The organism is Nonomuraea sp. NPDC005730 (assembly GCF_040630865.1).
Lineage (GTDB): Bacteria > Actinomycetota > Actinomycetes > Streptosporangiales > Streptosporangiaceae > Nonomuraea.
Window position 1 is genome coordinate 1 of record NZ_JBEXYK010000005.1, and the last position, 223,421, is coordinate 223,421.

Genomic DNA, 223,421 nt, shown 5'->3' on the forward strand with positions numbered 1-223,421 from the left:
CCGGTGGAGTGCGGCCGCTCGGTGGAGACCGCGCGGCGCAGCGCCCTGGCAGGGTGGGCCGAGTACGGCTACTGCGCCTCCCATTCCCGCTACTTTTGGGGGCTGCGCCTGCACCTGGTGTGCACCTTGGGCGGGTTGCCGGTGCTGTTCGCGCTGAGCGGGGCCAAGGCCGATGAGCGCGAGGTGCTGCTGGGCATGCTGGCCACCGCTCCCCGGGTACTGGCCGACCATCGGCATCCGACGTTGATCGCCGACCGGCAGTTCTACGGCCGCGCCTTCGAACACGAGCTGGCCGAAGGCGGGGTGCGGCTGCTACGCCCGGCCCGGGCCGGTGAGGCCGAGCGGGCCGGCGCGCAGCTGTTCAAGCCGTTACGCCAGACCATCGAGTCGATCAACCAGACCTTCAAAGGCCAGCTGGACCTGGAACGACACGGCGGACGCACGCCGGCCGGCGTCACCGCCCGCATCTTCGTCAAGGTTCTGGCTTTGACCGCGGCCATCTGGCACAACGATCACACCGGCCAGCCGATCAAGAGATCACTCACCCGCTACGACCACTGATCACCCGGACCCCTTGGACTCAACCATCTAGTGGGTTTGCGGTGACCGCCGTAGCTCAGTGGGCCGTCTGCTGGCGCAGGGAGAAGATCAGCCAGGAGAGGCGCCTGGCCACTGCTGGAGCGCTTCGTTTTTCTGATGTCACCCCCCTTCCAGGCAGTGGACTGCCGCGACCTGCTGCGGTCAAGACTGCAACACTGTGTGACATAGATCACATAAGGCTGACTTCGAAGCCATCGAACCATGACTGGCGTCGTCAGCTGCATAAATGTCTCTCTACGAGAGCGTCGGTGCCAATACCAGGTCTTACACGCCTCTTTACGAGCTATGAGAACGTCAGGCATGATCAGCAACTGATTGTCCTTATGTGGACCTTATAGGCCGTCATGGGCTGCGGCAGCGCATGCCCTTCGTCTTGCGTGGAGGGTGTGGCGTGGTGCTACCGCGTGCGCGAATGTGGTTAATGCTGGGCGTCATCACGACCACAATGGCGGTCCTATTACTTGGCCTCACTGTTCCGGAAGGCCTCATCCAACATGCTGCTGCATCGGCGCCCTCACAGACCGAAGAGCCCAGTGTTCCCGGCCGCCCACTCACTGTCCGCAAGGATGTGACCAAGGGCGATGAGGAGGCCAAACCTCTAGTTAAGCAAGCCAAGTCGGTTTGGCCGAAGCCGGGTACTGCCGAGGTGAGCGTACCAACTGCCGGCAACCCTGTTGCGCTGGCCTCACTACCAGTAAAAGTCGGTCCGCCTAGGGACCTTCCAGCCGGCATAGGTGCGACTCCGGCCCGAAACAGGCCCCTCAGCCGGACGGAAGGAACGCCGAAGAACAAGAGAGCCCGTAAGGCTGTCGCTGGGGAGAATGCTAAACGGGCGGACAGTAGTATCGCGGATCCTGCGACCGACCCTGTGACCAAGGTAAAGGCAGAGACCTTCGATGATGTGACGGCTCGTCGACTGGGCGGCGTCGGCCTTGCCCTCCGACTGGCTCGAAACGACGGCGGGCAGAAGCCAGGGCGACTTTCGATTGCAGTGGACTATTCGGGTTTCCGGGATGCGTATGGCGGTGGGTTCGCTTCTCGGCTGTCGCTGGTTGAACTACCCGCATGTGTGCTGGACACGACTCCGTCCAAGGCTTGCGCGCGAGAAGCTGCGCGCAAGCGGCGAGTGCTACCGGTATTCAACGACGTGCTTCACAGCACGCTAACGGCGGAGGTTAATGCTGCCCCGAGCGCTGGAAACTTGGCCGCATCGGGCTGGCCCGACTCGGGCACCGTATACACGGTCGCAAGCACAGCGTCATCTACGGCGAGCGATGGAACGGGATCATTTGAGGCCACCGACCTAAAGTCATCAGGCAGTTGGCAGGTCGGTCCGTCGAGTGGGGACTTTTCCTACTCTTACCCCATACCTGTGCCGCCGGGGCCATCTGGAACTGGGCCCAAACTGTCATTGGAGTATTCCTCAGCAGCATTGGATGGGTTGACCGGCTCGACCAATAACCAGGCTTCCTGGGCAGGACTAGGCTGGGACCTCGGCGCCGGTTTTATCGAACGCACCTACTATTCGTGCCCTCATGACACGCTCGGCGGAAACCACAGATGCTGGAACACCGATGATGACCTGACCCTCTCGATCGGCGGCAGGTCGTCGCGTATCGTTAAAGATGCCACATCAGGCGCATGGAAGACCGTTGAAGACCTCGGCTGGAAGATCAACTATGTAGCGTCCGGGGCAGACTCGGGCTTCCCGTACTGGACCATCACCGCGCAGGACGGCACGACGTATCGGCTCGGCTACCACCGTGACTCAAGTTGGCAAGTGCCCTATCTGGGGCAAAGCCCAGACGCTCCGTGTTACGACAAGAGCACGCTGGAGGGGACGGAGGCATTCTGCCGTTTCCCGTACCGCTGGATGGTAGACCAGGAGATCGACCCCAAAGGCAACATCATCGACTACACGTACGCGGTCGAGGAAAACGATTATTGCCTGATCGAACCCGACTTCACCGGCTACTGCTATGACAACGGGCTCACCTATGACCGCGGCGGATACCTAGCTCAGGTGGCCTACGGCGCAAACAGCAATGTCACAGGATCGAAGCCCACCCATCGGCTGGTCTTCAACGTCGTGGATAGGGAAAACACCAACACAGGCTACAGCGACGTCCCAACCGACCTGGTATGCCCAGAGATCAAGTGTGCTGTGGGATCTCCTTCCTTCTTCGTCATGAAGTGGCTGGACACGGTGGTCACTCAATCGTGGAACACGCAGACGAACGCCTGGGATGACGTCTCTCGTGTTGAGCTGGGGCGTGGCGGAGCGGACGTGGCCTGGCTGGACACCATCCGCTTCGTCGGCTTGGCAGGAAACGGTCCCGACGCGGCCATGCCGGCAGTTCAATTCGATGGCGTCTACCTGGATAATCGCAACAACTACGACGCCGATACTCGGCCACGTATTCGCATGCTGCGTATCGCAGGGGTTGACAACGGCCTAGGTGGACGTTCCGAGGTGCGCTATGGGCAGCCTTCAGGATGCGGCCTGACCACATCAACGCCCGCAGTTGATCGCGATGACTCCGGCTGGGACTGCTACTGGACGGATGAGGGCAGTTATACCGACATCAACGGTAAGTACCACTTTGTTGGCTCGGTATACAATAAATGGTTGGTCACCCAGACGACAGACAAGGATCTGGTTGGCGGTTCGCCGGACGTGATGACCCGCTATCGCTACCTAGGCTCTCCTGCCTGGGGAAGCCCACTCGCCAACTACTACACAGATAGCTGGTGTGCTCAAGGGCATGGTTGGCCGCCGGATTTTGTCTGCGACGTGTGGGGTGGTGAATGGACACAGTTCCGCGGATATCCGACCGTCCGAGTCTTCAAGGGAAGCGGCGACGACCCGGCGGGCTACAGCGTCACCACGTCCTCATTCTTTCGGGGACTCTACGACGAGACTCTCGCTGACGGCACCCCGCGGCGTGTCACGCTGACCGACTTCGACGGAACCATCGTCAACGACCTCCGCAGCCTTACCGGCAGAACACTGCAAGAACAGACATGGCGAGCCACAACCACCGCCAACGAAAGCCCGATCTTGGCGTGCGTCTACCCCGAATGGGTTGACTCAGGCCCGCAGTGGTTTCCCAAAGCCGCAGGCCAGCAGGTATCGCACAACGGTCGCCACTGGCAGGCGGTCCGAACCACCTCAGCCGAGCCAGGAACCTCCACCGACTGGACCAACCTTGGCGCGTGCCCGACGATCACGCTCAAGGCGCCCAGCGCCTTCACAGAGGAGGCATCCACTCGATACGAGTACCAGATCGTAGTAACGGGTGATGGTCCAGACATCTCCGATCCGCACCAGGTCAACCAAACGCGGCAGGTGGCGCGAGAGAAGGTGCCGTCGGGATGGCGGTACACCGAGACCAAGACCACGTACAACGCCGACGGGTTGCCCATCAAGGTCAACGACTACGGTGAGCGTGGCGTCGCCACTGACAACTCGTGTGCAGCCACCACTTACGCCCGCAACACGTCATCGGGGGCATGGATGATCTCCTACCCCGCGTCCCAGGAGCGTCGGACCGGTGATGACTGCGCGGCCGGGACACTGCTGGGTCGGACGATCACCTTGTACGACGGGGCGACCAGCGAAACGTCAAACACACCAAAACGAGGAAATGTAACCGAGGTTCGCTCCTACACAAGCAGTTCTGAATTTACAACAGCTAAGGCCACCTTCGATGGCTACGGGCGGAAGCTGTCGGCGACCGACCCGATGAACAAGACCACCACGATCAGTTACACCCCGACTGTCGGCTGGCCGACGGCTGGTGTGACTGTTACTAATCCACTCGGGCACACAGCCACGACATGGACATCTCCTCAGTTCAGTTCGGTAGTCGGAATTCGCGATGCAAATGGCCGCGACGTAAATATTGACTATGATGCATTGGGCCGAGCCGCCGCACTATGGACGCCAGCGCAGCCCAGAAGCAGCGGCACGCCAGCAGCCACAATCTCGTATGCAATTCCCACCAACGCCAATGGCACCGTAAACGGCCCAGCCAGGACAGTAGTATCTCAGCTAGTCTCAGGATCGGGCACCGCCGCGAAGTATGTTACGACGTATTCCTACGACGATGGCCTGGGTCGCGAGCGGGAAAGTCAAATAGCCTCACCCATCGGCGGTCGCGCCGTATCCGTCACGACATACGACACACGCGGTCTAACCGCAACCAAAAGTTCGCCAGTATATAACGCGGCCCAGCCTGGATCCGGCCTCCTCAATCCCGCGCTTACCTCGTTGCCTCAATGGTCCAAGGCGGTCTACGACGGACTTGAGCAGGTGGTCGCTCAAGTCGATATGGCGCTCACCACCGAGACGCGTCGAACCACTACCGCGTACTTTGGCAATCGTAATGAGATCACACCAGCGATCGGCGGGAAAACAGTCCGCTACACCGATGCCGGTGATCAAGTAATAAAGGTTGAGGAGTGGAAAGATTCAACTATTCACTTCGATACGGCCTACGAGCACGACCTGAATGGCGGACTCACCAAGCAGATCGACGCGAATGGCAACGTCCGCACGTTCAGCTATGATCTGCTCGGCCGACGCCTTACAGGTCACGACCCGGATGCCGGAGATTTGCAGCAGAGCTTCGATGCCGCTGGCCGCCTAATCTGGTCCAAGAACGGCAACGGACAGAAAACCTCCTACACCTACGACGATCTCGGACGTAAGACTTCACAATGGGCCGGTGATCCGAATACCGGCACCAAACTCGCCGCGTGGATATTCGACACGGTGTCAAAGGGGCAACTGACATCGGCGACTCGGTACGTTAACGGCCAGCCATACACGGACACCATTACCAGCTACGACTCGATGGATCGTCCGACTGCCTCCACCTTGACGATTCCGTCGGTGGAAGGGCTCTTGGCCGGATCGTATGACTTCACCACCTCCTACACGCCTTCCGGCGCTGTGGCCGCATTCGGTATGCCCGCGGCTGCCGGCCTTCCTGCAGAGAAGGTGACATCGACCTACACCGACCTCGGCTTGCCATACGCCCTGAGTAGCGACCTCGGCACCTACATCAAGGCCACGACGTTCTCTCCGACCGGCCAGTTGGCCGAGCGTTCGTACGGAAACAACGGGCAAATCAAGCGCGCCCTGACATGGGACAACAGCACCGGATGGCTTACTCGCGTCACCACCAGCGCCAAGGCCGACACCCCTGTCCCTGTCGTTACTCAGGATGATCAGTTCTTCTACGACGCGGCCGGCGAGGTCACGCGCATTCTGGACGCTGCCTCGGCGGTGTCAGGTTCAACGGTCGGCCAGTCGGAGTGCTTCTCCTACGACGGCCTGCACCGGCTCGAAAGGGCATACACAACCACTGGCTCGTCATGCACGGCCTCGCCGGACAGCCAAGGGATAGACCCCTATAACCACACCTATGCTTACGACGGCGTTGGCAACATCATCTCGATCGATGACAACGGTCAAAATTCGGCCTACCGTTACCCCGCGCCGGGGCCGTCGTCGGTCAGGCCTAACGCGGTTACCTCGATTGACCGTCCTGCGGGCACCGACACATATAGCTACGACAATGCTGGACAGCTCACCTCCCGGTCTGTTGGAGGCAAGCAATCCACTCTCGCTTGGAACGAACTCGGGCAACTGGAAAAGACCACGGTCGACGGCAACGACACCACCATGGTCTACGACGCCGACGGTGACCGCCTGATCCGTCGCGGATCCGACAAAACCGTCCTCTACCTCGGCAACATGGAAATCGAGCTCACCGATGGTCGGCTCAGTGGAAAGCGGTACTACGCCTCCCCCGACGGCGCGACAGTCGCCATGCGCACGGTTGGCGAGGGCGTTACCTGGATGATGTCCGGACTGCACGGCTCGACTCAGTTAGCCATCAACGACGCGACAGGCAAGGTGAGCCGCGAGCGATACCTTTCCTACGGGAAACGCCGGGGAGGCGATGACCTTCCCTTCACGGACCGCGGCTTCCTCGGTAAGACGGAAGATGACAATATCGGCTTTACCCTGCTCGATGCCCGTTACTACGACGCGTCTATCGCCAAATTCATCTCGACCGATCCGCTTCTCGAGCTTTCCAAGCCCCAGTGGGCCAACCCCTACAGCTACGCAGGAAATAATCCCATCGGCATGTCCGACCCAACCGGCCTCTCCCCCTGCGTTCAGGCCGACTACAAAAACCCTCGAGACTACCGGGAATGTAAGGAATGGGAACAGCGTCGACGCGAGCAGCAGAGGAACTGCAAGAATCCCCATTCCAAGCAATGCCAGGCCTGGCGCAGGCGCACGCTCACGACCGAACTGGACAAGGAAGCCGATCGAATCGCTGAGCACCTGTCCCCGCAGTACGGATTCGCATTGGCGTGCGGAAACACAGGAGCTGACGGTCCAGTCGAATACGTTTGCTCATACAGCTCCGGCAAGGATTACGTCGCGGGGTTCTTCTTCTTGTTCTTCCCGCTCGACGGCATCGACAAATGTCTGGGCAGCAGGGACACTGGCTCCTGTTTTGAGGCGATGCTCGATGCCGTTCCCGCCACAAGGCTGGCAAGATATGGCAAGCGATACAAGGAGATCGTCTGCAATAGCTTCGTGCCGGGCACGTTGGTGCTCATGGTCGACGGCAGCCGCAAGCGGATCGAGGATGTCCGAGTGGGCGATCAGGTGATTGCCACCGATCCTGAGACCGGCAAAACGGAGGCCAAACCTGTCGTTGCGCTGATTGCAGGCGAGGGAAGCAAGAAGCTCGTACAACTAACGATAGACATCGATGGCGTCAAGGGTGATGCCACCGGGATCGTGATCGCCACCGCGGGCCATCCACTCTGGGCCGCCGACGTAAGGCGATGGGTGGATGCGGACGATCTCCGGCCCGGGATGATCCTCCGGACTGCCTCCAATGGCTATGCTGAAGTCAAGGCCGTCAGGGCATGGACAGCGGTCCGCCGCGTGTACAACCTCACCGTTTCCGATATCCATACTTACCACGTGGCTGCAGGTAGCGTTGATATTCTCGTCCACAACGCTGCCCCCTGTGGCGGCCGAATGGCATCGGCCATCGGCGACGACTCCTACCTCACGCGCGCTGCCCAAGAAGCTGGCCGAAGCAACCAGAAAGACTTGGATCACCTATTCAATGAACTTTCAAAGGGAAACATGAATCCTGGAAAGGGGAACGGATATCTCACGGGAACTGACGTAAGTTATGGGCGAGCCGAGAACGGAGGCCGTCTCTTTTTCAGAAAGGTCGGCAACACGATCGTTATCGTCGGAAAGGCAAATAAGAAGAATGAATCTAAAGTCATCGCAAGATTGCAGAGACTCTATGCAAAATAATGCATACTATTCCTGGAGTGAGGAGTTGTTCACTATCGACATCCTCCGACCCGGTGAGATGGATATCGAATCCATAGAGTTGGGGGACTCTATTATCACGCTTCCGGACGGCACTAGATTTAGCGCCTGCATGATGACCCGGGAAGAGGTCGCACGAATTCTTGAACGCGAGGAAATATCGGGCCAGTCACTTGGCGGCAGCTATTTGTGTCTCCCTGACCTGGTCATCATTAAGAACAAAGGCGCATCGGCAATGGTCGATGTGGTTCGCGACATAGTGAATTCTGGAGACATTGCCAAACGACTTCCTCGAATCGGCGAAGACGATGAACTGGACGTGCCTGTGATGTGACGCCGGCCATCGGCCTTTGAACATCCTGCAACGCATCCACGCTGCCTCATGCCGCAGCCGGAATTTATGTTGGCACCCGCCACAGGGACGCTCGTCATCACCTGTGGCGGGACTATTGTGCGCACGATGCTGATTTCTGAGGTAGCGGCTCTTCTCGACACGTCATGCCGTTCCAGTGGAAGGCCGCCTGCCGTTGTTCGCCCTTGACTAGCGAACGGCTAGGCGTCGTTGGCACCAGAGGTGGCCACGTTGAAGGTGGAGCGCCTCAGCGAACGGATGTCGACCGGCAGTTCCTGCTCGCGCCAGGAGACGTCATCGAAGCAGGTCAGGTACGGCGCGCTCTCGCTGCCTCCGTCTTCCTTGCCCACCACCCATACGTCCCTTGGCTCCGTCGCGGCCATATCGTACAGCCGCGAGTATGGCTTGGAGATGGCGAAGCAGAGCCGCGATCATCCCGGAGTCGGAGCCAGGCGACGAGCAAGCACCGGTGACCGTCAGCCGGGAGGCCAGCGCTTGGTGACGTCCAGCCGTACCTCGCTATAGGGGGCGCCAGTGGAATGCACAGGGGCGCACTGGTCGCTCGGCGGGCCGGGGCGAAGCCTCGGACCTTCGATCGTCCTCAACCCCGTGCAATGACCAGCCACAGCGCGATCGCAACCTGTATTGGTGTGATGGCCCACCCTGAGCTCAGCCACGAAGAGGGAAACTTGCTTAGCAACCATCTAAGCGCAGAGATGATCTCGACGTGCCGTAGCGAGCGATCAATGGGACGGTGTCTGACGGGGCAGGTAGCAGGTGACCAGCGTCCAGTTGGCATGACGAGAACCGAAGTGAGCGACTGTCACCGTCTTACTGGCGGCTTCTGTCGGCTCTCGGGCGCGCGGGGCGGTACGTGCCCGGACCGGCCGAAGAGCCGCAGCCGGGCACGCTTGCCGACCGGCGCGCCCGGCGGTCCGCGCAGCGGGCCGCTTTAATGACGTGTCGAGAAGTTGCTTTCAGGGCTGCCCGGTGTCTGATCATATCTCGTCGTGAGGAGGCGCGGCGGTGGTCCAGATGCATACGAAGCTGGTGAGGTAGACCGCGGCTGCGCCCTGCTCCTCCTTGTGGTGGAGGTGCATGACGGGGGCTCCAGCGGCTGGGGTGGCGTAGGCGTGGAGGTTGACCAGGAGTTCGTTGTCTGCTCGGAAGATGGAGTTGTAGAGGACGGTTCGGTGGAGGCGGATCTCTACGTTGGGGACGTCGTGTAGCCGACGGTAGAGGGTTAGGGCGTTCTTGATGCGGGCGGCCATGACTTCGGGGCCGATGCCCTCGTCGGTGCCGCGTCTGGCGACCTGGGGGCTGTTGGGGTCGCCGAGGAGGATTCGGATCTTGACGCCTGCGTGGGCTCGGGCGGTGAGGATGCCAAGGATCTTGCCGTCTTCCGGGAGGAACAGGCCGCTGTAGGTGAGGATGTCGATCTCCTCGGTTGCGCTTTGGAAGAGGGTGTGCCAGACGCTCTTGGGGACGGCCCAGCGGTGGGGGTAGATGGCCCGGACGTCGCCGACGAGGGCGAGGTGTTGTTGGGCTACCTGCGGCCAGAGGTCGGCTTCGTGGACCTGTAGGAGGTCAGCGATGGCCCAGCGGTGGCGGGGATAGGGGATGCGGCCTTGGAGCCAGCGGTGGACGGTCTTGGGGTCCACAGTGAGGGCTGCTGCGACGTCGGTCGGGGTGATGCGGGCTGCGAGCATCGCGTTGCGCAAGTGGTCGTTCATGAGGGCCGCCGCTCCTGTCAGGGAACCGTCGTTGCCTGGGACGTTAACATGAGACGTCCCTAGACGTCCCCTAGTTGCGGTGTAGAGGTTCCTGGTGCCTGGCCGATGCTCGTGGGGCCGGAAGAGCCACCGAAGGGACGGAACACATGCAAAGCGGCCGAGCACAGAGCCTCGCTTATCAGCAGCGTCTGCTGACGGAGCTGGGGAACGGGCTACGACCTCGGGGGATCGCGGCCGTCTTGATGGCGGCTGAGGATGGGCGTCCTGAGTTGAGCGTCCAGGATCGTCGCTCTCGGATCCGGAAGGTCTACGTCAACGTCCCGTTCTACTGGTTCTATTGGGGTGATCAGCCCGACGAGCGGACCAGTTGCCTCAATCTGGAGGCTGCCATCGACAGGGTTGAGCAGGTCGCCCGGAACGGCTGGCGAGCGGGTGATCAGGCCGAGCTGCGCATCGATCTAGGCCTGATCTCTGATGCGTATCGGCGTGCCTGACGGCATGGCTGTGGACGAGTCTCCGTGGCTGACGGGCGGTGCTGTCTACACCCAGATCGCGGAGCGGTTGCGGGCACGGATCGGCGTAGGACAGTATCCGGTGGGCGGTTCGCTGCCGTCCGAGGCTGAGTTGTGCGCGGAGTTCCGGGTGGCCAGGAACACGCTCAGACGTGGCCTCGCCATTCTGGAGCAGGAGGGGGTCATCGTCACGATTCCCTCCAAAGGCCGCGTGGTACCAGGGACGCGGGCGGACATCGCGTACCGCTATCAGGTGATCGCCTCTGAGCTGCGCACTCAGATCGAGAGCGGCGCCCTCGCCACAGGGACTGTGTTGCCGAGCGAGAAGGAGCTGCGGCAGCGGTACGAGGCGTCACGGGACACGGTGCGGCGGGCGCTCGACGTTCTGGAGCGTGAAGGGCTGGTCGTGGTCGAGCATGGGCGGGGCCGGTTCGTTTGTGGATGAGACGTCCTGGGACGTCCGTATCTGATACTGGATCGGCACATATGCGGTCTGTCTAAGGTGAACAGCGTGAAAGATGTCGACTGGGCCTATGGCCTAGCCAAGGACCTGCTGAAGACGACCTTGCCTCGCCGCTGGGCGCATACCCAAGGAGTGGCTGAGCGAGCTGCATCCCTGACGCCGCTCCTTGGGGAAGAGGCCGACACCTTGATTGCCGCTTCGCTTCTGCATGACATCGGATACGCCCCGGACCTGGTGGGCACGGGCATGCATCAGCTCGACGGCGCTCGCTACCTGCGCGATGTCGCCGGGGCAGATGAGCGGCTGTGCCGGCTGGTGGCCTACCACTCGTGCGCGGACAATGAGGCCCGGCAGCGTGACCTGTTCGATGTGTTGGCCAAGGAGTTCGACCAGGGAGCGCCGGTCCTGGCTAGAGCTCTCACCTACTGCGACATGACCACCGGCCCGGATGGCCGGCATGTGGATGTCAGCGACCGCCTGGCCGAGATCCACTCGCGGTATGGCCCTGAGCATGTGGTCAGCCGGTCGATCACGGACGCCACCCCCTGCATCGTGTCCTCGGTGCGGTCGGTGGAGGCGGCGCTATCCGATGTGCGGCAGGCCGACGCCGGTTAGATAGTGGTCGATCCGCCTGCGCATCGAGCGGTCCATCGGCAGTGACGTGATCTCGTTCCTGGATACCCAGCAGACCTCTCGGGACTCCTCGCTCGGAGTCGGCTCGCCCTCGACCGCGCGGCCGGTCAGGACGATGGAGAACTCCTGTCGGGCCTCGCCGTTGGAGGTGTAGAGGATCACGTGCCGGGGGTCGCTGTAGGTGCCGACCAGGCCGGTGATCTCGCAGGTGATGCCGGTCTCCTCATACGTCTCGCGGATGGCTGCCGCGGGGATGGACTCGCCGAGGTCGATCGCGCCGCCCGGCACGGCCCAGTTGTCGTTGTCAGTCCGGCGAATCATCAAGACGTCCCCGGCCGTGTTGGTGACGATGACGTTGACGGACGGGACCAGGCTGTTCGGCTCGGGTGCGTCGGGGTCGTCGTAGAAGTCGATTCGCTTGGCCATTGTCAGGACTCCACCGGGATGGCTTGTGCCCATACCTTCTCGAAACTGTCGGCGTAGGTGGTCACCATCTCGCCGCCGGCCACCCTTCGCAGATGCAGTACGGGCGCGTTCCCGGCGCGGGTGCCGTACACGTGCATGTTGACCAGGTAGTCGCCGTCAGCCTGGTAGATCGAGTTGTACAGGATCGTCTGATGGAGGCGGAGCTCGAAGTTGTCCAGGGGCAGGAGCGGCCGGTAGAAGATCAGCGCGCTGCGGATCTGCGCGGCCATGCTGTCGCCGACGCCCTCGTCCTCTCCCCGCTGAGCGACTTCGGCGCAGCCGGGGTCGCCGAGCAGGACACGGACCCGCACGCCCGCCTGCGCCTTCTCCCCCAGCAGACGGACCATCGCGGCGTCGTCGGCGAGGAACAATCCGCTGTAGACCAGGACGCCGATGTCCTGGGACGCGGCAGTGAACAGACGTCCCCACGCGTCCCGCGGTACGGCCCAGCGGTGTGGATAGATCGCCAGGACCTCGCTCTCGGACGCGGCGACCACCTGTTCCCGCGAGAGGGCCTGCGGCCACAGGTACGTCTCGTCCACACCGAGGTACGAAGCCGTGGCAAACCGGTGCTTACGGTACGGCTCGCGTCCCTTGGTGATCCACCGTTCGACGGTCTTTGGATCCACCTCAATCGCCTCGGCCAGGTCCGCGACGCTCACGCCCTTCTGCAACAGCGCGGCGCGTAGCCGTTCGTTCGCCATCTCACCTGCTCCCAAGGACGTCCGGGGACCTGGACATCGTAGGCCGGACGTCTTGAACATGTCCCGTCGTGTAGTGATCTCGTCCTGACTCTGCGTCGCACCCTCGGTTGCACAACGCCACAACGGCAGCGACCGAAGGAGGAGATGCACCCATGAACAACGAGATCACCATCCCCGCCGAGACGCCCTCGTGCGACTGCGGCAACGCCTTGACCGAGGGGCAGACCCAGTGCTCCAAGTGCCTGGCGCGGAGCCGGTGGGCGCGTAAGGAGCGGTCCCGGAACCGGCGCAACCGGCGACGGACCGAGACCAGGCGTCCCCCGCGCGGCCCCCGCGGCGCGTTCGCGATGGGGGTGAGCTGGACGTGAGCTGGCTTCCGCTGATCATCGCCGCTCTGTTGAGCACGACCCTGCTCGTCGGCTACGTCATGGTCCTGGTCGGCATCCGCCGCCAGGACAAGGCCCTGAGCCTGCGCCGGCACCCCGGCGGGGCCTCGGCCTCGCTGGCCCGGAAGGTCACCGGCTGCTACGTCCGGGACGGCGTGACGTGGACGTAGCCAACTGCTCCTCGACCTTGGCGAGGCGTACCGACAAGTCCCGCACGGCGGCGCGCAGCTCGGCCACGTCGGCCTGCTCGTCGCCGGCGGGGCGCTCCTCGACATCCCGGACGAACACGCCCTTGCCCTGCTGGCCGATCACCAGGCCCTCGTTGCGCAAGATGCCGACGGCCATCTTCACCACGCTCAACGAGGCGTCGTACCGCTCGGCGAGTTGCGCGGTGGACGGCAGCGGGGTGCCGGGCGCGAGAGAGCCGCCGTTGATCTGCGCGCGGAGATCGTCGGCGATCTGGAGGTAGCCGGGGCGCCCGGTGTTCTTGACCATCGCCGTCCATCACACCACGAAACACCGACCAAGCCAACCGAGAGGACGTTGACAACCAAGCCAACTAGGTTAACTATGTTGGTGAACGACGAAAGAGGAGGTCACAGCCCATGCGTTCCATCCCGATTCCTGTGGATGTCGGCAAGCTCGCCATCACCTGCGTCAAGGCACCGCGTCCGCGGGTGCTCAACAGGGACACCGGTGAGATCAAGACCGACAAGAACGGCAACACCGTCTACGAGGTCACCGTCTCCGTCGAGGACGAGTTCGGCCGGATCGAACTCGTCAAGATCGGCATCACCGGGGAACCGCCCATCAGCGTCGGCGACCAGGTCAACGCCGTCGGCCTGCTCGGCTACGTCTGGGAGATCGCCGGCCGATGGGGCATCGCCTACCGCGCCTCGGCGCTGCTCCCCGCCAGGGAGGCCGTCGATGCCTGACGCGCCGTACCTGCTCGCAGCCCTGGCCGCCGTCGCGGCCGGGCTGTGGGCCTGGCGCCGCTTCCACCACCCGTCCTTCTGGCTCGTGCTCGGCTTCTCGCTCGTCGGCCTGTCGGTACGGGCCTCGTGGCGGCGGGTCGCCCTCGGCTGCGGGCTGACCAAGAAGCGGCAGCGCTTCTGGTTCACCACCGTCCCCGGCCTGATGGCCTCGACGGGCATCGTCCGCGTCCGGCGCAGGTGGCAGCGCATCGCCGTGGACACCAAGCCGTTCATGTGGCTGCCACTGCCGACCCGGCACGGCTGGCGCGTCACCCTGCACACCCTAGAAGGCCAAACCCCCGGCGACTACGCCGACGTCGCCGAACGCCTCGCGCACTCCTGGGGCGTCCACGCCATCCGCGTCTCCTCACCCGGTCCCGGCCGCGTCGTCCTCATGGCCACCATGCGCGACCCGCTGGTCAAGGTCGACGAACTCCCGCCCTCACCGGAACTGCTCAAGGTCACCGTGGGGCGGCTGGAGACCGGCAAGCCCTGGACCATCGACTTCCGCACCGTGCCGCACTGGCTGAACGCGGGGGCGACGCAGTCCGGGAAGTCGAACCTCGCCAACGCCCTGATCGTCGGGCTGGCTCCGCAACCCGTGGCCCTGGTCGGCTTCGACCTCAAGGGCGGGGTGGAGTTCACGCCCTACAGGCCGCGCCTGTCCGCGCTGGCCACCTCGCGCGCCGAGTCCGGCGGGCTGCTGGATGATCTGGTCGGTCTGATGGTCGATCGCATGGGGTTGTGCCGCCAGGCCGGCGCTAGGAACATCTGGCAGCTTCCGCCGGGCGTGCGGCCGGTCCCGGTCGTAGCCCTGGTCGACGAGCTGGCCGAGCTGTACCTGATGGCCGACAAGTCCGAGAAGGACGAGATCGCCAAGACCTCGACAGCCCTGCTGCGGGTCGCCCAGCTCGGACGAGCGTTCGGCATCTACCTGTTCTGCTGCGGCCAGCGCATCGGCTCTGACCTCGGCCCCGGCGTCACCGCTCTCCGTGCCCAGTGCTCCGGACGGATCTGCCACCGCGTCAACGATCCCGAGACCGCCACCATGACGCTCGGCGATCTCGACCCGGCGGCCCTCGCCTCGGCTCGTGCCATCCCCGCCGAAACGCCAGGGGTCGCCATCGTCGCCGGTCAGGACGGCCAGTGGTACCGCGCCCGCTCCTACTACGTCACCGAGCAAGCCGCCGAACACGCCGCCCGTACTCACGCCCACCTCACCCCTGCCTGGGATGAGATCACCGCCCACCTGCCCGAACCCATCAACGCCTGAACCACGAAGGGAGGAACGATGCGACGCTTCGCCTGCTGGCTGCTCGACACCGGCCCGGTTCTCATCCTGGCCGCCATCGCGGGTGCCGGATCGTTCACCCACATCCGCGACACCGCCACCGAGCACGGCCAGACCGGCTGGATGTCCTGGGCAGTCGCCGTCTGCATCGACCTGACCTGCGTCATGGCCGCCCGCGAACGTCAACGCGACAAGAGGACCGGCAACCACCGGCGGGGACGGCTCTCGTGGCCCGTCCTCGTCCTGACCGGTGGGATCGTCCTGTCCCTGGCCGCGAACCTCGCCCAAGCCGACCCGACCGCCTGGGGCTGGATCACCGCAGCGACTCCGGCCGCCGCCTTCCTCATCGCCGTCTCGATGCTGGAACGCCGCGCCACCCGTCCGGAACCGTCCACTGCTGTGGCGTCCTCGCCCGTCCTGGCTTCGTCTTCGGCTCCGGAACTCGTCCCGTCCCACCCCCAGGACGAGGACGACGAGCGGGACAGCGACCTCGCGCCCGCCCTGATCGACTACGCCCGCCGTGTAGCCGACGAACACCACACCCGGCACGGCAAGCCCATCACCCGAGACGCCCTACGCGCCCACCTGGGCGTGTCCAACCAACTCGCCTCCGACTTGCTGCGCACCCTGCGCACCGCCTGAAGGGAGAACCGACCCATGACCCACGACCGCCGCACCGCCCTCATCCACGGCCTGCTCGACCTGGCCGCCTTCCTGGAAGCCCATCCCGACATACCCGTCTCCTCCAGCGTCACCGTCCACCACTTCACCCACCAGGCCAGCGACTCCGACCAACGCGCCGAAATCGACCAGATCGCCGCCCTCGTCGGCTCGCAGATCGACTACGAGGACTCCCCGTACGGCCACTACGCCACCTCGCGCCTGTTCGGCCCGGTGGAATACCGCGCCGTCGCCATCCTGGCCGCCGCCCGCGCCAGCCACGCCGCCGAAGCCAGCTACCGCGGCTGCATCCAATCCGACCCCACGCCCGCCACCTGATCAGAAGAGGACCCGAGCATGCGCATCCGCATCGACGGCACCCGAGCCGAGATCGTTGACGCCCTGTTCCGCCTACGCCTGCACTTCACCGTCATCGGCGTCTCACGCGCCTACCCCGACCGCACCCGCCCTCATCACTGGCGCATCTACCTCACCACCGCCCGCGACAGGAAGTGACCCGATGGACGAGGTGATCCACTACCGCTGCTGCACCTGCAACGGCACCGGAATCGACTCCGACGACGCCCGCTGCCTCGACTGCGACGGCACCGGCATCGATAACCACGGCGCATAAAGCGCAGCGCCCCCGGCCTGGCCGCACATCCGCCAAGACGACTGCCAGGTCGAGGGCCATCCCTTCACCCGAACGAGCGAAAGGAGGTCTCCATCTTGCCCACACTTCACGCCACCGCGCACGCCAAAGCGGGCATGATCGCCCGACTTAACCACCCCGACTACGACCGCTGGGCAAACCAGGTCAAGCGCACCGGCGGCTGCCGCCAGCCCATCCACCTACGCGGCAAGGTCGACCACTACGACCGTGCCACCGGCCAACTCCTGCACCGCTACACCACCCGCACCGAACCCGACGGCATCCTGCGCGTCCCGTGCAAGACCCGCCGGGCCACCCGCTGCCCGTCCTGCGCCGAGACCTACCGCGCCGACACCTACCACCTCATCCGCGCCGGCCTCGTGGGCGGCAAAGGCGTCCCCGAGACCGTCACCACCCACCCAACCCTGTTCATCACCCTGACCGCGCCGTCCTTCGGCCCGGTCCACACCCGCCACGAACACCACGGCAAGATCCAGCCCTGCCACGCCCGCCGCAACGCCACCACCTGCCCACACGGCCAAGTCATGTCCTGCACCCAACGCCACAGCAAGGACGACCCGCGCCTGGGCGAACCGCTCTGCCCTGAGTGCTACGACTACACGGGCTCCGTCCTGTTCAACGCCCTGGCCCCGCTGCTGTGGAAGCGCTTCGCCGACTCCGTACGCCGCCACCTGGCCAAACTCGGTGGCCTGCTCCTCAAGGACCTCCGCCACCACCTCACCCTCTCCTTCGCCAAAGTCGCCGAGTACCAGCGGCGTGGCGTCGTCCATTTCCACGCCGTCATCCGCCTCGACGGCCCCGGAGGGCCCGCCACACCTCCACCGCCCTGGGCCACTGCCGACGCCCTGACCACTGCAATCCAGCACGCCGCCAAAGCCGTGTCCGCCAAAGCTCCCGCCTACCTCGACCAGCCCGAACGAGTCCTGCGCTGGGGGCGGCAACTCGACATCCGCCCCATCACCCTGAACGGCGACCTCACCGACCAAGCCGTCGCCGGCTACATCGCCAAGTACGCCACCAAAGCCGCCGAATGCGTCGGCACCCTCGACCGCCGCATCAACCCCCTCGACGACCTGACCCTGTACAACCTCCGCGACCACGCCCGCCGCCTCATCACCACCTGCATGGAACTCGGCACCGAACCCGACCTAGCCGAACTGCGCCTCGCCGACTGGGCCCACATGCTCGGATTCCGCGGCCACTTCTCAACCCGCTCCCGCCGCTACTCCACCACCCTCGGCGACATCCGAGCTGACCGCGAACACCACGTCCGACAACGCGAGATCACCACCGGCCGCCTCCCGCTCTTCGCCGAAGACGCAGCCCTCGTGATCAGCGAATGGGAGTACGCAGGCAAGGGCCACTCCCTAGGCGATCAACTCCTCGCCGCCGCCATCACCGGAGGGTGCATATGAGCACTCTCACCAAGCTCTGGACTGTCCAGGACGTAGCCACCTTCCTCGGTGTTCCGATCGCCACGCTCTACCAATGGCGACACCACCGCACCGGCCCCAGAGGCCACAGGATCGGCCGCCATCTGCGCTACTTGCCCGAGGACGTCATGTCCTGGGTCCAGGACCAGGAGTAGCCCATGGCCTTCGTCAAGGACCTGTGGACCAAGACAGTCCGCGACCAGGACGGCAAACCGCGGAAAGTCCGGACCACGCGGTACGGCAAGGGCAAGCGCTGGCTCGCCGTCTGGGTGGATCCCGACGGGAAGGAGTGCTCGACCGCCTATGACCGCAAGGCCGACGCCGAGCGCAAAATCGCCACGATGGGCGCCGACATCGCCCGCGGCGACTACATCGACCCGAACGCCGGCAAGGTGCTCTTCGGCGATATCGCCGAACGCTGGCTCGCCTCCCGCATGGTGGACCCCTCGACCAAGATCCGATACGAGTACATCCACCGCCTCCACGTCGCACCGACCTACACGAAGCGCCAAGTGAAGAGCATCAAGCCATCCCAAATCCAGGCGTGGATCAGCGACCTGAGCAGCCGCTTCGAGACCTCGACCGTACAGACGGCCTTCCTGGTCCTCCAGGGCATCCTCGACCTGGCCGTCGCCGACGAGGCGATCAAGCGAAGTCCCGCGAAGTCGCCGATCGTCCAGGTGCCGAAGCGCACCACCGAAGCGATCACGGCATGGTCGGACGAACGGGTCTACGCCCTGATCGACGCTCACCCCGGCCTCTTCCGCCTGCTCCCAATGCTGGGGGCCGCGTGCGGACTGCGGCAGAGTGAGCTGTTCGGCCTGGCCCTTGAAGACATCGACTTCGAGGAGTGTCTTGTTCGCGTACGTCGGCAGATCAAGAAGCTGGGATCGCACCACGTCTTCGCTCTGCCGAAGAACGACCGTGAGCGGGTCGTACCGCTGCCCGGCCGGGCTGCGGAGGCCATCGAGCGGCACGTCTCCGCCTATCCCCCGCTGGCCTGCTCCCTGCCCTGGGAAAAGCCGGATGGCAGACTCCGCACCCACAACCTGCTGTTTCGCTGGACGGACGACCGCTTCATCAAGGCCAGAAGCTACAGCGAAACCGTCTGGAAGCCCGCTCTGGTGACAGCGGGCGTGATCCCGGCACCAGACAAGGACCCGCGCAAACGAAGCCGCTACGTCACCTCCCGCAAGGAAGGATTGCACCAACTCCGGCACTACTACGCGAGCGTCATGCTGGCCGGCGGCGTTTCGGTCAAGGAACTTGCCGAGTACCTAGGCCACGCCGACCCAGGCTTCACCCTCCGTGTCTATGCCCACATGATGCCCGGATCTCACGACCGCGCCCGCAGAGCGATTGACGAGCGTTTCTTCCGCCCGTAAGCGGCCGCCACATCAGCGTAGAGGGACGTCACTGATCCCGGTAGCGGGCTATCCGCGGAAGCCTGCGAGCCATTTCCTGCTCATCGTCGAAGTCCCACTGTTCTCCGCGGGGAACACTGCCGATCGCCGGAACCAGGGGGAAGCCGCCTGAAACGCCGCGAGCGTTCGCGGCGTCGCCGAGCCCGTCCGGATCCTGCCCAGTCACCCGCTCGTAGGCGTGATAAGCCACGTAGCCCAGTGGATCGAACTCAGGTTGCTCTTCCCTCATCTGCTCCGGATTCTGTAGCCGGCGCTTGGCAGAGTTGGCAGACGGCTTCTCCAGCTCCAGCAGGTGGAGGACCTGAGGCAACTCGATCAGCCGATCAGGGCAGTCAGTGACAGCCTCGAACGTCTCACGTCCCAGGCTGACAAGCCAGTTCACGAAGTACTCGAAGCCGTCCAGCGAACCCATGCGGAACACGAACCAGTACGCCGCATACAGATCGATAGTGCAGCCGCGATTTTGAGTGGTCGTCCACCAGATGTGGTAGTCAATGATCTCTTCGACAGGACGGCGAGAGAGTTCGTCCACCAACCACGAGACACGTGCTCTCCTCGTGTCGGTCTCGCGTCCGGAACGCTCGATCAGGCCCCAGAAGTCATCGACGTCCATGTCGCGTGATCCTGGCAGCCCTGGGCCGCCCCGTAAAGATCACGGAACAGGGACGGAACAGACCGAAAGCGAAGATCAGCCAGCGTTCCGACGGACCCGGCTCACCTCACAGGAGGGGCCGGGTTTCCGCACGTCAACGCCTACTTCAACAGCTGCCGGGCCATCACCATCCGCTGGATCTGGTTGGTGCCCTCGTAGATCTGGGTGATCTTGGCGTCCCGCATCATGCGTTCCACCGGGAAGTCCTTCGTGTATCCGTACCCGCCCAGCAGTTGCACCGCATCGGTGGTGATCTCCATGGCGGCGTCCGAGGCGGCGCACTTGGCGGCGCTGGACAGGAACGTCAGGTCCTTCTGCGGCCGGCCGTGCATCGCCAGCTCGCTCTTGGCCGCGGCGCGGTACGTCAGCTGCCTGGCCGCCTCCAGCTTCATCGCCATGTCGGCGATCATGAACTGCAGCCCCTGGAAGTCGCCGATCGGACGGCCGAACTGCTTGCGTTCCTTGACGTAGCCGACCGCGTAGTCGAGGGCGCCCTGGGCGATGCCCAGCGCCTGGGCGGCGATGGTGACGCGGGTGTGGTCGAGGGTGGCAAGGGCCGTCTTGAAGCCGGTGCCGGGCTCGCCGATCATGCGGGACGCCGGGATGCGGACGTTCTCCAGGATCACCTGGCGGGTCGGCGAGGCCTTGATGCCGAGCTTCTTCTCCTTCGGCCCGAAGGAGACGCCTTCGTCGGACTTCTCCACCACGAAGGCGGAGATGCCCCGGGCGCCGGCGGACGGGTCCGTCACGGCCATCAGCGTGTAGTACTCGGAGACGCCGGCGTTGGTGATCCACATCTTGGTGCCGTTGAGCACGTAGTGGTCGCCGTCGAGGACCGCGCGGGTCTTCATGGCGGCGGCGTCGGAGCCCGCCTCCGGCTCGGACAGCGCGTACGAGAACATGGCCTCGCCCCGCGCCACCGGCGCCAGGTAACGCTGCTTGAGCTCCTCGGACGCCGAGAGCAGGAGCGGCACGGTGCCCAGCTTGTTCACGGCCGGGATGAGCGAGGACGACGCGCAGGCCCGCGCGACCTCCTCGATGACGATCACGGCGGCCAGCGCATCGGCCCCGGCGCCCCCGTACTCCTCGGGAACGTGCACGGCGTGCAGGTCGGCGGCGACGAGGGCCTTGTAGACGTCCCAGGGGAACTCTTCGGACTCGTCGGCGGCCGCGGCCTGCGGCGCAATCTTCTCGTCGGCCAGGGCGCGGACCGTCTCCCTGAGCATGTCGTGCTCTTCGGCGGGCGCATAGAGAGGGAAGCTCATGCATAGATACTAGGACGTCCGAGCACTTTGTTACCAGCTAGTACGGTTTGCGAACAGACGCAGGTGGCACGAAGGAGGTAGCGAAGGCCGGTAGCATGCCTGGCGATCGAAAGGAGCTCGCTCGTGCCATATCGCCTCACGGTGATCGGGACCGGATACCTGGGCATCACGCATGCGGCCTGCATGGCGGATCTCGGATTCGAAGTCCTTGGCCTCGACATTGACGCGGACAAGATCCGCCGGCTGAACAACGGTGAGCTCCCCATCCACGAGCCCGGGCTGGAACCCGTGCTCCGCCGTGGGCTCGACTCCGGACGCCTTCGCTTCACCAGCTCCTACGAAGAGGTCGCCGCCTTCGGTGACGTGCACTTCGTCTGCGTCGGCACACCGCAGAAGAAGGGCGAGTACGCCGCGGACGTGTCCTACATGGACAGCGCCATCGAGTCGCTCGCGCCGCTTCTCGACCGCGAGTGCCTGGTCGTGGGCAAGTCCACCGTGCCGGTCGGCACCGCCGAGCGCATGGCCGACAAGCTCGCCCGCCTGTCGCCGGCGGGCGTCGGCGTCGAGCTGGCGTGGAACCCCGAGTTCCTGCGCGAGGGCTTCGCGGTGGAGGACACCCTCCACCCCGACCGCATCGTGCTCGGCGTGCGCTCCGAGCGGGCCGAGAAGGTGCTGCGCGACGTGTACGCGCCGCTCGGCGAGGTCCCGTTCGTGGTGACCGACTTCGCGACGTCGGAGCTGGTCAAGACGGCGGCCAACGCCTTCCTCGCCACCAAGATCTCCTTCATCAACGCCATGGCCGAGGTCTGCGAGGCCGCGCACGCCGACGTCAAGCAGCTGTCCGAGGCGCTCTCGTACGACGACCGCATCGGCGGGCGCTTCCTCAACGCCGGGCTCGGCTTCGGCGGCGGCTGCCTGCCCAAGGACATCAGGGCCTTCATGGCACGGGCCGGCGAGCTGGGGGCCGACCAGGCGCTGACGTTCCTGCGCGAGGTCGACGCGATCAACATGCGCCGCCGCGCCCGCATGGTCGACCTGGCCAGGGAACTGGCGGGCGGCTCGTTCCACGGGTGCACGGTCGGCGTGCTGGGCGCGGCCTTCAAGCCGAACTCGGACGACATTCGCGACTCCCCCGCCCTGGACGTCGCCGTGACGATCGGCCACCAGGGCGGACAGGTCACCGTCTACGACCCGATCGCGCTCGACAACGCTCGTAAGGCTCACCCGGAGCTGAACTACGGCGAGTCGGCCGTCGAGGCGGTCCGCGGGGCGCACGTGGTGCTGCTGCTGACGGAGTGGAGAGAGTTCCTGGAGCTCGATCCGGAGGAGCTGGGCGCGGTGGTCGCGACCCGGCGCATCGTCGACGGCCGCAACGCGCTCAACTCCGAGGTGTGGCGCTCGGCCGGCTGGCACTACCGGGCACTCGGCCGCCCGTAACGCCACCGCGGCACCTCTCCGAGCGCCCGGGGCCCCTCACCACGAGGAACCGGGCGCTCGGGAAAGAGCCGACCAGGCGCCCGGGAATGACACCCCTGCCCCCTGGAGGGCCCTGAGTTGCCTGCTCAGAGCTCCGCGGCCTCCGCGCGCAGCTTCTCGCCCTTGGCGTACGCCTGCTCCTTGAGACGCCCCTGGAACTCCTCCATGCGCTCGCGCAGCCCGGCGTCGGAGGCCCCGAGGATGCGGACGGCCAGCAGCCCCGCGTTGCGCGCGCCCCCGACCGCCACCGTGGCCACCGGCACCCCGGCCGGCATCTGGACGATCGACAGCAGGGAGTCCATCCCGTCGAGGTACTTCAGCGGCACCGGCACCCCGATCACCGGCAGCGGCGTGACCGAGGCCAGCATGCCGGGCAGGTGCGCCGCCCCGCCGGCCCCCGCGATGATCACCCGGATGCCGCGGGAGGCCGCCTGCCGGCCGTACTCGATCATCTCGACCGGCATGCGGTGGGCCGAGACGACGTCGGCCTCGAACGGCACGCCGAACTCCGCCACGGCCTCGGCCGCGGCCTTCATCACGGGCCAGTCGGAATCCGACCCCATGACGATCCCGATTCGCTCTGTCACGTGTACTCCCCGGTCATGAGGTAGACGGCGGCGTGGCGGGCGCGGGCGCGCACCTTGTCGAGGTCGGTGCCCAGGGCCGTGACGTGGCCGATCTTGCGGCCCGGACGCACTTCCTTGCCGTAGAAGTGCAGCTTGATGCCGGGATCGTGGGCCAGCACGTGCTCGTAGCGCTTGAACAGGTCGGGGTCGTCGCCGCCCAGCAGGTTGGCCATGACGACGACGGGGGCGGTCATCGCGGGTGAGCCGAGCGGCAGGTCGAGCACGGCCCGCAGGTGCTGCTCGAACTGGGACGTGGTGGAGCCCTCGATCGTCCAGTGGCCGCTGTTGTGGGGGCGCATGGCCAGCTCGTTCACCACGAGGCCGTCCGCGGTCTGGAACAGCTCCACCGCCAGCAGCCCGGTCACGCCCAGCTCGTGGGCGATCTTCAGGCCGATGCGCTGGGCGACGGCGGCCTCCTCGGGGTCCATGCCGGGGGCGGGGGCGAGCACCTCGACGCAGATGCCGTCCTGCTGCACGGTCTCCACGACCGGGTAGCTGACGCCCTGCCCGTGGGGCGAGCGGGCCACCAGCACCGCGAGCTCCCGCTCGAACGGCACGAACGCCTCGGCCATCAGCTCGACGCCGGTGGCGAACGCCTCGGCCACGTCGTCGGGGGTGCGGCAGACCCACACGCCGCGCCCGTCGTAGCCGCCGCGCACCGACTTCAGCACGACCGGCCAGCCGTGCTCGGCGGCGAAGGCCGCGACCTCCGCCGCCGAGGCGACCCGGGCCCAGGCGGGGCAGGGCACGCCGATCGCGGTCAGCCGTTCGCGCATGACCGCCTTGTCCTGGGCGTGCACGAGCGCGTCGGCGCCCGGGTGCACGGCGTGGCCGTCGGCGATCAGGGCCTTGATGTGCTCGGTCGGCACGTGCTCGTGGTCGAACGTGATCGCGTCGCAGCCCTGGGCGAACGCCCGCAGGTCGGCCAGGTCGCGGTAGTCTCCGACCTGGGTGTCGACGATCACTCGTGCGGCGCTCTCCCCGGGGGCGGCGGCCAGCACCCGCAGCTCGACCCCGAGCGCGATGGCCGGCGGCTGCGTCATCCGGGCGAGCTGACCGGCGCCGACGATGCCGACGACCGGCCCGATGGGACTGTAGGAACTCACGTGAGGTGAGCTTACCGGGACGGAACGACTACCTCGCCGTTGTCAACCGGCACGTGCCCGGCGCAGCCCGAGTGTCCTGATCCGGTTGCCCGCGCCGACGAGGCTGGCCATCACCACCAGATCCGCGCGCCCTCCCTCGTACGTGAGCCGCAGGGCGTCGAACACCAGGACGGAACCGGCGGCCACCGGGATCGCGAGGGTACGCGTGCCGAACAGCTCGACGTCGGCGCGGTTCGCGGTGACGTCCTTGAGCAGCCCGCGCAGCGGATCCCCCGCCGGGAAGCGCACGCCCGCCACCCCGGCCGGGTCGGTGAGGTACGTCAGGTGCCGCTGCGGCACCAACCGGGCCTGCCTGACCAGCGCCGACGGCGCCTCGGCGGCCTCCCGCGCCGGCTCGCCGGGCACGGGCACCGGGCCCGCGCCCAGCCGCCAGCGGCCGTCCTCCAGGAAGAACAGGTAGTAGGCGGGCGAGGGCTCGCGGGCCAGCGCGGCGAACCAGTCGCCCGCGTCGGGCAGCACGTAGACGGGGTCGGCGGGACGGGCTGGACGGCCGTTCCGGGTCGCCTCGCAGGCACGGCCGTCCAGCGTCCGCTCCGCCCACGTGGTCAGCTCCCGTACGGCGGCGCAGTCCCGCCGCTGCCAGGCCCCGTCGAGCTGCCGCAGCAGCGAGAACGCCTGCTCGGCGGTCGCCGGGTCGACCCGTGGCGCGGCTGCCGGGGCAGGCGTGCGGTCCTCCTGGAGCACCGGGGCGCCGCCGGTCGCCCCACAGCCCGCGGTGAGCAGGGCCAGGACCAACGCGAGCAGTCGAAGCGGCACGGGTGGCTCCCGGGAGGGCGGCCGTCTGGAGCGGCAGGTCCGACATCGCGGGCGGGCCCGCGATCTGAACGGCAGCGTAATGCTGATCTTTCAGAAATGCCGCCCATAAGGCGATATTTTTAGAAGTCGTCTTTGCGGGGTATGTTCGGCCCCCTGACACCGGCCGTACGATATCGCCGGTACGCTGAGGTGGTCAGTCTCGACTAGGGAAAGGACCGAGCGCGGACGTGGAGTTTGCCAAGCGCCTCTACCAGCGGTTCGAGTCCCTGGTTCACGAACTGGCCAAATTCGGGAGCATCGGGGCCGTCGCCTTTCTGCTCGACACGGGTGTCTACAACCTCTTCCTGCTCGGCTTCGAGTGGGGCCCCCTCACCTCCAAGGTGCTCGCCACCACGATCTCGGCGACCTTCGCCTACCTGGGCAACCGCTTCTGGACCTTCCGCCACCGCGAGCAGAGCGGCCTCGGCCGCGAATACTTCCTGTTCTTCCTGCTCAACGGCGTCGCCCTGCTGTTCGGCCTGCTGGTGATCGGCTTCACCAAGTACACCCTCCACCTGCACGACGGCCTGAGCCTGAACATCGCCAACTTCGCCGGCGTCGGCCTCGGCACGCTGTTCCGCTACTGGTCGTACAAGAAGTGGGTGTTCCTGGAGGCCACCGAGCCGATCCCGGTCGAGCTGCCCGAGGTCAGGCAGGACCGCTGACCACGCGGTTCCTGCTGTCCTCCTCGGCCGGGCGCAGGAAGATGGCGAACGTCGCCGGCCGGCGGCGCACCAGTTCCAGCCGTCCGCCGTCGGCGGCGGCCAGCGCGCGGGCGAGGGTGAGCCCGAGGCCGGTGCCTCCGCCGCCGCTGACGTTCCGTTCGAAGATCTTGGGTGCGATCTCGTCGGCGATGCCGGGGCCCTCGTCGGCGACCTCGATCACGATGTAGTTGTCGCCGCAGGTGCTGGTGACGGTGACCGTGCCGCCGCCGTGGCGCAGGGAGTTCTCCAGCAGCGAGGCGATGACCTGGCCGAAGCCGCCGGTGGTGGCCATCGCCTTCAGGCCGCGGGTGCCGTCGAGGTGCAACGTGCGGCCCGCCTCGCGGAAGACCGGCTCCCACTCGGTGATCTGCTGGATGAGCACCTCGTCGATGGCGACGGGCTCGGCCTGGGCGTGGCGCTGGCGACGGGCCGCCGCGAGCAGCTCGTCGATCACCGCGGTCAGGCGCTCGGCCTGCACGATGGCCGCCTCGCCCTCCTCGCGGACGACCTCCGGCTCGTTCGAGGCGGCGACGATCTCCTCCAGGCGCATGGTCAGGCCGGTCAGGGGCGTGCGGAGCTGATGGGAGGCGTCGGTGGCGAACTCGCGTTCGCGGGTGAGCAGGTCGGAGATGCGGGTGGCGCTGCGGTCGAGCACCTGTGCCACGCGGTCCAGCTCGGGGATGCCGTAGCGGTGCTTGCTCGGCCGCGCGTCGCCCGACCCCAGCCGCTCGGCGATCTTCGCCAGGTCCTGCAGGGGCAGCGTCAGTCTGCGTGACTGTACGACGGCCAGGCTGACGGCCACCGCGAGCGCCGCGACGGCCAGCGCCACGATCAGCAGCAGCCTGGCCCGGACGTCGCGCTCGACCTGATCCCGATCACGACTTATCCGGACGTAGACACCGGTGTTGGTCTGCGCGTCCTCCGTCATCAGGTGACCCGACGCCGGCGCGGTGCCGACGACGGTCACCCGCAGAGGGGTTCCGCGTTCCCAGATCTGGATGTACCTGCCCGGGTACTTCTGCTCCAGTTGCTGCGGGTCGAGCGGGGTCTCCTGGACCCGGGCGTACTCGACCTCGCCCACGAGACGCTTGGCTTCCGCCCCGAGCTCCTGAGCCGCCTCGTCGACGATCAGGCGGCTGACCACGACGCCCAGGGGGACCCCCAGCAACAGGACCGCGATGACCGCGACGACCAGTGTGGAGGAGAGCAGTCGACGGCGCATGCGCCTACTCGCGTTCGAACCGGAAGCCGACTCCCCGGACGGTCGTGATGTATCGGGGCTTGGCGGCATCGTCGCCGAGTTTGCGGCGCAGCCAGGAGATGTGCATGTCGAGGGTCTTGGTCGAACCCCACCAGTTGGTGTCCCACACCTCGCGCATGATCTGCTCCCGGGTGACGACCTTGCCGGCGTCGCGGACCAGGACCCGCAGCAGGTCGAACTCCTTGGTCGTCAGGTGCAGCTCCTTCTCCCCCATCCAGGCGCGACGGGAGTCGGCGTCGATGCGGACCCCCTGCACGACCGGGGTCTCGGAGGTGCCGCGCCGCAGCAGCGCGCGCACCCGGGCGAGCAGTTCGGCCAGCCGGAACGGCTTGGTCACGTAGTCGTCGGCGCCGGCGTCGAGGCCGACGACGGTGTCCACCTCGTCCACGCGGGCCGTGAGTATGAGAACCGGGGTGCCGTGCCCCTCGGCACGGATCCGGCGGGCGACCTCGAGACCGTCCATCTCTGGCAGCCCGAGGTCGAGAACGATGAGGTCGATGCCGCCCGACAGGGCCCTCTCCAGGGCCTGCGGGCCGTCGGGGCTCACCTCTACCTGATAGCCCTCGCGGCGTAGCGCACGCGCGAGTGGCTCGGAGATCGAGGTGTCATCCTCGGCGAGAAGTACGCAGGTCATGAAGCGATCGTAGGACCTTAGGCGATCGTTTCCCGGGCACAGCGCGCGGTTTGACTTGTCGTTGACCTATCCATTGACCTGGGCAAACGAAGCTAAATAAGGGTTAGTCGTGATTAAATTACCGCGATTATCGAGGGGAAAACACAAAGCGCTCCAGGCTTTCCCATCACACCACGTACGCGCGCATCCGCGGGACGCGTCGCGCCGGGCGTGGCGCCCGGAGCGTGATACCCCGATCCGGGCGCCGGAATGCCTGGAACGTGCCGTTCAGAGCCAGCTCGACCGGACGGAGGCGGCCGGGCCGCCCGCCGGGGCGGTGCCGAGCTCGCCGGCGCGTACCCGGTCGAGCAGGCGGCGGACCGTGTCGACGATCTCGGGGGCGGTCTCCCGCAGGCTCGCCGCGTCGTCCGCGCCGACCTCGGCGGGATCGACGCCCGACTGCCGCAGCACGCCGTCGAGGTCGGCCAGCCGCTCCCCCAGCCACTTCAGCGGCTCGGCCGACAGCTCCTCGTCGAACACCCGCCGGTCGGGCTCCCAGCCGCTGGAGCCCGGGTGGTGGTGCGTACGGTCGAAGCTGCCCGGCGTCCCGTCGACCGACTCCAGCAGGTCGACCCGCCAGATGAGCTGATCGACGACGATGGGACGGGCCGAGTAGATCGACCCCTTGAGCTCGCCCGGCGCGAGCCTGCGGATCTCCAGGCGGACGCCGTGCTCGGCGCCCTCCTGGTGCTCTCCCGGGTCGGGGTCGACGAAGTACAGGTCGCCGACGGCCACGCCGATGCGCTCGAAGCCGAAGAGATAGAGCATGGAGACCACTCCCTCACAGGTGTCCTGGGCTCGCCTCCCCCAGTATCCGTCAGGCCGCCGCGAGCGGCCCGGGAGCGGCGGGAAAGACGACGGCCCCGCTGCCCGTGCGGGCTGCGGGGCCGGAGAGAACGGGGGGCTCTAGTCGTCGACGGAGTGGGGCTCGGCGTAGCGGGCGAGATAGAGCTGCTCGCCCAGGCTGCGCATCAGGCCCAGCTCGGTTTCCAGGTAGTCGATGTGCTCCTCCTCGTCCTCGAGGATGTCCTCGAAGATGCGGGCGGAGGTGATGTCGCCCTTCTCCCTCATCAGCTGGATCGCCGGGCGCAGCCGCTCGACCACTGCCAGCTCGACCTCGAGGTCGGCCTTGAGCTGCTCCTCGACGGTCTGGCCGATGTGCAGCGTGCCGAGGCGCTGGTAGTTGGGCAGCCCTTCGAGGAACAGGATGCGGTCGGTCAGCCGTTCGGCGTGGCGCATCTCCTCGAAGGACTCGTCGCGCGTGTGCTTGGCCAGCTTGGTGTATCCCCAGTTCTCCTGCATCTTCGCGTGCAGGAAGTACTGGTTGATCGCCGTGAGCTCGGCGGTCAGCTGTTCGTTGAGGAGTTCGATGATCTGCTTGTCGCCCTGCATGAACGGGCCCCTCGTCGCGGTGCGGCTATGCGGTCGTCAGTTCTTCAGACTGCTTCAGGATCGCACAGATCTTCCGTACACAACGGGCACAGTCCCCACCAGCCCCAGTGGTGTCGCGAATCTGTTTCGCGCTCTTCGCCCCGGAGGCGATGCAGTCGTGGACCTCGTTCTCGGTCACAGCACGACAAATGCATACATACATCCGGGGACAGGCCTCTCAAGCGAGCATGAAGGGGACGCCTTTAGGTTAGGCACACCTAAGATAGCTCACTTCGGTAAGGCTTGCCTATGTTAGAGGCGTCACAATCACCTGACCCCGCAGGTCAGTGGCCCCTCGCCCGCCACTCCTCCAGGTGCGGCGCCTCCGCCCCGATGGACGTGGAGTCGCCGTGGCCCGTGTGCACGACCGTCTCGGGCGGCAGGGACAGCAGCCGCCCGGCGATCGACTCGATGATCGTGTCGAACGACGAGTACGACCGCCCGGTCGCCCCCGGCCCGCCCTTGAACAGCGTGTCGCCGCTGAACAGCACGCCCGCGTCGGGAGCGTGCAGGCAGACCGCGCCCGGCGAGTGGCCCGGCGTGTGCAGCACCTCCAGGGCCACGCCGCCCACCGAGATCTTCTCGCCGTCGGCCAGCGGCGTGTACGCCACCTCCGGCCCGTACACCTGCTCCCAGAGCACCTGGTCGGCCGGGTGCAGCCGGATCGGCGCGCCGGTCAGCTCGGCCAGCCGGGCGGCGGCGTTGACGTGGTCGTTGTGGGCGTGGGTGCACAGGATTGCCTTGACCCGGCGGCCGCCGGCCCGCGCGGCGATGGCGTCGGCGTCGTGCGCGGCGTCGATGATCACGACCTCGCGCGCGTCGCCGACCAGCCAGACGTTGTTGTCGACCTCCCAGGTGCCGCCGTCGAGCGAGAACGTGCCGGAGGTGATGACGCGGTCGATCATCAGAGGACCACCACCGAGCGCAGCACCTCGCCGCGGTGCATCTTCGCGAACGCCTCCTCGACCTGGTCGAGCCCGATCGTCTCGGTGACGAACCGGTCGAGCGGCAGCCGGTTCTGCAGGAACAGGTCGATCAGCATCGGGAAGTCCCGCGAGGGCAGGCAGTCGCCGTACCAGGACGACTTCAGCGCGCCGCCGCGGCCGAACACGTCGAGCAGCGGCAGCTCCAGCCGCATCTCCGGCGTCGGGACGCCCACCAGGACCACCGTGCCGGCCAGGTCGCGGGCGTGGAACGCCTGCTCGTACGTCTCCGGCCGGCCGACCGCGTCGATCACCACGTCCGCGCCGAACCCGCCGGTCAGGTCGCGGATCGCCTCGACCGGGTCGTTCTCCCGCGAGTTGACCGTGTGCGTCGCGCCGAACCCGCGGGCCCACTCCAGCTTGCGGTCGTCGACGTCGACGGCGATGATCCGGGACGCCCCGGCCAGCGACGCCCCCAGGACCGCCGCGTCGCCGACCCCGCCGCAGCCGATCACGGCCACGCTGTCGCCGCGCGTCACGCCGCCGGTGTTGATCGCCGCGCCGATGCCGGCCATCACGCCGCAGCCCAGCAGGCCCGCGACCTGGGCCGGCGCCTCGGCCGACACCTTGGTGCACTGGCCGGCCGCCACCAGCGTCTTCTCCAGGAACGCGCCGATGCCGAGCGCGGGCGACAGCTCGGTGCCGTCCTTGAGCGTCATCTTCTGGGTGGCGTTGTGGGTGGCGAAGCAGTACCACGGCCGGCCGCGCAGGCAGGCGCGGCACTGGCCGCACACCGCGCGCCAGTTGAGGATCACGAAGTCGCCGGGCGCCAGCCCGGTCACGCCCTCGCCGACGGCCTCGACCGTGCCCGCGGCCTCGTGGCCCAGCAGGAAGGGGAAGTCGTCGTTGATCCCGCCCTCGCGATAGTGCAGGTCGGTGTGGCAGACCCCGCAGGCCTGCACGTTCACCACCGCCTCGCCCGGCCCGGGGTCGGGGACGACCACCGTCTCCAGCGAAACTTCCTGGCCCTTACCGCGGGCGATCACGCCCTGCACTTCGTACGGCATGGCAGCCATCTTGTGTCAGGAGGATGATCTCCGCAAGACATAGGGCTGGACCACGCCGAGCCCTCTTGCCGGCCGCCTCCTGATCTTGTGGACCTCGACCCCGTCCGGCGCGCCGGCCAGCCCCTCGGCCAGCTCGGAGTCGACCAGGATCGTGCCCGGCCTGGCGATGGCCGTGAGCCGGGCGGCCAGGTTGACGGTGGTGCCGAACACGTCGCCCATCATGGGCACGACCGGCCCGTACGCCATGCCGATGCGCAGCTCCAGGCTGTCGGCGAGGTCGAGGGCGATCGTCGCGGCCTGGGCCGGGGCGGGCGCGGTGAACAGCACCTCGTCGCCGAGCGTCTTGACCAGCCGCGCGCCGTGCGCGGCCACCACGTCGGCGGCACGCGACTCGAAGCCCTCGACCAGCGAGGCCAGCGCCCGCTCGTCCAGCTCGCGCGAGCGGCGGGTGAAGGAGACCAGGTCGGCGAAGCCGACGGCGATCGACACGCGGGCCGGCCCCCGCTCGTCCTGGTCGTCGGCGACGGCCAGCAGGCGGGTGCCGGCGGCGGCGAGCTGGGCCCGCCAGACGTGCACCAGCAGGTGCTCGAAGTCGGGCAGGAGGGCCTTGGCCGTGTCGAGGACGCCGCTCAGGTCGGCGTCGGTGCGCGAGTCCGGGACCATCGTGCCGATCACGATCTCGGCCTGCCACTGCGCGAGCCTGGCTGTGGTCTGGCCGAGCGCGCGGGCCATGCGGATGACGGTCGGCTCGTCGAGCAGGCCGCCGTCCAGCAGGCTGCGCACCCGCCGCAATGCGGCCACGTCGGCGTCGCTGAACGCCACGGCGTCGTCGGGGAACTGGGCGAAGCCGAGCGCCCGCCAGATGTGCTGGGCGAGCTCCTGCGACACCCCGGCCCCGGCGGCGACCTGCGCGCGGGTGTGGCGGGCCGGCACGCCGACGAGCGTGCGCTCGATCTGCTCGGCGGTCGGCCTGCCGGGCGGTTGGGTGGCGTTCACGATCAGCAGGCTACGCCAACCTCAGTGGCCGTCGATCTCTCCGTCGGACGCGTCCTCGACCAGCTTGAACAGGTCCATGCGGACGTCCTGGATGCGCGGGATGTCGCGCAGGACGATCTGACCCCGCTCGCCCGCGGACTCGACGGTCAGCGTGCCGCAGCCGAGCATGCGTTCCATGAACGTCTGGTCGGAGCTGACGGTGTTGACCTTGGCCATCGGGATCTCGTCGGTGGACTTGTTGAGCACGCCCATGCTGATCGTGAACCGGTGGGTCGTCAGGACGTACCCGGTGTTCTTCCACTGCAGGTAGGGCACGAACGAGAAGATCGTCAGCAGGATCACGGCGATGACGACGACGGCGATCCTGCCGTAGGAGGTGACGCTCTCCCCCCACGTGGTGGGGAAGAAGTAGAGGGCCGCACCCGCTGCCGCGGCGATGAGGATCAGCGCGAAGAACGGGCCGACAAGGCGCTTCCAGTGGGGATGGAAGGATCGGACGCGCTGCTCACCCTGCGTCAGATGGTGGTCGGGAAGGGTCATGCCGCACATGCTGCCACCAACCCGGCCGAGCGGCTACGCCCCGGCTCATCGGGCGGCCCGCACGTGCACGACGTCTCCGGCGCCCAGCGTGTAGCGCTCGCCGCCGGACTCCACCTGGAGGTGGCCGGACCCGTCGATGCCGGTCGCCCGCCCGGTCAGCACCTGCTCGCCCGGCAGCTCCACCCGGACGTCGCGGCCGACCGTGGCGCTGGCGGCGAGGTAGGCGGCGCGCAGCCCGGCGGCCTCGGCGTCGCCGCCCGCCGCCTCCCACTCGCGGTAGTGGCTCTCGACCTCGCGCAGCACGGCCCGCAGCAGCGGATCGCGGTCGACGCAGGCGGCCTCCTCGATGGCCAGGGACGTGGCCGTCTCGACCGGGGCCTCCTCCGCGCGCAGGGAGACGTTGAGCCCCATGCCGATGACGACGGCGTCGTCGACCCGCTCGGCCAGCACCCCGGCCAGCTTGCGCTCGCCCACCAGCAGGTCGTTGGGCCACTTGAGGCGCACGTCGACCTCGGCCAGCCGGCGCACGGCCGAGGCGGCGGCCACGCCGTACAGCAGCGGCAGCCACCCCTGGGTCGGAACCGGCGTCGTGGGCCTGAGCAGGACGGAGAACGTCAGCCCCGACCGTGGCGGCGCCGACCAGGCGCGGTCGAGCCGGCCTCGGCCGGCGACCTGCGACTCGGCCACCAGCACCCGCCCCTGCTCGGCCCCGGCCTGGGCGGCCAGGGCGAGGTCGGCGTTGGTCGAGCCGGTGGTCTCGACGACGGTGACGCCCGTCCACAGGGCGCCCGGACGCACGAGCGCGCGGTTGAGCGCGGCCTCCGAGAGCGGCGGACGGTCGAGGTCGGAGTAGCGCGAGGAGGCCATCCCCCTATCTTGGCCGAACTCGCGCCGAGGTCGTCGCACCGCACCGGCTGGTCTCGAAGTCCGCAAGAGGGGTAAAGATGGGGGGATGAGCAGACGTCCTGACCCTCGCAACTGGGCATCGTGGCGGCCCTTCGGCCTCGGGTTGCGCAAGCCGAACAACTACCTGGAGCTGTGGAAGGCGTTCAGGTCGGTCAAGGGGAACAGGCGTTACGCCTGGCGCATACTCAACCAGGGCACCTGCGACGGCTGTGCGCTCGGCACGCAGGGCATGCGCGACTGGACGATGGACGAGATCCACCTGTGCAACATCAGGTTGCGCCTGCTGCCGCTCAACACCATGCCCGCGCTCGACGTGTCGCTGCTGCGCGACGTCTCCGGGCTGGCCGGGCGGAAGAGCGCGGAGCTGCGGGAGCTGGGGCGGCTGCCGTACCCGATGTTGCGGCGGGCCGGCGAGCCCGGCTTCACCCGCGTCACGTGGGACGAGGCGCTGCGGGTGGCGGCCGAGCGGCTGCGCGGCGCGCGGTTCGGCACGTACCTGACCAGCCGCGGGGTGCCCAACGAGAACTACTACGCGGCGCAGAAGGCGGTGCGGGCGCTCGGCACGAACAACGTCGACAACGCCGCCCGCATCTGCCACTCGCCCTCGACGGTCGCGCTCAAGCAGACCATCGGCGCGGCGGCCACGACCTGCTCCTACACCGACTGGATCGGCTCGGACCTGATCGTCTTCATCGGCTCGAACCCGTCGAACAACCAGCCGGTCGCGATGAAGTACCTCTACCACGCCAAGAAGGCCGGCACCCGGATCGCCATGGTCAACGCCTACCGCGAGCCGGGCATGGACAAGTACTGGGTGCCCTCCAACGCCGAGTCCGCGCTGTTCGGCACGAAGATCACCGACGAGTTCTTCGGCGTGAACGTCGGCGGCGACATCGGCTTCCTCAACGGCGTGCTCAAGCACCTGATCGAGAACGACTGGGTGGACAAGGCGTTCGTGACCGGGCGCACGTCCGGGTTCGAGGAGGCGCGCAAGGCCGTCGAGGCCCAGTCGTGGGCCGAGCTCGAAGCGCTCTCGGGGGCGACCAAGGAGCAGATGTTCCGGCTGGCCGAGCTGCTCGGCCGGGCGCGCTCGGCGGTGCTGGTCTGGTCGATGGGCATCACCCAGCACACCTACGGCGAGGACAACGTCCGGGCGATCGTCAACCTGGCGCTCGCGCGCGGCTTCCTCGGGCGCGACAAGTGCGGGCTGATGCCGATCCGGGGGCACAGCGGGGTGCAGGGCGGGGCCGAGATGGGCGCGTACGCGACCGGCTTCCCCGGCGGCCTGCCGATCACGTCCGCCAACGCCGCCAAGTTCACCGACCTGTGGGGCTTCCAGGTGCCCGACACGGCCGGGCTGACCGCGACCGACATGATCGACGCGGCCCACCGGGGCGAGCTCGACGCGCTCGTCTCCTCCGGCGGCAACTTCCTGGAGGTGCTGCCCGACCCGGCCTACTGCCGCGAGGCGCTGTCCAGGCTGGGGCTGCGGGTGCACATCGACATCGTGCTGTCCTCGCAGATGCTCGTGCCGGGCGAGGGCGACGTGCTGCTGCTGCCCGCCCAGACGCGTTACGAGATGGTCGGCGGCGTGACCGAGACCTCCACCGAGCGGCGGATCATCTTCTCGCCCGAGGTCGAGGGGCCGCGCGTGGGCGAGGCGTGGCCGGAGTGGAAGATCTTCGCCGAGCTGGCCGCCCGTACCCGTCCGGAGATAGCCGACCATGTGCGGTTCACCGGCACTCCGCAGATCCGTGCGGAGATCGAGCAGGTCGTGCCGTTCTACCAGGGCATCTCCGGGTTGCGGAAGTTCGGGGACAACGTCCAGTACGGCGGCCGGCACCTCTTCGCCGACGGCCGCTTCCAGACGCCCGACGGGCTGGCCGTCTTCTCCGTGGTCGAGCCGCCCGCCCTTGAGCGCCCCGACGGCACGTTCAAGGTCGCGACCAGGCGCGGCAAGCAGTTCAACAGCATGGTCCACGAGCGGCTCGACGGCTTCAACGGCGCGGCGCGCGAGGCCGTGCTGATGAGCCCGTACGACGCCGACCGGCTCGGGCTGGCCGACGGCGCCCCGGTCGAGCTGCGCGCGGGCGAGCGCACCTACCAGGGCAAGGTGCTGCGCGCCCCGCTGATGCCGGGCAACCTGCAGATCCACTGGCCGGAGGGGAACGTCCTGCTCGACGAGGCCCGGCGCTCGCCACAGGCACGCATCCCCGACTACAACGCGCTCGTCACCGTGCGGCCGCTGTGAAGGCGCGTCCCGGGCCCACCACCCGCGTCCGCATCCGGGAGCTGGCCGGCTCCGGCGCCCGCGACCGGCGCGACGACCTGGCCACGGAGGAGCCGCTGGAGATCCGCCTCACCGGCGGCGACGGCACGCGCAAGACGGTCGCCATCACCATGCGCACGCCGGGGCACGACTTCGAGCTGGCCGCCGGGTTCCTGAGCGGCGAGGGCCTGGCCGGGCCGGGCGACATCGCGGCCATCGCGTACTGCACGGACGACGACCTGCCGCCCGAGGCCCGCTACAACACCGTCACCGTCCGCCTGCACGGCCCGGTGCCCGACCTGCCCGCGCTCGACCGGCACTTCCTCACCTCCAGCGCGTGCGGCGTCTGCGGCTCGGCCGGCCTCGACGCGCTGCACGGCCGGTGCAAGCCGAGTCCCAGGGGCTCGCTCGAACTCACCCCCGAGGTCCTCTACGGCCTTCCCGGCGCGCTGCGCGAGGCCCAGGGCGTGTTCGGCAAGACCGGCGGGCTGCACGCGGCGGGCCTGTTCTCGGCGTCGGGCAAGCTGCTGGCGTTGCGCGAGGACGTCGGCCGGCACAACGCCGTGGACAAGCTGGTCGGCTGGGCGGCGCTGGCGGACCGGCTGCCGCTGGCCGAGCACGTGCTCATGGTCAGCGGCAGGGCCAGCTACGAGATCATGCAGAAGGCGCTGGCGGCCGGCGTCCCGGCGGTCTGCGCGGTGTCGGCGCCCTCGTCCCTGGCCGTCGATCTGGCCAGGGAGTTCGGGTTGACGCTGGTGGGGTTCCTGCGCGGCGAGCGCTGCAACGTCTACGCCGGGCAGGAGCGCGTCACTGTCCAGCCGGTCACTGGCAGGCCACCGGCTGGGTGACCGTCAGCGTGGGCCTGTCGTTGTTCAGCACCTCCAGCGTGAGGTTGCCCGACTGCTTGCTCCCCTGGCGCCACCAGGCGGGCTGCACCTGGAGGATGCCGTTCTGGGGCACGGTCAGCTGGTTGCTCTCCAGCGGCACGCCGTTCATCAGCCAGCGGTAGCTCACCTGGGTGCCCGCCGGGGCGCGGAAGGTGCCGTACGCGGTCAGGTAGGGGGCCTCGTCGCAGCTCCCGTAGAAGGCCATCGGGGTGAGGGCGCTGATCCGTACGTACGGGGCCGGTGACGGGACGGCCCGGCACACCCAGTTGTACGCCTCCTCCTTGACCGGCTTGTTGTGGTTCAGCACCTCGATGCGGATCCTCCCGTTGCCGCTGGCTCGCGCTGAGTTGTACCAGAAGTCGCCGATGTGGGTCTTGACGCCCGCGTTCACCTGCTGCGACCTGGGCCAGCCCGGCACGCCGTCCACGACCACGCGGTACTGGACCTCGGTGTCGCGGTCCGCGACGACCGTGGCCTCCGCCCTGAGCCCGACGGACCCGTTGCACTCGCCGCGGAACAACGGCGTCAGCATGTCGTGGAAGGTCACGTACGCCGGGGGCGCGGCGGAGCCGCAGGCGAAGTTGAAGCCCTGCTCGGCCGTGCCGCCCTGGGCGACGAGCCGGACGCGGTGGGCGCCGACGTTGGAGGTGCCGTAGTTCCAGGTGGCCGAGACGGCCTGCGACCTGGGCTGGGCGCTCTCGGGGAAGGAGAGCGTGGCGCCGCGCAGCTCCTTGTCGTCGAGCTGCCAGGAGTAGGCCACGGTGGTGGCCGGTCCGGGCGGGAGCTCGACGTGCCCGGCGACGTTGTAGGTGACGGGCGCGGCGCACGTGCCCGAGTAGTTGCCGGGGGTGAGCCCGTCGATGACCACCTGTGGCACGTCCGCCGCGGTCGCCGCGGTGGCGGCGGCGGGCACGGTGACGGCCGGCAGGCCGCCGAGCAGCGCGGCGCCCAGCAGCAGGGCTGTCCATCTCATCCTGGGGTTCCTCCTCGCGATGACGGAACCCCAGGATGATCAAGGCGGCTTGTGTCCCGGTTGGATCTGCCTTGTGAGGGCTATTCGCAGGTCACTGGATAGGTGCCTTCGGTGGCCGGCTTGTTGTGGTTCAGCACCTCCAGCCGGACCACGCCGGAGGTCTTCGTGTCCCGGTTCCAGTAGGCCGCCTGCACCTGGAGCAGGCCGCCGGCGTTGGTCTTGTACGTGGCCGGCTCCGTGGGCCTGCCGTCGATGACCCAGCGCCAGGTGATCTCGGTGTCCGGCGCGGCGCGGAAGGCGCCGTGGGCGGTCACGTACGGGGACTCGGCGCAGTCGCCGAAGTAGTGGACCGGCCGGAACTCGCTGATCCGCACCGTGCCCGGCGACGGGTCCACCGGCACGCAGGTCACCGTGTACGGCTTCTCCCTGACCAGCTTGTTGTGGTTCAGTACTTCGATGCGGATCACACCGCTTCCGGTGGCCTTCGGGGAGATGTAGAAGAAGTCGCCGATCATCTGGGCCCTGTTGGGCTTGGCCTCCTGCGTCCTGACCGGGCCGGGCTTGCCGTCCACGACGACGCGGTAGCGGACCTCGGCCTCGCGGTCGGTGGTGATCCGGGCGTCGGCCCGCATGCCGATGGAGCCGGTGCAGTCGCCCCGGTAGACGGGCGTCAGCATGTAAGGGATGGCCAGCTTGGCGGGGTCGGGGTCAGCCGTGCAGGACAGGGCGAACGTGCGCTCGGCGGCCTGGGCCGAGGCGGGCCGGGTGGTCAGGGCCAGCTTGTGGGAGCCGGTCTTCGACTGGTCGAGGCTCCAGGCGGCGGTGACGTCCTGCGACCTGGGCTGGGTGCCGGCCGGGAAGCTGACGGTCTGGTGCTGCCACTCGGTCCCGTCGAGGGTCCACCAGTAGCCGACGCTGGCGGCCGGGCCCGCCGGGAGGGTGATGCGGCCGGTGGCCTGGTAGGCGATGGGCTCGTCGCAGTAGCCCTCGTAGTCGCCGGGCGTCAGGGCGCTGATCGCCGCCTGCGGCTGCTGCGCCGGGGGCTCGGAGGTCGTGGTCGGCTTGGGCGTCGGCGAGGTCGTCGGCGTCGGGGTGGGCGTGGTGGTGGGCTTGGGGCCCGGCGTGACGCGGCAGGTCACCTCGTACGACGCCCGCGCGGAGTCGTGCCCGCCGGCGTTGAGAATCCGTACCGACTTCCAGCCCGCGGTGGAGGTGCCCACGGACAGCGGCAGCGTGACCTGCCTGCTGCGCGGGTCGCCGGCGGCGAAGTACAGCGACTCGACCGCGCCCTCGCCCGTGGCGCTGTCGATCCACTGGTAGCCGACCTTGGCGGGGGTGCGCGACACCTGGATGGTCGCGGTGAACGTCACGCTGGCCGGGCAGCGGCCGTCCTGGCGGGGCGGGCTCGCCTGCACGCTCGCGGCCGCCTCCAGCGGTCTGTCCGGCTGGGCGGGCAGCGGGTTGACCACGTCGTACCGCTGCGGGGCTCCGGCGCAGGCGACGCGGAAGCGGGCCTTGGCCGACAGGCCGCGCCGGCCGAGCACCTCGACGGCCTGCCAGCCGGTCGTGTCGCGGTCGAAGGTCTGACGGTCCCTCACGACGACCTTGCGCGCGCCGTTGACGCGAAAACTCCTGATGGCGCTCTTGCTGCGGTCACCGCGTACCCAGCGGTACCGCACGGTGCCCTTGCCCTTGGCGGCCACGGTGGCGGAGAAGGCCACGGTCGTGGGGCACTCGCCCGCCTGACCGGCGGGTACGGCCCTGACCCGGGTCACCGAGGTCGCCGGGGCGGCCGCGGCCAGGGCCGGAGGAGCGGCCAGCAGGCTGCCGAGCATCACCGCGCCCAGCAGCAAGGCTGTCCTTTTCATGAGGGGGTCCCTTTCTGCGCTCGTCAAAGCCCCCATGCTGCTCAGTGATCCTTGGAAGTCACTTGGAACCGCCTTGTACCCATTGTGGAATGAAGCATTCCGTTCTGCTATAGTTGGAACAGAACAAGCCGTTCCGTTTCTTCGGTCGAGAGGACCCCCTCATGAACATCCGCCCGTTCCGCATCGAGATCTCCCAGACCGACCTCGACGACCTGCGGGCCCGGCTCGCGCTGACCCGCTTCGCCGACGAGATCCCGGGCGCCGACCAGGGCGTGGGCGTCGAGCGGGTCAAGCGCCTGGTGGCCCACTGGCAGTCCGGCTTCGACTGGCGCGCCCAGGAGGCCAGGCTCAACGCCTACCCGCAGTTCACGACGGAGATCGACGGGCAGAACATCCACTTCATCCACGTACGCTCCGACAACCCCGACGCCCTGCCGCTGATCCTCACCCACGGCTGGCCCGGCACCGTCGCCGAGTACCTCGACGCGATCGAGCCGCTGTCGCGCCACTTCCACGTGGTGGTCCCGTCCCTGCCCGGCTTCGGCTTCTCCGGCCCCACCAAGGAGCTCGGCTGGAACAACCGGCGCATCGCCGGGGCATGGGCCGAGCTGATGGCCCGCCTCGGCTACGAGCGCTACGGCGCGGTCGGCAACGACGGCGGCTCGATGATCTCCCCCGAGCTGGGCCGGATCGACGCCGAGCACGTCGTCGGCGTGCACGTCACCCAGCTGTTCTCCTTCCCCTCCGGCGACCCGGCCGAGTTCGCCGGGCTGAGCGAGGAGGACCAGGCCGGGCTGGCCGTGCTCGACTGGTTCTGGAAGGAGAAGGGCGCGTTCAACGTCCTGCAGTCGCAGCAGCCGCAGACGCTCGCGCACGCCGTCGCCGACTCCCCCGCCGGGCTCGTCGGCTGGCTCGCCCAGCTCTTCGACGAGGACCTGGACGACGACTTCGTGCTGACCAACGCGTCGATCCACTGGTTCACCGGCACCGCCGGCTCAGCCCTGCGGCTCTACTGGGAGAACGCCCGCATGGAGCAGCCGCAGGAGCCGACGACCACCCCCACCGCGCTGGCCATGGCCGAGGGCGACTTCAAGTCGATCCGCCGCTTCGCCGAGCGCGACCACCGCGGCATCGTCTCGTGGAAGACCCTGCCCGCCCCCGCCCGCGGCCACTACACGGCCCACACCGCCACGGAGGCGCTCACCTCCGACATCACGGCCTTCTTCGACAGCCTGCGCTGATCCCCCGCGCTTCGGACGGCCCGGCCCCCCGCCGGGCCGTCCGCGCGTGCTCAGCCCGTGTTCTGCAGGCCGGCGGCCACGCCGTTGACCGACAGCAGCAGCAGCGTGGACAGCCGCTCGCGCTCCTGCTCCGACAGGTCCTCGGTGCGCATCGCGCGCAGCGCCCGCAGCTGCAGGTGCGACAGCGCGTCGACGTACGGGTCGCGCAGCTGCACGGCCCGCGAGAGCACCTTGCGGTTCTCCAGCAGCCGCGTGTGGCCGGTCACCCGCAGCACCAGCTCGCGGGTGCGGTCGTACTCCTCCAGCACCTGGCGGGCGAAGTCGTCGCGGCCGCCGAGCGCCAGGTAGCGCTTGGCGATCGACCGGTCGGTCTTGGCCAGCGACATCTCGGCGTTGTCCAGCATCGCGTTGAACAGCGGCCATTCGGCGTAGGCCGCGCGCAGCTCGTCGAGGGAGCCGACGGCGGCCAGGCCGGTGCCCAGGCCGTACCAGCCGGGCAGGTTGACGCGGGTCTGGGCCCAGGCGAACACCCACGGGATGGCCCGCAGGTCGTCCAGCGAGCGCGGCGCGCCCAGGCCGCGGCGGGCCGGACGGGAGCCGAGCCGCAGCGAGCCGATCTCCTCCAGCGGGCTGACCAGCGCGAACCACTCGGGGAACCCGGGGGCCTCGGTGAGCGCCCGGTAGGCCTCCTCCGAGGCCGTGGCCACCTGCCCGGCCAGGCCGCGGAACCGCTCGGCGGCGGCCGCCGTACGCGCGCCGACCGTGGGCGAGGAGGCCAGCAGCACGGCGTTGGTGACCTGCTCCAGATGGCGGCGGGCGATGGCGATGTGCCCGTAACGAGCGAAGATGACCTCGCCCTGCTCGGTGACCTTGAAGCGGCCCGCGACCGAGCCCGGCGCCTGCGCCAGCACCGCCCGGTTGGCCGGGCCGCCGCCGCGGCCGAGCGCGCCGCCGCGGCCGTGGAACATGCGCAGTTTGACGTCGTGCTCGTGGGCCCACACGGTCAGCTCCTCCTGCGCCTCGTAGAGGCGGAGGGTGGCGGCCGCCGGGCCCAGCTCCTTGGCCGAGTCGGAATAGCCGAGCATGATCTCCATGCGCCGGCCGGTCGCGGCCAGGCGGTCCTGGATCTGCGGGATCTCCAGCATGCCGCTCAGCACGCGCGGCGAGTTCGCCAGGTCCTGGCCGGACTCGAACAGCGGCACCACGTCGAGCACCGGCGCCCGCTCGCCCAGGGCGTGCCCGGCCAGCTCGTAGACGGCCGCGATGTCGTCGGCCGAGCGGGTGAAGGAGACCACGTAGCGGGAGCAGGCCGTGACGCCGAACCGCTCCTGGATCCAGGCGATCACCCGGATCGTGGCCAGCACCTCCTCGGTGCGCTCCGACAGCTCGCCGCCGGCCCTGATCTCCTCCAGGGCCGCCGCGTGCACCTGCGAGTGCTGGCGCACCTCCAGCTCGGCCAGGTGGAAGCCGAACGTCTCGACCTGCCAGAGGAGGTGCTGCAGCTCCCCGTACGCCTGTCGCGGCGCGCTGCCCGCCAGCGACTCCTGCACCAGCCGCAGGTCGGCCAGCAGCTCGGCGGGCGCGCGGTAGGCGAGGTCGAGGTCGCGGCGGCGGGTGGCGGCGATGCGGGCGGCCACGTACAGCAGCCACTGGCGGTGGGGCTCGCGCGGCGAGCGGGTGGCCAGCTCGGAGACCAGCTCGGGATGCGCGTCGACGGCCGCGGCCAGCGCGCCCTTCAGCTCGGCCGAGCAGGGCGAGAACTGGATGGAGGCGGTCAGCGTGCGGGCGATGCGCGTGCAGGCCGTCTCCAGGGCGGTCAGCACGTGCTCGGACTGGATCTGGATCGTGTCGCGGGTGACCTTGGCGGTGACGTTGGGGTTGCCGTCGCGGTCGCCGCCGATCCAGCTCCCGTAGCGGATGAAGGGCCTGGCCAGCGGCGGACGGGTGCCGGTGCCCGCATCGAGCGCCGCGTCGAGCGAGCGGTAGACCTGGGGCACCATGCGGAACAGCGTCTCGTCGAAGGCGGCCATGGCCGTGCGCACCTCGTCGAGCGGGTCGAGCTTGGTGGAGCGCAGCTGGGCCGTCCGCCACAGCAGGTCGATCTCCTCCAGCAGGCGGCGCCTGCTCTCGGCGCGCTCGGAGGCGCCGCGGCCGGGCGCGTTGTACTCGGTGAGCTGGCCGCTGATGCGCTGGATGGCGGTGACGACCGCGCGCCTGCGCGCCTCGGTGGGATGCGCGGTCAGCACCGGGTGCAGCTCCAGGCCCTGCAGCAGCTCGCGCACGCGCTCGTCACCGAGCTCGTGGACGGCCTGCGCCAGCGACTCCCGCTGCACCCTCCCCTCGGCGTCGCGCTCGCGCAGCGTGCGGATGCGGTAGTGCTCCTCGGCCAGGTTCGCCAGGTGGAAGTAGCAGGTGAACGCGCGGGCGACGGCGACCGCTCGCTCGATCTCCCATCCGGCGACCATTTCGGTGATCTCGTCGGCGGAAATCTCGCCTCTGCGCGCCGCGATGACGGCCTTGCGCAACCGTTCGACGTCGGCCAGCAGGTCTTCGCCACCTTGTTCGGCGATCACCTGGCCGAGCAGCTTGCCGAGCATGCGCACGTCGTGGCGCAGCTCGTCAGGCATCTCGGTCACGGCGGCACTACGACGCTCGAGCCCCTGGTCAATCATGCTTCGAAGGGTATCGACTCGCTTTCGGCGACCGCATGGCGGTCTCGCCCATTGGACTAGACCACTCCCTAGCTGGGCTTGGACACCGCCGCCAGCAACTCCGGAAGACGGGGGAAGCCGATCTTGCCGGCGAGGCGTCTGCCGAGCACCTCGATCAGCAGGCCGTAGAAGGGCGCGAGCACCGACACCCACATCAGCCCGAACACCAGCGGCAGCACGATCGGCAGCGACATCAGCGCGATCCCGAGCATCGCCCCCATCGACGACGCGAACGCCTGACCACCCTGCCCGGGCGCGGCGCCGCTGAAGGCGTTCATCCGCTCGGGCAACGTGTACGGGATCGTCACGCTGGTCACCGAGCCGACCCCGAGCCCGACGCCGAGCGCGCCCAGCCCGGTCAGGAACGCCGGCACGACGGCCTCCTGGCTGCCGGTGAGCAGCGCGGCCACGACCGCCACGAGCAGCAGCAGCGGCGCGGCGACCAGGCAGTTGGCCAGGTGGCGGCCCGCCAGGTCGCGGCGCAGGTCCTCCTCGGAGCCGAAGGCCACGGCGTTCATCCACAGGGAACGCCCGTCGATGCCGAACGCGTTGCCCGACTGCAACGAGATCATCAGCGCGCCCATGCCGGTGATCAGCACCGGCAGCACCGGCCCCACCTGCCCTTCGGTGCTGTTGTTCAGCGAGAACGCCAGGACGACGGTCACCACGACCGAGGAGAACCAGCCCACGCGGAACCTCGGCTCCCGCCTGATGTACTTCAGCTCCTTGGTCACCACGGCCGCCAGCGGCCCGTCGGGCAGGAGCCGGTCGGCCAGGCCGCGTTCCCGGCGTACGGAGGCGGCCTGCGTCGAGGCGTCCGGCGAGACCAGGGCCCGGCCGAGCGCCTTGATCCACAGCCAGGCGATCACCACGACCAGCACCGCGACGGCGGCCAGCTCCGCCACGCCGACCAGGCCGCCGTCGGCCATGGCGTGCGCGGCCATGCCCGGCGGCGTCCAGCGCAGGACGCCGGCCAGCCGGTGGAGGATCGCGGCGGGGTCGCCGAGGCCGCGGTTCATCAGCAGGTTGGGCAGCTGCGCCAGCAGCACCACGAACAGGGCGGCCACGGCCAGCACGTCACGCCCGCGCCGGCTGCGCAGCGCCCCGGACAGCGAGGTGGTGATCAGCCGCGAGGTGACCACGCAGAGCGCGAACTGCAGCAGCACCGCGGGCACGCCGAGCAGCACGCCCCCGATGCCCGTGGGCAGCCCGACCAGCGCGCCGGCCGTGACGACCAGCATCGCCAGCGGCCACGCGCCCGTCGCGGACGCGGTGAACAGCCCGACGGCCAGCTCGCGCGTACGCAGCGGGAACAACGACAGCCGCGCCGGGTCGAGCGTGTCGTCCAGCCCGAACGCCAGCAGCGGCACGATCATCCAGCTCACCAGGAAGAACGCGAACGCGACGATCACCAGCTCGGCGGCGACGTCGGAGGGCGCCAGCCTGAGCAGGCTCATCAGCAGGAACCCGAGCACGGCCAGGCCGGCCGCGGCGAGCAGGGTGAAGACGAAGCCGAGCTTGCGCTGCACGTCGCCGCGCAGGTTGCCGGCCATCAGGCGCAGTTTGAGCCGCGCGAACAGCGCGGCCGTCGCCATGGGCGACCCCGTGACGGCGGACGCCCTGGCGGCTCCTTCCGCGGCGGTCCCGGCGGCGCTCACGGCGTGTCCCCGGGCGTGGCGGCGGTCGGGGGCACGGCCGGGGGTGCGGTCGGGGGCTGTTCGCCGTGGCGGGCGCCGAGCCAGCTCAGCCCGGCCTCGCCGTGGGCGCGCGGGCCGCCGCCGACCAGCCGCATGAACGCCTCGTTGAGGCTGGAGCCGCCGCGCACCTGCTCCAGCGGCCCCTGGGCGACGATGTGGCCGCCGCTCATCACCGACACCCAGTCGCACAGCCGCTCGACGAGGTCCATGACGTGGCTGGAGAAGATGACCGTCGAGCCGGAGGCGGTGAACCGCCGCAGCACCTCGGTCAGGGTGTTGGAGCTGACCGGGTCGACCCCCTCGAACGGCTCGTCGAGAAAGAGCACGGACGGGTTGTGCAGCAGCGCCGCGGCCAGCCCGATCTTCTTGCGCATGCCGGTGGAGTAGTCGACGACGAGCTTGTCGGCGGCCCCGGTCAGGTCCATCACGTCGAGCAGCTCGCCCGCGCGCTGCTCGACGTCGGCCTTGGGGATGCCGCGCAGCCGGCCGTTGTAGAGCAGCAGCTCGCGGCCCGACAGCCGCTCGAACAGCCGCAGCCCCTCGGGCAGCACGCCGATGCGCGCCTTGACGGCGACCGGGTCGCGCCAGACGTCGAACCCGTCGATCGCGGCCTGGCCGCCGTCGGGCCGCAGCAGGCCCGTGATCATGCTCAGCGTGGTCGTCTTGCCGGCCCCGTTGGGACCGACCAGGCCCGCGAAGCTGCCCGCCGGGACCACGAGGTCGACCCCGGCCACCGCGACCTGCGCGCCGTAGCGCTTGTACAAGCCGTGGGAGCGAACCGCATCCGTCATGGATCCACTCTAGGAGGACGGGTTAGCCTAACGCGCATGAGCGCAGCCGCCGATCCCATGCCGGAGATGCCGGACATCCACACCACCGCGGGCAAGATCGCCGACCTGGAGCGAAGGCTCGACGAGGCCGTGCACGCCGGCTCGTCGTCGGCGGTGGACAAACAGCACGCCAAGGGCAAGATGACCGCGCGCGAGCGGGTGCTCGCGCTGCTCGACGAGGGCTCGTTCGTGGAGTTCGACGAGTTCGCCCGCCACCGGTCCACGATGTTCGGGCTGGAGAGGCGGCGGCCGTACGGCGACGGCGTCATCACCGGCCACGGCACGATCGACGGCCGCCAGGTCTGCGTGTTCTCCCAGGACGTCACGGTCTTCGGCGGCTCCCTCGGCGAGGTGTACGGCGAGAAGATCGTCAAGGTGATCGACCTGGCGCTCAAGACCGGCTGCCCGATCATCGGCATCAACGAGGGCGGCGGCGCGCGCATCCAGGAGGGCGTGGTCGCGCTCGGCCTCTACGCGGAGATCTTCAAGCGGAACGTGCACGCCTCCGGCGTGATCCCGCAGATCTCGCTCATCATGGGCGCCGCGGCCGGTGGCCACGTCTACTCGCCCGCCCTGACCGACTTCGTGGTGATGGTGGACCAGACGTCCCACATGTTCATCACGGGCCCCGACGTGATCAAGACGGTGACCGGCGAGGAGGTCACGTTCGAGGAGCTGGGCGGGGCCCGCGCGCACAACACCAAGTCGGGCGTGGCCCACTACCAGGCCACCGACGAGGAGGACGCCCTCGACTACGTCAAGGCGCTGCTGTCCTACCTGCCCTCCAACAACCTGGACGAGGCCCCGGCCTTCGCCGCCGCCGCCGACCTGGAGCCCGACCCCGAGCTCGACCTGGTGATCCCCGACTCCCCCAACCAGCCGTACGACATGCACCAGGTGATCGAGCACGTGCTCGACGACGGGGAGTTCCTGGAGGTCCACGCGCTGTTCGCGCCGAACATCGTGGTCGGCTACGGCCGCGTGGACGGCCAGCCGGTCGGGGTCGTCGCCAACCAACCGATGCATTTCGCCGGATGTCTGGATATCGACGCCTCCGAGAAGGCCGCCAGATTTATTCGAACTTGTGATGCCTTTAATATTCCGATCCTGACTTTTGTTGATGTACCGGGATTCCTCCCAGGCACCGATCAGGAATGGAACGGAATCATCCGCCGCGGCGCCAAGCTCCTGTACGCCTACGCCGAGGCCACGGTCCCGCTGATCACGGTCATCACCCGCAAGGCGTACGGCGGCGCGTACGACGTCATGGGCTCCAAGCACCTCGGCGCGGACGTCAACCTCGCCTGGCCCACCGCCCAGATCGCGGTCATGGGCGCACAGGGCGCGGTCAACATCCTCTACCGGCGCGAACTGGCCGCCTCCGACGACCCCGACGCCGAGCGCGCCCAGCTCGTCACCGAGTACGAGGACACTTTGGCCAATCCGTACATCGCGGCCGAACGCGGCTATGTGGACTCGGTGATTCGGCCGTCCGAAACCCGGCCCCAAGTTGTCCGGGCACTTCGCGCGTTGCGTAACAAGAGAGCCTCGCTACCGCCGAAGAAGCATGGGAACATTCCTCTATGAGCGACCACCTGCGCATAGTCCGCGGCGACGCCACGCCCGAGGAGATCGCGGCCGTGGTGGCCGTGCTCGCCACGCGCCGGAGCTCGTACGCCGAACCCGAGAGACCCCGTAGACAAACATGGCGAAACCCCGCTAGAGGTATGCGTAACCCTGGCCTGCCGGGGAAGGCGGCTTGGCGGATGAGCGCACTACCCTAGATAGATCCCGGGAATCGGGTGTCAAGTTCCCCGGGAGTTGGGACTATCTAGAGAAAGTAGGCGTATATAGTCAGCCGATCAACTAACACCGCGGCCTGGAGGACGACATGGCCATCCCAGACCTCATGCCGCATCCTGTGGCAGCCAAGTACGCCGTCCTAGTGGATGTCGGTTATCTCTACGCTGCGGCAGGTGAGGTGCTGCTCGGCGCGAAGGAACGCAAGGAATATCGGGTGGCCGCCGATGAGCTCATCCAGAGTCTACAGAAACATGCAGAGGAACGTATTTCCGGCGAACTTCTGCGGATCTATTGGTATGACGCCGCCCGTGACCGTGTGCCGACCGTCGACCAGCGTGTCATCGCCCAGCTCCCATGGGTCAAGGTACGCCTCGGCAACCTCAACGCCCGCGGCCAGCAGAAGGGCGTCGACGCGCAGATCAGGAGCGACCTGGAGGCGCTCGCCCGGCATCACGCGGTGACCGACACGATCCTGCTGGCGGGCGATGAGGACATGGTTCCGGCGGTCGAGGCGGCGCAGGCGTACGGCGTGCGCATCCACCTGTGGGGTGTCGAGCCGCCCTACGGCACCAACCAGGCCGAGCGCCTGGTGTGGGAGTCCGACACGGTGGAAGTGATCTCCGCCGATTTCCTGAGGCCCTTTTTCAGTCGCGCTCCGCAGCCGGTCGCGGTCACCCCGCCCGTCGCGGCTCCCTCGCCCGCCCAGGTGTTCGCCGGGCGCGCGCCGGTCAAGCCGCACGCCAAGCCCGGTCAGGTCGCCAAGCTGGGGCCCAGCCGTCCACGTGTGGAGGACGTCGGCGAGCACGTCGCCCAGAAGTGGATACTCACCCGCGGCCGCGACAACATCCGCGACCTGCTGCCCGGCCCGATCCTGCCGACGGTGATCGACACCGAGCTGCTGATCGAGGCGGAGAAGGAGCTCGGGCACTCGCTGCGGCCCTACCCGGAGGCCCGGGTCTGGCTGCGTGACGGGTTCTGGGCGCGCGTCTACCGGGAGTTCGACCTGGGGGTGGGGGTCTCCTCCAAGTAGAGCAGCGTCTCGGCGACCGCCGTTCGGGCGTAGAGCACGTACCGGCCGGTGCGGTGCGCGGTGCACAGGCCGGCCTTGCGCAGCGCCGTCAGGTGCTGGTTGACGCCGGGCTCGGAGAGCCCGGCACGCTGGGCGAGGTCGCGCGTCGAGGCGGGCTGGTCCAGCTCGGCCAGCAGCCGGGCGCGCGTCCTGCCGAGCACGGCGGCCAGCGCCTCGGGCGGGTCCACCTCGCGGCGCTCCCAGAGCGTCGCGATGCCGCGCGGCGCGTAGCGCACGGTCGGCTGGTACGGCGGCGTCGTGACCGACAGGACCCGCGGCCAGGCGAACACGCACGGCACCAGCAGCAGCCCGAGCCCTCTCAGTGACCGGCGGCCGGACACGTACCGGTGCTCCAGCCGCAGCGTGCCGTCGTCCCAGGTGACGGTGTCGTCGAGGTCGGCCAGCATGCGCTGGGCGCCGCCCTCGGCCAGCAGCCGGGCGCGGTGCAGGATCTCGCCCTCCAGCAGCGACCTGATCCGCGGCCAGTACGGCGCCATCGCCGCCTCCCAGTAGCCGGCCACCTCCGCGGCCAGGCGTTCGAGGCCCTGTTCCGGATCGTCGTAGAGGGCCTGCACCCGTTTCGTCCGGGGACCGCCGATGTGGTCCAGGTCCGTGCGGACCCGTGCGGCCGCGCCCCGCATCGTGGCGAGTTCCAGCTCCAGGTCCGGCATGGACGTCGAAGGCGGCGTGCAGGTGAAGCCGGCGATCGAGATGGTGGGCACCGGGACCAGGTCGGACAGCAGCCGCCAGTCCACATCATGGAGGCGGCGGCGCACCTGATCGGCCCAGGGACGCAGGAGCGGGTGCGCGGCCGGGTTCTTCACCACGCGCGCGCTGGCCACGACCTCGCCGAGCGGGGAGACGGCGAAGCGGATGTTGGCGATGTCGCGGGCGGTGAACGTCAGGTCGAGGGTCATTGAATTTGCTTGTCACTTAATCGATAGCGGCCTTGCCCGACATTTCAGCATCCTGCCGACATGTCAGCAACCTTGGTGGAAACTCCGCTCCTGCGGCTTCGCGCGTTCCGCAACCTGTTCGTCGCCGGGACGGTCAGCCAACTCGGCAGTCAGATCACCTACGTCGCCCTTCCCCTGCTCGCCGTGACCGCCCTCGGGGCGGGCGCGGGCGAGGTCGGGCTGCTCTCGGCGCTCGCCACGCTCACGGCCCTGGTGATCGGGCTGCCCGCCGGGGCGTGGGTGGACCGCGTCCGGCGGCGCCGCCTGATGATCGCGATGGACGCCGCACGGGCCGCGGCGCTGCTGTCGGTGCCGGTGGCCTGGTGGGCCGGGATGTTGTCCATGGCGCAGCTCTACGTGGTGACGGTGCTCGTGGGGGCGGGATCGCTGCTGTTCGACGTGGCGTCCATGAGCATCGTGCCGGGGCTGGTCGGGCGCGAGCGGCTGACGTCGGCCAACTCGCTGCTCGTGGGCACGGGCGCGGGCATGGACGTCGCCGGACGCAGCCTCGCCGGGGTGCTGGCCCAGGTCGCGGGCGCGCCGCTGGCCGTGCTGCTGGACGCGCTGAGCTACCTGTGGTCGGCGGCCTGGCTGCGCGGCGTCCCCGAGCCGCCCCTCCCCCTGGACGGCTCGCCGGAGGCCGCGGAGTCCCTGCGGGCCCGGATCGCGGAGGGCGTGCGGTTCATCCTCGGCAACCGGGTGCTGGTCGCGGCCCTGATCCAGGGCACGATGGCGAACCTGGCGTTCCCGCTCTGCTCGGTCCTGCTGCCGGTGCTCATCGTCGGGCGGCTCGGCTACCCGGAGTGGGTGCTCGGGGCGTACCTGGCGGTGGGCGGGCTCGGCGTGCTCGCCGGGTCGTCGTCGGCCCATCTGCTCGGCCGGCGCTTCGGCACGGGCCGCGCGGTGTGGGTGGTCAGCCTGGCCACCGCCCCGGCCGCGCTGGTGATCCCGTTCCTCGACGCCGGGCCGTGGCTGTGGGCCGCGGCGGCGGCCTGGTTCGTGCTGACGTTCCGTACCGGGGTGAACAACGTGCTGCTGGTGAGCCTGCGGCAGCGCGTCACGCCGGACCATCTGCTCGGCCGGATGACCGCCACCATGCGGCTGCTGCTGATGGGCGCGGTCGGCCTCGGCGGGCTGCTGGCCGGGCTGCTCGGGGAGCTGTGGGGGGTGCGCGCGCCGCTCTGGGCGGGTGCGGTGATCATGGCCGTGAGCTGGCTGCCGATCCACTTCTCAGCGCTGCGCCGATCAGGTCCGAATACCGCTGGTCGGCTGTACTGACCTGCTGACCTGCGTTTTCATGGTGAGGTCCGATTTCCGCCGGTCGGCACCCGCGGCCCGCGCATAGTCTCGGGGGCATGTCACCCCTAGAGCTCGACTTCGACTCCTGTTACCGGGCGGTCTCCGCCAGGGACTCCCGGTTCGACGGGCGCTTCTACACCGCGGTGACGACGACGCGCATCTACTGCCGGCCGATCTGCCCGGCGCGTACCCCCTCCTCCAGGAACGTGCGCTTCTACCGGCACGCGGCCTCGGCCGAGGCGGCCGGGTTCCGGCCGTGCAAACGCTGCCGTCCCGAGCTGTCGCCCGGCGATCCCGGCTGGGACCTGCGCGGCGACCTCGTCGGCCGGGCGCTGCGGCTGATCGACGACGGAGCCGCCGACGAGCGCGGCGTGGCCGGGCTGGCCCGGCGGCTGCACATCACCGAACGCCACCTGCACCGGCTGTTCGTGGCCGAGCTGGGCGTCGGGCCGCTGGCCGTGGCCCGCACCAAGCGGCTCCTGCTGGCCAAGCAGCTCCTGACGGAGACCGGGCTGCCGGTCACCGAAGTGGCGTTCGCGGCCGGGTTCGGCAGCGTGCGGCAGTTCAACGCCACGATGCGGGAGACGTACGGCTTCACGCCCAGCGAGCTGCGCGCCACGGCCGGACGCCCGGCGGCGCCGCCCGAGCCCGAGGCCGCCGGGCCGGTCACGCTGAGGCTGCGGCTGCACCGCCGGGAGCCGTACGACGTGGCGGGCGTGTTCGGCTTCCTGACCTCGCGCGCCATCCCCGGCCTTGAGGTCGCGGGCCCGGAGTCGTACTCCAGGGTCGTGCCGGGCGGGACGATCACGCTCACCCCCCGGCGCGACCACATCGCGCTCGACGTGGCCCTGGCCGACACCCGGCAGCTCGCCCGCATCGTCGCCCGCTGCCGCCGCCTGCTCGACCTGGACGCCGACCCCGACGCCATCGCCGAGGCGCTCGGCCAGACCTCGCTGGCCCCGCTCGTCGAGGCGCGGCCCGGACTGCGGGTGCCGGGCACGTTCGACGGCTTCGAGCTGGCCGTACGCGCGGTGGTCGGCCAGCAGATCTCGGTGGCCGGAGCCCGTACGCTGCTCGGCCGCATCGTCGCCAGGACCGGCGGCCCGCTCTTCCCCACCGCGGCCGAGCTGCGGGAGGCCGACCTGACGGGCCTCGGCCTGACCAACCGCAGGATCGCCACCCTCGCCGACCTGGCGGGCCGGGTCGCCGACGGCGACATCGACCTCGACGGCGGCCAGGACCCGGCCGAGGCCGTGTCCGAGCTGCTGAAGGTGCCCGGCATCGGCCCCTGGACCGCCAGCTACATCGCGCTGCGCGCCCTGCGCGACCCCGACGCCTGGCCCACGGGCGACCTCGTGCTGAAAAAGCGCATGGCCGCCCTGGGCATCCCCGACGACCACATCGAACGGTGGCGGCCCTGGCGGGCCTACGCCGCCCTGCACCTCTGGAGCTCTTCATGATCACCGCTCAGGTCCTGCCGACGCCGATCGGCTCGCTGTCGCTGCTCACCCGCGAGGGCGTCCTCGTCGCGGGCGGCTTCACGGCCGACCCGGCGGAGATGTTCGTCCGCCTCACCCCGGCCCTGCAGGCGGAGGGCCTCGACGTGGTGGACGACCTCGGCGCGCCCGCCGAAGCCGTCCGGGCCTACTTCGACGGCGACCTCGACGCCCTGGACGCCGTCCCGGTCTCGCAGCCCGGCTCCCCCACCCGCAAGCGCCTGCACGAAGCGCTGCGCGAGGTCCGCGCGGGGACGACGGTCTCGTACGCCGAGCTGGCCCAGGCCGCCGGCCTTCCCCGTACCGCCGCCCGCGCCGCCGGCTCCGCCTGCGCCCAGAACCTCATCGCCCCCTTCGTCCCCTGCCACCGCGTCCTGCCCAGCACGGGCGGCTACGGCGGGTACTACTACGGCGTCCCGGTCAAGGAATGGCTCCTCGCCCACGAAAGCGGACAAACGCCCGTCTCCTAGCCGAGCCGGGGTGGGGGGGTTGGCGGCATAGAATGGGGCTCATGCGACGTTAGACGGCGTAGGCATCATTTGCAGGCGCCGACTAATTGTTGACACGAGCACGAGGAGGAGGGGGTCCACATGCCTCTGGCCGACGACGCCGTGGAGGCGCGTGCCCAGGGGTGGCGCACCCTCGCCGCCCTGCACGCGAAGATCGAGGACAGGCTGGAGAAGGCGCTGCAGAAGGCGCACGGCCTGAGCGTGAGCGAGTACACGGTGCTCGACGCCCTGGCCCGCCAGGACGGCTGGCACATGCGCATGCAGCAGCTCGCCCGCGCCGTCGTGCTCAGCCAGAGCGCCACGACCCGGCTGGTCACCCGGCTGGAGAAGCGCGGCCTGCTCAAGCGCTACCTGTGCGAGGACGACCGGCGCGGCATCTACTCCGAGGTCACCCCCGACGGCCGCGACCTGCTGACCGCGGCGGGCCCGACGCACGACACCGTGCTGAAGGAGGTGCTGGCGGAGGCGGCCGAGCAGCCCGAGCTGGCACCGCTGGCCGCGGTCATCGCCTAGGCCCGGCCGGCTGCGGTGATCGCCCAGGCCGGCACCGGCCGCCGCTAGGGCTTCACGTTGCTCTGGATCTCGCCGACCGGCACGTCCCGGGTCGCCCCCACCTCGACCGGCGCGAACTGGAACGGCACCGCGTCACCCGTCGTCTCCACCGGCCACGACGTGGTGACGGTGAGCCGGTACGCCTCGCGCGGCTGGTCGATCGAGGCCCGCAGGTAACGCACGCCACAGGCGAACGAGGCCCCCTTGGCGTACGGACGTCCGGCCGCCCCGCAACCCTCCTCGCGCACCTCCGCCCGGTCCTTGGCGGTGCCCGGGTCGATCTTGATGCTCTTCAGCGTGGCCACGACGGTCACGCTCATGACGCCCGGGATCTCCGCGGTCACCGATCTGCGCCGCTCGCCCAGCCCCTCCAGCCACACCCAGGTGGGCAGGTTGACGTAGCTCTTGGCGTCGGGGCTCAGTTTGATCGTGGGCTCGGGCACGGTCAGGGACGCCCTGGCGATCTCGGCGAGCTCCCGGATCGTGATCCCGGCGGGCGGCGTCGTGCCCGGCGGCACGAACACGAACGGGTCGAGCGCCGCGAAGCAGACCTGCCCCTTCGGGTCGGAGGCGTCGTACGCCGGGCCCCACCAGCGCCCGTCCTTGCCGACCTTGTCCTTGAACTGCTTGAGGAACTCCTGGAACCCCTCCTCGGACGCGTCCTTGGTGTACCTGAACCAGTAGTCGCGCAGGGCCTCCTGCGACTTCAGCATCTCGGCGCCCGTCATGCCGGGCTCGTACCAGCAGGGGCGTTTGAGGACGTATCCGTCCGCGGTGCCGCCCTTGGCGCCGTTGCCGGAGATGACGATCCTGGAGTTGCGCAGCTCGATCCCTCTGGTCCGGCCGTGCTCGATGGGGCTGCCGGCCGTCTCGCCGGGGTCGTCGAGCTGGCCCAGCAGCATCAGGGCCGCGGTGGCCAGCGAGATCACGCGGTTCATCGCGCGCATCCTTCCTTGTCATAGAGGAATTCCCGGATCCGCCACACGCCGTCGTCGCCGCGGTGCGCGAGGGCCCTCTGGAGGTAGGGGGCGCGCATGATGGAGGGCTGGGGCGAGACGGCCTCGCCGCTGCTCGCGCTGACCACGCGTACCTTCGACTCGTCCACGCAGGTGTCGACCTGCGCGCCCTTGTCCAGCACCTTCGTGACCCGCAGGCCGTACAGTCTGGCGACGCCCTGCACCCTTCTGTCCTCCTCGGTGTACCGGCGTACTCCGTCATACGCCTGGCGCACCGCCTGGAGTTCGAGATCCAGATCCTTCAGGTATCGATCGCTTCCGGAGACCATCACCTTGCGGGAGGCGAGGTACCAGTCGGTGATGACGCGCATGAGCGGGTCGCGCCGGGCGGGCCAGTCGATGTCGACCCGCAGCTTGCCGCCGCCGACCTCGACCGTCTCGACGCCGGGCGCGTCCGCGGAGGGCCGCGCCGAGCCTCCGGTCGCGGGCGCCGTCGCGGTCGCCGCGGCGGTCTCCGACGGGCCCGGCTGCGGCGTGTACGGCCGCTCGGCCTGCCCGCACCCCGCCACCAGCAGGACGAGCGCGACCACCGTCATACGTCTCATGCGGACGACTCCCTCACCACGTGGATGCGCCACGAGGGCAGCAGTTCCTCGATCAACGCCTCGGTCTCCGGGGCCATCCCGCCGCCGTACGGGTGGGAGGCGGCCCTGCGGGTCAGGACCTCGACCACGGCCCGCATGCGGACGGCGTCCCCGGTGGCGTGGGTGGCCCGCAGCAGGTCGCGCCAGAGCCCCTCGTCGTCGGTCGCCAGCAGCAACGCCGCGCGGACGGCCGCCACCGCCGCGTCCGGCTCGTCCTGGGCCAGCCGCAGCTCGCACAGCCGGTGGGCCGCGTCGGCCACGCCGGCCGCGACGTCGTACTCCAGGTCGTCGGCCGCCAGCCAGGCGTACCGGCCGGACGGGCGGTTGGCCAGGAGCGGGCCGCGTACCAGGCCGAGCGCCTTCTCCAGCAGGACGGTGCGGGCCGTCGGGTCGTGCCGGGAGCGGCGGACCAGCTCGCGGAACAGGGCCCAGTCCGTACGGACCTCGGAACCGAGCCTGAGCCGCCCGGCCTCGTCGACGTGCAGGTGCTCGGGGCCGAGCCAGTCGGCGACGCGGGCGATGGTGGCGTCCCTGACCATGGTCTGCACCCCACGCGGCCACAACACGCCCCCGAGCACGACGGGGTGCACGCCGCCGGGATGTGTGGCCAGGTAGATCAGCAGTTCGGTGGCCAGCGCCATGCGGCCCTCTTCGAGGGGCGCGAGCCCGGCGATCTGGATCGGGCCGAGCATCCTGATCTCGACGGCGGGCGGGTGCAGGCCCTCCAGCGGCTCCGCCTCGGGACAGGCCTCGCCGTCGAGCCGTCCGGCAGTGCGGAAGAGGTCGACCAGCGCCTTGTAGTGGCGGCGCGGCAGGAGCTGAGCCTCGACCTCGAAGCCCAGCTCGGCGATGCGCGCCCTGCCGTCGTCGCCGATCTCCAGCGTCCAGGTGGCGTGCGGGACGTCGCCGGCCAGGACGTACCCGGCGGTGTCCCGGCGGGCCAGCAGCGCCAGGCGGCGGGCCTCCTCGTGCGTGGGCGCCACGGCCGACAGCAGGTAGTGGGCCTCACGCGGGCTGCCGGAGACGCGTCCGGTGAGCACCTCCCTGCGCGGCGCGGCGGTCGCCTCCAGCTCGGGCAGCACCTCGGCCAGGCCGCCGACGGCCCTGATCCGGTCGGGGGCGATCGCGGTCAGCTCCTCGCCGAACCCGACGAGCGTGATGCGCATGCGGTCGGACCAGCGGTTGGTGGCCAGCTCGACGGCGAGCGCGGCCAGCGCCGCGGTGGTCTGCGGGCCGCGGATGTTGATCAGGCCCTGCGCGGCCTCCAGGTCGATCAGCACCCGGCCGCTCGCGTCCGTGCCGATCGAGACCAGCCCCGGGTACGGCGCGCCGCCCGCCTGCTCCTCCAGCAGGCGGCCTTCGTGGGCGGGCAGGCGCCACACCTGGCCGCCGTCCTGGGCCGTCCACGGCTCGGGCGGGTCGTCGTCCGGTGGGTGGATCCACAGGTCGAGCGTGCGCGGGGACAGGTGGGCGCCGTAGACGGTGGGCGGGGTGCGGTGCTGGGCGGCCAGTTCGGCGCCGAGCAGCCGCAGCCCGATGTCGAGGATGCGGGCGCCCGGCGCGTCGCCGCCCAGCCTGAGCGCGACCTCGGCCTGGGCGGCGTCGTCGCGCGGCCGGACGATCCGGCGCCCGAACACCCGGCGCCACAACTGCTCCCGCCGCCTCCTGGCCAGCAGGGCCAGCAGCCCGGCGGCGGCCAGCGACGCCCCGGCCAGGTAGTCGATCAGGTCGAGGCTCTGGGCCTCCCTGATGGTGATCTCGGGCTGGTCCTGCCGGACGTCGGGCTTGCGGTGCCTGGCCTGGTCCTTCTCGCTCTTCTCGGCGCTCTTGCCCTCCGTGGCCTTCTTGGCGGCGTGCTGCCGGGCGTCGGGCTGGGCGCGGGTGTGGGCCACGCCGGGGTGCTCGCGCAACGTCTGCTCGCGGGACTGGCCGGTGGGGACGATGTGCACGTTCCTGGCGTCGTCCGGCATGTCGAGCACCCAGCCGGGCCTGATCAGGTCGGCCATGCGCAGGCGGGTGCCGTCCGGCTGCTCCTTGGCCTGGTTGAGTCGGTAGATTTCGGGATATCGGCGGCCGTCTCCCAGGCACTTCTCCGCGATCTCCCACAGGCTCTCGTGGTGCCGCCCGTGCGGGGGCTGCACGACGTACACCTTCTTGGTCTTGTGGGTCTCCAGCGTCTGCTCGACGATCGGCGCGGAGTAGGCGACCGCGGTCACCGGCGGCGCGGCGGGCGGCGCGGCCATCCGCGCGATGGGCGCGATCATGGCCCCGGCCGTGAACAGCAGCAGCACCGCGCCGACGAGCTTGTTGGCCAGCGCCTGCGTGCCGCCCGACAGCGGTACGCGGGCGGGCATCCCGACCCTTCGGACACCGGCGTACACCTCGACCAGCACGCACACGAAGAGCTGGAACCAGGCCAGCCACACCAGCAGCACCAGGACGGCCTGGATCGTGCTCGGCCCGGCCTCGGCGGTGAAGAAGCGCAGGTCGAGCATCTCGGACGTGACCGGCGGCCCGGCGAACATGAGCAGCGCGTACGGCACCCCGCCCACCAACGCCACCAGCGCCACCAGCGCGGCGAGCCCGGCGAGCACGTCGCCGAAGGTGCGCCTGGCCGGGATGCGCGCAGGCGGCCGCCTGGGCTGGTGCCGCCCCGGAGGACGCGCCGGCTCCCGCGTCGGCTCTCGCGTCGGCATCGCCGCTCCCTTCTTCCGTCCAGCGTCCTGCCTCGTGCGTTGCCCCGGCCACCGAGTGGCGGGAATCGGTCTACCTGGCTTCGGGGGCGGCCGTGGCCTCGCCGTTCATCTCCGAGCCCGGGAACCCGAGGGCCCCGAGGAAGAACGCCTCCCACCGCACCGAGACGCTGACCGTCACCTGCTGCTGCTCGACCGAGCAGGAGCCGCGGGCCACGCCGTCGCCACCCTGGGCCGCGACGATCTCGTCGGCCCTGGCGCAGACCTGGCCCTCGTCCAGCAGGGCGACCTCTCCGCCGGTGCGCAGGCGGTCGACATCGATCTTGTCCGCGCCCGCCCGCGCGGCCTGCTCGGCGACGTCGGCGGCGCGCAGCCGGGCGTTGATCGCCGCGCCGCCGTCGACCAGCAGCCCGGCCAGGAGGAACACCACGACCGAGAAGAGCACGGTGAAGACCGACATGGACCCCCGCTCCCCCGCCTTCACGGCTCCCTCCTGACGAGCTGCTCAAGGGGCACCACGGCGGTGCCCGTCAGCCGCTTGGTGCCGCCGAACCCCAGGAAGCCGAGGTCGAGCTCGCAGGTCACCTCCGCCTGCACCTGGCCGCCCGCCTCCCAGGTGGATCCGTCCAGGTTCACGGCGGTGGCGCCGCATTTGTCGTCGAGCGCGCTCTTGGCGGTGCTCTCCGCCGCGGCGCCGGCGTCGTCGAAGCCGCGCTGCACGGACGCGGCCCGCGCGGCGTCCCTGGCCGCCCCGTTGACCCGCCCCTGCGTCTCCACCAGCACCCCCGCCCCGACCAGGAACATGAGGAACAGCAGGAAGACGGGGGCGAGCATCACCGTCTCCACGGCCATCGAGCCCCGCTCGCCCGGCTTCATCGGCAGTCATCACCGCCGTTGTCGGGACGGAAGCACTCGATCGGCCCGCCCGCGGTCGCCGTGATCGTGAACGTGAGCGGCGGCAGCAGCGGCACGACCTGCACGGCGCTGCCCGTGACCGTGACGAAGCGCTGGTCGGGGTCGCGCTCGGAGGTGGTGGCCGCGGCGTTCTCCAGCAGCCGCGGGCCGACGGCCTTGACGATGCCGGTGGCCTTCGCCGTGGCCGCGCCCTGCCAGTCGCCCGAGTCGAACGGCGCCGACCTGGCCACCCGCGCGCCTTCCCTGGCCGCCGCCTCGGCGATCTGGCGACCGTGGAACCAGAGCGCGACCTGCACGACGAGGAGCGCGACCGCGAGGATGACCGGCATCAGCAACGCCAGCTCGATCACGGTCGCGCCCCGCTCACGAGTCTCCGCCACCACCGCCGCCGCCACCGCCGAACGTGCCCTGGATCTCGCTGGACTTCTGCTCGACCAGGGTCTTGATCAGCGTGGCCAGCCCGAGCGCGACGCCCGCGATGATGGCCGTGATGATCACCCATTCGACGGCGGAGGCGCCCCTGCTGGGCGCGGTGCGGGCGCGCTGGATCCGCACCCCCAGGTAAGCGGTGAGATAGACGATCCAGGGATGGTTCATCAGGCCCCCAACATCTTCATCGCGGCGGGAAAACTGAGAAAGATCACGAAACCGGCGCACAGGAGGAGCTGGGCCACGAGCATCGACTGCGAACGTTCGCCCGCGCGTCCCTCGATCTCGGCCAGTTCGCGCCGGCGCAGGGTGGCGGCCCTGGCGGTGAGCGAGGCGCGCACCTTGGCGCCGTCGTCGGCCACCAGGCCGAGCGCGGCCGACAGGTCGCGCAGCTCGTCGACGTTGATCTCCTCGCCGAGCTGGCCGAGCGCCTGCCACGGGGTGATGCCGACGATCCGGGCGCCGCCGAGCGCGTCGCGGATGCGGCCCATCGCCCAGTTGGGCTGCTCGCCGCTGACCGACACGGCCATCATCAGCGCCTCGGGCACGCCGCGCCCGCCCGCCAGGTTCATCGAGACCAGGTCGAGGAAGGCGCCCACGACGTGCCGGAAGTCGCGTCGCATGGCCGCGGCCTCCTTGCGGATCTGCAGGTCGGGCAGGAAGAAGAAGAGCAGCGCCACGAGCACGGCCGACCAGAACGGCACCGTGAACGACACGCCCCACCCCATGAGCGCCAGCCAGCCGAGCAGGATCGGGAAGGCCAGCAGGCCGCTCGCGGCGAGCAGCACCTTGGTGGCCAGGAACGCCTCGAACGAGCGTCCGAGCAGGGCCAGGTCGGACTTGACCGAGCGGGCCTCCCAGCCGCGGGCGCCATAGAGGCGGGCCAGGCGGGCGCCGAGGCCGCGGCGGAAGGCGCTGACCTCCTCCTCGGGCAGCAGGAGCTGGATGCGCGGGGCGTCGGCGTCCTCGCGCACGGCGTCGAGCGCCAGCAGCCGCGCCACCAGCCCGGGACGGGCCGGGAACAACGCGCGTACCAGCACGAACAGGCCGAGGCCGAGCACCGCCCCGGCCAGCACGCCCTCAACCATGGCCGCCTCCCCCCATGAGCAGCCGGGTCGGCTTGTCGAACCTGGCCAGCCGCCGCATCCACGCGAACCCGGCGCCGAACAGGCCGCCGACGACCACGAGCACGGCCTGGCCGAGGGTGGAGCCGTACTCGCTGACGTAGGCGGGGTTGAACAGGATGAGCAGCCCGGCGAAGACCAGCGCCGTGATCACCACGATCTGCACGCTGCGCCTGGTCGAGCGGCGTTCGGCCTCGACGCGGCGGCGCATGTCGAGCTCTTCGCGGGCCGAGACGGCGAGCGCCCCGAGCACATCGCGCAGGCCGGGGCCGCGCAGCCGGGAGTTGAGGATGAGCGCGGCGATCACCAGGTCGGCCGAGGGGTCGTCGAGCTCGTCGGCGAAGCGGGACAGCGCCTCCGGCAGCGCCATCCGGGTGTGCAGGCGGTCGACCATGGCCCGCAGGTGAGGCCGGAGCGTGGGCGCGGCGGCCCTGATGGAGGACGGGATGGCCTGCTCCAGCCCGGCCGCCCCGGCGATGGTGTCGCGCAGCGACTCGGTCCAGGCGGCCAGCCCTTCCAGGCGGCGCATGGCGGCGCGTTCCTCGGCCGCGCCGCCGGACAGGCCGCGCCAGGCGAACACGAGCAGCACCGTGCCCACCGCCATGACCGGCCAGCCCGTGACCACCAGGACCAGGCCGGCGGCCACCGCGGCGACGGCGGTGCGGGTGGTCAGCATCTTGACGAGCGGGCGTCTGGGCTGGGACGGGCGGCGGCGCAGGCCGTACAGGGCGAGGAAGAACAGGAAGAGGCCGCCGCCGGCGGCCGCGCCCGCCACCATCGCGAGCGGGTCGAGGTCGAACGCCATCCTCACCAGCCTCCCGGGTTGTATCCGTGGGCGACGAGCTCCTCCAGGCACGAGACCGGCGCGTGCGGGACGCCCGTGCCGTCGGGACCTGGCGCGAACACCTCGCTCGACAACACGCGTCCGTCGCAGCCGTTGACCTCGCGGATGCTGGAGACGTAGCGGCGCAGGGTGCCGCCGACGTGGTAGTCGTTGCGCTTCTCGATGAAGACCACGAAGTCGATCGCGCCCGCGATGAGCATGTGGGTGGCGTCGATGGGCAGCCGCTCGCCGGCCTGCAGGGCGTAGGTGGCGATGCGGTTGAAGACCTCCATGCTGGAGTTGGCGTGGATCGTGGACAACGAGCCGTCGTTGCCCTGGGTCATCGCGTTGAGCATGGTGACGATCTCGTCGCCCAGCACCTCGCCGACGATGACGCGGCTGGGGTTCATCCGCAGCGAGCGCCTGACCAGCTCGGCCATGGAGATCTCGCCCTGCCCCTCGGAGTTGGGCAGGCGCTGCTCGAAGGCGACGACGTTGGGATGGAGCTCGGGGAACTGGTCGAGGCCCAGCTCAAGGGCGCGTTCGACGGTGATCAGGCGCTCGCTGGGCGGGATCTCGTTGGCCAGCGCCCGCAGCAGGGTGGTCTTGCCGGCGTTGGTGGATCCGGCGATCATGAGGTTCTTGCGGGCCGCGACGGCCGCCGTCAGGAACCTCCCGATCTCCGGACCGATCGTGCCGTTGCCGGTCAGGTCGGACAGGAAGACCTTGCCGAGGCGGGAGCGGCGGATCGACACGGCCGGGCGCACGGTGACGTCCATGACCGCGCTCAGCCGGGAACCGTCGGGCAGCCGCAGGTCGAGCTGGGGGTTGGCGGTGTCGAACGGCCTGCTGGACAGCCCCGAGTACGCCGCCAGGATCTGGATCAGCTCGACCAGCTCGTCGTCGGACTCGGCGACCGGGTCGTGCATGAGCTCCTGGCCGTCGGCGTAGCTGACGAACACGCGGTCGCAGCCGTTGATGTCGATGTTCTCGACCTCGGGGTCGTCGAGCAGCGGCTGGAGGCGGCCCACGCCGAACAGCGCGGCGTGGATGCCGGCCGCCAGGGCCTCCTCCTCCTCGATGGTGGGCGGCGTGCGGCCGAGGCCGATCTCGTTGCGCGCGTGCTCCTCCAGCACCTGCGAGATCAGCGCCCTGGCGAACTGACGCTCGTCCTCGCCGGACATCGGCGGGACGCCGCTCGCCTGGTCGATCCGGCGCTGCTGGGCCAGCCGGTCGCCGACCTCCTGGCGGAAACGCTTGACGAGCGAGTGGTCGATCATCGGTGGCTCACCAGCCTCGCGGCGAGGTCCCGGGCCGTACGGATGAGCAGGGACCGGTCGAGCCGGCCGCCCCACTGTCCGCGCAGCAGCTCGGCGCCCTTGGGATCGTGGGCCAGCCCGTGGACGAACTGGACGATGGGACCGACGATCCTGCGCACGTCTTCGATCGAGGCCCGGTAGTTGCGCGGGTCGGCGATCACGACGACGCCGTGCGCCTTGGTGATCTGGAGGCGTTCGCGCAGGTGGGCGACGTGGTCGAGGGTCGCCCTGGTGAGCAGGAGCACCTGCTCGGCCTCGGCGAGGAGGTCGGCGATCTGGGGGTGGGAGCCCAGGCGGCCGCAGTCGGCGATCACGTCGGCGTCGGGGATGGCGGCCAGCGACCTGCCCAGCGGGCCCCAGAGCCAGGTGAGCCCGGCCGCCTGCTCGCCGTGGGTGAGCCCGGCCAGCACGTCGAGCCCGCCGATGATCTTCTGCGTGTGCTGGTGGATCTGAGCGGGTTCGAGGCCCCTGCGGGCGGTCGCGCCGAGCGTGAGCAGGCCCTTGCCCGGGTTGAGCACGCCGCCGTCGGCGGCGGGCAGGCGGTAGGCGAGGTCGCCGCCGGCCGGGTCGCACTCGGCCAGCAGCACGGGCCGCGGCCACACCGCCGCGAGGGCGGTGGCCGCTGTGGTCACGCCGGGCGCGCCCTTGTCGGCGGCCAGAACGATCAGCGCCACGTCAGCGCGCTCCCGGGAGCTCGGCCACCGCGATCTCTCCGCTGGAGGCATAGGCGAGTATTTGCGGTGAGTCGGAGGAATCGACGATCACGGTGATCTGCCCGGAATTACCGCCGGTTCGGTTCTTGTCGCCCGTGCTGAACACGAGCGCGCTCTCGGCGAGTACGCGGCTTTGCCCTTGAGCCGTCCGGTTCGGCACGTACACGACCTGTACGCGGTCGCCCTGTTGAATGCCGGCGGGCATTTGGCCAGGTTTGAGGGCGAGGCCGACGGTCGCCTTTCCCGGGCCCAGTTCGTCGCTGGCCTTGCTGCCCATCCGGTTGGTCAGCAGGGTGCCCGGCAGGATCGTGACCGCGGCGAAGCTGTCGGTCACCTCTGACCGCCGGGACCAGGCGACGTAGTCGACGCCCGTGTCCGAGGCGATCTTCACCTCTTCGAACATGCCGTCGTCGAACTTCTGGCCCGCGCCGACCTGCTGGGTGATCCTGATGGCGGAGACGCGGTCGCCGCTGCGCAGCACGAGCAGCGTGGTGGCCAGCGCTCCGCCGAGTATGAGCAGGACCGCCAGCGCGGCGAGGGCCGGCTTGCGTTCGCGTGGGGGCACGGGGAGCTTGCGCGAGGCCGGGCCGGACAACCCCGCCGCCGCGTTGTCGGCGACAGGTTTTTCACTGGTCCTCATGGGTGGGGGGCTCCCATTGTGAAATGCGGAATTCACGCCCATTATGTGGGGCGGCCGGGTGGGGCGTGGGCGGAATGCGAGGACCCATGCTCGTTTCGCAGGTGGCGTGATGTCAACCCGGAATAATCAATGCCTATTGTCTCTACCAAGTTGACGAATACCGATTTATCGGCATGCTGGTCACAGTTTTATCTTGAGTCGCAGTAATCACAGCTTTTTCATGCTTGATCGTGGCGCTGGGCGCGCGGGTTATCCACAGAACCGCGTTCTCATGCCGGTGGCGTCAACCGGGACGCCTACTCTCGCTTCTGGCGCTACCTTGGCGCCCGAGGTCGAGCGAGGAGACGGCACATGCGGATCATGCTCACCGTGCTCGGCGAGCAGGGCGACCGTGACGTCGTGATCGACGGCGACGGCGGCGCCACGGTGGCCGGGGTGACCGAGGCGCTGAGCGGGCGCACGTCCATGGCGAAGGTCGTCCACCTGCCGCGGACGCGCGCTCCCTACGGCCTGGCGCCCGAGGCCGAGGTGCGGGGCCGGGTCGAGGCGCGCATCCCCCGTCCGCGCGTCCCCGACCGGCTCGACGTCCCCGCCGACGTCCCCGGCGATTCCGGTGCGCTGCTCTGGCGTGACGGGCGTCCGCTCGATCCGCGGGCGCCGGCGGCGGCCGTCCTGCGTGACGGCGACAAGGTCACGCTCGATCCGCGCCTGGCCCGAGCCACCGTGGTCGAGGAGCCCGGCGGGGTGGCCGAGGTCCGCGTGATCGGCGGCCCGGCGGCGGGGGCGGTCCACCGGCTGGGGCTGGGCGTGCACGTCATCGGGTCCGACCCGACCTGCGCGATGGCCGTCGCCGACCCCCTCCTGGCCGCCGAGGCCGTCGCCGTGCGGGTGACACCCGACGCGATCACCGTCGAGCGGGCGCACCGGCAGAGCCCCGGGCAGACCTCCAGGCTCAAGCTGAAGGGGCGGTGGGCCGAGGAGGTCGCCGAGCTGACCGCGCGGGTCGCCGAGCGGGAGGCGGCCGAGCTCGCCGCCGAACAGGGCGACGTGCCCGAGCTCGACGGCAGGCCGCTCACCGGGCCCGCCGAGTGGCCCGACCAGGCGGTGCTGACCTGCGGGTCCTCGGTGTTCGTGCTGACCTCGATCGAGCCGAAGGACGCCCACCTCGCTCCCAGGGGCGAGGGCGGGCTCGCCTACAACCGGCCGCCCAGGCTGCGCCGCCCCGAGCCGGAGCGCAGGTTCGTCAAGCCCAAGGAGCCCACCAGGTCCGAGGGCATGCGGCTGCAGTTGCTGGCCGCGCTCCTGCCCGCCGTGCTCGGCGTGACGCTGGCCTTCGCCCTGCACGCCCCCTACTACCTGCTCGTCGCCCTGATGACGCCGATCATCATGATCGGCCAGTGGGTCAGCGACCGCCGCCACGGCAGGAAGAAGCACAAGCAGGCGCTCAAGGAGTTCGGCGAACGCGTCCGGGCCTACGACGAGGAGGTCGAGCAAGCCAGGGCCGCCGACGAGGTCGCGCGCAGGTCCGACGCGCCTGACCCGGCCCAGGTCCTGCTCACGGCGACCGGGCCGCGCAGGCGTCTGTGGGAGCGCCGGATCCACGACGCCGACTCGCTGCGGCTGCGCGTCGGCCTCGCCGACCTGCCCGCCAACCTCGACCTGTCGGAGGAGCAGGGCGGTCCGATCGAGCCGCCGCTCTGCCGCGCCGTGCCGGTGGCGCTGGCCATGCGCCGGCTCGGCGTCGCGGGCGTCACCGGCCCGCGCGGGGCCGCGACCAGCCTGGCCGGCTGGCTGATCGCCCAGGCCGCCACCCTGCACAGCCCGCGCGACCTGGCCATCGTGGTCGTGTCCGCGCGCGCCGACGGCGAACGCCGCTGGGGCTGGACGCGCTGGCTGCCGCACTGCGCCCCGCGTGCGGGCGAAGACTGCGTGGCCCTGGTCGGCACCGACCCCGAGTCCGCCGCCCGCCGCGTCGCCGAGCTGGCCGCGCTCATCGACGAACGCCAGAACACCGCCATCCCCGAGTTCGGCAAGATCCCCACAGGCTGGGACGATCTGGGCGGTCCCGAGAAACCCAGCTTCTCCTCCTACGACGTCCGTCCCCACGACGTCCTGGTGATCCTCGACGGCGCCCAGATCCTGCGCGGCCTGCCCAACATGCCCCAGGTCCTGCGGCAGGGCCCCCGGTCCGGGGTGTTCACCCTCGCCATCGACGACGACCAGCGGCTGCTGCCCGAGGAGTGCCAGACGGTGGCGGCATGCGGCACCGACGGCCTCGTACGCCTGCTCGGCGGCGGGCTCGACGTGATCGGGCCGGTGCTGGGCGACCTGGTCTCGGCCGCCTGGTGCGACCGGCTGGCCAGGGCCCTGTCCCCCATCCGCGACGTGAGCCGGGACGACCCGTCGGGCAACCTGCCCGGAGCCGTCCGCCTGCTCGACCTGATGGGCATGCCCGCTCCCTCCGGCAAGGAGCTGGCCGGCCGGTGGCGGGCGCGCGGCACGACCGAGGCGCTGATCGGCGTCGGCCCCGACGGCCCGTTCTCGGTCGATCTCAAGCTCGACGGCCCCCACGGGCTGATCGCCGGCACCACCGGCGCGGGCAAGTCCGAGCTGTTGCAGACACTGATCTGCTCGCTGGCGGTGGCCAACCGGCCCGACCAGCTCACGTTCGTGCTGATCGACTACAAGGGCGGCGCGGCCTTCAAGGAGTGCGTACGCCTGCCGCACACCGTCGGCATGGTCAGCGACCTCGACGGGCACCTGACCCAGCGGGCCCTCGACTCGCTGGCGGCCGAGATCCGGCGCAGGGAACGCCTGCTGCTGGCGGCGGGCGCCAAGGACATCGACGACTACACCGGCCAGGCCCCCATGCCGCGCCTGGTGCTGATCATCGACGAGTTCGCCGCGCTGGTGGCCGAGCTGCCCGACTTCGTGGCCGGTCTGGTGGACATCGCGCGGCGGGGCCGTTCGCTGGGCATCCACCTGATCCTGGCCACCCAGCGGCCGGCCGGCGTGGTCACGGCCGACATCCAGGCCAACACGTCGCTGCGGATCGCGCTGCGGGTGACCGAGCCCGCCGAGTCCACCGACGTCATCGACCTGCCCGACGCGGCCGCGATCTCCAAGTCCACCCCTGGCCGGTGTTACGTGCGGTCGGGGGTGGGGGCGGCGATCGCCGTCCAGACGGCCAGGGTGGGCGGGCGCAGCCCCGCGCGCGTTCCGTCCGCCGGCGGGCCGGCCGGGCGGGTGCGGGTGCTCGACGTGGACTGGCGCTCGCTCGGCAGGCCGCTGCCGCCGCCACCGGAGCCGGCGGAGGAGTCGGCGGTCACCGATCTCGGCCTGGTCGCCGATGCGCTCGTCGAGGCCGGCCGGTTGGCGGGCGTCCCGGCCCAACCGAGCCCGTGGCTCGACCCCCTGCCCACCCAGCTGGTGCTCGACCTGCCCGCCACCCCGCCGGTGCCCGCCTCGTCGGAGGGCTCGCTCGAAGCCGGGCTCGCCGGCCCTGCGTCGCCGTACGAGGGGGGTGGTGGGGGGTTCGGGGAGGTGGCGCCGTTGGCGTTCGGGGTGACCGACCGTCCGTGGCGGCAGGATCGTTGCCCGCTGGCGCTCGACCTGGCCAACGGCGGCCACCTGCTGATCGCGGGCGCCCCGCGTAGCGGCCGCTCGACGGCGTTGCGGACGATCGCGGGCGCCATCGCGGCCCGGACGTCGCCCGCCGACGTGCACGTCCATGCGGTGGACTGCGGCTCGGGCGCGCTCCTGCCCGTCATGGCGATGCCCCACTGCGGCGCCGTCGTCACCCGCGACCAGATCGAACGGGTGGAGCGGCTGCTCGGCCGCCTGCGCGCCGAGGTGGGCCGCCGCCAGCAACTGCTGGCCGAGGCTGGCCATGCCTCGCTCGCCGAATACCGCCAGGCCGGTCACCGCCTGCCGTGGCTGGTGTTCCTGCTGGATCGCTGGGAGGGCTTCGTCGCCGCGTTCGAGAGCTACGACTACGGCCGCCTGATCGAAGCCCTGCTCCAGCTCCTGCGCGAGGGGCCGGCGGTGGGGTTGCGCGCGGTGGTCACCAGCGACCGGTCCGGCCTGCTCGGCCAGGTCTCGACGGTCTTCGACGACCGCCTGCTGCTGCGCCTGTCCGACACGTCCGACTACGGGCTGGCCGGGTTCCCACTCAAGGGCCTGCCCGCGTCCATGCCTCCGGGGCGCGCCGTGTCGCTGGGCGAGCACGGCATCACCGAACACCACATCGCCCTCCTCTCCGCCGACCCCGCGGGCCCCGCCCAGGTCGCCGCACTGCAGGCCCTGGCCCGCAGTGCGAGCCCGCAGGCCGCCGGACGTGGGGGGCGGCGCGGCGAGGGCGAACAGCCGCTGCGCGTCGACGCGCTGCCGATGCGGGTCACCGCGTCCCAGACGATGGACCTCGATCCGGCGTTCACTCCGCCGTCCCCGCTGTGGGCGCTGGTCGGCGCGGGTGGGGACGCGCTCACCCCGCTCGGCGTCGACCTGCTGGCCCACGGGCCGGGCGCGGTGATCGCGGGGCCGTCGCGTTCGGGGCGGTCGTCCGTCCTGGTGACGGCGGCGCGGTCGCTCATCGCCGCCGGCACGCCGGTCGTGGCCGTCGCCCCCAGACGAAGCCCGCTGCGCGACCTGGCGGACGCCGTGGCCGTCCTGGACGGGAACGCCGCCAACCTCCCCGAACTGGTCGCGGACCTGGGCCAGTACGTCGTGGTCGTGGACGACGCCGAGCTGGTCAACCCGGACTCACCGCTGGGCACGTCCCTGGAGGAGGTGCTCCGCTCGGGCAGGGATGGCGATCACGGCCTGCTGATCGGCGGCTCCACCGGTGACCTGGCGGTCGCCTATCGCGGGTTCGTCGCCGAGACCCGCAAGTCCCGTACGGGCGTGCTCCTGTCGGTCCAGGGCCCGACCGACGGCGACCTGTTCAGCATCCGCCTGCCCCGCGGGGCAGGCGGCGGCCCTCCGGGCCGCGGCCTCCTCGTCACCACCGGCAACATCACCCCCATCCAAACAGCCCTCCCAGACACTCCCTGACCCCACCCAAGCCGCCCACCCACGCCTCACCCCGAGCCGCTCACCCCGAACCGCTCAGCCATCGCCACCTGGCCCATCCCGCGTCGCCGCCCCTCGCGAGCCGCGCGGGTCCAGCGGCCGGTTCACGAAATCTGAGACCAGGCTCGTCGGCCAGCAAGGTGTACATGCCCGTCCACCCCGAGCCAGCCCCTCCTGAGTCACCATCGCGTGCGAGCCGACGCAGGTTCGAAGGTCCATGTCTGGCGTCCGGGATCGGGCTCGTCGGACGGGAAGGTGTGCAGGCCCGCGCCGGCCTTGCGGGGCCCGCCGCGTGTGGGCCATGAGGGTTTCGGGGGGTGGTGTGTGGGTTCGGGGTCAGGAGTCGTCGGCGGGGAGGGTGTACATGCGGACGTACAGGGGGCGGGCGTCGGGTGGGGCCTCGTCAGCGGGGTGGCCGTATTTCAGGAGCAGGGCTACATAGGCGTCGTGGAACTCCCTGAGCTCGTCCTTGGTCATGCGGGCGAGCCCTCGGGAACCCTTCACCCAGTCGGGGTCGGTCTGCCAGGCGGCGGGGAGGCGGTCCAGCAGGGCGCGGTCCTCCTCCAGCCCGATCCGGTGGAACTCGGTGAGGACCGCCTGATCCTCCGGGCCGAGGTCGCCGGGCTCGGGGAGGCGGATGTCCCTGGGGAGCTTGGCGCGGCGCCACCAGCGTTCGCGGCCGGAGGAGCGTTCGGGGATCTCCTCGATGAAGCCGTACTTCTCCAGTTGGCGCAGGTGGTAGCTGGTGGTGCCGGTCTTGGCGCCGAGCAGCTCGCCGAGGGTGGTGGAGGTGGCGGGGCCGTGGATGTTCAGGTGGGTCAACATGCGGCGGCGCATGGGATGGGACAGGGCCTTGAGCCGGTCGGGATCGTGGAGCACCAGGGGCTCGTCGTCCTTCATGAGGAGCAGGCTAGTCCTTGAGAAGGATATCTGCAGACATGTCTTTGCCGAGAACTCTCTGCAGACTACTGTCGGCAGTATGCGAAACGTCTTCACGGCCTCTGCCGCCGTCTCCCTCAGCGCCGTTGCCGGTGCCCTGTTATGGCTGAGTACGCCCGGACTGGGTCGTGCCGCCCCCGCCGCCGACCTCACTCCGAGGACCGCAACGACCGCCGGCCGCACTCCGGACGCCGCAACGACCGCCGATCTCGCTCCGAAGGTCGCAACGACCGGTGAAGGACGGGTCGCCGCCGGGGCCGGGTCGGTCCTGCTCGACCGCGCGGGTCCGGCGGTTCCCGGCGGCCTGGCGGTTCCGAGTGACCTGACGGTCCATGACGTGACGTTCCGCGGCAGCGGCGGGCTGGAGCTGCACGGCAGCGTGATCAGCCCGTCCGCCAGCGCGACCAGCCCCTCCGGCGCCGACAGCGCGGCCCAGTCCGGGGGTACGGGCCGGGTCGGGAGTACGGGCCAGACCGGGAGTACGGGCCAGGTCGGAGGTACGGGCCAGACCGGGAGTACGGGCCAGACCGGAAACATTGCTCAGGCTGGAAACACGGGCCAGAGCGGGAGCGTGACCGGGTGGGGCCGGAACAACCCAGCCGGGGAGGGGCGGAACGATCCGGCCGGGGAGGAGGCGAACCGTGGGGCTGGGCGGGCTGGGGTGGTGTTGGTGCATGGGGCGGGGACGGGCACGCGCCGGGAGAAGCTGCTGGGTGAGGCCGTCGCCTTCGCCCGGCAGGGCCTGACGGTGCTGATCTACGACAAGCGCTCGGCGGGCTACTCGCTGTTCCACCGGTCGTACGCGCAACTCGCCGAGGACGCGCTCGGCGCGGTCGCGACGCTGCGCAAGGAGCCGGGCGTCGATCCCGGCAAGGTCGGCATCTGGGGGCTCAGCGAGGGCGGGTGGGTGGCGCCGCTCGCCGCCTCGAAGTCCAAGGACATCGCGTTCGTGGTGGTGGTCGGGGCCAACGCGCTGCAGCCCCTGCGGCAGCAGTCGTGGGCCGTGGCGGCCGGGTTGCGCAAGGCGGGGGTCGGCGGGTCGCTGGTCGAGCACGCCGAGCCGAAGCTGTACCGGGTGATCGCGGACGGGGGCATGTTCCCGGAGCCGTACTACGATTCCGAGCTGGTCCTGGCCGCGGTACGGCAGCCGGTGCTGGCGATCTGGGGCGTGCACGACCTGCTGACCCCGCCCCGCGAGACGCCGCCGCTGTTCCGCGCGGCGTTGGAGAAGGGCGGCAACAGGCGGTACACGTTCCGGTTCTTCGCGAAGGCCGATCACGCGGCTCATCTGACCCCGGACGGCGGCATCACGCGTCTGCCCGAGCTCGCTCCCGGTTACGCCGAGCTGGTGGGCGGCTGGGTGGCGAAGGCGACCTCGGGTCAGGCTCCGGTCGCGGAGGTGTCGGGGCCCGCGCCCGTCCAGGCGGAGGACTCCGTCGGGGCGCCGCCTCCGGCGTGGTGGGAGTCGGCCTTCGCGCAGACGGTGGTGCTGGCGCTGTTCCTGGCCGGGTTCGCCGGATATCCGGCGGTCGCCGTGGTCCGGCGGATCCGGGGGCGGGGCACGCCGGTCAGGGGGACGGCGGCGGCTCGGGTGGTCAGCGCCGGAGGGCTCGCGGCGGCGCTCGGCGGGTTCGCCTACCTGTTCTATCTGATGTCCACCGGCGGGAAACTGGCCGCGCCGGGGCCGATGCTGCTCGGCAGGCCGCTCGTCTGGCTGGCGCTGCAGGCCGTGGCGGTGGCCACCGTCGTGGCGACGGCGCCGGCGGCGCGCAGGTGGCGGCGGGAACGTGCGACCGGCGAGCGGGTACGGCTGGGCCTGCTCGTCGCGGCGGGTGTGGCCTTCGTTCCGTGGGCGTTCTATTGGGGTTTGCTGCTTCCGTAGGGGTTCATGACACAAGAGCGTTCTATGCTGATCCCTGCGAAACGGGAGAGGTGAGATGCAGACCCGGAAGGACCTCTACCAGGCTCATCGGCTGATGCAGCAGCGCCTGGGCATGGCGTTGCTGCAGGCTGAGCCCGATGTGCCGGAGACGCCCATGCGGCGGCACAACGTGGCGATGTTCTGCGGCGTGCTCGTGGGCGTGCTCATCGCGGCGGTGTTCGGCATCTGGGGGCTGCTCAAGCCCGGCGGGGCGACGAACCTGACCGAGGCCGGCCAGCTCCTGGTCGAGGAGGAGACCGGCGCCACCTACGTCTACAGCCAGGAGCAGGCGCGGCTGCTGCCGACGGCCAACTACGTCTCGGCGCTGCTGCTGCTCGACGCCACCGACTTCAAGGTGCGCAACGTCTCCGCCGCGTCGCTGGCGACGCTGCCGCGCGGGCCGCTGGTGGGCATCGCGGGCGCGCCGGACAGCCTTCCGGCCCGCGAGAAACTGGTCAAGGGCCCGTGGTCGGCCTGCGTGACCGAGCCGGCGCAGGCCGCCGGGGCGCGGGGGCCGTACGTCACGCTGGTGGGCGGACAGGACGTCGGCGGGACACCCGTGGGCGGCGAGGCGCTGGTCGTCACGGACGGCCAGCAGGGCTGGGTGGTCTGGAACGACCGGCGCATGAAGGTGACCGACACGGGTGTGCGCGCGCTCAACGCGCATCCCAGAAGGGTGCCCTCGACCTGGATCAACGCGATCCCTCCCGGCCCCGACTTCATGCCGCCGCCCATCACCGGCCTGGGCCGGCGCGCCGTCGCCCCCGGGGGCGGCAAGGGGGCGGTCGGTCAGGTCTACACCGTGAAGGGCATGGGCGGGGCTCCCGACCGCTGGTACGTGCTGCTCGCCGACGGGCTCGCCCCCGTCAACCTCACCCAGGCGACACTGCTGCTCGCCGACCCGAGGACCAAGGCCGCGTACGGCAGGCGCGCCGCCGTCCCGCTCGAGATCGACGCCGCCACCGCTAACGGCAGGACCTCCCGCCAGACCCTCACGGTCGGCGGCCTGCCGACGAGCCTGCCCAAGACGGTCACGTCCTCGGCGGCGCTGTGCGCGGTGTACGCCGACACGCAGAACGGCTCGGCGCAGGCGAAGATCACGGTCGGCGCGACGATGACCATCCCCGTGCCCGCGGCCCGGAGCGACCAGGAGCACTTCGACCAGGTGCTGCTGCCCGCCGGAGGCGCGGCGCTGGGCGGCCTGCTGCCCGGGGACGGCCAGAAGGCGTTCATGCAGACCTACTTCCTGCTCACCGACCAGGGCAGGAAGTTCGCGCTGCAGACCGGGGACCAGATCAACAAGCTGGGGTACGGCGCCGAGGACGTCACGCCGGTGCCCTACAACCTCGTCCACCTGATCCCGGAGGGCCCGGCGCTCGACCCGACGGCGGCGCGCTCGCCGGTGCAGGTCACGGCCCAGTGAGCGGCGCCCCGGCCCGGCGGCGGACGCCGGGCCGGGGCCGCCGGACGGGGTGCGGGGCTAGATGAGGCCGCTGCCGGGCAGGTTCATGCTCGGCATGCCGCCGTTCTTCCGCTGCAGGGTGCCGGGCGCCCCTTCGGTGGTGGGGGACGCGTACTTCAGGTCGGTGGGCGCGAAGTCGGGCTTGGGACGTCCCTTGTCGATGTTCTGGGTCATGAAGGCGCACATGCCGTTCACCGCGACGAGGAGGCCGGTCAGCATGGCCACGGACTTCATCTTCTTGCTGACGACGCTTCTGAGTGCCTGGCCGAGCGCCGTCAGGAAGCTGCTGATCGTGACCTTGGCCGCGACCCTGCCCACGGGGAAGAGGTAGGACACCACCTCATACGCGGCCAGGGCCGCCATGGCGACGCTCACGACGCAGGCGACCTCGACGGCCCAGTGGTAGAGCGTCGCCATATGGTTCATGCCGTCGCCGACGCCCTTGAAGTACGTCGAGGTGACGTCCAGTTGCTCAGCGAACTGGTCCACGGCCTCGCTGAACACGAGGAAGGCGGGCCCCTTCCAGTACCCCTTCTCCTCGATCACCGTCTTCAGCTTGACTAGCTCGTTCTTGATCTCGGGGAGGTGCTCCGCGGTCGCGCCGACGGCGGGCGCCGCCCATTCCACGGCCGCCTTGGCGATGTCCCCGGGGTTGGACACGAGCGTCCCGATCAGGAGCGCGATGTTCCTGGCCATCGGGTACTGGCTCAGCACCACGGCGGACGCGCTGGCCACGGAGGCCGCCGTGATGATGCGCCACCGGTCGCTTTCGTACTCGCCCATCTCGCCGTCCCCTTCTCACTCGCCGAGGACCGGCGGTGCGATGTCCATGTCGTCGAGCCAGTCGTTCTCGTCGCCGCGCACGTACTCCGGCTTCTCCCGCTCGCGGTTCTGCTCGTTGCCGGCCGCGCCGCCCGACATGGGCATGAACGGCATGCCCGACATGCCGGCCGCGCCGGCGCCGCGCAGGCCGCCGGCGCCCGCCGCGCCCGCCCCCGCGATGGTCCCGCTGCCGCCCGAGGAGCCGGCGTAGCCGCCGGATGTGGGGAACTCGGTCGGGATGCGGCCCGGGATGTTGCCGGTGCCGGGGATGGCGGAGTTCAGGGCGGCGGGGTCGAGCCCGGCCAGCTTGGTCTGGGACGGGTCGGGAACGTTGCTCTTCAGGTCCGGCATCTCGGTGTTGTGGTTGAGCTGGTCCGCGATGGACGGCGTCTTCGGAAGGCCGGTGTTGACCGAGTTGGGGTCGGGGTAGTCGGGCTTCGGCAGCTTGTCGTCCGGCAGCTTGTCCGTCGGCAGCTTGTCCGTCGGCAGCTTGTCGTCCGGGAACTTGTCCTTCGGCAGCTTGTCGTCGGGGAACTTGTTGTCCAGGAGCTTGTCGTCGGGGAACTTCTTGTCCGACAGCTTGTCGTCCGGGATGTCCATCGGCGGCATGCCACCGCCGCCGCCACCGCCGAGCTTGCTCAGGTCGGGGCCGCCCGGCCCGCCCGGCCCTTCGGGTCCGCCGGGCCCGGCGGGATTGTCGTCGCCGGTCGTGCTGATCAGGCCGTCGTTGTCCTTGTCGACCTGCTGGTAGTTCTTCTCGAGCTGCTCCAGCGCGGTCTTGTAGTCCCGCAGGGCGGTCCTGGCCATGCTGATCGCGCCGGTCGCGCCTTCCTTGATCTGATCGTGGGCGTAGGACAGGCCGATGCCGACGATCCCGAACCCGGGGAAGTCGACGTGGATCCCCTTCGTGTTCGTCTCGATCTTGCCCATGCCGGGCTCATGCTCGGCCATGTTGCCGCCGAGCTCGCTGATCTTCTTGTCCTTGAACTGGATCGTCGCTCCGGTGAGGGAGCTCCCGTACGGGTTTTGCCCCAGACCAGGGGTGGCGTTCTCTCCTGCCCCCATCTCACCCTCCCTGTCCGAAAACTGCGTTTTGCACAGTCCTGGCTACGATATCGACAAATATCGACTTTTAGCGTGAACACTTTGCGAATGATCTAGACTCGCTGTTGATCAGGATGGCAGCCTTTCCCATATGCGGATCAAGACCCTGATCGTGGGCGTGTGCGGCATCGCCGCGCTGCCCCTCACCGGCACGAGCGCCGCCGGCGCCAGCGCCGCCGTCGTCCACCAGCTTCCGTTCCCGTGCGGCGAGACCTGGACCGGCGACAGCAATGACAGCAGCGCGCACACCGGTGGCTACGAGATCGACTTCAACGGCTCGTACGGCGACGGCAACAACGACATGGGCCGTACCGTGGTGGCCTCGGCGGCCGGCAAGGTGATCATGTCGGAGTACCGGACCGCCGACGGCTTCGGCAACGTGGTCAAGATCCGGCACGCCGACGGCGGCGTGTCGCTGTACGCCCACATGAAGAAGCGCACGGTCTCCGTGGGCGCGAACGTCGCGCAGGGCCAGCAGGTCGGCCAGGTGGGCAACACCTCGGCCAAGTACAAGGGCATCATCGCCCACCTGCACTACGAGCAGCGCACATCGTCGGGCAAGATCGTGCCGGCCCGGTTCAACGGCACCACCTTCGGCTACAGCCACCAGACGATCAAGTCGAACAACTGCCGGGGCGGCGGCGGCACGCCCGCTCCCGCCAACCCGGGCAAGCCCAGCACCGGCGGCAACCCGTACTCGGCCGAGCAGGTCTGCGGTGCGGGCTACAAGCAGATCGACTCCGCGCCGCTCGGTAACCAGGGCCGGGTCGTCCTGCTGTACTCGGCCTCCACCGGCCAGAACTGCGTCACCACCCTGCGCAACAGCGGCTCGGGCAAGGCGGCCGTGCGGGCCTACCTTGAGGTCAAGGGCAAGGCCAGGAGCACCGACGCGGGCAGCTACCAGTACTACGCCGGTCCGGTCCGGGCCAAGGCCTCGCGTACCTGCGTCAAGTGGGGCGGCGCGGTCGGCTCGAACGCGTACGACAGCCCCTTCGAGCACTGCGGCTGACGCGCCGGAGGCGGGCCGGTCGCGAGGATCGGCCCGCAGGTGTGGTGCGGCGGCTCCGGGCGCCGGGCGGGCGAGCACGCAGTGCGGCCTCAGGTGAGCGTGCTCGGCGTGGTGCCCTCCGGGCCGCCCCACACGTCGTCGTCCTCGGCGAGCCAGGTCGAGTTCTCGTTGTCGTTCTTCTCCCCGCTCTCGCCGCCACGACCGGGCATTCCGCCCATCATGCCGGGAGGGACCAAGCCGGTGCCGCCGCCGGCGCCGCGCATGGCGACCCCGGCGGCCCCGCCCTGGCCCGCTCCGAAGCCGCCGCCTGCGGCCCCCGCTCCCGCGCCGCCGCCGCCGTAGGGCGAGCCGCCCGTCGTCGTCGTGGGATAGGCGCCGTTGGGCATCCCCGACAGGGACGGGTCGTACCCGGCCAGCTTCGTGGTGCCGTCGCCGGTGCCCGACGGCAGGCCGGCGGTCGAAGTGTTCGGCGCGGAGCCCAGCGAGCCGCCGTTCAGGGCCGAGGAGTCGGCCCCGCCGTACGGGTTGTCCCCGGCGTCGTAACCCGGGACGCCGCCGGCGTTCAGGCCGGAGCCGTTCGTGCCGGAGCCGTCGGGGTAGTGGACCGCCGGGTAGGCGCCCGATCCCCCGTCACCCGGCACCTTGCCGTCGATCTCCCCGGGGCCGCCCGGCACCGCGTCCGGGCCGAACGAGGACAGGGCGAGGTTGCCCGGCCCGCCCTTGCCGCCCAGGTCCGGCGCGCCCGGCGCGCCCACGCCACCGTTGTTGAAGTCCGGGAGCTCGGGGACGCTCGGGTCCGGCAGCGCGATCTGGAGGTCGAGGGGCAACTGCTTGTAGTTCTCGACGATGCGCTCGTTGACCTTCTTGAGGTGGTCGACGGCCCGCTTGTCGCCCCGGTACAGCCGGTAGAACGGCACCCGCCCGGCCCAGTCCACGTCGCGGTCCGAACGCGAGTCGTGGTCCATCGACTCGACCACGTTGGCCTGCGCCCAGTGCAACGTCTCGCCGTACCCGTGGAGCGGGCGGCCCATCTCGCCGAGTTTCCCGGCCAGCTCGCGCACGCTGGCGTGCAGGCTCTGGAGCTGCTTCTGCGTCTCGACGGCGGCCGGGCCCGTGTAGTTCTCGGCCAGCTCGGCCGCCTTGGTCTTCAGGTCACCGGCGAAGCCGTTCAGCAGCGCCTCGGCCCGGGTGTAGTAGAGGCCGGCGAGCTTCACCGACTCCGGGTCGGTGGCGTCGATCCACTTCTTGACCTTGTCGAGCGTGTCGGTGAGCAGGCTCCCCATGAACGACACCTCCGGGGTGGAGGTGTCGACCGGACCGAAGTCCTCGATGAGCGTGATCTTCTGCTTCTTGAGCTCGGCCACGGGTGTCAGGCCTCCCGCCGCGCGGCGGCTTCCTCGGTCGCCTGCTCGGCGCCGCCGGATGCCTTGGAGATGTCGAGCAGAGCCTCCACCGTGCTGTCGCCCTGCGTGACCATCGCGGCGTACAGGCCGCCGCTGGAGCCCAGCTCGCCGATCAGCTTGGCGTAGGCCGACTTGATCGCCAGCGCGAAGTCCATGGCGGCGGGCCACTCGCCCATCTGGTTCGGGCTGAGCGCGCAGTAACGCTGGAGATCGGGCAGCGAGCCGGCGCCGGCGGGCAGCTGCGGACCGGGGGCCGTGTCACCCGGCGCGGTCAGGTACTGCGTCACCGGCGGGGGCGAGGGCGTCTTGAGCTTCTTGAGCAGCTCGTTCAGCTCGCCGGCGATGCGCTTGATCTCCGTGCGGTTGGTCAGGTTGTCCTTGTCCCCGTCGAGGCCGGGCCAGTTGGGGTCCAGTTCGAGCGCCATGGCCGCCTCCTTAGCCGATCACCGGTGAGATGGAGCCCTCCTGGTGGCTCCACACGTCGTTGTCCTCCTTCAGGAGGGTCGAGGTCTCGACCTGTCCCTCCTCGGGGGCCGGTCCGCCGCCACCGCCGAACGGCATGAAGGGCATGCCGGCGCCGCCCATCGCGCCCGTCCTGGCCGCCGCGGCCGCGGGCGCGCTCCCCTGGGCGTACGAGCCGGGGCCGCCGATCACCGCGGGCGTCCCCGCGGACGGCGAGGGGTAGGCGGGCTGGGTCACGAGCGGCTGGTTCACAGTGCCGGGGTACCCGGGGGTGGTGGTGCTCGGGTGGTAGCCGGCGGTCTCGGTGGCCCGCGGGTCGCGGGTGTCCACGTCCTGCGGCTGGGTGGCGCGGTCGTCGGTGGTGTTGTTGTCGAGCACGGGTGGCGTGGTGCCGTCGCCGGTGGTGGCCGAGCCGCCGGCGCCCGATCCGGCGCCCTGGCCGCCCGACGGGTCGGAGCCGGGCGTGTCCGTCCCTGGCGTGTCCGTCCCGGGGGTGTCGCCGCCGGGGGTGTCGCCGCCGGGGGTCTGGTCGCCGGGGCGGGGGTCGGTGCCGTTGCCGCCGTCATGGCCGCCGGTCCCGCCGTTGCCCGAGCCGCCGGGGCCGCCCGAGCCGCCCGATCCACCGGTGCCGCCGTGCGTGCCGCCGCCGGTCGAGCCGCCTGTGCGGCCGCTGTCATGGCCGCCGCCGGTCCAGTACGAGCCCTTCGTGTACGGCGAGGGGTCGGTGAGCGGCATGTCACGTTCGGGGGCCGGCGCCTCGGCGGGCTTCACCTCGGGCAACTCGACGACGACGCTCTCCGGGATCCGGAAGTCGTACAGGTCGACGATGTGGTTGTTGAGCTTCTCCAGCGCCCGCCGGGCCACGTCGGCCTGCATCTCGGCGGGCGACTTGGTGGCGCCGGGCGTGGGCTCCGGATAGTTGTGCGAGGTCTGGGGCCCGAGCACCGGCGGCGTGTACGACGGCGACGGCGTCGCGGACGGCGGCTTCGGCGCCGCGCCCGCCGAGGGCTGCGGGACGGCCGCCTTCTGGTTCTTGGCGGCCTCGACCTCTTCGATCGCCTTGGGCAGGTAGTCGCGCCCGTACAGGATCAGCGCCTCGGACATCTTGTCCATGGCCTCGGCGATCTCGCGCCCGGAGGCGTTGAGCAGCTGGAGTGCCCGCTGCGCCTGGGCGGAGGTGTCCGACCGCCAGGCGCCGGACAGATCCTTGCCGATCTGGGGCAGCGCGTCGGCCACCCCGCGGATGACCTTGGCCACCTGCTTGTAGGACAGGCCCCGGTCGTGCACCTCCATGGCGGAGGTCGCCTTGAGCCATCCTTCGATCTGTTCCCGCGACGCGGTGACCGGCTCGCTCTTCGGCCGCCGGGAATTGTCACGGATGTCGACCTTGCGCTCAGCCAACGCTGCTCACTCTCGACCCGGGTTCGTCTTGGCGTAACTGTCGGCGCTGTCCCTGATGGCCTTGACCAGCTTCTGGCAGCACTCGACATAGTCCTGGTACAGGGCGGTCAGCAGCGCTCCGCGGCCCTCCATCGACACCAGGCCGCCGGGGTCCGGGCCGGTGCTGCCCACGCTGTGCGCGAGGGCGCTGGCCGCCGGCCACCGCCCTATGTGCTCCTCGCCCAACGCGAAGTACCTCGTGAGGGTCTCCACCGAGCCGGTGACGCCGTCCCTGTTGCCGCCGGCGCCCTGCGTGAGCGCCAGGGCGATCTCCAGGTCGTCGGCGATGGCGCGCATCCTGCCCACGTTGTAGTAGAGCTCGGCGTCGGTGTCGTCGAGCCCCGGCCACGGTTCGGGTTCAAGCCCGGCCATGATCCCCCCTCACCAGGCTCGGCCACCGCGCGGGTGGCCGAGCAGAAGACGTCAGCCGTCGTACCAGATGGACTTGTTGCGGTTCTCGGCCGCGCGGTAGTTCTCGTTCGCGATCTGGACGGCCTTCTGCAGCTCGTCCAGCTGCCCGCGCATCTGGGCGGCCGCGGCCTGCCACTTCTGCTCGTGCTGCCGGAAGAACGTCTCGGCGCCGTCCGGGCCCTCCCAATGGCCGGCCAGGTCGTTCTTCAGCCGGGCCATCAGGTCGTCGGTGGCCTTCTCGAAGGAGCCGAGGATCTTGATGAAGTCGCCCTGGGCGAGCTCCATGTGCCCAAAGTTGACTTTGGTGAAGTCGAGCTCAGCGGACACCGCGGTCCCCCTCCTACTTGATGTCGACGTTGATCAGGGACTCGACGCGGCCCATACCGGCCTGGACGTCCTCGTCGGCCGCGGAGTAGACGACCGCGTTGACGCCCATCTTGTCGGCGATCCCCTCCAGGTCGGTCCGTACGTTCCGCATGGAGTTGTCCCAGTTGACCATGGCGTTCTTGAACCTGGCCGCCGCCGGGCCGAGCCATCCGGTGTTGAGGAGACCGTTGGCGGTCGTCTCAACCGACACCCTCAGACCCTCGATGTACTGGGCGGTGTCCACCACGTGGCCAGAGGCCACCTTGATCTGGCTCGGGCTTGCCCCAAAGAATTCGGACACTCGTCACCTCCGTAACGATCATTTCGGTCGCTTACCCATATAAGCACCAAAGCCCCCATGAGTAACAGCCGACTCAATGGCCAAGATGTAACAACTTCTCGACATGTCAGCAAACGCCCTGGTCAATCACAGGTCCAGTTCGCGGCGGATTCTGTCGAGTTCTCCCATAACGTCCTCGAAGGCCCGTTCGTAGCTGGCCTCGGCCTTCCGGACCTCGCGCAGCGCCCGGTCCGGGTTCTCCAGCATGCGCATCGGGTTGCCGCTCACGCCGAACATCTCGGTCAGCAGCTCGTCGGCCTGCCGTCTCAGGTCGGCGGTCGCCGCCGCGACGGCGTCCTTGATGCGCTCCGACAGCTCGGCCGCGCTCAGCCGCATCGCCTTCGGCTGGATGTCCAGGGTGCGCAGGCCCTCCTGGGCGTACTCGACGACGACCAGGTGCCCTTCGTCCTCTCCCCTGCCCACCAGGGCGGACATGGCCCTCTGCAGCTCCTCGGACTTGCTGAGCTGCTCGTCCATGCTGCTCAGGAGCCGGTCCATGTCGATGTTGCCGAAGTCCCCGAAATCCGTCACCGACACCATCCCTCCCATAGGGCACATCCGTGCGAGTTAACCACAATCAAGGCTTCGTGGTGTTCACTTCGGGGACGACCCAGTCGAAGTTCTGGTAGCCGGCGGGCAACTGGCCGGGCGCGGCGGGCTCCTGGAAGGAGGGCAGGTTCTTGGCGTTGATCGTGGCCCGGCCGAAGTCGATGGCGGCCGCGCCCTCCGGCAGCACGAAGCCGAACTGGTGCTGCTTCCTGACCAGCGTCCCGAGCACCTGCATGCCGCCCCTGAGCAGCTGCGCCAGCGCACCCGTCATGACCGCGGCGGCGCTGATCATCGCCGTGCCGACGAGGTGCTCCAGGATCATCCCGGCCGCCGCTACCTGCGGGACCGGCATGATCTTCATCCGCAGGGCCGCCAGCAGCAGCGTGATCCCCGACACGACCGTCGAGCCGATCTGCATCCAGTAGTTGCGGACCCCGGCGGCCACCTCGTCCAGCACGCCGCCGATCTCGCCGAACGAGTTGCGCAGCGCGCCGATCTCCTGGTGGAACAGCGCCTGCACGCGGCCGAACTCCGTCTGGTCCGCGGCGATCCAGCCGGTCCTGGAGGTGGCCAGGATCTGCGGCATGAGGTTCTTCACGCCGTCGTCGAGGCGGGCGCTGATGCCGTACTTCCAGGTGTTGGCCGCCTCGGCCATGGCGAACTCGTCGGCCGCGCCCACCGCCACGATGCCCGCCACCGCCACCAGGTACGGCGAGAACCGGCCCACACTCCTCAGCAGGTTCAGCACCCTCGTGCTGAGCGACTCCGCGGAGCCGGCGCCGGCGCCGACCGGGCCGAACTTGCCGGTGGCCGGGTTGAGCGGGACCGACGGCGTTCGCGGCGGCCCGACCGAGCCGCCCTTGTTGACCGCCTTCAGCAGACCGCCGCCGCCCGAGCCGCCCCGGCCCTTGTTGATGGCGTTGAGGTAGGGGTCGCTCATGCGCGGTACTGGATGATGCTGGCGTCCTCGGCCGCGCGCCAGTTGCGCTCGCAGACGGTCAGCGCGCCGCACCAGCCGTCCAGGGCGCCCTCGGCCTCCGTCATCAGACCCTCGGCGCGGTCCATGACGGCCTCGTACGTGCCGCCGATGATCAGGTTGCCCAGGACGCCGAAGCCCAGGCCGTCCACGGCCGTGAGCGGGACCAGGCCCTTGACGAAGCCGATGATCTCCTTCTTCAGCTCGGACTCCACCCGTTGCCGCGTCTTGCCGATGGTCGCCGAGGTGATATGGATTTCCCGATTCGTTGCCACGACGCCCGATTGTTGCGGCGCTTTGCCCCTGTTTCAGCACTCCTTGCGCGGTTTTCTTGATCACTTCAGAGCCCGGCCAGCCGCCGCTCCCCGTTCGTTAACCTCCGGGCGGTGGCGTGCCGACATGGACCCCATCGACTTCGACCCCGACGACCTCGACCGCGTGATCAGCGAGAGCGAGCGCTCGGTCCGCAACCTGGCCGGCGCGCTGGACGAGCTCAGCCAGGTCACCGGCCAGGGCGAGAGCCGCAGCGGCGCGGTCACCGCACGCGTGGACGCGGGCGGCCGCCTGGACGACCTGCGGCTGGCGCCCAGGACGAGCCGGATGGAGCTGGACGAGCTGACCGAGGAGATCCTCCAGGCCGTCCGCGCCGCCCAGGACGACCAGGCGCGCCGGCTCAGGGACGTGCTCCCGCCCACGTCGTTCGGCGGCCTGTCGGCCGCGGCCGTCACCCGGCAGTTCGAGGACCTCCAGGACGGCTTCTCGCGGCAGATGAACGACCGCCTCGACGCCCTGGAGACCATCCGCCGCCGCGCCCTGTCGGACGGCTGAGCCGGTCAACCGGCCAGGCCGCGTACCCAGGAGTAGACCTCCAGCACCCCGAGCGCCAGCGGCACCAGCGCGACGATCAGCGCCCATTCGGCGATGTCGGCGGCCCTCCCCCAGAACGGCGAGGGCCTGCCGCCGGGCAGCCACACGCCCATGCCGACGACCACCATGGCCGCCCACAGCAGCCCGAGCACCACGGCCACCGAGGTCACGCCGCCCACGCCGATCCCGACGGACACGGCCACCGCGCCGAGCGCGGCCAGCCCGACCAGCAGCAGCCACAACCGCTGCCCGACACCCTGGAACACCCGGGCCCGCATGATCTGCGTGAACGCCAGCACCAGGGACATCGCCACCGAGACCCACCGGCCGTCCGCGACGAACATCGCGTGCGCCCCGGCCCCGACCAGCGCGACGCCCACGACCATGCCGGTCGCGTACCGCCGCGCCGCGCCGGTGCGCTCCAGCACCGAGGCGCTGTCGAGCCGCTGGTTGTCGCCGCGCAGCTCCTCGGCGTTGGTGGGCATGACCGGCAGCGGCACGCGGGCCAGCCGGAAGGACAACACGGGCACCAGCGGGCTGAGCGCCATCACGACGGCCGCGCCCACGGCCGCCACGCCCGCGGGCGACGCCCCGGTCACCATGACGACGGCCGCGCAGACCGCCCCGGCCATCGAGGCGATGGCCGTGCCGAGGAAGCCCGGCACGCCGTCCGCGATCGCGGTGCCGCCGAGCGTGGCCACCAGCGCGGTGCAGGCCAGGGCCCCGAGGAGTTGCGGCGCGCCGATGGTCATCAGCCCGCCGCCGGCCGCCGGGGCCAGCAGCCCGGCCAGGAACGCGTACGGGAGGGCGGCGTACCCGATCAGCGCGCCGGAGCCCGAGTCGCCGACCGCACGCGAGATGGCCATCCCCACGCCGACGACCAGCAGCGCGAGCGACCCGGCCACGATCGCGGTCACCAGCGGGGTCAGGCCGCCGAAGGCCAGCGCCACGGCGCCCGCGACGAGCAGCCCGGCCGCCGCCCCGCCGCCGAGCCCGCGGGTCAGGTCGGGCGACCACTTGCCCTTGCCCTCGCGCACGCCGGTGGCGACCACGTCGGCGACGTCGTCGAACCTGGCCGGCGGCAGCGACACCGCGCGCGGGCGCAGGTAGAGGATCTCGCCGTCCAGCACGCCCAGCGCGCCGAGACTCTGTCCCAGGTCGAAGGGAGGGCCGCCGAGCCGCTGGAGGGTCCAGCCGGGCGCGGTGGCGATGTCGCCGCCCAGCTCACCCATGGCTCTGAGCAGCCCCGGGAGGACGTGCGGCAGCGGGATGTCGGCGGGCAGTGCCAGGTCGGCCCTCCGGCGCGGCCCAACCACCGTCACGTGGCACAGCGGCGGGAGCGGAGCGGGCACTTGGTGCAACGCGCCCTGCTGTGGAGGGGGGATTTCGGCCAGCGATGTCACAAACACAACATAGCGAGACAGAGTTAACTCAGACCTCAACTCGGACGTTAGGCACATCTGGTAAGAAGGTTCTTCCGAGCACCAGAAGGGCCTGTCACAAGGGTGAGCATCGTCGTAGTACGGCGCCCGGAGCGCCGCCCCAGCCCGAAGCCGCCGCGCGGTGAGGTCCTGCTGGAGTCCCCACCGGAGATTCCCGAGGTCCAGTCGCAAGGCATGATGGCGGTGCTGACGTACCTGCCGATGGTGGCGGGCGCGGCGGCGATGGGCCTGATGTTCACCGCCGGGGGCACCAACGCCAACCCCATCATGTACGTCGCCAGCGGCCTGTTCGCGTTCTCGATGGTCGGCATGACGGTCGGCCAGATGGGCCGCCAGGCGGGCGAGCGCAAGGCCCGGCTCAACGGCGCCCGCCGCGACTACTTCCGCTACCTGGCGCAGATCCGCAAGAAGGTGCGCAAGGCGGCCATCCAGCAGCGCGAGGCCCTGGAGTGGAGCGGCCCGGCCCCCGACACCCTGTGGTGGACCGCGATGGGCCCGCGCCTGTGGGAGCGCCGCCCCCGCGACGAGGACTTCAGCACGGTACGCCTCGGCACCGGCATCCAGAAGCTGGCCATCCAGCTCATCCCGCCGGACTCCAAGCCGGTCGAGGACCTGGACGCCCTGTCGGCCGGCGCGCTGCGCCGCTTCATCCGCACCCACTCGACCGTCGAACGCCTCCCGGTCGCCGTCGCGCTGCACTCCTTCGCCCGCATCAAGCTGGACGGCGACCCCGCCCTGGTCCGCGACCTGGTCCGGGCCATGATCGCACAGATGGCCGTCTTCCACTCCCCCGACGACATGCGGATCATGGTGTGCGCGAGCAAGGAGTGGATGAGCCACTGGGAATGGGTCAAGTGGCTGCCGCACGCGCTGCACCCCGAGGAGACCGACGGCGCCGGCCAGGTCAGGCTCATGGCCGAGAACCTGACCCAGCTCGACCGCCTGGTGGGCGGGGAGCTTAAGGAGCGGGCCCGCTTCAAGCCGGGCGCCTCGCCGGACGCGCTGCCGTACCACGTGCTCATCCTGGACGGCGGGCACGTGCCGCAGGACTCGCAGCTCGGCGCGGACGCCATCGACGGCGTCACCGTGATCGACCTGTCGAACTCGGCCGGGACCGTCGAGGAGCGCAGCACGCTGCGGCTGCGCATCGACGCCGCCGGCTTCCACATGGTCAAGCTGGACCACGCGGGCCGCGAGAACACCAACCGGCTCGGCGACCCCGACGCGCTGGACTACCTGCGCGCCGAGGGGCTGGCCCGCCAGCTCGCGCCGCTGCGCGCCTCCTCGGCCAAGGGCGGCGACGCCCAGGACGTGCTGGCGGTCAACACGACGCTGACCGAGCTGCTCGGCGTCGGCGACCCGACCCGGCTGGAGCCGTCGGTGACCTGGCGGCCCCGCGCGGGCCGGAACCGGCTGCGGGTGCCGATCGGCCTCGGCGCCGACGGCCGGCTGGTCGAGCTGGACATCAAGGAGTCCGCCCAGGGCGGCATGGGCCCGCACGGCCTGGTCATCGGCGCGACCGGCTCGGGCAAGAGCGAGCTGCTGCGCACGCTGGTGCTCGGCCTGGCGGTCACGCACTCCTCGGAGATCCTCAACTTCGTGCTCGTGGACTTCAAGGGCGGCGCGACCTTCCTCGGCCTGGACGGCCTCTCGCACGTCTCCGCGGTCATCACGAACCTGGAGGACGAGCTGCCGCTCGTGGACCGCATGCACGACGCCCTGCACGGCGAGATGGTGCGCCGCCAGGAGCTGCTGCGCGCGGCCGGCAACTACGCCTCCCTGCGCGACTACGAGAAGGCCCGCGAGCAGGGCGTCAACCTGCGCCCGCTGCCCACGCTGTTCGTCATCCTGGACGAGTTCAGCGAGCTGCTGACGGCCAAGCCCGAGTTCATCGACCTGTTCGTGATGATCGGCCGGCTCGGGCGCTCGCTCGGCGTGCACCTGCTGCTGGCCTCGCAGCGGCTGGAGGAGGGACGGCTGCGCGGGCTCGACACGCACCTTTCGTACCGGATCGGTCTGCGGACGTTCTCGGCCATGGAGAGCCGGGTCGTGCTGGGGGTGGCCGACGCCTACGAGCTGCCGTCCGCGCCGGGCAACGGGTACCTGAAGTTCGACACGTCCGGCATGACCCGGTTCAAGGCCGCGTACGTGTCCGGCCCCCACCAGGTCGACCCGCGGCACGTCGCCACCACCGACGGTTCGGTGACGGTCCGGGAGATCGTCGAGTACGGCCCCGACTTCGTGCCCGTCCCGATGGTCGAGGAGCAGCCCGAGGACCCCGCGGCGCAGGAGGAGAGCAACAAGGCGCAGCAGAGCCTCCTGGACATCGTCGTCGGCCGCCTGGTCGGCCAGGGGCCGCCCGCGCACCGCATCTGGCTGCCGCCGCTGGCCGAGCCGCCCACGCTCGCGCACCTGCTGCCCCCGCTGTCGGTCACGCCCGAGCTGGGGCTGTCCACGGCCGGGTGGACCGGCCGCGGGCGTCTGCAGGCCGTGGTGGGGATCATCGACCGGCCGTTCGAGCAGCGGCGGGACCCGTACTGGCTGGACCTGTCCGGCGCGGCCGGGCACGTGGGCGTGGCCGGCGGCCCGCAGAGCGGCAAGAGCACGGTCCTGCGCACGCTGATCACCAGCATGGCGCTCACGCACACCCCCCGCGAGGTGCAGTTCTACTGCCTGGACTTCGGCGGCGGCGCGCTGGCCTCGCTGGAGGGGCTGCCGCACGTCGGCGGCGTGGCCTCCAGGCTGGACGCCGACCGGGTGCGCCGCACGGTGGCCGAGATCGCCTCGATCCTGCGCGACCGGGAGCGGGAGTTCACCGAGAACGGCGTCGACTCCGTCAGCACCTACCGCAGGCGGGTCGCCGACGGCTCGCTCCAGGGCGACGGCTGGGGCGACATCTTCCTCGTCGTGGACGGCTGGCTGACGATCCGGCAGGACTTCGAGGCGCTGGAGCCGGTCATCACCGACCTGGCGGCGCGCGGCCTCGGCTACGGCATCCACGTGGTGGCGGCCACCGGCAAGTGGTCGGAGTTCCGGCCCGGCATCCGGGACCTGTTCGGCACGCGGGTGGAGCTCAAGCTCGGCGACGCGTACGAGTCCGAGATCAACAGGAAGAAGTCGCTGGCCGTGCCGGAAGGCGTGCCCGGACGCGGCCTGACCAAGGACGGCCTGCACTTCCTCGGCGCACTGCCCAGGATCGACGGCGTGCAGGACTCCGACGACCTGGCCGCCGGGCTCCAGGGCCTGGTGCAGGCGATCGGGGACTCCTGGCAGGGCCCGCCCGCCAAGCAGGTCAGGCTGCTGCCGGCGGTGCTGCCCGCCGCGTCGCTGCCGGGCGTGGAGGAGACCGGCAAGTCGCGGATCGCGATCGGCGTGGACGAGGCCGCGCTCGCGCCCGTGCTGATCGACTTCGACGCCGACCCGCACTTCGTCGTGGTCGGCGACACCGAGAGCGGCAAGTCCAACATGCTCAAGGTGATCGCCGAGAACGTCGTCGCCCGCAACACGCCGCGCGAGGCCATGATGATCGTGATCGACTACCGCCGGTCGCTGTTGGACACGGCGGTCAGCGAGAACCGCATCGGCTACGCCGCCTCCAGCGCCGCCGCGCTCGAACTGGTCAACGACGCCCGCAACGCCCTGCTCAAGCGCCTGCCGCCGGCCAACCTCACGCCCGAGCAGCTGCGCGCCCGCGACTGGTGGAAGGGCTCCGACCTGTACATCGTGGTCGACGACTACGACCTGGTGGCCACGTCCAACAACCCGCTGCTGCCGCTGGTCGAGCTGCTGCCGCAGGCCCGTGACATCGGGCTGCACCTGATCATGTCGCGGGCCATGGGCGGCCTGGGCCGGGCCATGTTCGACCCGGTGATCCAGCGCATCAAGGACATGGCCAGCCCCGCGGTGATCCTGTCCGGCAGCAGGGACGAGGGCTTCCTGTTCGGCAACGTACGCGCCCAGCCGCAGCCTCCGGGACGCGGCTTCGTGGTGGACAGAAGGTTCGGCTCGCGGCTGGCGCAGACCGCGTTCTGGCCGCCGGCGGAGGAGGAGTGATGGCAGGACTGGACATCCACTTCGAGGCCCTGGACGACTGCCGCATCGCGGCCCATGCCGTGGCGAACAAGTTCGGCGACCTGGCCGACGGGTTCCCCGCCACGGCCGTCGACTCCTCGATCTTCGGCAAGCTGGCCGGCTCCTCGGCCCTCGCGACCGTCGTGGACGGGGTGGAGGGCGTCACCGACCGCGAGTGCGGGAAGGCCAAGAGCCTCGTCCAGAGCGTCGAACGGGCCCTGGACCTGGTGGAGAGCAACGTGCGGAAGGCGAACGACCCGTCATGAGCGCACCGGAGGCGATCAACGGCCTGCCCGGTGGTCCCGACCTGGCCACGCTGGCCGACCAGGTGAGCGGCAATCCCAGTGCGATCCGCGGCATCGCCGCGCGCTGGCGTACGGCCGCGGGTGAGGTGCTCGCCGGCTCGGGCGAGCTCGGCAGCGCCGTCACCACCGTGGACCTGGCCTGGGAGGGCGACTCGGCGGACGCGTTCGTCCGCTACATGTGGGACTACGGCAGGGCCGGCCAGGGCCTGCACGACGCGCTCAACTCCTGCGCCGACGCGCTCGACGCCGCCGCCGACGTGCTGCAGAGCTCCCAGCGCCAGGTGGACGGCATCTGCGACCGGCTGCTCACCAGCGTGCAGAACTACAAGGACGCCAACCCCGACGCCAAGCCGGAGGACCTGAACGCCGAGATCGCCCGCCTGGTGCGCGAGGCGACCGAGAACGCCGGGCAGCCGGTCAAGGACGCCAAGACCGCCGTCACCGACGCCAAGGACGCCATCGACACCGCGCTGGGCGAGCGCACGATGACCTTCGTCAAGATCAAGGCGGCCGGCGAGCAGGAGGGCGAGCACAGGTTCGTGCCGGACGCCGAGCACCGGCTGGACTGGCGGCGTACCCAGAGCTACACCTCGCCCTACTCGGGCACCGGCGGCAGCCCCATCATCGGCGGCTACGGTCCCAGCGGCCCGCCCCCGCCCGCGGGCGGCGGGCCGGCGCCCACGGGCAAGGTGAAGCAGTGGATCGAGGAGGCCGTCGCCGTCCTCAAGGAGCAGGGCTACCCGGTCGGCAAGATGAACGTGGACGACATCTGGATGATCATCCAGCACGAGTCCGGCGGGAACCCGCACGCGATCAACCTGTGGGACTCCAACGCCGCGGCCGGGCACCCCTCCAAGGGGCTCATGCAGACGATCGACCCGACCTTCAACTCCCACGCCCTGGACGGCCACCGGAACATCTACAACCCGGTGGACAACATCATCGCGGGCGTGCGCTACTCGATCGAGCGCTACGGCAGTGTGTCCGCGGTGCCGGGGGTCGTGGGCATGAAGACCGGGTCCGGCTACCGCGGATACTGATCCGGTTGATCAAGGGCCATTCTTCGTCGGTGAGGTCTCCACGCGCCATGCCCGATGGCCCACCAGGGCCACCGGGCATACCGCAGGCAATCCTTCTGATCTCGACTCCGTACAGGCCCTAGCCGCAGTTCCCCCAGTCCGCACTGGTCTCGCCCGAGCCCGCGCTACCCGCGTAACGCACGCACTTGCCCTTGGCGGGGAGCTTGACCGGGCCGGCGTAGTACTCGTAGTTGCCGCGGTCGGTGCTGCTCGTGCCGCCCTGCACCTCCAGGGTCGCGCTGACCGGGGTCGACTTGCCGACGTCGGGGCCGGACTTGAGGGTGACCACGCAGTTCTGACCCGTGCTGCTGTTGTAGAGCTGGTACGTCGTGCCGCCGGTGAACGGGGTCGACCGCTGGACCACGAAGCCGGATCCGCACACCTGCGTCGGCGTGTAGGGGTTCGGCTTCGACGGGGCCGGGGGCGCGGAGGTCTTCGTGGGCTCCGGCTCCTGCGTGGGCTTCTGCGTGGGCTTCTGCGTGGGCTCCGGCTCCTGGGTGGGCTTCTGGGTCGGCTGCTGCGTGACCGTCGGGGTGGGGGTCGGGGTGGGCGTCGCCGTGGGGGTCGCCGTGGGGGTCGCCGTGGGGGTCGGGGTGGGCGTCTCGGTCGGCTTCTGCGTCGGCTTCTCCGTCGGCTTCCCGTTCGGCCGCTGGGTGGGCGTCTCGGTCGGCTGCTGCGTCTGCGTCGCGGACGGGGTCGGCGTGACCGTCCTGGTGACCGTGGCCGTCGGCTCGGGCTCCTTGGTGGCCTTCCGCTCCTGCACGGTCGGCTGGATCGTCGGGACCGTCAGCTGCTGGGTCGCCGTCGGCGTCGGCACCGAGGTCAGCACCGGCACCTGGGGGTTGTCGGCGGAGGTGTCGTCGTTCGGCAGCACCAGCGGGCCAACGCCGTCGTCGTCAGGGGAGGGCGTGGTCGCCCAGGGGGCGGTGACCTCGGGCTGGGGCTGCGTGGGCACGGTGGTGACCGCCTGCTGGGCCGCCGCCGCCGCGCCCGAGGTGGGCGACGCGGAGCCGGCCGCGGCGGCGGGCTCGAACGTGACGTTGGAGGAGTAGCGGCTAGCGCCCCACAGGCCGATCGCCGACAGCAGCATGACCGCGACCACGCCGGCGGCCAGGCCGATGGGGAACGGCTTGCGCGCCGGTCCGGCGCTGCCCGCACCGGCCGTCGCGGGCTGGGCCGGCTCCACGGGCGGGTTCTGGGGTCCGGGCGGCGGCCCCCATGCGGCCTGCACGGGCACCGGCGGGTACTGCACCGGCACGCCCTGCACCGGCTCGTCGTTCATGGGAAGGTGCTGCATCGGGCCGGGCTGCATGGGCTCATGCCCCATCGGGCCCTGCGGCGGCACACCGGGCACGAACGGGCCGGGCTGCATCGGGTCGTGCCCCATCGGCCCGTTCGGGACCGGGCCGTTCATCATCGGCCCGTTGGGGATCGGCCCGTTGGGGACCGGCCCGTTGGGGATCGGGCCGTTCATCATCGGGCCGTTCGGGATCGGGGCGCCTTCGATGGCCAGGGGCAGCACCGGAGGCTGGCCCGGCACGGGCGGCTGACCGTCGATCAGGGTGACGAGCTCCGCCGGGCCGGACGGCGGCATCTGGGACGGCGGCATGGGCACGCCCTCGATCGGCGCCGCCGGCATGGGGGCCTTGTCGTCGCCGAGCAGGCGCAGCAGCGCCGTGTACGTCGTGGGCCGCCCGGACACGTCCTTGGACAGCGCCGCGAGGACCGTCTGGCGCAGCGGATCGGGCAGCCCGTCCACCTCGGGCTCGTCGGTGAGCACGGCGTGCGCGTCCTGGCCGAACGGCGCGGAGCCGGTGGCGGCGAACACCACGGTCGCCGCCCAGGCGAAGACGTCGGCGTAGGGGCCGTACTGCAGGCCGTTGAGCTGCTCGGGGGCGCGGTAGCCGATCTCGCCGGCCGGGTCGCCGATCTCGATGTCGGTGACGCGCAGCCCCTCGCCGGTGAGGATCACGTTGTTCGGGGTGAGCCCTCGGTGCGCGAACCCGGCCAGGTGCACCGCGGTCAGCGCGGTGAGCATGCCGACCGCCACGCGTTCGAGCGCGTCGCCGGTCAGCGGGCCGTCGGCGGCGACGGTCTCGGCCAGCGAACGTCCCTCGACGTGCTCACGTACGACGTAGAGCAGGCCGTCCTGGAGGCCGGCGTCGAGCGTACGGGCCACGTACGAGCTGGATACCCGGCTGACGTCCTTGAGCCGGGTCACGAAGTCCGGGTCGGCCGCCGGGTCGACGGTCAGCGTCTTGATCGCGACCGGATCGGCGTCCTCGGACTCCTTGCCCAGATGAACGGCGCCACGCGGGCCCTGTCCCAACAGGCTCACGATCTCGTGATCGCCGATCCGCTCCGGTACTGCTGCCTGGGGGGAGTCCTTCTCCACCATGACCGTCCTTTCAGGAGTCCGTCATGATCAGAGACATTTAACCAAATATGCCCCATAAGCATCAGCAGTTTCGGCCGCCACTCTTAACAGTTAACCGTCAATTCTCCCGATATCCGGCGGCGAGCCGGGCCGCCAGCGCCGCCTGCGTCCCATGGGCACGAACACCCAGGCCGCCAACGCCAGCCCGACCAGCGAGAACCCGCCCGCCGCGACCACCGTCGCGACCTCCATCGACCGCTGGTCCGGCGGCACGACCTTGCGCACGACGGTCGCGGGCAGCGGCGGCGGCACCGGCGGCGCCACGGCCACCTGCTCCGACGGCAGCACCGCGGTCACCGCGAGCAGCGGGTTCACCATCCCGGCCCCGGTGCCCGTCCCCGACGCGCCGTCGGCGGTCAGCGTGATGCGCCTGCGCACCTGGAGCTGCGTCAGCCCGGGATGGCGCGCGCGGACGAGCGCGACCACGCCCGTCACGTACGGGGCGGCGTAACTGGTGCCCTTCAGGGCGGCCTGGTACCCCTTGAGCGGCCAGGTCGAGCTGACGCCCTCCCCCGGGCCGAGCACGGCGACCGCGTTGGGGTTGGAGAACGTCGAGCGCCCGCCGTCCGGGGTCGCCGAGCCCACCGACAACACCCCGTCGTACGCGGCGGGGTAGGAGGGGGCCGACGTGCCGTCCTCCTTGGTCAGGTTGCCGGCGGCGGCGACGATCACCACGTCCCGGCCCAGCGCGTAGTCGACGGCCGCCTTCAGGTCGGGGGTGTCGGGGGCGTCGATGGAGAGGTTGATGACGTCGGCGTGCTCGTCCACGGCCGTCTTGATGGCCTTGGCCAGCAGCCCCACGTCGCCCCGCTCACCGGCGACCTGCTTGATCGACAGCAGGCTGACGCCTGGGGCGACGCCGTGGAAGGGGATGTCCTTGCGCGGCTGGCCGGCGATGATCCCGGCGACCGCCGTGCCGTGGCCGACGCAGTCGCGAAAGCCGGTGTTGGTGAGGTCGGCCTTGCCGCTCAGCCGGATCTGGGGATGGGTCTCGTCCACGCCGCTGTCGATGACGGCGACCGTGACGCCCCGGCCCGTGGTCAGCGGCCACACCTTCTCCGCGTTGACCCGCCGCTGCGCCCACGTCTCGGCGATCGCCATGGAGGCCTTCTTGGGCGTGCACCTCACGGGCGCGGCCTGTGCCGGCGCCGCCGCGAACTGCAGGGCGAGCACGCTCGCCGCCAAGGCGCGACCAATCATGGGGAAAGAGCGTAGCCTGCCCGATCCGGGAGGAAAGCTCCACTCACCACGGAACGAAGCCCCGGCGGCGGGCCAGGGCCCCTGTCCGTGCTCACTGCGTGGCGGACTCGATGTTCCGCTGGTAGGTGCCGATGACCCGCGAAGCCTCCTGCAGCTCCTCGGTCATGCGCTGGAAGGCCGTGCGGTAGTTCTGCCAGGCCTGACTGAAACGCTGGGCTCCGGGGCCCGTCCACGCGGTGCCGACCTTGGCCGCCTCGCGGTCGAGCGCGGTCATGATGGTGCGGAGCGCCTCGGACTGCTGCGTGAACTGGCTGGCCATCTGCTGCATTTCCGCGGGGTTGCCGCCGAGCATACTCTGGCTCATGCATACCTCCTGGAACTGGTGAAAGCGCCCTCACCATAAAGCGGGCCACCGCCCGTCGCCCCCGTTATGCCGAGCGGCTATGGTCGTCCAGAGGATTATTCGGATCTAAGGAGTGATCCCCTCATGCGCGAGGTCGTGGTGACGGGTGGCGGCACCGGGATCGGCTACGCGATCGCGGAGGCGTTCGCCTCCCTCGGCGACCGCGTCACGATCACCGGCCGGCGCGAGCACGTGCTGAAGGAGGCGGCCGCGCGGCTGGGGGCGGCGTACGTGCCGTTCGACGCCGCGAGCCCGGCCGCCGTCAAGGACGCGCTCGACAGCCTGCCCGCCCACGTGGACGTCCTGGTCAACAACGCCGGGGGCAACACGAACCTGGAACGCGGGCAGTCCGGCGACCTGGCGGACGTCGCCGAGGCGTGGTGGGCCAACCTCAACGCCAACCTGCTGTCCGCCGTGCTGGTCACGACCGCGCTCGCGCCACGCATGGGCGAGGGCGGCCGGATCGTCTCCATCGGCTCGATCGCCGCGCGCGGCACCGGGTCCGGCTCGTACGGCGCCGCCAAGGCCGCCGTCGAGTCCTGGACCGCCGACCTGGCCGCCGAGCTGGGCCCCCGGGGCATCACCGCCAACGTCGTGGCTCCCGGCCTGGTGATGGAGACCGAGTTCTTCCGCGGCAGGCTCACGGAGGAGGGCATCAGGGCCCGCGTGCAGAACACGCGTAACGGGCGCCCTGGCACCCCCTCCGACGTGGCCGATACCGTTCTCTTTCTGGCATCCGCGGGAGCCGGGCACATGACGGGGCAGGTGCTGCATCTGAACGGCGGCGCGTACCTCGGCCGCTGAGCACTCACGAGGACCACGAGGACCACGAGGAAGGGACGAAGGTCGGTGCGGAAGGTTCTGATCGCCAATCGCGGCGAGATCGCCGTACGGGTGGCCCGCGCGTGCACGGACGCGGGGATCGGCAGCGTGGCCGTCTACGCCGACCAAGACATCGACGCCCTGCACGTCAGGGTGGCCGACGAGGCGTACGCGCTGGGCGGGCAGTCCCCCGCCGAGACCTACCTCGACATCGCCAAGCTGCTCGACGTCGCCGCGCGCGCCGGCGCCGACGCCGTCCATCCCGGCTACGGCTTCCTGGCCGAGAACGCCTCGTTCGCCCAGGCCGTCATCGACGCCGGCCTCACCTGGATCGGGCCGCCCCCGGCCGCCATCGCCGCGCTGGGCGACAAGGTGCAGGCCAGGCACATCGCGCAGAAGGTCGGGGCGCCGCTGGTGGCCGGCACCAAGGACCCGGTCTCCGGCGCCGAGGAGGTCGTGGCGTTCGCCGAGCGGCACGGGCTGCCGATCGCGATCAAGGCCGCGTACGGCGGCGGCGGCCGCGGCATCAAGGTCGCGCGCAGGCTGGAGGAGGTCGCCGAGCTGTACGACTCCGCCGTGCGCGAGGCCGTGGCCGCCTTCGGCAGGGGCGAGTGCTTCGTCGAGCGCTACCTCGACCGTCCCCGGCACGTCGAGACCCAGTGCCTGGCCGACCGCGCGGGCAACGTGGTCGTGGTCAGCACCCGCGACTGCTCGCTCCAGCGCCGCCACCAGAAGCTGGTGGAGGAGGCGCCCGCACCGTTCCTGTCGCCGGAGCAGATCGACCTCCTCTACACCAGCTCCAAGGCCATCCTGAAGGAGGCCGGCTACGTCGGCGCCGGCACCTGCGAGTTCCTCGTCGGCCAGGACGGCACGATCTCCTTCCTGGAGGTCAACACCCGCCTGCAGGTCGAGCACCCGGTGAGCGAGGAGGTCGCGGGCGTCGACCTGGTGCGCGAGATGTTCCGGATCGCCGACGGCGAGCTCCTGGGCTACGACGACCCGGCCCTGCGCGGCCACTCGATCGAGTTCCGGATCAACGCCGAGGACGCCGGCCGCAACTTCCTGCCCGCCCCCGGCACGCTGACCGCCATGCGCACGCCGTCCGGGCCAGGCGTCCGCCTCGACTCGGGCTACGAGGCCGGGATGACGGTGCCGCAGACGTTCGACTCGCTGGTGGCCAAGCTGATCGTGACCGGGCGCACCCGCCACGAGGCCCTCGACCGGGCCCGGCGGGCGCTGGCCGAGTTCGAGATCGACGGCATGCCGACCGTGCTGCCCTTCCACCGGGCGGTCGTGACCGACCCGGCGTTCACGTCCGAGCCGTTCGCCGTGCACACGCGGTGGATCGAGACCGAGTGGGACAACCCGGTCGAGCCGTACGCGGGCGAGGTGGCCGCCGCTCCGTCCGCCCCGGCGGTGCGGGAGACGGTGACGGTCGAGGTCGGCGGCAAGCGCCTTGAGGTGGTGCTCCCGGCCGGGCTCGGCATGGCAGGCCCCGCGCCCGCCGCGGGCAAGGCGCCGCGGCGCGCCGGCGGCGCGCGGAAGCACGCCACGGCGGGCGGCGACGCGCTGGTCAGCCCGATGCAGGGCACGATCGTCAAGGTCGTCGCGACCGACGGCGACGTGGTCGGCGAGGGCGACACGGTCGTGGTGCTGGAGGCCATGAAGATGGAGCAGCCGCTGACGGCCCACAAGTCGGGCACCGTCACGGGCCTGTCGGCCGCCGTCGGCCAGACCGTCACGTCGGGCGCCACGATCTGCGAGATCAAGGACGCCTGAGCCCGCTCCCCTGTGCCTGCGCGCCGTCGCGGGCAGGTAACGTGCCCAGTGAGGAACTTTGCCGACCGCCCGTTCGTCCTCATGGGCGAAGGAGGCTTGCTGCCAATGACCCATTCGCTGCGCCGAGCAGGGGCCGCGATCGCGGCTCTGATCGCCGGGCTGTTCGTCGTTCTTGCGCTGTCCCCTGCCGCCAACGCGGCGGCGCCACCTGACGCACAGACTGTGGTGCAAAACTGGAAGAAGGCCCCGCTCTACGTGGTGTCGGGCTCGCCCTTGAGCTCCAGCCAGCAGAGTGACATCAACGACGCGCTGAAGGACGCCGACAGCAAGATCTACGCTGTCGCGCTGCCCGACGGCACCTTTGACAACTCCACCGTCGGGCCGTACCTCTCGTCGCTGGGCAAGGCGCTGGTGGACGCCGGTCGTCCCAAGGTGACGGTGGTGGTGTTCGACGGCGAGACGATGTTCGCCGGGTCCAACGCCCTGCGGAACAACCTCGCCGGCCAGCTGGTCAAGCTCTCGGTGAACGCCAACTCGGGCGACATCGTCGCGGGCGTGAAGGACTTCACGAACCGGGTCGACGCGGCGGGCAAGAACGACCGCAGCGGCGCCCTCAGCCCCAGCAGCCAGGCCAACCCCGGCGCCGGCGGCCAGTTCGCGCTGGTGGCCCTGCTCGGCCTGCTGGTGGTCGGCGGTGGCGGCTACTTCCTCTACTCCAAGAACAAGAAGAAGAAGCGCGCCATCCAGGAGGCCAAGGACCTCGCCGCGGTCAAGCAGACCGTGGAGGAGGACGTCACCAAGCTGGGCGAGGAGATCACCGAGCTCGACACCGACGTCACCCTCGCCGGCCAGGGCGGCGGGCACATCAGCGAGTGGCAGCAGGCGCTCGACTCCTACGAGAAGGCCAAGGTCCAGCTCAACGCGGTCCAGCGGCCCGACCAGGTCCGCGAGGTCACCCAGACCCTGGAGGACGGCCGTTACGCGCTGGCCGTGGTGAAGGCCAAGGTCAACAACCGGCCGATCCCCGAGCGGCGCGCCCCCTGCTTCTTCAACCCGCAGCACGGCCCGTCGGCGCGTGACGTGCGCTGGGCCCCGCCCGGCGGCGCGGTGCGCGACGTGCCGGCCTGCGCGATGGACGCCGAGGCCGTCGAGCGCGGCTTCGACCCGCAGATGCGCGAGGTCATGGTCGACGGTCACCGTCGCCCCTACTACGACGCGGGCCCGGCCTACCAGCCGTACGCCTACGGCTACTACGGCGGCTTCGGCGACATCATGACCGGCATGTTCATCGGCACGATGATGGGCAGCATGTTCCACGGCGGCTGGGGTGGCGGCGGCTACGGCGCCGGCTACGCCGAGGGCTACCAGGACGGCGGCGGCGGCGACCTCGGCGGCGGTGACTTCGGTGGCGGCGGCGACTTCGGCGGCGGCGGAGGCGGCGGCTGGGGCGACTTCGGTGGTGGCGGCGGCGACTTCGGTGGTGGCGACTTCGGCGGCGGCGACTGGTAAACCCCTGCGCCGACCCTGACGGGCGCGCCCTCCCATTCCGGGGGGCGCGCCCTTTCGCGTTCCGGTGTCAACCTTCCGGGCCCACTTCCGCGTTGAGGCCATGTGAGTGACCCATCCGACGACGCCTCCTACGCCGCCTTCGTGGCGGCGGCCTGGGACAGGCACATGGCCGTCGCCGTCCTGCTGGCCGGCGACCGGCACCGGGGCGAGGAGCTGCTGCAGGACTGCCTGGTGCGGCTCTACGTCCATTGGCGGCGCGTGCGGTCCGCCGACCCGCACGCCTACCTGCGGCGCATGCTGGCCAACGGCAACGTCAGCCGGTGGCGGCGGCGACGGCGGGAGGTGCCGACCGCCAGTCCGCCCGAGCACACCGATCCCCGCCAGCAGCTGCACGAGCCGCACGAGGACCTGCGTCGCGCCCTGCTCTCCCTGTCGCCCAGGCAACGGGCGGTGGTGGTGCTGCGGCACTACGAGGACCTGACGGAGAAGGCGGTCGCGGCCGTCCTCGGCTGCTCGGTCGGCGCCGTCAAGAGCCAGCACTCCAGAGCGATGGCGCGCCTGCGTACGGCTCTGCGCGAAGATCAGGAGGCAGCACGATGAAGGACGACCAGGAACTCCTGGCGCGGGCACTGCGTGTGCTCGCCCACAGCGAAGGGCCCGCGCCCGCGCCCCCGCCGGTGCCCGCGCTGGTACGACGGGGGCGCCGGGCCAGGCGGGTCCGCACCGCGACGCGGGCCGCCGCGGGCGCGCTGCTCGCCTCGGCGGCCGCCTTCGTGATCCTCGGCGGCACCGGGATCGGCCCCACGGGCGCGCCGCCGAGCGCCGTCCCGGCCGGCACGCCGTCGTCCTCGCAGGGAGCGCGCCAGGCATTGGACGCACGGTCCGTACTGCTGGCCGCGGCCGAGTCCGCCGGCCACGGGCCCGCCGCGTCGGGCCGGTACTGGCACCTGCGCTCCCGCACCACCCGCCCGGCGGCCTCGAAGACCCGGGCGTTCTCGGCGCTGGTGACGCACACCCAGGACACCTGGTACGCGGCCCGCCAGGGAGCGCCCAGCCGCACCGTGACCGGCCAGGACCCGAAGGTCGCCTTCGCCTCGCCCGAGGACGAGGCCAAATGGAGACGGCTCGGCTCCACGGCCCTGGCCGAGGCGAAGCCGTCGACCAACGACTTCGCCATGCAACTCCACTTCCTGATCGGCACCCATCGCTACACGCTCCGCCAACTGCTGGAGCTCCCGACCGGCAAGGAGAAGCTGGAGAGCCGGTTGCGGCGGCTGTACGCCGAGGAGAAGCCGGGCGACTGGTGGCCCGGCGGGCCGACGTTCACGTCGTACGTGTGGACGACGGCGCAGGACCTGCTCGCCGGTCCCATCAGCCCGGGAACCCGTTCCTCCCTGTATCGGCTGCTCGCCGAGCAGCCCGCGATCAGGTCGCTCGGCGAGGTCACCGACCCGCTGGGCCGTACCGGCGTCGCCCTGACGCTGACCACGCCGGGCAGCGGCGAGAGCGCGGGAGAGGCGCGCCTGATCGTGGACGTCGGCACAGGGCGGTTGCTCGCCTACGAGTTCCGCCCCCCGGGGCGCTCGGAGCCGGTTGACCAGACCGCGTACGAGGAGATGGGCTGGGTCGACCGCCTGGGCGCGCGCCGGTAGCCCGGTCGACGCGGCCCCGGGGCCGCAGGCATCCACTCTCTGCCCGGCGGCGTCGGGAACGCCACCGGGCAGGCGCGGGCTTCCCTGTTTTCGACGGCTTTCAGGGCATCTGGCCCGGTTCGTCCACCACCCCCGTTGCCAGGTCCGCGGTGGCGTAGAACGTGCCCTGGCGGGCCGTCACCTCGCCGCCGAGGACCTCGTCCTGGAGGTTGTCCACGCGTCTGCCGAGGAAGCGGTACGTCTCGGCGTCCAGCACCAGGTACGACCGCGAGACGATCCGGCCCTCCGCGTCCCGCACCGGCCCCCCCGGGACGGAACCGGCGGGCTCGTACGCGACGCCGATCCCGGCCCGGCCCGCCGCGTCCCGTACGCCCAGATCAACCCGCACCCCGGGGATCTCGGCCAGCGCGCGGAAGACGGCAGCCTCGACCTCGGGCGGCATGGGGACACCCGCGTCGAGGTAGACCGACAACACGCGGAACGCCCGCGCGTCCGGATGCTCGCCTCCCTCGCCCTTCGGCAGCGTCGCCCAGTGCCGGTCGGCCCTGACGTGGGCCAGCAGCTTGGCGGGGTCGGCAGGCAGGGCGGCGAGCTTGGCCGCATACTGCCGGGGTGTCAGGTCGTCATCGTCCGGGTCGGGGGTGATGTCCTGGAAGTCCAGGGAGCCGCCGTTCTCCCGGAGCGCCTGCCGGGTGCCGTCGTACCGGGTCCAGTACTCCTGGACCGTGCCTCGGTCCTCGTAGGGCTGCTTGACGAGATCCTTCCGGTACAGCCACTGGTCGGGCCGCGGCTCATGGTGCTTGCGGCGTCCCTCGGCCACCTGGGCGGCCTGGCGCAGCATGGTCTTTGCCCGTACCGGCATGGTGGTCACGGCGAACGGCGGGGCGGGGGCCGGGGCGTGGGGGCCGTTCACCGCCACGACGACGGCGGCGGCGACTGTCGCCGCGGCCAGCAGCGACGGCACCGCCCAGAACCGGCGCCGCCTCCGGGCCGGGGCGAGGGCCCGGGGCGACGCCAGGGCGCGGGCGCGCACGGCGTCCAGGCGGTCGGCGTCGGGTTCGGGGGCGTCCGCGCGCAACTCGCGCAGGAGCGTGAGGTCATCGTCCACGGCCGGGCTCCTCCTCGTCGGTGTCGTGGATGCCCGAGGGGGCGGTGTCGGGGGTGGCTGAAGGGGCGGCGTCGGGGGTGGCTGGGCGAATGAGGTCGGGGGTGGCCGAAGGGGCGGGGTCGTGGAGGGCCGAGGGGTCGATGCCGCCGAGGGCCGCGCGAGTCTTCTTCCTGGCGCGGTGCAGGCGCGAGCGGACGGTCCCGACCGGGACGTCGAGCGCGCGGGCGACCTCCTCGTAGCTGAGGTCCGCCCAGGCGATCATCAGCAGCACCTCGCGGTCCTGCGGCGACAGAGTCGCGAGCGCCGCCGCCAGCCCGCGGTGCGCCGCCCCGGCCGACACGCGCGCCGCCACCCGGTCGGCGTAGCTCTCGGCCACCGCGTCGAGGCCCGTCCTGGCCAGGGCGCGGTAGGCCCTGATCTCGGTACGGCGGTGCTTGCCGATCAGGTTGGCGGCGATGCCGTACAGCCAGGGGCGGGCGTCGCGGTGGGCGGTGTCGTAGCGGGCCAGACGGCGGAAGGCGTCCAGGAACGTCTCGGCCACGATGTCGTCGGCCAGCGAATCGCCCAGGCGGCGGGTGACGTATCTGTGGAGCGCGGGGGCGTGCCGGTCGTACAACGCCGAGAAGGCGGCGGGGTCGCTGCGGGCACGTCTGATCACCTCCGCGTCGTCCACCTCGGTGTCCTGCGTCAAACTCTCGACTCCGTTCTTCGGGCTGAACACCCCCTTTCACCCGATACGCCGGATCGGGTTCTCGCGCGGGCCCAGTACGGGCTTCGCCGATGGGCTCGGGCTGCCCGGTGTCGTCGCTGTAGCCGGTCGTGTGGCGCTGTGACGTGGTCGTCCCCACCCCGACTTCCCTGTACGGGCCGCGGCTCCGAGGACGCCGTTCAGACGGATGTGCCACGATGTTGAGCCACAGAACCATGGTCCATCTGCAACCGTCCGGCGCGTGGTGCCCGTTCTCGCTCCTGCCGGGCGTGCACGCAGAGCTTGTATCCGACAGTCAGGCAGCAGGATGCTGATCAGCGAGCTAGTGCTTGAGAACATCAAAGGTTTCGGGGAGGGAAAAACCGGGGTTGCCCTCAGCTTCGTCCGACCCGACGGGAGCCTGCCGCGCTGGATCGTGATAGCGGGCCGCAACGGAGCCGGGAAGTCGTCCTTCCTCCAGGCCGTGGCTCTCGCCGTCGCAGGACCTTCTGTCGCCCGGACGCTGCGCGAGACCTTCTCGGACTGGATCCGCGAGGGCGCCGGTGAAGCGCAGGCCAAGGTTCATCTGAAGTTCTCCGACTTCGACGCGTTCGCGCCCGGGCGGAAACCGAACTTCGACCCTTGGACCGGGCTGCGGTGGGTTCGCGAGGGCGAGGGGCCGGAGCCGTCGATGGAGAAGGTGCGGGACAAGGCCCGGGAGGCATGGGACCCCGGCCGCGGCCCCTGGTCCGCGAACCCGCAAGGCTGGTTCCTCGCCGGTTACGGCCCCTTCCGCCGCCTGTCGCTCGCTCCGACCGAAGCACAACGGCTGATGATGACGCCGGGGCGTCCGGCGAGTCTCGCCAGCTTGTTCCGGGAGGAGGCGTCTCTGTCGGAGTCGGTTCTGTGGCTTCAGCAACTCTATCTGCGAAGGCTGGAAGGGTCGCAGGACGCGGGGCAGGTGGAGCAGGCGATTCTCAGGCTGCTCGGCGACGGGCTGCTGCCCGAAGGGATGAAGGTCGAGCGGGTCACGTCCGAGGGCCTGTGGGTCACGACGCCGGACGGGATCGAACTCCCTCTCCGGTCACTGAGCGACGGCTATCGTACGGTCGCGGCGTTGGTACTGGATCTGGTGAAGCAGTTGTACACCGCTTACGGCGATCTGAAGGAAGTCGAAGGGGACCGGGTGGCGTTCGGTCATGAAGGTGTCGTCCTGATCGACGAGATCGACGTCCATCTCCATGTCTCATGGCAACAGCGAATAGGTTTCTGGCTGAAGGAGCATTTTCCGAACCTCCAATTCGTGGTCAGCACCCACAGTCCGTTCATCTGCCAGGCGGCGGACGACAGAGGATTGGTACGCCTGTCCGCCCCTGGCGAAGGTCAGGCGGCCAGGATCGTCGAAGGCGAACTGTTCAACCGGGTGGTGAACGGCACCGCCGACGACGCGGTCCTCACTGATCTGTTCGGCCTGGAGACGCCCTATTCCCAGCAGGCCGTCGCCCTGCGCAGCGAAGCGGCGGCGCTGGAGAGGAAGGCGGTCGCCGAGCATATGTCGCCCGCCGATCGCGCACGCCTGAAAGAGATCAGATCGAGACTTCCGAGAACGCCGTCGAAGGATGTGGCGGACGCCATTCACCAGCTCACCCTGCGTCTCGACGATGCAGAGGATTGAAAGACTCCCTCTCGACGACGCTGCCGTGCGGAAACTGCTGAAACTGACGCAGCGCGTCGCGGCAGCGCCGAACCAGCAGGTCACGGCCCGAGAGCTGTGGGCGGCCCTCGACAAAGGGCTCAAGGACGAGATCCACTCGGTTCTCGCCGAGATGAGCACCGGGCTTGAGAGGTGCATGTACTGCGAGGACAGCCAGGGCACGGACATCGAGCACTTCCGCCCCAAGGCGGACTATCCGGAGCACGCGTTCGCCTGGCTGAATTATCTACTCGCCTGCAGCCGATGCAACAGCAACCACAAACGAAACCGTTTTCCCCTGGACGCGTCCGGAGAGCCGATGCTCATCGACCCCACCTTCGATGATCCCGCGGACCACCTGTCCTTGAGCCCGACGACGGGAATGTACGCCGCCCTGGACGCCAAGGGCGCAGCGACCATAGACGTCTGCGGCCTCAACAGGAATGTCTGCGCGACCGGCAGAGCCAACGCCTGGACGGCTCTTGAATGCCTGATCGCGTCGTACGTCAGGTCCGTCGTGGACGGGCGTCCGAGCAGAGCCGGAAAGATACTGGACGCGCTACGGCAATACCCGTTCCAGTCGGTCAGGTCCATGATGTCGAGAATCTATCGAGAGGCGGAAGATCCGGCCCTGCTGCTCGCCGACGACGTTCTTCTTGCTTTCAAGGAGCATCCAGAGCTGATCTGACGGGTCGCTGCGACGGCTTCGCCGATGGGCGCGCTTCGCGCGCCGGGAGCTCACGCTGTGGGTGGAGTGACGGGCCGGCTCGGCCGGGGCTCTCGTCGCTCAGGGAGGGCGCCATCACGCCAGGCGCGCCGATCCCCCAAGCTCATGACGGCTGATCTCAGATGTTGAATTCACCCTGATCGGCGCCGTGCAGGAACGCCTTCCACTCCTCAGGAGTGAAGATCAGCGCTGGGCCCTGCGGGTTCTTGCTGTCACGGACGGCGATGATCCCCGGGAGGTTGGTCGCGACCTCGACACACTGCCCTGTGTCGGCGCTGGCGCTGGACTTGCGCCATTGCGCATCATCAAGGTTCAGCTGGTCCATTTGGCTATCGCACCCTCTATCGCCTGTCGAGTGACATTCTTCGGCTGTGCGTGCGCTCTGATGTTGTCATACCTCTGCTTCAAACGCGCGACTGCGTCATGGTCGCCTGACACCTGTCCGGACAGAAGCGAGTCCGCCGAAACCACCTCGGATCCGTCCCGCAGCCGCGCCAGCGCGAACGCGCTCACCATGCCGGCTATGCAACCAGCCGTGCGCGGAAGCAGCTGAACAGTGATCTGGGGATGCTCGGTGAGCTCCAGCAGAAAGCGCAGTTGCCCGACCAGGACACCGGCCCCGCCGAAGGGCCGATGGAGGACTCCCTCCTCAATGACTGCGAGAAGGGATGGCGGGTTGGCTGCCTCGAAGACGCCGATGCGCCGGATCCGCGCTTGGACCTGCTCTTCCACCTGATCGGATGAGCCTGTACCCGCGAAGACGGCACGGGCGTAGTCCACGGTCTGGAGCATGCCGGGGATCACGAGCGGATCCCACGAGTACATGATGACGGCTTGCGGTTCGATCTCCTCGACCCACCGTGCGAACCAGCCCAGAGCGGGTGACTGGGAGATCCGCTCGTGGAGGGCGGTGAAATGGCCGTCGGTGCCGAACGCCTTGTCCACCTCGCGAGCGAATTCCAGTGTGGGAACCCGCCGGCCTTTCTCGACATGGCTGACGAAATTCGTGACAGAGAATGCGTAGAGCAAGCGCGGATTGCGTCATTCGAGCCGCTTTACGTCGTTCCGCGAGGTCCTGAGCGAAACGCGCTCTGGGTGACAAATGCTCGCCAACATCGAGAGCCATGGCGTCTCCACAGGTCAAGAGCAGGGGGATTGCCTTCCTGAAGGCTACTGCGACGCCCTTCCGACAATCAATACAGGACAGGCGTCACTCCTTGTCGGAGGTGTTTCGCGAGGTGTGAGCGCTGCGGGCGCGCGCGACCGTTCATGCTGAACCCAGGCGACAGCGCTTTTGTCGCAAGTAACGTCCGGATTCGCTTTGGAGGGAATTCATGTCACTTCTCCAGACCGTCTCCAGCTGGAAAGGCATGACGCTGAGACGCGGCGACCGAGCCCCCACAGAAAGCCGGCAGACGATTCGGCACTGGCTGGCGGACGTCGATCCGCCGGTCCGGGACGACGCGCTGACGGTCGTCTCGGAGCTGGTGACCAACGCGGTCAGGCATGTGCCGCCCGGCCCCGGACGCGACTGGGTCACGGTGCTGCTCGGAGTCGGGGACGGGTTCGTCCGCCTCGAAGTGGTCGACCCCGGGACGGCGCAGCGAGAACCGCGTTTCACCCCTCTGGACGCGGGGTCCTTGCGGGAGTCAGGTCGCGGCCTCGGCCTGGTGGCCGCCCTGTCGGTCAGGACCGGCACGCACGTCGCCGGACCGCACGGTCACCGTGTCGTATGGGCCGACCTGGAAAGGACCGCGCCTAGCGGACCACCCGGTACGTCAGGTGGGTGACCAGGTCGGTGCCCGTGGGCGGGGCCGCCGGGGTGAGGGTGATGTCGCCGGCGTCGGCGAGGAGGCGTTCGCCGCGGCCGAGGATCACCGGCGCGACGTGCAGGCGGAGCTCGTCGATGAGCCCGGCGGCCAGGTACTGGTTGACGGTGGCGGCGCCGCCGGCGATGGAGATGTCGCGGTCCCCCGCCGCCTCCCGCGCCATGGCGAAGGCGGCCTCGATGCCGTCCGTGACGAAGAAGAACGTCGTGCCGCCCTTCATGGGCAGCGGCTCGCGCGGGTGGTGGGTGAGGACGAACACCGGCGCGTGGTACGGCGGCTCCTCGCCCCACCAGCCGGTCCAGTCCAGGTCCCAGTCGCCGCGACCGGGGGTGAACATGTTGCGGCCCATGATGAACGCCCCGGCCGCCGTGATGGCTTCGATGACGTCCGCGTGCTGCTCGGGCTCGTCGAACATCCACTGGTGCAGCCGGTCGCCCACACCGTCGCCCATCGGCTTGTCCAGGCTCTGGTTCGGCCCCGCCACGTAGCCGTCGACGGACATCCCCATGTCGCACGTGACCTTGCTCATCCTGGTTCGTCTCCTGTGTCCATGGCGCCCGTCCGGCGCCTTCACCAGGGAGTCGGAGCCGGCGGCGGGCTCTCGACATGGCATCAGGAAATTCCCCGGAACGGGGTGGGAGGAGTCGAATCGGAGGAGGTCGGGTAGGTTCGGCGGTTAGGAAAGTTTCCTAATTGAGGAGTTGCACATGAGACTCGCCGTGATCGGGGGCGGTTCGACCTACACCCCCGAGCTCATCGACGGCTTCGCCAGGCTGCGCGACGAGCTGCCGCTCACCGAGATCGCCCTGGTCGACCCGGACGCCACGCGGCTCGACCTGGTGGCGGGCGTGTCCCGCAGGATGTTGCGCAGGGCCGGGCACCCGGCGAAGGTGATCGCCACCGCCGACGTGGCCGAGGGCGTGGCGGGCGCTGACGCCGTGCTCTTCCAGCTCAGGGTGGGCGGCCAGGCCGCGCGGAACGTGGACGAGACGCTGCCGCTGGAGTGCGGCTGCATCGGCCAGGAGACGACGGGCGCGGGCGGTCTCGCCAAGGCCCTGCGCACGGTCCCGGTGGTGCTCGAACTGGCCGAGCAGGTACGCGCCCACGCCCCCGACGCCTGGATCGTCGACTTCACCAACCCGGTCGGCATCGTCACCAGGGCGCTGCTGGACGCCGGGCACCGCGCGATCGGCCTGTGCAACGTGGCCATCGGGTTCCAGCGCCGCTTCGCCCGGCACCTCGGCGTGCCGCCGGAGCGGGTCGCCCTCGGGCACGTCGGGCTCAACCACCTGACGTGGGAGCGGTCGGTCGTGGTCGACGGTGTGGACGTGCTGCCGCGGCTGCTCGCCGAGCACGGGCAGGAGCTGGCCGACGACATCGGACTGCCGGTCGGGCTGCTGCGCAGGCTCCAGGTGGTCCCGTCCTACTACCTGCGCTACTTCTACGCCCACGACCTGGTGGTGAGCGAGCAGCGGGCCAAGCCGTCGCGCGCGGCCGAGGTCGCGGCGATGGAGAAGCAGCTCCTGGAGCTGTACGCGGACCCGGCCGTGGACACCAAGCCGGACCTGCTGGACAAGCGGGGCGGCGCCTACTACTCCGAGGCCGCCGTCGCGCTGATCGCCTCGCTGCTCGGCGACCGGGGCGACGTCCAGGTGGTCAACACCCGCAACGACGGGACGCTGCCGTTCCTGCGCGACGAGGCGGTCATCGAGGTCCCGGCCAGGGTCTCGGCGTCCGGGGCTGCGCCGCTGCCGGTCGATCCGGTGGAGCCGCTTTACGCGGGCCTGATCGCGAACGTCTCCGCGTACGAGGAGCTGGCGCTCGACGCGGCGCTGCACGGCGGCGCGGACCGGGTGCGCAACGCGTTGCTGGCCCACCCGCTGATCGGCCAGGAGGCCGTCGCGGACGAGCTGACCGGCCTGCTGCTGGCGGCGAACGAGCGGTACCTGCCATGGTGATCATCGCCGTGGACGCGGGCAACAGCAAGACGCACGTCGTCGTGCTTTCGGGCGACGGCACGATCCTGGCCCAGGGCGACGGCGGGCCGTTCGAGCCGCAGACCGTCGGCGTGCCGGCGGCCGTGGACGTCGTGGAGCAGGCCGTGCGGCGGGCGCTCGGACCGGGGGCCGCCGCCCCGTACGCCGACCAGCTCTACGCCTACCTGGCCGGGGCCGACCTGCCAGTGGAGGAGGAGGCCCTCGCGGCCGAGTTCCGCGCCCGCGGGATGGCCGCCGACGTCGTCGTGGGCAACGACAGCTTCGCGCTGCTGCGTTCGGGGGCGTCCGGGCCCAGCGGCGTCGCGGTGGTGTGCGGCGCGGGCATCAACGCGGTCGGCGTCTCGCCCACGGGCGGGGTGGCCCGCTTCCCCGCCCTCGGCCGGATCAGCGGCGACTGGGGTGGCGGCGGCGGCCTGGCCGAGGAGGCGTTGTGGCACGCCATCCGCGCCGAGGACGGCCGGGGCGCCCCGACCGCCCTCGCCGAACTGATCAAGGCGCATTTCGGCACGCGGACGGTCGAGGAGGTGGTGCTCGGGGTGCATTTCGGGCAGATCGAGCGGCATCACCTGACCGCGCTCGCGCCCAAGGTGTTCGAGGCCGCCGCGTCGGCTGACGCGATCGCGTTGGAGCTGGTCACCCGGCTGGCCGACGAGATCGTGGTGATGGCCGAGGTGTGCCTGCGTCGGCTGGACCTGCTGGAGACGCCGACGGAGGTCGTGCTGGGCGGAGGCGTGCTGCACGCGCGCATCCCGCTGCTGGTCGCGATGCTGGAGGAGCGGTTCGCCGTACGGGCTCCGCTGGCCAAGCAGGTGATCCCGGACCAGCCGCCGATCGTCGGGGCCGCGCTGAACGGCCTGGACCGTATCGGGGCCTCCGAGGAGGCCAAGGCTCGTCTCCGAGCGCAGTTCTAGAGGTATTGACGCACGTGGGGCGGTAAGTCTAAAGTCAGCCGCCAACCGTCTGGAAAGTATCCGGACGGTTGGCGGTCAAGGAGGCCCCCCATGTCCACCAACCCCAGCCGACGTGAGGTTCTTCGACGTATCGGACTCACCGCCCTGACGGCGGGCCCGGGCGCGGGGCTGCTCGCCGCGTGCGCCACGGGCCGCTCCGCCGCTCCGGTCGCCTCCACCTCGGCCGCGCCCACCTCGGCCGCCAACCCCCTCGGCGTGGACGCCGCCAGGCAGCTGGAAGTCGTGATCTTCAGCGGCGGCAACGGCGACGGCTACGCGACCGACCTGCACGAGGCCCTCTACAGCAAGGCGTACAAGACCGCCAAGATCAAGCACGTGCCCACCCAGAAGGTCGGCACGCAGCTGCGCCCCCGCTTCATCAGCGGCGACGCGCCCGACGTGGTCAACAACTCCGGCCCCGACGCCCTCGACCTGCAGTCGCTCGTCGCCGAGGGGCACCTCGCCGACCTGACGCCGCTGTTCGACGCCCCCTCCCTGGTGGACCCGGCCAAGAAGGTGCGCGACACCCTGGTCGGCGGCGTCTACGAGAACTCGCTGATCGACGGCGTGCCGCGGGTGCTGCAGTACACGGTCGCCCACCGCGCCCTGTGGTACAACGCCAAGCTGTTCGAGAAGCGCGGCTGGCAGGCGCCGAAGACGTGGGCGGAGTTCAACGCCCTCGGCGAGGAGGCCAAGAAGGCGGGCATCGCGCTGTTCGCCTACCCGGGCCAGGTCGGCCCCTTCTACCAGCTCTGGAACCTGGTCTACAGCGCCGCCAAGATCGGCGGCAACAAGGTGATCGTCGACATCGACAACCTCGCCGACGGCGCCTGGCAGGCCGAGCCCGTACGGCAGGCCGTCGCGGCGTGGGCGCAGGTGCAGCGCGACTTCGGCGACAAGGCGTACTTCGGGCTCGACCACACCCAGACGCAGGTCAAGCACCTGCAGGACAAGGTGCTGTTCTACCCCTGCGGCTCCTGGCTGGAGAACGAGATGGCCAAGGACCGGCCGGCCTCGTTCGAGTACGCGATCGCCCCGGTGCCCAGCATCACCGCCGCCGACGCGATGCCGTACGAGGCGATCATGATCGGGGTGAGCGAGGCGTTCTTCGTGGCGGCCAAGGGCAAGAACCCGCAGGGCGGCCTGGAGTACCTGCGCATGATGTTGTCGCGGGAGGGCGCGCGCGGCTACACCGAGCTGACCAAGAACCTCACCGTCGTCAACGGCGTCGTGGACGGGCTCGACCTGACCTCGGCCGTGCGCAGCGCGGCCAAGGCCCAGGAGGCGGCCGGGACGAACATCATCACCGACGCCCGCTTCGAGGGCTGGTACAAGGAGCTGTTCGACCACGGGCAGGTCCAGACCAACTCGGTGATGTCCGGACGCATCACGCCCGAGCAGTTCTGCGCGAACATGCAGAAGAAGGCCGACGAGCTCAAGGCGGACTCCGCGATCGCCAAGCAGACCAGGAGCGTCTGAGCGATGAGGCGGCACGGCTTCGTCGCGGGCTTCCTCGCCCTGCCCGTGGTCCTCTACGCGGTCTTCGTGATCAGCCCGTACGTCCAGGCGTTCCAGATCGCGCTGACCGACTGGCGCGGGGTGTCGGCGAACCTGAACTTCGTCGGCCTGGACAACTTCCGGCGGATGCTCGGCAACGACACGTTCTGGCAGGCGGTCCGCAACCACGCGGTCCTGCTGGTCACGCTGCCGTTGGTGACCATCGCGCTCGCGCTGGTCTTCGCGTACCTGCTCGGCGACTCGGCGGGCACGCCGGGGGCCCGGTTCTACCGGGTGATCTTCTTCCTGCCGCAGGTGCTGGCGGTCGCGGTGGTCGGGGTGCTGTTCAAGGCCGTCTACCGGCCGGACACGAGCGGCGTGCTGAACGGCGCGCTGGCGAAGCTGGACGTCGAGCCGGTCGGCTGGCTGACGGAGCAGAACCTGGCGCTGTGGTCGATCATCGCGGTGATGGTGTGGCAGGCGGTCGGCTTCTACGTCGTGCTGTTCTCGGCCGGGATGGCGGCCATTCCGAAGGACGTGTTCGAGGCGGCCGCCCTCGACGGCGCCGGGCGGCTGCGCACGTTCTTCTCCATCACGCTGCCCCTGGTGTGGGACACCGTCCAGGTGGCCTGGGTCTATCTGGGGATCGCCGCGTTCGACGGGTTCGCGCTGGTCAACGTCCTGTCGGTGGAGCAGGGCGGGCCGGACGGCGCGACCACCGTGCTGGCCACGGAGATCTACAAGAACGCCTTCTCCTACTCCCGGTTCGGCTACGCCTCGGCCATGGGCGTGGCGCTGTTCTTCCTGACCCTCACCTTCGCCGCGCTGACGTTGCGCGTGACCCGCCGCCAGAAGGTCGTCTACTGAAATGTTCCGAAAAATCAGCATCCAGGCCGTTCTTGGCCTCTGGGCGCTGCTCATCGTCGCCCCGCTGCTGTGGACCCTGCTGGCCTCCTTCAAGAGCAACGCCGAGATCTTCGGCGACGCCCTGCAACTGCCCGGCGAGCTGCGCTGGGACAACTGGGCGCGGGCCTGGGAGCGGGCCAACATCGGCCGCTACCTGCTCAACACGGTCATCGTGGTCTTCTTCGGCGTGGCCGGGACGATGCTGCTCAGCTCGATGGCCGCGTACGTGCTGGCCCGCTACCGCTTCCCGGGCAACCGGCTGGTCTACTTCCTGTTCGTCTCCGGCATGGCCTTCCCGGTCTTCCTGGCGCTCGTGCCGCTGTTCTTCGTGGTGGACGGGCTCGGGCTGCTCAACAGCCACGTCGGCCTGGTCCTGGTCTACATCGCCTACTCGCTGCCGTTCACGGTGTTCTTCCTGACGTCCTTCTTCAGGGCGCTGCCGGACGCGGTGGCCGAGGCGGCGATGATCGACGGGGCCTCGCACACCCGCACGTTCTTCCAGGTCATGCTGCCCATGGCCCGCCCGGCGCTGGTCAGCCTGACCATCTTCAACGTGCTCGGCCAGTGGAACCAGTACCTCATCCCGCTGGTCCTGCTGCCCGGCGACAAGAGCCTGTGGGTCATCACCCAGGGCGTGGCCGACATCTCCACCATCGCCGGGTACGAGGCCGACTGGCCCGGACTGTTCGCCGCTCTCAGCATGACAGTGCTTCCCGTCGTGCTGATCTATATCGTCTTCCAGCGACATATCCAGTCCGGGCTGACATCAGGAGCGCTGAAGTAGGAATGTCTTCAGGAAACCCCACCGTCTTCCGCACGCTCAACGAGCGCGCCGCGCTCACCCTGCTCCTTGAGCACGGCGGCCTCACCCGCGCCGAGCTGGAACTGCACACGGGCCTGTCCAAGGCGTCGGCGGCCGAGGTGCTGCGCAGGCTGGAGAACAGCGGGCTGGCCAGGAAGGCCGGTCTCAAGCCGGGCAACGCCGGGCCGGCCGCGCAGATGTGGCAGCTCGACGGCTCCGCCGCGCGCGTCGCCGGGGTCGATCTCACCACGAGCTCGATCGAGGTGTCGGTCGCCGACCTGACCGGCCGGGTGCTCGGCACCCATCGCACCGAGGCGACCGGCGACGCCCGGCGGCTGCTGGCCGAGACGGTCGGCGCGGCCGGCTTCGAGCTGGACCGGCTCGACCAGGTCGTGGTGGGCGTGCCGGGAGTGGTGGAGGCCGACGGCCGGCGGCTGCGGCAGGCCGTGCAGCTGTCGGGCTGGTCCGGCCTGGACGACCTGCCGGGCAACGTCCGCCTGGAGAACGACGTCAACCTGGTCGCCATCCGCGAGCTCCAGGAGCACGACGACAGCAGTTTCGTGCTGTTCTGGGTGGGCGGCGGGGTCGGCGCCGGAGTCGTGCTCGACGGCGCGCTCTGGCGGGGCGTCACCGGGCGCGGCGGCGAGGTCGGCTCGGTCATCGTGCCCGACCCGGTCACCACCGGCCGCCGCTACGGGCAGGACGGCGGGCCGCTCGGCGCGCTGCTCGGCGCCGAGCCGCTGGCCGCGCTGGCGCAGGCGCACGGCCTGCCCGGCGACCCCACGCTCACCGCCGTGAGCCGGACGCTGGCCGAGGCCCCGCAGGGCTTCCTCGACGACGCCGCCGCGCGGGTGGCGCTCGGCGTGACGGCCGCGATCGGGGTGCTCGACCCGGGCCTGGTCGTGCTGGCCGGGCCGCTGTGCGTGGCGGGAGGCGAGCCGCTCAGGGCGCGGGTCGCCGACCGTCTGGCCTCGACGCCGCTGGTGCCGGTGACCGTGGCCCTCAGCGCCGTGTGCGGCAACGCCGTGCTCGGCGGCGCTCTCTGCTACGCCCTGGACCTGACCCGCGAGCGGGTCTTCCAAGCCGGTACGGCCGGTCGTACCGGTGAATCCAACCCCTAAGGACGCACATGTTGAGAACCCTCGTGATCGCCGCTCATCCCGACGAGCCCGAGATCTACGCGGGCGGCACGGCCGCGCTGCTGGCACAGGCCGGCCACGCGGTGAAGTTTTTGACGCTCACCAACGGCGACGCCGGGCACCACGTGCTGGAGCGCGGCCCGCTGGCGCGCCGCCGCGCCGAGGAGGCGTGGCGCGCGGCCGACGCCCTGGGCGTGGTGGACTATGAGATCTTCGACGTGCACGACGGCATGCTGGAACCCACCGTCGAGCTGCGGTTGCGGGTGCTGGCGCAGATCCGCGCCTGGCGGCCCGACCTGGTGATCGCCCTGCACGCCGACGGCGGCGGCCACCCCGACAACCGGGCCGCCGGGCAACTGGCCGCGCACGCGGTCGAGTTCGCGATGACGCGCAACCTGGAGGTGGGCAAGCCGGCCCTGCGGCGCATGCCGGTGTGCCTGCTCATGACGGACTACGCCTCCGCCCCCGTCCACCGGCCCGACGTGGTGGTGGACGTGTCCCCGGTGCTGACGGCCAAGCTCGACGCGTGCCTGGCCCACGCCTCCCAGTTCCTGGAGTTCGCGCCGTGGCAGCGGGGCTTCCTGGACCAGGCTCCCCTGCCCGGTGACGTGGCCGCCGGACGGGCGTTCGTGCTCGAACACTGGGCGGAGTTCCTGAAGGAGGAGACCTTCCAGTTCGCCGGCTACGGCAGGAAGGCCGACCAGGAAGAGGTCGGCCGCCTGCTCGCCGGGACCGCGGCCCCGGTCGCGTAGCCGCCCGGCGTCAGCCGGTGTAGTTCTTGCCGGGGGGCCTGCCGGGGATCGGCTTGGCTATGACGGCGACGGGGATGAAGAAGCAGATCTGGCTGATCGCCAGGACGAGCGTCCACAGGGCCTTGTCGTCGTAGTGGGCGGCTGCCCTGGCGTACAGCTCGTCGGGGACGCGTTCCCCGGCCGGGTTCGCGGTGAGGACGGCCTCCACCAGCTCCAGCGCCACCCGTTCGGCGCCGGAGAAGTAGGGGGCGTCCCGCCACGACGCCACGGCGGCGAGGCGCTCGTCCGGCTCCCCCGCCCGGCGCAGCAGGTCGGCCTGCCGGACCGTGTGGTACGTGCTGCCGGCGATCTGCCCGGCGCGCAGCTGCACCAGGCCGACGGTGCTCCCCGGGATCGCGCCGTTGCGGGTGGCCTTGGTCATGGCCACGGCGATCTCCCCCAGCTCGGGAAAGAACCTGGCGGGATCGGGCAGACGCGACTGGAGGTTCTCCTGCTCGGTCGTCGTGGACATCGGCTTCCCTTCTTCGGCGATCGTGTCTCGGCGGACCGACGACACAGCGTCCGGGAATGTGAGGGTCAGGCCGCCGTCCAGGGGTGGAGCTTGTCGGGGTTGCGCACCGCCCACAGCCGCTTGATCCGGCCCTCCGCCACGTCGAACGCCACGACCATCACGGTGACGCCGTCCCGCTGGGCCGCCAGGCCGGGGCGGCCGTTGACGGTGCGCTCCAGCAGCGTCATGGCCGGCGCCCGGGTGGCGATCTCGACGGCGTAGCGGGCCACCTGTCCGGCGCCCTCGATCGGCCGCAGCACGGCGTTGACCACGCCGCCGCCGTCGGCGACGCCGACCACGCCGGGGTCGAGCAGGGCGATGAGGGCGTCGATGTCCTTGGCCTCCCACGCCTGCTTGAACTCGCGGACGATGCCGGCCTGCCGGGCCGCCGGGGTCACCGAGGTGCGCGCGGCGTCGATGCGGTGCCGCGCGGAGGAGGCCAGCTTGCGGCAGGCGGCCGGGGTGCGGCCGACGATCTCGGCCACCTCGGCGAAGGGGTAGCGGAAGACGTCGTGCAGGACGAACGCGACCCGCTCGGCCGGCGTCATCGACTCCAGCACGACGAGGAAGGCCATGTTGACCGACTCGTCCAGGGTGACCCGGTCGGCCGGGTCGTCGCCGGGCCATTCCGTGCGGTCGGGCAGCGGCTCGGGGATCCACTCGCCCACGTAGCGCTCGCGGCGGGCGCGGGCCGAGCCGAGCACGTCCAGGCAGATGCGGCCGGCGACCCTGGTCAGCCAGGCGCCCGGCGACTCGATGGCCGCCTGCTGCCCGGGTGACATGGCGTACCAGCGGGTGTAGGTCTCCTGGACGACGTCCTCGGCGTCGGCCAGCGAGCCGAGGAGGCGGTAGGCGAGGTTGATGAGCTGCCTGCGCTCGCTCATGATCGCGTCCAGGCCGGGGTCGGGTGCGGTGGTCATGATGTGGACGACTCCCTTAGTCGCTTTTGTCCTAGTGTGTCCGACGAGACGGCGCTCCCGGATGTGAGGTCACCGCGCCACCTCACATTTCCGGCGGTCACGTCGTCGGACTTTTCGAAGGCAAGCCCCAGAAGCGGACCGCCGTCACCCGGCGGTCGAGGAGTTCCCCATGTTGCTACGTGTCGCGATCATCCTGCAGACCCTGGCCCTGTTCGCCGCGCCGGTCACCGCCGGGCTGCTGTTGTCGGTGCCCAACGGGCAGCCGCTGCACAGCGCCGCCGCGTACACGGTGTTCGTCGTGGCGGTGCTGCACCTGGTGGCCGCGATCCTGGCGTGGCGGCCGGGCGGCGGCTCCCCGAAGCCGATCATGCACGCGGCCGGGTTCCTGGTGCTGGTCAGCGCCCAGGTCGCGCTGGGCATCGCGCACGTGACGACCCTGCACGTGCCGCTGGGCGTGCTGCTGTTCGCCGGCAGCGTGCTTCAGCTCAGCCGGGTCTGGGCGGCGCGGTCCAGCGAACGGGCCAGCCGCACGCTCTCCTCCGTGTAGCCGAGAGCGGCGTAGAAGCGGCGGGCGGCGGTGTTGGCGGCGCCCGTCTCCAGGGTGAGGTGGCGCAGGCCCTGGTCACGGGCCCAGTCCTCGGCCGCCGCCATGAGCCGGCGGCCCAGCCCCGCACGGACGGCCTCCGGGTGGACGGCCAGCTCGCCGACGTAGGCGTCCTCGTCGCCGGTGAAGTGCCGCTGCCGGTCCACCGAGACGACGCCGACGACCCGGGAGCCCCGCACGGCGACGAAGACCGCTCCCCGTCGTTCCCCCGCCGCGGCGACGGACCCGGCGAGCCACCGCTCCGCCGCCCGTACGGCCGCGCCGGGGTCCCGCCAGGCCGCGAGCCCCTCCGCCAGCCGGGGAGCCAGCGCCAGCACCCCCGGACGGTCCTCCGCGCGGAAGGGCCGGATGTGGACGTGCGCCTGATCCATGTCCTCCATGCCGAGCAGCATGGCAGGCCGGACCAGCAGGAAAAAAGGGCTCACCGCGCCGCCCGGCGCCTCAGCGCAGGTCTCCGGTGAGGATCCACAGGTGGCCGTACGGGTCGCGGAGACGGCCCGAGCGCAGGCCGTAGGGCCGGTTCTCGATGGGCACGACCGTCCGCGCGCCCTGGGCGGTCATGCGCTCGCCGACGGCGTCCGGGTCGTCGACGACGATCTCCAGGAGCACCGGGGAGCCGCCCAGGTCGTCCGGTGAGAGCCAGCCCCAGTCGGCGACGGCGGGCGAGACCCGGAACGTGGCGCCGCCGAGACGGTGCTCGATGACGGTGGGCCGCCCGTCGTCGCCCGGCGCGGCGCGGAACACCTCCTCGGCGCCCAGGGTGTCCCGGTAGAAGGCGGAGGCCCGGTCGGGGTCGGGCACGACGAGGCGAGGAACGAGGTGCATGTCCATACGGCCATCGTGGCGGCGCGCGGCGGCCGGGGTCTTGAACATATGGGCACGAAAAGGACGAGCGCCGGGGCCCCGGGCGTCGGAGGGCGGGTGTCCCGGGGGGCACGCTGCGGGTACGGGCGTCAGTGCGGGGCGGGGAGAGGCTGGGCGGGCGGGCCTTCGGTACGCAGCCATTCCGTGGGCGTGCAGCCGGCCATGGCGCGCCACTCCCTGGTCAGGTGTGCCTGGTCGGCGAAGCCCGAGGCGGCGGCCACCTCCGCGAGCGCCGTCCGGCCGGAGCGTGCGGCGGCCACGAGCCGGCGCCGGGCGGCCTCGAAGCGGACGAGCCGCTGGTACTCCTTCGGCGTCACCCCGAACTCGCCGCGCACGGCTCCGCTCAGGTGGCGCCGCGAGCACCCGAGGAGCCGGGCGGCCTCCTCGACCCGGGCAGTCCCGGACAGGGCCGCGAGCGTGGCCCGGGAGGTGCGGCGGGCGGCGCGGTCGCCGTGGCGGGCCAGCCCCGCGAGCAGCCGGCGTTCGACGAGGGCGCGGCGCTGGGCCCAGGACCGGCAGCCCGCCAGGCGCTCCGGCAGGTCGGCCAGCGCCGGGACGACGTCGGCGAGGTCGGCCACCTCCCCGGCCAGCGCCGCGGCGGGGACCCCGAGCAGGGCGGCGGCGCCCGGCGGGGTGAGCGTCAGCCACACCCCGCGCGTGCCTCCCCGCTGCCGCAACTCGGCCGCGTCGAGGTGCAGCCCGGCGACGGCGGCGCGCAGCCGCCGCCCCGGCCCCGGCCGCCCGATCCAGGCGATGTCGACCGGGCCGTCCGCGGGGATCGTGACCGACAGCGTGGACGACGGCAACCCGCGATGAACCCCGCCCGAGCCGGGCCCGAGGTCGTAGGCGGCCAGCGTCGTCACGTACGGCGACAGCGCGGCGGGCATTCCATCGGCGCTCACCCTGCCACGGTACGGCCCGCCGGCCGCGCACCGGCCGCCAGGTCCGGCGGGCGGGTGACGGGCGGGCCGGGCGGGGTAGCGGCCAGGGCATGCACACACTCGTCAAGGGACTGATCGCGGGAGCGGCGGGCACCACGGCGCTGAACACCGTCTCCTACCTGGACATGCTCGTCCGGGCGCGGGCCGCGAGCAGCACGCCGCGGCAGGCCGTGGCGAAGTTGTCCGGCCTGACGCACACCGACCTCGGCGACGGCGACCGGGCCGCCAACCGCACGGAGGCGCTGGGCTCGCTCATGGGGTACGCGACCGGGATCGCCTCGGCCATCGCCTACGGGTTCCTGTCGGGGCGGCGCAGGTCGTGGCCGGTCGGGGTGCTGGCGCTCACCGCTCTGGCCATGTCCGGCTCGAACGTGCCGCTGACGTTGCTCGACGTCACCCATCCGAGCGAGTGGCCGGCGGGCGCGTGGGTCTCCGACGTCGTCCCGCACCTCGCGTACGGGATCACGGCGTACGCGGCGTACGAGCTGATGCGCTGACCTGGACGCACCCGGCGGATTCTGTCGGTCGCGCCGGGCATGATCGAGCCGTCCGACCGCGTCCGCACGGAAATGGAGATCGGGTTGTCCCCCACGCATCCGCAGGTGATCGGCCACGCCTTCCTCAAGGCCCTCTACCGCGACGGCTACTACCCCGACCACGTCGTCGACAAGGGCAGGGCCGTCCTGCTGCGACTGTGCGAACGCGTCGAGACCGAGCGGCCCGGCGACCTGGCCTCCCTCTACGCGCTGACGCATGCCGCGACGGAGGAGTTCAACGCGCTCGACGAGGAGTTCCACGAGGCCGGCAGCGAGATCGAGACCGTCGCGCGCGAGGCGATCGCCGAGGAGTTCTGGTTCGTGGCCACCACCTACGGCTTCCCGGAGGCCGACATCGAGGAGCTGATCGCCACCCGCGAATGGTGACCCCGGCCGGAGGTGTCAGGTGTGGGGGTTGAGGCGGGCGTAGGCGGCCGGTGGCATGCCGACGGCGGCGGTGAAGTCGCGGGTCAGGTGGGCCTGGTCGGTGTAGCCCAGCTCGGCGGCGAGCGTGGCGAGGTCGAGGCCCTGCTGCACGCGTTCCGCGGCCTCGTGCAGCCGGAAGCGGCGGATCACCCATTTGGGGCCGATGCCGACATAGTCCCGGAACAGGCGTTGCAGGGAGCGTATCGACCGGCCCGCCTTGGCGGCCAGCTCGTCGACCCTGGTCACGGTCACGTCGTCCTCGACCAGCCCCACCAGGGCCGCGGCCTCCTCGGCCAGCGGGTCCGGCGCTGGCCCGAGCGCCAGCAGGAACGCCTCCACGAGCGCGATGGCGGCGCCCGGGTCCGGCTCGGCCAGCACGCCGCCGACCAGCGCCGGGCCGGAGGCCGGGAACATCTCGCCGATCTCCACGAACCGGCCGGTGAGCTCGGACACCGGGCCGCCGAGGAACGTCCGGAAGCCGCCGGGGCGGAAGCGGGTGCCGAGCGCGCGGCCGGTGCCCCGCATCGTGTACGAGAACCCGCCGTCGATCACGCCCGCGATCCGGTGGAAGTCCTGGACGATCGTCATGTTCACGGTCGGGTGCGACAGGATGCGCTGCACGTAGGGCTCGGCGAGGTCGGTCCACGTGACGACCCAGAAGTGGTCGACGTACGCCGCCAGCCGCGGCGGCGGCGCCTGGCGCGCGAAGTCGAAGGCGGCCAGCCCCGCGTGCGGATTCACCCAGCCGCGCTGTCGCGTTTCTACAAGCCGTGCCCGAGGCAGGCGGGACATCATGTCTGCCATGGAAGACATGATGCCGCTGATGACCCGGGCCACCCACCGGACCGCCGGCCTGGTGGCCGCGGTGCGGCCCGAGCAGTTCGGGTCCCCGACGCCGTGCGCGGAGTTCGACGTCAAGGCGCTGGTCAACCACCTGGAGTGGGTGGCGGAGATGTTCGCGTCGCTGGCGCACGGCGGGGAGCGCACCGAGCAGGGCCCGTACGCGGGCGACTTCCCCGAGCGGGCCGGGCGCATGCTGGCCGCCTGGTCGCGGCCGCAGGCGTGGGAGGGCACGTGCGCCGCGCTGGGCGGCATGCCGATGACCATGGTGGCCCACCTGTGGCTGGTCGACATGGTCGTGCACGGCTGGGACCTGGCCAGGGCCACCGACCAGGCGTACGAGCCGGACGCCGAGGCCGTCGCCCGTGGGCTGGGGTTCACGCAGCAGACGGTGGAGATGGGCCGGCAGAACGGGGCGTTCGGGCCGCCGGTGGCGGTGCCGGACGACGCCCCGCCGTTCGACCGGCTGCTCGGCCTGATCGGCCGCGACCCGGCCTGGAAGCCCTGACCGGCTCACCGGCGAGGAAGACGACGGGTCAACGGGCGGCGGGCACGGGCTCCACGCCCTCCCGGACGGGCACGGCACGCCGCCGGGCGGCGAAGAGCGCCGCGGCGATGTAGAGAACCTGCTCCGGGATGCGCTCCCACAGCGGCGTGGCCTCCCCGCCCGCGAAGGGCACGTCGGAGACCGCCGCGTAGACGTTCGCCGGGAGCAGGCCGACGAACAGCAGGGCCAGGCAGATCCCGGCCGCCCGGCGGGTGGCGGGCAGCACCAGCCCGATCGCCCCGGCCAGCTCCAGCACGCCGGTCAGGTAGACCACGGCGGCGGGGAACGGCACGATGGGCGGCACCATGCGCACCAGGTCGCCGTGGTTCGGCATGAAGGTCACCCCGTCGGGGACGAAGTGCGCGCTTCCCGTCATCACCACCATGACGGCCAGCCCGTGCGCCGCGGACACCTGCCACGTGCCGAACCGCCGCACGCCGAGCGCGCCCAGCAGCCGGAAGCCCAGCGTGGCCACCAGAAGAACGATCACCGTCACCGGAACACCCCATTGGATAGTACCGTTATCCGAACTTGGATAACGGTACTATCCAATGGGCGTGGAAGCAAGCGCGCACAACGCGAAGCCGTGCGGGTCAGGACGACCCGCACGGCTTCGCGCGCGTTGCAGAGGGACGGCTAGATGCCGATGGCGGCCTCGGGCTGCATGAGGCGGCGGGCCGCCTCGGTGATCGAGCCCGACAGCGACGGGTAGACCGCGAACGAGTGGGCGACCTGGTCGACCGTCAGCCGCTGCTGCACGGCCAGCGACACCGCGAGGATCAGCTCCGAGGCGCGCGGGGCCACGACCACGCCGCCGAGCACGATGCCGGTGTGGGGGCGGCAGAACAGCTTGACGAAGCCGTCGTTGAAGCCCTGCATCTTGGCCCGTGCGTTGGTGGCCAGCGGCAGCTTGACCACGTTCGCGTCGATCTCGCCTGCCTCGATCGAACGCTGCGCCACGCCGACGGCCGCGATCTCGGGGTCGGTGAAGATGTTGGAGGCCACCGTGGCCAGCCGCAGCGGCTGGACGGCCTCGCCCAGCGCGTGCCACACGGCGATGCGGCCCTGCATGGCGGCGACCGAGGCCAGCATGAGCACGCCGGTGCAGTCGCCGGCCGCGTAGACGCCGGGCGCGGAGGTGCGGGAGACCTTGTCGACCTTGACGAAGCCGTTCCGGTCGAGCTGCACGCCGGCCTCCTCCAGGCCGATGCCGCCGGTGTTGGGGACCATGCCGACCGTCATCAGCGCGTGGGAGCCCTCGGCCGTGCGGCCGTCCTCCAGGGTCACCACCACGCCGTCGGCCGTGCGCTTGACGGAGGAGGCGCGCGAGCGGCCCATGACGTTCATGCCGCGCCGCCGGTAGACCTCTTCCAGGACCTCGGCACCGTCGGCGTCCTCGTTGGGCATCATCCGGTCGCGGCTGGAGACCAGCGTGACCTCCGCGCCGAGCGAGCGGTAGGCGCCGGCGAACTCCGCGCCGGTCACGCCGGAGCCGACCACGATCAGGTGCTCGGGCAGCTCCTCCAGGTCGTAGAGCTGCCGCCAGGTGAGGATGCGCTCGCCGTCGGGCTCGGCCCCCGGCAGCACCCGCGGCGTCGCGCCCGTGGCCACGAGCACCACGTCGGCCCTGATCGTACGGTCGCCCGCACGCACGACCTGCGGGTCGACCAGCCGCCCCCGTGCCTTGATGATCTCGACGCCCTCGGCCTCGACCCGGGTCGCGATGTCGGCCGACTGGGCCTGGGCCAGCTCCTTGACCCGCTTGTTGACCAGCGGCATGTCGACGCCGACCACGCCGGCGTCGCCGTCGGGGCCGCCCGAGAACGACACGCCGAGCGAGGGCGCGTCGAGAAGCGCCTGCTTGCGGACGGACGTCGCGATCAGCGTCTTGGACGGCACGCAGTCGGTGAGCACGCAGGCCCCGCCCGGCCCGTCCTGCTCGACCATCGTGACCTGTGCGCCTAGTTGGGCGGCCACCAGCGCCGCTTCGTAGCCGCCCGGCCCGCCACCAATGATCACGATCCTCGTCACGTGTCCCATTCTCCCGCACGTGCCCCCGGAAGCCGCAACCGGCCCATGACGGGATCACGCTCCGGCGGACATGGGGGACACATGGGCCTTCCGTGCCCGGCTTGATGGACCGACACGCCGGGTCAGCGTGGCAGGATGGCGCGATAGCTGGATGACGAGCGGCACCCGGCGAGAGGGGTGGATCGTGGCGTGGCTTTCGGATCAATCAGGGAAGCCGAATGATCTACGGCTTTACGGCTCCTACGGGATGAACATGGACCCAGAGCAGATGGCCATGCGCGCCCCGCACTCCCCGATCTGGGGTGTCGGCTGGCTGACCGGCTGGCGGCTGACCTTCGGCCGCACCGACAGCAAGTGGGAGAGCTCGCTCGCCACCATCGTGGAGGACCCCGACGAGCACGTCTTCGTCGTGCTCTACGACGTGCCCGAATGGGAGGAGACCTCGCTCGACCAGTGGGAGGGCGCGGTCCGCGGCGCCTACCACAAGGTGCGGCTGCGGGTGCAGACCCTCGACGGCGAGGTCGTCGCCTGGTTCTATGTGCTCGACGGCTACGAGGGCGGCCTGCCCTCGGCCCGCTACCTGTGCAACCTGGCCGACGCGGCCGAGCGTGCGGGCGCCCCCGACGACTACGTCAAGGAGCTTCGGGAGCGCCCCTGCACCTCGGCGCCCTAGCGGAGCGGCTCGTCCTTGGTCTCGCGCAGCACGAAGACGTACACGAGCGTGGAGATCAGCGCCAGGGCGGACATGTACCACGGGAACATCCCGGGGTTGCCGGCCTTCTGCAGCGCGGTGCCGATCAGCGGCGCGGTGCCGCCGAAGATCGCCACGGTCAGCGAGTACGGGAACCCGGCCCCCGCCGCCCGCACCCGGGTCGGGAACAGCTCCGAGTTCACCGCGGCCGAGACCGAGGTGAAGCAGCCCAGGAACACCATGCCGATCATCTGCACGACGAGCAGGCTGGCGAAGGAGTCGGTGAGCAGTCCGAGCAGCGGCACCGGCAGGATCAGGAAGCCGAGCCCGAACGCGATCAGCATCGGCTTGCGCCCGATCTTGTCCGACAGCAGGCCGAGCAGCGGCTGCAGCAGCATGAAGAACACCAGCGAGATCGTGCCGACCTGGAGCGACTCGGCCTTGTCGAACGAGACCGTGATCTGCGCGTAGGTGGGCAGGAAGCTGGTCCAGGTGTAGTAGGCGACGGTGCCCGCGATCGTGATGCCGACGATGGTGAGCGCGGACCTCGGGTGGTGCTTGAGGAACTCGAACATGCCCGGCCGCTTGACCTCGCCCCGCTGGATCTCCTCGGCGACCGCCGAGGTCTCGTCGGCGCCCTTGCGGATCCACAGGCCGACGAGGCTGAGCAGCGCGCCCACCAGGAACGGGATGCGCCAGCCGTAGGAGCTCATGTCCTCCTTGACCAGCGTCGAGGCGAGCACCGCGGCCAGGCCGGAGGCGATGAGCTGGCCGATGGTGGTGCTGACGTACTGGAAGGAGGAGAACAGGCCGCGGCGGCGCGGCGGGGCCGACTCGACGAGGAACGTGGTGGCGGCGGCGAACTCACCGCCCACGGACAGGCCCTGGATCAGCCGGGCCAGCGTCAGGATGACCGGCGACAGCAGGCCCACGGCCTCGTACGTGGGGGTCAGGCCGAGCAGCAGCGAGCCGCCGCCCATCAGGATGATGGTGAAGGTCATCGCGGACTTGCGGCCGTACCGGTCGGCGAACGCGCCCACCAGCAGGCCGCCCAGGGGCCGCATGAAGAAGCCCACCGCGAACACCGCGAACGAGCTCAGCAGCGGCACCAGGCTGTTGCCGGAGCTGTCGGGGAAGATCTGCGCCGAGAAGACCGTGGCCAGGAAGGTGTAGGCGTACCAGTCGTACCACTCGACCACGTTGCCGATGCTGGCCGCCATGAGCTGACGGACCCTGCTCTTCGGTATGCCGAGCGGCGATTGAGCGACGGGGGAGGTCGACACGGCATGTGCTCCTTTTGCTGACACGTGGAGTGATGGCTTACTGTGCATTCGGAAGACCGAAACAGTCAAATGTCTGGGCAATTATTTACAAACCCGACACGGAAGCGGTTGCAGGTGGACGTTCTCGACCGGCGGCTCGTGGCCGCGCTCCAGGTGAGCCCGCGCGCCTCGTGGGGCGAGATCGGCAGGGTGGTCGGCGAGCACGAACGCACGGTCGCCCGCCGGCTCCAGCGGCTCATCGCCGACGGCGTCGTCCGCGTCACCGCGATCTACGACGACCTGCGCACCGGCCACGGCCGCCCCGCGCACCTGCACGTCCAGGTGCGGCCCGGCACGGCGGCCCAGGTGGCCAGATCGCTCACCGACCGGCGCGACACGCGGTCGGTCTACGCGCTGACCGGGGCCGCCGACCTGGCCTGCGAGCTGGTGCCGCCGTCCCGGCAGGACCTGCACACCATCCTGGCCCACGACATCAGCGAGATCGACGGCGTGCTCCAGACGCAGACCCAGGTAGTGCTGCACACGTTCACCACCGTGGCCGAGTGGCACGCGCCCTTCCTCACCGAGCGGGAGGTCGCCGAGCTGCGCCCCGCGCCGCCGCCCCCCGACCTGCCCGACGAGGACGGCCTGTCGCCGCTGGAGAAGGAGATCGCCGAACTGCTGGCGGCCGACGGCCGGGCCGCCTTCACCACGATCGCCGAACGGCTCGACCTCTCCGTGCCGACCGCGCGCCGGCGGGTCGGCTCGCTCATCGACCGGCGGTTACTGCTGCCGCGCGCCGAGGTCGAGCCCGCGCTGCTCGGGCTGGAGGTCGAGGCCATGCTGTGGCTGAAGGTGCGGCCGTACGGGCTGGGCGAGACCGGCCGGCGCCTGGCCGAGCACCCCCACGTGCGTTACTGCGCCGCCACCTCGGGCACCCACTCCCTCATCGTGCAGGTGGCGGTGGCCCACGAGGCGGACCTCTATCGTTTCATGACCGACGTGCTCGGTCGGCTCGACGAGATCACCGACAGCGACCTGACCCTCATCACCCGCGCGTACAAACGCGGTCACCTGCACAAATCCGGACTGCTCACCCTGGAGAAGACGCCATGACACCTGCCGAGAAGGAAGTCGCCGACCTGTGCGTGGAGCTGATCCGCGTCGACAGCAGCAACTACGGGGACGGCAGCGGCCCCGGCGAGCGGGCCGCGGCCGAGGTCGTCATGGCCAGGCTGGACGAGGTCGGCATCGGGGCGACGTACGTCGAGAGCGAGCCGGGCCGCGGCAACGTGGTCACCCGCGTCGAGGGCACCGACCCGTCGCTGCCCGCGCTGCTCGTCCACGGCCACCTCGACGTGGTGCCCGCCAACGCCGCCGACTGGTCGGTCGACCCGTTCGCCGGCGAGGTCAAGGACGGCTACATCTGGGGCCGCGGCGCCGTGGACATGAAGGACATGGACGCGATGATGCTGGCCGTGCTGCGCCAGATGAAGCGTGAGGGACGCCGTCCGCGCCGCGACATCGTCTTCGCCTGGGTCGCCGACGAGGAGGCCGGCGGCGTGTACGGCGCCAAGTACCTCACGGCCAACAACCCCGAGCTGTTCGAGGGCGTGACCGAGTCCATCAGCGAGGTCGGCGGCTACTCGCTGGAGGTCGACCCGTCGCTGCGGCTGTACCTGATCGAGACCGCCCAGAAGGGCCTGGCCTGGATGAAGCTGGTCGCCGACGGCACCGCCGGGCACGGCTCGATGCTCAACTCCGACAACGCGGTCACCGAGGTCGCCAAGGCCGTGGCCCGGCTCGGCGGGCACGAGTGGCCGCTCACCTACACGCCGACCGTGCGCCAGTTCCTCACCGAGATCGCCGACGCCTTCGGCCTGCCGTTCGACGAGGACGACCCGGCCCCGCTGCTGGACAAGCTCGGCCCGCTGGTGCGGTTCGTCGGCGCGACGCTCCGCCACACCACCAACCCGACCCAGCTCGACGCCGGCTACAAGTCGAACGTCATCCCCGGCCAGGCCACGGCCGTCGTGGACGGGCGTTTCCTGCCCGGCTTCGAGGAGGAGTTCTTCAAGACCGTCGACTCGCTCATCGGGCCGAACGTGCGCCGCGAGTTCGTGCACCACGACATCGCGCTGGAGACGACGTTCGACGGCGCGCTGGTCGAGTCGATGATCGCGGCGCTGAAGGCCGAGGACCCGACCGCGCGGGCGGTGCCGTACTGCATGTCGGGCGGCACCGACAACAAGACCTTCTTCGCCGACCTGGGGGTGCGCGGGTTCGGGTTCGTGCCGCTGCGGCTGCCCGGCGACATGGACTTCGCCTCGATGTTCCACGGCGTGGACGAGCGGGTGCCGGTGGACGCGCTGCAGTTCGGGGTGCGGGTTCTGGACAGGCTGCTCCTAAACTACTGAGATGTGAGCAACGACGCATACACCCTGGCCGTAGAGGCCGCCGCCGCCCTGACCGGCGCGGCCGGCCTCGACACCTTCGACGTGGCCCTCGTCATGGGGTCGGGGTGGGTCCCCGCCGCCGACGCGATCGGGCAGACCGTGGCCGAGATCCCGTTCACCGATCTGCCCGGCTTCCGCGCCCCCGCCGTGGCCGGGCACGGTGGCAAGATCCGCGTCGTGCGCACGCCGTCCGGGCGGCACGCGCTGGTCTTCCTCGGCCGCACCCACCTGTACGAGGGCCTCGGCGTCGACGCGGTCGTCCACGGCGTGCGCACGGCGGCCGCGGCGGGCGTGCGCACGATCGTCCTGACCAACGCGGCGGGCGGCCTGCGGCCGGAGACCCAGAACGTCGGCGACCCGGTGCTGATCAGCGACCACGTCAACCTGACCGGCGCCAACCCGATCACCGGCACCACCTTCATCGACCTCACCGAGGTCTACTCGCGCCGCCTGCGCGCCCTGGTCCGCGAGATCGACCCGACCCTGGCCGACGGCGTCTACGTGGCCTTCCGCGGCCCGACGTACGAGACGCCCGCGGAGATCCGGATGTTGCGCACGCTCGGCGGCGACCTGGTGGGCATGTCCACCGTGCTGGAGGCCATCGCCGCCCGCGAGGCGAACCTGGAGGTGCTCGGCGTCTCCCTGGTCACCAACCCGGGAGCGGGCCTGTCCGGCGAGCCGCTCAACCACGAGGAGGTCCTGGAGGTGGGGCGCGCCACGGCCGCCCGCATGGGCGTGCTGCTGGCCAAGGTGGTGGACCGCCTGTGACCGCCGGCGACGACCGGGTCCCGCCGGAGGCCGAGGGGGACGTACCGCTCCCGCCCGTGGACGCCGACCTGCTGCGCCGCGCCCGCCAGTGGCTGGCCCAGGACCCCGACCCCGACACCAGGGCCGAGCTGTCCGACCTCCTGGAGGACGACGACCTGCCCGCCCTCCGCGAGCGGTTCCAGGCCAAGCTGGAGTTCGGCACCGCCGGCCTGCGCGGCGAGCTGGGCGCGGGCCCCAACCGGATGAACCGGGTCACCGTCATGCGCGCCGCCGCCGGTCTGGCCGGTGTGCTGGGCGCCGGCAAGCACGTCGTGATCGGCTACGACGCCCGGCACAAGTCCGACGTGTTCGCCAGGGACACCGCGGCCGTCCTGACCGGCGCGGGGCTGCACGTCTCGCTGCTGCCGCGCCCGCTGCCCACGCCGGTGCTCGCCTTCGCCGTACGCCACCTCGGGGCCGACGCGGGCGTGACGGTCACCGCCAGCCACAACCCGCCCAGGGACAACGGCTACAAGGTCTACTGGGGTGACGGCTCGCAGATCGTGCCGCCGGTCGACCGGGAGATCTCGGCCGCCATCGACGCGGTGGGCCGGGTCGACCAGCTCCCCCTCGACGGCCCCGGCACGCTCACCGAGCTGGGCGAGGACATCGTCGACGACTACATCGACGCGGTGACCGCCCTGCCGCTGGGCGAGGCGCGCGAGCTGCGGGTGGCGTACACGCCGCTGCACGGGGTGGGCTCGGGGACGCTGACGGGGGCCTTCCTCGCGGCGGGCTTCGAGACGCCGATGGCCGTGGAGGAGCAGCGCAACCCCGATCCCGACTTCCCGACGGTGGCCTTCCCCAACCCGGAGGAGCCCGGCGCGATGGACCTGGCGGTCGCGCTGGCCGCCAAGCTCGGCTCCGACCTGGTCCTCGCCAACGACCCCGACGCCGACCGGTGCGCGGTCGGCGTGCCGCTGCCCGACGGCACGTGCCGCATGCTGACCGGCGACGAGGTCGGCGGCCTGCTGGCCGAGCACGTGATCACCCACACCACCGGCGACCGGCTGGTGGCCACCACGATCGTCTCCTCGACCCTGCTGAGCAAGATCGCGCAGGCCCACGGCGTGCGCTACGGCGAGACGCTGACCGGGTTCAAGTGGATCGTCAAGGCGGGCGAGGGCCTGGTCTTCGGCTACGAGGAGGCCATCGGCTACTGCGTCGGCTCCGACGCCGGCCTGCCGGTCCACGACAAGGACGGCATCGGCGCGGCCCTGACCGTGGCCGCCGTCGCCGCCGCCGCCAAGCGCGACGGCCGCACGCTGCTCGACCTGCTCGACGACCAGGCCGTCCGGTACGGCCTGCACGCGACGTCCCAACTCAGCTTCCGGGTCGCCGACCTGTCGCTGATCTCCGGCGCGATGGACCGCCTGCGCGCCGCCCCGCCCGCCACGCTGGGCGACCACACGGTCGAGGCCGTGGACGACCTGAGCCGCGGCGACGGCGGCCTGCCCCCGACCGAGGGCCTGCGCTTCCACCTGTCGGACGGCGGGCGCGTCGTGGTCCGCCCGTCGGGCACCGAGCCCAAGCTGAAGTGCTACCTGGAGGTCGTGGTGCCGGTGACCGGCGAGGTGGCGCAGGCGCGCGCGTCGGCCGCCCGCGACCTCGACGGCCTGAAGGCCGACCTGACCGCCTGCCTGGGCCTGTAGCCCGGTGGGCCCGCGCCGCGGGCCCACCGGGCGGTCACATGTCGGCGCCCGCCGAGAACATGATCGGCCGGACCTCGATCGCCAGGCCCTCGATCCGGCTGTCGGGGATCATCCCGGCCAGCTCGATCGCGCGCTCGCGGCTCTCGCAGTCGACGATGTAGTAGCCGCCCATGTACTCCTTGGCCTCCAGGAAGGGGCCGTCGGTCACGGCCGGCAGGCCGTTGCGGGTGCGGACGACGGCGCTGGTGGACGGGTCGCCGAGCGCCTGCGTGCCGATCATCTCGCCCGACTCCTGGATCGTCTTCATGAACGCGCCGTGGCCGCTCATGATCAGGTCGCGCTGCTCCTCGCTCAGGGTGTCCATGACCTGCTGGTTCACCTGCATGATCAACAGAAACTTCATCGTCTCTCCTCGTGGTCGTGCGAGTTCCGTCGTGCTGGGTCGGAGCCGGCGCGTCCCTCTCGACATGCCCCGCGAAACTTTTCCGGAAAGCACGTCGAGCGCGCGAGCCGGGCTCCGACCTCCTGGTGAAACGGACGACACCAGGAGGCTCCCGACATGCCGCATCTCACCGAGACCGCCGCCGGACCCAGGGCCGGGCGGCGCGAATGGGCCGGGCTGGCGGTGCTCGCCCTGCCCACCCTGCTCGTCGCGGTCGACATCAACGCGCTGTTCCTGGCGCTGGCCCGGTTGAGCGTGGAGCTGGGGGCGAGCGCCGTCCAGCAGTTGTGGATCATCGACATCTACGGGTTCATGGTCGCCGGGCTGGTGATCACGATGGGCGGCCTCGGTGACCGCATCGGCCGCCGCCGGCTCCTGCTGATCGGCGCGGCGGCCTTCGGCGTCGCCTCCCTCGCGGCGGCGTACGCGGTCAGCCCCGCCATGCTGATCGCCGCCCGTACGGTGCTGGGCGTCGCGGGCGCCACGCTCATGCCCTCCACGCTCGCGCTCATCACCAACATGTTCCGCGACGCCCGGCAGCGCGGCACGGCCATCGCCGCCTGGGCCACCTGCCAGTTCGCCGGGGCCGCGCTCGGGCCGGTCGTCGGCGGGCTGCTGCTGGAGCACTTCTGGTGGGGGTCGGTGTTCCTGCTGGCCGTCCCCGTGATCGTGGTGCTGCTCGTGGCCGGCGTGCTGCTGCTGCCGGAGTTCCGCGACCCGGACGGCGGGCGTATGGACCTGGCCAGCGTCGCGCTGTCGATGCTGGCGATCCTGCCGGTGGTCTGGGGCGTCAAGGAGCTGGCCGCCTCGTCGGCGTCGGCCGGGCCCGGCGCGCCGCTCGCGGCGATCGCGGTCGGTCTCGCGTTCGGGGTCGCGTTCGTACGGCGGCAGCTCACGCTCGACGCTCCCCTGCTCAACCTGCGCCTGTTCACCCAGCGCCCGCTCACCCTGATCCTGACCGCCCTCGTGCTGGCGGGCATCGCCATGGCGGGCACCGGCCTCCTGGTCACCCAGTACCTGCAGTCGGTGCTGGGGCACACCCCGGCGCAGTCGGCGCTGTGGTTCGCGCCCATGGGGCTCGGCGTCGCGCTGGGGACCACGCTCACCCCGGCCCTGACCCGCCGCGTCGCCCCCCGCACCGCCATCATGGGCGGCCTGACGCTGGCGGCCGCCGGGGCGGCGCTGCTCACGCAGGCCGAGGCCGGGCTGCCGGTGGTGATCACCGCCATCACGGTGCTGGCGCTGGGCACCGGCCCGCTGTTCGCCCTGGGCACGGGGATCGTGGTCGGTTCGGTGCCGCCGGAGAAGGCCGGGTCGGCGGCCTCGCTTGCCGAGTCGGGCAACTTCCTGGGCGGGACGCTCGGCCTGGCCCTGCTCGGCACGGCCGCGGCGGCCGTCTACCACCACGCCCTGCCCGCGCACGTGCCCGGCGCGGCCAGGGAGACCGTGGCGGCCGCGGCGGCCGCGGCCAGGGGGCTCGCCCCGGCGCAGGCCGCCGAGCTGCTGGCGGCCAGTCACGCCGCGTTCCTCAGCGGGATCGTGGCGATCGGCCTGGCGGGCGCGGCCCTGTTCGTGCTGGCCGCGCTGCTGACCTCGCTGCTGCCCCGCGCGAACGCGGCGTGACGGCCGGTTCAGGCCAGGCGGAACTGCAGGTCGATGTCCCACTTGTTCAGGTCGGGCTCGATCCGCGGGTCCGTCTGGTACAGCTCCAGCCGGCAGCCCCAGTGCTCGGTGCCGTCCTTCTCGGTCATGTCCCAGGTCAGGCCCTGCTCGGCGGCCCACTTCAGCACCGACTCGATGACGCCGGAGAGCTGGTCGGGGTGGCCGTGGTGGGACTCGGTGACAAAGCGGCCCGCGGGCAGCGTGCCCACGTGGAACTCGCCCTCCACGGGCTCGGTGACGGGCGCGGTGACGGGCACGCCCGCCTCCACCACCAGCCGGTCCCCCGGCATGTCGATGCTGTGGTACCGGAAGAACGGGGCTCCGGCCATCGTGTGCCCGCGCTCGGCGAGCCAGCCGATCATCTCCGCGATCCGGTCTCCGACGAGGCCGAAGCTGGTCATCGTGATGGTCTTCTTGATCCCGAGGTAAGGACGCTCGGGAAGTTCGACGATCTGTGGCATGTGTCTGTCCTCCTTCACCTGTCAGTACGGAGCGGCCGGCCGAAACTCATCGGCAGGCCGAAGGACGGCACCAGCCGGGGATCGAGAAAGGTGGTCACGCCGGTGACGACTCCGCCGCCGATCTCCAGGACTACCAGGGCGAACGCCTCCCCGTCCCGGTACTGGGCGAAGGCGGGCGCGCCGTTCGCCCCGGCCGGCAGCAGGCGGTCGCCCGCGCAGGGCGCGCCGGCGGCCAGCAGGACCGCCCTGACCGCCTCCCGGCCGCGCAACCACCACGCGAACGGCGGCATCGACATCGTCGCGTCCTCGTGCAGCAGCGAGACCAGCGCGTCCACGTCGTACCGCTCGAAGGCGGAGACGTAGCGGTCGAGCAGCCTGCCGTCGATCGCGGCGTCCTCCGGGGCGTCCTCAGAGGCGACCGCGGGGAGCCGGGCGCGGGCCCGCTGCAACGCGCTGTTCACGGACGCGACGCTCATCTCCAGCAGGCCCGCCACCTCGGCGGCCTGCCACTTCAGCACGTCGCGCAGGATGAGCACGGCCCGCTGCCGCGGCGGCAGCCGTTGCAGCGCGGCCACGAACGCCAGCCGCACGCTCTCCCTGGCCACCGCCAGCTCCGCCGGGTCGGCCGGCAACACGCGCCCGTCGGGCACCGGCCACACCCAGGCGTCCCCCGGCAGCGGATCTCCGAGCGGGTCGCCGGGACGCGCCGCCGGCCCGAGGTCCATCGCCCGCGCCCGCCGCTGCGGCCCGCGCAGCATGTCCAGGCAGACGGACGTGGCGAGCCGGAACAACCACGGGCGCAACGGCCCCCGCCCCGGCTCGTACGTGCGCCACGCCCTGACGAACGTCTCCTGCACCGCGTCCTCGGCCTCGAAGCCCGAGCCGAGCATCCGGTAGCAGTAGCCGGTCAGCTCGACCCGGTGGTGTTCCAGCTCGGTCGCCTCCACTACGCCGCGGCCACCTCGATCTGCAGCTCGTGCACCCATTCCGCGCGGTCCTGCGGGCAGTGCAGCGACACCTCTCGCGCCAGGTCGAGCGAGCGGTGGCCGTTCTCCTCGATCCAGTGGGCCAGGGCCTGGAAGGTCGGCCCGACGGCCTCCATCGGGCCGTGGTGGATGATCGTGGCCGCCGTGCCGATCGCGGGCAGGTCCCTGATCTCGAAGTCGTGGCGCGGATCGGGGTCCACGTTGACCGGCAGGCAGGCGTGGACCATGACCGAGCCGTCGTCCTCCTGGCGGTAGTAGGCCAGGCCGGGGCCGACCACCCGGACGTCCGCCCGCTCCACGCGGGCGCAGATCTCGGCGAACAGCGGCCCGATCACCGGGCCGACGTCCTCGCCCTCGTAGCTGGCCGCCCTGGCGCTGAGCTGCGCGACCCGTACCGGGTCGACCTTCTTCAGCACGACTTCCGCGGTTCTCATGTGCCCCTCCGTCTCGATGCTGCGGAGTCTCGCCTCGACGCCGCGCAACCTGGCCAGGTCGGCGCTGATCCGGGCCTCCAGCTGGGCGCGGCGCAGCCGTACCATGCCGTGCAGCTCTTCGGTGCTGACCTTCTCGTCCAGGATCGTCCGGACCTGTTCCAGCGTGAAGCCGAGGTCCTTGATGGCGACGATCCGGTTGAGTCTGGCCAGTTGCGCGGCCTGGTAGGACCGGTAACCGGTGAGCGGGTCCACGTGCGCGGGGCGCAGCAGGCCGATGGCGTCGTAGTGGCGGAGCATGCGTACGGACACGAGCCCCAGCCGGGCGAAATCTCCGATGCTGAACATGTCCGGTCCAGAAGTAGGGGCTCACACGGTGTCAGAGTCAACCTATGGCGATTTCTAGGAACATGGGGTACTTTCCAGCGTAACAAGCAACCGAACGTTCGTTAGGTCGCCATGGACGTGGACACACTGCTCCGGATCAGGACGGCCGCGGTGCGGCTCTTCGCCCGGCAGGGCTACGCCGCCACCGGCATCCGAGATCTGGCCAGGGCGGTGAACCTGACCAACGCCGGCGTCTACCACCACGTCCACAGCAAGGAAGCCCTGCTGGCCGACCTCATGCGGACCGGCCTGCAAGGGCTGATCGACTCGACCGCCCGCGTCCTGGCCGGGGCCACGCGTCCCGCCGACCGCCTCGCCCTGCTGATCACCTCGCTCACCGCCCTGCACGCGCTCACCCCCCTGACCAGCCGCGTCATGGACGGCGAGCTCCGCTCCCTGACCCCCGGCTCGCCCGCCCACGCCGAGGTCATCGCCCTGCGCGACGCCTACGAGAGCCACTGGAAGAGCGCCCTGGCCGACGGCGTCGCCGAAGGCGTCTTCCACGTCGCCGACCAGAAGCTGACCCGCCTCGCCCTCATGTCCATGTGCACCGGCACCAGCGAGTGGTACCGCCCCGACGGGGACTCGACGCTGGAGCAGGTGTGCGCGGAGTTCGTCACGATCGGCCTGGCCGCCGTACGCGCCGCCGGCCCGGTCGTGGCGCCCCTCGATCGACGCCTGCTGCCCGTCTTCCCGTGGGAGCCGCCGGATGCACACCACGATCCCCGACCTGCTGAGGCACGCCGCTAGCACGTACGGCGAGCGCGAGTTCCTCCGTTTCCCCGCCCCCTCACCCGCCCTCCCGGCGACCTCGCTGAGCTTCGCCGAGGCCGACGCCGTCTCCGACCGCCTGGCCCGCGCGCTGGCCGGCCATGGGGTACGCCCCGGCGACCGGGTGGCCGTCATGCTGGACAACGAGCCGTGGTGGCCGTTGAGCTGGTTCGCCGTCCTGAAGGCGGGGGCGGTCACCGTCCCCGTGAACGTGCGGTACCAGGCCGCCGACCTTGAGCACGTCCTGCGCGACTCCGGCGCGGTCGCCACCCTGACCGGCGCGGAACACGCCGCGCGGGTGCCGGGCGTGGTGCACCTCGTGGACCAGCTGACGGATGGCCCACCTCTCGACATATCCCTCAGCGCGGACAATGTCGCCAATTTTCAGTACACGTCGGGGACGACGGGCTTCCCCAAAGCCTGCCTGCTCACCCACGACTACTGGGTCAGGACCGCCCGCGTCGTCGCCGACCTCGTCCGCCTGCGCGACGACGACGTCCTGCTGATCGCCCAGGCGTACTCCTACATGGACCCGCAGTGGACCACCCTGCTCTGCCTGCTCGGCGGCATCCCGCAGGTGGTGCTTCCCCGTTTCTCCGCCTCGGGCTTCTGGCCCGCCGTCCGTGAGCACGGCGCGACCCTCACGTACGTGCTGGGCACCATGCCCCTGCTGATGCACAAGCAGCCGCCGAGCCCCCTCGACCGCGACAACCGGATGCGGCTCGTGCTCTGCTCGGGCATCGCGCCCGGCCTGCACCGCGCGTTCGAGGAGCGCTGGGGCGCGCCCTGGCGCGAGCTGTACGGCTCCACCGAGAGCGGCTGCGACCTGATGGCCGCCCCGGACTCCGACGACACCGTCGGCACCGGCGCGCTGGGCACCCCGCCGCCCGGCAAGGAGGTCCGGCTCGACGCGGAGACGGGCGAGATCCTGGTCCGCGGCACGCCCATGATGACCGGCTACTGGAACCATCCCGAGGCCACCGCGCACGCCTTCCGCGGCGGCTGGTACCACACCGGCGACCTCGGCGTCCGCGACGCGCGCGGACGCATCCGGCACGCCGGACGGCTGAAGGACATGGTCCGCAGGGGCGGTGAGAACATCTCGTGCGCCGAGGTCGAGAGCGTGCTCGCCGGGCATCCCGCGGTCCTGTCCGCGGCCCTGGTGCCCATCCCCGACGACCTCTTCGGCGAGCTGCCCAAGGCGTTCCTCCAGCTCCGCCCCGGTCACGCCGCCGACGCCCGCACGGCCGCCGCCGTCATCGCCCACGCCAGGGAACGCCTGGCCCGCTTCAAGGTCCCGGCGTACGTGGAGTTCGTGGAGTCGTTCACGCTCACCCCGTCCGCCCGCATCGAGAAGCGCCACCTGCTCCGCCCCGGCCGCGACCAGCGCGCCGCCCCCGCCATCCCCACGGAGGACCCGGCATGATCGACGTGACCGTACGCGACGAGGTGGCCGTGATCACCCTCACCCGTCCCGAGAAGCTGAACGCCCTCACCGCCGGCATGCGGCGGGACCTGGCCGCGGCCGTCCGCGCGCACGGCCGCACCGCCAGGGGCATCGTGGTGACCGGCGCCGGCCGGGCCTTCTCGGCGGGCGAGGACATCGCCGAGGCGGCGGGCAAACCGCTGGAGGCGGAGGTCGAGCTGTTCCACGACATGACCAGGGCCGTGCTGGAGACCCGGGTGCCGGTGGTCGCCGCGGTCAACGGCCTGGCCGTCGGTGGCGCCGCCGAGTGGACGCTCTGCTTCGACACCCGCATCGGCGCCCAGGCCACCGAGTACTTCTTCCCCGAGAACCACCTCGGCCTGTCGATCTCGAACGCCGCCAGCCACCTGCTGCTCCGGCTGGCCGGCGGCCGGGCGCTGCGGCTGGTGCTGGACTCGGCCCGCCTGAGCGCCGCCGACGCGCTGGCGGCCGGGCTGCTGGACGAGCTCGTGCCCGCCGAGGAGCTGGTGGAGACGGCGATCGCGCGGGTGCGCCACTGGACCCGGCCGGGCACCGCCACCGCCGTGCACCTGGGGCTGCTGCGCCCGCCGAAGGCCGAGGTCGAGCGCGCCTTCGAGGCCGAGACCGTGGCCGCCCGGCAGGTGGAGCAGGCGGGCCTCGCCCAGGCCGGCATGACCCGCTTCCTGACCCGCCGATCCCCCTGACCCGCCGAGGGGTCGGCGAACTCTCGGCCCGCCGGGCCCCTGCTCCCGGCCCCCGGGTTCGGGCCTGTGGGGCGGTCAGGCGATGACGATGGCGGCCACGATCAGGGCGACCGCGACCACGAGGACGGCGATCGAGTCGTAGGACCAGGTGACCTTGACCGGTGCCACCGCGGCCGCCGGCTCCGCGCGGCGGTGGGCGGCCTCGGCGCGGTCGCGGATCTGGTCGCCCACGAAGTCGGCGTGGGTCTTGCCGGTGAACGCCTCGGCGGCGGCCTGCTCGGCCTTGCTGACCGTGGCCTCGACCCGGAACCGCCCACCCCGCTGCGGCTTGGGCACGCCGCGCCGCTGCGCCTTGGACCGCTCTCTGGCGCTGCTCATGGGCGTCCACAACCGCAGCACCTGCTCCTCGGCGCCCTCGCCGCCGTAACGGACCGCGATGGAGTGGGTGACCGTCACCTCGCCCACGGACGCCCACGGCAGGAACGTCGTGCGCAGCGGGTTACGGGCCAGCAGCCCCTCCTCGCCGACCACGGTGGCGGGCCGGACCGCGATCGCGTAGACGAGCGCCGTCATCGCCCCGAGCACGGCCAGCGCCACCATGGACGGCTTGCCGTTGTAGTGGGCCGTCAGGTCCCACACGTTGAACGCCACGAAGACCAGCCAGGCGCAGCCCAGCACGAACCCGGTCTTGGACCGGTAGGTGTGTTTCACGGCTGCCACTTGATCTGCGCGAACCCCGGCTTGATCACGCCGTTGATCAGCGCCAGCCGCTCGTCGAACGGGAGGAAGGCCGACTTCATCGCGTTGACCGTGAACCACTGCAGGTCGTCCCAGTCGTAGCCGAACGCCTCGACCAGCTTGGCGAACTCGAGGGACACGCTCGTCGAGCTCATCAGCCGGTTGTCGGTGTTGACGGTGACCCGGAAGTGCAGCCTGCGCAGCAGCCCGATGGGGTGCTCGGCGATCGAGTCGGCGGCCCCGGTCTGGAGGTTGGACGTGGGGCACATCTCCAGCGGGATGCGCTTGTCGCGCACGTACGCCGCCAGCCGCCCCAGCTTGGCCGACCCGTCGCCGGCCACGGTGATGTCGTCGATGATCCGCACGCCGTGGCCCAGGCGGTCGGCGCCGCACCACTGGATGGCCTGCCAGATCGACGGCAGCCCGAACGCCTCGCCGGCGTGGATCGTGAAGTGCGCGTTCTCCCGCTGGAGGTATTCGAAGGCGTCGAGGTGCCGGGTGGGCGGGTAGCCGGCCTCGGCCCCGGCGATGTCGAACCCCACGACGCCGACGTCACGGTAGCGCACGGCCAGCTCGGCGATCTCCATCGAGCGCGCCATGTGGCGCATCGCGGTCAGCAGCGTGCCGACCCGGATGCCGCGCCCCTGCGAGCCCAGCGTGAACCCTTCGAGCACCGCCTCCACCACCTGGTCGAGGCTCAGCCCCATGGTGGTGTGCTGCTCGGGGGCGAAGCGCACCTCGGCGTAGACCACGCCGTCGTCGGCGAGGTCGCGGGCGCACTCGGCGGCCACCCGGACCAGGGATTCGCGGGTCTGCATGACCGCGACCGTGTGGTCGAAGGTCTCCAGGTAACGCTCCAGCGACCCGGAGTCGGCGGCCTCCTCGAACCAGAGGCGCAGATTGTCGGGGTCGGTGGAGGGCAGCCGCCCGTAGTCGATCTCCCGTGCGAGCTCGACGATCGTCTCGGCGCGCAGCCCGCCGTCGAGGTGATCGTGCAACAACACCTTGGGAGCCTGCCGGATCTTGTCAAGCGTGGGGCTCATCTGGCCATGATATGAGCACACTCCTCCGCCGCCGCACACGTCGCGCCCGCCTGTGGACGACCCTTCCGGCACACCCGCGAGCGACGCCCGGTCAGTCGCGGCCGGCGCTCTCCGGCGTGAAGGCGGGCAGGCACACGGCGACGTACTCGGCGCCGTCGGGGCCCGCGCTGTAGCGCACCTTCTCCCCCGGCGAGGTCACCACCGACTGGCCCGCGGCGACCTCGACCGTGCCGCCGTCGTGCTCGACGAGCAGGCTGCCGCGCAGGACCACGGTGTACTCGGTGAACGACGGGGTCTGGGCGGGCTCGGCCCAGCCGGGCGGGGCGGTCATGTGGGCGATCGAGACCTGATCGTCGCCGCTGTTGACGCGCCCCACGTGCTCGTCGATGATCTTGCCGCCGGGGACGGGGATGCGGGTCGGGCCCTCGATCTTTCTCACCACGGGCTTCAGTGTGCCACGTCGAGGACCAGCCGGCTCGGCGCGGACTGCTCCTTCACCCGGAAGCCGGCCCGCCGGGCGAGCGCCAGGCCGACGCCCACGCGCCCCTCGAAGTCGCCGGTCCTGACGACGTCGGAGACGTTCTTGAGGCCGGCCCGGTAGACGGGCCCGCCCTTCCAGGTGGGGTAGCCGTCGTCGTCGTGCGCGTTGGCGGGGAAGAGGGTGAGCTGCAGGTACGCGCCGCCGTGGACGCCCATGGGCTCGCCGGAACCGTCCTGGAGGAACTCGTCCACCCATTTCACCTTGTAGCCGGGAATGTCGCCCTTGAGGTCGATCACCACCCGGTCGTAGCCGTCGTGGGTCGCGTACCGGACGCCGGTCACCACGGCCGGGTCGAGGCCGTCGCGCTCGACGTCCACCTCGGCGGTGCTGGTGGGGACGTCCGAGGGGGCGCTGCGGGGGGTGGCGGTGCCGGGACCGGTCTCCGCGGGGGTGTCCAGCCGGGCGGTCTGCGAGGAGGTGCCGCACGCGGTCAGAACGGCGAGGCAGGCGAGCGGGACGGCGAGGCGAAGGCGCGACGACCGCTCGCCGGCCGGGGATGACGGGCGCATGCCCGGTAGATGCCCAGCCCACGGACCTGCAAGCGGCTTGGCTGCGGATCGGCCCGGGTTTCCTGGCACTTCCGCGGAGCCGGGACGCCCTCTACGCTGATCAACCTCCAAGGAGTCATACAAGTGAGCAAATCCCACGATTTATCGGCTTTTCTAGCGTCTTATGGGTCCTCTTTCGCGAGGACGGCCTACCTGCTGACCGGCGACGCGGACAAGGCGCGCGAGCTGGCCACCGCGGCGCTCGTCTCGTCCTGCCGCCGGTGGTCCGCGATCCGCTACCACCGCCCGGCCGACGCGGTGCTGCGCGAGCTGTACGGACGGTTCCTGGGCGCGACGGGCGCCCCCTGGCCGGTCCCGGAGGGTCACCTGCTCGCCGGGCTCGCCCCGAGGACCCGCGCGGCCGTCGTCGTCACCTTCCACGACGGGCTGAGCCTGCCGCACGCCGCCGTGATCACGGGCCTGTGGATCGGCGCGCTGGACGACGAGCTGCGACGGGCCCGCGCCCAGCTCCGAACCACCCACCCGACCCTGTTCGAGGCCCTGACCGAGGGCCCCACGGACCTGGCCGAGAACCCGGCGGACCAGGCCGAGGAGCGCGTGGACCCGTCCGAGGGGCATGCGGACCCGGCCGGGGGCCGCCGGGGCGACCGGCCGGGGAACGGCGCGACGTCCCCCTCCCCCTGGACGCTCGCCCCCGCTCCCGAGCCCGCCGCCCCGACGGCGGCGCCCCAGGACGCCGCCCCCGGGGATCCGGCCCTGCGGGCCGCACTGCTCGGCCTGGCCGCCGGGATGCCGCGCGCCGACCTCGCCGAAACGGTCCTGCGGCGGGTCACGGCGCGGCGCAGGATCCGGGCGTCGGTGTGGACGTCGGCCTCCCTCGGCCTGGTCGCCGCGATGGTCGCGGCGATCGTGGCCGGGCTGTCCGCGGTGGCCGACCGCGTGGACGAGACCATGGCCCGCGCCACCTTCGACCCCGGGACGCGGGGCCCCGGCCAGGAGGTCCGCGACCCGCTGCCCGCCGCGCTCCCCGACCCGGTCCGCTTCGCCTACCCGGGCTACTGCCGCGACGCCGAGGCCGACGCCCATGCCCCGCAACCCTGCGGCCAGTGGGTGCTCACCACCCGGTCGGGCACGGAGTGGCGGCTGCCGGACGCGCGGGCCGGCTACGACCCGGCCACCGGCGAGTACATGCCGCTCGCCCTCAGCCAGGACGGCCACCGGCTCGTCTACCAGAACCCGCAGGGCCGTTACCTGGTCCACGACCTGCCCACGGGCGTGGTCAAGGGCATCGACGCCACGGCCGGGGACGGCGAGGCGCACATCAGGTCGTCCCCGGACGGCCGCTACTTCGCGCTGTCCTTCGGCGACGCCGGCGACAGCGCGGTGCTCGACTTCCGGACCGGCACGACCCGCACCGTACGCGGCAAGGACGTCGAGATCCTGGCCGTCCACGACGACGGCACGCGCGTGGTCGCCGAACGCCGGGACACCACCACCGTCCCCGGCCACGCCTCCGTCAGCACGCTGAGGCTGGACGGCGCGGGCACCCGGACGAAGGGCTTCCGGATCGACCCCGCCCTCATCGAGCACGGCGCCGCGCTCGCCCCGGACGGCCGCTCCCTGGCCCTGGTGACGGCCGACGACCGCCTGGTCACCATGGACGCCCGCACCGGCCGCGTCACCGGCCCCCGCCCCCGCCTGGACGTCGACGACCTCGAAGTGATCAGGGTGGAGCGCTGGCTGAGCCGCGACAAGGTCCTCGTACGCCTGTGGGACCAGGAGGACGTCTACCTGGTGCAGGTGAACGTCCGCACCGGCGAGAGCGCCGACCTCGGCGACTCGGCGACGGAGTGGATCGACTACTCCGACCCGATCGGCGCCCTAGAGAAATGAGGAAGAGGGCCCCGCCCCCGGCGGAACCCTCTTCCCCGTCACAGGGAGGTCAGACGGCCTCGAAGACCTTCACGTCCTCGGCCTCGACCGCGGCGGCCTTGCGCGAGCGCAGCCCGGTGGCCGAGATCACCAGCCCGACCAGGGCCAGCACCAGCGCGACCACGATCGCCGAGCGCAGCGCGCCGATCGACAGCGTCTCGCCGCCCGAGGTCAGCACGGCGGTCACCACGGCCAGCACGATCGCGCCGCCGACCTGGCCGGAGGTGTTGAGCAGCCCGGAGGCCAGGCCCTGCTCGTCGTCGTCCACGCCGGTGGTGGCCTGGATGTTCAGCGAGGGGAAGGACAGGGCGAACGCCACGCCGATCAGGACCATGCCGGGGATCACCAGGCCGCCCAGGCTCGGCGTCTCGTCGATGCCCAGGAAGATCGCGTAACCGCCGGCCAGGGCCGCGGCGCCGATGACGATCAGCTTGGCGGTGCCGAACCTGTCGGCGAAGTCGCCCATCTTGGTCGAGGTGACCGCGACGAGCAGGCCCGCGGGCAGGAACGCCATGGCCGTGCCGAGCGCCGACCAGTGCAGCAGGTTCTGGAAGTACTGCATGGCCACGAACTGGAAGGCCACGTACGAACCCATCAGGATGAGCAGCCCCAGGTTGGCCCGGACGATGTGGCCCGAGCGCAGGATGCCGAGCCGCACCAGCGGGTGCTTCAACCGCAGCTCGGTGAGGACGAACAGGCCGAGCAGCACCGCGACGGCCACCAGCGAGCCGATCGTCCGGAACGAGACCCAGCCGACCTCGGGAGCCTGCACGACGGTGAAGACCAGCAGCAACATCGAGGCGGTGATCAGCACGGCGCCGACGAGGTCGTGGCCGCCCTCGGCCCGCTCCTCCCGGACCTTCGGCAGCACCTTCAACGCGGCGATCAGCGCGATGATCGCGACCGGCACCGGCATGAGGAGCGTCCACTGCCAGCCGAGCCCGGTCAGCAGGCCGGAGAGCACGAGGCCGAGCGAATAGCCGCTCGCGGCGCAGGCGGTGAAGATGCTCAGTGCCTTGTTGCGCTCCGGGCCCTCGGGAAACGTGGTGGTGATGATCGACAAAGCGGCGGGCGCGGTGAACGCGGCGGCCACACCCTTGACGAACCGGGCGGCGATCAGCAGGCCCCCGTCGTCCACGACACCACCCAGCAACGACGCGACGGCGAAGACGCCCAGAGCGACCAGGAACACCCTGCGCCGCCCGAGCAGGTCGGCGGTCCTGCCCCCGAGCAACAGAAGACCGCCATAGCCGAGCACGTAGCCGCTGACCACCCACTGCAGGGAAGACGTGCTGAGGCCCAGATCATGCTGGATGGCCGGCAGGGCGACACCGACCATGGAGACATCAAGGGCGTCAAGGAAGATCACTGCACAGAGCACGGCGAGCGCGCCCCAACGGGATGAGGAAGAGGACATGGGTCAGAACAATACATGCGTCAGCATCTAATGCAAGTGCATTTAATGTCGTTGCATGAATCTTCCCGAGATGGTAACCTCCGCGACATGGACGAGGAGTTCGTGGTCGAGACCTGGCATTACGTCCTGGCCAAACACGCGAAGGCCATGTGCGCGCTGGAGCGGGAGCTGGGCGAGCGGCACGGGCTCGGGCCCAGCGAGTTCGAGGTGCTCGACCGGATCGTCCACCACGACAGGAAGCTGCGCATCCAGGAGCTCTGCGAAGAGGTCCACCTGAGCCAGAGCGCCCTGTCCAGGGTCGTGGCCAGGCTGGAGAAGAGCGGGCTCGTCACCCGCGGCACGTGCGACTCCGACCGCCGGGGCGTGTTCGTCTGCATCACCGACGAGGGGCGCGCGCGGTACACCGAGGCGCTGCCCACGCAGCGCGCCGTGCTCGCGGGCGTCTTCACCGACGTTCCCGAGGTTCCCGTCGTCACCACCTGAGCCGGTACGGGGCCGGGAAGGCGGCGGCGGCCGTCCCCGGGCAGGGGTCCGGCCGCCGCGCACGAGTGCTTCCGCTGGTCAGCCGATGCGGTCGATGACCAGGGGCAGCAGCTCGCGCCCCGACTCGGCGACCTCGTAGCCGCCCGACAGCGCGTCCAGCGCCCGCTCGAACCTGGCCGTCTCGTCCGCGTGCAGCGTCATCAGCGGCTGCCCCTCGCGCACCAGGTCGCCGGGCTTGGCGTGCAGCACGATCCCGGCCCCGAACGACACCGGGTCCTCCTTGCGCGCCCGTCCGGCGCCGAGCCGCCAGGCGGCCAGCCCCACGGCGTACGCGTCGAGGCGGGCCAGCACCCCGGACGACGGCGCCGTCACCGTCATGCTCTCGGCCGCCCTCGGCAGGACCGCGTCGGGGTTGCCGCCCTGGGCGGAGATCATCCGCCGCCACGCGTCCATGGCCGAGCCGTCGCGCAGCGCGTCGGCCGGGTCCTTGCCGGAGACCCCGGCCGCCGCCAGCATCTCCCGCGCCAGCCGTACGGTCAGCTCGACCACGTCGGACGGCCCGCCGCCGGCCAGCACCTCGATCGACTCCTCGACCTCCAGCGCGTTGCCCACGGCCAGGCCGAGCGGCCGGTCCATGGCCGTCAGCAGGGCGACCGTGCGCACGCCCGCGTCGCTCCCGAGCGCGACCATGGTCTCGGCCAGCTCGCGGGCGCTCTCGGTCGTCTTCATGAACGCCCCGGAGCCCACCTTCACGTCGAGCACCAGCGAGCCGGTGCCCTCGGCGATCTTCTTCGACATGATCGACGAGGCGATCAGCGGGATCGACTCGACGGTGCCGGTGACGTCGCGCAGCGCGTAGAGCTTCTTGTCGGCCGGGGCCAGCCCGGAGCCCGCCGCGCAGACCACCGCGCCGGCCGTGCGCAGGACATGGAGCATCTGGTCGTTGGAGAGCGAGGCCAGCCAGCCCGGGACGGACTCCAGCTTGTCCAGGGTGCCACCGGTGTGCCCGAGCCCACGCCCGGACAGCTGCGGCACGTACGCCCCGCACGCCGCCACCAGGGGCGCCAGCGGCAGCGTGATCTTGTCGCCGACGCCGCCCGTGGAGTGCTTGTCGGCCGTGGGCCGGTCGAGCATCGACCAGTCCATGCGCTCGCCCGACCGGATCATGGCCTGCGTCCAGTCGGCGATCTCGCGCCGGTTCATGCCGTTGAGCAGGATGGCCATGGCCAGGGCGGACATCTGCTCGTCGGCCACGTCACCGCGGGTGTAGGCGGCGATCACCCAGTCGATCTGGGCGGTGGTGAGCTCGCCGCCGTCGCGCTTGGCGCGGATGACCTCGATGGCGTCCATGGTCACGAGCTCCTGCTGAGGTCGTCGGGGCCGAACGCGTACGGCAGGATCTGCGCCATGCGCTTGGGGCCGTCGACGGTCTCGACCAGCAGGTTCTCACCGCCGAATTCGTACAGGAGCTGACGGCAGCGCCCGCACGGCATGAGCAGCTCGCCGTGGCCGTCCACGCAGGTGAAGGCCACCAGCCGGCCGCCGCCGGACATCTGCAGCGCCGACACCAGGCCGCACTCGGCGCACAGGCCGAGCCCGTAGGAGGCGTTCTCGACGTTGCAGCCGGTGACGATCCGGCCGTCGTCGACGACCGCCGCCGCCCCCACCGGGAACTTGGAGTACGGCGCGTAGGCGTTGCGCATGGCCGTGGCGGCCTCGGCGCGCAGGCCGTCCCAATCGATGTTCAATGTTGATCCCCCCGACGGAAGCGTACGCCGTCGGCCTTGGGCATCCGCAGACGCTGCGAGGCGACCAGGAGCACGAGCAGCGTGAGCACGTGTGGCGTGATGAAGACGAACTCGCCCGGCAGCGTCTCCACGGTCCGCCAGAGCCAGAACAGCAGGAGCGCGCCCACCGCCGCGGCGGCGATCACGGTGTAGTCCTTGACGCCCCTGGCCACGATCTCGGCCGGCTGGCTCGGCGCGACCAGCTTGCGGATCTGCAGCGCGAGGTAGACCACCAGCAGCAGCGCGCCGAACAGGAAGAACGTGGTGACCGCGTTGGCCTCGCCGGAGCTGCGCAGTTGCAGGCCGCTGGCGTAGCCGAACAGGGACGAGCCGGCCGCGAGCCCGCCGGGCCGCCAGTTGCCGAAGATCATGGCGGCCAGGCCGATGAAGCCGCGCCCCTGCGTCTGGCCCTCGACGTACTTGTTGGAGACGAACACCAGGAACACGCCGCCGAGCCCGGCGAACGCGCCGGAGACGACGACCGCGAGGTACTTGATCCGGTAGACGTTCACGCCCAGCGACTCGGCCGCCCACGGGTTCTCCCCCGCCGACCGCAGCCGCAGCCCGAACGACGTGCGCCAGAGCACCAGGTACGTCACCGGCAGCAGCAGCACGGCCAGGATGATCAGCGCGTTCACGTCGTGGGTGAGCCCGCGCAGGATGCCGGCCAGGTCGGAGAGCAGGAACCAGTGGGTGCTCTCCAGCTTGCCGAGCAGGTCGGGGCCGTCCGACAGAACGGGCAGGCTCACCTCCGGCGCACCCGAGCTGATCGCCGGCGAGGTGGTGATGCCGGCGCCCTTCGCGCTGGCCGAGGTGCCCTCGCCGTAGAGGACCTCGGACAGGAAGCGGGTGATGCCGGGGCCGAGCAGGTTGATGGCGACGCCGCTGATGATGTGGTCGACGCCGAACGTGACGGTCGCGATGGCGTGGATGAGCCCGCCGAGCGCGCCGCCGAGCAGCCCGGCGACCAGCGCGGCCACGGCGCCCCACTGGTATCCGGCCCAGCCGGCGAACCAGGTGCCGAGCACCATCATGCCTTCGAGGCCGATGTTGACCACGCCGGCCCGCTCGGCCCACAGGCCGCCGAGACCGGCCAGGCCGATCGGCACCGCGAGCAGCAGCGCCGCGTTGAACGTGCCGGAGGAGGTCAGGTCGTCCTGGCCGGAGATGATCCGCACCAGCGACAGCAGCAGGATGAGCGCGGCGACGCCGAGCAGCGCCAGATGATATTTGCCGACCCTGCTCATGCTGCCACCTCAACCGGTCTGTTCGTGTCGAGCTGCCGGGCGGCCCGCTGCTCCTCGAGCCGCATGGCGATGCGGTTGGTCACCTCGTTCGCGATGACCACCAGCAGGACGATGACGCCCTGGATGATCGTGATGACCGACGACGGCACGTCGGCGATCTGCAGCGCGCCCTGCGCCCGGTCGAGGAAGGCGAACAGCAGCGCGGCGATCGCGATGCCGACGGGCTTGTTCCTGCCGAGCAGCGCCACCGCGATGCCGAGGAAGCCGAGGCCGGCGGTGAAGTTGGAGTTGAAGGCGCCCTTGTCGCCGAGGAGCTCGGGCAGGCCGATGAGCCCGGCGATCGCGCCGGACAGCACCATGGCCGCGATGACCATCTTCTTCGGGTTGACGCCCGAGGCGAAGGCGGCCGGGCCGTTCAGCCCGCTGGCCTTGACGTTGAAGCCGAAGCGGGTGCGCTCCAGCACGACCCAGACCACCAGGCCGAGCACGACGGCCACGAGCAGGAAGCCCCACACGCCGCCGCCGCGGGTGGGCGCCAGCAGCCCGAACCAGTCGAAGACGAAGTTCAGGTTGGGGAACATCGCCGACTCGGGCAGCTGCGGCGTGGTCGTGGTGAGCTGGCCGGCCGCCCGCTGGCCCGCGAACGGGCCGCGGACCAGGTAGGAGGCCAGGGCGATCGCGATGTAGTTGAGCATGATCGTGGAGATCACCTCGTTCACGCCGCGGGTCACCTTCATCACCGCGGGGATCAGCGCGTACGCGCCGCCCACGACGGCCGCGACCACGATGATCACCAGGATCTGGATCGGCTTCGGCGCGGTGAACGTCGAGCCGACGTAGGCCGCGCAGATGGCCGCGATGCGGTACTGGCCCTCGACGCCGATGTTGAACAGGTTCATGCGGAAGCCGACGGCCACCGCGAGACCCGCGATGAACAGCGGCACCGCCCGGTTGAGGAACGCCGCGATGCCGTTGGACACCGAGCGCTCGGTCTCGCCGAAGTTGAAGAACGCGGCGAACGCGTCGATCGGGCTGGCACCCGCCGCGGTGATCGCCACGCTGGAGATCGCGATCGCCAGGACGATGGCGACGACGGCGCCCGCGACGGTGAGCAGCGCCCGGTTGAGCCCGGCGGGCATCACGTCTCCTCAGTGCCGGCGATGGCGCCGGTCATGTAACCGCCAAGCCGCTCGGGCGTGACGTCGGAAGGATCGAGTTCGGCCACGAGCCGGCCGCGCAGGATGACCCTGATCGTGTCGGACAGGCCGATCAGCTCGTCGAGGTCGGCCGAGATCAGCAGCACGGCCAGGCCGGCGGCCCGCGCGTTGCGCAGGTGGTCCCAGATGGCGGCCTGGGCGCCGACGTCCACGCCGCGGGTGGGGTGGGCGGCGATGAGGAACGACGGCTCGCCGCTCATCTCGCGTCCGACGATCAGCTTCTGCTGGTTGCCGCCGGACAGGGCCAGGGCCAGGGTGTCCACGCTGGGGGTGCGCACGTCGTACTCCTTGACGATGCGCTCGGTGTCGGCCTTGGAGGCGCGCCGGTCGACCCAGATGCCGCTGCGCGCCGGGGGCCTGGTCTGGTGGCCGAGCACCCGGTTCTCCCACAGGGACGCCTCCAGCAGCAGGCCCTGCCGGTGGCGGTCCTCGGGGATGTAGCCGATGCCGGCCTCCCTGCGCTTCAGCGTGGACCAGGTGCTGATGTCCACGCCGCCGAGGGTGATCGTGCCGTGGGCGGCACGCATGCCCATGATCGCCTCGATCAGCTCGGACTGCCCGTTGCCCTCGACGCCGGCGATGCCCAGGATCTGGCCCGCGTGGATGTCGAAGGAGACGTCGTCGAGGATCAGGCGCTTGCCCTCTTCGCGCAGCTTGTCGACGTAGACGCCGACGGAGGTGCCCTTGGGGACGGGACGGAAGCCGTCGGCCTCCATCGTCAGCCGCGACACGCTCAGCGTGACGCTCTCGCGCACGGTGGACTCGCGGGTCTCCGGCGTGGGCAGCTCGCTGCCGACCATCAGCTCGGCGAGCCGGCGGGCGGTCACCTCGGCGGGGTCGACGCTGGCGACGGTGGTGCCCCGGCGGATCACGGTGATCGCGTCGGCGATGTTCAGCACCTCGTCGAGCTTGTGCGAGATGAAGATGACGGTCAGGCCCTCGGCCTTGAGCTCGCGCAGGTTCTCGAACAGCTCCTCGACCTCCTGCGGCACGAGGACCGCCGTCGGCTCGTCGAGGATGAGGATGCGGGCGCCGCGGTAGAGGACCTTGAGGATCTCCACCCGCTGGCGGTCGCCGACGCCGAGGTCCTCCACCAGCGCGTCGGGGTCGACGCGCAGGCCGTGACTGCTGGCCAGCTCGGCGATGCGGGCCCGTGCCCTGCCGGTGTCGAGCATGCCGGCCCTGGTGGGCTCGGCGCCGAGGACGATGTTCTCCAGCACGGTGAAGTTGTCGGCCAGCATGAAATGCTGGTGGACCATGCCGATGCCGACGTCGATGGCGTCGCTGGGGGTGCGGAAGCTGACCTCCCGGCCGTTGACCCTGATCGTGCCCTCGTCCGGCTTCTGCATGCCGTAGAGGATCTTCATCAGGGTCGACTTGCCCGCGCCGTTCTCCCCGACGATCGCGTGGACCGTGCCGGGTTCGACGGTGATGCGGATGTCGTGGTTGGCGACGACGCCGGGGAAACGCTTGGTGATGCCCTCCAGCTCTACGGCGGGTTGCACCGCGGCGAGGGTGTCCGAGCTCATTTCGCCTCTCCTAGAGCATGGGGGGCGGACGGGGCGGATAGCCAGAAGGCCCGAAGTGGGGACTCCGGGCCCTCGGTCGTCCGTTCCTATCCAGATTACGGCTTGGACGGAACCGTGATTTTGCCGTCGACGATGTCCTTCTTGGCAGCGTCGAGCTTGTCCTTGATGTCGTCGATCTCGCCACCGGTGGTGGACAGGCCCACACCGTCGACCTTGAGGTCGTAGACGGTGTTGCTGCCGCCCTTGGCGCCGCCCTGGAAGGCCTTGACGAACTCGAAGACGCCGACGTCGACGCGCTTGAGCATCGAGGTCATGATGACCGACTGAAGGTCGGCCTCCTTGACCGTCTGGCGCTGGTCGGAGTCGACGCCGATGGCCTTCTTCTTGGCCGCGGCCGCCGCCTGGAACACGCCGAGGCCGGAGTCGCCGGCGGCGTGGTAGACGATGTCCGCGCCGTCCTGGTACATCTTCTCGGCCGCGACCTTGCCCTTGTCGGGGGCCTTGAAGCCGGAGAAGTCACCGTCGGGGGTGAGGTACTTGATGTCGATCTTGATGTCCGACTTGACCGACTTGGCGCCCATCACGAAGCCCGCCTGGAACTTCTTGATCAGGTCGTTCTCGACGCCGCCCACGAAGCCAACGTGGCCGGCCTCCGACTTGGTCGCCGCGGCGACGCCCGCCAGGTAGGAGCCCTGCTCCTCGGCGAACAGCAGGCCGGTCACGTTCGGGCCGTTGGAGGCCGAGTCGACGATGGCGAACTGCACGTCGGGGTACTCGGCGGCGGTCTTCTTGACGTCGTCGCCGTAGGCGAAGCCGACCGCGACGATGGGGTTGTAGCCCGCGTCCGCGAGCTGGCGCAGCAGGTCGCCGCGGTTGGAGCCGTCGGCCGCCGGGCTGAGCTCCTTGATGTCGGCCTTCAGCTCCGTCTTGGCCTTCTCCAGGCCGGCGTAGGCGGCGTCGTTGAACGACTTGTCGCCACGGCCGCCGACGTCGAACGTCAGGCCGACCTTCAGGCCGCCCTTGGGGGCCTCGCTGCTCGCGCCGGAGCTCGGCTGCGTGCTCGCCGAGGTGCCTCCGCCCTCGCCGCCACAGGCCGCGACCGCCATGAGCATGACGCCGGCTACCGAACCGACGGCAATCCTGCTGAATCGCTTGCCGAGCAAGGCGACTCCCTTCCATTTCCTCGCCGTCGAACTTCATCGCAGGCGCGAAGAAACGTACGGCACCTGCACGGAAGATAGTTGCTTGACCAGGGCAGACCAAACCGGCACACAGGGTCGCAACCGCTCCGTTATCGACATCAAGCGCGTCCGTGACCTGAATCTGGGTTCAGGCACTTGGGACGGCACCCGCAAAGTTTTGCCCAAGTTTGGTATGGAGGGGGCCCTTGCCGAGCGGTCGATCATGGCAGAGATTCCGATCAACGGTGGAAATTTCGTATCGGAGCCCCGTATGCAGCCTTGGAAGACACTGGCCGTACCGCTGGTCGCGATCCTCGCCGTGACCTTGGGCGGGCCCGCCCCGGCGACGGCCGCCACCCCTACCCTCAAGATCGAGAACAACGCCACCCAGCCCGTCTTCTCCCGCGCCGACGCCGTCAAGCAGACGGTGTTCGTCGAGGTGGCCGGGACCGACAGCGACGACGACGGGCAGCCCGACCGCGTCGCCATGGACATCCTGCGCCCCAAGGAGACCGACCAGGGGCTCAAGGTCCCGGTGATCATGGAGGCCAGCCCCTACTACGCCCCCGGCAACGACGTGCCCAACCACCCGGTGGACGTCGACGCGAACGGCATCCCGCTGCCCACCCTGAAGTCGCCCTCGAACAGGCTCGCCAGTGAGCCCTTCGACGGCTACTACGACAACTACTTCGTGCCCCGCGGCTACGCCATCGCGCTGGTCGAGAACGTGGGCAGCGCCCGCGCCACCGGCTGCCCGTCCTCCGGCGACCGGAACGAGACCGCCGGCCCGAAGGCCGCCATCGACTGGCTGAACGGCCGCGCGCGCGGCTTCGACGCCGACGGCAACGAGGTCAGCGCCACCTGGTCCACCGGCAAGGTCGGCATGATCGGCGTCTCCTACAACGGCACCCTGCCCAACGCCGTCGCCTCCACCGGCGTCGAGGGCCTGAGGACGATCGTGCCGATCGCCGCCATCTCCAGCTGGTACGACTACTACCGGGCCAACGGCGGCGTCCTGGCCCCCGGCGGCTTCCAGGGCGAGGACCTGGACGTCCTGGCCAAGTTCGTGCTGACCAGGGACCGGGGCTTCGAGGTCTGCGGCGCCAAGATGGACGCGCTGACCGCGAACCAGGACCGGATCACCGGCGACTACGGCCCGCTCTGGGACGCCCGCAACTACCTCAACGACGTGGACAAGGTGAAGGCCAGCGTCTTCCTCGTGCACGGGCTCAACGACTGGAACGTCAAGACCAAGCAGTTCGCCCAATGGTGGTACGCCCTGGCCAAGCGGCACGTGCCGCGCAAGATCTGGCTGCACCAGGGCACCCACATGAACCCCTTCAACCTGCGCACCGTCGAGTGGCTGCGTCAGCTGCACGGCTGGTTCGACTACTGGCTGCAGGGCATCGACTCCGGCATCATGCGCGAGCCGCAGGCCGACGTGGAGATCGGCGTCGGCGAGTGGCGGCAGCACGCCTCCTGGCCGCTGCCCGGGGCCACCACGGTGGCGCTCCACCCGGCCGCCGGCGAACGGCTCGGCCTGCTGCCCCGGCCGCTGTCGCCCGCGGAGTCCTTCGTGGACCAGAGCGCGCGGACGGCCGAGCAACTGGTGGAGGCGGCCGGGCCGGACCCGAACCGGTTGGCGTACCGGACCGGCGAGCTGCCCGCCGACGTGCGGATCTCCGGCACGCCGACGGTCTCGGTGCGGGCCTCGTTCAAGGACGGCGCCTCGCCGTACCTGACGGCGTTGCTGGTGGACTACGGCACGGACGTGCGCCCGGACGGCACCCTGCTGTCGACCGGCCAGAGCTACTGCTACGGCGAGGGCGTCCCGGGTGACACGGGCTGCACGACGCTCAGGCGGCTCGGCACGGCGACGACCGCGTACAAGATCGTCTCCAGGGGGTGGCTCGACGTGCGCAACCGCCACCGCGCCGACCGCACGGAACCGCTGCGCCCCGGCAAGGAGTACACCTTCACCTGGGACTTCCAGCCCAAGGACTACCTGTTCAAGAAGGGCCACCGGCTGGGCCTGGTGATCATCTCGACCGACCGCGACTACACCCTGCGCTATCCGGGCGGCACCCGGGTCACCGTGTCGCCGGGGCACTCGTCCCTGCGGCTGCCGGTGGTGTTCGGCAGGCTGGCCTGACCCGCCGACGGCCCGCCGCGCGACGCGGCGGGCCGTCGGAGCGGCGCTCAGGCCATGGCGTTGCTGATGGAGTCGATCGGGCCGACGTCCCACAGCGCGGTCAGCGCGGTGGCGGCCATCACCCGCACGCCCATCGCGATCGCCTTCTCGTCGACGTCGAAGGTGCCCTGGTGGATGTCGTACGTGACGCCGTCGGGCGAGCGCGTGCCGAGCCGGGCGAAGGCGCCGGGGATCGACTCCAGGTACCAGGCGAAGTCCTCGCCACCGAGCGACTGCTGGGTGGGCACCACCGCGCCGGCGCCGAGGGCCCGCTCGGCCGCCTCGGCCAGCATCTCGACGCTGACCTCGTCGTTGACGACCGGCGGCACGCCCCGCGTGTAGTCCAGCACGGCCTCGACGCCGTAGGCGCCGGCGACGGACTCCAGCAGGGCCTTGATCAGGTCGGGGGCGGCGTGCCAGGCGTTCTCGTCGAGGCAGCGGATCGTGCCCTCGGCGATGCCGTCGTCGGGGATGGCGTTGGCCGCCGAGCCCGCCTCGACCCGGCCCCAGACGAGGCTGAGCGAGGAGCGCGGGTCGATCCGGCGGGAGAGCGCGGCGGGCAGCTCGGTGAGGATCTTGGCCAGGGCGAAGACCAGGTCGGCCGTCAGGTGGGGACGGGCGGTGTGGCCGCCGGGGCCGGAGACCCTGACGACGATCTTGTCGCAGGCCGAGGTGATCGGGCCGCTCCGCAGACCGAGCTGGCCGACGTCGACGCGCGGGTCGCAGTGGAGGCCGAAGATGCGGTCGACACCGCTGATGCCGCCGTGGGCCATGACCTCGAGGGCGCCGCCGGGCAGCTCCTCGGCGGGCTGGAAGATCAGCCGGACCCGGCCGGGCAGCAGCCCGGCCGCGGCCTGCTGGGCCAGGAAGATCGAGGTGCCGAGCAGAACGGTGGTGTGCACGTCGTGCCCGCAGGCGTGGCACGCGCCGGGGACGGTGGAGCGGTAGGGCACGTCCTTCTCGTCCTGGAGCGGCAGCGCGTCGATGTCGGCCCGCAGCGCGATGGTCGGCCCGTCGCCGCTGCCCACCTCGCAGATGAGACCGGTGCCACGCGGCAGCACCGACGGCGTCAGCCCCGCGGCGGTCAACCGGTCGGCGATGCGCTGGGTCGTGCGGTATTCGGCGAAGGCCAGCTCAGGATGCATGTGAAGGTCACGACGGAACGCCACCAGCTCCTGCTCGATCTCCGCCAGGAACGCGTCCAGTTCTCCCCGCAGCTCACGTCCCCGCATATGTCACCATCCATCCCGTAGAGGCCGCGCGTCCCACGCACGGACGGCGGCTCATAACGCTCTCGAAAAAGTCCATCCTGCGGCAGCCACCTGGTTGAGGCGGCCGTTCGGCGAATCAAAAGCCACACCCGTAGGTTTCGGTGCGAGATCGTCAGCACGGGCTTCGCGTTCATCGGTCGCAGCAGCCCGGGTGCACGGCGGTAAGCCGTGAGCCCGGTGGCGATGCTTCTGACTTTATCGCTCCCGTGCGCCTTCGCGCCGACAGATACACCAAAAGTTGGCCGACGGCATGCCCGTAACCGCAGGTGGTCACGTTCTGCACATGTCCGCCTGATCAGGAAAATAGTCACAAGGGATCATTAGATGGTGACCCGATGTCGCCACTTCCAAACGTGCTCACCGATTTCGAATCCTGTCACCTTCTGTCATGTTCATGACACTTTGGCGCTTGCTGCATTTGTGAAGAATGCGTGTTTCACTCGCTATATGATCACTAATATCCCGTTCGGGGAGAAGTATGCCGGGTTGAGCATCTTCGAGCCGAGCGAGGGGACCCTGGTGGTCGTACCCTCGCTCTCCCTGCCGCAGGACGAGCTGCGCCGCATCACGGCAGCCCGATCGTACGAGGAGCGCCTGCTCTTCCTCCTCCTGACGCTCCGGGAACCCGGGGTCAAGGTGATCTACCTCTCCTCCGCTCCGATCGATCCCGACATCATCGACTACTACCTCGGCTTCCTCCCCGACCCGGACGACGCCGCCAAGCGCCTGGAGCTCATCAGTCTCGACGAGCCCTGGTCGCAACCCCTCACCCGGACGCTGCTGCGCCGACCCGACGTCCTCGACCGGTTACGGTCGGCGATCGACGCCGACACCTGGCTGGTGCCGTTCGTCCTCAGCGAGACCGAGGAGGAGCTGGCCGCGTCACTCAACGTCCCCATCTACGGCCCCGCCACCGCGCTGGCCTACTACGGCTCCAAGAGCGGCGCCCGCGAGGTCGGGCACGAGGCCGGCGTGCCCATGGCCCGCGGTTTCGGCGACGTGCACAGCATCATCGCGATCGACGAGGCCATCGACTCGCTGCCCGGCGAACGGGTGATCGTCAAGCTCAACGACGGCTACTCGGGCCTGGGCAACGCCATCGTCAGCAAGGCCGACCGCTCGCTGACCCGATTTTCGGCGGCCGGGGAGACCTGGACGAGCTTCACGACGAAGATCAGGGAACGCGGCGCGGTGGTGGAGGAGTTCATCGAACATCGCCCGCTCTACTACCCGAGCGCCCTGGCCCGAATCACGCCCGGCGGGCACGCGGCCGTGCTGGCCACGCACGACCAGGTGCTCGGCGGCCCCAACAACGACGTCTACCAGGGCTGCACGTTCCCCGCCGCCCCGGAGTACCGGCACGAGGTGGGCGAGTCGGCCGGGCGCATCGCCGCCATCCTGGCCGAGCGGGGCGTGGTCGGCCTGTTCGGCATGGACTTCTTCGCGCTCAAGGCCGACGCCGGGTACGCCGCGCTGCTGTGCGAGATCAACCTGCGGATCGGCGGCACGACGCACCCGTACGGCGCGGTGGTGCTGACGACCGGCGCCAGGTACGACCCGGCCACCGGCCTCCTCATGGCCGGGGACCAGCCGAAGTACTACACCGCGACCGACAACTGCTCCTCCTCCTGCCTGCGTGGCCGCACGCCGGGCGAGGTCATGCGCACCGCCCGGCGGCTCGGGATCGGCTTCGACGCCGACCGGCGCACGGGCAACGTCTTCCACCTGCTCGGCGCCATCCCCGAGTACGGGAAGCTGGGCTTCACCTCCATCGGCGACTCGCGCGAGGAGGCCGACGAGCTGCACGCGCTCACCCGCCGCCTTCTCTGCGACGCCTGATCCCCGCCTCACGCAGACCGCGCCACCCGATCACCGCCAGCACCGCACCGAGGATCACGTTGACCCCGATCAGGATCCCGTGCACGACGTAGAAGCCGGTGGGATGTCCGTCGGCCAAGTTAAACCCCAGGTTGATCCACTCGACGATCATGAACACGCCGAGGATGACGAGGAAACCGGCGATCTTTGGTGACATGGTCATCTCTCCAGTATCGAAGGCGGATCATCTGGGGAATGTGTCGCCACATGGGCATTCACACGGAGCTACGCTGAGACCGCCATGTGGACGAAATTTGTGCCGGTTACGGCACTTCTCGCCGCGGTCACGCTCACGAGCGGGACCGCATCCGCCGCCCCGACGACACCCGTCGGCGGTGACGCGCTGGGAAGCCGTGGGCTGGTGCAACCCCAAGGCGTCAAGGCGCCTCCCAAGAGCAAGGCTACTTCCTACGTCATCGCGGACGTGGAGACGGGTCAGGTGCTCGCCGCGAAGGACGCGCACGGCCGCTACCTGCCGGCGAGCACGCTCAAGACGCTCACGGCGCTCACGCTGCTGCCGAAGCTCGACAAGAACCGCAAGATCCGGCCGAGCCAGAACGCCTGCAACCAGGAGGGCACGGCGGTCGGGCTGACGCCGAAGATGACGTACAAGGTCGACGACCTGTTCCGGGCGCTGATGATGTCCTCCGGAAACGACGCGGCCATGGCCCTGGCCGAGACGAACGGCGGCGTGGCCCAGACCATGCGCGACATGAACGCCGAGGCCAAGCGGCTGCAGGCGTACGACACGGTGGCCAAGACGCCGAGCGGCCTGGACAAACCCGGGCAGAGCAGCTCGGCGTACGATTTGGCGCTCATCGCCCGTGCCGGCCTCGCCAACCCTGATTTCCGGCGATATATCAGTACAAAGACTGCGAAGTTTCCGGCGCCCAAGGACTACTACGAGATCAGCAACCACAACAAGCTGCTCTGGCGCTACCAGGGCATGATCGGCGTCAAGAACGGCTGGACGTCCAAGGCGCAGGGCAGCTTCGTCGGCGCGGCCACCCGCGGCGGCCACACGATCCTGGTCACGATCATGCGGCACGAGGGCTACTTCTGGGACGAGGTGGCCAAGCTGCTCGACTGGGGCTTCACGGTCAGGGGCAAGGCGGCCCCCGTCGGGCAGCTCGTCGAGCCGGTGCCCGAGCAGGTGCGGGCCGCGCCGCAGGCGCCGGTGTCGAAGGTGACGCCGGCCGCCCAGCCGCCGCTGCTGGACACGGCGGCCTCCAAGCAGACCGACACCACCCGGACGGTCGGCTCGGCCGTCATCGGCGGCGGCCTGCTGTTCGGGCTGGTCTGGCTCGGCTTCGGCATCCGCCGCAAGCGCAACAGGTCCCGCCTCTGACGACGGAGGGCGCGTCAGGGCCGGGTCAGGGCTCCGAGGTCGGGTGCGGGGGCGTGCCCTTGCACTCGGGGCCGGGCGCCTGGCCCGGGTCGACCGCCGGCACCTCCAGCGGGTCGCCGAGCGAGGGGATCGGCGACGGGGACGGCGGCGGGCACAACCCCGTGGTGGACGTCCACGCGGCGGCGAGCAGCACGAGCCTGGCCGAGAAGTTCATCCACACCAGCAACCCCACGATGGCGGCGAACGCGCCGTAGACGGGGTTGCCGAGTGTGGTGCTGAGCAGCAGGCTCGCCACCTGCTTGAGCAGCCCGAACCCGATCGCGCCGAGCAGCGCGCCCCTGACGATGACCTTGAACGGCTCGGCCGGCTTGGCGACCCAGCCGAGCAGGATCACGAACAGCACCCAGTCGGCCACGACGCTCGCCACCACCACGAAGATCCGGAACGCCTCGGTGCTGAGCAGCGAGTTGTCGCCGAAGATGTGGTCGAGCACCTTGTCCGTGACCGTGGTCGCGGCCCCGGACACCAGCGTGGAGGCGACCAGGGTCGCCCCGAGCAGGATGACCGAGACCAGGTCGCGCAGTTTGCCCAGGAAGTAGTTCGGGGGCGGCACGGTGGTCATCGACATCTCGCGCAGCGCCGCGCGCAGCGCGTCCATCGCGCCGAGCCCGGCGTACAGGAGGCCGAGGAGGCCGATGATGCCCGCCGTCGTCCTGGCGCCGGCGATCTGCTCCAGGTTGAGGTCGGTCGCCATGCCGGGGAGCCGTTCGGTGATGGCGGTCTCCAGCGCCTCCCTGGTCGCGCTGCTGGCGTCGAGGGTGTAGCCGAGCACCGCGTACCCGAGCGCGAGCAGCGGGAAGAAGGACAGGAAGGCGAAGTAGGTGACCGAGCCGGCCAGCCGGTCGCCTCCCTGGAGCTGGTAGCGGCGCACGGCCCTGACCAGGTGGTCGATCCACAGCCTGCGGACCCGCCAGTGGTCGAGCGTCGTCCGGCCCCAGGCGCGCAGCGACACGATCCGCTCGTTCAGACTCGCCATCACGCCCTCACCCCCCGCCGGAGGCGAACGATCACCTCGTCACGGCGTCGGCCGATTCTGCCAGTGACGCGAGGACCGCCGCCAGATCCTGGTGGAGCATCTGCCCATCTCGCTTGACGACACGCCCGCCGACCAGCACGGTTTCCACGACGCTCGGGTCGGCGTTGAGCACGACGGCGCCGATCGGGTCGTGCGCCGCCGCCATGCCGAGAGTGTCCGTACGCAGCAGTTGCAGGTCGGCCTGCTTTCCCGGCCGCAGCGAGCCGACGACGTCGCCCAGCCCCACCACCTCGGCCCCCTCGACGGTGGCCATGCGCAGCACGTCCCGGGTGGTGAAGCCCATGCCCCCGCCGTCCGGCCTGCCGCGCTCCAGCAGGTACGCCGCCCGCATCAGGCTGAACATGTCGCCCGGCGCGCAGCTCACCGTGTCGATGCCGAGACCGGTCGGCGCGCCCGCCGCCCTGGCCCGCCCGCTGACCGGGTAGCCGAGGCCGAGCGTCATCTCGTCGACCGGCGAGACCGACACGTTGCCCCCGCTGCCGGCGACGCGCTTGAGGTCGTCGTCGGTGTAGCTGTTGGCGTGCACGTACGTGGTCCGCGGCCCGAGCAGGCCGTTCGCCTCCAGGAACGCCAGGCCGCGGGCGGCGCTGTCCGGGCCGCCGACGCCCATGTGCACGGTGACCGGCAGGTCGAGCTCGCGGGCCAGCCGCCATTCCGCCAGCGCGTGCTCCTCGTCCACGATCTCCGGCCCGAGCGCGGCGACGACCATGGTGACCAGGCCGCCGCCCGCGCCGAAGTGCTCCTCGTGCACCCGCAGGCCCTCGCGGACGAGCCCGCCCGGCTCGCCCCCGTGGCACCAGCCGAGCACGGCCCTGATCCCCGACTCGCGCAGCGCCCGCACGGTGGCCTCGGTGTGGGCGGGCGAGAGCTGGATGTGCGACCAGTCGAGCAGCGTGGTGATGCCGGTGTCGAGGCATTCCAGCGCACCGGCGAGGTTGGCGGCGTGGACGTCGGCCGGGCGGTGGGCCGGGGCCAGCTCGCCGAGCACGCGGCTCAGGTAGCCGTCGAAGGCGACGTCGGGGGCGACCGCCCTGATGCCGGCCTGCCAGGTGTGCCGGTGGGTGTCGACGAAGCCGGGCAGCACGATCCGCCCGGTCGCGTCGATCACCTCGGCGCCCGGGACGTCGGCCAGGCCGGGGCCCACCTCGGCGATCACGCCGTCCTCGACGCGCACGTCCGCCTGGCCGAGCACCACGGGCTCGGGCTCGGTGTCGATCACGGTGCCGTTCTTGATCAGCAAAGTTGTCATGGCGAAAAGCTTAATCAAAAGCTTTTCAGAAAGCAATCTGGCGATGGGTATCCTCGATGACGTGAAACCGGATGAGATCGACGCGATGGTGCCGCGCTGGGTGGAGTCCGGGCTGTCGTCGTCGCTGATCGCCGGTCTGGAGCTGAGCAAGCGCCTGTCCCGGCTGCACCTGGTCTTCGAGCAGGCGATCAAGGCGGAGCTGGCCGAGCTGGGGCTGACCTACGCCGAGTTCGACGTGCTGGCCGCGCTCGCCCGTACGCCGGCGCCGCACCGGATGAAGCCGAGCGAGCTGTCCAAGGCGCTGCTGCTCACCTCGGGGGGCACCAGCAACGTGCTCCAGCGCCTGACGGCGGCGGGCTACGTCGAGCGGGAGGCCAACGCGGGCGACGCGCGCAGCCGGTGGGTGCAGCTCACGGCCGAGGGGCACCGGGTGGCCCTGGCGGCCCTCGACGCCTCCTCGCGGGCGCACGAGGAGGTGCTGGCCGGGGTGCCGGAGCAGGACGTCAGAGCCGCCGCCGACGCCCTGCGCGAGGTGCTCACCCTCGTCGGCCGCCGCCGCTTCCGCTAGCCCGCGCGCAGGGCGTGGCGGTCGGCCCACGAGCGGATCGACGCCGCGATGGCCTCCGGCTGGTCCTCCGGGGCGTGGTGACCCGCCGGGCCCAGGTGCTCGATCTCCAGGGCCGAGATGTTGCGGGCGCACCAGTCGAGCACCTCGCCCTGGATCAACAGGGTCGGCGAGGAGTCGAAGGTGAGCAGCAGCTTGGGCACCTCGTCGCTGTTCGCCAGCCACTTGTCGTAGCGCTCGACGGCCTCGGCCACGTCGGCCGGGTCGCCGTCGAGCGGGATCGAGCGCGCCCACTGCAGCAGCGGCCGGCGGCTCTCCCTGGTCGCGTACGCCTCCAGGTACGGCCGCAGCTCCTCCTCGCCCAGCGGGTTCAGCACCCCGCCCGTGTACGCCGTCCGCACCAGGAAGTCGTCGTCGAGCACCAGCCGCTCCCCCGCCTCGCTCCTGATCAGCTCGCTGCGGGCACGCGGCCCCTCGCCCAGCTCGCGCCAGCTCATCGGCCGCACGATGGTCTCGAAGAAGGCCACCCCGCGCACCCGGTCCGGATGCCGCGCCGCCCGGTCGAAGGCCAGCGCGCCGCCCCAGTCGTGGCCGACCAGCACGACGTCCTCCAGGCCGAGCTCGTCGAACCAGGCGTCGAGGTAACGGGCATGGTCGGTGAAGCGGTAGGCCAGGTCGGGCCGTCCCGAGCGGCCCATGCCGATCAGGTCGGGCGCGAGCAACCGGCCGGGCCCGCCCACCCCGGGCAGCACGTTGCGCCACAGGTGGGAGGAGTTGGGGTTGCCGTGCAGGAAGACCATCGGCACGCCCTCCCCCCGGTCCTCGTAGTACATGGTCGAGTCCAGCACCTCGGCAACAGGCATGACACGCCTCTTTCGTTCGTTGCACTAACGTTTGTGGCACTAACGAACGTACATCGTTAGTGCCACTAACGCAACGGGATAGGATCACCGGCATGAGCCACGACATGTCCGACACCGCCGACCAGGCCGCCCCGCCCCGCCTGCGCGGCCTGCCGAGCCGGCTGCTGGCCCACGTCGCGATGCAGGCCGACCGGCTGGTCAGCGACCGGCTCGCGGGCGCCGACGCGCGCAAGTGGCACTACGCGGTGCTCGTCGCGCTGCGCGAGTCCGGCCCGGCCAGCCAGGCCGAGCTGAGCCGGCTCACCGGCATCTACCGCAGCGACATGGTCGCGCTGCTCAACGAGCTGGCCGGGCGCGGCCTCGTCGAGCGTGCGCCCGACCCCGCCGACCGCCGGCGCAACGTCATCTCCATGACCGAGCGCGGCCGCGACCGGCTCACCCGGCTCGACGGGCTGGTGGACGACGTCCAGGACGAGCTGCTGGCGCCCCTGACCGGCCCCGAGCGCGACCAGCTCGTCGGGCTGCTCGGACGGCTGCGCGACCACCACTCCCGATCAGCCCAATAGTGGGCAAAGACTGGTAAAAGCCGAGGCGTGGGAGCTTGCCGACATACCTCCTGACCAGGGGGAACGCATGGCAGGGCCGCTCCGGTGACCCTAGCCTGTGCTGTGTCGGGACCGAGCCAGGAGGCGTCACGCCCATGACCGAAATCAGCACCGGGCAGATGGTGCGGCTCCAGCGCGAACGAAGGGGCATGAGCACGACCGCGCTGGCGACCCAGTCCGGCTGCACCACCCGGCACATCGAACTGATCGAACACGGGAAACGCACCCCCTCGCTGCCCCTTCTGCGCGAGATCGCCAAGGTCCTCGGCGTACGGACCGCCGTGCTCCTGGGCGAGACCCCCCGCGACTCCCACGAGCCAAGCAGGCCGCAGATCCGCGACATCGAGCGCGCCCTGTTCGCCTGCCGCCCGCACGAGCCCGACCTCGAACCGCCCGACGCCGAGCAGCTGACCGAACGGGTGGCGGCGGCGCGCAACGCCTGGTTCACCTCGGCCCGCCGGTACTCGATCCTGATGGCCGCGCTGCCCTCGCTGGTCTCCGACGCCGAGAGCCTGGTGGCCGAGCGCACCCCCGCGGCCTACCGGACGGCGACGGACGCGTACATGCTGGCCAGGGGGGTGCTCAAGCACCTGCAACGGGTGGATCTCGCGCACCTGGCCGCCGACCGGGCCATGCGCTACGCCGAGGAGTCGGCCGACCCGCTGATGCTCGCCTGGGCCCACTGGAACCTCGGCCAGTCGATGCTCTCCGACGACATGCACCAGATCGCCCACGACGTGGCCCGGCGCGGCATCGAGATCCTCGAACCCCATGTGGCCGACGGCGACGTACGGCACATCAAGGCCCTCGGCGCGCTGCACCTGCTGGCCGCCATCAGCGCGGCCAGGGGCGGCGACGACGAGCAGGCCAGGGAGACCGTGCGCGGCACCGCCGCCCGGCTCGCCGACCGCGCCGACGACCACTCCGACGCCTACGACCTGGCCTTCTTCGGCCCCACCAACGTCGCCATCCACATGGCCAGCATCGAGAACGACACCGGCCGCCCCGAGGCCGTGCTGCGGCTGGCCGACGACATCGACATCCGCAGGACCCCGTCCATCGAGCGGCGCACCACGCACCTGTGCCATGTCGCCCGCGCCTGCGAAGACCTGGGCGACGACGCCGCCAGCCTGGTCTACCTGCTGCGCATCGAGCGCGAGAGCCCCGAGGAGCTCGACCACAAGCTGCTGCTGCGGGAGATGGTGCGCTCGCTGGTGCGCCGCGCGCGGCCGTCGTGGGCGCCGGAGGTGCGCTTCCTCGCCGAACGCCACAACATCGACGTGTGAGGACGGCCACCGAACTCTGAGTTCGCTCCGGCCGAACAGGGAGATCTGTCGCCGCGGTTCGTCACCAAGAGGGGCCGGAGTGGCACTGTGCGTCCATGACCACCACGCCGAGTGCCGACGTCGTCATGGAACGCCTGCTGGAGGAGGCCATGCGCGAGTTCCCCGGCTGGGCGTTCAGCCGCGGACGATCGGGATGGACCGCCGTGTCGGGCGGGGTGCGGCTGACCGGCCGGAGCCTGGCCGCGCTCCGCGCCCGCCTGCGCGTACGCCCCCTCGACCGGCCGGGCGCATACCTGTGACGACCGGAGGGAGGGCGGCAGGCCCGCCGCCCTTCCCGCCTCACACCTTGGGCAGGAAGCCCACCCGGTCGCGGACCTCGGCCATCGTCCGCCGGGCCACCGCGGCGGCGCGCTCGGCGCCGACGGCCAGCAGGCGGTCGAGCTCGACCTCGTCGGCCAGCAGCTTCTCCGTGCGCTCCCGGATCGGCGTGAACGTCTCCACGACCGCCTCGGCGACGTCCTTCTTGAAGGTGCCGTAGCCCTGGCCCTCGTAGCGGGCGACCAGGTCGGGGATGGGCGTGCCGGTCAGCGCCGACTGGATGCGCAGCAGGTTGGAGATGCCCGGCTTGTTCTCCTCGTCGAACAGCACCTCCGAGCCCGTGTCGGTCACCGCGCGCATGACCTTCTTGCGCAGCGGCCCCGGCTGCTCCAGCACGTCGAGGATGCCCGCCGGGCTGGAGGACGACTTCGACATCTTCGCCGTCGGGTCCTGGAGGTCGGTGATCTTCTCGACCTCCTTGAGGATGTACGGGTCGGGCAGCGTGAACGTGTCGCCGAAGCGGTGGTTGAAGCGCTGGCCCAGGTCGCGGGTGAGCTCCAGGTGCTGCTTCTGGTCGGCCCCCACCGGGACGGCGTTGGCCTGGTAGAGCAGGATGTCGGCGGCCTGCAGGATCGGGTAGGTGAACAGCCCGACGCTGGCCGCGCTCTCGCCGAACTTGGCCGACTTGTCCTTGAACTGCGTCATCCGGGCAGCCTCGCCCATGCCGGTGAGGCAGATCAGGACCCAGGCGAGCTCGGTGTGCTCGCGCACGTGCGACTGCACGAAGACGGTCGAGCGCTCGGCGTCGAGGCCGGCGGCGAAGAGCTGCGCGGCGGCCACCCGGCTGCGCCTGCGCAGGGCCGCGGGCTCGGTCGGCACGGTGATCGCGTGCAGATCGACCACGCAGTAGAAGGCGTCGTGGGTCTCCTGCATGGTGACCCACTGACGGACCGCACCCAGGTAGTTGCCCAGGTGGAATGAGTCCGCGGTGGGCTGGATGCCGGAGAGAACACGAGGTCTGGCCATAGCTGGCAATTGTGTCAGGAATCCTGGTCGGGCGGCGACTCGGCGGCGGCCCGGCGTTTCACCCTCACCCGCGCGATCCGGCGCCCGTCCAGCTCGGTGACGGTCAGCTCGAAGCCCTGGATCTCCACCTGCTCGCCGGCGGCGGGCAGGTGCCCCAGCATGGCCATCACGAACCCGCCCAGCGTCTCGTACGGGCCGTCGGGCAGCCGTACGCCGGTCTCGGTGGCGAAGTCGTTGAGGTTGGTCAGGCCGTCGATCTCGATCTCGCCGGCGGGCAGGACGACGACGTCCTCCTCGACGTCGTACTCGTCCCTGATGTCGCCGATCAGCTCCTCGACCAGGTCCTCCATGGTGACGATGCCGGCGGTGCCGCCGTACTCGTCGACCACGATGGCCAGGTGCTGGCCCTCGTCGCGCATCTCGTTCAGGGTGCTCAGCAGGCGCTTGGAGGCGGGCACGAACTTGGCCGGCCGGATCGGCACGACCGCGCTGATGGGCTCGGTACGCCCGATCAGTTCGGGGTCGAGCAGGTCGCGCACGTGCACGAAACCGATGACCTCGTCGTATGAGTCGCGGTAGACGGGGAAGCGGGAGTGCGGGAGCGTGGCGGCCAGGTTCGCGGCCTCGGCCAGCGGCGTCTCGGCGTCCATGAACTCGACCTCGGTGCGGGGCAGCATGACCTCGCGGAGCTGGCGCTTGCCGGCGGCGAACACCTCGGCGATGAGCTTGCGCTCGTCGGCGGTCAGCTCGGCGTGCCCGACGACCATGTCGCGCAGCTCCTCGGTGGTGACCTCCTCCCGGTCGGCCTCCGGGTTGCCGCCGAGCAGCCGGACGACCAGGTCGGTCGACTTCGACAACATCCAGATGATCGGGCGCGACAGGGCCGCGATCCGGTCGAGGAAGGGCGCGACGAACAGCGACAGCCCCTCGGTGCGCTGCAGGGCCAGCCGCTTGGGGGCCAGCTCGCCGAGCACCAGGGAGACGTACGAGATGGCCAGCGTCACCAGCACGAGCCCGAGCACGGGCGCGACCGCCTGCGGCACCCCCCAGCGTTCGAGCACCGGGACGAGCTCCATCCCGAGCCGGTCGGCGCCGAAGGCGGCCGAGAGCATCGTGGCGACGGTCACCCCGATCTGCACCGCCGACAGGAAACGGTTGGGGTCGCGGGCGAGCTTGGCCACGCGCTCCCCCCTCCGGCCGCGCTCGGCGAGCTTGCGGACCTGGCTCTCGCGCAGGGAGACCATCGCGATCTCCGCGCCCGCGAAGAACCCGCCGACCAGGATGAAGATCAGGACCAGGGCGATGTTCGCCGCGAGGGTGTCAAACATGGTGGTTGGCAGCGTACTCGGCGGGTTTCCCGCGTATGCTGAACGGCAAGCCGTACAAAATCAAACATATCTAAACAGGAGTGCACATGAGGCTGTTGGTCACCGGAGGCGCCGGGTACGTCGGCAGCGTCGTCGCCGCGCAGCTCGTCGAGGCGGGGCACGAGGTGACCGTGCTCGACGACCTGTCCACCGGCCACGAGGACGCGGTGCCCGAGGGCGCCCGGTTCGTGCGCGAGTCGATCACGAACGCCCACGACGCGCTCGACGGCATGGACGCCGTGCTGCACTTCGCGGCCAAGTCCCTGGTGGGCGAGTCTGTGGAGAAGCCGGGCCTGTACTGGGCGAGCAACCTCGGCGGCACGCTGGCCCTGCTCGACGCGATGCGCGACCAGGGCGTGCGCCGGATCGTCTTCTCCTCCACGGCGGCCACGTACGGCGAGCCCGAGCGCTCCCCCATCGAGGAGGACGACCCGACGCGCCCGACCAACCCCTACGGCGCCTCCAAGCTGGCCGTGGACACCGCCCTGAGCGCCTACGCGGGCATTCGCGGGCTCGGCGCGGTGAGCCTGCGTTACTTCAACGTGGCCGGCGCCTACGGCCGCTTCCGCGAGCGCCACACGGTCGAGACCCACCTCATCCCGAACGTGCTCAAGGTCGCCACCGGCGAGCGCGACTCGGTGAGCGTCTTCGGCACCGACTACCCCACCGCCGACGGCACCTGCGTGCGCGACTACGTCCACGTCGGCGACCTGGCGCGGGCGCACCTGCTGGCGCTGGAGGCGGTCGCCGCGGGCGAGCACAAGATCTACAACCTGGGCAGCGGCACCGGGTTCAGCGTTCAGGAGGTGATCTCGGTCTGCCGCGAGGTCACCGGCCACGAGATCCCGGTCGTCGTGGGCGACCGGCGGCCCGGCGACCCGGCCGTCCTGGTGGCCTCGTCCGCGCGGATCCAGCGCGACCTGGGGTGGAAGGCGGAGCGGGCGGCGCTGCGTGACATCGTCTCCGACGCGTGGGCGGCACTTTCCGGGAACGCCTGATGTGGGCGGCGTTTGTGTGCTGTGATACCCAAATGTGAGGAGCTTTTCACCAAGGGTCACGAAGCTGCTCTTTGGTGCCCTCATCCTGCTGGGCAGCCTCGCCGCGGCGGCCGGGGCGCTCTACGCGACCTCCCAGCCCGCGCCGGCCGCCCAGCCCGTCCCCTCCTGTCCGGGGGCGGACGAAAAGGACGTTTCCCGGCACCAGTAGCCTGTTCCGCCGTGTCACTCCTCCCCGAGAGCGGGCCCGTGCGCGCGCTCACGTACGCCACACTCCTGCGTTCCCTCGGCCGCGGCCTGTTCGTCACGGTGAGCGTGCTGTTCTTCAAACTGTCGGTCGGCCTGTCGGACGGCGAGATCGGGCTGGGGATGACGATCGCCGCGGCCGTCGGGCTCGCCGCCGGGCTGCCCGCCGGACGGCTGTCCGACCTGGCCGGGCCGCGCGGGGTGCAGATCGCCTTCTCCGCCGCGGGCGGGCTGCTGGTGCCGGTGTACGCGCTGGTGTCGGGGTTCGCCGGGTTCGTCGTGGTGGCCACCCTGGTGACGTTCGCCGAGGCCGGCGAGGGCACCGCGCGGGCGGCGCTGGTCGGGGGCGCGGTGCCGGCGGCCGATCGGGTGCGGGTGCGCGCGTACCTGCGGGCCGTGACCAACGTCGGCTGGTCGGTCGGCGGGCTCGGGGCGGGCGCGGCGCTGCACTTCGACAGCCGTCCCGTGTACCTGGGGATGATCTTCGGGTGCGCGCTCTGCTACCTCGGCAGCGCGGCGCTGACGTTCCGCGTGCCGCCCGTCGCGCCGGTCCCGCGCAAGGCGGGCGAGCCGGTCTGGATCGTGCTGCGCGACCGGCCGTACGCGGTGCTGGCGCTGCTCAACGCGGTGCTGTTCATGCAGAACGGGCTGCTCACCATCGCGATCCCGCTCTGGGTGGCCGGCCGGACCTCGGCGCCCACGTGGACGGTGGCGGCCGTCGCCATGATCAACACCGTCACCGTCACGCTGCTGCAGGTGCGGCTCAGCCGCGGCACCGACGACGCGGCCGGCGCGGCCCGTGCCCAGCGCCGCTCCGGCGTGTTCCTGCTGCTGGCGTGCGTGTTGCTGGCCCTGGCCGCCGGACAGCCGGCCTGGGTGGCGGTGGTCGCCCTGTTCGGCGGCGCGCTGCTGCACGTCTTCGGTGAGCTGCTGCAGGCCGCCGGCTCGTGGGGATTGTCGTACGAGCTGGCCCCGTCGCACGCGATCGGCCAGTACCAGGGCCTGTACGGGATGAGCCAGCAGGTGTCCAACATCGTCGTGCCCGCCGTCATGACCACGGTCATCGTGGGCTGGGGGCTGCCGGGCTGGCTGCTGTTCGGCGGGGTCTTCCTGGCCGCCGGGCTCGCCGTGCCGCCGGTGACCCGCTGGGCCGAGCGCACCCGGGAGGCCGCACTCCCCCTCACGACGACGGACGCGCGCCCCCGCTGAGCCGGGGACGCGCGTCCGGGGTGTCGCGCCTGGTTCAGATGAGGCCGAGCTCGCGGACGGCGTCGCGCTCCTCGGTCAGCTCGCGCACGCTGGCGTCGATGCGCTCGCGGGAGAACGAGTCGATCTCCAGGCCCTGGATGATCTCGTACCGGCCGTTGACCGAACGCACCGGGAAGGACGAGATGAGCCCCTCGGGCACGCCGTACGAGCCGTCGGAGACGACGGCGGCCGAGGTCCACTCGGTGCCGTTGACCCAGTCGTGGACGTGGTCGATCGCGGCGTTGGCGGCCGAGGCGGCCGAGGAGGCGCCACGGGCCTCGATGATGGCGGCGCCGCGCTTGGCCACCGTCGGGATGAACGTCTCGCGCAGCCACTCGCCCTCGACCTGCTCGGCCGCGATCTTGCCGCCGACCTCGGCGTGGAACAGGTCGGGGTACTGGGTGGCGGAGTGGTTGCCCCAGATGGTCATCTTCTTGATCTCGGTGACCGGGACCTGGAGCTTGGCGGCGAGCTGGGACAGCGCGCGGTTGTGGTCGAGGCGGGTCATCGCGGTGAAACGCTCGGCCGGGACGTCGGGCGCGTTCTGCTGGGCGATGAGCGCGTTGGTGTTGGCCGGGTTGCCCACGACCAGGACGCGGATGTCGTCGGCGGCGTGCTCGTTGATCGCCTTGCCCTGGGGGCCGAAGATGCCGCCGTTGGCGCCGAGCAGGTCGCCGCGCTCCATGCCGGCCTTGCGCGGCATGGCGCCGACCAGCAGGGCGACGTTGGCACCGGCGAAGGCCACGTTGGCGTCGTCGGTGATCTCGATGCCGGACAGCAGCGGGAACGCGCAGTCGTCGAGCTCCATGGCGGTGCCCTCGGCCGCCTTCACCGCCTGCGGGATCTCCAGCAGGCTCAGCTTGACCGGGACGTCAGCGCCGAGCAGCTGTCCCGACGCGATGCGGAACAGCAGTGCGTAGCCGATCTGACCGGCGGCCCCGGTGACGGTTACCTTGACGGGCGTGGCCATGGCCTTCCCCTAACTCACTGGATGAATTCGTTGGACTTTCGGATGTTACCGCTCGTCATCCGCAGGGCTCCATCGCGGGCACCTTCAGCTCGGGCGTGAAGTCGACCTTGCCGAAGTGGCTGTTCAGGAGCTTCTTGATGGTGCCCTTGCGGTAGAGGTCGGCGATGACGCCCTTGACGGCGGTGCAGGTCTTGGCATCGCCACCGCGGATGCCGACCGCGTACCGTTCGTTGTTCAGCTTGGCGCCGATGACCTTGTAGCGCATGTTCTCCCGGCTGGCGAACCCGGCCAGGATCAGGTCGTCGCCGGGCACCGCGTCCACCTTGCCCTGCCTGAGCAGGTCCATGCAGGCGGCGTAGTCGCCGGCGGTCACGGGCTCGACCTTCACCTGCTCCTGCACCTCGCGGACCGTCGGGCTGTTGAGGGCGCAGATCTTCCTGCCCTTCAGGTCCTCCAGCGACTCGATGCCCGTTCCGTCGCGGACCAGCACGTCGTGGTGGGCCACGTAGTAGGGCCCGGCGAAGCGGGTCTCGCTCTTGTCCACCGAGTACGTGGCCACGACCAGGTCGACCCTGCCTTCGGACAGCGCGTCGGCCCGGTCGTCCCGGCTGACCCGGGTGAACGTGGTCTCCTCGGCCCCGAGCGCGGCGGCCACGAGCTTGGCCACCTCGACGTCGAACCCGGAGAAGTCGTCGCCGTTCTGCAGGCCGACGCCCGGCAGGTCGCCCTTGACGCCGACGATGACCTTTCCGGTCTGGGCGACCTTGTCCACCACCGAGGCGAACGTGGGGGGCCGCGAGTTCTTCTTCCCCGTCGTCGCGGGGGTCACGACCTCGCCCTTGAACGCCAGCGGCGACCAGCCGTTCGCCATCGCCGCGACGGCCACGACCACCAGCATGACGAGCGCGGCGGCCAGCGCGAGCCACACCTTCAGCCGCCGCCGGCCGCCGGACGGCACGGGCTCGTCGAGGGGCCTCGCCTCCACCGGGCCCTGACCCTGCCCCTGGCCCTGGCCGGACTGCACCGTCTCCGCACGCCCGGAGACACCGGTCCCGGTGCCGGTCGTGTGCGGGGTGCCGGTCGTGTGCGGAGTGCCGGTCGTGTGCGGAGTGCCGGTCGTGTGCGGAGTGCCGGTCGGGTGCGGGGTGCCGGTCGGGTGCGCGGACCCGGAGCCGGTCGTGTGCGGGGTCCCTGCGCCGGTCGGGTGCGCGGGCCCGGTGCCGGTCGTGGCCGGGTGCGGGGTGGCGCCGGACGGGGGCCGGACGGGGTGGCCGGTGGCCTGCGTGGCGGGACGTTCGGTGATGGACGTGGCCGACACCCGCGTGAACGGCGTCGTGTCGTCGCCGGCCACCTGCACGCCCCTGGTGAGCACCGCCGTCGAGGCCCCGGCCGCCGTGCCGGTCTGCCCGAGCAGGCGCAGCAGGAGCTGGTCGGCCGAGGGACGCTCGTCGGGCGACTTGGCCAGCGCCGAACGCACCACACCCCGCAGCGGCTCGTGCATCATCTCCACGTCGACCTCGTGGTTCAGGATGCGGTTGAGCACCACGGCGATCGACTTGCCCTCGAAGGCCGCCTTCCCGGTGGCGGCGAAGGCCATGGTCGCGCCCCAGGCGAACACGTCCGTGAAGGGCCCGATGTCGTCGCCGGCGATCTGCTCGGGCGCCATGTAGGCGGGCGTCCCGATCGCGCGGCTGGTGATCGTGCCGGTCGAGTCGATGATGCGGGCGATGCCGAAGTCGACCACGCGCGGCCCGTCGGCGGCGATGAGCACGTTGTCGGGCTTGAAGTCCCGGTGGACGATCGAGGCGTGGTGGATGGCGGTGAGCGCGGTGGCCGTGCCGATGGCCAGCCGGTCGAGCACGGTGCCGCTGAGCGGGCCGTCGGTCTCGACGATGTCGCGCAGCGCCCGCCCGTCGATGTACTCGCTCGCGATGTACGGCGTGTCGCCGTCGAGGTCGGCCTCCATCACCCGCGCGGTGCAGAACGAGGCCACCCGCTGCGCCGCCTTCAGCTCCCTGGCGAAGCGCGACCTGGCGATCGTGTCACCGCTGAACTTCACGTGCAGCAGCTTGATCGCGGCCCGCTCGCCCTGCTCGTTGACGCCCAGGTAGACGATCCCCTGGCCGCCCTCGCCGATCCGTCCGGACAGCCGGAACGATCCCAGCAGCGCTGGATCGCCGGCCACCAGCGGCGCGATCTGCGGCATTCGTCTTCCCCACGTTCACTGAACCCCAACCACGCAAACTTTACGACGCTCAGCAACTTCCCAGGGATCCGTTAACCGTTCGTGACTCACCGGTTTTTACACAAAGCCCGTACACAGCGTCCATTCGGACCCTGTAACAGCGGTCTTGACTGGTTGGTCGCAGATCACGGATCGGGTCTCCGGCGGCCTTCGGCCAGGACGACCGGCACGTCATCAGCGTCGAGGCCGGCCTGGTGCGGTGGACGGAGGAGGTCGTCGTCGGCAGGCCGGCGTGACGCGCCGCCGGAGGCTTCCCTGGCGGACGGGGGCCGCCGTTCTCGTCGTCGTTCTGGCCGCCGGCCGGCGCGCCGTCTTCCCGAGGGACAGTGACAACACCTACGTCGTGGCCGACCTGCGGACGGGAGCCGTCGAACGGCTCCCCGTCAGGCAGCCGCGCGGGACCGTCACGGCCCTCTTCGGAGCTCAGCCGCCGCTGTTCTCCCTGGACGGCCGCCACGTGCTCCTCCGGCCCGACCATCTGACCAAGGACTCCGAGGTGATGCTGGAGCCCCCCGTGATCGTGGACGTCCCGCGCGGCACGGCCATCCGCCTCCCGGACCGAGGGCAGGTCGCCGGATGGACGTCGGAAGGCCTCGTCATGAAGAGCGGCGAGCCCTCCCGCCGCTCCCCGGGCCACCTCAGATCAGTGTGGTTCGCCGTCTACTCGCCCAAGGGCGACCTGCTGCGCGGCTGCACCATGCCGGGCAACGTGGAGTGGACCGTCGAGCCGTCCCCCTTCGGCCGCCTGATCGCGGCACGGCACCGGGAGCTCGTCCCCGGCGGCGTGCTCCAGCAGGGCGTCGCCCTGTTCGACACGAAGACGGGCAGGCACGTGCGCACGGTCACGCCGCGGCTGCCCACCGGCTGATGGCTCGCCACCCTGCCGCGCCGGGAGACCATGTGGCCGACTTCATGCTGGAGCCCGCCGAGCTGAGCGTGGTGCTCGGGCGCGTCCGTCAGTAGGGCAGGCTCCAGGTGGTGAAGGACTTGCGCAGGTACGGGTTCTTGAACTTCGGGTACGCCACCGTGCTGACGTCACCGTCCGAGGTGTAGCGCATGTCCGGGTTGTTCTTGAGCCAGTCGAGCCAGGCCGCCGAGCAGAACTGCGAGCAGTCGCCCTTCTTCTCCATGACCCGGATGCGCGGGATGCCGCCCGGGTCGAACGCCTTGCTGAACGGCGACGGCGCGGGCGTGTAACCGGCCAGGAACGCGCCGGCGTGGTTGTAGAGCTTGCCGTGCAGCGCCCACTCCTTCTTGCGCGGCTGGTTGCCGTACGGCAGGGCGATGGAGTTGGGCTTGACCTTGGTCAGGTCGTCGATCTGCTTGGCGATGCCGCCGATCTGGTCCTCCACCTCCTTCTCCGAGCGTCCGTGCAGGTTGACGTGGTCACGGGTGTGGTTGCCGATGTCGAAGCCGTTGTCCTTGAGCCAGCCCAGCGTCTGGGCCTGCTCCTCGCGCACGGTCTTGCCGAACATGTCGCGGGTGACGTAGAAGGTGGCGGCCGGCCGGAAGCCCGGGTGCTTGGCGGCCACCTCGCGCAGGATCGCCACGGCGGTGTCCGGCTGCGGGACGCCCATCTCGTTCAGGGTGAGCTGCGAGGGCGATGAGTCGTCGAACGTCAGGACCACGGGATGCTTGCCCGCCGGGACGTTGATCTTCCCGGTCACCATCTCCGAAGCGCTGATCGGGACGTAGTCCTCCTTGACCAGCCGTTCGAGGTCCGAGCGGAACTGCTGCGGCGTCCTGTCGTCGGTGGTGGCCGGGTTCTTGATGACCCGGTGGAACATCAGCACCGGGATCTGGCCCAGCTCGTTCGCCTTCACCTTGCGCGCCAGCGCCATCTTGGCCGCCTTGCTCTGCTTCAGCCTGGCCGCGGCCTCGGCCTTGCTGTCGGTGATCTTGGCAGTGTCGGGCGGCGAGTCGCACCCGGTCAGGACGACGGCGGCCGCGAGCAGCCCCGCTCCTGTCAAAATACCCAGTCGCATCCGAACCCCCCGAGACGCGTACGACTGTTACAGGTTGGGCCTTACCCAGGTGATCAACTGCGCCACGCCGCGACCTCGTCAAAGAAGGGTCAGGGATTACGAAAAGGGTCATCCCCTGCCGAGGCCGAACCGGCGGGCGATCCGGGCCATCAGCTGCGACATCCTGGACGGGAACGCGTCCGGCTCCGGGACGGTGACCGGCCGGACCCGGCCGTTGTGGATGGCGCCGATGCGCCAGCCCTCGCCCGTCCGCACCACGACGACGGTCTGCCGGGACAGCCGCCGCCCGGGCAGCGTGGACCGCCAGGGCATCAGGACGGAGGCCGTGCCGTGCACGACCGCCACGTCGGAGGTGAGGAAACGCACCGACTCCAGGTCGCCGACGAGCGCCGATCCGGCCAGGACGCCGCGGAAGAGCTTGTCGTGGTTGAGCTCGTGCGCGCGGCGGCCGCGGGCGACCGTGCCGTCGTAGGAGACGTAGTCGGAGTCGTCGGTGAACAGGGCGCCGAACGCGCGGGCGTCCCCGGCGGTCCAGGCCGCCATGAAGTCGGCGAAGAGGCGCTGGATCTCGGCGGTGTCGGGTGAGGTGAGGGTGGTCGAGCGCATGGCGGTGCCTCCGGAGTGATATCGTCATTTCGACTGACGAAAAGTACGATATCAGAAAGGTTCGAATGTCGAAACGTGCCGTCATCGGAGAGATCGCCATGGAGCTCCGGCAGCTGCAGCAGAGCTTCGACGCCTTCGACGAGGCCGCCGCGGCCCGGCTCCGCCTCAACCGCACCGACCTGCGCTGCCTCGACGTCGTCCTGGCCGAGGGCCCGGTCGCCGCGGGCGCGCTCAGCCTCGCGCTGAAGCTCAGCCCGGCGGCCGTCACCACCGTCATCGACCGGCTGGAACGCGCGGGCATGGTGGGCCGTGCGCCCGATCCGGGCAACCGCCGCCGCGTCCTGGTCGCCGCCACCGACGCCGCCCGCGCCGCCGAGGCCGAGATCTTCGTACCGGTCGGCCAGGCGGGCGCGCGGGCGCTGGAGGGCTACGGGCCGGACGAGCTGGCGGTGATCCTCGGCTTCCTGCGCACCGCCCGCAGGGTCCAGGAGGAACAGGCGGCCCGCGTCAGAGATTCGTCCTGAGTTTCGGAAAACAGTTCCGGAAAACACGACACAGGGTGTCGGGTTTCCGGTCGAGCATGGTCCCACCGGCCGGCGCCGACCGCGGGCCGGTACGTACGTACAGACAAGGACCTCAATGCTCGAAACCCCGCAGGAGCTCGAAGAGCTCCAGGCGCTCCTCGACGCCTCGCTCTCCCGCTCCACCTCGCACCTGCGCTCGATCGTCACCGAGCGCACCCTGAACGCCGAGCAGCTCACCGGGATCCTGACCGGCATGCGCGTCCTCGCCCTGTCCACCGTGACGGCGAAGGGCGAGCCGCGGATCAGCGGCGCCGACGGCCACTTCCTGCACGGCAAGTGGCACTTCGGCACGGCGCGCGGCGCCGCCAAGGCGCGTCACCTCGCCGCCCGCCCGGCGGCCAGCGTCGCCCACATGCGCGGGGAGGACCTGGGCGTGTTCACCCACGGCAGGGTGGAGGTCCTCAACCCGCAGGACGGCGAGCCGGCCGCCGACTGGCCGGCCCTGCTCGCCTACTTCAAGGACTTCTACGGCGCGGACGCCTTCGACTGGGAGCACGACGTGGTCTACTTCCGGCTGCATCCGAGCTGGATGACCGTCTACGCCCCCGACCTGGGCAAGCTCACGTCCTGACCGCCGGCGTGGCTTTCACGTCCGCGTCACAGGTAGAGCCGCAGCAGGTCCTCCTCGCTCTCCCGGCGGACGACGACCCGCGCCTCCCCGTCGCGCACCGCGACGACCGGCGGCCTGGGCACATGGTTGTAGTTGCTGGCCATCGAGCGCTGGTAGGCGCCCGACACCGGTACGGCGAGCAGGTCGCCGGGCCGCACGTCGCCGGGCAGCACGATGTCCCTGACCAGCACGTCCCCGCTCTCGCAGTGCTTGCCGACCACGGTGAACGCGCTCGTGGGGGCGTCGGAGGCGCGGTTGGCCAGGGCGGCGGTGTAGGCGGCGCCGTACATGCCGGGGCGGGGGTTGTCGCTCATGCCGCCGTTCACGCTCACGTACCGGCCCTTGATCGTGCCGATCTCGTACAGGGCGACCGTGGACGGCCCGGCGATCGACCTGCCGGGCTCGACGGCCAGGTGCAGGCCCGCGGTCTCCTTCCTGAGCACGGCCAGCAGTTCGGCGGGGGTGGGCGGGGTGGGGTCGTCCGGCGTGTAGCCGATGCCGAGGCCGCCGCCCAGGTCGAGCCTGGTGACGCCGGTCTCGGCGGCGAAGGCGGCCATCCTGGCGGCGGCGGTGCCGAAGCCGTCCAGCTCGAAGATCTGCGAGCCGATGTGGGAGTGCAGGCCGTACAGCTCCAGCGCGGGCTCGGCGTTCACCTGCGCCACCGCGAGCGCGGCGGCGCCGGCGCTCAGCGAGAAGCCGAACTTGGAGTCCTCGCCGCCGGTGGCGATGAAGGCGTGGGTGTGCGGGTCCACGCCCGGCGTCACCCTGATCATGACCCGCTGCCGGACGCCCAGGGAGGCGGCGATCGCGGCGAGCCTGGCGATCTCGGTGAAGGAGTCGACGACCACGCAGCCGATGCCCCAGGCCACGGCCCGGCGCAGCTCGTCGGCCGACTTGTTGTTGCCGTGGAAGACGACCCGCTCCGGCGGCATCCCGCCGGCCATGGCCACGGCGAGCTCGCCGCCTGTGCAGACGTCGAGGGACAGGCCCAGCCGGTCCAGCCAGCGCACCACCTCGGGGCAGAGGAACGCCTTGCCGCCGTAGTGCACGTCGCCGTCGGGCAGCGCGTCCAGCCAGGCGCGGGCGCGGGCGGTGAAGTCGGCCTCGTCCAGCACGTACGCGGGCGTGCCGTGCACCCGGGCCAGTTCGACCGCGCCGATCCCGCCGAGCCGCAGCTCCCCGTCGTGCCATGTGGCGGTCTGGGGCCAGATGTCCAAACTCATGATGGGCGAGCGTAAACAACCGCGAGGGCACGCGGGGTCGAGCATCGACGGATTCGTTGCTGAGGGTCGCATGCCTTCACGAGGCTTGGTGCCGCCTGACGGCCTGGCCACGATGACATGCCATGCGAACACACCTGGTCATCGCCCTGGTGGCGGCCTGCGCTCTCGGCGCGGGATGCGGGAGGTCCACCTCGGGTACGGCGGCTGCCCCCACGCCGCCCTCCTCGACCGGCAAGAGCGCCAAGGACCTCGTCCCGGAATCCGTACGGAAGTCCGGCGAGCTCCGCATGGCGACCTCGGAAGGCTATCCCCCGATGGAGATGTACAAGCCGGGCACCCAGGAGATGACCGGCGTCGACGCCGACCTGGCCGTGGCGGTCGGAGAGCGGCTCGGGCTGAAGACCCGGATCATCAACGCCTCCTTCGACGGTCTCATCCCCGGCCTGCAGGGCGGCCGGTGGGACATCGCCATGGCCGCCCTCAGCGACCTCGAACAGCGCCGCAAGGCCGTCGACTTCGTCGACTACTTCAACGCCGGCGGCTCGATCATGGTCAAGAAGGGCAACCCCGAGGGCATCAAGACCCTTGAGGACCTGTGCGGCAAGAAGGTCGTCCTGGCCAAGGGCAGCTCCAACCTGGAGATCGGCAAGCGCCAGAACGAGAAGTGCGCCCAGAAGATGGAGATCATGCAGAGCGAGGACGCCCCCACCGGCCTGCTCACCATCGACTCCGGCCGTACCGTCGCCACGATCGTCGACTCCCCCGTGGCCGCCATGTACGCCAAGGAGACCGGCAAGTACGAGGTCCTGACCGAGCAGTACGACGCCGGCCCCTGGGGCATCGCGATCGACAAGAAGCAGACCGGCCTGCGCGACGCCGTCGCCAAGGCCCTGCAGGAGCTGATCGACAGCGGCGAGTACGGCAGGATCCTGGAGAAGTACGGCACGACGGCCAACGCCGTGCCCAAGGTCACGATCAACACCGGCGCATGATGGAACTCCCGATCGAGGCGGTGAAGCCGCCCAGGCCCGGGCGGCTCGTCGCGGCGGTGGTCGCGGCGCTGGTGATGGCGTGGCTGGCCTACACCGTCATCGTCAACCCCAACCTCCACTGGGACGTGATCTCCGAGTTCCTGCTGGACGGCCGGGTGCTCGGCGGCCTGTGGATCACGATCGCGCTCACCGCGCTGTCCATGGTCATCGGCGTCGCCCTCGGTGTGATGGCCGCCGTCATGCAGCTGTCGGACAGCCCGGTGCTGCGCGGCGCGGCCGGCCTCTACACCTGGTTCTTCCGGGGCACGCCGCTGCTGGTGCAGCTCATCTTCTGGTTCAACATCGGCCTGGTCTTCCCCGAGATCGGGCTCGGCGTGCCGTTCGGCGGGCCGATGTTCCTCCAGTGGCCGGCCAACGAGCTGATCACGCCGTTCACGGCGGCGCTGCTCGGGCTGACCATCAACGAGGGCGCGTACATGGCCGAGATCGTCCGGGCGGGCATCCGTTCGGTGGATCCCGGGCAGCGGGAGGCGGCCGAGTCGCTGGGCATGTCGCACCGGCAGATCCTGCGCAGGGTCGTGCTGCCGCAGGCGATGCGGGTGATCATCCCGCCGACCGGCAACCAGTTCATCTCCATGCTGAAGACCACCTCGATGGTCTCGGTCATCTCCGGCGCGGAGCTGCTGACCGTCTCCCAGCGCATCTACCTGGACAACTTCGAGGTGATCGCGCTGCTGGTGGTCGCCTCCACCTGGTACCTGCTGCTCACCACCGTGGCCACCTTCGGCCAGCGCTCCCTGGAGAGGCGGTTCAGCCGTGGCCACTAGCATGGTGAAGATCGAATCGGTCAGGAAACGCTTCGGCCAGCTGGAGGTGCTGAGGGGCGTCAGCCTCGACGTGCCGGCCGGCGGGGTGGTCTGCGTGGTGGGCCCGTCCGGGTCGGGCAAGTCGACGCTGTTGCGCTGCGTCAACCGGCTGGAGACGATCGACGCGGGCCGGGTGTGGGTCGACGGCAAGCTCATGGGCTTCAGCGAGCAGGGCGGCAAGCTGCACCTGCTGCGGCCCGACGAGCTGTGCCGCCAGCGCCAGGAGATCGGCATGGTCTTCCAGCGCTTCCACCTGTTCCCGCACATGACCGCGCTGGAGAACGTCATGGAGGGCCCGTGCACGGTCAAGCGCCTGTCGAAGGCGAAGGCGGCCGAGCGCGCGAGGACGCTGCTCGACCGGGTGGGGCTGGCCGACCGGGCCGGCCACTACCCCCGGCAGCTCTCGGGCGGCCAGCAGCAGCGGGTCGCGATCGCGCGCAGCCTGGCCATGGACCCCAAGCTCATGCTGTTCGACGAGCCGACCAGCGCGCTCGACCCCGAGCTGGTGCAGGAGGTGCTGCAGGTCATGCGCGACCTGGCGGCCAGCGGGATGACGATGATCGTGGTGACCCACGAGATGGGCTTCGCCAGAGAGGCGGGCGACCACCTGGTGTTCATCGACGACGGCGTGATCGTGGAGGAGGGGCCGCCCCGCGAGGTGCTGTCCGCGCCGCGTCACGAGCGCACCCGCGCGTTCCTCGGGCAGGTGCTGTGAACGGCTCGCTTCTCAGGGAGGGTTCGGCCACGTGAGCCTCGACATGCTGATCAGCGGTGGCCTCGTGGCCGACGGGACGGGCGCGCCGCTGCGCCGGGCCGACGTCGGCGTCCGCGGTGACCGCCTCGTCCTGCTGCCCGGGGGCGGCCCGTCCGACGGCGGCGGGGGGCGGGTGATCGACGCCGCCGGGCTGGTGGTCGCGCCCGGGTTCATCGACGTCCACACCCACTCCGACGCGGTCACCCTGCTCGGGGAGGCGGGCCGGGAGCTGGCCGCCGCCCCCGTGCTCATGGGCGTCACCGTGGAGATCTGCGGCAACTGCGGGTCGAGCCTGTTCCCGGCGCTGCCCGAGCGGGTGCCGGCACTGCGCCGGTCGAGCCGGGCCGGTTTCGGCGGCGACATCCCGATTTTTGAGGACTATGACGGGTTCGTAGCGGCGCACGAGCGGGCCCCCCGTTCGAACCACCTGACCTCGCTCGTCGGCCACGGCACCCTGCGGGCCGGCGTGCTCGGCTACGAGGACCGCCCGGCCACCCCCGCCGAGCTCGCCACCATGTGCGCGCTGCTCGACGACGCGCTGGCGGCCGGCGCCGCCGGGCTGTCCACCGGCCTCATCTACACCCCCGGCACGTACGGCGACACCGCCGAGGTGGTCGCGCTGGCCCGCGTCGCGGCCCGGCACGGCAAGCCGTACGTCACCCACCTGCGGGACGAGATGTCCCGCGTGGAGGAGGCGCTGGAGGAGGCCGTCGAGATCGCCCGCAGGAGCGGGGCAGCGCTGCACGTCAGCCACCACAAGACGGCCGGCAAGCACGCCTGGGGCAAGACCCTGCGCACGCTCCCCCGCATCGCCGAGCTGCGCGCCCAGGGCATGGACCTCACCTGCGACGTCTACCCCTACACCGAGGGCAGCACGTCGCTGTCGGCGATGTTCCCCCCGTGGGCCAACGACGGCGGCACCGAGGCGCTGCTCGACCGGCTGCGCGACCCCGGCCAGCGCGACCGGATGCGCGCGGCCATCGAGGCGGGCGTGCCGGGCTGGGAGAACACGGTCGGCAACGGCGGCTGGGACCGCATCTCGGTCGCCTGCGCCACCCGTCACCCCGAGGCCGAGGGCCGCACGATCGCCGAGCTGGGCGGCGACCCGGTGGACGCGGCGGCCGAGCTGCTGCTCGCCGAGGACGGCGAGGTGACCATCATCAGCCACTCCATGCGCGAGGACGACGTCCAGCGGGTCCTGGCAAGCGAGTTCGCCATGATCGGCTCGGACGGCGTGCCCAAGCCGGGCCATCCGCATCCCCGGCTGGCCGGCACCTTCCCCCGGGTGCTCGGCCGCTACTCCCGCGACCAGGGGCTGTTCCCGGTGGAGACCGCCGTCCACAAGATGACCGGCATGGCGGCCGACCGGTTCGGGCTGGCGGACAGGGGCGTCGTGCGCGACGGAGCGCACGCCGACCTGGTGCTCTTCGACCCCGCGACGGTCGCCGACGGCGCGACCTACGCCGACCCGCTGCTGCCTCCCACCGGCATCAGGGCCGTTGTCGTGGCCGGACGGCTCGCCGTTGAGGACAACAGGCTCACCGAGGACAGACCAGGAAGGATCATCGGGCGGTGAACGACATCACGCTCGCCGTCGCGACGCGGGATCTGGTGACGGGCGAGTTCCACGGCGTCAACGAGGACGCCGAGCTGCCGCTGGCCAGCGTCGGCAAGCTGCTGCTGCTGGCCGAGGTGGCGATGAGCGTCGAGGGCGGCATCCTGGCCCCCGACACGCCCGTGACGCTGCAGGACGACGACTACTGCGGCGGCTCCGGGCTGCTCACGTCGCTGTCCGCGCGCGCCTGGACGATCGGCGACCTCGCCCTCCTGACCGCCGCCGTCAGCGACAACACCGCCACGAACGCGCTGCTGCGCACGATCGGCCTGGACCGGGTCAACGCCGCCGCCGCGGCCCTCGGGCTGTCGCGGACCAGGCTGCTCGACCGCATCAGGGAACCGCGCACCCCGCAGGACCCGCCCACGTTCGCGATCGGCACCGCGGCCGAGCTGTCCGGCCTGGCCGCGCTGCTCGCCGGTCCGGGCGGCTGGCAGGCGCTCATGCGCGGCTGGATGCGGCAGAACACCGACCACGGTCTCGTCCCCGCCCTGGTCAGGCACGATCCCGAGGGCGACTGGCTGGCCAACAAGACCGGCACCGACGAGGGCGTCCGGTCCGATGTCGGCATCATGGACGGCCGCATCGCCTACGCCGTCCTCGCCCACGGCCCCGCGGGCAGTGAGCACGACCTGACCGCCGCCGTCCGGCGGGCCGGCCTGGACGTCGCCGCCCGCCTCAGCGCAGCGAAGGCTCCAGCGAGTTCCTGAGCTGGGCCGAGGCCGTACGCAGGTAGGCCAGGAACGACCGGGCGGCCGGGTTGGGATTGGTCGGCCGCCTGGCCACGCCGATCCTGCGGAACAGGTTCGGCGTGGTCAGCCGGCAGGTGTGCAGTCCGGTCGCGCCCTGCAGGCCGAGGCTCGGCACCAGCGCGACGCCGAGCCCGGCCCGTACCAGGCCGATCGTCACCTCGTAGTGGTCGCTGCGGCAGCGGATCCGCGGCGAGAAGCCCTCCAGCGTGCTGGCCCGCTCAAGGATCGACACCGGGTGCTCGGCGCCGAACGTGGTGATCCACGGCTCCTCGGCCAGGTCCGCCAGCCGCACCTTGGGCCGCTGGGCGGCGGCGTGGCCGGTCGGCAGGACCAGCAGCTGCGGCTCGTCGAACAGGTGGACGACCTCCACCCCTTCCGGGCACTGCCACGGGTCGAGCGCGTGCTCGAAGACCACCAGCACGTCGAGCGCGCCACGCTCCAGATCGGGCAGCAGCTCGTACGGCTGGCCCTCCACCAGGTCGAGCGCCACCTTGGGATACCGGGAGGCGAAGCGCGACAGCGCCAGCGGCAGCAGGCGGTACCCGGCGGAGGCGAAGAAGCCGATGCGCAGCTCGCCGGCGTCCACCCTGGCCTGGGCGAGCAGGTCCTTCTCGGCCGCCTCGATGATGTCGACGACCTCCTGGGCGCGGATGGCCAGGCGGCGTCCCGCCTCGGTCAGCCGCAGGCTCTGGGCGTTGCGCTCGACCAGCCCGACCCCCGCCTCCTGCTCCAGCCGGGACAGCTGGTGGGACACGGCGGACGGCGACAACTTCAGCACCCTGGCCGCACCGGCGATACTGCCCGTCCTGAACACCTCAAGCAGGACACGCAGCCGGTTACTACTCAACACGGGACCAAGAGTACGAGCTTCCCCACCTCGTTCCGCGCATAAGATGGCACCGGTGATCGACTCCACCCGCCTGCCGCCGGCCGAGCTGCGTACCGAGCGCCTCCTGCTGCGGCCCTGGCGTCCCTCCGACCGCGAGCCCTTCGCGGAGCTCAACGCCGACCCCGAGGTCATGGAACACTTCCCCGCCACGCTCAGCCGCGAGCAGAGCGACGCGTTCGCCGCCGCCAGCGACGACCTGATCACCCGGCAGGGCTGGGGACGCTGGGCGCTGGAGAGGCTGGACACCGGCGAGTTCATCGGCTTCACCGGCCTGCACCGGCCTTCGTTCGAGGCCCCCTTCATGCCCGCGACGGAGATTGCCTGGCGGCTCAACCGCAGGTCATGGGGCCACGGCTACGCGAGCGAGGCGGCCACCGCCGCGCTCGGCCTCGCCTTCGACCGGCTCGGCCTGGCGGAGGTGGTGTCCTTCACGGCCACGGTCAACACGCGTTCCAGCGCCGTCATGCGCCGGCTCGGGATGGTCCATGACCCCGACGGGGACTTCGACCATCCCGTGCTGCCGCCCGGCCACCGGCTGCGCCGCCACGTCCTGTACCGCCTCACCGCGAGCGACTGGCGCCGGGCGAGCGGGTGAGCCGGCCCTGGTGGCGGCCCCGGTGGCGGCTCAGTCGCCGCCCCGGCCCAGCGGTCCGAACGCCACGTCCTTCTCCTGCCTCACTTCTCCTGCCTCAAGACCTGGTCCTGCGGGCCGTACGCGGTCACCGTGACCGGCGGCGTGACCAGGACTCCGGTCGGCCTGCCGTCCGCGTCCTTCCGGGAGGGATCGGGGGCCGTCACCCCCCGCACCCGGGCGATGAAGAAGCCGCCGGCCACGCGTGCCCCGCTGCGCCGCCCGTCCGCCCAGTCGATCTCGCGGCCGACCCCGCGGAACTATGGCGTGGCCCGGGGGCGACCGTTCTCGACGGCCGCCCGCGGGTGCCTGCTGGATCTCAGCGCTTGTTGACGCGGATGGAGATGATCGTGCCGGGCGGGATGGTGGCCGAGGAGACCTGGCCGGGAGAGACCCATGGGCCGACGTTGTAGACGTACCCGACGGCGGGGTTGACGTGCAGGACGGTGATCGCGATCTGGTGCTGGCCCGTGCCGCCGGTGCAACGGCTCTCGGCCGTCGAGCCGGTCACGCTGGAGGTACAGCCGTCGGGGACGGCATGCGCCGCCGGGGCGAGGCCCGCGAGCAGCGCGGTGGTGAGCAGGGTCGCGGCGGGCAGGCCGGTGGCCCACTTCCTGGACAGCACGAGGACGCCTCCTGATGCGGGAGAGGGACGGAAGCTTCTCTTAGGAAACTTTCCTAAACGGACCATAATCGCCCCTGCCCGCACGTCAACCCCGGAAAGACGGCCCGCAGACGGCCCCGGACATGCGAAACGGCCCCTACCGTACGACGAAGCCGCAGGTAGAGGCCGCTTTCTCTCAAGCAGACATCTTCTTCTTGAGGTTCTCGTCCAGGGCGGCCAGGAAGTCCTGGGTGGTGAGCCACTTGGCGTCGCCGCCGACCAGCATGGCGAGGTCCTTGGTCATCTGACCGCTCTCGACGGTCTCGATGCAGACCTGCTCCAGCTTGTCGGCGAAGTCGGTCACGGCGGGGGTGTTGTCCAGCTTGCCGCGGTGGGCCAGGCCACGCGTCCACGCGAAGATCGAGGCGATCGGGTTCGTGGAGGTGGGGTTGCCCTTCTGGTGCTCGCGGTAGTGGCGGGTCACGGTGCCGTGGGCGGCCTCGGCCTCGACGGTCTGGCCGTCGGGGGTCATGAGGACGGAGGTCATCAGGCCGAGCGAGCCGAAGCCCTGGGCGACGGTGTCGGACTGCACGTCGCCGTCGTAGTTCTTGGCGGCCCAGACGTAGCCGCCCTCCCACTTGAGCGCCGCGGCGACCATGTCGTCGATGAGGCGGTGCTCGTAGGTGAGCCCGGCCTTGTCGAAGTCGGCCTTGAACTCGGTCTCGAAGACCTCGGCGAAGATGTCCTTGAAGCGGCCGTCGTACGCCTTGAGGATGGTGTTCTTCGTCGACAGGTAGACCGGGTAGTTGCGGGCCAGGCCGTAGCGCATGGAGGCGCGGGCGAAGTCGCGGATCGACTCGTCGAGGTTGTACATCGCCATGGCGACGCCGCCGCCCGGGAAGTCGTACACGTCGAGCTCGATCGGCTCGGAGCCGTCCTTCGGCGTGTACGTGAGGGTCAGGGTGCCCTCGCCGGGGATGACCAGGTCGGTGGCGCGGTACTGGTCGCCGAAGGCGTGACGGCCGACGACGATCGGCTTGGTCCAGCCGGGCACGAGCCGCGGCACGTTCGACATGATGATCGGCTCACGGAAGATCACGCCGCCGAGGATGTTGCGGATGGTCCCGTTGGGGGACTTCCACATCTTCTTGAGCCCGAACTCCTCGACCCGCGCCTCGTCGGGGGTGATGGTGGCGCACTTCACACCGACGCCGTACTTCTTGATGGCGTTGGCGGCGTCGATGGTGACCTGGTCGTCCGTCGAGTCCCGGTACTCGATCCCCAGGTCGTAGTACTTCAGGTCGACGTCGAGGTAGGGAAGGATCAGCTGGTCCTTGATGAACTGCCAGATGATCCGGGTCATCTCGTCGCCGTCGAGCTCGACGACAGGACCCTCCACCTTGATCTTGGGCATGCGAATGGTTCCCCTTCAATGAATGGATGCGTTGAGGCTATCGGACCGTCCCGTCAACCGGCCAAAAGGGACAGGAGCCAGGCCTTGAACGCGTTGTTGTACAGCGCGAGCGAGGTCAGGGCCGTGAGGAAGCCGAACGCGATCAGCGTGATGACGTCCGTCACCTTGTCGCGGACGGCCAGTTGCCCGTCGAACCCGGCGAACCGGAGCGCGGCGGCGACCATCAGCACGCCGCCCAGCGCGAACCCGCCCCAGCGCGGGTCCACCAACAGGATCACGAGCACGGCGGCGACCGCTCCCGCCACAATCAGCGGGAACGGTCCCCAGCGTTCACGTTCGTTCTCTCGGCTCAACGCTCTTCTATTGGCTTCCACTTCTGATCGCGCTCGCCAATGTATTCACTGTCGGGCCGGATCAGCCTGTTGTCGGCATGCTGCTCGATCACGTGCGCGGTCCAGCCGGACATGCGGCTGATCGAGAAGACGGGGGTGAACAGGTCCGTCGGGATGCCAAGGTAGTGGTAGACCGACGCCGCGTAGAAATCGACGTTCGGATAGAGGCCCTTCGTCTCGAAGACGACCTCCTCCATCTCCTTCGACATCCGGTAGTAGGTGTCGTCGCCGGCGGCCTCGGCCAGCTCGGCGGACATGCGGCGCAGGTGCGTGGCGCGCGGGTCCTCGGTCTTGTAGACGCGGTGGCCGAAGCCCATGATCTTCTCGCCCGCGGCGAGCTTGTCGCGCACGGCCTGGGCCACCCCGCCCGGCGGGATCGACTCCAGGGTCTTCATGACCTGCTCGTTCGCGCCGCCGTGCAGCGGGCCCTTGAGCGTGCCGATGGCCGCGACGATGGCCGAGTGCATGTCCGACAGGGTCGCGGCGCAGACGCGGGCGGCGAACGTCGAGGCGTTCATCGTGTGGTCGGCGTGCAGCACCAGGCACTCGTCGAAGATCTCGACGGCGCGCCGCTCGGGGGCGCGTCCGGTGACCTGGAGCAGGAAGTTTCCGGCGATGCTGAGCTCGGGGTCGGCCTCGGGGGCCGCGCCGCCGGTGCGCGCGGCGTGGTAGCGGGCGACCAGCACGGGCTGCTGCGCGGTCAGGCGGGCCGCCTTGCGCAGGTTCGCGTCGGGGGCGGTGGAGTCCTTGTCGGGGTCGTCGGCGCCGGAGAGTGAGACGAGGGAGCGGAGCGCCTCCATGGGTTTCTGCTTCTCGGCGATCTCCGCCACGTTCGCGGCGACCAGCGCGCCGAGCTCCCGGCCCTGGGCCAGGTCGGCGCCGTACGCCTCCAGCTGGGCCCGGTCGGGCAGCCTGCCGTGCTGCAGCAGGTACGCGGTCTCCTCGAACGTCGCTCGGCCGGCCAGGTCGTGGATGTCGTATCCACGGTAGAAGAGCCGACCGGCCTTGCCGTCGATGTCGCTCAGCGCTGTGGACGCGGCTACGACATCGGCCAGGCCTTTCGTGGGCTTGTCCGCCATGAGTGTTTCCTCCGCTTATCTTCCTCCGAAGTCTACCCGTGAGCAGGTAAAACCGTCCGCAGAGGTCCAGACCAATTTCACGTGGGATTCTCCTTTCGGCAAAGGCGATTCCGCATCCCCTCGGTTGGGTAAGCCGGAGCTGTAGTAATAGTTACGGCGGGCTACCTGGGGAGGAACTGCCGTGGAGGGGCCGTTCATACGCATCGAGGACACCGGCGACGTGGTCCCGTTGCGCCCCGAGATCACGACGGTCGGGAGAGGCCGGGGTGTGGACATCCGGCTCACCGACCCCAGTGTGTCTCGACTCCATGCCGAGTTCGTCAGACGAGGACCCTACCTGTACGTCGTTGACCTGGGCCTGTCCCGCAACGGCACACGGGTGAACGGCAGGCCGATCGCCCGGAGGGTCCTCGACGACGGCGACGTCGTCTCGTTCGGCGCGGCGCGGGGTCGCATCGGTGGAGTCCCCCGTGAGGACTTCACCCCCGAGGTCGAGCTGCGCAGGGCGGCGGCGCCCGAGCTGACCAGGCGCGAGGTCGATGTGCTGACCTCGCTCTGCAGGCCGGCGCTGTCCGACGAGGCGTTCGTCGCTCCGGCGACGGCGCGCGAGATCGCCGACGACCTGGTCGTGACCGAAGCCGCGGTCAAGCAGCACCTGCTGCGGCTGTACCAGAAGTTCAGGATTCCTGAGGGCACCAACCGCCGCACGCGCCTCGCCAACGAGGTCGTCGCGCTCGGGCTGGTGCGCCCGACCCCTGTGGTGCCACCACAGCGGTCGGCGGGCGCCGCGGCTGAGCAGCAGCCGTCGGCGGCCGGTAGGAGGGCTTCCTAGAGGGAGCCAGATCGCGACCGGGGCTTCGGCGAGGGGTTCCGGCAGCGTCGGGACCATCGAGAGATCACCGTGCTCATCCCTGCTGGGCGCGGAACGGGCGACGGCGGGCGACCGCGGGCCGACAGGCCGGTGGCGCGCGCCGTGCTCGTCGCCGGTCAGGGAACGTGCCGGCGACGCGCGCTGATGAGCCATGCGCGCGGCGCCGGAGGTCGACGTTCCTTCACCGGTGTCTTCAGATCACCCGGAAACCGCGGCTGGGCTTGCTGGTCCTGTTGGCCCGGTCGACGGCGACCGCGTAGTAGTGGTCGCCGCGCTTGCCGTCGGGGTCCGTCCAGCGGATCTGGCGGTCGGCGGGCACGACCGCGACCAGGTTGCGCGCGTCGGCGAAGGCGTTCTGGCCGGCCTCGCCCGGGAAGCGGAAGATGGCGAACTGGAACGGCTCGTCCCGGCCGGTGGCCACCACGCGCACCTCGACGCCGCCGGTGCGGCGCAGCGCGTACGCCACCACCGGGCGGCGCGGCGGCTCGCCGTTCGCCAGGCGGGGCAGCACGGGCGCGAGCGCGGGCCGCTGGTAGTGGTCGTTGACGGCGGTCGTGATGGAGGCGAGCCGGTCCACCTTGACGTCGTTGGCGTTGTACCAGATGTCACCGCTGACCTCGGGGTGGGCGCGGTTGAGCGTCAGGTGCCTGGACAGCTCGTCCGGCTTCTGCCACTCGGCGGCCTGAGCGGGGTCGCCCGCCTTGTACGCCGCCTGCCCGATCCACAGCAGCGTGTTCGTGCCCGCGGCCACGTCCGACCACCACGGGACGAGCTTGGAGTAGTCGGCCGGCGGCTGCCCGATGTACCAGTAGAGCTGCGGCGCGATGTAGTCCAGCCAGCCCTTCTTGACCCAGCCGCGGGTGTCGGCGTGCAGGTTGTCGTAGGACTGGCCGCCGTTGGTCTCGGAGCCGAGCGGGTCGGTGCCCTTGTTGCGCCAGATGCCCGACGGGCTGATGCCCCAGGCGATCTCCGGCTTGGCCTGCAGGACGCGCTGCTGCATCTCGCTGACCATGAGGTCGACGTTGTTGCGCCGCCAGGAGGCCAGGTCGGGGAAGCCGGCGCCGTACTTGGCGAACGCGGCGCTGTCGTCGAAAGCAGTGGTGTTGGTCGGGTAGAAGTAGTCGTCGAAGTGCAGGCCGTCGATGTCGTAGCGGGTGATCGCGTCCATCATCGCGTCCTGGCAGAACTTGCGGACCTCGGGCATGCCCGGGTTGTAGTAGAGCTTGCCGCCGAACGGCAGGATCCAGTCGGGGTTCTTGCGGCCGGGGTGATCGGGGTGCAGCTTGCCCGGGTCGGGCTGCATCGACACGCGGTAGGGGTTGAACCAGGCGTGGAAGGCCAGGCCGCGCTTGTGGGTCTCCTCCACGGCGAACCCGAGCGGGTCGTAGCCGGGGTCCTGGCCCTGGGTGCCGGTCAGGTACTGCGACCAGGGCTCGAACGGCGACGGCCAGAACGCGTCGGCGGTCGGCCTGATCTGCACGAACACGGAGTTGAGCTTGCGCTGCACGGCCACGTCGAGCCAGGCCAGGTATTCGGCCTTCTGCTCGTCGGCGCTCAGCCCCGGCTTCGAGGGCCAGTTGATGTTGACCACGGAAGCGATCCACATGCCGCGCATCTGACGCAGCGGGGGGACGTAGTCTGCCTGGGCGAAGGCCGGCAGCGGCACGGCGGACGCGGCGGCGGCGAGAGCGAGACCCTTCAGGAGAGTCCTTCTGCTGGGCATGGGGGGTGGCCTCTCGACAATGGTTGTGTCGAGGGCGACGATGACAGAAAATTACCTTCAGATCAACAACCGTGAAGGAAAATGCCGCATGAGCGCAGAGCTGGTCCGACTTGCGATGACGGTGCTCCAGCCGGGGTTCGAAGGGACGTCGCCTCCCGACTGGCTGCGCCGCGCGCTGGGCGAGGGCCTGGGCGGCGTCATCCTGTTCGCCCGCAACTCCATCGGCGAGCAGCTCGTCCGTTCGGTGCGCGCCGAGAACCCCGGCGCGATCGTCGCGATCGACGAGGAGGGCGGCGCGGTCACCCGGCTCGAAGTGCTCGCCGGCAGCTCCTTCCCCGGCAACCGGGCGCTGGGCGTGGCCGACGACGTCGAGCTGACCGAGCGGGTCGGCCGGCAGATCGGCAGGATGCTCGCCGAACTCGACATCTCCCTCGACTACGCCCCCTCCGCCGACGTGAACGCCAACCCGGAGAACCCGGTCATCGGCGTGCGCTCGTTCGGTCCCGATCCCGAGCTGGTCGCCCGGCACACCGTCGCGTACGTGGCCGGGGTGCAGGGCGCGGGCGTGGCCGCCTGCGCCAAGCACTTCCCGGGGCACGGCGACACGACCACCGACTCCCACCTGGCGCTGCCCACCGTGCACGCCTCGCGGGCGGTGCTCGACGAGCGCGACCTGCCGCCGTTCCGGGCCGCCATCGCGCACGGGGTGCGCTCGATCATGTCCGGCCACCTGCTCGTGCCCGCGCTCGATGCGTCGATGCCGGCCACGCTCAGCCACAGCGCCCTGACCGACCTGCTCAGGGGCGAGCTCGGCTTCGACGGCGTGGTGGTCACCGACGCGATCGAGATGCAGGCCGTGGCCGCCATGTTCGGCCCAGGCGAGATCGCGGTGCGCGCGCTGGCCGCCGGCGTCGACACCATCTGCGCCGGCCGGGCCGACGAGCGGAGCCTGCACGAGATGCGCGACGCCATCGTCGAGGCGGTGCGCACGGGCCGGCTGGCCGAGGAGCGGCTGGCCGAGGCGGCCGGCCGGGTGCTCGCCCTGTCCACCTGGTACGCCGAGCGGTCGGAGCTGCGCGAGAAGGCCCGCGCCGACATCGACGAGGGCGTCGGCCTGGAGGCCGCCAGGGCCGCGCTGACCACGACCGGTACCGCCGTGCTCGACCGGGGGCCGCTGGTCGTGGAGGTCAACACCCGGCTCAACCAGGCGGTCGATCCCGCCACGCCGACCGGCATCGCGGCGGCGCTGGCCGCCCGGCTGCCGAACACCGCCAGGGTGCGCCTCGACCGCGACGGCGACCTGCCCGCCTTCGACGACCGTCCCGTGGTGCTCGTGGTGCACGACACGGCCCGGCACCCGTGGGTACGCGAGGCGCTGGCACGGGCGCTGGCCGTCCGGCCCGACGCGATCGTGGTGGACACCGGCATCAGCGACGCGCCCGTCGGGGCCGCCCACGTCGCCACGCACGGCATCTCCCGCGTCTCCGCGCAGGCGGCGGCCGAATGGCTGACCCGTTGAACACCGAGCCCGCGAACCCGGTCGCCACCGTGCGCGCGGTGCTGCCGTCGCTGACCCCGGCGGCGCAGGCCATCGGGCGCATCATCCTGGACGACCCGGGGCTGGTCGTGCGGAGCACGATCACCGAGTTCAGCGCGGTGTCGGGCACCAGCGAGGCCACGATCGTGCGCACCGCGCGGGCGCTCGGCTTCGCCGGCTACTCGCAGATGCGCTTCGCGCTGGCCGCCGCCGTGGCCAAGCAGCCCGAACGCCTGGTGCCCGGCGACCTGGCCCCCGACGACCCGCTGACCGACGTGATCGCCAAGGTGGCGCGGGCGGAGTCCGACGCGCTGGCGGACACGGCGGCGCAGCTCGACCCCGACCAGCTCGGCGAGGTCGTCCAGGCCATCGCGGTGGCCCGGCGGGTGGACGTCTACGGCGTGGCGGCCTCTGGGCTGGTGGCCGCCGACATGTCGCAGAAGCTGCTGCGCATCGGCCTGTCCAGCCATCCGTTCAGCGACGCCCACCTGGCCCTGACCAGCGCGGCGCTGCTGCGGGACGGCGACGTGGCGGTGGCCATCAGCTGCAGCGGCGAGACCCCCGACGTGCTGGTCCCGGCCCGTACGGCGGCCGAGGCGGGGGCGCTGATCGTGGCCATCACCAACAACCCGCGCTCGTCGCTGGCCGACCTGGCCAGCCACACTCTGGTGTCGGCCGGCCGGGAGACCGCCTTCCGGCCCGGCGCGCTGGCCAGCCGGATCAGCCAGCTGCTGATCGTCGACTGCATCTTCGTCGGCCTGGCCCAGCGCACCTACGACCGGGCCGAGGCGGCGATCCGGGCCACCCGCGACGCGACCGACCGCTACCGCAACCGGTGACGGACGACCGGCGACCGGCGACCGGCGAGCGTCAGGGCGTCAGGGCGTCAGGCGCGGGTCACCGAGACCTTCGCCAGGTCGGCCTCGATGCGTGCCGCCGTGGCCAGGAGCTCCGGCAGCAGCCCCGTCCTGACCTGGTGCAGGCTGGTACGGCCGGCGTGCGTGGAGACGTTCACGGCGGCGACCGTACGGCCGGCGTGGTCGCGTACGGGCGCGGCGACCGACCGCAGGCCCTCCTCCAGCTCCTGGTCCACCATCGCCCAGCCGCGCAGGCGCACCTGCTCCAGCTCGGCCCGCAGCGCGTCGGGCAGCACGACGGTCCTGGAGGTCAGCCGGCGTAACGCGGCCCGCCCCAGGTAGTCGTCCAGGTCGCCGGACGGCAGGGCGGACAGCAGCACCCGGCCCATCGACGTGCAGTAGGCCGGGAAGCGGGTGCCGATGCTGATCGACACGCTCATGATCCGGGCGGTGGCGACGCGGGCGACGTACACGACGTCCTCGCCGTCGAGGACCGCGACCGAGGCGGACTCGTGCACCTCGGCGGCCAGGCGTTCCAGGTGGGGGCCGGCGACCTCGGGCAGCGACAGGCCGGACAGGTAGGCGTACCCCAGCTCCAGGACGCGGGGGGTGAGCGCGAACAGCCGGCCGTCGTTGCGCACGTAACCGAGGTCGGTGAGCGTGATGAGGAAACGCCTGGCGGCGGCGCGGCTGAGGCCGGTCGCCCGCGCCACCTGACTGAGCGTCAGCTCGGGCGCCGCGGCGCTGAACGCGCGGATCACCGCCAGCCCTCTGGCCAGCGACTGCACATGATCGACCATGGTGATCCCTTGACAGAAGCCGACAAGGGCGTAGTTTCCGCCATATGGGGCTGTTCGGACAGAGAATACCTGTGCGCATAGCGAACACCTAGGAGCAGCCGTGCGTCGCGCTCTCATCATCCTCGCCGCCCTGCTCGTGGCCGCCTGCGGCGGCCCGCGGCCGGGCACGACGGCGGAAGGCAAGGACCGGGTCAACGCCGGAGTGATCGCGATCGTCGACACCGCGCCCATCCACCTGGGCAAGGCCAAGGGCTTCTTCGCCGAGCAGGGCATCGACCTGACGATCACCCCCGTGCAGGGCGGCGCGGCCAGCATCTCGGGGGCGGTCGGCGGGCAGTTCCAGTTCGCCTTCGCCAACACCACCTCGCTGCTGACCGCCAAGCAGCAGGGGCTGGACGTGAAAGTGGTGGCCAACGGCGTCTCCTCGACCGGGCGGCCGGGCGAGGACTTCAGCGCGGTGCTGGTCGAGCCGGACAGCCCGATCAAATCGGCCAAGGACCTGGCGGACCGGCGGATCTCGGTCAACCAGCTCAAGAACATCGGCGACACGACCATCCGGGCCTCGGTCCGCAAGGCGGGCGGCGACCCCGACGGCATCGAGTTCGTCGAGCTGCCCTTCCCCGACGCGCCCGCCGCCCTGCGCAGCGGCCGGGTGGACGCCATCTGGGTGGTCGAGCCGTTCGTCAGCCAGGCGATCAGCCAGGGCGCGCGGCCGGTGGCCTGGAACTTCGCCGAGGCGGCCCCCGGCCTCACCGTCGCCATGTACTTCACCACCGGCCGGACCGACCCCGGCCTGACCGAACGGTTCACCGCGGCGATGCGCAGGTCGCTGGAGTACGCCGACGGCCATCCCGACGAGGTGCGGCAGATACTCGGGACGTACACGAAGATCGCGCCCGAGGTGATCGCGAAGATCCACCTGCCGAAGTGGCCGGTCGAGGTCAATAAGGCGTCCGTGCAGACCATCGCCGACCTGGCGCTGGCCGACGGCGTGCTGACGAAGAGGATCGACGTGTCCGCGCTGGTCCCGTGAGGCGCGACCTCCTCCACGGGCTCGCCGGGCTGGGCGGCCTGCTCGCGCTGGTGGAGGCCGTGCCGCGGCTGGGCCTGGTGGACGAGCGGTTCCTGCCCCCGGCCACGCGGATACTGGGCGCGCTCGCCACCGAGCTGGCCACGGCCCGGCTCTGGATCGCGCTCGGCGAGACCATGCGCGGCTGGGCGCTCGGGCTTGCGCTGGCGTTCTGCGCGGCGGTCGCGGCGGGCGTGCTGATCGGGACCGTGCCGGGGCTGCGGGCGCTGACCGGTTCGACGGTCGAGTTCCTGCGGCCGATCCCGTCGGTCGCGCTGGTGCCGCTGGCCACGCTGCTGTTCGGCGCCACGCTGGGCTCGACGCTGCTGCTCGTGGTGTACGCCGCCTTCTGGCAGGTGCTCATCCAGGTCCTGTACGGCGTCGCCGCCGTCGATCCGGTCGCCCACGACACCGCCCGCTCGTACGGGTTGTCGGCCTGGTCGCGGATCAGGCACCTGGTGTGGCCGACGGCGCTGCCGTACGTGATGACCGGGCTCCGGCTGGCGGCGGCGGTGGCGTTCATCCTGGCGGTGACGGCCGAGCTGGTGATCGGCAGCCCGGGACTCGGCGCGGAGATCCAGGTGGCGCAGAGCAGCGGCGCCGTGCCGACCGTGTACGCGCTGATCGTGCTCGCGGGCGGCGTGGGCATCGTGGTCAACGCGGCGGTGCGGCTGCTCGAACGTAGGGTGCTGGCCTGGCATCCGGCCGTGCGCTCGGAGGCGGCGGCGTGAGGGCGCTCAGGCTGGTCGCCCTGCCCGCGGCGCTGGTGCTGGTCTGGTGGGCGGTCGGCGGCAGCACGTTCTACCTGCCGGGCCCGGCCGAGGTGGGCCGGGCCTTCGCCACGACGTGGTTCTCCCGGCGGCTGCTCGACGACGTGCTGCCGAGCCTCGCGCGGCTGCTGGCGGGGTACGCGGTGGCCGGGCTGCTCGGGGTGGGGCTCGGCGTGCCGATCGGGTTGTCGCGGCGGCTGCGGGCCACCCTGGAGCCGGTGCTGGAGTTCTTCAGGGCCGTCCCGCCGCCGGTGCTGGTGCCGCTGATCATGTTGCTGGCCGGGATCGACACGGCCATGAAGGTGCTGGTCATCGTGTCGGGTTGCCTGTGGCCCGTCCTGCTCAACACCGTGGAGGGCGTACGGGCGCTGGACGAGGTGCTGTCGGACACCTGCCGCATGTACGGCGTGCGCGGCGCCTCCAGGCTGCGCCGGTTCGTGCTGCGCGGCGCGAGCCCGCAGATCATGACCGGGCTGCGGCAGGCGCTGTCCATCGGGATCATCCTCATGGTCATCAGCGAGATGTTCGGCGGGTCGAGCGGGCTCGGGTTCACGATCGTGCTGTTCCAGCGGCAGTTCCAGATCGCCGAGATGTGGAGCGGGATCCTGCTGCTCGGGCTGCTCGGCCTCGGGTTGTCGCTGCTCTTCGGCCGCCTGGAGCGGTGGGTCCTGGCCTGGTACCACGGCAGCGGAGCCGCCCGTGCTTGAGATCTCCGGGCTGAACAAGGTCTACCGGAGCCCCGGCCGCCGGGTGGAGGCGATCGGCTCGGTCACGTTCGGCGTCGCGGCGGGCGAGCTGGTGTGCGTGGTGGGGCCGTCCGGCTGCGGCAAGACGACGCTGCTGCGGTGCGTGGCCGGGCTGCTGCCGGTCAGCGGGGGCGAGGTGCGGGTGGCCGGCGAGCCGGTGACCGGGCCGCCGCCGCGCATGGCCGTGGTCTTCCAGGAGTACGGCCGCAGCCTGTTCCCCTGGATGACCGTCCGGCAGAACGTCGAGCTGCCGCTGAAGGAGAAGCGGGTGCCGCGCGCCCGGCGGGCGGACCTGGTGACCGGATCGCTGGCGGCGGTCGGGCTGGCCGACGTGGCCGGCGCCCATCCGTGGCAGCTCTCGGGCGGCATGCAGCAGCGCGTGGCGATCGCGCGGGCCGTGGCCTACGAGCCGCAGGTCCTGCTCATGGACGAGCCGTTCGCCGCCGTGGACGCGCAGACCAGGGCCGACCTGGAAGACCTGATCCTGCGGCTCTGGCGGGACCTGGAGGTGACCACGCTGTTCGTCACCCACGACATCGACGAGGCCGTCTACCTGGGGCAACGGGTGATCGTGTTGTCGTCGTCGCCGACGTCGGTCATGGAGGACCTGCCCATCGACCTGCCGCGCGACCGGGACCAGCTCGCCACCCGGTCGCTGCCGCGTTTCGGCGAGCTGCGCGGGCAGGTCTACCGGCGGATCCAGCAGGCGAGAGGGGCGCAGTGAGCACGGTGAGGGCAGCGGCGTTCGAGGTGCTGCGGCGGTACGGCCTGACGACGATCTTCGGCAACCCCGGCTCGACCGAGGTGTCGCTGCTGACCGGGCTGCCGGACGACCTCCGCTTCGTGCTCGCGCTGCACGAGGGCTCGGTCGTCGGCATGGCCACCGGCTGGGCGATCGGGCACGCCGAGCCCGCGCTGGCCGTGCTGCACACCACGGCCGGGCTGGGCAACGCGGTGGGCGCCCTCGCCACGGCCCGGGTGAACCGGGCGCCCCTGGTCGTCCTGGTGGGGCAGCAGGACCGGCGGCACCTGGCGCTGGAGCCGTTCCTCGCCGGCCGGCTGGCCGGGCTGGCCGGCGACTACCCGGTGTGGACGGACCAGCCGGTGCGGGCACAGGACGTGCCGGGGGCGCTGGCCAGGGCCTTTCACGAGGCGGTCACGCACCGGGGCCCCGCGCTGGTCGTGGTGCCGATGGACGATTGGGACGCGCCCTTCGCCGGCGAGACCCCGGCGGCTCCGGCCCGGGTGCTGCGGCCCGCCGCCGTGCCCGACGCCGGCCTGGCGCCGCTGGTGGAGCTGCTGGCCGGGGCGCGGTCCCCGGCGATCGTGTCGGGGGCGGGAGCGGCTTGGGGGCCGCTGGTGGAGCTGGCCGAGCGGCTGGCGTGCCCGGTGTTCCAGGAGTCGTTCGGGGCGCTGGCGGGGTTCCCGCAGGACCATCCGCAGTACGCGGGGGTGCTGCCGGCCGACCGGGGGCGGCTGCGGGCCGTGCTGGCGCCGCATGACGTCGTGCTGGCCGTGGGGGCGCCGGTGTTCCGGCAGTACCCGTACGCGCCGGGGCCGCTGGTCGAGCCGGGCACGGCGGTCGCCGTGGTCACCGACGACCCGGCCGAGGCGCACCGGAGCCCGGCCGCCCTGGCCGTCCTGGCCCCGCCGGGGGCCGTCTGCGAGCGGCTGGCGGCCCTGCTGCCGGCCCGTCCCGCCGCTCCGGCGGCCGTGCCACCGGCCCCGGCTCCGGAGGTGCCCGGCGGGGAGCCGTTGCGGCCCGCGTACGTGCTGCGCGAGCTGGCCCGGCGGCTGCCCCGTGACGTCGTGCTGCTGGAGGAGACCCCGTCGTCCCGTCCTGACCTGCACCGGCTGGTCCCGGCCAGGAACCCGCTGGGTTTCGTCTCGGCGGCCATGGGCGGGCTCGGGTTCGCCGTGCCGGCCGCGGTCGGCCTGCGCATGGCGCTGCCCGGACGCCCGGTGGTCGCGGTCGTGGGCGACGGCTCGGCCCTCTACGGCATGCACGCCCTGTGGAGCGCCGCCCACTACCGGGTGGGCGCGCTGTTCGTCGTGCTCGCCAACGGCCGCTACGCGGTCATGGACCGGCTGGCCGACCGGCAGGGCGGCAAGGCCCCCTGGCCGCCGTTCGCGGAGGTGGACATGGCCGCGCTGGCCAGGTCGCTCGGCTGCCCCGCCCGGCGGGTGGACGGCCCCGCCGAGCTGGGGGCCGCGCTCGACGAGGTGATCCCGTCGCTGGCCGCCCGCGAGGAGCCCCTGCTGCTCGACGTCACCGTGGCCGTGGACCAGGACTTCCAGCCGTGAGCCGGCTCACCAGGCCGGAGGGCGCCGCCCGTCGTCGGCTGCGGGGTCGAAGCAGAGCTCGGGGGTGGCGTCCGGCTTGAAGACCTCGTCCAAGGTCCATCGCTCGTACGGGCGGGCGCACGGCGGCGCGCCGGCGATCGCCAGCTCGCGGGCGTCGAGGTCCATGACGACGGAGTAGACCGTGTGGCACTCCTCGGCCGGGCCGGCGTCGGGGTCGAGGTGGCGGCAGACGCCGTCGGGGTAGGAGTAGTGGTCGCGCAGGGCGGCGACGACATGTTCGAGGCCGACCGCGCGCTCGGCGGCGATGTCCTCCAGCAGGTGGCGCACGCGTTCGGGGCGCAGCAGGGTCAGGCCGGACCTGGCCGCCTTCATGTCCTCCAGCGGCAGCTCGGCCTCGAAGTGGTTGGCGTGGGTGAGCAGGCCGTCGCGCGGCAGCAGCGCGCCGAACGCGCCCGGAGCCACCTCAAGGTCGATGGCCTCGCCCCCGGCGTCGGCGATGAGCAGGTTGCCCGAGGAGACGCGCGGCACGTCGAGCACCTTGCGGTGGGCCCGGCTCATGCGGTCGGACTGCAGCACCCCGCGCAGCAGGAAGTGGTACGGGACCCCCGCCCCGGCGTGGTCGCGGTCGGACTGCAGGCGGTTGGCGCACACCCCGAGCCCCGCCGAGTTGAGCCCCGACTTGGCGAGCATGCCCGCCTCGGCCAGCGTGAGCACCGCGAACCCCTCGGTGTCGCGGGTGGCCAGCAGGAAGGTGACCGCGCCCTGCTCGGGATGCCAGTCCCAGTTCTGGGCGAGCAGGGTGTGGCCGTCGCGGGTGTACTTGGGCAGGACGGCCAGCGCGGTGCAGCCGTCGTCGTGGTAGCCGGTGCCGTCGAGCAGCTCGGTACGGGCGTTGAGCGCGGCGATGTGCTCGACCGGCCGGCCCGCGCCGGCCGCCAGGCCCTCCAGCATGGCGGCGATGCTCGGGTCGTACGCTCTGGCCACGTCGAGGAAGGTCTGGCCCCAGCGCAGCACGTCGGCCGAGGAGAGCCCGGACTTGTCACGGAAACGCCGCAGGTAGGTCTCGACGCTCCGCGCGACCAGGTCGGCGGTGCGGTGGCCGACCTCGGCCCCCATCTCCTCGTAGGTGCCCTCGACAGCGATGAGCGGGGTGTCCATGAATCGGCCTTCCGTGATGGGGGTGGGGCTCGCTCTTCTTCCCATTCCCCCCATCAGGGCTTCATCCCCCGATCACTCAGGAACGCTCGGCGGCCTCCACGACGTTGGACAGCAGCAGCGCGCGGGTCATCGGCCCGACCCCGCCCGGGTTGGGGGTGAGGAAACCGGCGACCTCCTCGACGTCGGGCGCCACGTCACCGGCGATCTTGCCGTGGACCCTGGAGACGCCCACGTCGAGGACGGCCGCGCCGGGCCTGACCATGTCACGCGTGATGAGCTCGGGCACGCCGGCCGCGGCCACGACGATGTCGGCGCGGCGCACGTGGGCGGCCAGGTCCTGGGTGCCGGTGTGGCAGAGGGTCACCGTGGCGTTCTCGCTGCGGCGGGTCAGCAGCAGGCCGAGCGAGCGGCCGACGGTGATGCCGCGGCCCACCACGACGACGTCGGCGCCCTTGATCGGCACGTCGTACTCCTGGAGCAGCAGCACGATGCCGTGGGGCGTGCAGGGCAGGGGCGCGTCGACCATGTGGACGAGGCGGCCGAGGTTGACCGGGTGGAGGCCGTCGGCGTCTTTGGCCGGGTCCATGCGCTCCAGCAGCGCCATCGTGTCGATCTGCGTCGGCAGCGGGAGCTGGACGATGTAGCCGGTGCAGGCCGGGGAGGCGTTGAGCTCGTCGACGGCCGCCTCGACGTCCTTCTGGGTGGCGGTGGACGGGAGGTCGACGCGGATGGAGGCGATGCCGACCTCGGCGCAGTCGCGGTGCTTGCCCGCGACGTAGATCTGGCTGCCCGGGTCGTCGCCCACCAGGACGGTGCCCAGGCCGGGCGTGATGCCGCGGTCCTTGAGCGCGGCCACCCGGGTCGCGAGGTCTGCCTTGATCCTGGCGGCTGTCGCCTTGCCGTCGAGTTTCACTGCGCTCATGCCGTCAATCCTTCCATGACTGCTCGGCTTCCCGGCACGGGCCGCGCGTTCGTCCACAGTTTTTCCACAGATGGGAGGCAGGCGGCGTCCGTTGTCCACAGGGAAACGATGACATCGTTGTCATCGATCAAGGAAGGGCATATCGTGTCGGGCGCCGACACCATGCCCGTGTCAGGCGCCGACACCATGCCCTACGGAGGTCCCCCTTGCGCGCCCGCTCTCCCCTGCCACGCCTCGGCGGCCTCCGTCGGCCCGGCCACCCCGTCCACTGATGACCTGCGTACTCGCCGTCGACATCGGCGGGACCAAGCTCGCCGCCGCGCTGGTCGACGAGGCCGGCTCGCTGCTGCGCTCGGCCACGCGGCCCACGCCGCGCGCCGACGTCATGTCCGCCCTGGCGGCCCTCGTCACGGAGGTGACCGGCGGGGGCCCTCCCCCGCACGCCGTCGGCGTCGGCTGCGCGGGCCCGCTCGACCTGACCACGGGCACGGTGAGCCCGGTGAACATGCCGAGCTGGCGCGGCTTCCCGCTGCGCGATGAGCTGCGGCGGCTGACCGGCCTGCCCGTGGTGCTGGCCGGCGACGCCCAGTGCATGGCGCTCGGCGAACACTGGCTGGGCGCCGGGCAGGGCAGCACGTCGCTGCTCGGCGTCGTCGTGTCCACCGGCATCGGCGGCGGCCTGGTGATCGGCGGCGCGCCGCTGCTCGGCCCGGCGGGCAACGCGGGGCACGTCGGCCACATGAGTGTCGATCCCGGCGGCGAGCGTTGCGAGTGCGGCGGCCGGGGCTGCGTCGAGCGCTACTCCAGCGGCCCCAACCTGGCCCGCTGGGCCCTGGAGAACGGCTGGGCGCCCACCGGCGACCGCGACGCCAGGGCGCTGGCCGCCGACGCGTCCGCCGGGCATCCGGTGGCGGTGGCGGCCTTCGAGCGCGGCGCCAGAGCGCTGGCCGGCCTGATCGCCTCCACGGCGGCCGCGGTCGAGCTCGACACCGTGGTCATCGGCGGCGGCGTGTCGGCGGCCGGCGCGGTGCTGTTCGGCCCGCTGGAGCGGGCGCTCGACGACGTGGCGGGGCTGGCGTTCGTCCGGGCGGTCCGGGTGCGGCCGACCACGCTGGGCGTGCGCGCGGGCCTGGCCGGGGCCGCCCGGCTGGCCTGGCGCCTGTCCGGCTAGTCGCGCTCGGCGAAGCGGGCCTCGCGGCGCTCGATGATCCGGCGGGTGTACGGGATGAGCTCGACGACCCGGCTGCCGAGGTACGCACCGATGAAGGCGAGGACCAGGAGGACAAACGGGCTGGTCGAGAAGCCGTTCATGGTCACGAAAGCATGCAGGGCCACGTCGAGCATGGAAACTCCGGGGGAATGAGCACAGCAGGGCGGCAATCAGGGTAACCGGGGAGTGCCGATGCTCGCCGCCAAAACGGATAAAGGGCAACAAGTGATCTCTTGTTGCCCTTTATCCGATGAACCGGTGATCAGTGGAAGAAGTGCCTGGTGCCGGTGAAGTAGAGGGTGACGCCCGCCTGCTCACAGGCGTCGATCACCTCCTGGTCCCGGATCGAGCCGCCCGGCTCCACGATCGCCTTGACCCCGGCCTCGATCAGCACCTGCGGCCCGTCGGGGAACGGGAAGAACGCGTCGGAGGCGGCGACCGAGCCGGCCGCCCGCTCCCCCGCCCGGCTGACCGCGAGGCGGCAGGAGTCGACCCGGTTGACCTGGCCCATGCCCACGCCCACCGTGGCGCCGCCGGCGGCCAGCAGGATGGCGTTCGACTTCACCGAGCGCGAGGCGCGCCAGGCGAAGGCCAGATCGGCCAGCAGCTCGGGCGAGGCGGCCGCGCCGGTCTTGAGCTCCCACGCCGACGGGTCGTCGCCGGCCGCGTCGATCCGGTCGACCGCCTGCAGCAGCAGGCCGCCGTCGACCCGGCGGAACTCCAGCGGCTGGGACGGCCCCTCCGGGCAGCGCAGCAGGCGCAGGCTCTTCTTGGCCCGCAACACCTCCAGCGCCTCCGCGCTGAAGCCGGGGGCGACGACGACCTCGGTGAACACGTCGGCGATCTGCCGGGCCAGCTCGACGGTGACCTCGCGGTTGACCGCGATCACGCCGCCGTAGGCCGAGACGGGGTCGCAGGCGTGGGCCTTGCGGTGGGCTTCGGCCACGTCGGCGCCGACGGCGATGCCGCACGGGTTCTGGTGCTTGATGATGGCCACGCACGGCTCGGCGAAGTCCCAGGCCGCTCGCCAGGCCGCGTCGGAGTCGAGGTAGTTGTTGTAGGACATCTCCTTGCCGTGGAGCTGCTCGGCGTTGGCCAGGCCGCCCGAGCCGGCGGTGTAGAGGGCGGCGCGCTGGTGCGGGTTCTCGCCGTAACGCAGGGTCGCCTTGCGCTCGTACGCGACGCCGGTGAACTCGGGGAACTCCTCCCCGCCCGCGTACGGCCCGGCGAACCAGTTGGCCACGGCCACGTCGTAGGCGGCGGTGTGGGCGTACGCGTCGCCGGCCAGGCGGCGGCGCTCGTGCAGCGTGAACCCGCCCTCGGCCAGCGCGGTGAGCACGTCGCCGTAGGCGGCGGGGTCGACCACGACCGCGCAGGTGGCGTGGTTCTTGGCGGCGCCCCTGATCATCGCGGGCCCGCCGATGTCGATCTGCTCGACGCAGTCCTCGTCGGAGGCCCCGGAGGCCACCGTCTGCTGGAACGGGTAGAGGTTGACCACCACGAGCTGGAACGGGTCGATCTCCAGCTCGTCGAGCTGGGCCACGTGGTGGGGCTTGGTGAGGTCGGCCAGCAGGCCGGCGTGCACGCGCGGGTGCAGCGTCTTGACCCGGCCGTCGAGGCACTCGGGGAAGCCGGTGAGCTGCTCCACCTTGGTCACCGGGATCCCGTGGGACGCGATCGCGGCGGCCGTGCCGCCTGTCGACACGATCTCCACGCCGGCGCCGTCGAGTGCCCTGGCCAGCTCTTCGAGCCCGGACTTGTCGTAGACAGCGATCAGCGCGCGCCGGATGGCGATGCGAGTCACGTGCTTTCCCCTCCTGATTGGTTGCCGATGCGGACGATGCGTCCGCTGACCGTCCAGCCCTCGCGGGCCATCCGGCCGACGATGTCGACGAGCAGGCGGCGCTCGACGGTCTTGATGCGCTCGTGCAGGACCGGCTCGTCGTCCTCCGGCAGCACGGGCACCGCCTCCTGGGCGACGATCGGCCCCGTGTCGATGCCCGCGTCGGCCAGCATCACCGTGCAGCCGGTCACCTTCACCCCGTGGGCCAGCGCGTCGCGCACGCCGTGGGCGCCGGGGAAGGACGGCAGCAGCGCCGGATGGGTGTTGAGCACGGGGAACGCGTCGAGCGTGGGCGCACCCAAAATCTTCATGAAGCCCGCCGACACCACCAGGTCGGGCTCGTACGATGCGATCCTGGCGGCGAGAGCGGCATCCCAGTCCGCCCGAGTCGCATGATCACCCAGTTTTTCTACAAATGTCGGGACATTTGCCCTGGTGGCCCTGGCCAGGCCCTCTATGCCGTCCCGATCCGCGCCCACCGCCACCACGCGCGCACCGTACGACGGGTCGGCGGAAGCGTCCAGCAGGGCCTGTAGGTTGGTTCCAGAGCCGGAGACGAGGACGACGAGCCGCCCAGCCTTTGACACGCACACTCCAAAGAATGGAAACAGGGTGGGGCTGACAGGGTATCTGTTCCTCGCCCGGCGACGCAGAGGAGGTCAGGTGTCGACACCGGTGCAGGCACCGGCGGGTCAGCAGCCCGCCGATTCAGCGGGTCGCCGTGCGATCTGGTTGTCCATCGCGGCGCTGGCCATGACGTTCATGCTGCCGCTCGCCGGCCTGGTCATGGCACTGTTCGCGCTCATGTCCGGCATCCGCGCGCTGCCGCGGCTCAAAGGCGCCCACAAGCCCACGGGCACGGCCGTCGGCGGCATCACCATCTCCTCCATCGCGCTGGCCCTGTCGGCGATGGCCACGGGGATGCAGCTCTACCTGATGGACGAATACTCCGCCTACCAGGAGTGCATGAAGGGCGCCGGCACGGTCTCGGCGCAGGGCGAGTGCTTCACCCAGTTCAGGGACGCCGCGCAGCGCAAGCTGCCGCCCGACGTCCTCCAGCTGCTCGGGGCGATGCAGTCCTAGTCGCGGTCCCAGGCGTAGGGGTCGACGTAGATGACGTGACCGCCGCGGTCGTCGGACTCGTCCACGATGTCCTTGCGCGGCGGGCGGGCCGGGTCTGCTGAGGGCTCGGCCGGGCGGGGGCGGGCCTGGGCCAGGGTCTCGGCCTCGGCGGAGGCGTGCTCGTCCTGCCAGTCGTCCCTGATGACCGGGATCTCCTGGGTGTCGGCCTCGGTGGCGTCCATCCAGTGGCCGGGCAGCGGGCGCGGGTCGGACTCGGCCAGGCCCACCTTGCTGGCCGCCTTGGCGATGGCCGCCCCCGCCTTGCGGACCGGGGCGGCGGCCTTGTCGAGCGGCGCGCGGGCCTTCTTGTTGAGCAGCAGCAGGTTGGCCACGCCCGCCGAGATGCCGGCCGCCACGCCCACCTCCAGGGCCACCGACAGGGCCACCTCCCAGGGGGACGGGCCGATCGCCGACAACCGGCCGCCGCCGATGGGCCCGCCGGACAGCGCGGCCAGCAGGCCGGCGACCAGGCCGGTGGAGACGCCGGTCAGGAAGCCCCACAGGGGGGCGGCCTCGTACGAATGCGAGGGCGAGATCCGGGCCACGAACACGCCCGCCACCGCGCCCGCCGCGAACGGCAGCGCGATCACCGCCATCATCCACGCGGGCACGGGCCCGCTCTCGGGCAGCGCGCCCAGCAACGGCAGGCTCGGCACCGTGCCGAGCTCGACGCCGGTCGGGGCGACCAGCGTGTCCGCGCCGATGGCGAAGCCGGGGCCGGCGATGTAGGAGGAGGCCCAGATCACGGCGTTGAGCAGGTAGAGGAGCTGGAGCAGCAACAGCAGCACGCCGCCGACGAAGCCCGGCGCGAGCACGTTCGACAGCTCCCTGACCTGGCCGAAGTTCAGCACGACCGCGACCAGCACCAGCCCCAGCCCGGACGCCAGCAGCGACGTGGTGGCGACCGCCGTGCCGACCGTGACGGCCCGCAGCCGCTCGGGCAGCAGCTTGAGCATGATCCGCCACGGGCCGATCATGCGCGCGGTGGCCAGCGAGCCCGCCAGGAAGGCCAGCACGAAGTGGCTGAGCAGCGCCTCGCCGATGAACGGCTGGGTGATCTCGTTCCTCGCCACCAGCGCGATCAGTCCGGCCAGCAGCGCGTAGGGGGCCGCCAGCGAGACGCCCGCCTGGCCGACCAGCACGAGCTGCGCGCGGCGGCGGGCGTTGGCCTGCTCGCGCGGGCTGTTCTTGGGCAGCCGGGCGGGCAGGCGCAGCCGCAGGTCGGCGTCGCGGGCCATCCACCGGCCGGCGCGGTAGAGCAGGAAGGCGGGCAGCACCATCAGCCCGAGGGGCAGCAGCCCGACCCGGCCGCCGGGCATCGCGAACCCGGCGTGGTGCGCGGCCAGCCAGAGCTGCGCCGCCGCGCGGAACACGCCGGGCAGGCCCGCGCCGAGCGTGCCGCGCGGCGCGGCGATCCAGCCGACGAGGGTGAGTGTGGTGAGCACGGCCAGGCCGACGCCGAGCGTGCAGGCGGCGGCGAGCATGCCCGACACGGGTAGCGGCCGCCTCGTCTCGTCGTCGTCGGTCGAGACCCCGGGGAGCTTGCCGAGCACCGACTTGGGGGCGGTACGCAACTGGTCGAGAATGGCCGTCACAGATGCGATTTTCTCAATCTTTCCCAACCATCGCTTGGTTGACGCGCCGCAGAGGGTCCACTTTGTCGCCGTGATGCCCCCGCGAACGCGCCCCGCCTTCTTTCCCCGCCCTTTACGCGCCGCCCCGGCGGCCCTCCGGGACATGGAAAAGCCCCGCATGGCGGCGGCCAGGCGGGGCTTTTCCATGCGTGACTAGCGGGACTGCATGATCTCGCGCATCAGGCGGGCCGTCTCGGAGGGGGTCTTGCCGACGCGGACGCCGACCTTCTCCAGAGCCTCCTTCTTGGCCTGGGCGGTGCCGGCCGAGCCGGAGACGATGGCGCCGGCGTGGCCCATCGTCTTGCCCTCGGGGGCGGTGAAGCCCGCGACGTAGGCCACGACCGGCTTGGTGACGTGCTGCTCGATGTAGGCCGCGGCACGCTCCTCGGCGTCGCCGCCGATCTCACCGATCATCACGATCGCGTCGGTGTCGGGGTCGTCCTGGAAGGCCTGGAGCGCGTCGATGTGCGTGGTGCCGATGACCGGGTCGCCGCCGATGCCGACCGCGGTCGAGAAACCGAAGTCGCGCAGCTCGTACATGAGCTGGTAGGTCAGCGTGCCGGACTTCGAGACCAGGCCGATGCGGCCGGCGGTGGTGATGTCGGCGGGGATGATGCCGGCGTTGGACGCGCCGGGCGAGGCGATGCCGGGGCAGTTGGGCCCGATGATGCGGGTCTTGTTGCCCTTGGCCACCGCGTACGCCCAGAACTCGGTCGAGTCGTGGACCGGGATGCCCTCGGTGATCACGACGCAGAGCGGGATCTCGGCGTCGACGGCCTCCTTGACGGCGGCCTTGGTGTGGGCCGGCGGCACGAAGACGACCGACACGTCGGCGCCGGTCTGCTCCATGGCCTCCTTCACCGTGCCGAACACGGGCAGGCCCTCGTGCGTGATGCCCGCCTTGCGGGCGTTGACGCCGCCGACGACCTTCGCGCCGGAGGCGAGCATGCGGCGGGTGTGCTTGGTGCCCTCACCGCCGGTCATGCCCTGAACAATGATCTTGCTGTTCTCGGTCAGCCAGATAGCCATGACTCACGCACCTACCGCAGCGAGCTCGGCGGCCCGCTTGGCCGCGTCGTCCATCGTGTCAACCAGCTCGACCCGCGGGAGCGCGGCGTCGGCCAGGATCTGCCGCCCGAGCTGGGCGTTGTTGCCGTCGAGGCGGACCACCAGCGGGTGCGTCACGGCCTCGCCGCGGCTCTCCAGCAGCTTGAACGCCGAGACGATGCCGTTGGCCACGGCGTCGCAGGCGGTGATGCCGCCGAAGACGTTCACGAAGATCGACCTGACGCTCGGATCGGAGAGGATGATCTCCAGGCCCGCGGCCATGACCTCGGCCGAGGCGCCGCCGCCGATGTCGAGGAAGTTCGCCGGGGACGGCTTGCCGGGGAACGCCTCGCCCGCGTAGGCCACCACGTCGAGGGTGGACATGACCAGGCCCGCGCCGTTGCCGATGATGCCGACGTTGCCGTCGAGCTTGACGTAGTTGAGGTCCTTCTCCTTGGCCTTGGCCTCCAGAGGGTCCTCGGCGGCCTTGTCGGCCAGCGCCTCGTGGTCGGCCTGGCGGAAGCCGGCGTTCTCGTCGAGGGTGACCTTGCCGTCGAGGGCCTTCACCTGGCCGTCGGCCGACAGGATCATCGGGTTGACCTCGACCAGCGTGGCGTCCTCGTCGACGAAGCAGTGCCACAGCTTCTCGATGAGCTCGGCGGCGCCGTCGAGCGACTTCTCGGGCAGGCCGCCGGCCACCGCGATCTCACGGGCCTTGGCGCGGTCGATGCCGTCGAGGGCCGATACCGGCACCTTGGCGACCTTCTCGGGCGTGCTGTGGGCGACCTCTTCGATGTCCATGCCGCCGGCGGCGGAGCAGATCGCGAGGAAGGTACGGTTGGCGCGGTCGAGCAGGAAGGAGAAGTAGTACTCCTCCGCGATCGCGCTGGCCTCCTCCACGAGCACCTTGTGGACCGTGTGGCCCTTGATGTCCATGCCGAGGATGGCGGTGGCCTTCTCGACGGCGTCGGCGGCGTCGTCGGCCACCTTCACGCCGCCGGCCTTGCCGCGACCGCCGGTCTTGACCTGGGCCTTGACGACAACGCGGCCGGTCAGCTCCTCAGCCGCCGCCCGCACCTCCTCCACGGTGTTGGCGACGATGCCGCGTGGCACCGGGATGCCGTAGTCAGCGAAGAGCTCCTTCGCCTGATGTTCGAACAGGTCCACGAGGGTCCGTCCTTGCTTATCCGACTGATGTTCGACGGCCCGGGCAACTGCGCTGACGGTCGCGTCCGCTCGCCGCTCGTGTCGGCTTCGTGCCTCGCTCTCTCACGGCGAGCTCCTACGCTCAGGGGTGCGTGCCGGGCGTTTCCGCCAGTGAAGCCTAGCCCCAAGCTTGACCTGCACAGGTCATCGGGGCACGGTTCTTCCGCTATGTGACGGTGATCTCACTTCACCATGTCCCTCTCTGCACCGAAAGTGCACCTATTCGCTGCCTTATGCGGCGTCTGTCGATATATGGTCGTGATCTTCAATTGGCAGGATTCCTGCTCCCCTCATTCTTGATCTGAAGGAATCGGATGAAGCGAATTATCGCGGGCCTGGCCCTGGCCTCCGCGGCGGCGCTCGTGACCGCGACCCCGGCCCAGGCCGCGCCCGCGGATCCGGCGAAGGCGCTGAAGAAGCAGTACGTCGCCGGGCACGGCGTACGGTTCACCGAGACGTCCCGCTCCTCGATGGACGGCAAGAGCACCGGCGCCATGAAGACGTCCGGCCTTCTGGAGTTCGGCAAGTCCGGAATCGTCGCCTCGGACGTACGTAATCACGCCACCGGCAAGGACGACGTGTACGCGTCGCTGATGCCGTCCCGGATCATCACCCTGGGCAAGCACGTATATGCGCAGGGCGGCCTTTACAGCGAGGGCCTGCCCGAGGGCAAGAAGTGGGTCCGCTACCCCGACACCGGCCTCCGGATCAGCACCTCCAACCAGATGCTGGACGTCTTCGAGCCCCAGGTGCTGAAGGCCCTCGTCTCCCACGCCGCGAGCACCAAGGGCGGGATCTACCGCGGCTCGGTCACGGTGAAGGAACTCGGCAAGATCTACGGCCAGAGCGTCAACAAGAAGGTCGCCAAGGTCAAGGTCTCGTACCTGCTCGCCGTGAACTCCAAGGGCCTGGTCACCAGGGTCGTCAGCGACTGGACCCTCGACTACGGCATCCTCGGCACCAGCCACAGCACGACCGAGACCCGCTTCACCGGCTGGGGCGCCAAGGTCAAGGTCAAGGCTCCGCCGGCCGACCAGGTGGCCGACATCGCCGACCTCGGGGCCGACAGCGCCGTTCCGCAGGACATCCCGGACGGTTCCCTCAACTCCCTGGGCAACGTCAGGTAGCCCCCCTCCTAAGGACACTCATGAAGCGATTGCTCGCGGCCGCGGTGACGGCCGCGGCACTCATCCCGGCCGTCCCCGCACAGGCGGCCGTGGACCCGGTCACCGCCCTGAAGCGGCAGTTCGCGCCGGGCCACGGGGTGACGATCTCCGAGACCGCACGGATCGAGTCGAAGCGTCCGCGCGACGACGAGGTCACCCGCATGGCCGGCTCCGTGGAGTTCGGCGCGTCCGGGCCCGTCGCGGCCGACGTCGTGTTCAGGACGATCGGCAAGGACGACAGCCGGCAACGCTGGATCAGCGTCGGCGGCAAGGTCTACGTGCAGGCGGCCGACCTGGCCGACGTCCTGCCCATGGGCAGGACGTGGGTGCTCATGGAGCACCTCAAGGGCAAGGTGATCACCTCGGCCCAGCCCGTCGACGTGCTGGCGCCCAGGACGGTCAAGGCCCTGGTCTCGCATGCCGGCCTCAAGGACGGCCTCCGCCAGGGCACGCTGACCCTCGCGCAGGCGCGCGGGGCCGGCGCGTACGAAGGGTTCCACTACCGCCTGGGCCTGAACGCCCAGGCGTTGCCCGACCGCGTCGTCACCGGCCAGAACCTCACGCCGGGCTCGCGAAGCGTCGTCGAGACCCGGCTCTCGGGCTGGGGCGCGAAGGTCGGCGTCAAGGCGCCTCCGGTGGACGAGATCATCACCTACAAGGACCTGATGGCCGAGAAGCGGGCGAGAGCCGAGAAACTCCGCCAGGCCATCCCCGACGGTTCCACCAGCTCGCTCGGCCTGTTCGACTGAGCCGCCGAGCTGTCGACAATCCCCCTCGAAACAAGGACACAACCGCACATGAAGCGAACCCTCACCGGCGTCGCGCTGGCGACGGCCGCCGCCCTGGTGGCCGCCACCCCCGCGCTGCTTGCGGCTCCGGCCCAGGCGGCCGCGCCCAAGAACCCCGTGACCGCCGTGAAGAAGCAGCTCGTCCCCGGCAAGGGGGTGAAGTTCAGCGAGCGCATCAGCATCACCGACGGCACACGCAGCGAGGTCTTCATCCGGCGCACGGGAACCTTCCAGTTCAGCAAGTCGGGCCTCGCCGCCTCGGACATCACGGGCAAGTTCGCCCTCAACGTGTCCGACCTGAGCGACGAGGCGCCGGAGGAGCTCAAGGCCCTCGCCACGCCCGAGCGCACGATCCGGATCGGCACGACGTCGTACCTGTCCGGCGGCCTGTGGACCACGGTCCTGCCCGAGGGCGAGACCTGGTTCAAGGCCCCGCACGGCCCGACGGGCGGCATCACCGGCACGTTCGGCCAGCCGGTGAACGTCGCCGAGCAGGCCACGCTCAAGACCCTGCTCAAGACCGCCAAGCCGGTGAGCGGCGGCTACGCCGGCACGATCACCGTCCGCGACCTGCGGAAGGTCTCGCCCTGGTACCGGGCGACCGCGATCGACCCGCGCCCCACGGCCAAGGCGCTGAAGAGCGTCATCAGCTGGAAGCTCACCCTTGACGCGGCCGGCCTGCCGGTGCGCCTGGTGGCCACGTTCCCGCAGGCCGCGATCACCGGCTCCGGTTCCAAGAAGGACGGCGTGCGGGTCGACACCCGCTTCACCGGCTGGGGCGGCGCCGTGTCGATCAAGGCTCCGACGGCTGACGACGTCTCCAGCGAGTTCGAGAACGGCAAGGACGACATCTCCTCCCTCGACCTGCCGTTCGGCGTGAGCGTCGCCAAGTAGCACCGCCAGTGCCGAGGTCCGCGCCTCTCCCGTCGCCGCTTGGCGGGACAGGCGCGGTGCCCGGCCCGCGGGCCGCCGGGCGCGCGGCTCAGGCGAGGCGGGAGTCGCGCAGGGCGGCCCACTCCAGCGAGTGCCTGATGCCCTCCTCGACGGTGAACCGGGTCTCCCAGCCGAGCAGCCGCCGCGCCCGGTCGCTGCGCGTGTACGCCCCCGCCACGTCACCGGGCCGGGCGGGCGCCTCGACCACGTCGATCGGCCGGTCGACGACCCGGTTGAACGCCTCGGCCAGCTCGCGGACCGTCGTTCCCGCGCCGGTGCCGAGGTTGATCACGTCGGCGTCCAGGGAGTCGAACCGGCGCAGCGCCGCCACGTGCGCGGCGGCCAGGTCCCAGACATGGACGTAGTCGCGGATGCCCGTGCCGTCGCTCGTCGGGTAGTCGGTGCCGGTGATCGCGAACGGCACGCCGTCCTCGTACGCCTCGATCATCTTGCCCAGGGCGTGGCTGGGACGGCGCAGTTGCAGGCCCGTGCGCATGGCCGGGTCGGCGCCGATCGGGTTGAAGTAGCGCAGCGACAGGATGCGGATCGGCCGGGTGGCGGCGATGTCGGCGAACATGGCCTCGCAGACCGCCTTGGTCCGCGCGTACGGGCTCTGCGGGGCGAGCGGCGAGCTCTCGTCCACGGTGTGGTCCGCGCCGGCCCGGTAGATCGACGCGGACGAGCTGAAGATCATCCGCTCGCAGCCGTTGCGCAGCAGGTGGTCGGCGAACTCCAGGCTCTTGGCGACGTTCGCGCGGTAGTAGCCGACCGGGTCGGCGACGGAGTCGGGCACGACGATCAGGGCCGCGCAGTGGACGACCGCCTCGATGTCGGGGTGCTCGGCGAAGATCTTGTCGACGAGGGCGCCGTCGCCGATGTCGCCCTCGTAGAAGACCCGTCCGTCGGCGAACTCCCTGCGGCCCGTCACGAGGCTGTCGAGGATCACGGGCTCGATGCCGGCGTCGAGGCACGCCGACCCGATCGTGCTGCCGATATAGCCCGCCCCACCGGTAATCAATACGCGCATGCCCGAACCCTACGGGGATGTCACGGGGGTCGCGCGCCCTCTCGATGATCTTCATGTGGTCCGGCCCGCGGGGACATCGCGTCGATCTCCTGCTGGTCATGTCGGCCCAGCCGTGCGACATTTCCTGGTATGGGCAGGGACGTACCAGTCGTCGTGTTCAGCCGGGACGATCGCCGGAAATATCGGGAAAAGGTGCGTCGATGTCTCGACGTCTTCGCCCAGATGTTGCGCGAGTCCCGCTTCGAGTTCGAACGCCCCCGCGCCGGCCTGGAGATCGAGCTCAACATCGTGGACGCCCGTGGCGAGGCCGCCATGCGCAACGCCCAGGTGCTGGCCGCGATCGAGCAGCCGGACTGGGCCACCGAGCTGGGCCAGTTCAACATCGAGATCAACGTCGAGCCCCGGGAGCTGACCGGCGACGGCCCGCTCCACCTGGAGGCGGACGTACGAAGGCGGCTCAACCACGCCGAGGAGCGCGCCCGCTCCCAGGACGGGCACCTGGTGCTGGTCGGCATCCTGCCCACGCTGCGCGAACTGGACATCAGCGAGGGCACCCTGTCGGCCAACCCCCGCTACCGCCTGCTCAACGAGCAGATCTTCGCCGCCCGCGGCGAGGACCTGCACCTGTGCATCGAGGGCGTGGAACGCCTCGACACCCACGCCGACAGCGTCGCGCCCGAGGCCGCGTGCACCAGCGTCCAGCTCCACCTCCAGGTCAGCCCGGAGGCGTTCGCGCCGCACTGGAACGCCGCCCAGGTCATCGCGGGCCCCCAGGTCGCCGTCGCGGCCAACTCCCCCTACCTGTTCGGCAAGGAGCTGCACCGCGAGACCAGGATCGCCCTGTTCGAGCAGGCCACCGACACCCGTCCGGCCGAGCTGAAGACGCAGGGCGTGCGGCCGCGGGTGTGGTTCGGGGAACGCTGGATCACCAGCGTCTTCGACCTGTTCGAGGAGAACGTCAGCTACTACCCGGCGCTGCTCCCCTTGTGCGAGGAGGAGGACCCGCGGGCCGAGCTGGACCAGGGACGCATCCCCCAGCTGCACGAGCTGACCCTGCACAACGGCACCATCTACCGCTGGAACCGGCCCGTCTACGCGGTCGTGGACGGCGTGCCGCACCTGCGCGTGGAGAACCGCGTCCTGCCCGCCGGGCCCACGGTGGCCGACATCGCCGCGAACGCCGCGTTCTACTACGGCCTGATGCGCGTGCTCCCGTCGGCCGAGCGGCCGATCTGGAGCCAGATGTCCTTCCGCACCGCCGAGGACAACCTCGCCGCCGCGGCCCGGCACGGCCTGGACGCCCGGCTGTACTGGCCGGGGCTGGGCGAGGTGCCGGCGGCCGAGCTGATCCTGCGCCGGCTGCTGCCCATGGCGCGCGAGGGCCTGGCCGCGTGGGGGGTGCACACGCCGGTCGCCGACCGGCTGCTCGGCATCATCGAGGGACGCTGCCTGACCGGCCGCACGGGCGCGACGTGGCAGGTCGAACGGGTGCGCGCGCAGGGCGGCGACCGCCACGAGGCGTTACGCGCCATGACGTTGGACTACATCGACCGCATGCACGGCAACGATCCGGTGCACACTTGGGACGTGTGAACCTCGTGCGACCCCGCCTTCTCGTCCTGGCCCTCGTCCTGCTGCTCGCCGGCTGCGGCCTCACCCGGCCCGCGTCCAGGGACGTGCAGGGGGCCGACACGTTCGAGGACGACATCCGGGCCGCGCGCACGCTCACCGAGTCGTTCTGGACGGAGTTCTTCGACCAGCAGGGGATGACTTATCGGCCTATCGCGGACTTCATCCCTTACTCCGGGAGTTCGGGTCCTTCCTGCGGGGGCGAGCCGTCCGTGCCGAACAACGCCTTCTATTGCCCCGAGGGCCACTTCATCGCCTATGACCAGGCCTGGATGGAGTCCCTGTGGAACGACATGGGCGACGGCTCGGTGTACGTGATCATCCCCCACGAGTTCGGGCACGCCGTCCAGGCCCAGCTCAGGACCGGTTTCGAGCTCAACGTGCAGGCCGAGCTGCAGGCCGACTGCTACGCCGGCGGGACCCTGTCGGCCCTGGTCGGCTCAGGATCCCTGCGCGCCCAGTCCGGTGACGAGGACGAGCTCATGACCAGCCTGGAGGCCGCCGGCGACCCCACGGACGACTGGCTGAACCCCGCCGCCCACGGCACCGCCGAGCAACGCCAGACCTCCTTCGCCGACGGCTACCAGGACGGCGTGGGCGCCTGCTGAGGATGTACACGCGGGTCAGCCCAGAGGATGATGTGTCTGATCATGACCTGCCTCTACGGTGGAGGCATGCCACTGGAGGAGATCGGCTGGCTGCGCAGAGGCGCGTGCAGGTCCAGCGACCCTGACCTCTTCTTCCCGCTCGCGCCCTCACCGTTGCAGGAGGCCCGCGCGAAGGCGGTCTGCGCCCGCTGCCCGGTCATCGACGAGTGCCGCTCCTACGCCTTACGCGAGGGCGAGACGGAGGGCATCTGGGGCGGCCTCACGCCGCAGGAACGCCGCCGCACCCGCTTCCCCGCAGGCTGGCGCAACTCCGCCGCCTCCTGACCCACCACCGGCCCACCCTCCATCGACCCCGTCCCCGCCGGATCAGGTGACACCCCGTTGCCCGCTGACGCCGTCCCCCGCCGGATGGTGTGACGCCGTCGTGTCGCGGTGCGACGTAGCCTGCAAGGGTGCTGTTGCGCTCGATCGCCGTCCTCACCGTCGCCAACGTCCTCAACAACAAGATCGCCCCCAGACTCGCCCCCCTGACGTCCGCCGCCGCCACCGCCGCGCTCGTGGCCATGGCCCGCCGGCACGGGGTGTCGTGGCGTGAGCTCGGGTTCGAGAAGGCGTCCCGCGGAGCGGCCGTCGGCGGCGCGCTGGCGACGGCGGTGGCCGCCGTCTACACCGTGGGCATCGCCGTGCCCCGCACCAGGCCGCTCTTCCACGACGAGCGCGCCCTGTCGCTCTCGCGCGCCCGCGCCCTGGAGGAGGCCCTGCTCCAGGTCCCCCTGGGCACGGTCCTGCTGGAGGAGGTCGGGTTCCGCGGCGCGCTGCACGGCATGCTGGCCCGCCGGCACGGCGCGGCCGCCGCCACGGCGGTCTCCTCGGCGCTGTTCGGCCTCTGGCACATCCTCCCGGCGATCGACATGGCCCGCGCGAACCCGGCTCTCGGCGCGCTGACCGCGGGCGAGTCCCCCGCCCATCTCGACGTCGCGCGGGTGGTGGCGGGCAGCGTGGTGTCCACGGCGGCGGCCGGGGTGCTCTTCTGCGAGCTCCGGCGCCGCGGCGGGCTGCTGGCGCCGTCGATGCTGCACCTGGCGACCAACTCGCTCGGCTACCTCTTCGCGAGGCTCTCGGCGAAGCGCTGAAATCGCCCCACCGGCGACGCCGGGGTGAGAGTTCTCCCCGGGCCGGGATGAGATTTCCACCTCGGAAGATGAGGATCCTTCACCGACATTGGAACGGTCCACAACATGCGCGACCCGATGCTCTAACGTCTCGGCCACACCCTCCCCGCAGGCGCACCACTCCGGGAAGGGCACATCTCAAGATCACTATTTCTGATATCCCCCGGAGGTACGGAGGTGGTGTTGCATGCGTACGGTGATCGACGTCGACACAGGTCTTCTGGAGCTGGCCCAACGCGAGTTGGGGACATCGACCGTGAAGGAGACGGTGAACGCGGCCCTGTCGGAGGTCGCAGAAAGGGCCAAACGCCGCGAAGCCTTCAAATACTGGCGCACCCGGGACAATACGCATCTTCTGGATCCATGGATCATGAAGCATGCGTGGTGACCACCGGAGTGGTCTACCTGATCGACAAGAGCGCTCTGGCCCGCATGCCGCATCCAGCGGTCCAGCGGGCCCTCGAACCGCTCATGCTCGACAGGACCCTCGCCGTCTGCGAGGTCACGCAACTGGAGGTGCTCTACAGCGCCCGTGACCTCAAAGGCCACCAGCGGGACGCCCGCTACCTGCGGGAGGGCTTCCGCCTCCTGTCCATCACGCACAAGGAGGTCGGACCAAGGGCCCTGGAGGTGCAGGCGATGCTCGCCGGAAGGTCGCACACCCGGGCGGCCGGGCCGGGCGACCTGCTGATCGCCGCCTGTGCCGAGCTGCATCAGGCGACGATCCTGCACTACGACCGGTACTTCGACGTCATCTCCGAGGTGACCGGGCAGCCCGCGCTCTGGGTGGTGCCGCCCGGCTCGATCCCCTGAGCCAGGGGCGGAGAGGGCGGGGTCAGGCCGTGGTCAGGCCGTGGGCACGACCTGGAAGCCCTCCGCGTAGTGGCCCTCGCCGAAGCCGGCCTGCTCGGCCCAGGCGGCGAATCGGCCACGGACGAAGTCGGTGAAGCCCTCGACGTGGGCGACCTGGCTGACGTGCGACTGCAAGGCCGCGAGCTTGCGGTCCATGACCGCGGTGACGTCCACCCAGTGGTTGGGGGTGGGGCCGCCGTTCAGCCAGACCTCCCTGACCGTCCACGCCTCCAGGCCCTCGTCGCGCAGCAGCTCGGGGAAGGCGTAGGGGTTGCGGGCGTCGGGGTAGACCGCGTCGAGCGCGGCCCCGCCCACGGCCCGGTGGTCGGGGTGGCTGGGGGCGACGAACTGGTAGTTGCGGTCGGGGTGGTGGGTGATGACCAGGTCGGGGCGTACCTGGCGGATCACCCGGGCGACGTCGCGCCGGAGGTCGAGCGAGGGCACCACCCGGCCGTCGGAGTAGCCGAGGAAGCGCACGTCCGTCACGCCGACGGCCTTGGCCGCGGCGAGCTGCTCGGTCCTGCGAAGCTCGGCCATGCCGGAGTTGTCCAGGGTGCGCTCGTTGCCGCCGGCGTCACCGTCGGTGACGAGGAGGTACGTGACCTCCACCCCCCGCTCCACGAACAGCGCCACGCTTCCCGCCGCCGCGAAGTCGACGTCGTCGGGATGCGCGGTCACGACAAGTACCCGGTTGATCTCGGCTTCCGGCAGCATGGCTTCCCTTCCTGGACCCTGTACGGAGGACAACCGGCACCCCGTCGGAGGCATTCCGGGCGCCGTTTGTCGGTGGCGCGTCTTAACCTAGGTGGGTGCCGACCCAAGTCTCTGTTGACCACCCCTTGCTCGACGGCCTCAACCCCCAGCAGCGCGAGGCCGTGATCCATCATGGCAGCCCCCTGCTCATCGTGGCGGGGGCGGGGTCGGGGAAGACGCGGGTGCTCACCCACCGCATCGCCTACCTGCTGGCCGAGCGCAACGCCCATCCGGGCGAGATCCTGGCCATCACCTTCACCAACAAGGCCGCCCGCGAGATGAAGGAGCGCATCGACAAGCTCGTCGGGCCGCGTTCCAAGGCGATGTGGGTGATGACGTTCCACAGCGCCTGCATGCGCATCCTGCGGCGCGAGGCCAAGCGGCTGGGCTTCCCGTCGAGCTTCTCGATCTACGACCAGGCCGACTCGCAGCGGCTGATGGCGATGGTCTGCAGGGAGATGGAGCTCGACCCGAAGCGCTACCCGCCGCGTTCGTTCTCGGCGCAGGTCAGCAACTTCAAGAACGAGCTGGTCGACTACGAGACCGCGCTCGACAAGGCGGGCTCGCACCTGGAGAAGACGCTCGCGCAGGCGTACAAGGCCTATCAGCTCAAGCTGACCGAGGCCGGCGCGATGGACTTCGACGACATCATCATGAACACGGTGACGTTGTTCCAGCTCTTCCCCGAGGTGGCCGAGCACTACCGGATGCGGTTCAGGCACGTGCTGGTCGACGAGTACCAGGACACCAACCACGCCCAGTACATCCTGATCCGCGAGCTGGTGGGCCATCCCGAGCTGCGTACCGCCGACGGCGACGTCGTGCGTCCGGGCGCCGACATGTCCGAGCTGTGCGTGGTGGGCGACGCCGACCAGTCGATCTACGCCTTCCGCGGCGCGACGATCCGCAACATCCTGGAGTTCGAGCGCGACTACCCCGACGCCCGCACGATCCTGCTGGAGCAGAACTACCGCTCCACCCAGAACATCCTGGCCGCGGCCAACGCGGTGATCGCGCGCAACGAGGGCCGCAAGCCGAAGAACCTCTGGTCCGACCAGGGCGACGGCCCCAAGATCGTGGGCTACGTCGCCGACAACGAGCACGACGAGGCCATGTTCGTGGCCCAGGAGGTCGACCGGCTCAGCGACGAGGACGGCGTCAAGCCGAGCGAGGTCGCGGTGTTCTACCGGACCAACGCCGCCTCCCGTGTGTTCGAGGAGATCTTCATCCGCACCGGGCTGCCGTACAAGGTGGTCGGGGGCGTGCGCTTCTACGAGCGCAAGGAGGTCAAAGACCTGCTGGCCTACCTGCGGGTGCTGGCCAACCCGGCCGACGTCGTGTCGATGCGGCGCATTCTCAACGTGCCCAAGCGCGGCATCGGCGAGCGGGCCGAGGCCATGATCGAGGCGCTGTCCTCGCGCGAGCGCATCTCGTTCTGGGACGCGCTGCGCCGGGCCGACGAGGCGTACGGCATGGCGACGCGCTCGCTCAACGCGGTGCGCGAGTTCGTGGCGATGCTCGAGGAGCTGATCGCCAAGGCCGAGGGCGTGCCGCCGTCGACGCTGGCCGAGGAGATCCTGGTGGCCACCGGCTACCGCGCCGAGCTTGAGGCCTCCGAAGACCCCCAGGACGAGTCCCGCCTGGAGAACCTCAACGAGCTGATCTCGGTGGCCTCGGAGTTCGAGGAGGCCAACCCCGAGGGCACGCTGGTGGAGTTCCTGGAGCAGGTGTCGCTGGTCGCCGACGCCGACCAGATCCCCGACGCCGACGGCGGGCAGGGGGTCGTCACGCTGATGACGCTGCACACGGCCAAGGGGCTGGAGTTCCCGGTCGTCTTCCTGACCGCGATGGAGGACGGCGTGTTCCCGCACGTCCGGTCGCTGGGCGAGCCGAAGGAGCTGGAGGAGGAGCGGCGGCTGGCCTACGTCGGCATCACCCGGGCGCAGAAGCGGCTCTACCTCACGCGGGCGGCGGTGCGCAGCTCGTGGGGGTCGCCGTCGTTCAACCCGGCCTCGCGGTTCGTCAACGAGGTGCCGGGGCAGCTCGTCGACTGGCGTACCGATCCGGAGAAGTCGGCCTGGAGCGCGGCGACGCGGCGGGAGCCGGCTGCGCGGCCGGCGCCCAGGAGCGGCGGCGGATCGCGGCAGGTCCTGTCGCTGACGCCCGGCGATCGGGTGACGCACGACAAGTGGGGCCTCGGCACGGTGGTGGCCGTGGACGGGGTGGCGGAGAAGACCAAGGTCAAGATCGACTTCGGCGCCGACGGGGAGAAGACGCTGCTGCTGGCGTACGCCCCCCTGGAGAAGCTCTGACCCCAGGGGGCCAACGGGCGCCCGTCCCTCACCGGAGGACGGGCGCCTGACGAAAGCGGGCGGATCGTGGCTCTACGTCGCCCAGCTCCCGATGCCAGGTGAGGAGCTCTGAGCCGGCAGGGCCTCTGACACAGGTCGGGGCCCTGAGGCGCAGGGCCCTCGACGGTGAGGGTCGGGCGAGGGCAGGGCGCCTGGGTGGCGGCCCTGCCGGGCGGTTGCGGGGTCAGGGCTTGAGGGCGCTGCCCTGCTTCCACTGGGTCCAGTTGAGCTGCCAGTAGCTCCAGCCGTTGCGCCAGTCGAGCTTGCGCTTGGTCCCGGTGATCTTGACGACGTCACCGCGCTGGGCGATGCCGTAGAACCACTTGGAGCCCTGCGGAGTGGCGCGCACGCAGCCGTGGCTCTGGTTGGAGCGGCCGAGGTACTGGTAGTAGCCGGCGCTCTGGTGGACGTACTCGCCGCTGTCGGAGATGCGCACCGCCCAAGGGATCTCCTCCTTGTAGTAGCGCGGGTCCTTCGGGTCGGTCACCCCCATCCAGGACGACGTCATCGTCTCGACGGCCTTCTTGCCCATGGTGAGGTGCACGCCGCTGGTGGTGAGGTAGACGTCCACGCCGTTGCGCATGAGGCCGCCCCGGCCGGCGCTGATCGCGATCTTCTTGGCGATCTTGCCGTCCCGGTAGACCTTCATCTGGTGCCTGCGGGTGTCGACGACCGAGATGTTCGCGTTGCCGACGGCGAAGCGGCGGGTGACGTCCTCGGCCTTGTTGCCGGGGAGCTGGCTGAGGCGCGCGGTGAACAGCACCTTCTGGTGCGGCTTCCAGTACGTCTTCGTCCGGTAGATGACCTTGCGGGCCGACACCCAGCGCCAGGCGCCCTCGACCGGTTTGTCGGCCTGGACCTCCAGCAGCGCCTCCACGGCGGCCTTGTCCTTCACGTCCCGGTCGAACGTGACGATGATCGGGAAACCGACGCCGACTTTCTCCGACGTCTCCGCCATGGGCGTGATGTCGGCGATGTCGAGCTTGACCTTCTTGGCCGGAGCCGCGACGTGGGCAGCCGCGGCGAGGCCCACGGAGGCGGTCGTCCGGACCGCCGGGGCCTGCGAGGCTGGCACGCCTTCTGCCGAACAGGCCGCAGCCGAGACCAGTGCGACCATGGCAAGCAACCGGGGGACGCGATTCAAGGGGGTTACTCCTGGATTATGTGCTTCTCCTTCCATGTGTGACTACTGAGACGCCTGATTCGTCTACGGATCGCCGTAACGACCTTGTAACGGTCCAGAAAGCAGGGTCAGACCAGGCGGCGCGCGGTGGCCCAGCGGGACAGCTCGTGCCGGTTGGAGAGCTGGAGCTTGCGCAACACGGACGACACGTGCGTCTCCACGGTCTTGACCGAGATGAACAGCTCCTTGGCGATCTCCTTGTACGCGTAGCCGCGGGCGATCAGGCGCAGCACCTCGCGCTCGCGCTGGGTCAGCGAGTCGAGCTCGGGGTCGATCGAGGGCGCCTCGGAGGAGGCGAAGGCGTCGAGGACGAACCCGGCCAGCCGCGGCGAGAAGACCGCGTCGCCGTCGGCCACCCGGCGGATGGCGTCGGTGAGCTCCTTGCCGCTGATGTTCTTGGTGACGTAGCCGCGGGCGCCGCCCCTGATGACGCCGATGACGTCCTCGGCGGCGTCGGAGACCGACAGCGCGAGGAAGCGGACCTGCGAGCCCGTGCTGAGGACGCGGCGCAGCACCTCCTGGCCGCCGCCGCCGGGCATGTGCACATCGAGCAGGACCACGTCGGGCTGGTGCTCGGCGATGGCCTTGACCGCCGTCTCGACGTCCTCCGCCTCGCCCACGACCTCGATCGAGTCGCCCAGCTCCGCGCGTACGCCGGATCTGAACAGCCGGTGGTCGTCGACGATCAACACGCGTGTCATTGCTTGTCCACCTTCATCGTCAGCATCACTTCCGTGCCCTCGCCGGGCTCGGTGCGGACCCTGGCCGTGCCGCCGTGACGTTCCATTCTCCCGATGATGGACTCCCTGATGCCCATTCTGTCGAGGGGCACCGCCTCAAGGTCGAAGCCCTTGCCGCGGTCCTTCACGAAGATGGTCACCTCCAAGCCCTCCACCTCCGCGTAGACGGAGATGGCCGGACTCTCAGAATATTTGGCCGCGTTGACCATCGCCTGCCTGGACGCCTTGAGCATCGCCGCCAGCTTGCCCTGCGGGTCGAGGTCGATGTCGCCGACGCAGACGACCTCGATGGGCACGCCGTGGGAGTCCTCCTCCTCGGCCGCGATCCGGCGTACGGCGGCGGCCACGGTGGCGTCGGCGTCCTGGGCGGGCTGGTAGAGCCAGTTGCGCAGCTCGCGTTCCTGGGCGCGGGCCAGCCTGGTGACCTCGCGGGGGTCGTGCGCGACGCGCTGGATGATGGTGAGCGTGTGCAGCACCGAGTCGTGCACCATGGCGGCCACCTCGGCGCGTTCCTCCTGCCGGATGCGCTCGCGCCGTTCGAGCTGCAGCTCCTTCCACAGACCGGCCAGCCAGGGCGCGGCGATGACCGCGATGCCGCCGACCACGACGACGGTGAACATCAGGCCGGGTTTGGCCTCGGCCAGCCGGCCCTGCGCGTACAGGAAGCCGACCGCGCCGATGACGACCAGCGTCACGCCGAGCAGGGTGCGCACCCGGTTGGTCCGGATGCTCTTGGTGGCGCCGCTTACCCAGTTCTTGCGGCGTTCCGGGTCGGCCTGCTGCCACAGGATGAGCGCGCCGATGCCGCCGACGGCGAACGGCAACATGCCGATGCCACCCTTCGAGGCCCCGGTCAGCCAGCCGAACGCGGCCAGCGCCACGCCGATCGCGCTGAACGCGGCGAGCTGACTCCAGTCGCGCTGCGGCGGCGGGCCCTCGTACGGCTCGCGCGGGGTGATCATCCACAGCACGGCGTACGCCACCACGCCGACCCCGTCCACGACGCTGAGCAGCACGAACATCAGCCTGATCACGACGGGATCGAGGGAGAGCTGCGCCGCCAGCCCCTGGGCCACGCCGCCCAGCAGGCGGCCATCCATGGGGCGGAGCATCCGGCGATAGGGTCGATCGCCGGTGGGCTCGGCAAGTGTCTTCTGGTCTGCCATAACATCGCCATCGTCACATGTCGCGGGCACTTCCAGCATCAGGGAACAACCCCCAGGGTCGGGTCAGGGGTCTCCCGGATGCGAGCACCCCGCCCGAAGGGTCACGATGGTTGCATGACAGAAGTTCCGCCCAGGCAACCCGCCGCCCCGCCCCGGGAGCTGCGCCGCAGCAGCGAGGGGCGCTTCCTCATGGGTGTCTGCGCCGGTCTCGGGCGGCACACCGGCATCGACCCCGTGGTGTTCCGCGCGGCGTTCGCCGTGCTCCTGCTCGGCTCTGGCATCGGGATCTTCCTGTACATCGCGGCGTTCCTGCTGATGAAGGAGCCCAACGGCGGGCCGGGGATCATCGAGCAGTGGACCCGCCGCGACTTCGACGCCGAGGCCGTGATGGCGCTGCTGACCGCGGTGCTCGGGTTCGGTCTCGCGCTCAACCTCGCGACCGTCTGGCTCGACACCGGCACGCTGGTGGTCGGCGTGCTGCTGGCCGTCTCGCTGCTCGCGGCCCACTCCAGAGGCGTCGACCTGCTGGGCCTGGCCCGCTCGATGCCCGAGCGGCTCGGTCGCCGGCGCTCCCCCGACGCGGAGCCGCCGGCGCCGTCCTACGCGCCGCCCGCGTCCACCCCTCCGGTACGTCCCGCCGAACCCGGCTGGTCCGGCCTCGGCGAGACCGCGACGGCGCACCCCGAGTCCCCCGCGCCGGCCCCGGCTCCCAGGACGACGGCCGCCGCCCACGCCGAGGCCGTGGCCGCGCGGCTGCGGGCGATGTCGGCCGGCCGGCAGGCCGAGACGCCGCGTACGGACCGGCCCGAGCCCCCCGAAGCGGGGCAGGCGGAGGCCGGCAAGGCCGAGATGTCGAAGATCGAGGCCGCACAGGCGATGGAGGCCGCCGGCGCCGCGACGGCGGAGCACCAGCTCCCCCGCGACGCGACCCGCCAGGCGCAGACCCCCGGCACCGAGACCCCCGACGCGGAGACCCCCGACGCGGCGGCCCCGAAGACGCGGGTCGAGGCCCAGCAGCCGCGGCCGCAGGCTCAGGCGGCGTCGCGGCAGGAGCCGTCCGCCTACCGCCCCCAGCCCAGGACCGCGATCGACTACAGCGGCTACGGCGAGCCCTTCGCCCCGAAGGGGCCCTACCGCCCGCTCGACCCGGCCAGGCGGTCCGGCCAGTCGCCCTACGACCCCGCCCTGTACGGCCGTCCGGCCGCCACCCCGGCCCCCCGGAAACGACGCCCCAAGTCGTTCATCGGGGTCATCACCATCTTGCTCGCGATCATAGTGGGAGGGATCGTCGTGGCGGTCCAGGCCAGGTCGGCCGCGGGCGTCAGCCCGACCATCGTCGGCGGCGCCGTGCTCATCACCATCGGCGCCGGGCTGCTCCTCGCCGCCTGGTGGGGCCGCGGCGCCGGCCTCGTCGCGGCGGGCACCACGGTCGCGCTGCTCATCGGCGTGGGGCTGATGCTGGGCGGCCTGCCGCGCAACGTCGGCGACTCCACCTGGTACCTGACCAAGCCCTCGGAAGCGGGCAAGGTCTACGACGTGGGCGTCGGCGACGGCCGGCTGGACCTGACGGAGCTGAAGGCGCTGCCGGGGACGAGCCTGACGTTCGACGCCCGGGTCTCCGTGGGCGAGCTGACGGTGATCGTGCCGCCGACGGCCAGGGTCGAGGTGCACGCGATGAACAAGGTCGGCGACATCAAGGTCGACCAGTCGATCAGGGGTGGCGTGGACGTCAAGTTCGACAAGGTGCTGGAGCCCGAGGTCAGGTCCGCGGACGAGGAGTTCACGATCGTGCTGAACCTGCGGGGCGGCCTCGGCGACATGGAGGTGCGGCGTGGCGCGTGACGTCGAGCGGGTCCGGCGCCTGCACAGGACCGACTGGATGGCCCTGCTGAGCGGCACGTTGTTCGTGGTGCTCGG

General features: G+C 70.8%; 222 protein-coding genes (1 of these 222 running past the window's edge). 106 read left to right on the forward strand and 116 right to left on the reverse strand.

The window, feature by feature from the left end; all coding sequences use genetic code 11:
* The 3 genes from ABZ444_RS09355 to ABZ444_RS09365 all read left to right on the forward strand — a co-directional run.
* Positions 1–561, forward strand: a 561-nt coding sequence (locus ABZ444_RS09355; RefSeq protein WP_357994526.1) for a transposase, incomplete at its 5' end; no start/stop codon positions are given.
* A gap of 484 nt (positions 562–1,045) precedes the next feature.
* Positions 1,046–7,966 carry a polymorphic toxin-type HINT domain-containing protein gene (locus ABZ444_RS09360; protein ID WP_357994786.1) on the forward strand — a complete coding sequence of 2,307 codons (6,921 nt, stop codon included), beginning with the start codon at positions 1,046–1,048 and terminating at the stop codon, positions 7,964–7,966.
* 25 nt (positions 7,967–7,991) lie between these two features.
* Complete coding sequence (locus tag ABZ444_RS09365; protein WP_357994527.1) at positions 7,992–8,318, forward strand: hypothetical protein; 327 nt, start codon at positions 7,992–7,994, stop codon at positions 8,316–8,318.
* Between the two features lie 218 nt (positions 8,319–8,536).
* On the opposite strand, the gene ABZ444_RS09370 is transcribed toward ABZ444_RS09365, so the two are convergent.
* The gene (locus tag ABZ444_RS09370; RefSeq protein WP_357994528.1) at positions 8,537–8,689 is read right to left on the reverse strand and encodes a hypothetical protein; all 153 of its coding nucleotides are present in this window, start codon (positions 8,687–8,689) and stop codon (positions 8,537–8,539) included.
* A 645-nt stretch (positions 8,690–9,334) separates the two neighbouring features.
* A complete protein-coding gene (locus ABZ444_RS09375) occupies positions 9,335–10,069 on the reverse strand; it encodes an XRE family transcriptional regulator (RefSeq protein ID WP_357994529.1) in 735 nt (244 codons plus the stop codon).
* A gap of 146 nt (positions 10,070–10,215) precedes the next feature.
* Between ABZ444_RS09375 and ABZ444_RS09380 the strand changes: the two genes are divergently transcribed.
* The 3 genes from ABZ444_RS09380 to ABZ444_RS09390 all read left to right on the forward strand — a co-directional run bounded on the left by ABZ444_RS09380 (position 10,216) and on the right by ABZ444_RS09390 (position 11,659).
* Positions 10,216–10,563 carry a hypothetical protein gene (locus ABZ444_RS09380; RefSeq protein ID WP_357994530.1) on the forward strand — a complete coding sequence of 116 codons (348 nt, stop codon included), beginning with the start codon at positions 10,216–10,218 and terminating at the stop codon, positions 10,561–10,563.
* Positions 10,544–11,026, forward strand: coding sequence for a GntR family transcriptional regulator (locus ABZ444_RS09385; RefSeq protein WP_357994531.1), 483 nt, complete (start codon positions 10,544–10,546; stop codon positions 11,024–11,026). The genes ABZ444_RS09380 and ABZ444_RS09385 overlap by 20 nt, the downstream gene beginning before the upstream one ends.
* A gap of 66 nt (positions 11,027–11,092) precedes the next feature.
* Positions 11,093–11,659, forward strand: a complete 567-nt coding sequence (locus ABZ444_RS09390) for an HD domain-containing protein (protein ID WP_357994532.1) — start codon at positions 11,093–11,095, stop codon at positions 11,657–11,659.
* Here ABZ444_RS09390 and ABZ444_RS09395 read toward each other — a convergent pair.
* Together ABZ444_RS09395 and ABZ444_RS09400 are read right to left on the reverse strand one after the other, a co-directional pair.
* The gene (locus tag ABZ444_RS09395) at positions 11,627–12,103 is read right to left on the reverse strand and encodes an NUDIX domain-containing protein (RefSeq protein ID WP_357994533.1); all 477 of its coding nucleotides are present in this window, start codon (positions 12,101–12,103) and stop codon (positions 11,627–11,629) included. The genes ABZ444_RS09390 and ABZ444_RS09395 overlap by 33 nt on opposite strands.
* Before the next feature lie 2 nt (positions 12,104–12,105).
* A complete protein-coding gene (locus tag ABZ444_RS09400; protein ID WP_357994534.1) occupies positions 12,106–12,846 on the reverse strand; it encodes a helix-turn-helix transcriptional regulator in 741 nt (246 codons plus the stop codon).
* Between the two features lie 152 nt (positions 12,847–12,998).
* On the opposite strand from ABZ444_RS09400, the gene ABZ444_RS09405 reads away from it, so the two are divergent.
* Together ABZ444_RS09405 and ABZ444_RS09410 are read left to right on the forward strand one after the other, a co-directional pair.
* Complete coding sequence (locus ABZ444_RS09405; RefSeq protein ID WP_357994535.1) at positions 12,999–13,214, forward strand: hypothetical protein; 216 nt, start codon at positions 12,999–13,001, stop codon at positions 13,212–13,214.
* On the forward strand, positions 13,211–13,402 hold the full coding sequence (locus tag ABZ444_RS09410; RefSeq protein WP_357970093.1) for a hypothetical protein: 192 nt from the start codon (positions 13,211–13,213) through the stop codon (positions 13,400–13,402). Before ABZ444_RS09405 ends, ABZ444_RS09410 begins: the two co-directional genes overlap by 4 nt.
* Here the strand turns inward: ABZ444_RS09410 and ABZ444_RS09415 are convergent.
* Positions 13,362–13,727 carry a winged helix-turn-helix domain-containing protein gene (locus ABZ444_RS09415; protein WP_357994536.1) on the reverse strand — a complete coding sequence of 122 codons (366 nt, stop codon included), beginning with the start codon at positions 13,725–13,727 and terminating at the stop codon, positions 13,362–13,364. The two genes, ABZ444_RS09410 and ABZ444_RS09415, sit on opposite strands and share 41 nt — an antisense overlap.
* Before the next feature lie 110 nt (positions 13,728–13,837).
* Between ABZ444_RS09415 and ABZ444_RS09420 the strand changes: the two genes are divergently transcribed.
* From ABZ444_RS09420 to ABZ444_RS09455, 8 genes are all read left to right on the forward strand, one after another.
* The gene (locus tag ABZ444_RS09420) at positions 13,838–14,167 is read left to right on the forward strand and encodes a hypothetical protein (protein WP_189651149.1); all 330 of its coding nucleotides are present in this window, start codon (positions 13,838–13,840) and stop codon (positions 14,165–14,167) included.
* A complete protein-coding gene (locus ABZ444_RS09425) occupies positions 14,160–15,479 on the forward strand; it encodes an FtsK/SpoIIIE domain-containing protein (protein WP_357994537.1) in 1,320 nt (439 codons plus the stop codon). The genes ABZ444_RS09420 and ABZ444_RS09425 overlap by 8 nt, the downstream gene beginning before the upstream one ends.
* 18 nt (positions 15,480–15,497) lie before the next feature.
* On the forward strand, positions 15,498–16,139 hold the full coding sequence (locus ABZ444_RS09430) for a DUF2637 domain-containing protein (protein ID WP_357994538.1): 642 nt from the start codon (positions 15,498–15,500) through the stop codon (positions 16,137–16,139).
* A gap of 15 nt (positions 16,140–16,154) precedes the next feature.
* Entirely contained in the window at positions 16,155–16,496 is a 342-nt protein-coding gene (locus ABZ444_RS09435) for a hypothetical protein (RefSeq protein ID WP_357994539.1), read from the forward strand.
* An 18-nt stretch (positions 16,497–16,514) separates the two neighbouring features.
* Positions 16,515–16,673, forward strand: coding sequence for a hypothetical protein (locus ABZ444_RS09440; protein ID WP_357994540.1), 159 nt, complete (start codon positions 16,515–16,517; stop codon positions 16,671–16,673).
* A 213-nt stretch (positions 16,674–16,886) separates the two neighbouring features.
* Complete coding sequence (locus tag ABZ444_RS09445; protein ID WP_357994541.1) at positions 16,887–18,245, forward strand: replication initiator; 1,359 nt, start codon at positions 16,887–16,889, stop codon at positions 18,243–18,245.
* Entirely contained in the window at positions 18,242–18,418 is a 177-nt protein-coding gene (locus tag ABZ444_RS09450; protein WP_357994542.1) for a helix-turn-helix domain-containing protein, read from the forward strand. The genes ABZ444_RS09445 and ABZ444_RS09450 overlap by 4 nt, the downstream gene beginning before the upstream one ends.
* A 3-nt stretch (positions 18,419–18,421) precedes the next feature.
* On the forward strand, positions 18,422–19,648 hold the full coding sequence (locus ABZ444_RS09455; protein ID WP_357994543.1) for a site-specific integrase: 1,227 nt from the start codon (positions 18,422–18,424) through the stop codon (positions 19,646–19,648).
* A gap of 28 nt (positions 19,649–19,676) precedes the next feature.
* On the opposite strand, the gene ABZ444_RS09460 is transcribed toward ABZ444_RS09455, so the two are convergent.
* Positions 19,677–20,300, reverse strand: coding sequence for a DUF4240 domain-containing protein (locus ABZ444_RS09460; protein ID WP_357994544.1), 624 nt, complete (start codon positions 20,298–20,300; stop codon positions 19,677–19,679).
* Positions 20,301–20,440: 140 nt separating this feature from the next.
* Positions 20,441–21,604 (reverse strand): acyl-CoA dehydrogenase family protein, encoded by a 1,164-nt coding sequence (locus tag ABZ444_RS09465; protein WP_357994545.1) that lies wholly within the window; start codon positions 21,602–21,604, stop codon positions 20,441–20,443.
* Positions 21,605–21,727: 123 nt separating this feature from the next.
* Between ABZ444_RS09465 and ABZ444_RS09470 the strand changes: the two genes are divergently transcribed.
* Positions 21,728–23,041, forward strand: coding sequence for a UDP-glucose/GDP-mannose dehydrogenase family protein (locus ABZ444_RS09470; RefSeq protein WP_357994546.1), 1,314 nt, complete (start codon positions 21,728–21,730; stop codon positions 23,039–23,041).
* A gap of 125 nt (positions 23,042–23,166) precedes the next feature.
* On the opposite strand, the gene purE is transcribed toward ABZ444_RS09470, so the two are convergent.
* From purE to ABZ444_RS09485, 3 genes are read right to left on the reverse strand one after another with little or no spacing between them, the layout of a single operon-like run.
* Positions 23,167–23,643: a 5-(carboxyamino)imidazole ribonucleotide mutase gene (purE, locus tag ABZ444_RS09475; protein ID WP_357702729.1), complete on the reverse strand. Its 477-nt coding sequence runs from the start codon at positions 23,641–23,643 to the stop codon at positions 23,167–23,169.
* Positions 23,644–23,663: 20 nt separating this feature from the next.
* Positions 23,664–24,812 carry a 5-(carboxyamino)imidazole ribonucleotide synthase gene (locus ABZ444_RS09480; RefSeq protein WP_357994547.1) on the reverse strand — a complete coding sequence of 383 codons (1,149 nt, stop codon included), beginning with the start codon at positions 24,810–24,812 and terminating at the stop codon, positions 23,664–23,666.
* 42 nt (positions 24,813–24,854) lie between these two features.
* Positions 24,855–25,628, reverse strand: coding sequence for a hypothetical protein (locus ABZ444_RS09485; RefSeq protein WP_357994548.1), 774 nt, complete (start codon positions 25,626–25,628; stop codon positions 24,855–24,857).
* A gap of 227 nt (positions 25,629–25,855) precedes the next feature.
* Here ABZ444_RS09485 and ABZ444_RS09490 point away from each other — a divergent pair, with 227 nt between their 5' ends.
* Positions 25,856–26,332, forward strand: a complete 477-nt coding sequence (locus ABZ444_RS09490) for a GtrA family protein (protein WP_357970062.1) — start codon at positions 25,856–25,858, stop codon at positions 26,330–26,332.
* Here the strand turns inward: ABZ444_RS09490 and ABZ444_RS09495 are convergent.
* The 10 genes from ABZ444_RS09495 to ABZ444_RS09540 form a co-directional block, all read right to left on the reverse strand.
* Positions 26,316–27,593 carry an ATP-binding protein gene (locus tag ABZ444_RS09495; protein WP_352361812.1) on the reverse strand — a complete coding sequence of 426 codons (1,278 nt, stop codon included), beginning with the start codon at positions 27,591–27,593 and terminating at the stop codon, positions 26,316–26,318. The genes ABZ444_RS09490 and ABZ444_RS09495 overlap by 17 nt on opposite strands.
* A 4-nt stretch (positions 27,594–27,597) precedes the next feature.
* Positions 27,598–28,266 carry a response regulator transcription factor gene (locus ABZ444_RS09500; protein ID WP_043620820.1) on the reverse strand — a complete coding sequence of 223 codons (669 nt, stop codon included), beginning with the start codon at positions 28,264–28,266 and terminating at the stop codon, positions 27,598–27,600.
* Between the two features lie 267 nt (positions 28,267–28,533).
* Positions 28,534–29,073 (reverse strand): hypothetical protein, encoded by a 540-nt coding sequence (locus tag ABZ444_RS09505; RefSeq protein ID WP_357994549.1) that lies wholly within the window; start codon positions 29,071–29,073, stop codon positions 28,534–28,536.
* A 138-nt stretch (positions 29,074–29,211) separates the two neighbouring features.
* Positions 29,212–29,697, reverse strand: coding sequence for a bacterioferritin (gene bfr / locus ABZ444_RS09510; protein ID WP_357970057.1), 486 nt, complete (start codon positions 29,695–29,697; stop codon positions 29,212–29,214).
* A gap of 25 nt (positions 29,698–29,722) precedes the next feature.
* A complete protein-coding gene (locus ABZ444_RS09515; protein WP_125632481.1) occupies positions 29,723–29,899 on the reverse strand; it encodes a (2Fe-2S)-binding protein in 177 nt (58 codons plus the stop codon).
* A gap of 121 nt (positions 29,900–30,020) precedes the next feature.
* Positions 30,021–30,641, reverse strand: a complete 621-nt coding sequence (locus tag ABZ444_RS09520; RefSeq protein WP_357994550.1) for an MBL fold metallo-hydrolase — start codon at positions 30,639–30,641, stop codon at positions 30,021–30,023.
* Positions 30,641–31,726, reverse strand: coding sequence for an S-(hydroxymethyl)mycothiol dehydrogenase (locus tag ABZ444_RS09525; protein WP_357970053.1), 1,086 nt, complete (start codon positions 31,724–31,726; stop codon positions 30,641–30,643). The genes ABZ444_RS09520 and ABZ444_RS09525 overlap by 1 nt, the downstream gene beginning before the upstream one ends.
* 15 nt (positions 31,727–31,741) lie before the next feature.
* A complete protein-coding gene (locus ABZ444_RS09530) occupies positions 31,742–32,722 on the reverse strand; it encodes an adenylate/guanylate cyclase domain-containing protein (RefSeq protein WP_357994551.1) in 981 nt (326 codons plus the stop codon).
* 21 nt (positions 32,723–32,743) lie between these two features.
* Positions 32,744–33,262: a PH domain-containing protein gene (locus ABZ444_RS09535; protein WP_357970051.1), complete on the reverse strand. Its 519-nt coding sequence runs from the start codon at positions 33,260–33,262 to the stop codon at positions 32,744–32,746.
* Between the two features lie 45 nt (positions 33,263–33,307).
* Entirely contained in the window at positions 33,308–34,129 is an 822-nt protein-coding gene (locus ABZ444_RS09540; protein ID WP_357994552.1) for a biotin--[acetyl-CoA-carboxylase] ligase, read from the reverse strand.
* Between the two features lie 85 nt (positions 34,130–34,214).
* Between ABZ444_RS09540 and ABZ444_RS09545 the strand changes: the two genes are divergently transcribed.
* Together ABZ444_RS09545 and fdhD are read left to right on the forward strand one after the other, a co-directional pair.
* Positions 34,215–36,419, forward strand: a complete 2,205-nt coding sequence (locus tag ABZ444_RS09545; protein ID WP_357994553.1) for an FdhF/YdeP family oxidoreductase — start codon at positions 34,215–34,217, stop codon at positions 36,417–36,419.
* Positions 36,416–37,285 (forward strand): formate dehydrogenase accessory sulfurtransferase FdhD, encoded by an 870-nt coding sequence (fdhD, locus tag ABZ444_RS09550; RefSeq protein WP_357994554.1) that lies wholly within the window; start codon positions 36,416–36,418, stop codon positions 37,283–37,285. The genes ABZ444_RS09545 and fdhD overlap by 4 nt, the downstream gene beginning before the upstream one ends.
* Here fdhD and ABZ444_RS09555 read toward each other — a convergent pair.
* Positions 37,260–38,297 carry a hypothetical protein gene (locus tag ABZ444_RS09555; protein ID WP_357994555.1) on the reverse strand — a complete coding sequence of 346 codons (1,038 nt, stop codon included), beginning with the start codon at positions 38,295–38,297 and terminating at the stop codon, positions 37,260–37,262. The two genes, fdhD and ABZ444_RS09555, sit on opposite strands and share 26 nt — an antisense overlap.
* A gap of 80 nt (positions 38,298–38,377) precedes the next feature.
* A complete protein-coding gene (locus ABZ444_RS09560; RefSeq protein ID WP_357994556.1) occupies positions 38,378–40,165 on the reverse strand; it encodes a hypothetical protein in 1,788 nt (595 codons plus the stop codon).
* 161 nt (positions 40,166–40,326) lie between these two features.
* On the opposite strand from ABZ444_RS09560, the gene ABZ444_RS09565 reads away from it, so the two are divergent.
* Positions 40,327–41,406 carry an epoxide hydrolase family protein gene (locus ABZ444_RS09565; RefSeq protein WP_357994557.1) on the forward strand — a complete coding sequence of 360 codons (1,080 nt, stop codon included), beginning with the start codon at positions 40,327–40,329 and terminating at the stop codon, positions 41,404–41,406.
* 50 nt (positions 41,407–41,456) lie between these two features.
* Here ABZ444_RS09565 and ABZ444_RS09570 read toward each other — a convergent pair whose 3' ends face one another.
* The 3 genes from ABZ444_RS09570 to ABZ444_RS09580 form a co-directional block, all read right to left on the reverse strand.
* Positions 41,457–44,033 (reverse strand): phosphoenolpyruvate carboxylase, encoded by a 2,577-nt coding sequence (locus tag ABZ444_RS09570; protein WP_357994787.1) that lies wholly within the window; start codon positions 44,031–44,033, stop codon positions 41,457–41,459.
* A 113-nt stretch (positions 44,034–44,146) separates the two neighbouring features.
* Positions 44,147–45,775: a hypothetical protein gene (locus ABZ444_RS09575; RefSeq protein ID WP_357994558.1), complete on the reverse strand. Its 1,629-nt coding sequence runs from the start codon at positions 45,773–45,775 to the stop codon at positions 44,147–44,149.
* Positions 45,772–46,605 (reverse strand): ABC transporter ATP-binding protein, encoded by an 834-nt coding sequence (locus tag ABZ444_RS09580; RefSeq protein WP_357994559.1) that lies wholly within the window; start codon positions 46,603–46,605, stop codon positions 45,772–45,774. Before ABZ444_RS09580 ends, ABZ444_RS09575 begins: the two co-directional genes overlap by 4 nt.
* Before the next feature lie 36 nt (positions 46,606–46,641).
* On the opposite strand from ABZ444_RS09580, the gene ABZ444_RS09585 reads away from it, so the two are divergent.
* From ABZ444_RS09585 to ABZ444_RS09595, 3 genes are all read left to right on the forward strand, one after another.
* Complete coding sequence (locus ABZ444_RS09585; RefSeq protein WP_357994560.1) at positions 46,642–48,231, forward strand: acyl-CoA carboxylase subunit beta; 1,590 nt, start codon at positions 46,642–46,644, stop codon at positions 48,229–48,231.
* A complete protein-coding gene (locus ABZ444_RS09590; protein WP_352361841.1) occupies positions 48,228–48,428 on the forward strand; it encodes an acyl-CoA carboxylase subunit epsilon in 201 nt (66 codons plus the stop codon). Before ABZ444_RS09585 ends, ABZ444_RS09590 begins: the two co-directional genes overlap by 4 nt.
* Before the next feature lie 107 nt (positions 48,429–48,535).
* Positions 48,536–49,477 carry an NYN domain-containing protein gene (locus ABZ444_RS09595; protein WP_357994561.1) on the forward strand — a complete coding sequence of 314 codons (942 nt, stop codon included), beginning with the start codon at positions 48,536–48,538 and terminating at the stop codon, positions 49,475–49,477.
* Here the strand turns inward: ABZ444_RS09595 and ABZ444_RS09600 are convergent.
* Positions 49,435–50,433 (reverse strand): DUF5937 family protein, encoded by a 999-nt coding sequence (locus ABZ444_RS09600; RefSeq protein ID WP_357994562.1) that lies wholly within the window; start codon positions 50,431–50,433, stop codon positions 49,435–49,437. The genes ABZ444_RS09595 and ABZ444_RS09600 overlap by 43 nt on opposite strands.
* 60 nt (positions 50,434–50,493) lie before the next feature.
* Here ABZ444_RS09600 and ABZ444_RS09605 point away from each other — a divergent pair, with 60 nt between their 5' ends.
* The 4 genes from ABZ444_RS09605 to ABZ444_RS09620 all read left to right on the forward strand — a co-directional run bounded on the left by ABZ444_RS09605 (position 50,494) and on the right by ABZ444_RS09620 (position 54,289).
* Positions 50,494–51,750 (forward strand): MFS transporter, encoded by a 1,257-nt coding sequence (locus ABZ444_RS09605; RefSeq protein ID WP_357994563.1) that lies wholly within the window; start codon positions 50,494–50,496, stop codon positions 51,748–51,750.
* 77 nt (positions 51,751–51,827) lie between these two features.
* Entirely contained in the window at positions 51,828–53,231 is a 1,404-nt protein-coding gene (locus tag ABZ444_RS09610) for a DNA-3-methyladenine glycosylase 2 family protein (RefSeq protein WP_357994564.1), read from the forward strand.
* Positions 53,228–53,737 carry a methylated-DNA--[protein]-cysteine S-methyltransferase gene (locus ABZ444_RS09615; protein ID WP_357994565.1) on the forward strand — a complete coding sequence of 170 codons (510 nt, stop codon included), beginning with the start codon at positions 53,228–53,230 and terminating at the stop codon, positions 53,735–53,737. Before ABZ444_RS09610 ends, ABZ444_RS09615 begins: the two co-directional genes overlap by 4 nt.
* Before the next feature lie 120 nt (positions 53,738–53,857).
* Positions 53,858–54,289 carry a MarR family transcriptional regulator gene (locus tag ABZ444_RS09620; protein ID WP_352361855.1) on the forward strand — a complete coding sequence of 144 codons (432 nt, stop codon included), beginning with the start codon at positions 53,858–53,860 and terminating at the stop codon, positions 54,287–54,289.
* Between the two features lie 44 nt (positions 54,290–54,333).
* Here ABZ444_RS09620 and ABZ444_RS09625 read toward each other — a convergent pair whose 3' ends face one another.
* The 12 genes from ABZ444_RS09625 to ABZ444_RS09680 form a co-directional block, all read right to left on the reverse strand.
* The gene (locus ABZ444_RS09625; protein ID WP_357994566.1) at positions 54,334–55,266 is read right to left on the reverse strand and encodes a hypothetical protein; all 933 of its coding nucleotides are present in this window, start codon (positions 55,264–55,266) and stop codon (positions 54,334–54,336) included.
* Entirely contained in the window at positions 55,263–55,889 is a 627-nt protein-coding gene (locus tag ABZ444_RS09630; protein WP_357994567.1) for a hypothetical protein, read from the reverse strand. The genes ABZ444_RS09625 and ABZ444_RS09630 overlap by 4 nt, the downstream gene beginning before the upstream one ends.
* Entirely contained in the window at positions 55,886–58,624 is a 2,739-nt protein-coding gene (locus ABZ444_RS09635) for a BTAD domain-containing putative transcriptional regulator (RefSeq protein WP_357994568.1), read from the reverse strand. The genes ABZ444_RS09630 and ABZ444_RS09635 overlap by 4 nt, the downstream gene beginning before the upstream one ends.
* Positions 58,625–58,694: 70 nt before the next feature.
* Entirely contained in the window at positions 58,695–59,105 is a 411-nt protein-coding gene (locus ABZ444_RS09640; protein WP_357970005.1) for a flp pilus-assembly TadE/G-like family protein, read from the reverse strand.
* Positions 59,102–59,497, reverse strand: a complete 396-nt coding sequence (locus ABZ444_RS09645; protein WP_357994569.1) for a TadE family protein — start codon at positions 59,495–59,497, stop codon at positions 59,102–59,104. Before ABZ444_RS09645 ends, ABZ444_RS09640 begins: the two co-directional genes overlap by 4 nt.
* Entirely contained in the window at positions 59,494–59,916 is a 423-nt protein-coding gene (locus ABZ444_RS09650) for a TadE family protein (RefSeq protein ID WP_357994570.1), read from the reverse strand. The genes ABZ444_RS09645 and ABZ444_RS09650 overlap by 4 nt, the downstream gene beginning before the upstream one ends.
* On the reverse strand, positions 59,900–60,133 hold the full coding sequence (locus ABZ444_RS09655) for a hypothetical protein (RefSeq protein WP_357969997.1): 234 nt from the start codon (positions 60,131–60,133) through the stop codon (positions 59,900–59,902). The genes ABZ444_RS09650 and ABZ444_RS09655 overlap by 17 nt, the downstream gene beginning before the upstream one ends.
* Positions 60,133–61,053: a type II secretion system protein gene (locus tag ABZ444_RS09660; protein WP_357994571.1), complete on the reverse strand. Its 921-nt coding sequence runs from the start codon at positions 61,051–61,053 to the stop codon at positions 60,133–60,135. Before ABZ444_RS09660 ends, ABZ444_RS09655 begins: the two co-directional genes overlap by 1 nt.
* Positions 61,046–61,894: a type II secretion system F family protein gene (locus ABZ444_RS09665; RefSeq protein ID WP_352325815.1), complete on the reverse strand. Its 849-nt coding sequence runs from the start codon at positions 61,892–61,894 to the stop codon at positions 61,046–61,048. Before ABZ444_RS09665 ends, ABZ444_RS09660 begins: the two co-directional genes overlap by 8 nt.
* Positions 61,895–61,896: 2 nt before the next feature.
* Positions 61,897–63,192 carry an ATPase, T2SS/T4P/T4SS family gene (locus ABZ444_RS09670; protein ID WP_357994572.1) on the reverse strand — a complete coding sequence of 432 codons (1,296 nt, stop codon included), beginning with the start codon at positions 63,190–63,192 and terminating at the stop codon, positions 61,897–61,899.
* The gene (locus ABZ444_RS09675; RefSeq protein WP_352361875.1) at positions 63,189–63,905 is read right to left on the reverse strand and encodes a hypothetical protein; all 717 of its coding nucleotides are present in this window, start codon (positions 63,903–63,905) and stop codon (positions 63,189–63,191) included. Before ABZ444_RS09675 ends, ABZ444_RS09670 begins: the two co-directional genes overlap by 4 nt.
* 1 nt (position 63,906) lies before the next feature.
* On the reverse strand, positions 63,907–64,584 hold the full coding sequence (locus ABZ444_RS09680; RefSeq protein WP_357994573.1) for a hypothetical protein: 678 nt from the start codon (positions 64,582–64,584) through the stop codon (positions 63,907–63,909).
* Between the two features lie 351 nt (positions 64,585–64,935).
* Here ABZ444_RS09680 and ABZ444_RS09685 point away from each other — a divergent pair, with 351 nt between their 5' ends.
* Positions 64,936–69,636, forward strand: a complete 4,701-nt coding sequence (locus ABZ444_RS09685; RefSeq protein WP_357994574.1) for an FtsK/SpoIIIE domain-containing protein — start codon at positions 64,936–64,938, stop codon at positions 69,634–69,636.
* A gap of 354 nt (positions 69,637–69,990) precedes the next feature.
* On the opposite strand, the gene ABZ444_RS09690 is transcribed toward ABZ444_RS09685, so the two are convergent.
* Positions 69,991–70,554, reverse strand: coding sequence for a helix-turn-helix domain-containing protein (locus tag ABZ444_RS09690; protein WP_357994575.1), 564 nt, complete (start codon positions 70,552–70,554; stop codon positions 69,991–69,993).
* A gap of 703 nt (positions 70,555–71,257) precedes the next feature.
* Here ABZ444_RS09690 and ABZ444_RS09695 point away from each other — a divergent pair.
* Together ABZ444_RS09695 and eccB are read left to right on the forward strand one after the other, a co-directional pair.
* Complete coding sequence (locus ABZ444_RS09695; protein ID WP_357994576.1) at positions 71,258–72,475, forward strand: prolyl oligopeptidase family serine peptidase; 1,218 nt, start codon at positions 71,258–71,260, stop codon at positions 72,473–72,475.
* Positions 72,476–72,530: 55 nt separating this feature from the next.
* Positions 72,531–73,937 (forward strand): type VII secretion protein EccB, encoded by a 1,407-nt coding sequence (gene eccB / locus ABZ444_RS09700; protein ID WP_357994577.1) that lies wholly within the window; start codon positions 72,531–72,533, stop codon positions 73,935–73,937.
* 57 nt (positions 73,938–73,994) lie between these two features.
* Here the strand turns inward: eccB and ABZ444_RS09705 are convergent, their stop codons facing one another.
* Positions 73,995–74,759 (reverse strand): hypothetical protein, encoded by a 765-nt coding sequence (locus tag ABZ444_RS09705; protein WP_357994578.1) that lies wholly within the window; start codon positions 74,757–74,759, stop codon positions 73,995–73,997.
* A gap of 15 nt (positions 74,760–74,774) precedes the next feature.
* Complete coding sequence (locus ABZ444_RS09710; RefSeq protein WP_357994579.1) at positions 74,775–75,863, reverse strand: hypothetical protein; 1,089 nt, start codon at positions 75,861–75,863, stop codon at positions 74,775–74,777.
* A 130-nt stretch (positions 75,864–75,993) separates the two neighbouring features.
* Between ABZ444_RS09710 and ABZ444_RS09715 the strand changes: the two genes are divergently transcribed.
* Positions 75,994–76,911, forward strand: coding sequence for a M23 family metallopeptidase (locus ABZ444_RS09715; RefSeq protein WP_357994580.1), 918 nt, complete (start codon positions 75,994–75,996; stop codon positions 76,909–76,911).
* Between the two features lie 89 nt (positions 76,912–77,000).
* Here ABZ444_RS09715 and ABZ444_RS09720 read toward each other — a convergent pair whose 3' ends face one another.
* The 9 genes from ABZ444_RS09720 to ABZ444_RS09760 form a co-directional block, all read right to left on the reverse strand.
* On the reverse strand, positions 77,001–78,275 hold the full coding sequence (locus tag ABZ444_RS09720) for a hypothetical protein (RefSeq protein WP_357994581.1): 1,275 nt from the start codon (positions 78,273–78,275) through the stop codon (positions 77,001–77,003).
* A gap of 5 nt (positions 78,276–78,280) precedes the next feature.
* Entirely contained in the window at positions 78,281–78,739 is a 459-nt protein-coding gene (locus ABZ444_RS09725) for a hypothetical protein (protein WP_357994582.1), read from the reverse strand.
* Positions 78,740–78,749: 10 nt separating this feature from the next.
* Entirely contained in the window at positions 78,750–80,177 is a 1,428-nt protein-coding gene (locus ABZ444_RS09730) for a hypothetical protein (RefSeq protein WP_357994583.1), read from the reverse strand.
* Between the two features lie 6 nt (positions 80,178–80,183).
* Positions 80,184–80,588 carry a hypothetical protein gene (locus ABZ444_RS09735; RefSeq protein ID WP_357994584.1) on the reverse strand — a complete coding sequence of 135 codons (405 nt, stop codon included), beginning with the start codon at positions 80,586–80,588 and terminating at the stop codon, positions 80,184–80,186.
* Positions 80,589–80,639: 51 nt separating this feature from the next.
* The gene (locus tag ABZ444_RS09740) at positions 80,640–80,954 is read right to left on the reverse strand and encodes a WXG100 family type VII secretion target (protein WP_357994585.1); all 315 of its coding nucleotides are present in this window, start codon (positions 80,952–80,954) and stop codon (positions 80,640–80,642) included.
* A gap of 13 nt (positions 80,955–80,967) precedes the next feature.
* Positions 80,968–81,294: a WXG100 family type VII secretion target gene (locus ABZ444_RS09745; RefSeq protein WP_357994586.1), complete on the reverse strand. Its 327-nt coding sequence runs from the start codon at positions 81,292–81,294 to the stop codon at positions 80,968–80,970.
* A 126-nt stretch (positions 81,295–81,420) separates the two neighbouring features.
* Positions 81,421–81,864, reverse strand: a complete 444-nt coding sequence (locus tag ABZ444_RS09750) for a YbaB/EbfC family DNA-binding protein (protein ID WP_357994587.1) — start codon at positions 81,862–81,864, stop codon at positions 81,421–81,423.
* 46 nt (positions 81,865–81,910) lie between these two features.
* Positions 81,911–82,822, reverse strand: coding sequence for a hypothetical protein (locus ABZ444_RS09755; protein WP_357994588.1), 912 nt, complete (start codon positions 82,820–82,822; stop codon positions 81,911–81,913).
* Entirely contained in the window at positions 82,819–83,133 is a 315-nt protein-coding gene (locus ABZ444_RS09760; protein ID WP_357994589.1) for a hypothetical protein, read from the reverse strand. The genes ABZ444_RS09755 and ABZ444_RS09760 overlap by 4 nt, the downstream gene beginning before the upstream one ends.
* A gap of 124 nt (positions 83,134–83,257) precedes the next feature.
* On the opposite strand from ABZ444_RS09760, the gene ABZ444_RS09765 reads away from it, so the two are divergent.
* Positions 83,258–83,686, forward strand: coding sequence for a YbaB/EbfC family nucleoid-associated protein (locus ABZ444_RS09765; protein WP_357969943.1), 429 nt, complete (start codon positions 83,258–83,260; stop codon positions 83,684–83,686).
* A 5-nt stretch (positions 83,687–83,691) separates the two neighbouring features.
* Here the strand turns inward: ABZ444_RS09765 and eccD are convergent, their stop codons facing one another.
* Positions 83,692–85,047: a type VII secretion integral membrane protein EccD gene (eccD, locus tag ABZ444_RS09770; RefSeq protein WP_357994590.1), complete on the reverse strand. Its 1,356-nt coding sequence runs from the start codon at positions 85,045–85,047 to the stop codon at positions 83,692–83,694.
* 183 nt (positions 85,048–85,230) lie between these two features.
* Between eccD and eccCa the strand changes: the two genes are divergently transcribed.
* Genes eccCa through ABZ444_RS09785 form a run of 3 tightly spaced genes read left to right on the forward strand, consistent with a single transcriptional unit; the run spans position 85,231 to position 90,583 of the window.
* The gene (gene eccCa, locus ABZ444_RS09775) at positions 85,231–89,220 is read left to right on the forward strand and encodes a type VII secretion protein EccCa (protein ID WP_357994591.1); all 3,990 of its coding nucleotides are present in this window, start codon (positions 85,231–85,233) and stop codon (positions 89,218–89,220) included.
* Complete coding sequence (locus tag ABZ444_RS09780; protein WP_357994592.1) at positions 89,220–89,504, forward strand: hypothetical protein; 285 nt, start codon at positions 89,220–89,222, stop codon at positions 89,502–89,504. The genes eccCa and ABZ444_RS09780 overlap by 1 nt, the downstream gene beginning before the upstream one ends.
* Positions 89,501–90,583 (forward strand): transglycosylase SLT domain-containing protein, encoded by a 1,083-nt coding sequence (locus ABZ444_RS09785; RefSeq protein WP_357994593.1) that lies wholly within the window; start codon positions 89,501–89,503, stop codon positions 90,581–90,583. The genes ABZ444_RS09780 and ABZ444_RS09785 overlap by 4 nt, the downstream gene beginning before the upstream one ends.
* A 118-nt stretch (positions 90,584–90,701) precedes the next feature.
* Here the strand turns inward: ABZ444_RS09785 and ABZ444_RS09790 are convergent, their stop codons facing one another.
* The 3 genes from ABZ444_RS09790 to ABZ444_RS09800 all read right to left on the reverse strand — a co-directional run bounded on the left by ABZ444_RS09790 (position 90,702) and on the right by ABZ444_RS09800 (position 94,623).
* Complete coding sequence (locus ABZ444_RS09790; RefSeq protein ID WP_357994594.1) at positions 90,702–93,020, reverse strand: protein kinase; 2,319 nt, start codon at positions 93,018–93,020, stop codon at positions 90,702–90,704.
* Positions 93,021–93,110: 90 nt separating this feature from the next.
* Positions 93,111–94,259, reverse strand: coding sequence for a S8 family serine peptidase (locus ABZ444_RS09795; RefSeq protein ID WP_357994595.1), 1,149 nt, complete (start codon positions 94,257–94,259; stop codon positions 93,111–93,113).
* A 91-nt stretch (positions 94,260–94,350) separates the two neighbouring features.
* Positions 94,351–94,623: a WXG100 family type VII secretion target gene (locus ABZ444_RS09800; RefSeq protein WP_352326956.1), complete on the reverse strand. Its 273-nt coding sequence runs from the start codon at positions 94,621–94,623 to the stop codon at positions 94,351–94,353.
* A 123-nt stretch (positions 94,624–94,746) separates the two neighbouring features.
* Here ABZ444_RS09800 and ABZ444_RS09805 point away from each other — a divergent pair, with 123 nt between their 5' ends.
* The 5 genes from ABZ444_RS09805 to ABZ444_RS09825 all read left to right on the forward strand — a co-directional run bounded on the left by ABZ444_RS09805 (position 94,747) and on the right by ABZ444_RS09825 (position 100,424).
* Positions 94,747–95,466 (forward strand): SDR family oxidoreductase, encoded by a 720-nt coding sequence (locus ABZ444_RS09805; RefSeq protein WP_357994596.1) that lies wholly within the window; start codon positions 94,747–94,749, stop codon positions 95,464–95,466.
* 45 nt (positions 95,467–95,511) lie between these two features.
* Positions 95,512–97,263: a biotin carboxylase N-terminal domain-containing protein gene (locus ABZ444_RS09810; protein WP_357994597.1), complete on the forward strand. Its 1,752-nt coding sequence runs from the start codon at positions 95,512–95,514 to the stop codon at positions 97,261–97,263.
* A 105-nt stretch (positions 97,264–97,368) separates the two neighbouring features.
* Positions 97,369–98,772, forward strand: a complete 1,404-nt coding sequence (locus ABZ444_RS09815; protein WP_357994598.1) for a hypothetical protein — start codon at positions 97,369–97,371, stop codon at positions 98,770–98,772.
* 102 nt (positions 98,773–98,874) lie between these two features.
* Positions 98,875–99,372, forward strand: a complete 498-nt coding sequence (locus ABZ444_RS09820; RefSeq protein WP_357994599.1) for a SigE family RNA polymerase sigma factor — start codon at positions 98,875–98,877, stop codon at positions 99,370–99,372.
* On the forward strand, positions 99,369–100,424 hold the full coding sequence (locus ABZ444_RS09825; protein ID WP_357994600.1) for a CU044_5270 family protein: 1,056 nt from the start codon (positions 99,369–99,371) through the stop codon (positions 100,422–100,424). The genes ABZ444_RS09820 and ABZ444_RS09825 overlap by 4 nt, the downstream gene beginning before the upstream one ends.
* Positions 100,425–100,524: 100 nt before the next feature.
* On the opposite strand, the gene ABZ444_RS09830 is transcribed toward ABZ444_RS09825, so the two are convergent.
* Together ABZ444_RS09830 and ABZ444_RS09835 are read right to left on the reverse strand one after the other, a co-directional pair.
* Positions 100,525–101,532 carry a CU044_5270 family protein gene (locus ABZ444_RS09830; protein WP_357994601.1) on the reverse strand — a complete coding sequence of 336 codons (1,008 nt, stop codon included), beginning with the start codon at positions 101,530–101,532 and terminating at the stop codon, positions 100,525–100,527.
* Positions 101,522–102,223 carry an RNA polymerase sigma factor gene (locus ABZ444_RS09835; protein ID WP_357994602.1) on the reverse strand — a complete coding sequence of 234 codons (702 nt, stop codon included), beginning with the start codon at positions 102,221–102,223 and terminating at the stop codon, positions 101,522–101,524. Before ABZ444_RS09835 ends, ABZ444_RS09830 begins: the two co-directional genes overlap by 11 nt.
* A 325-nt stretch (positions 102,224–102,548) precedes the next feature.
* Here ABZ444_RS09835 and ABZ444_RS09840 point away from each other — a divergent pair, with 325 nt between their 5' ends.
* Both ABZ444_RS09840 and ABZ444_RS09845 read left to right on the forward strand, forming a co-directional pair.
* A complete protein-coding gene (locus tag ABZ444_RS09840) occupies positions 102,549–103,895 on the forward strand; it encodes an AAA family ATPase (protein ID WP_357994603.1) in 1,347 nt (448 codons plus the stop codon).
* The gene (locus ABZ444_RS09845; RefSeq protein WP_357994604.1) at positions 103,882–104,601 is read left to right on the forward strand and encodes a hypothetical protein; all 720 of its coding nucleotides are present in this window, start codon (positions 103,882–103,884) and stop codon (positions 104,599–104,601) included. Before ABZ444_RS09840 ends, ABZ444_RS09845 begins: the two co-directional genes overlap by 14 nt.
* A gap of 157 nt (positions 104,602–104,758) precedes the next feature.
* On the opposite strand, the gene ABZ444_RS09850 is transcribed toward ABZ444_RS09845, so the two are convergent.
* On the reverse strand, positions 104,759–104,965 hold the full coding sequence (locus ABZ444_RS09850) for a DUF397 domain-containing protein (RefSeq protein WP_357994605.1): 207 nt from the start codon (positions 104,963–104,965) through the stop codon (positions 104,759–104,761).
* Positions 104,953–105,669, reverse strand: coding sequence for a DUF5753 domain-containing protein (locus ABZ444_RS09855; RefSeq protein ID WP_357994606.1), 717 nt, complete (start codon positions 105,667–105,669; stop codon positions 104,953–104,955). The genes ABZ444_RS09850 and ABZ444_RS09855 overlap by 13 nt, the downstream gene beginning before the upstream one ends.
* A 305-nt stretch (positions 105,670–105,974) precedes the next feature.
* On the opposite strand from ABZ444_RS09855, the gene ABZ444_RS09860 reads away from it, so the two are divergent.
* Positions 105,975–106,430 (forward strand): ATP-binding protein, encoded by a 456-nt coding sequence (locus tag ABZ444_RS09860; RefSeq protein ID WP_357994607.1) that lies wholly within the window; start codon positions 105,975–105,977, stop codon positions 106,428–106,430.
* On the opposite strand, the gene ABZ444_RS09865 is transcribed toward ABZ444_RS09860, so the two are convergent.
* Positions 106,399–106,998, reverse strand: a complete 600-nt coding sequence (locus tag ABZ444_RS09865; protein ID WP_357994608.1) for a dihydrofolate reductase family protein — start codon at positions 106,996–106,998, stop codon at positions 106,399–106,401. The genes ABZ444_RS09860 and ABZ444_RS09865 overlap by 32 nt on opposite strands.
* Before the next feature lie 178 nt (positions 106,999–107,176).
* Between ABZ444_RS09865 and ABZ444_RS09870 the strand changes: the two genes are divergently transcribed.
* The 7 genes from ABZ444_RS09870 (at position 107,177) to ABZ444_RS09900 (ending at position 114,512) form a co-directional block, all read left to right on the forward strand.
* Entirely contained in the window at positions 107,177–108,427 is a 1,251-nt protein-coding gene (locus ABZ444_RS09870) for a 6-phospho-beta-glucosidase (protein ID WP_357994609.1), read from the forward strand.
* Positions 108,421–109,377, forward strand: a complete 957-nt coding sequence (locus ABZ444_RS09875) for a BadF/BadG/BcrA/BcrD ATPase family protein (RefSeq protein ID WP_357994610.1) — start codon at positions 108,421–108,423, stop codon at positions 109,375–109,377. The genes ABZ444_RS09870 and ABZ444_RS09875 overlap by 7 nt, the downstream gene beginning before the upstream one ends.
* Before the next feature lie 90 nt (positions 109,378–109,467).
* Positions 109,468–110,895 (forward strand): N-acetylglucosamine/diacetylchitobiose ABC transporter substrate-binding protein, encoded by a 1,428-nt coding sequence (gene ngcE, locus ABZ444_RS09880; RefSeq protein ID WP_357994611.1) that lies wholly within the window; start codon positions 109,468–109,470, stop codon positions 110,893–110,895.
* Between the two features lie 3 nt (positions 110,896–110,898).
* Positions 110,899–111,780 (forward strand): sugar ABC transporter permease, encoded by an 882-nt coding sequence (locus ABZ444_RS09885; RefSeq protein WP_357994612.1) that lies wholly within the window; start codon positions 110,899–110,901, stop codon positions 111,778–111,780.
* Position 111,781: 1 nt separating this feature from the next.
* Positions 111,782–112,603 (forward strand): carbohydrate ABC transporter permease, encoded by an 822-nt coding sequence (locus ABZ444_RS09890; RefSeq protein ID WP_357994613.1) that lies wholly within the window; start codon positions 111,782–111,784, stop codon positions 112,601–112,603.
* Positions 112,604–112,605: 2 nt separating this feature from the next.
* Entirely contained in the window at positions 112,606–113,742 is a 1,137-nt protein-coding gene (locus tag ABZ444_RS09895) for an ROK family protein (RefSeq protein ID WP_357994614.1), read from the forward strand.
* Between the two features lie 8 nt (positions 113,743–113,750).
* Entirely contained in the window at positions 113,751–114,512 is a 762-nt protein-coding gene (locus tag ABZ444_RS09900; protein ID WP_357994615.1) for a PIG-L family deacetylase, read from the forward strand.
* 10 nt (positions 114,513–114,522) lie between these two features.
* On the opposite strand, the gene ABZ444_RS09905 is transcribed toward ABZ444_RS09900, so the two are convergent.
* Together ABZ444_RS09905 and sigJ are read right to left on the reverse strand one after the other, a co-directional pair.
* A complete protein-coding gene (locus tag ABZ444_RS09905) occupies positions 114,523–115,023 on the reverse strand; it encodes a carboxymuconolactone decarboxylase family protein (protein WP_357994616.1) in 501 nt (166 codons plus the stop codon).
* Between the two features lie 65 nt (positions 115,024–115,088).
* Positions 115,089–115,982 carry an RNA polymerase sigma factor SigJ gene (sigJ, locus tag ABZ444_RS09910; RefSeq protein WP_357994617.1) on the reverse strand — a complete coding sequence of 298 codons (894 nt, stop codon included), beginning with the start codon at positions 115,980–115,982 and terminating at the stop codon, positions 115,089–115,091.
* Between the two features lie 169 nt (positions 115,983–116,151).
* Between sigJ and ABZ444_RS09915 the strand changes: the two genes are divergently transcribed.
* Positions 116,152–116,529, forward strand: a complete 378-nt coding sequence (locus tag ABZ444_RS09915) for a hypothetical protein (protein ID WP_357994618.1) — start codon at positions 116,152–116,154, stop codon at positions 116,527–116,529.
* Here ABZ444_RS09915 and ABZ444_RS09920 read toward each other — a convergent pair.
* From ABZ444_RS09920 to ABZ444_RS09930, 3 genes are all read right to left on the reverse strand, one after another.
* Positions 116,463–117,011 (reverse strand): GNAT family N-acetyltransferase, encoded by a 549-nt coding sequence (locus tag ABZ444_RS09920; RefSeq protein WP_357994619.1) that lies wholly within the window; start codon positions 117,009–117,011, stop codon positions 116,463–116,465. The two genes, ABZ444_RS09915 and ABZ444_RS09920, sit on opposite strands and share 67 nt — an antisense overlap.
* A gap of 16 nt (positions 117,012–117,027) precedes the next feature.
* A complete protein-coding gene (locus ABZ444_RS09925; protein ID WP_357994620.1) occupies positions 117,028–117,417 on the reverse strand; it encodes a VOC family protein in 390 nt (129 codons plus the stop codon).
* A gap of 122 nt (positions 117,418–117,539) precedes the next feature.
* Positions 117,540–118,352, reverse strand: coding sequence for an AraC family transcriptional regulator (locus ABZ444_RS09930; protein ID WP_357994621.1), 813 nt, complete (start codon positions 118,350–118,352; stop codon positions 117,540–117,542).
* Between the two features lie 89 nt (positions 118,353–118,441).
* On the opposite strand from ABZ444_RS09930, the gene ABZ444_RS09935 reads away from it, so the two are divergent.
* Together ABZ444_RS09935 and ABZ444_RS09940 are read left to right on the forward strand one after the other, a co-directional pair.
* Entirely contained in the window at positions 118,442–118,888 is a 447-nt protein-coding gene (locus ABZ444_RS09935; protein WP_357994622.1) for a hypothetical protein, read from the forward strand.
* A 39-nt stretch (positions 118,889–118,927) separates the two neighbouring features.
* Positions 118,928–119,314 carry a DUF5713 family protein gene (locus ABZ444_RS09940; RefSeq protein WP_357994623.1) on the forward strand — a complete coding sequence of 129 codons (387 nt, stop codon included), beginning with the start codon at positions 118,928–118,930 and terminating at the stop codon, positions 119,312–119,314.
* A 15-nt stretch (positions 119,315–119,329) separates the two neighbouring features.
* Here ABZ444_RS09940 and ABZ444_RS09945 read toward each other — a convergent pair whose 3' ends face one another.
* Positions 119,330–120,157 (reverse strand): helix-turn-helix domain-containing protein, encoded by an 828-nt coding sequence (locus ABZ444_RS09945; protein ID WP_357994624.1) that lies wholly within the window; start codon positions 120,155–120,157, stop codon positions 119,330–119,332.
* Between ABZ444_RS09945 and ABZ444_RS09950 the strand changes: the two genes are divergently transcribed.
* Entirely contained in the window at positions 120,156–120,701 is a 546-nt protein-coding gene (locus ABZ444_RS09950) for a TIGR03086 family metal-binding protein (RefSeq protein WP_357994625.1), read from the forward strand. The two genes, ABZ444_RS09945 and ABZ444_RS09950, sit on opposite strands and share 2 nt — an antisense overlap.
* 28 nt (positions 120,702–120,729) lie before the next feature.
* On the opposite strand, the gene ABZ444_RS09955 is transcribed toward ABZ444_RS09950, so the two are convergent.
* On the reverse strand, positions 120,730–121,236 hold the full coding sequence (locus ABZ444_RS09955) for a hypothetical protein (protein ID WP_357994626.1): 507 nt from the start codon (positions 121,234–121,236) through the stop codon (positions 120,730–120,732).
* A gap of 140 nt (positions 121,237–121,376) precedes the next feature.
* Positions 121,377–122,771, reverse strand: coding sequence for an NAD(P)H-quinone dehydrogenase (locus ABZ444_RS09960; protein ID WP_357994627.1), 1,395 nt, complete (start codon positions 122,769–122,771; stop codon positions 121,377–121,379).
* Between the two features lie 253 nt (positions 122,772–123,024).
* Here ABZ444_RS09960 and ABZ444_RS09965 point away from each other — a divergent pair, with 253 nt between their 5' ends.
* Positions 123,025–123,444 carry a gamma-glutamylcyclotransferase gene (locus ABZ444_RS09965; RefSeq protein ID WP_352325470.1) on the forward strand — a complete coding sequence of 140 codons (420 nt, stop codon included), beginning with the start codon at positions 123,025–123,027 and terminating at the stop codon, positions 123,442–123,444.
* Here ABZ444_RS09965 and ABZ444_RS09970 read toward each other — a convergent pair.
* Entirely contained in the window at positions 123,441–124,745 is a 1,305-nt protein-coding gene (locus ABZ444_RS09970; RefSeq protein WP_357994628.1) for an MFS transporter, read from the reverse strand. The genes ABZ444_RS09965 and ABZ444_RS09970 overlap by 4 nt on opposite strands.
* A gap of 114 nt (positions 124,746–124,859) precedes the next feature.
* Here ABZ444_RS09970 and ABZ444_RS09975 point away from each other — a divergent pair, with 114 nt between their 5' ends.
* Genes ABZ444_RS09975 through ABZ444_RS09990 form a run of 4 tightly spaced genes read left to right on the forward strand, consistent with a single transcriptional unit; the run spans position 124,860 to position 129,639 of the window.
* Positions 124,860–125,840: an Lrp/AsnC family transcriptional regulator gene (locus ABZ444_RS09975; RefSeq protein ID WP_357994629.1), complete on the forward strand. Its 981-nt coding sequence runs from the start codon at positions 124,860–124,862 to the stop codon at positions 125,838–125,840.
* On the forward strand, positions 125,837–127,141 hold the full coding sequence (locus ABZ444_RS09980) for a M20/M25/M40 family metallo-hydrolase (protein WP_357994630.1): 1,305 nt from the start codon (positions 125,837–125,839) through the stop codon (positions 127,139–127,141). Before ABZ444_RS09975 ends, ABZ444_RS09980 begins: the two co-directional genes overlap by 4 nt.
* Before the next feature lie 3 nt (positions 127,142–127,144).
* The gene (locus tag ABZ444_RS09985; RefSeq protein WP_357702426.1) at positions 127,145–127,948 is read left to right on the forward strand and encodes a purine-nucleoside phosphorylase; all 804 of its coding nucleotides are present in this window, start codon (positions 127,145–127,147) and stop codon (positions 127,946–127,948) included.
* A 56-nt stretch (positions 127,949–128,004) separates the two neighbouring features.
* Complete coding sequence (locus ABZ444_RS09990) at positions 128,005–129,639, forward strand: phospho-sugar mutase (RefSeq protein WP_357994788.1); 1,635 nt, start codon at positions 128,005–128,007, stop codon at positions 129,637–129,639.
* Positions 129,640–129,673: 34 nt separating this feature from the next.
* Here ABZ444_RS09990 and ABZ444_RS09995 read toward each other — a convergent pair whose 3' ends face one another.
* The gene (locus ABZ444_RS09995) at positions 129,674–130,042 is read right to left on the reverse strand and encodes a YciI family protein (RefSeq protein ID WP_357969853.1); all 369 of its coding nucleotides are present in this window, start codon (positions 130,040–130,042) and stop codon (positions 129,674–129,676) included.
* Positions 130,043–130,198: 156 nt separating this feature from the next.
* On the opposite strand from ABZ444_RS09995, the gene ABZ444_RS10000 reads away from it, so the two are divergent.
* Positions 130,199–131,704, forward strand: a complete 1,506-nt coding sequence (locus tag ABZ444_RS10000; RefSeq protein WP_357994631.1) for an MFS transporter — start codon at positions 130,199–130,201, stop codon at positions 131,702–131,704.
* Between the two features lie 8 nt (positions 131,705–131,712).
* On the opposite strand, the gene ABZ444_RS10005 is transcribed toward ABZ444_RS10000, so the two are convergent.
* Genes ABZ444_RS10005 through ABZ444_RS10015 form a run of 3 tightly spaced genes read right to left on the reverse strand, consistent with a single transcriptional unit; the run spans position 131,713 to position 133,969 of the window.
* On the reverse strand, positions 131,713–132,204 hold the full coding sequence (locus ABZ444_RS10005) for a GyrI-like domain-containing protein (protein WP_357994632.1): 492 nt from the start codon (positions 132,202–132,204) through the stop codon (positions 131,713–131,715).
* 14 nt (positions 132,205–132,218) lie between these two features.
* Positions 132,219–133,151, reverse strand: a complete 933-nt coding sequence (locus ABZ444_RS10010; RefSeq protein ID WP_357994633.1) for an RNA polymerase subunit sigma-70 — start codon at positions 133,149–133,151, stop codon at positions 132,219–132,221.
* A complete protein-coding gene (locus ABZ444_RS10015; RefSeq protein ID WP_357994634.1) occupies positions 133,151–133,969 on the reverse strand; it encodes a MerR family transcriptional regulator in 819 nt (272 codons plus the stop codon). Before ABZ444_RS10015 ends, ABZ444_RS10010 begins: the two co-directional genes overlap by 1 nt.
* Positions 133,970–134,086: 117 nt before the next feature.
* Between ABZ444_RS10015 and ABZ444_RS10020 the strand changes: the two genes are divergently transcribed.
* From ABZ444_RS10020 to ABZ444_RS10030, 3 genes are read left to right on the forward strand one after another with little or no spacing between them, the layout of a single operon-like run.
* Positions 134,087–134,758 (forward strand): TetR/AcrR family transcriptional regulator, encoded by a 672-nt coding sequence (locus ABZ444_RS10020; protein WP_357994635.1) that lies wholly within the window; start codon positions 134,087–134,089, stop codon positions 134,756–134,758.
* Entirely contained in the window at positions 134,718–136,205 is a 1,488-nt protein-coding gene (locus ABZ444_RS10025; protein WP_357994636.1) for an AMP-binding protein, read from the forward strand. The genes ABZ444_RS10020 and ABZ444_RS10025 overlap by 41 nt, the downstream gene beginning before the upstream one ends.
* Complete coding sequence (locus tag ABZ444_RS10030) at positions 136,202–136,930, forward strand: enoyl-CoA hydratase/isomerase family protein (protein ID WP_357994637.1); 729 nt, start codon at positions 136,202–136,204, stop codon at positions 136,928–136,930. The genes ABZ444_RS10025 and ABZ444_RS10030 overlap by 4 nt, the downstream gene beginning before the upstream one ends.
* Before the next feature lie 75 nt (positions 136,931–137,005).
* Here the strand turns inward: ABZ444_RS10030 and ABZ444_RS10035 are convergent, their stop codons facing one another.
* From ABZ444_RS10035 to ABZ444_RS10050, 4 genes are all read right to left on the reverse strand, one after another.
* On the reverse strand, positions 137,006–137,641 hold the full coding sequence (locus ABZ444_RS10035) for a PH domain-containing protein (RefSeq protein WP_357994638.1): 636 nt from the start codon (positions 137,639–137,641) through the stop codon (positions 137,006–137,008).
* The gene (locus ABZ444_RS10040) at positions 137,638–138,711 is read right to left on the reverse strand and encodes an adenosine deaminase (RefSeq protein ID WP_357969832.1); all 1,074 of its coding nucleotides are present in this window, start codon (positions 138,709–138,711) and stop codon (positions 137,638–137,640) included. The genes ABZ444_RS10035 and ABZ444_RS10040 overlap by 4 nt, the downstream gene beginning before the upstream one ends.
* A 91-nt stretch (positions 138,712–138,802) precedes the next feature.
* A complete protein-coding gene (locus tag ABZ444_RS10045) occupies positions 138,803–139,153 on the reverse strand; it encodes a cupin domain-containing protein (protein ID WP_357994639.1) in 351 nt (116 codons plus the stop codon).
* A gap of 5 nt (positions 139,154–139,158) precedes the next feature.
* A complete protein-coding gene (locus ABZ444_RS10050; protein ID WP_357994640.1) occupies positions 139,159–139,761 on the reverse strand; it encodes a hypothetical protein in 603 nt (200 codons plus the stop codon).
* A gap of 123 nt (positions 139,762–139,884) precedes the next feature.
* Here ABZ444_RS10050 and ABZ444_RS10055 point away from each other — a divergent pair, with 123 nt between their 5' ends.
* Positions 139,885–141,654 carry a hypothetical protein gene (locus ABZ444_RS10055; RefSeq protein WP_357994641.1) on the forward strand — a complete coding sequence of 590 codons (1,770 nt, stop codon included), beginning with the start codon at positions 139,885–139,887 and terminating at the stop codon, positions 141,652–141,654.
* 49 nt (positions 141,655–141,703) lie between these two features.
* On the opposite strand, the gene ABZ444_RS10060 is transcribed toward ABZ444_RS10055, so the two are convergent.
* Positions 141,704–143,110 carry an MFS transporter gene (locus ABZ444_RS10060; RefSeq protein ID WP_357994642.1) on the reverse strand — a complete coding sequence of 469 codons (1,407 nt, stop codon included), beginning with the start codon at positions 143,108–143,110 and terminating at the stop codon, positions 141,704–141,706.
* 87 nt (positions 143,111–143,197) lie between these two features.
* Here ABZ444_RS10060 and ABZ444_RS10065 point away from each other — a divergent pair, with 87 nt between their 5' ends.
* Entirely contained in the window at positions 143,198–143,593 is a 396-nt protein-coding gene (locus tag ABZ444_RS10065; protein WP_357994643.1) for a MarR family transcriptional regulator, read from the forward strand.
* A 78-nt stretch (positions 143,594–143,671) separates the two neighbouring features.
* On the opposite strand, the gene ABZ444_RS10070 is transcribed toward ABZ444_RS10065, so the two are convergent.
* The 6 genes from ABZ444_RS10070 to ABZ444_RS10095 all read right to left on the reverse strand — a co-directional run bounded on the left by ABZ444_RS10070 (position 143,672) and on the right by ABZ444_RS10095 (position 150,536).
* Entirely contained in the window at positions 143,672–144,943 is a 1,272-nt protein-coding gene (locus tag ABZ444_RS10070) for a thymidine phosphorylase (RefSeq protein WP_357969817.1), read from the reverse strand.
* 2 nt (positions 144,944–144,945) lie between these two features.
* Entirely contained in the window at positions 144,946–145,341 is a 396-nt protein-coding gene (locus tag ABZ444_RS10075; RefSeq protein WP_352324863.1) for a cytidine deaminase, read from the reverse strand.
* Positions 145,338–146,627 carry an ABC transporter permease gene (locus ABZ444_RS10080; protein ID WP_357994644.1) on the reverse strand — a complete coding sequence of 430 codons (1,290 nt, stop codon included), beginning with the start codon at positions 146,625–146,627 and terminating at the stop codon, positions 145,338–145,340. The genes ABZ444_RS10075 and ABZ444_RS10080 overlap by 4 nt, the downstream gene beginning before the upstream one ends.
* Positions 146,624–147,766, reverse strand: coding sequence for an ABC transporter permease (locus ABZ444_RS10085; RefSeq protein WP_357994645.1), 1,143 nt, complete (start codon positions 147,764–147,766; stop codon positions 146,624–146,626). Before ABZ444_RS10085 ends, ABZ444_RS10080 begins: the two co-directional genes overlap by 4 nt.
* Positions 147,766–149,373: an ABC transporter ATP-binding protein gene (locus tag ABZ444_RS10090; protein ID WP_357994646.1), complete on the reverse strand. Its 1,608-nt coding sequence runs from the start codon at positions 149,371–149,373 to the stop codon at positions 147,766–147,768. The genes ABZ444_RS10085 and ABZ444_RS10090 overlap by 1 nt, the downstream gene beginning before the upstream one ends.
* Positions 149,374–149,468: 95 nt before the next feature.
* The gene (locus ABZ444_RS10095; RefSeq protein ID WP_357994647.1) at positions 149,469–150,536 is read right to left on the reverse strand and encodes a BMP family ABC transporter substrate-binding protein; all 1,068 of its coding nucleotides are present in this window, start codon (positions 150,534–150,536) and stop codon (positions 149,469–149,471) included.
* Positions 150,537–150,825: 289 nt separating this feature from the next.
* On the opposite strand from ABZ444_RS10095, the gene ABZ444_RS10100 reads away from it, so the two are divergent.
* A complete protein-coding gene (locus ABZ444_RS10100) occupies positions 150,826–152,706 on the forward strand; it encodes a Xaa-Pro dipeptidyl-peptidase (RefSeq protein ID WP_357994648.1) in 1,881 nt (626 codons plus the stop codon).
* 47 nt (positions 152,707–152,753) lie between these two features.
* Here the strand turns inward: ABZ444_RS10100 and ABZ444_RS10105 are convergent, their stop codons facing one another.
* On the reverse strand, positions 152,754–153,977 hold the full coding sequence (locus tag ABZ444_RS10105) for a M20 family metallopeptidase (protein WP_357969801.1): 1,224 nt from the start codon (positions 153,975–153,977) through the stop codon (positions 152,754–152,756).
* A gap of 486 nt (positions 153,978–154,463) precedes the next feature.
* On the opposite strand from ABZ444_RS10105, the gene ABZ444_RS10110 reads away from it, so the two are divergent.
* The gene (locus ABZ444_RS10110) at positions 154,464–155,855 is read left to right on the forward strand and encodes a peptide ligase PGM1-related protein (protein WP_357969799.1); all 1,392 of its coding nucleotides are present in this window, start codon (positions 154,464–154,466) and stop codon (positions 155,853–155,855) included.
* Here ABZ444_RS10110 and ABZ444_RS10115 read toward each other — a convergent pair.
* Complete coding sequence (locus ABZ444_RS10115) at positions 155,827–156,057, reverse strand: SCO4848 family membrane protein (protein WP_352326812.1); 231 nt, start codon at positions 156,055–156,057, stop codon at positions 155,827–155,829. The two genes, ABZ444_RS10110 and ABZ444_RS10115, sit on opposite strands and share 29 nt — an antisense overlap.
* 78 nt (positions 156,058–156,135) lie before the next feature.
* Here ABZ444_RS10115 and ABZ444_RS10120 point away from each other — a divergent pair, with 78 nt between their 5' ends.
* Entirely contained in the window at positions 156,136–157,242 is a 1,107-nt protein-coding gene (locus ABZ444_RS10120; RefSeq protein ID WP_357994649.1) for a D-alanyl-D-alanine carboxypeptidase, read from the forward strand.
* 25 nt (positions 157,243–157,267) lie between these two features.
* On the opposite strand, the gene ABZ444_RS10125 is transcribed toward ABZ444_RS10120, so the two are convergent.
* Both ABZ444_RS10125 and ABZ444_RS10130 read right to left on the reverse strand, forming a co-directional pair.
* The gene (locus tag ABZ444_RS10125; RefSeq protein WP_357994650.1) at positions 157,268–158,278 is read right to left on the reverse strand and encodes a YihY/virulence factor BrkB family protein; all 1,011 of its coding nucleotides are present in this window, start codon (positions 158,276–158,278) and stop codon (positions 157,268–157,270) included.
* A 31-nt stretch (positions 158,279–158,309) separates the two neighbouring features.
* On the reverse strand, positions 158,310–159,587 hold the full coding sequence (locus ABZ444_RS10130) for an amidohydrolase family protein (protein ID WP_357994651.1): 1,278 nt from the start codon (positions 159,585–159,587) through the stop codon (positions 158,310–158,312).
* Positions 159,588–159,648: 61 nt separating this feature from the next.
* On the opposite strand from ABZ444_RS10130, the gene ABZ444_RS10135 reads away from it, so the two are divergent.
* Positions 159,649–160,155, forward strand: a complete 507-nt coding sequence (locus ABZ444_RS10135; protein ID WP_357994652.1) for a MarR family winged helix-turn-helix transcriptional regulator — start codon at positions 159,649–159,651, stop codon at positions 160,153–160,155.
* Here ABZ444_RS10135 and ABZ444_RS10140 read toward each other — a convergent pair.
* Entirely contained in the window at positions 160,152–161,015 is an 864-nt protein-coding gene (locus ABZ444_RS10140) for a haloalkane dehalogenase (protein ID WP_357994653.1), read from the reverse strand. The genes ABZ444_RS10135 and ABZ444_RS10140 overlap by 4 nt on opposite strands.
* A gap of 92 nt (positions 161,016–161,107) precedes the next feature.
* Here ABZ444_RS10140 and ABZ444_RS10145 point away from each other — a divergent pair, with 92 nt between their 5' ends.
* The 3 genes from ABZ444_RS10145 to ABZ444_RS10155 all read left to right on the forward strand — a co-directional run bounded on the left by ABZ444_RS10145 (position 161,108) and on the right by ABZ444_RS10155 (position 163,205).
* Entirely contained in the window at positions 161,108–161,581 is a 474-nt protein-coding gene (locus ABZ444_RS10145; protein ID WP_357994654.1) for a MarR family transcriptional regulator, read from the forward strand.
* 134 nt (positions 161,582–161,715) lie between these two features.
* The gene (locus ABZ444_RS10150; RefSeq protein WP_357994655.1) at positions 161,716–162,906 is read left to right on the forward strand and encodes a helix-turn-helix transcriptional regulator; all 1,191 of its coding nucleotides are present in this window, start codon (positions 161,716–161,718) and stop codon (positions 162,904–162,906) included.
* Between the two features lie 95 nt (positions 162,907–163,001).
* On the forward strand, positions 163,002–163,205 hold the full coding sequence (locus ABZ444_RS10155; protein ID WP_357994656.1) for a hypothetical protein: 204 nt from the start codon (positions 163,002–163,004) through the stop codon (positions 163,203–163,205).
* Positions 163,206–163,245: 40 nt separating this feature from the next.
* Here the strand turns inward: ABZ444_RS10155 and trpS are convergent, their stop codons facing one another.
* On the reverse strand, positions 163,246–164,250 hold the full coding sequence (gene trpS / locus ABZ444_RS10160; protein WP_357994657.1) for a tryptophan--tRNA ligase: 1,005 nt from the start codon (positions 164,248–164,250) through the stop codon (positions 163,246–163,248).
* Between the two features lie 14 nt (positions 164,251–164,264).
* Positions 164,265–165,578, reverse strand: a complete 1,314-nt coding sequence (locus ABZ444_RS10165) for a hemolysin family protein (RefSeq protein WP_357994658.1) — start codon at positions 165,576–165,578, stop codon at positions 164,265–164,267.
* 86 nt (positions 165,579–165,664) lie between these two features.
* On the opposite strand from ABZ444_RS10165, the gene galE (ABZ444_RS10170) reads away from it, so the two are divergent.
* Together galE (ABZ444_RS10170) and ABZ444_RS10175 are read left to right on the forward strand one after the other, a co-directional pair.
* Positions 165,665–166,615: a UDP-glucose 4-epimerase GalE gene (gene galE, locus ABZ444_RS10170; protein ID WP_357994659.1), complete on the forward strand. Its 951-nt coding sequence runs from the start codon at positions 165,665–165,667 to the stop codon at positions 166,613–166,615.
* A 219-nt stretch (positions 166,616–166,834) separates the two neighbouring features.
* Positions 166,835–168,067 carry an MFS transporter gene (locus tag ABZ444_RS10175; protein ID WP_357994660.1) on the forward strand — a complete coding sequence of 411 codons (1,233 nt, stop codon included), beginning with the start codon at positions 166,835–166,837 and terminating at the stop codon, positions 168,065–168,067.
* A gap of 34 nt (positions 168,068–168,101) precedes the next feature.
* Here the strand turns inward: ABZ444_RS10175 and ABZ444_RS10180 are convergent, their stop codons facing one another.
* Together ABZ444_RS10180 and ABZ444_RS10185 are read right to left on the reverse strand one after the other, a co-directional pair.
* Positions 168,102–169,076, reverse strand: coding sequence for a malate dehydrogenase (locus ABZ444_RS10180; RefSeq protein ID WP_357994661.1), 975 nt, complete (start codon positions 169,074–169,076; stop codon positions 168,102–168,104).
* Between the two features lie 55 nt (positions 169,077–169,131).
* A complete protein-coding gene (locus tag ABZ444_RS10185; RefSeq protein WP_357994662.1) occupies positions 169,132–171,282 on the reverse strand; it encodes a serine/threonine-protein kinase in 2,151 nt (716 codons plus the stop codon).
* Positions 171,283–171,553: 271 nt separating this feature from the next.
* Here ABZ444_RS10185 and ABZ444_RS10190 point away from each other — a divergent pair, with 271 nt between their 5' ends.
* Complete coding sequence (locus tag ABZ444_RS10190; protein WP_357994663.1) at positions 171,554–172,189, forward strand: hypothetical protein; 636 nt, start codon at positions 171,554–171,556, stop codon at positions 172,187–172,189.
* 88 nt (positions 172,190–172,277) lie between these two features.
* Here the strand turns inward: ABZ444_RS10190 and ABZ444_RS10195 are convergent, their stop codons facing one another.
* Positions 172,278–173,306, reverse strand: coding sequence for a polysaccharide deacetylase family protein (locus ABZ444_RS10195; protein ID WP_357994664.1), 1,029 nt, complete (start codon positions 173,304–173,306; stop codon positions 172,278–172,280).
* Between the two features lie 108 nt (positions 173,307–173,414).
* Positions 173,415–173,912, reverse strand: a complete 498-nt coding sequence (locus ABZ444_RS10200) for an SgcJ/EcaC family oxidoreductase (protein WP_357994665.1) — start codon at positions 173,910–173,912, stop codon at positions 173,415–173,417.
* A 65-nt stretch (positions 173,913–173,977) separates the two neighbouring features.
* Here ABZ444_RS10200 and ABZ444_RS10205 point away from each other — a divergent pair, with 65 nt between their 5' ends.
* Positions 173,978–174,436, forward strand: a complete 459-nt coding sequence (locus tag ABZ444_RS10205) for a MarR family transcriptional regulator (protein WP_357994666.1) — start codon at positions 173,978–173,980, stop codon at positions 174,434–174,436.
* Between the two features lie 115 nt (positions 174,437–174,551).
* Complete coding sequence (locus tag ABZ444_RS10210) at positions 174,552–175,067, forward strand: pyridoxamine 5'-phosphate oxidase family protein (protein ID WP_357994667.1); 516 nt, start codon at positions 174,552–174,554, stop codon at positions 175,065–175,067.
* A 26-nt stretch (positions 175,068–175,093) separates the two neighbouring features.
* On the opposite strand, the gene lysA is transcribed toward ABZ444_RS10210, so the two are convergent.
* A complete protein-coding gene (gene lysA, locus ABZ444_RS10215; RefSeq protein ID WP_357994668.1) occupies positions 175,094–176,329 on the reverse strand; it encodes a diaminopimelate decarboxylase in 1,236 nt (411 codons plus the stop codon).
* Between the two features lie 122 nt (positions 176,330–176,451).
* Here lysA and ABZ444_RS10220 point away from each other — a divergent pair, with 122 nt between their 5' ends.
* The 5 genes from ABZ444_RS10220 to ABZ444_RS10240 are packed head-to-tail and all read left to right on the forward strand — an operon-like array spanning position 176,452 to position 181,266.
* Positions 176,452–177,321, forward strand: a complete 870-nt coding sequence (locus tag ABZ444_RS10220) for an ABC transporter substrate-binding protein (RefSeq protein ID WP_357994669.1) — start codon at positions 176,452–176,454, stop codon at positions 177,319–177,321.
* Complete coding sequence (locus tag ABZ444_RS10225) at positions 177,318–178,148, forward strand: amino acid ABC transporter permease (RefSeq protein ID WP_357994670.1); 831 nt, start codon at positions 177,318–177,320, stop codon at positions 178,146–178,148. Before ABZ444_RS10220 ends, ABZ444_RS10225 begins: the two co-directional genes overlap by 4 nt.
* Before the next feature lies 1 nt (position 178,149).
* Positions 178,150–178,902: an amino acid ABC transporter ATP-binding protein gene (locus tag ABZ444_RS10230; protein ID WP_357994671.1), complete on the forward strand. Its 753-nt coding sequence runs from the start codon at positions 178,150–178,152 to the stop codon at positions 178,900–178,902.
* A 31-nt stretch (positions 178,903–178,933) separates the two neighbouring features.
* On the forward strand, positions 178,934–180,517 hold the full coding sequence (locus ABZ444_RS10235; RefSeq protein WP_357994672.1) for a D-aminoacylase: 1,584 nt from the start codon (positions 178,934–178,936) through the stop codon (positions 180,515–180,517).
* Positions 180,514–181,266: a serine hydrolase gene (locus ABZ444_RS10240; RefSeq protein ID WP_357994673.1), complete on the forward strand. Its 753-nt coding sequence runs from the start codon at positions 180,514–180,516 to the stop codon at positions 181,264–181,266. The genes ABZ444_RS10235 and ABZ444_RS10240 overlap by 4 nt, the downstream gene beginning before the upstream one ends.
* On the opposite strand, the gene ABZ444_RS10245 is transcribed toward ABZ444_RS10240, so the two are convergent.
* On the reverse strand, positions 181,235–182,158 hold the full coding sequence (locus ABZ444_RS10245; RefSeq protein WP_357969738.1) for a LysR substrate-binding domain-containing protein: 924 nt from the start codon (positions 182,156–182,158) through the stop codon (positions 181,235–181,237). The genes ABZ444_RS10240 and ABZ444_RS10245 overlap by 32 nt on opposite strands.
* A gap of 52 nt (positions 182,159–182,210) precedes the next feature.
* On the opposite strand from ABZ444_RS10245, the gene ABZ444_RS10250 reads away from it, so the two are divergent.
* On the forward strand, positions 182,211–182,792 hold the full coding sequence (locus ABZ444_RS10250) for a GNAT family N-acetyltransferase (RefSeq protein ID WP_357994674.1): 582 nt from the start codon (positions 182,211–182,213) through the stop codon (positions 182,790–182,792).
* Between the two features lie 80 nt (positions 182,793–182,872).
* Here the strand turns inward: ABZ444_RS10250 and ABZ444_RS10255 are convergent, their stop codons facing one another.
* The 5 genes from ABZ444_RS10255 to ABZ444_RS10275 form a co-directional block, all read right to left on the reverse strand.
* Positions 182,873–183,031 carry a hypothetical protein gene (locus tag ABZ444_RS10255; RefSeq protein ID WP_357994675.1) on the reverse strand — a complete coding sequence of 53 codons (159 nt, stop codon included), beginning with the start codon at positions 183,029–183,031 and terminating at the stop codon, positions 182,873–182,875.
* A 116-nt stretch (positions 183,032–183,147) separates the two neighbouring features.
* Positions 183,148–183,453, reverse strand: a complete 306-nt coding sequence (locus ABZ444_RS10260) for a hypothetical protein (protein ID WP_357994676.1) — start codon at positions 183,451–183,453, stop codon at positions 183,148–183,150.
* A 175-nt stretch (positions 183,454–183,628) separates the two neighbouring features.
* Complete coding sequence (locus ABZ444_RS10265; protein ID WP_357994677.1) at positions 183,629–184,846, reverse strand: NADP-dependent isocitrate dehydrogenase; 1,218 nt, start codon at positions 184,844–184,846, stop codon at positions 183,629–183,631.
* Between the two features lie 53 nt (positions 184,847–184,899).
* Entirely contained in the window at positions 184,900–185,220 is a 321-nt protein-coding gene (locus tag ABZ444_RS10270; protein ID WP_357994678.1) for a DUF3017 domain-containing protein, read from the reverse strand.
* Complete coding sequence (locus ABZ444_RS10275; protein ID WP_357969721.1) at positions 185,196–186,317, reverse strand: citrate/2-methylcitrate synthase; 1,122 nt, start codon at positions 186,315–186,317, stop codon at positions 185,196–185,198. Before ABZ444_RS10275 ends, ABZ444_RS10270 begins: the two co-directional genes overlap by 25 nt.
* A 181-nt stretch (positions 186,318–186,498) precedes the next feature.
* Here ABZ444_RS10275 and ABZ444_RS10280 point away from each other — a divergent pair, with 181 nt between their 5' ends.
* Entirely contained in the window at positions 186,499–187,149 is a 651-nt protein-coding gene (locus ABZ444_RS10280) for an FHA domain-containing protein (protein WP_352362084.1), read from the forward strand.
* Positions 187,150–187,381: 232 nt separating this feature from the next.
* Here ABZ444_RS10280 and ABZ444_RS10285 read toward each other — a convergent pair whose 3' ends face one another.
* The gene (locus tag ABZ444_RS10285; RefSeq protein ID WP_357994679.1) at positions 187,382–188,911 is read right to left on the reverse strand and encodes a family 10 glycosylhydrolase; all 1,530 of its coding nucleotides are present in this window, start codon (positions 188,909–188,911) and stop codon (positions 187,382–187,384) included.
* Positions 188,912–188,999: 88 nt separating this feature from the next.
* On the opposite strand from ABZ444_RS10285, the gene ABZ444_RS10290 reads away from it, so the two are divergent.
* Positions 189,000–190,430: a glycoside hydrolase family 3 protein gene (locus ABZ444_RS10290; protein ID WP_357994680.1), complete on the forward strand. Its 1,431-nt coding sequence runs from the start codon at positions 189,000–189,002 to the stop codon at positions 190,428–190,430.
* Positions 190,415–191,287, forward strand: coding sequence for a MurR/RpiR family transcriptional regulator (locus ABZ444_RS10295; RefSeq protein ID WP_352328557.1), 873 nt, complete (start codon positions 190,415–190,417; stop codon positions 191,285–191,287). The genes ABZ444_RS10290 and ABZ444_RS10295 overlap by 16 nt, the downstream gene beginning before the upstream one ends.
* A gap of 47 nt (positions 191,288–191,334) precedes the next feature.
* Here the strand turns inward: ABZ444_RS10295 and ABZ444_RS10300 are convergent, their stop codons facing one another.
* Positions 191,335–192,105 (reverse strand): IclR family transcriptional regulator C-terminal domain-containing protein, encoded by a 771-nt coding sequence (locus ABZ444_RS10300; protein WP_357994681.1) that lies wholly within the window; start codon positions 192,103–192,105, stop codon positions 191,335–191,337.
* Between the two features lie 100 nt (positions 192,106–192,205).
* On the opposite strand from ABZ444_RS10300, the gene ABZ444_RS10305 reads away from it, so the two are divergent.
* From ABZ444_RS10305 to ABZ444_RS10325, 5 genes are read left to right on the forward strand one after another with little or no spacing between them, the layout of a single operon-like run.
* Entirely contained in the window at positions 192,206–193,138 is a 933-nt protein-coding gene (locus ABZ444_RS10305; RefSeq protein WP_357994682.1) for an ABC transporter substrate-binding protein, read from the forward strand.
* On the forward strand, positions 193,135–193,905 hold the full coding sequence (locus ABZ444_RS10310; protein WP_357994683.1) for an ABC transporter permease: 771 nt from the start codon (positions 193,135–193,137) through the stop codon (positions 193,903–193,905). The genes ABZ444_RS10305 and ABZ444_RS10310 overlap by 4 nt, the downstream gene beginning before the upstream one ends.
* The gene (locus ABZ444_RS10315; RefSeq protein WP_357994684.1) at positions 193,902–194,651 is read left to right on the forward strand and encodes an ABC transporter permease; all 750 of its coding nucleotides are present in this window, start codon (positions 193,902–193,904) and stop codon (positions 194,649–194,651) included. The genes ABZ444_RS10310 and ABZ444_RS10315 overlap by 4 nt, the downstream gene beginning before the upstream one ends.
* On the forward strand, positions 194,644–195,414 hold the full coding sequence (locus tag ABZ444_RS10320) for an ABC transporter ATP-binding protein (RefSeq protein ID WP_357994685.1): 771 nt from the start codon (positions 194,644–194,646) through the stop codon (positions 195,412–195,414). Before ABZ444_RS10315 ends, ABZ444_RS10320 begins: the two co-directional genes overlap by 8 nt.
* Entirely contained in the window at positions 195,411–196,994 is a 1,584-nt protein-coding gene (locus ABZ444_RS10325; protein WP_357994686.1) for a thiamine pyrophosphate-dependent enzyme, read from the forward strand. Before ABZ444_RS10320 ends, ABZ444_RS10325 begins: the two co-directional genes overlap by 4 nt.
* A 6-nt stretch (positions 196,995–197,000) precedes the next feature.
* On the opposite strand, the gene ABZ444_RS10330 is transcribed toward ABZ444_RS10325, so the two are convergent.
* Both ABZ444_RS10330 and ABZ444_RS10335 read right to left on the reverse strand, forming a co-directional pair.
* On the reverse strand, positions 197,001–198,152 hold the full coding sequence (locus ABZ444_RS10330) for a C45 family peptidase (RefSeq protein WP_357994687.1): 1,152 nt from the start codon (positions 198,150–198,152) through the stop codon (positions 197,001–197,003).
* 76 nt (positions 198,153–198,228) lie between these two features.
* The gene (locus ABZ444_RS10335; protein ID WP_357994688.1) at positions 198,229–199,074 is read right to left on the reverse strand and encodes a bifunctional methylenetetrahydrofolate dehydrogenase/methenyltetrahydrofolate cyclohydrolase; all 846 of its coding nucleotides are present in this window, start codon (positions 199,072–199,074) and stop codon (positions 198,229–198,231) included.
* 271 nt (positions 199,075–199,345) lie between these two features.
* On the opposite strand from ABZ444_RS10335, the gene ABZ444_RS10340 reads away from it, so the two are divergent.
* Positions 199,346–200,245, forward strand: coding sequence for an ROK family protein (locus tag ABZ444_RS10340; protein ID WP_357994689.1), 900 nt, complete (start codon positions 199,346–199,348; stop codon positions 200,243–200,245).
* Here the strand turns inward: ABZ444_RS10340 and ABZ444_RS10345 are convergent.
* The 3 genes from ABZ444_RS10345 to purN form a co-directional block, all read right to left on the reverse strand.
* Positions 200,242–200,418, reverse strand: a complete 177-nt coding sequence (locus ABZ444_RS10345) for a hypothetical protein (protein ID WP_357969691.1) — start codon at positions 200,416–200,418, stop codon at positions 200,242–200,244. The genes ABZ444_RS10340 and ABZ444_RS10345 overlap by 4 nt on opposite strands.
* Before the next feature lie 128 nt (positions 200,419–200,546).
* Complete coding sequence (gene purH / locus ABZ444_RS10350) at positions 200,547–202,088, reverse strand: bifunctional phosphoribosylaminoimidazolecarboxamide formyltransferase/IMP cyclohydrolase (protein ID WP_357969689.1); 1,542 nt, start codon at positions 202,086–202,088, stop codon at positions 200,547–200,549.
* Positions 202,085–202,714 carry a phosphoribosylglycinamide formyltransferase gene (gene purN, locus ABZ444_RS10355; RefSeq protein ID WP_357994690.1) on the reverse strand — a complete coding sequence of 210 codons (630 nt, stop codon included), beginning with the start codon at positions 202,712–202,714 and terminating at the stop codon, positions 202,085–202,087. Before purN ends, purH begins: the two co-directional genes overlap by 4 nt.
* A 76-nt stretch (positions 202,715–202,790) precedes the next feature.
* Between purN and ABZ444_RS10360 the strand changes: the two genes are divergently transcribed.
* Positions 202,791–203,210, forward strand: coding sequence for a hypothetical protein (locus ABZ444_RS10360; RefSeq protein ID WP_357994691.1), 420 nt, complete (start codon positions 202,791–202,793; stop codon positions 203,208–203,210).
* Here the strand turns inward: ABZ444_RS10360 and ABZ444_RS10365 are convergent.
* From ABZ444_RS10365 to sucC, 3 genes are all read right to left on the reverse strand, one after another.
* Positions 203,207–204,844 (reverse strand): DUF6350 family protein, encoded by a 1,638-nt coding sequence (locus tag ABZ444_RS10365; protein ID WP_357994692.1) that lies wholly within the window; start codon positions 204,842–204,844, stop codon positions 203,207–203,209. The genes ABZ444_RS10360 and ABZ444_RS10365 overlap by 4 nt on opposite strands.
* Positions 204,845–205,036: 192 nt before the next feature.
* The gene (gene sucD / locus ABZ444_RS10370) at positions 205,037–205,912 is read right to left on the reverse strand and encodes a succinate--CoA ligase subunit alpha (protein WP_125644468.1); all 876 of its coding nucleotides are present in this window, start codon (positions 205,910–205,912) and stop codon (positions 205,037–205,039) included.
* A gap of 3 nt (positions 205,913–205,915) precedes the next feature.
* Complete coding sequence (gene sucC, locus ABZ444_RS10375) at positions 205,916–207,097, reverse strand: ADP-forming succinate--CoA ligase subunit beta (RefSeq protein ID WP_357994693.1); 1,182 nt, start codon at positions 207,095–207,097, stop codon at positions 205,916–205,918.
* Between the two features lie 353 nt (positions 207,098–207,450).
* Between sucC and ABZ444_RS10380 the strand changes: the two genes are divergently transcribed.
* From ABZ444_RS10380 to ABZ444_RS10390, 3 genes are read left to right on the forward strand one after another with little or no spacing between them, the layout of a single operon-like run.
* Positions 207,451–208,263 carry a hypothetical protein gene (locus ABZ444_RS10380; protein ID WP_357994694.1) on the forward strand — a complete coding sequence of 271 codons (813 nt, stop codon included), beginning with the start codon at positions 207,451–207,453 and terminating at the stop codon, positions 208,261–208,263.
* A 20-nt stretch (positions 208,264–208,283) separates the two neighbouring features.
* Entirely contained in the window at positions 208,284–209,051 is a 768-nt protein-coding gene (locus ABZ444_RS10385; RefSeq protein ID WP_357994695.1) for a hypothetical protein, read from the forward strand.
* Between the two features lie 48 nt (positions 209,052–209,099).
* A complete protein-coding gene (locus tag ABZ444_RS10390; RefSeq protein ID WP_357994696.1) occupies positions 209,100–209,984 on the forward strand; it encodes a hypothetical protein in 885 nt (294 codons plus the stop codon).
* Between the two features lie 88 nt (positions 209,985–210,072).
* On the opposite strand, the gene galE (ABZ444_RS10395) is transcribed toward ABZ444_RS10390, so the two are convergent.
* Positions 210,073–211,050: a UDP-glucose 4-epimerase GalE gene (galE, locus tag ABZ444_RS10395; protein ID WP_357994697.1), complete on the reverse strand. Its 978-nt coding sequence runs from the start codon at positions 211,048–211,050 to the stop codon at positions 210,073–210,075.
* A gap of 192 nt (positions 211,051–211,242) precedes the next feature.
* On the opposite strand from galE (ABZ444_RS10395), the gene ABZ444_RS10400 reads away from it, so the two are divergent.
* The 6 genes from ABZ444_RS10400 (at position 211,243) to ABZ444_RS10425 (ending at position 215,272) form a co-directional block, all read left to right on the forward strand.
* On the forward strand, positions 211,243–212,643 hold the full coding sequence (locus tag ABZ444_RS10400; protein ID WP_357994698.1) for a glutamate--cysteine ligase: 1,401 nt from the start codon (positions 211,243–211,245) through the stop codon (positions 212,641–212,643).
* Positions 212,640–213,287: a neutral zinc metallopeptidase gene (locus ABZ444_RS10405; protein ID WP_357994699.1), complete on the forward strand. Its 648-nt coding sequence runs from the start codon at positions 212,640–212,642 to the stop codon at positions 213,285–213,287. Before ABZ444_RS10400 ends, ABZ444_RS10405 begins: the two co-directional genes overlap by 4 nt.
* Before the next feature lie 66 nt (positions 213,288–213,353).
* The gene (locus ABZ444_RS10410) at positions 213,354–213,611 is read left to right on the forward strand and encodes a WhiB family transcriptional regulator (RefSeq protein ID WP_352323895.1); all 258 of its coding nucleotides are present in this window, start codon (positions 213,354–213,356) and stop codon (positions 213,609–213,611) included.
* A gap of 128 nt (positions 213,612–213,739) precedes the next feature.
* On the forward strand, positions 213,740–214,420 hold the full coding sequence (locus tag ABZ444_RS10415) for a CPBP family intramembrane glutamic endopeptidase (RefSeq protein WP_357994700.1): 681 nt from the start codon (positions 213,740–213,742) through the stop codon (positions 214,418–214,420).
* Positions 214,421–214,646: 226 nt separating this feature from the next.
* A complete protein-coding gene (locus tag ABZ444_RS10420; protein WP_357994701.1) occupies positions 214,647–214,847 on the forward strand; it encodes a type II toxin-antitoxin system VapB family antitoxin in 201 nt (66 codons plus the stop codon).
* The gene (locus tag ABZ444_RS10425; RefSeq protein WP_357994702.1) at positions 214,823–215,272 is read left to right on the forward strand and encodes a PIN domain nuclease; all 450 of its coding nucleotides are present in this window, start codon (positions 214,823–214,825) and stop codon (positions 215,270–215,272) included. Before ABZ444_RS10420 ends, ABZ444_RS10425 begins: the two co-directional genes overlap by 25 nt.
* Positions 215,273–215,305: 33 nt before the next feature.
* Here the strand turns inward: ABZ444_RS10425 and ABZ444_RS10430 are convergent, their stop codons facing one another.
* The gene (locus ABZ444_RS10430) at positions 215,306–216,025 is read right to left on the reverse strand and encodes a PIG-L deacetylase family protein (RefSeq protein ID WP_357994703.1); all 720 of its coding nucleotides are present in this window, start codon (positions 216,023–216,025) and stop codon (positions 215,306–215,308) included.
* Positions 216,026–216,150: 125 nt separating this feature from the next.
* Between ABZ444_RS10430 and pcrA the strand changes: the two genes are divergently transcribed.
* The gene (gene pcrA / locus ABZ444_RS10435; protein WP_357994789.1) at positions 216,151–218,376 is read left to right on the forward strand and encodes a DNA helicase PcrA; all 2,226 of its coding nucleotides are present in this window, start codon (positions 216,151–216,153) and stop codon (positions 218,374–218,376) included.
* 223 nt (positions 218,377–218,599) lie between these two features.
* Here the strand turns inward: pcrA and ABZ444_RS10440 are convergent, their stop codons facing one another.
* The 3 genes from ABZ444_RS10440 to ABZ444_RS10450 form a co-directional block, all read right to left on the reverse strand.
* The gene (locus tag ABZ444_RS10440; RefSeq protein ID WP_357994704.1) at positions 218,600–219,490 is read right to left on the reverse strand and encodes a L,D-transpeptidase; all 891 of its coding nucleotides are present in this window, start codon (positions 219,488–219,490) and stop codon (positions 218,600–218,602) included.
* A gap of 176 nt (positions 219,491–219,666) precedes the next feature.
* Entirely contained in the window at positions 219,667–220,299 is a 633-nt protein-coding gene (locus ABZ444_RS10445; RefSeq protein WP_352323887.1) for a response regulator transcription factor, read from the reverse strand.
* Positions 220,296–221,504 (reverse strand): PspC domain-containing protein, encoded by a 1,209-nt coding sequence (locus ABZ444_RS10450; RefSeq protein ID WP_357994705.1) that lies wholly within the window; start codon positions 221,502–221,504, stop codon positions 220,296–220,298. The genes ABZ444_RS10445 and ABZ444_RS10450 overlap by 4 nt, the downstream gene beginning before the upstream one ends.
* 114 nt (positions 221,505–221,618) lie before the next feature.
* Here ABZ444_RS10450 and ABZ444_RS10455 point away from each other — a divergent pair, with 114 nt between their 5' ends.
* Positions 221,619–223,346 carry a PspC domain-containing protein gene (locus tag ABZ444_RS10455; protein ID WP_357994706.1) on the forward strand — a complete coding sequence of 576 codons (1,728 nt, stop codon included), beginning with the start codon at positions 221,619–221,621 and terminating at the stop codon, positions 223,344–223,346.
* Positions 223,336–223,421, forward strand: the start of a protein-coding gene (locus tag ABZ444_RS10460; protein ID WP_357994707.1) for a hypothetical protein. The gene runs 118 nt beyond the window's last position; only the first 86 of its 204 coding nucleotides appear in the window; the start codon lies at positions 223,336–223,338; the stop codon falls past the right edge of the window. Before ABZ444_RS10455 ends, ABZ444_RS10460 begins: the two co-directional genes overlap by 11 nt.

Excerpts from the sequence above, each read along its gene's own strand:
- ABZ444_RS09360 (WP_357994786.1), top strand. The coding sequence starts at position 1,046 with ATGGCGGTCCTATTACTTGGCCTCACTGTTCCGGAAGGCCTCATCCAA.
- ABZ444_RS09375 (WP_357994529.1), bottom strand. The coding sequence starts at position 10,069 with ATGAACGACCACTTGCGCAACGCGATGCTCGCAGCCCGCATCACCCCG.
- ABZ444_RS09380 (WP_357994530.1), top strand. The coding sequence starts at position 10,216 with ATGCAAAGCGGCCGAGCACAGAGCCTCGCTTATCAGCAGCGTCTGCTG.
- ABZ444_RS09385 (WP_357994531.1), top strand. The coding sequence starts at position 10,544 with ATGCGTATCGGCGTGCCTGACGGCATGGCTGTGGACGAGTCTCCGTGG.
- ABZ444_RS09395 (WP_357994533.1), bottom strand. The coding sequence starts at position 12,103 with ATGGCCAAGCGAATCGACTTCTACGACGACCCCGACGCACCCGAGCCG.
- ABZ444_RS09400 (WP_357994534.1), bottom strand. The coding sequence starts at position 12,846 with ATGGCGAACGAACGGCTACGCGCCGCGCTGTTGCAGAAGGGCGTGAGC.
- ABZ444_RS09405 (WP_357994535.1), top strand. The coding sequence starts at position 12,999 with ATGAACAACGAGATCACCATCCCCGCCGAGACGCCCTCGTGCGACTGC.
- ABZ444_RS09415 (WP_357994536.1), bottom strand. The coding sequence starts at position 13,727 with ATGGTCAAGAACACCGGGCGCCCCGGCTACCTCCAGATCGCCGACGAT.
- ABZ444_RS09420 (WP_189651149.1), top strand. The coding sequence starts at position 13,838 with ATGCGTTCCATCCCGATTCCTGTGGATGTCGGCAAGCTCGCCATCACC.
- ABZ444_RS09425 (WP_357994537.1), top strand. The coding sequence starts at position 14,160 with ATGCCTGACGCGCCGTACCTGCTCGCAGCCCTGGCCGCCGTCGCGGCC.
- ABZ444_RS09430 (WP_357994538.1), top strand. The coding sequence starts at position 15,498 with ATGCGACGCTTCGCCTGCTGGCTGCTCGACACCGGCCCGGTTCTCATC.
- ABZ444_RS09435 (WP_357994539.1), top strand. The coding sequence starts at position 16,155 with ATGACCCACGACCGCCGCACCGCCCTCATCCACGGCCTGCTCGACCTG.
- ABZ444_RS09440 (WP_357994540.1), top strand. The coding sequence starts at position 16,515 with ATGCGCATCCGCATCGACGGCACCCGAGCCGAGATCGTTGACGCCCTG.
- ABZ444_RS09450 (WP_357994542.1), top strand. The coding sequence starts at position 18,242 with ATGAGCACTCTCACCAAGCTCTGGACTGTCCAGGACGTAGCCACCTTC.
- ABZ444_RS09455 (WP_357994543.1), top strand. The coding sequence starts at position 18,422 with ATGGCCTTCGTCAAGGACCTGTGGACCAAGACAGTCCGCGACCAGGAC.
- ABZ444_RS09460 (WP_357994544.1), bottom strand. The coding sequence starts at position 20,300 with ATGGACGTCGATGACTTCTGGGGCCTGATCGAGCGTTCCGGACGCGAG.
- ABZ444_RS09465 (WP_357994545.1), bottom strand. The coding sequence starts at position 21,604 with ATGAGCTTCCCTCTCTATGCGCCCGCCGAAGAGCACGACATGCTCAGG.
- purE (WP_357702729.1), bottom strand. The coding sequence starts at position 23,643 with ATGGGGTCGGATTCCGACTGGCCCGTGATGAAGGCCGCGGCCGAGGCC.
- ABZ444_RS09495 (WP_352361812.1), bottom strand. The coding sequence starts at position 27,593 with ATGCGCCGTCGACTGCTCTCCTCCACACTGGTCGTCGCGGTCATCGCG.
- ABZ444_RS09500 (WP_043620820.1), bottom strand. The coding sequence starts at position 28,266 with ATGACCTGCGTACTTCTCGCCGAGGATGACACCTCGATCTCCGAGCCA.
- ABZ444_RS09505 (WP_357994549.1), bottom strand. The coding sequence starts at position 29,073 with ATGCTCTATCTCTTCGGCTTCGAGCGCATCGGCGTGGCCGTCGGCGAC.
- bfr (WP_357970057.1), bottom strand. The coding sequence starts at position 29,697 with ATGCAGGGCGACAAGCAGATCATCGAACTCCTCAACGAACAGCTGACC.
- ABZ444_RS09515 (WP_125632481.1), bottom strand. The coding sequence starts at position 29,899 with ATGTATGTATGCATTTGTCGTGCTGTGACCGAGAACGAGGTCCACGAC.
- ABZ444_RS09520 (WP_357994550.1), bottom strand. The coding sequence starts at position 30,641 with ATGATCGACCGCGTCATCACCTCCGGCACGTTCTCGCTCGACGGCGGC.
- ABZ444_RS09525 (WP_357970053.1), bottom strand. The coding sequence starts at position 31,726 with ATGCCGTACGAAGTGCAGGGCGTGATCGCCCGCGGTAAGGGCCAGGAA.
- ABZ444_RS09535 (WP_357970051.1), bottom strand. The coding sequence starts at position 33,262 with ATGACCCTTCCCGACCACCATCTGACGCAGGGTGAGCAGCGCGTCCGA.
- ABZ444_RS09540 (WP_357994552.1), bottom strand. The coding sequence starts at position 34,129 with ATGGCCTCCTCGCGCTACTCCGACCTCGACCGTCCGCCGCTCTCGGAG.
- ABZ444_RS09545 (WP_357994553.1), top strand. The coding sequence starts at position 34,215 with ATGAGCAGACGTCCTGACCCTCGCAACTGGGCATCGTGGCGGCCCTTC.
- ABZ444_RS09555 (WP_357994555.1), bottom strand. The coding sequence starts at position 38,297 with ATGAGATGGACAGCCCTGCTGCTGGGCGCCGCGCTGCTCGGCGGCCTG.
- ABZ444_RS09560 (WP_357994556.1), bottom strand. The coding sequence starts at position 40,165 with ATGAAAAGGACAGCCTTGCTGCTGGGCGCGGTGATGCTCGGCAGCCTG.
- ABZ444_RS09565 (WP_357994557.1), top strand. The coding sequence starts at position 40,327 with ATGAACATCCGCCCGTTCCGCATCGAGATCTCCCAGACCGACCTCGAC.
- ABZ444_RS09570 (WP_357994787.1), bottom strand. The coding sequence starts at position 44,033 with ATGCCTGACGAGCTGCGCCACGACGTGCGCATGCTCGGCAAGCTGCTC.
- ABZ444_RS09580 (WP_357994559.1), bottom strand. The coding sequence starts at position 46,605 with ATGACGGATGCGGTTCGCTCCCACGGCTTGTACAAGCGCTACGGCGCG.
- ABZ444_RS09585 (WP_357994560.1), top strand. The coding sequence starts at position 46,642 with ATGAGCGCAGCCGCCGATCCCATGCCGGAGATGCCGGACATCCACACC.
- ABZ444_RS09590 (WP_352361841.1), top strand. The coding sequence starts at position 48,228 with ATGAGCGACCACCTGCGCATAGTCCGCGGCGACGCCACGCCCGAGGAG.
- ABZ444_RS09595 (WP_357994561.1), top strand. The coding sequence starts at position 48,536 with ATGGCCATCCCAGACCTCATGCCGCATCCTGTGGCAGCCAAGTACGCC.
- ABZ444_RS09600 (WP_357994562.1), bottom strand. The coding sequence starts at position 50,433 with ATGACCCTCGACCTGACGTTCACCGCCCGCGACATCGCCAACATCCGC.
- ABZ444_RS09605 (WP_357994563.1), top strand. The coding sequence starts at position 50,494 with ATGTCAGCAACCTTGGTGGAAACTCCGCTCCTGCGGCTTCGCGCGTTC.
- ABZ444_RS09610 (WP_357994564.1), top strand. The coding sequence starts at position 51,828 with ATGTCACCCCTAGAGCTCGACTTCGACTCCTGTTACCGGGCGGTCTCC.
- ABZ444_RS09615 (WP_357994565.1), top strand. The coding sequence starts at position 53,228 with ATGATCACCGCTCAGGTCCTGCCGACGCCGATCGGCTCGCTGTCGCTG.
- ABZ444_RS09620 (WP_352361855.1), top strand. The coding sequence starts at position 53,858 with ATGCCTCTGGCCGACGACGCCGTGGAGGCGCGTGCCCAGGGGTGGCGC.
- ABZ444_RS09625 (WP_357994566.1), bottom strand. The coding sequence starts at position 55,266 with ATGAACCGCGTGATCTCGCTGGCCACCGCGGCCCTGATGCTGCTGGGC.
- ABZ444_RS09630 (WP_357994567.1), bottom strand. The coding sequence starts at position 55,889 with ATGAGACGTATGACGGTGGTCGCGCTCGTCCTGCTGGTGGCGGGGTGC.
- ABZ444_RS09635 (WP_357994568.1), bottom strand. The coding sequence starts at position 58,624 with ATGCCGACGCGAGAGCCGACGCGGGAGCCGGCGCGTCCTCCGGGGCGG.
- ABZ444_RS09645 (WP_357994569.1), bottom strand. The coding sequence starts at position 59,497 with ATGAAGCCGGGCGAGCGGGGCTCGATGGCCGTGGAGACGGTGATGCTC.
- ABZ444_RS09655 (WP_357969997.1), bottom strand. The coding sequence starts at position 60,133 with ATGAACCATCCCTGGATCGTCTATCTCACCGCTTACCTGGGGGTGCGG.
- ABZ444_RS09660 (WP_357994571.1), bottom strand. The coding sequence starts at position 61,053 with ATGGTTGAGGGCGTGCTGGCCGGGGCGGTGCTCGGCCTCGGCCTGTTC.
- ABZ444_RS09665 (WP_352325815.1), bottom strand. The coding sequence starts at position 61,894 with ATGGCGTTCGACCTCGACCCGCTCGCGATGGTGGCGGGCGCGGCCGCC.
- ABZ444_RS09670 (WP_357994572.1), bottom strand. The coding sequence starts at position 63,192 with ATGATCGACCACTCGCTCGTCAAGCGTTTCCGCCAGGAGGTCGGCGAC.
- ABZ444_RS09680 (WP_357994573.1), bottom strand. The coding sequence starts at position 64,584 with ATGAGGACCAGTGAAAAACCTGTCGCCGACAACGCGGCGGCGGGGTTG.
- ABZ444_RS09685 (WP_357994574.1), top strand. The coding sequence starts at position 64,936 with ATGCGGATCATGCTCACCGTGCTCGGCGAGCAGGGCGACCGTGACGTC.
- ABZ444_RS09690 (WP_357994575.1), bottom strand. The coding sequence starts at position 70,554 with ATGAAGGACGACGAGCCCCTGGTGCTCCACGATCCCGACCGGCTCAAG.
- eccB (WP_357994577.1), top strand. The coding sequence starts at position 72,531 with ATGCAGACCCGGAAGGACCTCTACCAGGCTCATCGGCTGATGCAGCAG.
- ABZ444_RS09705 (WP_357994578.1), bottom strand. The coding sequence starts at position 74,759 with ATGGGCGAGTACGAAAGCGACCGGTGGCGCATCATCACGGCGGCCTCC.
- ABZ444_RS09710 (WP_357994579.1), bottom strand. The coding sequence starts at position 75,863 with ATGGGGGCAGGAGAGAACGCCACCCCTGGTCTGGGGCAAAACCCGTAC.
- ABZ444_RS09715 (WP_357994580.1), top strand. The coding sequence starts at position 75,994 with ATGCGGATCAAGACCCTGATCGTGGGCGTGTGCGGCATCGCCGCGCTG.
- ABZ444_RS09725 (WP_357994582.1), bottom strand. The coding sequence starts at position 78,739 with ATGGCGCTCGAACTGGACCCCAACTGGCCCGGCCTCGACGGGGACAAG.
- ABZ444_RS09735 (WP_357994584.1), bottom strand. The coding sequence starts at position 80,588 with ATGGCCGGGCTTGAACCCGAACCGTGGCCGGGGCTCGACGACACCGAC.
- ABZ444_RS09755 (WP_357994588.1), bottom strand. The coding sequence starts at position 82,822 with ATGAGCGACCCCTACCTCAACGCCATCAACAAGGGCCGGGGCGGCTCG.
- ABZ444_RS09765 (WP_357969943.1), top strand. The coding sequence starts at position 83,258 with ATGGACCCCATCGACTTCGACCCCGACGACCTCGACCGCGTGATCAGC.
- ABZ444_RS09780 (WP_357994592.1), top strand. The coding sequence starts at position 89,220 with ATGGCAGGACTGGACATCCACTTCGAGGCCCTGGACGACTGCCGCATC.
- ABZ444_RS09785 (WP_357994593.1), top strand. The coding sequence starts at position 89,501 with ATGAGCGCACCGGAGGCGATCAACGGCCTGCCCGGTGGTCCCGACCTG.
- ABZ444_RS09790 (WP_357994594.1), bottom strand. The coding sequence starts at position 93,020 with ATGGTGGAGAAGGACTCCCCCCAGGCAGCAGTACCGGAGCGGATCGGC.
- ABZ444_RS09795 (WP_357994595.1), bottom strand. The coding sequence starts at position 94,259 with ATGATTGGTCGCGCCTTGGCGGCGAGCGTGCTCGCCCTGCAGTTCGCG.
- ABZ444_RS09800 (WP_352326956.1), bottom strand. The coding sequence starts at position 94,623 with ATGAGCCAGAGTATGCTCGGCGGCAACCCCGCGGAAATGCAGCAGATG.
- ABZ444_RS09805 (WP_357994596.1), top strand. The coding sequence starts at position 94,747 with ATGCGCGAGGTCGTGGTGACGGGTGGCGGCACCGGGATCGGCTACGCG.
- ABZ444_RS09815 (WP_357994598.1), top strand. The coding sequence starts at position 97,369 with ATGACCCATTCGCTGCGCCGAGCAGGGGCCGCGATCGCGGCTCTGATC.
- ABZ444_RS09825 (WP_357994600.1), top strand. The coding sequence starts at position 99,369 with ATGAAGGACGACCAGGAACTCCTGGCGCGGGCACTGCGTGTGCTCGCC.
- ABZ444_RS09840 (WP_357994603.1), top strand. The coding sequence starts at position 102,549 with ATGCTGATCAGCGAGCTAGTGCTTGAGAACATCAAAGGTTTCGGGGAG.
- ABZ444_RS09845 (WP_357994604.1), top strand. The coding sequence starts at position 103,882 with ATGCAGAGGATTGAAAGACTCCCTCTCGACGACGCTGCCGTGCGGAAA.
- ABZ444_RS09850 (WP_357994605.1), bottom strand. The coding sequence starts at position 104,965 with ATGGACCAGCTGAACCTTGATGATGCGCAATGGCGCAAGTCCAGCGCC.
- ABZ444_RS09860 (WP_357994607.1), top strand. The coding sequence starts at position 105,975 with ATGTCACTTCTCCAGACCGTCTCCAGCTGGAAAGGCATGACGCTGAGA.
- ABZ444_RS09865 (WP_357994608.1), bottom strand. The coding sequence starts at position 106,998 with ATGAGCAAGGTCACGTGCGACATGGGGATGTCCGTCGACGGCTACGTG.
- ABZ444_RS09870 (WP_357994609.1), top strand. The coding sequence starts at position 107,177 with ATGAGACTCGCCGTGATCGGGGGCGGTTCGACCTACACCCCCGAGCTC.
- ABZ444_RS09875 (WP_357994610.1), top strand. The coding sequence starts at position 108,421 with ATGGTGATCATCGCCGTGGACGCGGGCAACAGCAAGACGCACGTCGTC.
- ngcE (WP_357994611.1), top strand. The coding sequence starts at position 109,468 with ATGTCCACCAACCCCAGCCGACGTGAGGTTCTTCGACGTATCGGACTC.
- ABZ444_RS09885 (WP_357994612.1), top strand. The coding sequence starts at position 110,899 with ATGAGGCGGCACGGCTTCGTCGCGGGCTTCCTCGCCCTGCCCGTGGTC.
- ABZ444_RS09890 (WP_357994613.1), top strand. The coding sequence starts at position 111,782 with ATGTTCCGAAAAATCAGCATCCAGGCCGTTCTTGGCCTCTGGGCGCTG.
- ABZ444_RS09895 (WP_357994614.1), top strand. The coding sequence starts at position 112,606 with ATGTCTTCAGGAAACCCCACCGTCTTCCGCACGCTCAACGAGCGCGCC.
- ABZ444_RS09900 (WP_357994615.1), top strand. The coding sequence starts at position 113,751 with ATGTTGAGAACCCTCGTGATCGCCGCTCATCCCGACGAGCCCGAGATC.
- ABZ444_RS09905 (WP_357994616.1), bottom strand. The coding sequence starts at position 115,023 with ATGTCCACGACGACCGAGCAGGAGAACCTCCAGTCGCGTCTGCCCGAT.
- sigJ (WP_357994617.1), bottom strand. The coding sequence starts at position 115,982 with ATGACCACCGCACCCGACCCCGGCCTGGACGCGATCATGAGCGAGCGC.
- ABZ444_RS09915 (WP_357994618.1), top strand. The coding sequence starts at position 116,152 with ATGTTGCTACGTGTCGCGATCATCCTGCAGACCCTGGCCCTGTTCGCC.
- ABZ444_RS09925 (WP_357994620.1), bottom strand. The coding sequence starts at position 117,417 with ATGGACATGCACCTCGTTCCTCGCCTCGTCGTGCCCGACCCCGACCGG.
- ABZ444_RS09935 (WP_357994622.1), top strand. The coding sequence starts at position 118,442 with ATGCACACACTCGTCAAGGGACTGATCGCGGGAGCGGCGGGCACCACG.
- ABZ444_RS09940 (WP_357994623.1), top strand. The coding sequence starts at position 118,928 with ATGATCGAGCCGTCCGACCGCGTCCGCACGGAAATGGAGATCGGGTTG.
- ABZ444_RS09950 (WP_357994625.1), top strand. The coding sequence starts at position 120,156 with ATGGAAGACATGATGCCGCTGATGACCCGGGCCACCCACCGGACCGCC.
- ABZ444_RS09945 (WP_357994624.1), bottom strand. The coding sequence starts at position 120,157 with ATGGCAGACATGATGTCCCGCCTGCCTCGGGCACGGCTTGTAGAAACG.
- ABZ444_RS09965 (WP_352325470.1), top strand. The coding sequence starts at position 123,025 with ATGGACCCAGAGCAGATGGCCATGCGCGCCCCGCACTCCCCGATCTGG.
- ABZ444_RS09980 (WP_357994630.1), top strand. The coding sequence starts at position 125,837 with ATGACACCTGCCGAGAAGGAAGTCGCCGACCTGTGCGTGGAGCTGATC.
- ABZ444_RS09995 (WP_357969853.1), bottom strand. The coding sequence starts at position 130,042 with ATGAAGTTTCTGTTGATCATGCAGGTGAACCAGCAGGTCATGGACACC.
- ABZ444_RS10000 (WP_357994631.1), top strand. The coding sequence starts at position 130,199 with ATGCCGCATCTCACCGAGACCGCCGCCGGACCCAGGGCCGGGCGGCGC.
- ABZ444_RS10005 (WP_357994632.1), bottom strand. The coding sequence starts at position 132,204 with ATGCCACAGATCGTCGAACTTCCCGAGCGTCCTTACCTCGGGATCAAG.
- ABZ444_RS10015 (WP_357994634.1), bottom strand. The coding sequence starts at position 133,969 with ATGTTCAGCATCGGAGATTTCGCCCGGCTGGGGCTCGTGTCCGTACGC.
- ABZ444_RS10025 (WP_357994636.1), top strand. The coding sequence starts at position 134,718 with ATGCACACCACGATCCCCGACCTGCTGAGGCACGCCGCTAGCACGTAC.
- ABZ444_RS10030 (WP_357994637.1), top strand. The coding sequence starts at position 136,202 with ATGATCGACGTGACCGTACGCGACGAGGTGGCCGTGATCACCCTCACC.
- ABZ444_RS10040 (WP_357969832.1), bottom strand. The coding sequence starts at position 138,711 with ATGAGCCCCACGCTTGACAAGATCCGGCAGGCTCCCAAGGTGTTGTTG.
- ABZ444_RS10050 (WP_357994640.1), bottom strand. The coding sequence starts at position 139,761 with ATGCGCCCGTCATCCCCGGCCGGCGAGCGGTCGTCGCGCCTTCGCCTC.
- ABZ444_RS10060 (WP_357994642.1), bottom strand. The coding sequence starts at position 143,110 with ATGTCCTCTTCCTCATCCCGTTGGGGCGCGCTCGCCGTGCTCTGTGCA.
- ABZ444_RS10065 (WP_357994643.1), top strand. The coding sequence starts at position 143,198 with ATGGACGAGGAGTTCGTGGTCGAGACCTGGCATTACGTCCTGGCCAAA.
- ABZ444_RS10070 (WP_357969817.1), bottom strand. The coding sequence starts at position 144,943 with ATGGACGCCATCGAGGTCATCCGCGCCAAGCGCGACGGCGGCGAGCTC.
- ABZ444_RS10080 (WP_357994644.1), bottom strand. The coding sequence starts at position 146,627 with ATGAGCAGGGTCGGCAAATATCATCTGGCGCTGCTCGGCGTCGCCGCG.
- ABZ444_RS10085 (WP_357994645.1), bottom strand. The coding sequence starts at position 147,766 with ATGCCCGCCGGGCTCAACCGGGCGCTGCTCACCGTCGCGGGCGCCGTC.
- ABZ444_RS10090 (WP_357994646.1), bottom strand. The coding sequence starts at position 149,373 with ATGAGCTCGGACACCCTCGCCGCGGTGCAACCCGCCGTAGAGCTGGAG.
- ABZ444_RS10100 (WP_357994648.1), top strand. The coding sequence starts at position 150,826 with ATGCAGCCTTGGAAGACACTGGCCGTACCGCTGGTCGCGATCCTCGCC.
- ABZ444_RS10105 (WP_357969801.1), bottom strand. The coding sequence starts at position 153,977 with ATGCGGGGACGTGAGCTGCGGGGAGAACTGGACGCGTTCCTGGCGGAG.
- ABZ444_RS10110 (WP_357969799.1), top strand. The coding sequence starts at position 154,464 with ATGATCACTAATATCCCGTTCGGGGAGAAGTATGCCGGGTTGAGCATC.
- ABZ444_RS10115 (WP_352326812.1), bottom strand. The coding sequence starts at position 156,057 with ATGACCATGTCACCAAAGATCGCCGGTTTCCTCGTCATCCTCGGCGTG.
- ABZ444_RS10120 (WP_357994649.1), top strand. The coding sequence starts at position 156,136 with ATGTGGACGAAATTTGTGCCGGTTACGGCACTTCTCGCCGCGGTCACG.
- ABZ444_RS10125 (WP_357994650.1), bottom strand. The coding sequence starts at position 158,278 with ATGGCGAGTCTGAACGAGCGGATCGTGTCGCTGCGCGCCTGGGGCCGG.
- ABZ444_RS10130 (WP_357994651.1), bottom strand. The coding sequence starts at position 159,587 with ATGACAACTTTGCTGATCAAGAACGGCACCGTGATCGACACCGAGCCC.
- ABZ444_RS10140 (WP_357994653.1), bottom strand. The coding sequence starts at position 161,015 with ATGCCTGTTGCCGAGGTGCTGGACTCGACCATGTACTACGAGGACCGG.
- ABZ444_RS10145 (WP_357994654.1), top strand. The coding sequence starts at position 161,108 with ATGAGCCACGACATGTCCGACACCGCCGACCAGGCCGCCCCGCCCCGC.
- ABZ444_RS10150 (WP_357994655.1), top strand. The coding sequence starts at position 161,716 with ATGACCGAAATCAGCACCGGGCAGATGGTGCGGCTCCAGCGCGAACGA.
- ABZ444_RS10155 (WP_357994656.1), top strand. The coding sequence starts at position 163,002 with ATGACCACCACGCCGAGTGCCGACGTCGTCATGGAACGCCTGCTGGAG.
- trpS (WP_357994657.1), bottom strand. The coding sequence starts at position 164,250 with ATGGCCAGACCTCGTGTTCTCTCCGGCATCCAGCCCACCGCGGACTCA.
- ABZ444_RS10165 (WP_357994658.1), bottom strand. The coding sequence starts at position 165,578 with ATGTTTGACACCCTCGCGGCGAACATCGCCCTGGTCCTGATCTTCATC.
- galE (WP_357994659.1), top strand. The coding sequence starts at position 165,665 with ATGAGGCTGTTGGTCACCGGAGGCGCCGGGTACGTCGGCAGCGTCGTC.
- ABZ444_RS10180 (WP_357994661.1), bottom strand. The coding sequence starts at position 169,076 with ATGGCCACGCCCGTCAAGGTAACCGTCACCGGGGCCGCCGGTCAGATC.
- ABZ444_RS10185 (WP_357994662.1), bottom strand. The coding sequence starts at position 171,282 with ATGCCGCAGATCGCGCCGCTGGTGGCCGGCGATCCAGCGCTGCTGGGA.
- ABZ444_RS10195 (WP_357994664.1), bottom strand. The coding sequence starts at position 173,306 with ATGCGACTGGGTATTTTGACAGGAGCGGGGCTGCTCGCGGCCGCCGTC.
- ABZ444_RS10200 (WP_357994665.1), bottom strand. The coding sequence starts at position 173,912 with ATGCGCTCGACCACCCTCACCTCACCCGACACCGCCGAGATCCAGCGC.
- ABZ444_RS10205 (WP_357994666.1), top strand. The coding sequence starts at position 173,978 with ATGTCGAAACGTGCCGTCATCGGAGAGATCGCCATGGAGCTCCGGCAG.
- ABZ444_RS10210 (WP_357994667.1), top strand. The coding sequence starts at position 174,552 with ATGCTCGAAACCCCGCAGGAGCTCGAAGAGCTCCAGGCGCTCCTCGAC.
- lysA (WP_357994668.1), bottom strand. The coding sequence starts at position 176,329 with ATGAGTTTGGACATCTGGCCCCAGACCGCCACATGGCACGACGGGGAG.
- ABZ444_RS10220 (WP_357994669.1), top strand. The coding sequence starts at position 176,452 with ATGCGAACACACCTGGTCATCGCCCTGGTGGCGGCCTGCGCTCTCGGC.
- ABZ444_RS10225 (WP_357994670.1), top strand. The coding sequence starts at position 177,318 with ATGATGGAACTCCCGATCGAGGCGGTGAAGCCGCCCAGGCCCGGGCGG.
- ABZ444_RS10230 (WP_357994671.1), top strand. The coding sequence starts at position 178,150 with ATGGTGAAGATCGAATCGGTCAGGAAACGCTTCGGCCAGCTGGAGGTG.
- ABZ444_RS10265 (WP_357994677.1), bottom strand. The coding sequence starts at position 184,846 with ATGCCCAAGATCAAGGTGGAGGGTCCTGTCGTCGAGCTCGACGGCGAC.
- ABZ444_RS10275 (WP_357969721.1), bottom strand. The coding sequence starts at position 186,317 with ATGGCGGACAAGCCCACGAAAGGCCTGGCCGATGTCGTAGCCGCGTCC.
- ABZ444_RS10285 (WP_357994679.1), bottom strand. The coding sequence starts at position 188,911 with ATGCCCAGCAGAAGGACTCTCCTGAAGGGTCTCGCTCTCGCCGCCGCC.
- ABZ444_RS10290 (WP_357994680.1), top strand. The coding sequence starts at position 189,000 with ATGAGCGCAGAGCTGGTCCGACTTGCGATGACGGTGCTCCAGCCGGGG.
- ABZ444_RS10295 (WP_352328557.1), top strand. The coding sequence starts at position 190,415 with ATGGCTGACCCGTTGAACACCGAGCCCGCGAACCCGGTCGCCACCGTG.
- ABZ444_RS10300 (WP_357994681.1), bottom strand. The coding sequence starts at position 192,105 with ATGGTCGATCATGTGCAGTCGCTGGCCAGAGGGCTGGCGGTGATCCGC.
- ABZ444_RS10330 (WP_357994687.1), bottom strand. The coding sequence starts at position 198,152 with ATGGACACCCCGCTCATCGCTGTCGAGGGCACCTACGAGGAGATGGGG.
- ABZ444_RS10335 (WP_357994688.1), bottom strand. The coding sequence starts at position 199,074 with ATGAGCGCAGTGAAACTCGACGGCAAGGCGACAGCCGCCAGGATCAAG.
- ABZ444_RS10340 (WP_357994689.1), top strand. The coding sequence starts at position 199,346 with ATGACCTGCGTACTCGCCGTCGACATCGGCGGGACCAAGCTCGCCGCC.
- ABZ444_RS10345 (WP_357969691.1), bottom strand. The coding sequence starts at position 200,418 with ATGCTCGACGTGGCCCTGCATGCTTTCGTGACCATGAACGGCTTCTCG.
- sucD (WP_125644468.1), bottom strand. The coding sequence starts at position 205,912 with ATGGCTATCTGGCTGACCGAGAACAGCAAGATCATTGTTCAGGGCATG.
- ABZ444_RS10380 (WP_357994694.1), top strand. The coding sequence starts at position 207,451 with ATGAAGCGAATTATCGCGGGCCTGGCCCTGGCCTCCGCGGCGGCGCTC.
- ABZ444_RS10385 (WP_357994695.1), top strand. The coding sequence starts at position 208,284 with ATGAAGCGATTGCTCGCGGCCGCGGTGACGGCCGCGGCACTCATCCCG.
- ABZ444_RS10390 (WP_357994696.1), top strand. The coding sequence starts at position 209,100 with ATGAAGCGAACCCTCACCGGCGTCGCGCTGGCGACGGCCGCCGCCCTG.
- galE (WP_357994697.1), bottom strand. The coding sequence starts at position 211,050 with ATGCGCGTATTGATTACCGGTGGGGCGGGCTATATCGGCAGCACGATC.
- ABZ444_RS10410 (WP_352323895.1), top strand. The coding sequence starts at position 213,354 with ATGCCACTGGAGGAGATCGGCTGGCTGCGCAGAGGCGCGTGCAGGTCC.
- ABZ444_RS10420 (WP_357994701.1), top strand. The coding sequence starts at position 214,647 with ATGCGTACGGTGATCGACGTCGACACAGGTCTTCTGGAGCTGGCCCAA.
- ABZ444_RS10425 (WP_357994702.1), top strand. The coding sequence starts at position 214,823 with ATGGATCATGAAGCATGCGTGGTGACCACCGGAGTGGTCTACCTGATC.
- ABZ444_RS10430 (WP_357994703.1), bottom strand. The coding sequence starts at position 216,025 with ATGCTGCCGGAAGCCGAGATCAACCGGGTACTTGTCGTGACCGCGCAT.
- ABZ444_RS10445 (WP_352323887.1), bottom strand. The coding sequence starts at position 220,299 with ATGACACGCGTGTTGATCGTCGACGACCACCGGCTGTTCAGATCCGGC.
- ABZ444_RS10450 (WP_357994705.1), bottom strand. The coding sequence starts at position 221,504 with ATGGCAGACCAGAAGACACTTGCCGAGCCCACCGGCGATCGACCCTAT.
- ABZ444_RS10455 (WP_357994706.1), top strand. The coding sequence starts at position 221,619 with ATGACAGAAGTTCCGCCCAGGCAACCCGCCGCCCCGCCCCGGGAGCTG.